This is a genomic window from Burkholderia sp. BCC1993, assembly GCF_905339865.1.
GTDB lineage: Bacteria > Pseudomonadota > Gammaproteobacteria > Burkholderiales > Burkholderiaceae > Burkholderia.
Map to the genome: position 1 here is coordinate 1 of NZ_CAJPGZ010000004.1, position 225178 is coordinate 225178.

Here is a 225178-nt window from a genome sequence, read left to right on the forward strand (position 1 = left end):
AAACGTGAACGGCGGGGCGATCGCGATCGGTCACCCGATCGGCGCGTCGGGCTGCCGGATCCTGGTGACGCTGCTGCACGAGATGGTCAAGCGCGATGCGAAGCGTGGCCTGGCGTCGCTGTGCATCGGCGGCGGGATGGGCGTCGCGCTCGCGGTCGAGCGCGGTTGAGCACGGTCTGACGATATTGCACGCATGCGGCGCAGGCCAGCGCCGCACACACATGCAGCAAACTTCGCGCGGAACAAGCTACCAACAACAAGCGTGATGTTCCGGTGCGCGCCGCGTCCGCCATGCGGGCGCCAGCGCATCGCAGCGGCGGGGCGGCAGCATGTGCCATGTCGTCGCCCCGCACCATTGACTACTTTTCTTGTCGGTAACTCATAGGATGACTAAGCGAATTGCAGTTGTGACGGGGGGGATGGGCGGTCTCGGCGAAGCGATCAGCATCCGGTTGAACGATGCGGGCTACCAGGTCGTCGTCACGTATTCGCCGAACAACACCGGCGCCGATCGCTGGCTGACCGAGATGCACGCGGCCGGTCGCGAATTCCACGCGTATCCGGTGGACGTGGCCGATTACGATTCGTGCCAGCAATGCATCGAGAAAATCGTCCGGGACGTCGGCCCGGTCGACATCCTGGTGAACAACGCGGGCATCACGCGTGACATGACGCTGCGCAAGCTCGACAAGGTCAACTGGGATGCGGTGATCCGCACCAACCTCGATTCCGTGTTCAACATGACGAAGCCGGTCTGCGACGGCATGGTCGAGCGCGGCTGGGGACGCATCGTCAACATCGCGTCGGTCAACGGCTCGAAGGGCTCGGTCGGCCAGACCAACTACGCGGCCGCGAAGGCCGGCATGCACGGTTTCACGAAATCGCTCGCGCTCGAGACCGCGCGCAAGGGCGTGACGGTGAACACGGTGTCGCCGGGCTACCTCGCGACGAAGATGGTGACGGCGATCCCGCAGGACATCCTCGATACGAAGATCCTTCCGCAGATTCCGGCGGGACGGCTCGGGAAACCCGAGGAAGTCGCGGCGCTGGTCGCCTATCTGTGCTCGGAAGAGGCCGGTTTCGTGACGGGCTCCAACATCGCGATCAACGGCGGCCAGCACATGCATTGACGCGCGGCGGCCCGGGCGGCGTTCGCGCGCGCGTCCGGGCCGTGCTCCCGCTGTATCCAGCGCCGGGGCGGCGCGCACGCGCGCGGTGACGGAACACGGACGCAGGTTCGCCGCGCATGCGGCGGGCCGGGTGCGCCCGCGCGCCGGCTACCGCGTCGCGGCACGCACGCCGCACCGGCCTCGCATTCCGGAGGAGGCATGGGTGACACCTGGATGGGATTCGCGATCGGCGGCTCGGCACTGGCCGTCGCGCTGACGATGGCGATCGCGCTTCACTGGCTCGAGCGGCGCCGCGCGCGGCTGCTGCGCAACTTCGATCATCGCGATTGCTGGCTGGTCGCGTACGGCAAGTGCCTCGCGCGCGGGCCGGCGCGCCGCAGGCGCAGCGGCGCGCGCTGACGGCGGCGGTGCGGCACCGCTGCGTTCACGCGTCGTGCCGCATCCCGCGCATCCGTATGCGGTGCGCGGGACGTTCGCACTCAATCGCTCTTTCGCGCGCCTTCGCCTGAATCGTTCTTGTGGAAGATCCGCTTCGTCGTGCGCTTGGTGGCATCCCAGCCTTCGCGCGACGCGTGCGCGACGCCGTGGCCGACCGTCTTCGCGGCGCTCGCGGTCGCGTGGCCGAAACTGCGCGCGGCCTCGCCGGTCTTGTGCGCGGCTTCCTTCGAATCGCGCTTGATGTCCTGCTTCACTTCCGACATGTCCGCGTGCGCGATCGGGCTGATCAGCGCGAGAACGAACGCGGTGCAAATGAACTGACGTGTTTTCACGGCCTGGTTTCCTTGGGGCTGGTTCATCGAGGGTCCGCGCGGCCCGCGGGCGGCGCAACGCGTACGCCGGCTGCCGATGCATCGAGCATCACCGCGGCGCGGCCGCCGAGCAACACGCGCTCGCCGCAGCGCAGCGTGAAGCCGTACAGCACGGAGCGGTCGTCGCCGCCGATGCGTTCGGCGTCGACGATCAGCGGCAGCTCGAACGTGTCGAGCCGGTCGACGAACGCGTCGACGTTGCGCACGCTCGCGAGATAGCCGGCGCGCGGCCGCGCAGGTTCCGCCCGCGCCTGTTGCGCACCGAGCAGCGCGCCGTGCACGGCCATCGCCTGTGCCGCGTATTCGATCCCGCAGACCGGCGCGAGCCGGCCGCGCGAGCGCAGCGGGTTGTGCGGGTCGCGGTGGCTCGTCGCGCTGCAGCGGATGCGCGCGGCGTCCCACGCTTCGACCCGATCGAGCAAGCACATCGCGCCGTCGTGCGGAATGTGCGCGGCGATCCATGCGCGATCGAGCGTGGCTGGCGCCGGCGCAGGCATCGGCGTCGAAACGGGCGTCGTCATCGCGCGTGCCCCGCCGCGGCATTCGGCAGTGCGATATCGACCTGCACGCGCGTATCTTCCAGATAGTCGAGCACGACGCTCGCCGTGCGCCTTGCAGCGAGCGCGTCGAGCAGCGGCAGCGCGCGCGCGGCCGGATTGCCGGTGCGCAGCGCGTCGAGTTCGGGGTTCGCGAGCGTCGTCGCCGGTGCGTCGGTGAGCTGCACGTCGATGCGCGCGAGCGTGCGTTCGCTCGCGTCGGGCGCGAGCACGAGCGCGACGCCGAATGCGTCGACGATCGGCCGCACCGCGTGCAGCGGCTCCGGATAGTCGGTGTCGTAGGCGATCAGCAGGCTCGGCACGCGATCGACCATGACCTGGCACACACTCTCGAGCAGGCCCGCGGCGAAGCTGCCGTCGTGTGCGCACAGCACGTTCGACGTCGCCATTGCGCGCGTCGCGATGCTCCAGTAGCCGGCCGGCGCGTTGTGCACCGAGTTGTGAAAGCGCGTGGGCGACAGGTGGCGATCGTCGCCGGCGAGGGTCTCGCAGATCGCGTGGCAGTTCTGGCCGTCGCCGCCGGACGCGCTGAACACGGTCGCGAGCGTGGCCGGATCGCGCCCGCTCGCGGCTGCCGCTTCGAGGCCGACCGCGAGCGCGACGCGCACGACGGGGCCGGTGCGGCGGCGTTCCGCCGGCGGCAGGCTGGCAGGCGGCGGCAGCACGGTGCGCGCGCTCGCATAGGCCGCCCGGCCCGCGAGCACGTCGGCCGCGTGCGGCCAGTCGTTCAGTCCCGGCCCGACGAGGCCGACACTTTCGATGAAGGCGGTGACGGTCATGTCGGCTCCCGGCGGCTCGCATGCCCGGCGCGGCCGAGGATCAGGCTGCAGTTCGTGCCGCCGAAGCCGAACGAATTCGACAGGACTGCACGCACACGTGCATCGCGGCTCGCGAGCACGTAGTCGGCGGCCAGCGCCGGGTCGGGTTGCGTCGTGTTGACGCCGGCCGGCACGAACTGTTCGCGCAGCGCGAGCGCGGCGACGACCGCTTCGAGGGCGCCGGCGGCACCGAGCGTGTGACCGGTCGCGCCCTTCGTCGAGCTGCACGGCGTGCGCGCGAGCAGCGCGCCCACCGCGCGGCTTTCGGCGGCATCGTTGCTGGGCGTCGCGGTGCCGTGCAGGTTCACGTAGTCGATGTCGCTTGCGGCCAGGCCGGCCGACGCGAGCGCCTGTTCGATCGCGATGCGCGCACCGAGCCCTTCCGGATGCGGCGACGACATGTGATGCGCATCGCTCGATTCGCCGATGCCGAGCAGCAGGATCGCGTTGCCGTCGAGCGCGGCGGGCGCGTCGGGCACGCGTTCGAGCAGCGCGAACGCAGCCGCTTCGCCGATCGAGATGCCGTCGCGCGCGACGTCGAACGGGCGGCACGGCCGGCGCGACAGCAGTTCGAGCGAATTGAAGCCGTACAGCGTCGTCAGGCACAGCGAATCGACGCCGCCGACGACGGCCGCATCGATCAGCCCCGCTTCGATCATCCGGCGCGCGGAGCCGAATACCTTCGCGCCGGACGAGCACGCGGACGAGATCGCCATCGCCGGCCCGCGCAGCGCGAAATACGCGCGCACGAACGCAGCCGGCGAATACGGGTTGTGCGTGTGCGCGTAGCGGAATCCGGCGGGCAGTGCGCCGCTCGCCGGATCGCGCTGCTCGTACGCGCGCTCGGTCTCGAGGATGCCGGACGTGCTCGTGCCGACGAACACGCCGACGCGCGCGGCGCCATGGCGCGACACGGCCGCCGCGACGCGCGCGTCGAAGCCGTCCTGGACGAGGCCGAGTTGCGCGAGGCGGTTGTTGCGGCAGTCGAAGTCGGCGAGATCCGCGCGCACGGGCTGCGCATCGACGCCGTCCACGGCGCCGATCCAGGTGTCGAGATCGGCGCGTTCGAAGTCGCACGGCGTGAGCCCGCCGCGCGCGTGGCGCAGCGCGTCGACGGTCGCGTCGAGGCCGCGGCCGATGCAGCTGGTGGCGGTGAAGTGCGAGAGCAGGAGAGGTTTCACGAGGGTCGTATCCGGTGGCCGGAACGGGCGCCGCAGCGGGGCTGGCGGGCGCGCCGGGCGTGGTCAGATTTTATCAAACGGGGGGGCCGGCGTGCCCGGCCCGGCGGGCGGATCGGACGGTTCGGGCGCGAGCGCGGCGCGCAGCGTGGTCCAGTGCAACTGCGCATCGGCGGCCGCGTGCAGCAGCGCGGGCAGCACGTCGAGCACCACCGGTTCGCCACGCGCGTCGCGCGCCGCGTGGCCGTCGTGCACGAGCAGGATGTCGCGCGCAGCCAGGCCGTTCAGCAGGCGGTGCGTGACGGTATCCGCATCGCGCGCGCGCGTGTCGAAGCCACGGCGCGTCCAGCTGGCGAGCTGCAGGCCGAACTCGCACAGCACCGGCTCGAGAAACGGATTGCGCAGGCCGGCCGGCGCGCGGAAGAAGCGCGGGCGCGTGCCGGCGATCTCGGTCAGCGTCTGCTGCGCGGCCGCGATTTCACGGCGCAGCGCGGCGGGCCCCGACAGCGAGAACGTATGCCGGTGCCGCTGGCTGTGGTTCTCGACCGCGTGGCCGCGCGCGACGATCGCTTCGATCCACTGCGGATGGCGGCGCGCGAGATCGCCGATGCAGAAGAATGTCGCGCGCGCGTCGTGGCGATCGAGCAGGTCGAGCACGCGCGGCGTGACGTCGGGGTCCGGGCCGTCGTCGATCGTCAGCGCGATCCGGCGGCCGGCGCCGGCCGGCAGGCGCGTCCAGTTCGGCCCGAGCAGCGCGCTGCGCGGCCACAGGCCGGCGGCGGTCAGCGCGAGATGCGACGCGACCACGCCGCCGGCGGCCCACGGCCATGCGGCCGGTTGTGCGACGACGGCCGCGAGCGCGCCCGCGTGCAGCGCGGCCGTGCCCGCGATCAGCGGCGTCGGTTTCCAGCGGCGCGCATCGCCGGGCTGGCGAGGCGGAACGGACGATGGCGCGTTCATGCGCGGCCTCCTGCCGGCTCACGATTAGGGCTGCCCGCGGCCACCGCCGCCGCGCGCGGCGCGAGAATCGCGGCGAACGCGAGCGCGAGCATCGCGCCGGGGCCGACGGTCAGCCCGAAGGTTTCGAGCAGCGGCACCCGCGACAGCGCGAGCAGGCCGAAGCCGGCGACCGTTGCGAGGTTCGCGATCAACAGCGACACGAGCGTGTACGGTGTGACCGGTTGCGCGTCGTCGCGCTTGCAGAAGAACAGTGCATAGTTCGAGCCGACCGCGACGATCAGCAACATTCCGACGAGGTGCAGGATCGTCAGCGGCACGCCGGCGAGCGCGAAGCCGGCCGTCACCACCAGCACGGCCGCGACCAGCGGCGCGAGCGCGCGTACGACGCGGCGCGGCGAGCGCAGCGCGATCAGCAGCAGCACGGCGATCGCCGCGAAACCCGCGAGCGACAGCCGGATGTCCTCGTGCACATAGTTCACGTACAGGCGGTCGGCCTCGGCCTTCATGTCGACGAACAGCGCGTCGGGCACGCCGGCGCGCGCGACGGCCGCGCGAATCGGCGCGGCATCGAGCGCTGGAGCCGCCGGACCGGTGCGTGCGACGTCCGGCGCGCGCAGCGGCAGCATCGCGCGCCAGCGGCCCGCGCGCTCGGTCAGCAGCGCGTCGACGGCGAGCGCCATCGACGTGCCGCGCAGGTCCGCGCGCGTGAGCAGCGGCGCGTGGCGTGCGGCCTCGACATCGGCGATGAACGGCGCGAACAGCTCGGGCCTGACCGGGATCGGCTGGTTCGCGACGGCCGCGCGCATGCGCGCGGCAAGCGCGTCCGCGTCCGGCAGGCTCGCCTGGCGCGCACGCTGCGCGGCGTCGCTCGGCAGGTAGCGCGCGGGACTTTCGAAGCCCGCGAGCGCACCGCGATCGACGAGCGGCTGCAATTGCGCGGCGACCTGTTCCGCGCGTTCGAGCGCGGCCTGTTCGGTCGGCGCGGAAACCACGACGAGATAGCGCACGTCCGGCGCGCCGAGATCGGCGCGCAGGCGTGCGTCGAGGGCCTGCGCGCGAGCGGGCACGGGGCTCAGTGCCGCAAGCTCGCGGCTCCACAGGCCGTCACGATGCAGCACGAGCGTCGCGCACGCGGCGAGCACGAGCACGGCGAGCGGCCAGCGCAGCCGCGGCGCGGCAGCGGCCGCCCGCGCGAGCATCACGCCGACGCGCGACACGTCGCGAATCGCGACGTGCTCGCCGCGCAGGTGCGGCAGCACGAAGCGCGTGACGAGCGCGGCGGCCGTCAGCCCGGCGATCGAGTAGAGCCCGAGCTGTACGAGCCCCGGAAAGCCGGAGAACAGCATCGACGCGAAGCCGCACACGGACGTCAGCACGCCGAGCCGGATCGTCGGCCAATAAGCTGCGATCCATGCCCGCGTCGCGTCGGCGGGCCGCGTGGTGCCGCGCGCGCCGGCCTGCGCCGATTGCACGAACAGGTAGATCGAATAGTCGACGGCTTCGCCGATCAGCGTCGTGCCGAAGCCGAGCGTCAGCCCGTGGACCGTGCCGAACGCGATGCCGACCGCCGCGATGCCGGCGGCGATGCCCGTCAGCACCGGCAGCAGCCCCAGCGCGAGCGTGCGCGGCGAGCGGTACAGCGTCAGCAGCAGCGCGACGATCAGCACGACGCTCGCCGTCGACAGCCGCTCGACGTCGTGCCGGATCGTGTCGCGCGTGTCGACCGAGAACACGCCTGGGCCGGTCATCGCGAGCGTGTACGCGGCCGGGTTCGGCAGCGCCTGCGTCGCGGCGGAGAACGCACGGCGCACCGCGTCGATCGCGCGTGCCTGCGCATCGGTGTCGGCGCCGGCGGCGGCCGTCTGCACGACCAGCACCGCGCGCGTGCCGTCGCGCGACGCCCACACGCCGTCGCGGCTGGCGGGCTGCGCGCCGCTGTCGAGCTGGTCGACGAGCGCGGTCACTTCGCCGGTCGGGTCGCGCGGCAGCATCGCCTTCGCGACGAGGCCCGCCGATGAGCGCAGCAGGTCGAGGCTGTCGCCGAGCGCCTGGTGGAGGCCGTCCGCGCTGAAGCGCCGCGGCGCGACGGCCGGGCTCAGCAGGTAGCGATGGTCGAACACGAACTGCCGGTCGTGTGCGTCGTTGACGGCTTCGCCGTTGTTGATCGCGGAGAATTGCCGGTCGGCGCGCAGCGTGCCGGCGACGCGCCGCGACAGCGCGGCACGCGTGGCCGCATCGCCGCCGTCGATCGCGACGAGGATCAGCCGCGACACGATGCCGTCGCGCAGTTGATCGACGAGCACGCGCTGCCCGGCGCTCGGTGCGCGCGGCAGGAACGCGGACAGGTCGGCCGTGAAGTTCGCGCGGGCGAGCGCGATCCCGCATGCGACGAGCGCGAGCAGCCACACGAGCACGGCGCGTTGCCGCCAAGCGGGCAGGCGGTGCGTGACGGGGGCGGGCGGCCGGGTGCGATCGTCCATCAGTTCGCCGGGACGGGTTGCAGGCGCATCGTCGAATGGTCGCCGTCGGCCTGCCGGATCGCGACGCTGCGCAACACGTCGCGCGAGCCTTCGAGCGTGATCGTGCTGACGACCTTCAGCATCCGCGAGTCGAGCGGCGTGAGCGTCAGCGTCCAGTCGTCGCCGCGACCGGCGAGCGCGACCTTGTAGACCTGCTCGAGCGCGTAGCGGTTGCCGGCGAGCGTCGCGCGGATGCTGTCGATGAACGCGCCGAGCTCCGGATAGCGCGCGAGCGCGAGCGTGTACTTGCGGTTGTTGCGCTCGACCGTGAGCATGTCGCCGTCGACCACGAGATGTTCGGGCTTCGGGCTCAGCGTGTGCTTCTCGAGATGGTCCGGTGCGACGAACACGAGTTCGCCCGACGATTCGAGCGGCTGCGTGGTGATCGACAGCGTCTTCGTCTCGGTGAACGTCGCGCGCCCCGACTTGTGCTGCGCGAGCGTCGACATCAGCCGGTCGAGGGTCCATGCCGAACCGGTGTCGGCCGCGTGCGCGGGCAGGGCGAGCGCGACGGCGGCCGTGACGGCGAACGTGCGCGTGGCGCGGCGCAGCGCGCGCGGGTGCGGCAGCGGGAACAGCGGCGGCAACGTCGGCAGCAACGTCGGCAGAAAGCGGCGAACGGCGGTCATGCGTCGGAATCCCTCGTGGCGGACAGGCCGGTGCACGCGCGCGCAGCGTCGCGGCGCGCGGCGGCCGTGCCGGTCTGCCAGAAATCGAAATAGTTGAACCAGTTGTACGGCGCCGCGCGACAGTACTGGTCGAGCAGCGCGACGTAGCGCGCGAGCGCCGCGTCGACGGCCGCCGCGCGCGTGTCGCGGCGCACGTCGGAAAAATCGGCGAGCGTCTCGAAGTGCACATCGTAGCGGTTGCCGTCGCGATAGAGGCCCGTCATGAACAGCACCGGACGCCGCAGCATCGCGGCCATGTACAGCGGCCCGAGCGGGAATGCCGCCGGCGCGCCGAGCAGCGGCAGCCACCGCAGCGACGCGGTCGCGTCGTCGAGCAGCGTGCGGTCGGCGAGCATCCCGACCATGCAGTTCGCGTCGAGGCGTTCGCGCACCTTCAGCATCGAGTCGACCTGCCCGAGCGGAATCACTTCCGGCTTCGCGGCCGGGTTGACGGCGGCGAGCGTCGCGTTGATCTTGCGCGCGTTCTCTTCGAACATCGTGACGACGACGCGCAGGTCCGGGCGCGTGCGGCCGATCGCGCGCACGACTTCGAAGCTGCCGAGGTGCGCGCCCATCAGGAATGCGCCGCGCCCGCCGGCGAGCGCGGCGTCGACCCGCGTCTCGCCGTGCAGCCGGATGTCGAACAGGTCGAAGCGGCCGTTCATCAGGTAGATGCGGTCGTGGATCGTCGCCGCGAACGTGAACACGTGCCGGTACACGTCGCGCCAGCGCGCGGGACGGCCGAGCACGCGGCGCAGGTAGTCGCGCGACGCGGCGCACGCGACCGGCGAGAACAGCACGAAATAGGTCGCGACGGCATGCAGCACGATGCGCGACGGCCGCCGGCCGAAACGCAGCGAGATCCAGGTCATCACGCGCAGCAACCCGGCGTTGCTGCGTTCCTGGCGCTCGGCCCATGCGGTGCGCTTCATGGCTGCGCGCCGTCCTGCGCGGCCGGCGGCGCGGACAGCACGCCGGTCGCGACGTCGCGCGCACCCGCGCGCAGCGTGAAGCGGATCGCGCCGCCGGCCGCTGCATCGAACGCGAGATCGAGTGGTTCGCCCGGCGCGACCGGGCTCAGGAATTTCGCGGAAGCCAGCCGCCATGTATCGAGCGGGCGATTCAGCGATGCGCCGAGTGCGGCGATCGCGTGATCGAGCAGCACGACGCCCGGCACGACCGGATGACCGGGGAAATGACCGGGCAGCGCCGGATGATCGGCGGGAATCGTGAACGCGAGCGGCGCGTCGGGCGCGTCCGTCGCGGCGCGCTCGCGCACGTCGGCCGTGGCGGCGCGCGCGTGCCGTGCGACGAGCGCGGCGAGCACGTCGCGCGGCAGCTTGCCCGTTTCGTTGCGCGGCAATGCGTCGACGAACACGAGCGGGCGCGGCATGAACGCGGGATCGATCCGTTCGCGCAGCGCGCGCTGCAGGTCGGCCGCGGCGAGCGTCGGCGCGACCACGAGCGCGACGAGGCGCGTGACCGGTTCGCGGGTCGCATCGGCGTCGGCCGGCGCGGTGTCGTCCGGCATGAAGAACACGCCGTCGACGACGTCGGCGATCGCGTTCAGTTGGTGGTTCAGATACGCGAGCGACGTGCGCTTGCCGGCGATGTTGACGAGGTCCGCCTTGCGGCCGTGCAGCAGGAACCGGCCGTCGCCGAGCAGCTCGAGCGCGTCGCCCATCGGCACCGGGGTTTCGACGTGTCCGCCCGACACCCACACGGTCGGGCCGCTGTCGTCGCCCGCGGCGTCGCGGTCCGACACGTTGTGCGCTGCGCGCGCGTCGAGCCGGATGTCCGGGAACAGTTGCCACGCGGCGCCCTGCGACGTGCGGCGCGTCGCGATCTGGCCGGTTTCGGTGCTGCCGTAGATCTCGACGAGCGGCGCCTCGAGCGCGGCTTCGGCTTCGCACGCGAGTTTTTCCGACAGCGGCGCGGTGGCCGACAGCACGAGCGCGGCCGGCGGCAGCGCATGGCCGGCCGACAGCAGCGCGCGCAGGTGGATCGGCGACGTGACGAGCACGCGCGGCTGCGGGATCGCGGCGAGTTCGTCTCGAATGTCGACCGGGTAGAACGGCTGGCGGTTGCTGAACGCAAGGCCGCCGATCAGCGCGAGCAGCACCGTCGATTCGAAGCCGTACATGTGCTGCGCGGGCACGGTGCCGATCAGCGTGGCCGCGCGGCCGTCGAGCAGGCCGAGGCGCTCGGCCGCCGCGCGCACGCAGCCGACCAGGAAGCCCCAGGTCTTGCGGTGCGGCACCGGCGCGCCGGTCGAGCCGGACGTGAACACGTACGCCATGATCCGCGACGCGTCGATCTGCGGCACCACGCACGGTGCGTCGTCGGGGAGGTCGCCGGGTGCGGCGTCCGGATACGCGAAGCGCGGCAGGTCGATCGTGCAGTCCGGCGCGTCGTGCAGGCAGAACGCGTCCGGTGCGAACGACGCGAGCTGGCGCACCATCTCCGGCGTGTGCGTCGACGGCAGCAGGCTGATCCTGCCGGTGACGAGCGCCGCGCACAGGCTGACCGCGAAGCGGTAGCGGTCGCGGCACACGTTGAACACGTGGCCGCCGGCGGGCAGCGCGGCGGCCACGCGCGCAACGTCGGCGACGAACGTGCGGACGGTGATGGGCGTGCCGTCGCGCCAGGCGATCGTCTGGTCCGGCGAGGAGTGGAATACCAGCGGGTGAGTCGGCATAAATCGGTCAAAGCGGAAAGCGGTCACCGGCGCGGCCGCGATGCGGCGCCGCGCCGGCCATGAATTCATCGTGACGGCTGCGTCGACGCGCGGTACGCGCGCACCGCGTCGACCATCCGCGGCCGCGCGTCGTGCGGCAGCGCGAAGCGCCGGCACGCATGCTCGGCGGCGAACATCACGGCGACGAGCGGCAGCGACAGGTAGTTCGCGAATGTCGACCACGCGACGATCGGCGCGGTCGCGAACAGCAGCGTCGACACGGCGGCGATCGCGACGAAGAACAGCGTCCATGCGAGCGTGATGTGCCGCGTGTAGCGCGCGACGGCCGGCGTGATCGTGCCGTGGATCAGCGTCGCGAAGCGCGTGCACAGCGGCACCTGGCCGGCCGCGAGGGTGCGGCCGAACAGCAGCGCCATCGCGAGGTTGAAGCTCGCGTGCTCCAGATACAGGCCCCATTCGAAATGGCGCGCGAGCGGGATGCGCACGGCCCACAGCGCGACGGCGGCCAGCAGCCATGCCGGCACGAGCCATGTGCGCTGCGGCGAGCGTAGTGCCGCGCCGAGCGCGAGCAGCAGCGGCGGCACGAGCGCCATCGCGAGGCCGAAGCCGTGCGCGCCGGGCGTCGCGGCCGCGTAGTGCGCGCCGATCTGGTACGCCACCACCGCGGCGACCGCGCCGGTGCCGCGTGCGATGCCGAGCGGCGTGCTCATCGCGGCGCTCCGGGCGCGCGGCGCGGGTGTGCGTTGCCGCCGGCTGCCGCAGCATGGCGGCAAACGGGCGGACAAACCGGGGCGAGGGGAGCGGACGGGCGCGGCATGGTTGCTGGAAACATCGGGCGGATCGGGGCCGGACGCATGCGTCGGGCCGTCAAACATCATATGAATGGCGGCCGGGACGCTTGTCCGGGCCGGCTGTCGTGCACGCACATTTTAGGGCCCCGGCGCGGCGCTTCGAGGCGGGTGCAGCCGGGTTTTGTAACCGAATGTATGGCAGCGCACTGAAGCTTTTGCGGCGACGATCCATTTCCATCCGAAGCGGCTCAAGCGTCTGCTGCGATCGAGTCCCGAAACCGGCCGCGGCGGGGGCCCTTCAGTCTGTAACCATTCCCCGTATACGTGCCGATACCCATCGTCTAGAATCCGCGTAACTTTTACAAACGATCCCCAATAACGCAGGCGGGGAAGCCGGCAGACGCCGGAGGGACGGAGATTCGCGCGCGCCTCGCACCGCGCCGGGCGTGCACGGCGGTTGCCGTTTCCGGGCGCCTCCCGCTGCCATGGGCCGCCTGCCCGCAAGCATGATGAACGCACTGGAACAAGAGCTCGCCACGCTGATCATCGGCGAACTGAATCTCGAAGACGTCCCGCTCGAAACGGTGACGGCCGGGACCCCGCTGTACGGCGAGGGCTTCGGGCTCGACTCCATCGACATCCTGGAAATCGCGCTGCTGATCTCGAAGAAGTACGGCTTCGAGCTGCGCTCGGACAATCCGGACAACCAGAAGATCTTCGCGACGCTCGGCGCGCTTGCCGCGTACGTCGCCGCGCATCGCACGAAGTGACGGCGGCGCGCGGGCGCGACGCGGCACGCAGAGGATGACGGCACGCGGCGGCGGTGGCTGGATGCACCGCCGCCGCGTCGATCGAGGAGGAACGCGATGAACGGAGCAATTCGATGCGGGCGCTCGTAACGGGCGGTAGCGGCGCACTCGGGCAGGCGATCTGCACGACGCTCGCGCAGGCCGGCCACGAAGTCTGGGTACACGCGAACCGGAATCTCGCGCAGGCGCAAGCCGTCGCGCAGCAGATCGTCGCGGCCGGCGGCACCGCGCATGCGATCGCATTCGACGTGACCGACGCGGATGCGACGCTCGCCGCGCTCGCACCGTTCGTCGACGACGCGCCGGTGCAGATCCTCGTCAACAACGCGGGCATTCACGACGACGCGCCGATGGCCGGCATGTCGCGCCGGCAATGGCACAGCGTGATCGACGTGACGCTCAACGGTTTTTTCAACGTGACGCAGCCGCTCTTGCTACCGATGATCCGTACGCGGCGCGGCCGGATCGTCAACATCGCGTCGGTGGCAGGCGTGACCGGCAACCGCGGACAGGTCAACTACGCGGCCGCGAAGGCGGGGCTGATCGGCGCGACGAAGTCGCTGTCGCTGGAGCTCGCGTCGCGCGGCATTACCGTGAACGCGGTCGCGCCCGGCATCATCGAGTCGCCGATGGCGGAACATGCGTTTTCCGCCGAACGGATCAAGCAGCTCGTGCCCGCGCAGCGCGCTGGCCGGCCCGACGAAGTCGCGGCGATGGTCGCGTATCTGGTATCCGATGCGGCCGCCTATGTGACGGGGCAAGTGCTGTCCGTCAACGGCGGCCTCGCATGACGACGCGCGCGGCGTCGGCTTGACGCGAAGCAACGGCGCGCAACGCGGCGCGTGGCCACGATGTCGCGAGCCCGCGCCGCATAGTGAGGAAATCGAAGTGTCAGTGCATCCAGTCGACGCCGAACGGCGAGCGTGTTCCCCGTCGTCCGCCACGCGCGCGGTCGCACGCGGACCCATGGCGGCCGCGTCCACCGCGAACGGCGGCAACCGTGCGCTGCGGCTCGTCCAGATCGATCAGGCACGGCTGGCTGCGCTGCTGCACGACGCGCAGCAGCGGGGCGACGCATTCGACCGCGTGTTTCCCGGTGCGCTGGGCGCGGTCTGCATCGGCGCGGCCGGGGCGCCGGCCGATGCGATGGCCCGCATGCTCGCCGCCGTCGCGCCCGACCTGCCGCTCGCACCGGTGCAGATGGCGCTGCTCGATGCCGGCAGCCACGCACGCGCCGGTGCGGTCTGCGAAATCTGGCAGTGCGACGCGCCGGACCTGTGCAGCGAGCGACGCGGCGCGCTGCAGTACCGCTACAGCGCAACGGCGGGGCTCGTGTTCGGCAGCATCGTCGTGCAGGAAGCGCAGGAAGTGCAGGAAGCGCAGGAAGCGCAGGAATTGGCCGATGCGGATCGCGACGGCGGCACGCCGCTCGAGCGCGCGACCTGCGAGGCGTACCGCGCGCTGTTCGACGTGCTCGATACGCTCGGCATCCCGCATCCGCTGCGGATCTGGAACACCGTGCCGGCGATCAACGCGCAGCAGTTCGGGATCGAACGCTATCGTCAGTTCAATATCGGCAGGCAGCGCGCGTTCGACGCGTGCCGCCGCGCGCTGACGGGCGGCGTGCCGGCCGCCTGCGCGCTCGGTTCGGTCGTGCCGGTCGCGGGCGACACGCCGCCGGCCGCGCCGCTCGCGATCCATTTCATCGCGAGCCGCGTGCCGGCCGATCCGGTCGAGAACCCGCGCCAGGTCAGCGCGTATCACTACCCGGCCGAGTACGGCCCGCGTGCGCCGACGTTCGCGCGCGCGGCCGCATGGCCCGGCGACGCTGCCGCGCCGCTGCTGTTCGTGTCGGGCACCGCCAGCATCGTCGGGCATCGCACCGTGCATCACGGCGACGTCGTCGCGCAAACGCGCGAGACGATCGCGAACCTGGCCGCCGTGCTCGAGCAGGCCGCGCGGCAGGGGCACGGCCCGTTCGCGCTCGCCGACCTGAGCTACCGCGTGTACGTGCGCGACGCCGGCGATGCCGCGGCGCTCGCCGCGATCGAACGCGAGTTGCGCGATGCGGCCGGCCCCGGCGTGCGGCCGCTGTTCGTCCACGCGGACGTGTGCCGCGACGATCTGCTGGTCGAGATCGAGGCGAGCGCCGGCCATCCGCTGGAGCACCTGTCGTGAAGCGCGCGGGCCTGTCGCTGCGCGAACCGTCGCCGCACGCGGGCGGCGTCGACGAAGCCTGTCGGCAGTCGCCTGCAGGTCATAAACTTTTGTCAGGATCCTCGTCTTCGCAATCGGCCGTTCCCATGTCCACGCTGCACGCCTCGTCCACCCATCTCGTACTGATTCCGAGCTACAACCCGGGCGTCAAGGTCGACACGACCGTGCGCAACGCCCGCGCGCAGTGGAATCCGGTGTGGGTCGTCGTCGACGGCAGCACCGACGGCAGCGCCGAGCGCCTGCAGGCGATGGCCGAGCGCGACCCCGGGCTGCGCGTGATCGTGCTGCCGGCGAACCGCGGCAAGGGCGCCGCGGTGCTGGCCGGGCTCGATGCCGCGGCCGCGAGCGGCTTCACGCACGTGCTGACGATGGATTCCGACGGCCAGCATCCGGCCGACCTGATTCCCGAATTCATGGCCGCGTCGCAGGCGGCGCCGGATGCGATGGTGCTGGGCCTGCCGAAGTTCGACGCGAGCGCGCCGCAGCTGCGCGTGCAGGGCCGGCGGCTGTCGAACGGATGGGCCGACCTCGAGACGCTGTGGGCCGGGATCGGCGATTCGCTGTACGGCTTTCGCGTGTACCCGGTCGCGCCGCTCGCCGCGATCATGCATCGCCAGCCGTGGATGCGCGGCTTCGACTTCGATCCGGAAGCCGCCGTGCGGCTGTGCTGGGCCGGGGTGCGGCCGATCCGCATCGAAGCGCCGGTGCGCTACTTCGGCGCGCACGAGGGCGGCGTGTCGCATTTCCACTACGGCCGCGACAACGCGCTGCTCGCGTGGATGCACCTGCGGCTGTTCGCCGGTTTCGTGGTGCGGCTGCCGATGCTGGTCGCGCGGCGGCTGATGCGCCGGTCGCGTTCCGCGTTCAGCCGGTTGTCCGGCCGCGGCGATTGATGGCCCGATTGTCATCAATCGGCTGAGCAATCGCGCCGTTCGTTCCGGATCGGTCAGTAATCAAGTTGTCATTCGATGTAAACATCTGGTAATTTTCTGCCGGATTATGCAAAATCGCCGCTCCCAAATACAACTACCGAGGGATCCGGGATGCATATCAAGAAAGCGGCGGCCGCGTGTGGCATGGTTTTCCTGTTGAGCGCATGCGGTGGCGTGCAGAGTCTCGACGCGAATAGCCTGACGTCGGCGGGGACCAACCTGGTCAAGGCGGCGACGCTGTCGGACAGCGACATCGCGGCACTGTCGAACGACTCGTGCAAGTCGAGCGACGCCGAATCGAAGATCGCCGCGCCGAACAGCGCGTACGCGAAGCGCCTGACGAAGGTGATGAAGGGCTTCGGCGACATGACGCTGAACGGCCAGAAGATCAACTACAAGGTCTACATGACCAAGGACGTCAACGCGTGGGCGATGGGCAACGGCTGCGTGCGCGTGTACAGCGGCCTGATGGACATGATGAACGACGACGAGCTGCGCGGCGTGATCGGCCATGAAATGGGCCACGTCGCGCTGGGTCACTCGAAGAAGGCGATGCAGACCGCCTACGCGGTCAGCGCGGCACGCACCGCGGCCGGCGCGGCGTCGCCGGGCGTCGCGGCCCTGACGAGCTCGCAGCTCGGCGACATCACCGAGAAGTTCATCAACGCGCAGTTCTCGCAGACGCAGGAAAGCGCGGCCGACGACTACTCGTTCGACCTGATGAAGCAGAAGAACATGAACCAGAAGGGCCTCGTCACCGCGTTCCAGAAGCTCGCGCAGCTCGATGGCGGCAAGAGCTCGATGATGAGCTCGCACCCGTCGTCGTCGAGCCGGGCGCAGCACATCCAGGATCGCATCGCGAAGGGCAGCTGAGCGCCGCCTGATAGCGCCGGCCCCGTCCGGCGCCCGGGATGAACGAAACCCCACGCTCTTGCGGGCGTGGGGTTTTTGTTTTGCGGGGAAACGGAAAACGGCCGGAAAGCGGCCGCGCCGCGTGCTTACGGCACCATCCCCGGCAGCACGTACGCCTGCACGAGCGTGATCAGGCCGACGATCACCGCGAACAGCAGGCTGTGGCGCACCGTGAAGCGGAACAGCTCCGATTCCTTGCCGACCAGCCCGGTTGCCGCGCATGCCACCGCGATCGACTGCGGCGAGATCATCTTCGCGGTCACGCCGCCCGTCGTGTTCGCGGCGACCGCCAGCGTCTCGGGCACGCCGAGCTGGTGCGCGGTCGCTTGCTGCAGCGAGCAGAACAGCGCGTTCGACGACGTATCCGAGCCGGTCAGGAACACGCCGAGCCAGCCGAGGAACGGCGAGAAGAACGGAAACGCGGCGCCGGTCGCGGCCAGCATCAGCGCGAGCGTCGACGACATCCCCGAGTAGTTCGCGACGAACGCGAACGCGAGCACGAGGCCGATCGACAGGATCGGGCGCGTGAGCTCCTTCAGCGTTTCGCCGAACGTGACGAGCGCGTCGCGCGGTTTCATCCGCAGCAGCGCCATCGAGATCAGCGCGGTCACGAGGATCGCGCTGCCCACCGCCGACACGAGGTCGAGCTTCAGCACCGCGTCGAGCGCCTTTGGCGTCGCGGCGATCGGCGCGGTCTTCACGACGAGCTGGTCGAGGCCGGCTACGTGAAATTTCAGGACGGTCGACGCGAGCGCCCCGTGCGCGGCGAACAGCGCCTTGAACGGCGCGATGCTCCACACGGTGACGACGGCCGTCAGGATCAGGAACGGCGACCACGCGCGCACGGTCTGCGCGAGCGAGTACGGCGACGCCTGGCGGCGCGCGCCCGAACCGCTGCCGCCCGCCCCGAACCCGGTGAGCGCCGCGGCGCCGCCGGACGCGACGAGGCCGCCGGCCGTCTGCTTCGCGCTGCTCGGTTGCCAGACCTTCAGGAACGCGGCGAGCGAGACGAGGCTGACGAGCGACGACGTGATGTCCGGCAGCTCGGGCCCGATATGGTTCGACGTGAAGTACTGCGTGATCGCGAAGCTGCCGCCGGCGACGAGCGCGGCCGGCCAGGTCTGCCGCACGCCGCGCAGCCCGTCCATCATGAACACGAGCCAGAACGGCACCGCGAGCGACAGCAGCGGCAGCTGGCGGCCGGCCATCGCGCCGATGTGGAACGCATCGATGCCGGTCACCTGTCCGGCGACGATGATCGGGATGCCCATCGCGCCGAACGCGACCGGCGCGGTGTTTGCAATCAGACACAATCCTGCCGCGTGCAGCGGCTTGAAGCCGAGGCCGACGAGCAGCGCGGCCGTGATCGCGACGGGCGCGCCGAAGCCGGCGGCGCCTTCGAGGAACGCGCCGAACGAGAAGCCGATCAGCAGCATCTGCAGCCGCTGGTCGTCGGTGATCGACAGCACCGACGCGCGGATGATGTCGAACTGGCCGGTCTTCACGACGATCTTGTACAGGAACACCGCCGCGACGATGATCCACGCGATCGGCCACAGGCCGTACGCGAAGCCGAAGCCGGCGGCCGCGAGCGCCTGCGGCACGGGCATGCCGTACGCGAGGATCGCGACGCCGAGCGCCAGCAGCAGCGTGATCGCGGCGGCGACGTGCCCCTTCATCCGCAGTGCGGCGAGCGCGACGAAAAAGAAGATGATCGGGATCGCGGCGACGAACGCCGACAGCCCGAGGCTGCCGAGCGGGGTGTAGATCTGATGCCAAACCTGCATGGTTGTCTCCTCCATGGATGTCTATCGGTACGGGTTTGAAAGCGGAGTGGTCTATTCCGGCTGGCCGCGTGCGCGCAGCAGGTCGGACAGGCTGCGCGGCGCCGGCTCGAGCGGCGTGCGATGCTGGGTCCAGCCCATCTGCTTCGCGGGCGTCAGCGCGCGCAGCCGCGTCGCGGTCCAGCGGAATGCGCGATACGCGCGCGGATGCGCGAACGCGCCCGACCAGAAGCGCCACACGAGGTCTTCCGCGCGGTTGTAGTTCGCGCCCTGGCCGCGCAGCGGATGCGCGACGGCTTCGTCGGGCTTGCGGTTCGCCTCGGTGCGCAGCCGCACGAGCAGCTGCGGGATCGGAATCCGGACTGGGCACACCTCGCCGCACGCGCCGCACAGCGTCGATGCGGTCGGCAGGTCGGCCGTCGCGTCGAGGCCGAGCAGGTGCGGCGAGATGATCTTGCCGATCGGGCCCGGGTAGGTCGTCCCGTATGCGTGGCCGCCGATCCGCGTATAGACGGGGCAGTGGTTCATGCACGCGCCGCAGCGGATGCATTGCAGCGTCGCGCGCAGCTGCTCGTCGGCGTAGGCCTGCGTGCGGCCGTTGTCGAGCAGCACGAGATGCAGCTCGCGCGGGCCGTCGCGTTCGCCGTCGCGGCGCGGGCCCGAGATCAGGTTGAAGTAGGTCGTGATCGCCTGGCCGGTGGCCGAGCGCGTGAGCAGGCTCGACAGCGGCACGATGTGCTCGAGTTTCTCGACGACCTTCTCGATCCCCATGATCGCGACGTGCGTGTCGGGTACGGTGGTCGACAGCCGGCCGTTGCCCTCGTTCTCGACGAGCCACAGCGTGCCCGTGTCGGCCGCCGCGAAGTTCACGCCGGACAGGCCGATGTCGGCTTCCGCGAACGCGCGGCGCAGCGCACGCCGGCCGGTCTGGATCAGCTCGTCGACGTCTTCCGTGTAGCGCGTGCCGGGGATGTGTTCCTCGAACAGCTCGGCGATGTCGCTGCGCGTCTTGTGGATCGCCGGCATCACGATGTGCGACGGCTTCTCGCCCGCGAGCTGCACGATGAACTCGCCCATGTCGGACTCGATGCAGTCGACGCCGTGATTCGCGAGGTAATGGTTCAGCTCGATTTCCTCGCTCGCCATCGACTTGCCCTTGATCACGCGGCGCGCCTTGTTGGCCTGCGCGATGCCGAGCACGATCGCGTTCGCGTCGGCGGCCGTCTCGGCCCAGTGCACGTGCACGCCGGCTGCGGTGAGCTTCGCCTCCAGCCGCTCGAGCAGCGCCGGCAGTTGCGCGAGCGCGTGCTGCCGCACGGCTTCGCCGAGATCGCGCAGCTGCTGCAGCTCGGTGTCGTCGGGGAACTGGGTCGCGCGCTTGCCCTGCAGGAAATCCATCGCGCCGCGAAAGCTGCGGCGCAGCGCGGGATCGTCGAGCGCGGCGCGCGCGCGGGCCTTGAAGTCGCCGGGGGCGACGAATTGCAGCGGTTGGTCGCTCATCGCGGCAGGTCCTGGCAGGCGGTTGCGGTCGGTTCGGTGACGATCACGACCCAGAGGTTGCGCGGGCCGTGTGCGCCATACGCGAGGGTCTGCTGGATGTCGGAGGTCTTCGACGGGCCCGACACCAGCACGACGTTGGTCGGCATGCCGGCGTGCCAGCGCTCCGCGTGCACGGCCGCGTGAAGGTCCGCGTGCAGCGTGTTCGCATGCACGAGCGCGACGTGCAGCGGCGGCACCAGCGACACCGTGCGCGGCGTGCCGGCATCGGGCGCGAGCACGACCGTGCCGGTCGCCGCGATGCCCGAGCGCGCGACCGTGAAGCCCGCGTCGATCGTGTCGAACAGCTCGGCTTTCCATGCGTCGATCGGCCGGTCGAACGGCACCGGCGCGACCGCGTCGGGCAGCACCTGCGCGAGGGCCGTGGCTTCAGGGCGGGCCGGGTCGAGCAGCAGGCGGCGCACGCCGGCGTCGGCGAGCCGTGCGGCCAGCTGCGCGGGCCACGCGTCGGCGGTGGCGCACCAGACCTCGGCATGCGACGCGGCGAGCGCGGCCTGCATCGTCTGCGCGAGGGCATCCGGATCGGGCGCGACCGCCGCGCGCCGCGCCGCGTAATGCGTGTCGATGCGCGCATCGAGCGCGGGCGCGGCGTTCGCGGCGACGCCGGGCGCGGCAGCGCGCAGGCGCGCGAGGATGGCGTCGCGCGCGCTCATTGCGCGTCTCCGCGCAGCGACGCGGCACCGGCCGTGCGGCGCCACAGGAAGCTCGCGAGATGCTCGACGGGCAGCGCCGCGCCGGCCTTGGTCGCAGCGTGGCCGATGTTCAGCAGGCAGCCGCAGTCCGCCGACACGAGCCGGTCGCAGCCCGTCGCGCAGGCCGATGCGACCTTGTCGCGCACCATCGCGCCGGAGATGTCGGGATGCTTCAGCGAGAACGTGCCGCCGAAGCCGCAGCATTCCGATTCGCGTTCATGTTCGATGCGCGTGACGCCCGGCAGCGCGTCGACGAGCGCGACGCCATGCACGCGCGTGCCCATCTCGCGGCGGGCCGCGCACGACGTGTGCAGCACGACGCGCTCGTCCGGGCCGGCGTTGGCGGTGACGGCGTCGAGCCGCACGTCGAGCACATGGACGAGGAATTCGGCGAGTTCGTAGGTGCGCTCCGCGATTGCGCGAGCCTTCGGGCCGTGCACGGGATCGTCGGCGAACAGGGCGGGCCAATGGTGCCGGATCATGCCCGCGCACGAGCCGGACGGCACGATCACGGGCCACGGCTCGGCGAACAGGTCGAGCTGCGCGGCCGCGACGCGGCGCGCTTCGTCGGGATTGCCGCTGCTGTAGGCCGGCTGCCCGCAGCAGCTCTGGCCGCGCGGATAGTGGACGGTCAGGCCTTCGCGTTCCAGCAGGCGGACCGCGTCGAGCCCGGCTTCGGGGACGAACAGGTCGACCAGGCAGGTCGCGAACAGATAGACGTGCGCGGGGGCGGCGGCGGGGTAGTGCCTTTCGTTCATGTCTCGCTCCAGGGGTGCCGGCCCGGTATGCGAATGCGGGACGACGATTTCGCTGCATAATTCCCGCGACGGCGCCGCAGCTCAAATTGGTTGGGCCAATCGGCGCGACGGGTATTCCGGATGGGGAGACGGCGATGGCGGCGATGACGGCACGGGGCCGGACCGAAGTGGTGATGCGCAAGATCGAGACGGCGCTGCTCGACGGCACGTGGCCGGCCGGCGCGCGGCTGCCGGCCGAGCGCGTGCTCGCGCAGCAGTACGGCGTCGCGCGCAATACGGTGCGCGAGGCGACCCAGCGGCTCGTCGCGCGCGGGCTGCTGCAGAGCCGGCGCGGCGCGGGCGTCTACGTGACGGACCAGTTGCGCGCGGGCATCGCGTCGCCGTGGGGCCAGCTGGTCGCCGACCATCCGGCGCTGCGCGACGACATACTCGAGTTCCGCCGCGTGCTCGAAGGCGCGACCGCGTATTTCGCCGCGCTGCGCGCCGACGCGCACGACCGGCGCCGGATCCGCGCGCTGCTGCGCGAGCTCGAGACCGCGCACGCGAACGACGATGCGGCCCTCGAGGCGTCGTCCGACGCGAAGCTGCACGAGGCGATCGCGCTCGCGTCGCACAACACGATGTTCCTGCACCTGCATACGAGCGTGATCGGGATGCTGCGCGAGCACATCTCGATCAACGTCGCGGGGATGACGACGCACGACGAGCAGGCATCGGAGTTGCTGCTGCAGCAGCACCGGGTGGTCTGCGATGCGATCTGCGCGCACCGGCCCGAGGAGGCGCGCACGGCGATGCAGACCCATATCGACTACGTGCGCAGCCACTTCGAGCGAAGCGGCGACGCGCCGTGAGATTGGTTGGACCATGGGCGCGGCGGGTCCGCCTGGCGGCCGAACCCGAGGACGCCCGCCGGCCGCGGTTCAGGGCCGTGGCCGCGCGCGGCGTGCGTGGCGGCTCGGTGCCGCATGCGCCGGGCGCGCGATTGACCGGTTCATCGGGCGCCCCCTAGAATCGATTGAACCCGCCCGTCAGCCGCGCGCCGCGGCGATTGCGGACCCGTTGATCCGCCTGTCGAGGGAGTTTCCGTGCTCACGTCTTTGATCCGGTGCGTGCCGGCCGCGCTGTCGTGGCGCGCCGTCGGCCGCCCGGCCTGCGCGCTCGCGGTGTGTGCGCTGCTGTCGCTGGCCACCGCCTGCGCGACGCACCCGCCCGCCACCACGCTCGATCGTCCCGTCTCGCACGCGTTGCCGACCGATACCGCGACGCCGCTGCGCGCCGCGCTGGCCGCGCCGGAAGCCGCGCATCCGGGGCAGTCGGGCTTCCGGCTGCTGCCCGACGGCGCGACCGCGCTGCAGATGCGCATCGCGCTCGCGCGCGCGGCGACGAAGACGCTCGACATGCAGTACTACATCGCGACCCAGGACACGACCGGCAAGCTGCTGCTGGGCGCGGCGCTGTATGCGGCCGATCGCGGCGTGCGCGTGCGGATGCTGGTAGACGACCTGAACTTCCGCGACATCGATCGCGTCATGGCCGCGCTGAACACGCATCCGAACATCGAGATTCGCGTGTTCAACCCGTTCGGCGCGTCGCAATACGGGATGGTCGAGCGCACGGCCAACTTCTTCACGCGGATCGACAGCTTCACGCGGCGGATGCACAACAAGGCGATGATCGCGGACAACCAGCTCGCGATCGTCGGCGGCCGCAATCTCGGCGACGAATACTTCAGCGCGAGCCCGACGTTGCAGTTTCGCGATCTCGACGTGCTCGCCGCCGGCCCCGTGACGAACGACGTCTCGAAGAGCTTCGACGGCTACTGGGTGAGCGCGAGCAGCTATCCGTTGCGCGTGCTGAATCATCAGGCGTTCGATCCGAAGGATCTCGACGCGATGCGCGACGAGCTGCGCGACCACTGGCGCAAGAATGCCGACCCGTACAACGCGAAGCCGCTGAACGCGACACCGCTCGCGCAGCAGATCGCGCGCGACGAGCTCGCGCTCGTGTGGGCGCCGGCCGAATTCAAGGTCGATGCGCCGACCAAGGTTGCGCAGCCGACCGACGCATACGTGAGCCCGCCGATGCAGCGCCTCGTCGAACTGATGCGCGGCGCGCAGAAGGAATTCCTCGCGTTTTCGCCGTACTTCGTGCCGCACGATGCCGGCGTGAAGATCCTCGGCGACACGGTCGGGCGCGGCGTGCGCGTCGCGATCGTGACGAATTCGCTCGCGGCGACCGACGCGGTCGCGGTGCAGGCCGGCTACGCGCCGTACCGCGTGCCGTTGCTGCAGCGCGGCGTCGAGCTGTACGAGTTCAAGGCACAGCCGGGCCAGCAGTCCGCACGGCTGTTCGGCTCGCGTTCGCGTGCGAGCCTGCATGCGAAGGCGTACGTGATCGACCGGCACATCCTGGTGATCGGCTCGCTGAATCTCGACCCGCGCTCGGCGCACCTCAACACCGAGCTCGCGCTCGTGATCCACAGCCCGGTGCTCGCGCAGCAGGTCGCGGAGATCTTCGCGCGGGTTACGCAGCCTGACGAAAGCTATCGCGTCACGCTCGTGAAGCAAATGGACGGCGGGCCGCCCGCACTCGAATGGACGGGCGTCGACGACGGCCAGTCGACCACCTATCACGTCGATCCGCATGCCGGGCTGATGCGCAACGTGATGACCGGCCTTTTCATGCTGCTGCCGGTCGACGACCAGTTGTAAGGGCCGGAACGGCTCGGGCCAAACCCGCGATACCGGTGCGCGGGGAAAGGTGATATGGTTGTGCGCGCAACGATATGCGTATCGTGAAGGGTGCCGCCGGACGGCTCGCGCAATGCGGGCGGAAGCGGTACCGAACGACGCGCCGCACGCGCCATGTGCGCCAAGCACGCCGCGTGCGCCGCCAGGAGACAGGAGACGAGGGACGATGCGCGCAGCCGCCCGCGCGGCCGCGCAAGCCCGCAACCGGAGTGCCCCATGCAACGTGTACCCAACCAGCCGTTCACGCGTCCCACCCGTTTCTCCGAAGCCGAATGGCAGGCGCGCGTGCAGCTCGCGGCCGCCTACCGGATCTTCGACCATCTCGGCTGGACCGAACTGATCTACAACCATATCTCGTTGCGCGTGCCGGGCGAGGACGGTCATTTCCTGATCAACCCGTTCGGGCTCCATTACCGCGAGGTGTGCGCGTCGAACCTCGTGAAGATCGATATCGACGGCAACGTGATCGGCCATTCCGACTGGGCGATCAATCCGGCGGGCTTCACCTTCCACAGCGCGATCCATGCGGCGCTGCCCGACGCGCACTGCGTGATGCACGTGCACACGACGCCCACGATGGCCGTATGCTGCTCGCGCGACGGGCTGTCGTTCTCGAACTTCTATTCGGCACAGCTGTACGGGAAGATCGCGTATCACGATTTCGAGGGCATCACCGTGCATCTCGAGGAAGGGCGGCGCATCGTCGAGAGTGCCGGCGGGCGGCCCGTGCTGCTGCTGCGCAACCACGGGCCCGTGACGATCGGCGCGACGCTCGCGCAGACCTTCTCGTTGATGTGGCTGCTCAATCGCGCGTGCGAGGTGCAGGTCGCGACCCATGCGATCGGCGACGCACTGCCGATCGCGCCGCCGGTGCTCGAGGGCTGCGTGCGCGATTCGCTGAATTTCGATCCGAAGCACGGCGCGGGGCAGGACGCGTTCGACGCGTTGCAGCGCATCGTCGATCGCATCGATCCCGGCTATCGCGCGTGACGCGCGGTGCCGGCGCGATGCCGGGCACGACCGCCGCGGCGAAATCGATTCGCGACGCTTGATGGTGCGCGAAGCGGAATGTGCTGGACGATGCCCGCATGCCGTGCGGCACGGGCAAAAAAAACGCGGCCGGATGGCCGCGTGAATACTCGCAGACTCCTTCGGACGAAGGAAACAAGCAACTGTGAGACGAAGTGTAGCGAAAGGCCGCGCGCGGATTCAGGGCGCCCGCTGCAAAGGTCTCTTCCAGGTTCCGTCAGGCTGGCGCGCGACGCACGGGGTGCCGGATCGGCGGCGATCGACTACCATCATGGAGCGTCCCCGGCCGGGGGGCGTACCACGTCGTACAAGGAGAATTCATGCCGAAGCTGCGTTTGCTCCAGGTGGCGTTGCTCGCGGGCGTGCTGGCCGCCGGCAGCGCCGCTGCCGAAACGGTGCGCCTGTCCGCCAACCTGCAGCCGTCGAGCGAAGTGCCGCCCACCGCGACCAAGGGCGCCGGCGCCGTCGATGCGACCTACGACACGGCCAGCCACCTGCTGCAGTGGACGGTGACTTACGAACACCTCACGGGGCCGGCGACCGCCGCGCACTTCCACGGGCCCGCGCCGGTCGGCCAGAACGCCGGCGTGCAGGTGCCGATCCCGAAGGACGAGCTCGCGAGCCCGATCAAGGGATCGAAGGCGCTCACCGACGCACAGGTGACCGACCTGATGGGCGGCAAGTGGTACTTCAACGTGCACACGAAGGAGCATCCGGCCGGCGAGATCCGCGGACAGGTGATGCCGGCGAACTGATGCCGGCGAACTGATGCCGGCGAACCGAGGCCGGCGAACCGAGGCCGGCAAACCGGCGCCGGCGTTTGATGTAGAGGCTCCCGTCGAGCGGCGCGGCAACGATCGCACGTACCATCGTGACACTGCGATGACGGAGTAGGTTCGATGAGTTGGCAAAGCAAGTTCGCGTGCTGGCTGCTGCGCTGGCAGTTTCGTCCCGAGACCGCGCGCCCGGTGCTCGATCCCGCCCGTGCGCGGCGCTTCACCGACCTGAGAACGGTCGTGCCGCGTCGCGTGCCGTCGGGCTACCGGCTGCGCGAATGCTACCGTCCCGGCGACGCGCCGCTGCGCGGCGAATGGCTCGAACGCACCGATGCGGTCGGCGCGCGCGGGCCCGGCCGCACGCTGCTGTACTTCCACGGCGGCGGCTACTACTTCTGTTCGACGAAAACCCATCGGCCGCTCGTGTTTGGCCTCACCAAGCGCGCGGGCGTGCGCTCGTTCTCGCTCGATTACCGGCTCGCACCCGAGAACCGCTTCCCGGCCGCGCTCGACGATGCGCTGGCCGCGTACCGGCAATTGCTCGCGCTCGGCACGCCGCCCGAGTCGATCGTGTTCGGCGGCGATTCGGCGGGCGGCGGCCTCGCGCTCGCGACGCTCGTCGCGCTGCGCGATCGCGGCGAGCCGTTGCCGGCCGGCGCGATCCTGTTCTCGCCGTGGACCGACCTGGCCGGCACCGGCGCCACGATGCGCAGCAACGACGGCCTCGACCCGATGTTCGCGGCCGCGGCGCTGCCGAAGGCGGCGAAGCTGTATCTGGGCGACGCATCGGCGACGCATCCGTACGCATCGCCGCTCTATGCGGACTTGACCGGGCTGCCGCCGCTCTTCATCCAGGCCGGCAGCACCGAGGTGCTGCTCGACGACGCGCGCCGCGTCGCCGACAGCGCGAAAGCGGCCGGCGTGCCGGTGGAGATCGAGGTGTGGCCCGACATGCCGCACGTGTGGCAGCTGTACACGCCGATGGTGCCGGAGTCGCGCGACGCGCTCGACCGCGCGGCCGCATTCCTGCGCCGCGTCGCGGTCGAGCGGGCGGTTCAGCGCGCGGGCGAGCCGTCGATCGCCTGATACGCGGCCTGCACCGCCACCGCGCCGTACTTGCGCTCGAGCCGGCGCACGGTGAAGTGGCCGTGCGCCATCTGCTGGAAGTGGTCGATGAACAGCGTGTTGACGGTCGCGCCGAGCACCGCGCCGATCGCCGGGATCGACTTCGCGGCCATCTGCTCGGTGACCTGCACCGAGAAGCGTGATGCCACCGTCTGCACGAGCTTGAACACCGCCGCCGAGCTGTGCGCGGCGATTCCTTTCGTCGTGATGTCCGACGACGCCTTCGAAATCGCCTGCGCGAGCGCGCCGCGCAGCACGAAATAGCCGAGATCGGCGTCCTCTTCCCGCTTGTCCGGGTTGCCGCCCATGCCGAGCACGGCCAGGCACTGCAGCTGCGTATCCACCGAGCCCAGGTCCTCGCCCTCGCTGCGCGCGATGTCGCATACCGAGCGGAAGATCAGCGTGGTCGTGACCGGCAGCTCGACCGGCAGCGCGAGGAAGCCGAACGCGCCGCCCGCCGCGCCGGTCGTCGCGACCGCGAGCTTGTGCAGCAGGTTGCTCGGCTTGTCCGGCTCGGCATCGGGTGTCTGCGGCTTGCCGAGCGTGCGCAGCGCGATGTTCAGGCACTTGCGCAGCGCGAGCTGCGTCGCGTCGTTGATCTTGCCGGTCGCGAAGTCCGGCAGCCGCGCGATCATCTTCTCGACCGGCGCGCCCAGCACGCCCGTCAGCTTCATCGTCAGCGACGGGCTTTCCAGCACCTGTTTCGCGCGTCGCAACGCGTCCTGGTCTTCCGGCGACAGCGTCGCGGCAGGCGTGATTGAAATCGGTTCCATCTTTCTCCTTGGCGATGGGGAACAGGCCCCGAACCCTCGCCAGCCTAGATTACTCCGGCGTGCTAGAATTTTGAGATTGTTTGACTCGTCAAAAGTTGCATCAACAAAAAATGGCCGTCCATACTGCCGCCCACCATTCGAGCGGGCAAGTCCTGCCGTTCCGCGAATCGCTGCTGGCGATGATCGGGATCTCGTTCGTCACCATGCTCGTCGCGCTCGACCAGACGGTCGTCGGCACCGCGTTGCCGACCATCGTCGCCGAGTTGAGGGGCTTCGACCTGTACGCGTGGGTCGCGACCTCGTACCTGCTCAGTTCCGTGATCACCGTGCCGATCTTCGGCCGCCTCGGCGACTACTACGGCCGCAAGCCGTTCGTGATCGCGTCGATCGTCGTGTTCACCGGCGCGTCGGTGCTGTGCGGGATGGCCAACGACATGCTGTTCCTGGTGCTCGCGCGCGGCCTGCAGGGGATCGGCGGCGGGATGCTGGTCGGTACCGCGTTCGCGTGCATTCCCGACCTGTTCCCCGATTCCGTCGTGCGGTTGCGCTGGCAGGTGCTGATGAGCTCCGCGTTCGGCATCGCGAACGCGGTCGGGCCGTCGCTCGGCGGGATCCTGACCCAGTCGTTCGGCTGGCGCTCGGTGTTCTACGTCAACCTGCCGGTCGGCCTGCTGTCGCTGTTCTTCGTGTGGCGCTACCTGCCGCACCTGAGGCACGTCGAGCACGACCGCAAGATGCGGCTCGACTGGCCCGGCGCGCTCCTGATCGCGCTGTCGCTCGGCGCGCTGCAGCTGTTCGTCGAATGGCTGCCGAAGTACGGCGTCATGAGCTGGGCGTCGCTGCTGCTGGTTGTCGCGGTCGGTGCCGGCATCGGCTTGTGGCATTGGGAAAAGCGCTGCGCGCAGCCGATCTTGCCGTTCGACATGTTCGGCAACCGCGCGCTGTCGGCGCTGTTCGTGCTCGCGATCCTCGCCGGTTTCTCGATGTTCTCGCTGCTGTTCTACGCGCCGCTGCTGTTCCAGGGCGGCTTCGGGATGTCGCCGAAGGCGGCGGGGCTCGTGATCACGCCGCTCGTCGTGTTCATCACGATCGGCAGCATCATGAATGGCCGCGTCGTCACGCGCATCCGCAATCCGAACGCGATGCTGCACGTCGGTTTCGTGCTGTTCGCGATCGCATGCGCGGGCATCGTCGTGTCGACGCACACGACGCCGACCTGGATGCTGATGGCGCTGATGGTCGCGGGCGGCATCGGCCTCGGCTTCGTGCTGCCGAACCTCACCGTGTTCGCGCAGCAGACGGCCGGCCGCGAGCACCTCGGCATCGCGACCGCGCTGCTGCAGTCGCTGCGGATGGTCGGCGGGATGATCGGCACCGCGCTCACGGGCACGCTGGTCAACCAGATGTATTCGAGCGGCGTGCGCGACGCGCTGTCGGGCGAGCACGCGCTGCAGTGGCACGCGCAGCTCGCCGATCCGCAGATCCTGATCGACCGCGCCGCGCAAGGCGGTCTGGTCGCGGAGCTGACCCGCGCCGGGCATAATGGCGCGCTGCTGCTGGAAACGGCCCGCGAATCGCTGGTCGGCGCGATTCACCTGGGTGTCGCGATGGCGGCCGTCGTCGCCGTGGTGTCGGTGTGGCAGTCCCGCCGCGTGCCGCCGATCGCGCTGCGGCACAAGATCGAGCCGCATGTCGCGGCCGATTGAACGATTCACCGATTGAACGAGTAGGCATCAGCGCATGGAAGAACAGGACCGCGTCGCGATCTTGCAGCAATTCGGACGCACGTATCGCGCGTTCATGACCGCGTTCGAAACGCACGTCGGGCAGCCGATGCCGCGCTGGCGCATCATGGTCGCGCTGCACACGATGGGCGGGCATTCGTCGCAGAAGAAGCTCGTCGAGGTGCTGCGCATCGATCCGGGCGCGCTCACGCGCCAGTTGAAGTCGCTCGACGCGCTCGGCTGGATCGAGCGCGCGTCCGATGCGCGCGACAACCGCGTGACCAACGTCACGCTGACCGCCGAGGGCCGCGCCGCGTTCGACGCGTGCCTGCCGCGCCGCAAGGCATTCATCGACAAGACGATGGCACAACTGCCGGACGACGTGCTGACCGCCCTGTCGGGCGCGCTGGCGATGCTGGAGTCGCGGATTGCGGACGTCGGGTCGACGCCGGCGTCGCACTGAAGGGCAGGGCGGGGAGCGGCCCGAAGGGGCGCACGCCCCGGCCGCTCGTGACCGGCGCGGCACGCGGGTCGCACGAACCCGCCGCCGGCCGGCGTTTCACTTCAATTCATTCCACCTCGTTCACAGCTCGATGCGCGTGCCGAGCAGCGCGAGGAACTGCGCGAGCCATGCCGGATGCGCGGGCCACGCGGGCGCGGTGACGAACGGCGCGTCGGTCACGGCCGCGTCGACCGGGATGTCCGCATACTCGCCGCCCGCGAGCTTCACTTCGGGCGCGCAGGCCGGGTAGGCCGAGATGCGCTTGCCGCGGATCACGTCGGCGGCCGCGAGCAGCTGCGCCGCATGGCAGATCGCGGCGATCGGCTTGCCGGCTTCGGCGAACGCGCGCACCAGCGCGATCACCTTCGCGTCGAGACGCAGGTATTCCGGCGCGCGGCCGCCCGCGATCGCGAGCGCGTCGTAGCCCGCCGCATCCACGTCGTCGAACGTCGCGTTCAGCGTGAAGTTGTGGCCGGGCTTCTCGGTGTAGGTCTGGTCGCCCTCGAAATCGTGGATCGCGGTCTTGACCTTGTCGCCCGCGCGCTTGCCCGGGCAGACTGCATCGACGTGATGGCCGACGGCCTGCAGTGCCTGGAACGGCACCATCGTTTCGTAGTCTTCGGCGAAATCACCGGTCAGGAACAGGATCTTCTTCGCGGCCATGGCTTTCTCCATTGAACAGCGTTGAGGGGCCGTTCGCGCCGGGCGCGGCAGGCATGCGCTGCGGCGGCGAAGCAGCCCCGAGGACGAAAGCGCAGTGTACTCCGGCAGATTGAAGCGCGCGTGACGGCCGCCCCGCGCGGCGAAGGGGCGGCGAGGCGGCGCGATGGCGCGCCAGGCGTCAGAAGAACGTTTCGACGACTTCCGTCACGCGGAACTGCGGATCGAGCACGAGCAGCTGGCGCCACTTGTCGAACGTCAGGCACGGATGCGAGATGTCGAACGCGACCATGTCGCCGACCTTCACGTCCGCGCCCGGCGGGATCTGCAGGTACGCGTGCTGGTCCATCATCCCGGTGACGGCCCAGCCTTCGCTCGCAGCGACATCGCGCGGCGCGCTGTCGCGGCCCGGGCGGAAGTGGCGCGCAGGCTCGGGCAGGCCCGCGTCGAACGCCGCGTCGCGCTTGCCGAGCGCGATGATCGCGCGGTCGGCTTCCGGCACCGATTGCACGTACGCCCACAGCTGCAGCGCCGGCAGCAGCCCCTCGCCCATCCTGCGGGCGATCGGGTTGCGCGCGAACACGTCGGTCTGCGCCTTCTTGTAGATGCCGACGTCGTGCGTCAGGTAGCAGCCCGGACGCAGCACGACTTCCGCGAAACCGTCATCGGACGCCTTCGCGAATTCCTCCGCGACCACGTCGTACCACGCCGAGCCGGCACCCGACAGGATCGCCGGCGTGCGCGCGAAGCGGCCGGCTTCGGCCAGCTCGCGCGTGAACGCGACCGCGTCCTGCAGGAACGCGCGGATCTCGCCTTCCTCCTTCAGCACGCCTTCGTAGAGTTCGATGCCGGCCAGCTTCAGCGTGTCCGGATAGCGCGCGATCGCGTCGAGCACGGCGGTGCGCTGCGCGGCATCGCGCACGCCCGCGCGGCCGCCCGGCACGCCGAGTTCGATCAGCACGTTCAGCGTTTTCTTCGCTTCGCCGAAGAAGCGGCCGAGCTGGTCGACGCTGTCGGCCGAATCGACGAGGCAGAAGAATTCGAAGTCGGGATCGGACAGCAGCCCCGCGATGATCGTCATGTTCTGGCGGCCGACCAGCTGGTTCGCGAGCAGCACGCGGTGCACGCCGCCGTGATACGCGGCCTGCGTCTGGTGCGCGGTCGCGAGCGTGATGCCCCACGCGCCGGCGGCGAGCTGGCGGCGGAACAGTTGCGGCGCCATCGTCGTCTTGCCGTGCGGCGCGAACTGCGCGCCGTACTGCTGGACGAACGCCTGCATCCAGTTCAGATTGTGTTCGATGCGATCCTCATACAGCACCGCTGCCGGCAGGCTGACGTCTTCCGCGAGCAGGTTCCACTCGAGGCGGCCTGCGTCGTCGAGCGGCACGCTCGCGCTCGGCAGGTTGCCGAGACCCTTGCCCAACGGATTGATTGTCGGTTCCTGATAGTTTGTAACTTTCATGTCATCCCGCTCCATCATCACTATGCATTGCACTGAAGTTGACATGCAGATGGTACAGAAAGTAGCATCGGCGCGGTGATGTTATTTAGTAACATAAAGCGCCACACCCTTTTCAGCAGATGAATTCGCCCGCCACCCCGTCCATTCCGTTCATCGCCGAGCAACCGGTTGCCCAGCCGGTCCTCGACATCGTCGCGCGGATCGCCGAATGCGCGCCCGAGCTGCGCGAGGCCGAACGCAAGGTCGCGGCCTTCATCCTCGCCGATCTCGCGCGCGCCGCGCATGCGAGCATCGGCGCGCTCGCGCGCGACGCGGAGGTCAGCGTCGCGACAGTCACGCGTTTCGCGAAGGCCGTCGGCTGCCGCGACGTGCGCGAACTGAAGGTGCTCGTCGCGCAGGCGGCGGCGGTCGGCCAGCGCTTTCTCGTGCCGTCCGGCGAGCACGCGGAGGAAGACCCGAGCCCGGCGTCGGTCGTCTACGACGAGATCCGCGTGGCGCTCGCGCACAACCACCAGTTGCTGCGCAACACGTCGTTCGACGCGGCGGCCGACCTGCTCGCGGGCGCGAAGATGGTCTACGTGTACGGGCAGGGCGGCGGCTCGACCGCGCTCGCCGACGAACTGCGCTTCCGGCTCGTGCGCTTCGGCCGGCCGGTCGCGAGCTATCAGGACAGCCTGCTGCAGCGGATGGTGTCGGCGACGCTGTCGCGCGACGCCGTGGTCGTCGCGCTGTCGGTGAGCGGGCGCGTGCCCGAGCTGCTCGAGAGCTGCCGTCTCGCGAAGCGCTACGGCGCGAAGCTGATCGCGATCACCGCGCCGGCGTCGCCGCTCGCGAAGCTCGCCGACCACCTGATCCCGGTCGTCGCGTTCGAAACCGATTTCATTTACAAGCCTTCGACATCGCGCTACGCGATGATGATGGCGATCGACGTGCTCGTCACCGGAGTCGCGCTGCGGCTCGGCGATGCGGGCCGAGAATCGCTGCGCCGCATCAAGCATGCGCTCGATGCGCACCGCGGCGGCGGAGACCGTCAACCGGTAGGAGACTGACCATGCACTCGCATCCCGAAGCCGCCGATACGCTGATCGTCGGCGCGCAGCTGTACGACGGCACCGGCGCACCGCCTGTCACGCGCGACGTCGCGATCCGCAACGGCGTGATCGCGGCGATCGGCAACCTGTCGAACTGGCTCGCCGAGACCGTCGTCGATGCGAACGGCCGCGCGCTCGCGCCCGGCTTCGTCGACGTCCACACGCACGACGACACGCACGTGATCCGCGCGCCGGAGATGCTGCCGAAGATCTCGCAGGGCGTGACGACCGTGATCGTCGGCAACTGCGGGATCAGCGCGTCGCCGGTGACGCTCGCGGGCGATCCGCCCGACCCGATGAACCTGCTCGGCGATCGCGACGCGTTCCGCTACCCGACCTTCGCTGCCTATGTCGCGGCCGTCAACGACGCGCGTCCGGCCGTGAACGTCGCGGCGCTCGTCGGGCACACCGCGCTGCGCAACAACCAGATGGACCGCCTCGACCGCGCGGCGACCGACGGCGAAATCGCCGGGATGCGCACGCAGCTCGAGGAAGCGCTCGCGAACGGCGCGCTCGGGCTGTCGTCGGGCCTCGCGTACGGCTCCGCGTTCGCGGCGCCGGCCGAGGAAGTGATGGCGCTCGCCGAGCCGCTCGCGAATGCGGGCGCGCTCTACACGACGCACATGCGCACCGAGTTCGACGCGATCCTCGACGCGATGGACGAGGCCTACCGCGTCGGCCGCCACGCGCAGGTGCCGGTCGTGATCTCGCACCTGAAGTGCGCGGGCCCGTCGAACTGGGGCCGCAGCACCGAGGTGCTCGCGTCGCTCGAAGGCGCGCGCCGCTACCAGCCGGTCGGCTGCGACTGCTATCCGTACAGCCGCAGCTCGTCGACGCTCGACCTGAAGCAGGTGACGGGCGACATCGACATCACGATCACATGGTCGGAGCCGCATCCGGAAGTCGCCGGCAAGCTGCTGAAGGCGATCGCGGCCGACTGGGGCGTGACCGAGCAGGAGGCCGCGCAGCGGATTCGTCCGGCCGGCGCCGTGTACCACAACATGTCCGAGGACGACGTGCGCCGCATCCTGTCGCATCCGGCGACGATGGTCGGCTCGGACGGCCTGCCGAACGATCCGCTGCCGCACCCGCGGCTGTGGGGCGCGTTCCCGCGCGTGCTCGGCCATTACGTGCGCGACACGAACCTGCTGCCGCTCGAGGAGGCGATCCGCAAGATGACGTCGCTGTCCGCGCGCCGCTACGGGATCGCGCGGCGCGGCGAGGTGCACGTCGGCTACCACGCGGATCTCGTGCTGTTCGATCCGGCGCGCGTGATCGATGCGGCGACGTTCGAGAAGCCGCAACAGCCCGCGCACGGGATCGACGCGGTGTGGGTGAACGGCGTGCTGACCTATGAGAACGGCCAGCCGACCGGCGCGCGCGCCGGCGGTTTCGTCGCGCGCGGCGAGCGCGTGCCGGCGAGTGCCGACGCTGCGTTCTGAACGCGGTTCTGATCCGATTTGCCGCGTGCGCCATGTCGGCGCGCGCATCCGCAACCGTGTGTTGCATGGGACCGGCGCCGACGCTTGCGCGCAGAGGCCGGTCGACCAACCAGGAGTGAAACGATGAAGCGATATGGCGTAGGCGAAGCGAAGGGTACCGGCGGCCAGGTGATGCCGTTTGCACGCGCGGTCGAGGCTGACGGCTGGCTGTACGTGTCGGGCCAGACGCCGATGGTGAACGGCGAGGTCGTCGAAGGCGGGATCGTCACGCAGTCGAAGCAGACGATCGAGAACGTGATCGCGATCCTGAAGGAAGCCGGCTACGGCCTCGAGCACGTCGTGCGCTGCGGCGTGTGGCTCGACGACGCGCGCGATTTCGCGTCGTTCAACAAGGTGTTCGTTTCGTACTTCGGTGAGCATCCGCCGGCACGCGCGTGCGTGCAGTCGAGCATGGTCATCGACTGCAAGGTCGAGGTCGATTGCATCGCTTACAAGGCGCCGGTGAAGTAACGCGGCAAGGCCAAAGGTTGTCCAGCAAGGCCGGTGCATTTGCGTGCGCCGGCCTTGTTGCGTTATGAGGAAGTCGATGCGTGGACGAGGGCGATTAGCGAGCGAATGGGCGGAGGGCGCTCAAATACAACTGAGTCGAAGCTGGGTAGGGGGCTGGAATTTTGCATTGTGTGACGAAGTTTTTCCAATGGGGCTCAACGTGACACACCTGTCTGGCGGGCTGAGACCGCGATCGGCGCGGATGCGTAGCGCGATCACCAAGTACAACCGACTTTCCAACCAGAGGGCAAGGTGTTGTGATTGTCGTGATGGAAAACGTGCGTTGGGACGAGATCGAGCGTTTCGTCAGATCGGAGATCGGGCTTGGCAAATCGATGCCGCTCTCCGCTGCCACGAGGCTTTGGGAGGATCTTGGCCAGACCGGCGACGAAGCCGACGATTTCATGGGGCATTTTTTTGAGCGCTTTTCCATCGATGCCGGCAACTTCGATTTTCACTGGTATTTCCTGATGGAAGGCGAGGCGGGGCTCTATTCGTTGTTCCGGCGATGGGTGCTTCGGAAACCGCACGATCTCAAACGGGAATCGATCACGCTGGCGATGCTGCACCGCGCAGCGCTTGAACGAAAATGGGATGCCGGGCGACTGAGCCGAGCGAGCAGTCGAGCATGGCTGGGGTAGGCGGAAAGTTTGCGGCGATCTGACGTAATCAAACAGCGGGGTATTGGATGTTGTCGATTGATGCCAATGGGATGGTGGTTAGTCCGCACGTTGTGCGGGCCAGAAAAGTTCAGATCGAGCGCGGTGCGATGCAGCGGATTAGCGGGATTATCGTCCATCAAACGGGTGGTCCAACGGCGGCTTCCGCGCTCAATAGCTATCAGACTGCGTCTGCCAACGGCGCGCATTTCTTGATAGAAAAAGATGGAACGATTTACCAGACGGCATCTTTGAAGAAGCAGACTTGGCATGTTGGCCGAATCAAGGCGCGTTGTGTTGCCGAAATGCGTTGCACGCCAGTCGAACTGGAGCAACTTCGCCGTTTTGACCCACGTGGCGAAAACCAGCGGGAGATGCGCAAGGCGGTCCCGGACCGTTACCCTTCCAATACAGACAGCATCGGCGTGGAATTGGTCGGCGAAGCGCTACCGCTCAATGAACCCAACCCCGACCGACGAACCTACGACGCGGCGCCGGAAGCGCAGAATGACTCGCTTCGATGGCTCATCGATGAACTTTCGGTCACGCTGAACGTTCCGATGACAGAGGTTTTTCGCCACCCGACAGTATCGCGGAAGAACCGGACGGAGGCGGCGAGGGCGCAATGGTGATTCGGATCGCAATGCTGATGTGGGCGCTGTTGCTGAGCCACGGTGCGGTTGCGGGCGCGCTGTCCGATAGAGGGGCGCCCCGCGGGGCAGTGCCCATTGTCGGGCCAGGGTCGGTCGAAATCGTGAGGAACGGCGCGTGGTCGGCCGACATCAGCGGGGACGAAACGGCAGACATGTGTCGTACGTTCGTGCTTCAGCCGGCGGATGTCAGCGCGTTTTTCAAGCGTGCGCGCCGTGTAACGGAACGGACGTACGGCCATGATCTGGACGCCGCGAATTGCTATGCCGAAGGCAACGCACGTCTCGCGGAGGGTGGCACGGCGAAATGGCAGATAGACCAGGCAAGGCGCGGCTTCATTTCCATGCCCGACGGTCGAACCATCTACCTGTATTGTCCGAAGTGCCGAGCCGACGTGTTCGCACCGAACTAGAGAGGCGCTTGTCCCGCAAGCAGCCGATGTTGGCGGGCCGCGAATGCCCGCCCACGCCACTCATTCACCGATTCACTGCCGCGCCGTCCGCGCGTTGTCCGGCATCGGCTGGTTGTAATTCGTGCGGAACGGATTGATGTCGAGCCCGCCGCGCCGCGTGTAGCGCGCATACACCGCGAGCTTCACCGGTTTGCACGCATGCAGGATGTCGAGGAAGATCCGCTCGACGCACTGCTCGTGAAAGCCCGTGTGATTGCGAAACGAGATGATGTAGCGCAGCAGCCCCGCGTGATCGATCTGCGGCCCGACGTAGTGAATCTGCACGCTGCCCCAGTCGGGCTGGCCGGTGACCGGGCAGTTCGAGCGCAGCAGGTCTGACACGAGCGTTTCCTCGACCGGCGCTTCGTCCTCGGCGTCGGCGGCCGACAGCAGCGACGGATCGGGTTCGTACACGTCGGTGTCGAGGTCGAGCCGATCGAGCGACAGTCCGTCGAGCTCCTCCATCTCGAGCTTGCCGAAATCGTGCGGCGACACCAGTTGCACCGACACGGTCGCGCCGCACGCGGCCGACACGTCACGCTTCAGCACGTCGCGCACCGCGTCGAGCGAGTCGAACTTCGATTGTGCGAACGAGCCGAGGTACAGCTTGAACGACTTCGATTCGACGATGTTCGGCGATTCGGCCGGCACGTAGAACGTCGCGACCGCGAGCTGCGGCTTGCCGCGCGCGTTGAGCCACGACAGTTCGTACGCGTTCCAGATATCGGTGCCGAAGAACGGCAGCGCCGACGTGATGCCGAGCTGCTCGCGCGCCCCGGCGCGCGGGATCGGGAACAGCAGCGACGCGTCGTACTGCGCTGCGTAGACGGTCGCCTTGCCGAGCGGGGAATGTTCGGGATTCATTGCACGAAGCCTTTACGACAGGAAGAGGCGATACGCCGGATTGGCGCTCTCTTCGACATACGGATAGCCGAGCGCCGCGAGGAAGCGCTCGAACTCGGCGCGATCGGCCTGCGGCACCTGCAGCCCGACGAGGATCGAGCTGTAGTCCGCGCCCTGGTTGCGGTAGTGGAACAGGCTGATGTTCCAGTCCGGCGCCATCGACGACAGGAACTTCATCAGCGCGCCCGGCCGTTCCGGGAATTCGAAGCGGAACAGGCGCTCTTCGAGCGCGAGCGGCGAGCGGCCGCCCACCATGTAGCGGATATGTTCCTTCGACAGCTCGTCGTGCGTGAGGTCGACGGTCTTGAAGCCGTGCGACTCGAAGTTCGCGGCGATCTCCTCCGACTCGCCGCGCCGCTTGATCTGCACGCCGACGAAGATGTGCGCGGACTGCGCATCGGCGATCCGGTAATTGAACTCGGTCACGTTGCGATCGCCGACGAGCGAGCAGAAGCGCTTGAAGCTGCCGCGCTCCTCGGGGATCGTGACGGCGAACACGGCTTCGCGCGCCTCGCCGACTTCCGCGCGTTCGGCGACGAAGCGCATCCGGTCGAAATTCATGTTCGCGCCGGACGTGACCGCGACGAGCGTCTGGTTCTCGATGCCTTCGCGTTCCGCATAGTGTTTCGCGCCCGCGACCGCGAGCGCGCCGGACGGTTCGAGCACGCTGCGCGTATCCTGGAATACGTCCTTGATCGCCGCGCACAGCGCGTCGGTGTCGACCGTCAGCACGCCGTCGAGGAATTCGCGGCACAGCCGGAAGGTTTCCTCGCCGACGAGCTTTACCGCCGTGCCGTCCGCGAACAGGCCGACCTCGCTCAGTTCGACGCGCTCGCCCTTCTGCAGCGACTGCGCCATCGCGCACGAATCCTCGGCCTGCACGCCGAACACCTTGATCTCCGGCCGCACCGCCTTGACGTAGGCCGCCACGCCGGACGCGAGCCCGCCGCCGCCGATCGGCACGAAGATCGCGTGAATCGGCCCCTGGTGCTGACGCAGGATTTCCATCGCGATCGTGCCCTGGCCGGCGATCACGTACGGATCGTCGAACGGGTGGACGAACGTGAGGTCGCGCTCCGCCTGAACCTTGACCGCGTGCGCGTATGCATCGCTGTACGACTCGCCCGCCTGGATCACCTCGACGCTCGGGCCGCCGTGCGCGCGTACCGCATCGACTTTCACCTGCGGCGTCGTGACCGGCACGACGATCACGGCCTTCACGCCCATCCGGGCCGCCGAGAACGCGACGCCCTGCGCATGATTGCCGGCCGATGCCGTGATCACGCCGCGCGCGAGCGCGTCGGCCGGAATGTGCGCCATCTTGTTGTACGCGCCGCGCAACTTGAACGAGAACACCGGCTGGTTGTCCTCGCGCTTCAGGTAAACGGGGTTGTGCAGCCGGGCCGACAGGTTGCGGGCAGGTTCGAGTTCCGTCTCGAGCGCGACGTCGTAGACGCGCGCGGTGAGGATTTTCTTCAGGTAATCGTGGGATGCCATGGGCGCTCGCGTGCAGTGCGGAAGCAGACGGTAAAGGATCAATGATAGCGCCAAGGGTCCGTCCGCATGCAAGCGGCATGCCGGGCGCACCGTCGCGGAACCGCGCCGGCGGGCGTGTTTGCCGCATGAGGCGTCCCTTTTTTACCGGTTTAACCGCATGGTTACCGACCGGACGGACGGCGAATGCCGGAGCGAAAACGCGCCGAACCAGGCCCGGCGCGGCTTGCGGCGATAGCCCCACGACCTGTCCGGCGTGTCACGCGCGGCCCGATCATGGGTTAGAATTCCGTTTTGAATCAAGGATCGGAAGATGCAGAGGCACCCTCGGATCGCCCCGTTGAAGCCGACGCCGCGCGCAGCCAGCCCCGCGGCGGAGCGGCATGCGCGCCGCGCGCGATCGTGCTGATGGCTCCGAGTGCCGCCAGGCCCCACCCGTCGGGAACGGTGAGTTCAGTCCCGTTCCGGCCCCATGCGAGTTAGTCGCACGCCTGGCAACAGAACAGATTTCCCCAAGATTGCGCCCACGCGCTTGCCGACGCCCCTGCACGGTGTATCGGCCCTCCGAGTCGTCCGAACATGAACGCACCACAAGTTTTCGATCCGCATGGCGCGGCCGCCGCCGTCGCCGCCGACCCCGCGCCCCGTCTGCGCGAGATCCCCTACAACTACACGTCCTTCTCCGACCGCGAGATCGTGATCCGCCTGCTCGGCGCGGAGGCGTGGTCGGTGCTCGACGAACTGCGCGCCGAACGCCGCACGGGCCGCTCGGCACGGATGCTGTATGAAGTGCTCGGCGATATCTGGGTCGTGCGCCGCAACCCGTACCTGCAGGACGACCTGCTCGACAACCCGAAGCGCCGCGCGCTGCTGATCGAGGCGCTGAACCACCGCCTGACCGAAATCGGCAAGCGCCGCCGCGCCGACCTGACCGCGCACCACGACGACGCGGGCCGCGAACGCGCGGTGCGCGTCGAGATGCTCGAGGCCGCCGCGCAGCGCGCGGTCGACGAATTCGCCGACGAATTCGACAAGATGGCCGACCTGCGCCGCCGCGCGACCAAGGCGCTCGGCCGCTGCACGCAGAAGGACAACATCCGCTTCGACGGACTGTCGCGCGTGTCGCACGTGACCGACGCGACCGACTGGCGCGTCGAATACCCGTTCGTCGTGCTGACCCCCGATACCGAAGCCGAGATCGCGGGCCTGATCAAGGCCTGCTTCGAGCTTGGCCTGACCGTGATCCCGCGTGGCGGCGGCACCGGCTACACGGGCGGCGCGGTGCCGCTCACGCCGTTCTCCGCAGTGATCAACACCGAGAAGCTCGAACAGCTCGGCGCGGTCGAGCTGACCGAACTGCCGGGCGTCGCGCACAAGGTGCCGACGATCTTCTCCGGCGCGGGCGTCGTCACGCGCCGCGTGACGGAAGCGGCCGAAGCGGCCGGCTACGTGTTCGCGGTCGATCCGACCTCGCTCGACGCATCGTGCATCGGCGGCAACGTCGCGATGAACGCCGGCGGCAAGAAGGCCGTGCTGTGGGGCACCGCGCTCGACAACCTGGCCTGGTGGCGGATGGTCGACCCGGACGGCAACTGGCTCGAAGTCACGCGCCACGAGCACAACCAGGGCAAGATCCACGACATCGCGGTCGCGCGTTTCGAGCTGAAGTGGTTCGACGGCGCGTACGCGCCGGGCGAGAAGCTGCTGAAGAGCGAGATGCTCGAGATCGAAGGCCGCCGGTTCCGCAAGGAAGGCCTCGGCAAGGACGTGACCGACAAGTTCCTCGCCGGCCTGCCGGGCGTGCAGAAGGAAGGCTGCGACGGGCTCATCACGTCCGCGCGCTGGGTGCTGCACAAGATGCCCGCGCACACGCGCACCGTCTGCCTCGAATTCTTCGGCCAGGCGCGCGAGGCGATCCCGAGCATCGTCGAGATCAAGGACTACCTGTTCGAAACGTCGAAGCAGGGCGGCGCGATCCTCGCGGGCCTCGAGCACCTCGACGAGCGCTACCTGCGCGCGGTCGGCTACGCGACCAAGAGCAAGCGCAACGCATTCCCCAAGATGGTGCTGATCGGCGACATCGTCGGCGATGACGCCGACGCGGTCGCGCACGCGACGTCCGAAGTGATCCGGATGGCGAACGGCAAGAGCGGCGAAGGCTTCGTCGCGATCAGCGCGGAGGCGCGCAAGCGCTTCTGGCTCGACCGCAGCCGCACGGCCGCGATCGCGAAGCACACCAACGCGTTCAAGATCAACGAGGACGTCGTCATCCCGCTGAACCGGATGGGCGAGTACACCGACGGCATCGAGCGGATCAACATCGAGCTGTCGCTGAAGAACAAGCTGCAGCTGGTCGACGCGCTCGAAGCGTTCTTCCGCGCCGGCAACCTGCCGCTCGGCAAGACCGACGACGCGAACGAGATCCCGAGCGCCGAGCTGCTCGAGGATCGCGTGCAGCAGGCGCTGGAGCTGCTCAAGCGCGTGCGCGCGCGCTGGGAATTCGTGCGCGACCGGCTCGACCAGCCGCTGCGCGAGGCGCAGCACTACCTCGTGCAGCTCGGCTACGAGGCGCTCGCCGAGAAGTTCGCCGATCGCGCGGACGAGCAGCCGGGCGCGACCGTGTTCCACGTCACGCAGGACCGCACGGTCCGCATCTCGTGGAAGCAGGAGATCCGCGCGGAGCTGCGCGCGATCTTCAACGGCGGCGCGTTCAAGCAGATCCTCGACGAAGCACAGGCGATCCACAAGCAGGTGCTGCGCGGCCGCGTGTTCGTCGCGCTGCACATGCACGCGGGCGACGGCAACGTCCACACCAACATCCCGGTCAACTCCGACAACTACGAGATGCTGCAGGATGCGCACGCGTCGGTCGCGCGCATCATGACGCTTGCGCGCTCGCTCGACGGCGTGATCTCCGGCGAACACGGGATCGGCATCACGAAGCTCGAGTTCCTGACCGACGACGAGATCGCCGAATTCCGCGCGTACAAGCAGCGCGTCGACCCGAACGGCCGCTTCAACAAGGGCAAGCTGCTCGACGGTGCCGACCTGCGCAACGCGTACACGCCCAGCTTCGGGCTGATGGGCTACGAGTCGCTGATCATGCAGCAGTCCGACATCGGCGCGATCGCCGATTCGGTGAAGGACTGCCTGCGCTGCGGCAAGTGCAAGCCGGTGTGCGCGACCCACGTGCCGCGCGCGAACCTGCTGTACAGCCCGCGCAACAAGATCCTCGCGACCTCGCTGCTGGTCGAGGCGTTCCTGTACGAGGAGCAGACGCGCCGCGGCGTGTCGATCAAGCACTGGGACGAGTTCAACGACGTGGCCGACCACTGCACGGTGTGCCACAAGTGCGCGACGCCGTGCCCGGTGAAGATCGACTTCGGCGACGTCACGATGAACATGCGCAACCTGTTGCGCAAGATGGGCAAGAAGAAGTTCAACGCCGGCAACGCGGCGGGCATGTTCTTCCTGAACGCGACCAATCCGCAGACGATCAACGCCGCGCGCAGCGTGATGATGGGCGTCGGCTACAAGGTGCAGCGCTTCGCGAACGACATGCTGAAGAAGGTCGTGACGAAGCAGACCCAGCACCCGCCGGCGACGGTCGGCAAGCCGCCCGTGGTCGAACAGGTGATCCACTTCGTCAACAAGAAGATGCCGGGCAACCTGCCGAAGAAGACGGCGCGCGCGCTGCTCGACATCGAGGACAACAAGATCGTGCCGATCATCCGCAACCCGAAATCGACGACCGTCGATTCGGAAGCGGTGTTCTACTTCCCGGGCTGCGGCTCCGAGCGCCTGTTCTCGCAGGTCGGCCTCGCGACGCAGGCGATGCTGTGGGAAGCGGGCGTGCAGACCGTGCTGCCGCCGGGCTACCTGTGCTGCGGCTATCCGCAGCGCGGCTCGGGCCAGTACGACAAGGCCGAGAAGATCGTCACCGACAACCGCGTGCTGTTCCACCGGGTCGCGAACACGCTGAACTACCTCGACATCAAGACGGTGGTCGTGTCGTGCGGCACCTGCTACGACCAGCTCGCAGGCTACGAATTCGACAAGATCTTCCCGGGCTGCCGGATCATCGACATCCACGAGTTCCTGCTCGAGAAGGGGATGAAGCTCGACGGCGTGACGGGCACGCGCTACATGTATCACGACCCGTGCCACACGCCGATCAAGACGATGGACCCGGTGAAGCTCGTCAACGAGCTGATGGGCGCGGAGAAGGACGGCTACAAGATCGAGAAGAACGACCGTTGCTGCGGCGAATCGGGCACGCTGGCGGTCACGCGTCCGGACATCTCCACGCAGGTCCGCTTCCGCAAGGAAGAGGAAATCCGCAAGGGGGCCGCGAAGCTGCGCAGCATCCCGGTCGTGGCCGGCAGCGCACCCGCGCCGGCCGCCGCGAGCGCGAACGGCCCGGACGTGAAGATCCTGACGAGCTGCCCGTCGTGCCTGCAGGGCCTGTCGCGCTACAACGAGGATGCGAACCTCGAGGCCGACTACATCGTCGTCGAGATCGCACGCCAGGTGCTCGGCGAGAACTGGATGGCCGACTATGTCGCACACGCGAACAATGGCGGGATCGAGCGCGTGCTGGTCTAATGCGGGCATAACGACCGCCCGATCGGGCCAGGAATGAGCGGGCGCCGGCGCCGATGCGCCGGCGCCCGTCCACATGGGAGCGACGATGAAATGCGTGTTTTGCCGTGAAGACGGCGGCGAGGTGCTCTGGCAGGACGATGCGCTGCGCGTCGTGCTCGCGACGGGCGAGCACGATTACCCGGGCTTCTGCCGGGTGATCTGGGGCACGCACGTAGCCGAGTTCTCCGATCTCGGCGAGCCCGAGCGGGCACATTTGATGCGCGTGGTGTACGCGGTGGAGCGGGCCGTGCGCCGCGTGATGCAGCCGAACAAGGTGAATCTCGCGAGCCTCGGCAACATGGTGCCGCACGTGCACTGGCACGTGATCCCGCGCTTCTCCAACGACGCCCATTTTCCGCAGCCCGTCTGGGCGCCGCGCCAGCGCAGCGTGTCCGAGGCGCTGCTGCGCACGCGCGCGGCGCAGGCCTCGCTGCTGCACAATGCGGTGCGCGAGGAAATTCAACGCATGACCGATTCGAGGCAGCCATGAGCGGTTTGACTTCCACGACGCCGATTCCGTCCGGCGTCGTCGTGCACGCGGTGTCGCGCGTGCTCGAATTGCAGTACCCGAACGGCGAAAATTACCGGATTCCGTTCGAGCTGATGCGCGTCTATTCGCCGTCGGCCGAGGTGCGCGGCCACGGGCCGGGCCAGGAGACGCTGCAGACCGGCAAGCGCGAGGTGACGATCACCGCGCTCGAGGGCGTGGGCAACTACGCGCTGCAGCCGACGTTCTCCGACGGCCATTCGACCGGCATCTACTCGTGGGATCTGCTGTACGAACTGGCGACGCAGCAGGACGCGCTGTGGCGCGACTATTTCGACAAACTGAAGGCGGCGGGCGTCGAGCGCGACGCGCCGATGCAGGCGGCCCCCGCGCCGCACGGCCACTGCCACTGAAATCGACGGCGCCCGCTCGGCGCCGTCTTGCCATTTACTGAGGATCAACGCGATGAGCAAAACCCACTTCGGCTTCGAGAGCGTCGAGGAAACCGAAAAAGCGAAGAAAGTGGCGGGCGTGTTCCATTCGGTCGCGAGCAACTACGATCTGATGAACGACCTGATGTCGGCCGGCATGCACCGCGCGTGGAAGGCGTTCACGATCGCACAGGCGAACGTGCGCCCCGGCTTCAAGGTGCTCGACATCGCGGCCGGCACCGGCGACCTGACCAAGGTGTTCGCGAAGGCGGCCGGGCCGACCGGCGAGGTCTGGCACACCGACATCAACGAATCGATGCTGCGCGTGGGCCGCGACCGGCTGCTCGACAAGGGCATCGTGACGCCGTCGCTGCTGTGCGACGCCGAGAAGATTCCCTTTCCGGACAACTACTTCGATGTGGTCACGGTCGCGTTCGGGCTGCGCAACATGACGCACAAGGACGCCGCGCTCGCCGAAATGCGCCGCGTCGCGAAGCCCGGCGGCCGCGTGATGGTGCTGGAATTCTCGAAAGTCTGGGATCCGCTGAAAAAAGCGTACGATCTGTATTCTTTCAAAGTATTACCGTGGCTTGGCGACAAGTTCGCGAAAGATGCTGAAAGTTATCGGTATCTTGCTGAATCTATCCGGATGCACCCCGATCAGGACACGCTGAAGACGATGATGGAACAAGCGGGCCTCGACGCCGTCAAATATTACAATTTGTCAGGTGGCGTGGTAGCTTTACACCTAGGAACCAAGTACTAAGGGGTTCTTCCCATACATTCGCCTTACATCTGGAGAAGCTGATGTCCGAATCGCGTTCGTTGTTCAACCGTAGCAAGCCGTCGAAGCCGTGGGCTCGACGGGTCGGCACGCTGCTGATGGTCGGCCTGCTCACGGCCGGCACGTTCGCATCGCTCGACGCCGAAGCCAGGCGCATGGGCGGCGGGCGCAGCATCGGCCGCCAGAGTTCCACCGTCACGCAGCGCCAGGCCACGCCGCCCGCGCAGCAGCCGATGCAGCAGGCCGCGCCGGCGCAGGCGCAGCGCGCGAACCCGGCCGCACCGGCGCCGGCCGCGCAGCCGAACCGCTCGCGCTGGCTCGGGCCGATCGCTGGTCTCGCGGCCGGCCTCGGCATCGCGGCGCTGCTGTCACACTTCGGCCTCGGCGGCGCGTTCGCGAGCATGATGGCGAACGTCATCGTGATCGCGCTGCTGGCGATGGTCGGCATCTGGCTGATCCGCAAGTTCATGAACCGTCGCCGTCCGCAGGAACCGGCGTACTCGGTGGGTGGCTCGGCCTCGTCGTCGGGCGGCTACTCGCAGAGCCCGTCGTTCCAGCAAGGCAGCACCGGCAGCAACTATGCCGGCAGCGGCAGCAGCTACGCGAACGAAGCGCAGGGCGTGTTCGGCGGCGGCGCAGCGGCCGCCGGCGCGGCGGGCGCGATGGCGGCCGCACCTTTGCAGGTGCCGGCCGGCTTCGACACCGAAGCGTTCCTGCGCAGCGCGAAGGTCTACTTCGTGCGCCTGCAGGCGGCGTGGGACCAGGGCAACCTGGCCGACATCCGCGAGTTCACGACGCCGGAAATGTTCGCCGAGATCAAGATCGACCTCGATTCGCGCGGCAACGAGGCGAACCAGACCGATGTCGTGCAGCTCGACGCGGAACTGGTCGCGATCGAGGATCGCGGCATCGAGCAGTCGGCGAGCGTGCGCTTCCACGGGCTGATCCGCGAATCGGCGAACGCGTCGGCGGCGCCGTTCGACGAGGTGTGGAACCTGTCGAAGTCGGGCAGCCAGGGCTGGCTGCTCGCGGGTATCCAGCAGATCAACACGCACTGAGCGTGACCGGCGGCCGGCTTGCCGGCTGCCCGGGCGACGGCCGCCGCACTGCGACCGCTTGCCGCCCGGGTGTGCGGTTGGCCGCGGGCTGCCGACGATCCGACGTTACAATAGAAACCCGCGTGGGCGCCCGGCCTGCGCGGGTTTTTTCTTTCCCAGCCCGATGACCTTTGCCGCCAAGCCTTTTGCTGCTGCTGTCAATCACCTGCTCGCGCGCGAATCGTGGGCGCGTGATCGCCTGATCCCCTACGCGGGCAAGACCGCCCGGCTCGACGTGCCGCCCGTCACGCTCACGCTGCTCGTGCAGCCCGACGGCTACCTGTCCGCGGTGGAAACGCACGATGCGCAACACGTCGACGTGTCGATCGCGCTCGCGGGCGATACGGTCGCCGCATTCCTGCAGGGCGGCCAGGCGGCCGTGATGAAGCACGTGAAGATCGAGGGCGACGCCGAATTCGCGACGCAGATCGCGAAGCTGGCCGAGCACCTGCGCTGGGAACCTGAGGAAGATCTCGCGAAGCTGGTCGGCGACGCGGCGGCGTACCGGATCGCGACGGTCGTGCGCGACGCCGGCGCGCGCGCGCGCCGCACCGGCCGCAACGTGCTCGATTCCGTCGCCGAGTACTGGCTCGACGAGAACCCGCAAGTCGTCCGGCGCACGGTGCTCGGCGGCTTCGACGCCGAACTGGCGCGGGCGCGCGATGCGCTCGCGCGGGTCGAAAAGCGGGTCGAGCGACTCGAACAAAAAATCGGCGCGCGCACGGGCTCCGGCCCGCGCGGCGCGCACTGAGGGCCGCAGGGCATGCGCATTTTCCGTTTCATCAAGATTGTCTACACCGTCATCCGCTTTGGCCTCGACGAAGTGATGCTGTCCCGGATCGACGACCGGCGCGTGAAGCTGCTGCTGCGGATCACGACGATCGGCCGCCGCTTTTCCGATCCGCCCGCCGTGCGGCTGCGTCACGCGCTCGAAAGCCTCGGCCCGATCTTCGTGAAGTTCGGCCAGGTGCTGTCGACGCGCCGCGACCTGCTGTCGGTCGATTTCGCGAACGAACTCGCGAAGCTGCAGGACCAGGTGCCGCCGTTCGATTCCGCGGTGGCGATCGCGATCATCGAGAAGTCGCTCGGCGCGCCGGTCGACGAGCTGTTCGACGAATTCGAGCGCGAACCGATCGCGAGCGCGTCGATCGCGCAGGTGCATTTCGCGAAGCTGAAGCAGGGCGTGCACGCGGGCAAGGCCGTCGCGGTCAAGGTGCTGCGTCCGAACATGCTGCCGGTGATCGATTCCGACCTCGCGCTGATGCGCGACATCGCGACGTGGACGGAACGCATGTGGGCCGACGGCCGGCGCCTGAAGCCGCGCGAAGTCGTCGCCGAATTCGACAAGTACCTGCACGACGAGCTCGACCTGATGCGCGAGGCCGCAAACGGCAGCCAGCTGCGCCGCAACTTCGCGGGCCTCGACCTGCTGCTCGTACCCGAGATGTTCTGGGATTTCTCGACGTCGCAGGTGCTCGTGATGGAGCGCATGACCGGCGTGCCGATCAGTCAGGTCGAGACGCTGCGCTCGGCCGGCGTCGACATCAAGAAGCTCGCGCGCGAAGGCGTCGAGATCTTCTTCACGCAGGTGTTCCGCGACGGTTTCTTCCATGCGGACATGCACCCGGGCAACATCCAGGTGAGCCTCGATCCGAACACGTTCGGCCGCTATATCGCGCTCGATTTCGGGATCGTCGGCGCGTTGTCGGATTTCGACAAGAACTACCTCGCGCAGAACTTCCTCGCGTTCTTCAAGCGCGATTACCACCGCGTCGCGACGCTGCACCTCGAATCGGGCTGGGTGCCGCCCGAGACGCGCGTCGAGGAACTCGAGAGCGCGATCCGCGCGGTGTGCGAGCCGTATTTCGACCGTGCGCTGAAGGACATCTCGCTCGGCCAGGTGCTGATGCGCCTGTTCTCGACGTCGCGCCGCTTCAACGTCGAGATCCAGCCGCAGCTCGTGCTGCTGCAGAAGACGATGCTGAACGTCGAAGGGCTCGGCCGTTCGCTCGATCCCGAACTTGACCTGTGGAAGACCGCGAAGCCGTACCTCGAGCGCTGGATGACCGAGCAGATCGGCCTGCGCGGCTGGTACGAGCGCTTCAAGGTCGAGGCACCGCAATGGAGCAAGACGCTGCCGCAACTGCCGCGGCTGATCCACCACGCGATGGCGGCGCGCCACGATGCGCCGCGCGCGGCGAGCGAGGACCTGATGCGTCAGATCCTCATCGAGCAGAAACGGACCAACCGGCTGATGCAGGCATTGCTGATCTTCGGTCTTGCCGTCGGCGTCGGGGCGCTCGTCGCACGCGTGCTGCTCGCGCTCGCGTACGGCGCGTGACCGAAGGGGCCGGAGCGATGTCCGAACCGAAACAACCGTCCGCGCCGGGCGCCGCCGATTTCGCGACGCGGGACCCCGGCAACGCCGCGTTCTGGGACGAGCGTTTCGCACGCGGCGTGACACCGTGGGAATTCGGCGGCGTGCCGGACGGGTTTCGCGCGTTTGCGCAGCGGCGCGCGCCGTGCGCGGTGCTGATCCCCGGCTGCGGCAGTGCGCAGGAGGCCGGCTGGCTCGCGCAGGCCGGCTGGCCCGTGCGCGCGATCGATTTCGCCGCGCAGGCGGTGGCGGCCGCGAAGGCGCAGCTCGGCGCGCACGCGGACGTCGTCGAGCAGGCCGATTTCTTCGCGTACCAGCCGCCGTTCGACGTGCAGTGGGTGTACGAGCGCGCGTTCCTGTGCGCGCTGCCGCCGAGCCTGCGCGCCCGTTACGCGACGCGGATGGCCGAACTGCTGCCCGCCGGTGCGCTGCTGGCCGGATATTTCTTCGTGACGAAGAAACCGAAGGGGCCGCCGTTCGGTATCGAGCGCGCCGAACTCGATGCGCTGCTCGCGCCGCACTTCGAGTTGATCGAGGATCTGCCGGTGACCGATTCGCTGGCCGTGTTCGACGGAAACGAGCGCTGGCTCACGTGGCGCCGTCGCTGAAGCCCGCGCGTCGCGGCCGTTGCCGGAGTGCGCCGGGGTTTCGGATATAATTCAAGGTTTTGCAAGCCGTTTCCAGTTTCTGCGGGAAAAATATCATGCCGATCTACGCCTATCGATGCGAAGCGTGCGGTTTCGCGAAGGACGTGCTCCAGAAGATGAGCGACGCGCCGCTGTCGCAGTGCCCCGAATGCGGGAAGGATGCTTTTCGCAAGCAGGTCACCGCCGCCGGCTTCCAGCTGAAGGGCTCCGGCTGGTATGTCACCGATTTCCGCGGTGGCTCGGGTGGCACCAGCGCGCCGGCGACGGCGTCCGGCGATGCGGGTGCTGCAGCACCGGCCGCCACGGCGCCGACGGAAGCTGCGCCCGCTGCGACGAGCGCCGCAAGTACGACGACGAGCGCCGCGCCGGCCCCGGCTGCAGCGCCCGCCGCCGGCAGTTGACCGTCGCGGCCCGACCGGGTCGCGACCAACCCGCGCTTCCGGCGCGGTTCATTGACGGCAGATGATGAAAAAGACGACCCTGAAAACGGTGTTTCTGACCGGCCTGCTGGTTCTCGTCCCGCTCGCGATCACGCTGTGGGTGCTCGGCCTCATCATCGGTACGATGGATCAGACGCTGCTGCTCCTGCCCGAATCGTGGCAGCCGGAGCGGATGCTCGGCTTCCATCTGCCGGGGATCGGCGCGGTGCTGACGCTCGCGTTCATCTTCGTCGTCGGGCTGGCCACGCAGAACTTCATCGGCCAGAAGCTCGTCACGTGGTGGAACGCGGTCGTGCGTCACATCCCGGTCGTCGGGCCGATCTACACGAGCGTCAAGCAGGTGTCGGACACGCTGCTGTCGAGCAGCGGCAACGCGTTCCGCAAGGCGCTCTTGATCGAATACCCGCGCCGCGGCTCGTATACGATCGCGTTTCTGACCGGCGCGCCCGGCGGCGACGTGGTCAACCATCTGACGGAAGAGTACGTGAGCGTGTACGTGCCCACGACGCCGAACCCGACGTCGGGCTTCTTCCTGATGCTGCCGAAGAGCGAAGTCATCGAACTCGACATGTCGGTCGATGCCGCGCTCAAGTACATCGTCTCGATGGGCGTCGTGGCGCCTTCGGCGCCGGCTCCGGCGCCCGCCCGCCGTCCCGTCGAGCCGCCGCTGTAAGTAAAGAATCATCGCCCGGGCCGCGCGTTGCGGCACCCGTTGATCAAACCGAACGAAAGCAAACATCATGTCGATGCGTACTGAATACTGCGGTCTCGTGACCGAACACCTGCTGGGCCAAACCGTGTCGCTGTGCGGCTGGGTGCAGCGCCGCCGCGATCACGGCGGTGTGATCTTCATCGACCTGCGCGATCGTGAAGGCCTCGTGCAGGTGGTGTGCGACCCGGACCGCGCGGAAATGTTCGCGACCGCCGAAGGCGTGCGCAACGAGTTCTGCGTGCAGATCAAGGGTCTCGTGCGCAACCGTCCGGAAGGCACGGTCAACGCCGGCCTGAAGAGCGGCAAGATCGAAGTGCTGTGCCATGAGCTGATCGTGCTGAACGCGTCGGTCACGCCGCCGTTCCAGCTCGACGACGACAACCTGTCGGAAACGACGCGCCTCACGCACCGCGTGCTCGACCTGCGTCGTCCGCAGATGCAGCACAACCTGCGTCTGCGCTACCGCGTCGCGATCGAAGCGCGCAAGTACCTCGACGAGCAGGGCTTCATCGACATCGAAACGCCGATGCTGACGAAGAGCACGCCGGAAGGCGCGCGCGACTACCTCGTGCCGTCGCGCGTGAACGCGGGCCAGTTCTTCGCGCTGCCGCAGTCGCCGCAGCTGTTCAAGCAGCTGCTGATGGTCGCGAACTTCGACCGTTACTACCAGATCACCAAGTGCTTCCGCGACGAAGACCTCCGCGCCGATCGTCAGCCGGAATTCACGCAGATCGACTGCGAAACGTCGTTCCTCGGCGAGCAGGAAATCCGTGACCTGTTCGAAGACATGATCCGTCACATCTTCAAGACGACGATCGACGTCGAACTCGACGCGAAATTCCCGGTGATGCCGTACTCGGAAGCGATGGCGCGTTTCGGTTCGGACAAGCCGGACCTGCGCGTGCAGCTCGAGTTCACCGAGCTGACCGACGCGATGAAGGACGTCGACTTCAAGGTGTTCAGCACGCCGGCCAACGCGAAGGACGGCCGTGTCGCGGCGCTGCGCGTGCCGAAGGGCAGCGAGCTGTCGCGCGGCGACATCGACGGCTACACGGAATTCGTGCGCATCTACGGCGCGAAGGGCCTCGCGTGGATCAAGGTCAACGAGAAGGCGAAGGGTCGCGACGGCCTGCAAAGCCCGATCGTCAAGAACCTGCACGACGCATCGATCGCGGCGATCCTCGAGCGCACCGGTGCTGAAGACGGCGACATCATCTTCTTCGCGGCTGACCGCGCGAAGGTCGTCAACGACAGCCTCGGCGCACTGCGCCTGAAGATCGGTCATTCGGAATTCGGCAAGGCGAACGGTCTCGTCCAGGCTGGCTGGAAGCCGCTGTGGGTCGTCGACTTCCCGATGTTCGAATACGACGACGAAGACGCGCGCTACGTCGCGGCACACCACCCGTTCACCAGCCCGAAGGACGAACACCTCGAGTACCTCGAGACCGATCCGGGCCGTTGCCTCGCGAAGGCCTACGACATGGTGCTGAACGGCTGGGAAATCGGCGGCGGCTCGGTGCGTATCCACCGCGAGGAAGTGCAGAGCAAGGTGTTCCGCGCGCTGAAGATCGGTGCGGAAGAAGCGCAACTGAAGTTCGGCTTCCTGCTCGACGCGCTGCAGTACGGTGCGCCGCCGCACGGCGGTATCGCGTTCGGTCTCGACCGCATCGTCACGATGATGGCCGGTGCCGACTCGATCCGCGACGTGATCGCGTTCCCGAAGACGCAGCGTGCGCAGGATCTGCTCACGCAGGCGCCGAGCCCGGTCGACGAGCGTCAGCTGCGCGAACTGCACATCCGTCTGCGTCAGCCGGAACAGCCGAAGGCGTAACGCGTTTTCGCATCCGGTCGTGTGTGCGGTCACGCGCACACGACACCCATGAAAAAGGCGCCGTGGTGCGCCTTTTTCGTTTTTTGCGGTACAGTCGCAGCACTTGCCGCACGTTCGGGCACAGTGCCCGACGCACGGCCCCGCGCCGCATGAAACCAAAATGACGAAGCCGCCGAAAATCCCCGAATCCGTTCTCGTCGTGATCTATACGCCCGAACTCGACGTGCTGGTGATCAAGCGTGCCGACCAGCCCGATTTCTGGCAATCGGTGACCGGGTCGAAGGACGCGCCCGACGAGCCGCTCGCGCTCACGGCCGCGCGCGAAGTCGCCGAGGAAACCGGCATCTCGGTCGGGTCGCGCGACGTGCCGGCCACCGCACTGGTCGACTGGCACCACCGGATCGAATACACGATCTATCCGCAATACCTGCATCGCTACGCGCCGGGCGTCACGCGCAACGTCGAGCACTGGTTCGGCCTGTGCGTGCCGCATCACGTCGACGTGACGCTGTCGCCGCGCGAGCACGTCGACTACGCGTGGCTGCCGTTCCGCGAAGCGGCCGCGCGCTGCTTCTCGCCGTCGAATGCCGAAGCGATCCTGCAATTGCCCGTGCGCGTGTCGCTCGCGCGGGCACCGCACGGCTCGTCCGCATGAATGCGGAAACCCGCAAGCGCTTCGCGCAATTGCGGCAGATGTTCCTGCAGGAGCGCGGCTCCGCGTCGCGGCTCGCGTTCACGGCCGGCAACACGGTGCGGCTCTGCGAAACCGGCAACGAATTCTTCCACGCGCTGATCGAACGGATCGATGCGGCGCGCGAGCAGGTGATGCTCGAAACCTACATCTTCTGCGACGATGCGGCCGGCCGCCCGGTGTCGGATGCGCTGATCCGCGCGGCGCAGCGCGGCGTGCGCGTGCGCGTGATCACCGACGGCATCGGCACCGCGCGCCTGCCGCTGTTCGACACGTGGGCCGAGGCCGGCGTCGAGCACTGTATCTACAACCGCTTCCTGTTCGGCCGTTTCGGTTTCTCGCGCACGCACCGCAAGCTCGCGGTGATCGATCATGCGATTGCGTTCTGCGGCGGCATCAACATCGTCGACGACTACACGCAGGGCAGCGCGACGCTGCCGTTTCCGCGCTGGGATTTCGCGGTCGAGATGGCGGGGCCGGCGGTGTCGGACGTGCGCGCCGCGTTCGAGCTGCAGTGGCACCGGATCCAGTTCGGCCACAAGCCGTACGCGCAATACGCGGCGGGGCTGCACGGCGGCGAAGCGTTTCCGGACATGTTCCGGCGCTGGATGCGCAGCCACCGCTGGATCAAGGCCGGTGCGCTGCGGGTCGTGACCGAGCCGAGCGTCGCGTTCGTCGCGCGCGACAACGTCGTGAACCGCCGCGCGATCGAGAAGGCCTATCTCGCCGCGATCGGCCAGGCGCGCCAGCGGATCCTGCTCGCGAATCCGTACTTCATGCCGGGCCGCAAGCTGCGCCGCGCGCTGACGGGCGCAGCACGCCGCGGCGTCGACGTGCGGATCCTGATCGGCCGCAAGGAATTCGCGGCGCTCGATACGGCCGTGCCGTTCCTGTATCACGCGCTGCTGCGCGCGGGCGTGCGCGTGGCGGAATACGACAAGACGATGCTGCACGGCAAGGTGGCCGTGATCGACGACAACTGGGCGACCGTCGGCTCGTCGAACCTGGATGCGCTGAGCCTGATGCTGAACAATGAGGCGAACGTCGTGCTGGTGCGCTACGATGCGGTCACGAACCAGCTGCGCGACGCGATCGCGGCCGCCTTCTCCGAAGGCCGCGAAATCGACGCCGCCCGGTATGCCGCACGGCCGCGCATCGAGCGTATGCTGAGCTGGCTCGCATACAACACGTACCGCCTCGTGATGAAGGCGCTGACGGTCGGCGGTTACGACTGACACGGATTCAGCATCCGCTTCATAAAATCTGTCCGCACGTTCGTGCGGAAAAGCCGCTCCGGTCCCGCCGGAATCGCGCAAAATAGCGGCTCGGTTAGACACCGGTTTCTAATAATTTCCTTGTTTCGCGAGCGGCCGCACTCAATAATAGTACGGCCGTTCGATTTTATTCGAACCCCCGAACGGTTATAGAAAAAGCTATGCGAAAAGGCGAACAGACGCGTGCCGCGATACTCGAAGCTGCTTTGGACCTCGCCAGCCGTGACGGGCTGGAGGGGCTGACGATCGGCCTGCTGGCCGAGCGCATGCAGATGAGCAAGAGCGGTGTGTTCGCGCACTTCGGATCGCGCGAGGACCTGCAGGTCGAGGTCGTCCGCGAGTATCACCATCGTTTCGAGAACGAGGTGTTCTTTCCGAGCCTGCGCGAGTCGCGAGGCTTGCCGCGCCTTCGGGCGATGCTGGCCCGCTGGACGGAGAAGCGCATCCAGGAGGTGACGACCGGATGCATCTACATCAGCGGTGCGGTCGAGTACGACGACCGGCCTGACAGCCCGGTGCGCGAGCAGTTGATCGCGAGCGTGACGGCCTGGCGTGCCGCGATGCTGCGTGCCATTTCGCAGGCGAAGGAAGAAGGCCATCTGCGTGCGGATACCGATCCGGACCTGATGCTCTTCGAGCTGTACAGCTTCACGCTCGGCCTGCATCACGACGCACGATTCCTGCATTCGCCGGATGCCGTGCGCCTCACGTGGGCCGCGCTGGAAAAGACGATCGTTTCGTATCAGAGCGAGAGCCGTTAGCGGCGCGTGATCCGCCCGCCAGGAGCTCGAGCCGTTTGCCCACCTTTGGAGAGAGTCATGGGACAGTACGCCGCGCCGCTGCGCGACATGCAATTCGTGTTGCACGAGCTTCTGAATGTCGAGGCCGAGGTCAAGCAAATGCCGCGGCATGCGGACCTCGACGCCGACACGATCAACCAGGTCCTCGAGGAAGCGGGCAAGTTCTGCTCCGAGGTACTGTTCCCGCTGAACCAGGTCGGCGACCGCGAAGGCTGCACGTTTGAAGGCGACGGCGTCGTGAAGACCCCGACCGGCTTCAAGGAAGCGTATCGGCAGTACGTCGAGGCCGGCTGGCCGGCGCTCGGCTGCGATCCGGACTACGGCGGCCAGGGCCTGCCCGCGTTCGTGAACAACGCGCTCTACGAAATGCTGAACTCGGCGAACCAGGCATGGACGATGTATCCGGGCCTGTCGCATGGCGCGTACGAATGCCTGCACGCGCACGGCGCGCCGGAGCTCCAGAAACAGTATCTGCCGAAGCTCGTGTCGGGCGAATGGACGGGCACGATGTGCCTGACCGAGCCGCACTGCGGCACCGACCTCGGCATCCTGCGCACCAAGGCCGAACCGAACGGCGACGGCTCGTACTCGATCAGCGGCACGAAGATCTTCATCTCGAGCGGCGAGCACGACATGTCGAAGAACATCGTCCACCTCGTGCTCGCGCGCCTGCCGGACGCGCCGCAAGGCACGAAGGGGATCTCGCTGTTCATCGTGCCGAAGTTCATTCCGGACGCCGCGGGCGAGCCGGGCGAGCGCAACGGCATCAAGTGCGGCTCGATCGAACACAAGATGGGCATCCACGGCAACTCGACGTGCGTGATGAACCTCGACAACGCGAAGGGCTGGATGGTCGGCGAGCCGAACAAGGGCTTGAACGCGATGTTCGTGATGATGAACGCCGCGCGTCTGGGCGTCGGCATGCAGGGCCTCGGCCTCACGGAAGTCGCGTACCAGAACTCGCTGACGTACGCGAAGGAGCGCCTGCAGATGCGCTCGCTGACGGGCCCGAAGGCACCGGACAAGCCGGCCGACCCGATCATCGTGCACCCGGACGTGCGCCGCATGCTGCTCACGCAGAAGGCCTACGCGGAAGGCGCGCGCGCGTTCACGTACTGGTCCGCGCTGCAGATCGACAAGGAGCTGTCGCACGGTGACGAAGCGGTGCGCAAGGAAGCGGCCGACCTCGTCGCGCTGCTCACGCCGATCATCAAGGCGTTCCTGACCGACAACGCGTTCGAGTCGACCAACCACGCGATGCAGATCTACGGCGGCCACGGCTTCATCTCCGAGTGGGGCATGGAGCAGTACGTGCGCGACGCGCGGATCAACATGATCTACGAAGGCACGAACTCGATCCAGTCGCTCGACCTGCTGGGCCGCAAGGTGCTCGGCGACATGGGCGCGAAGCTGAAGAAGTTCGGCAAGCTCGTCACCGAATTCGCGGAAGCCGAAGGCGTGAAGCCGGAGATGGCCGAGTTCATCAACCCGCTCGCCGACATCGGCGACAAGGTGCAGAAGCTGACGATGGAAATCGGCATGAAGGCGATGCAGAACCCGGACGAAGTCGGCGCCGCCGCCGTGCCGTACCTGCGTACCGTCGGGCACCTGGTGTTCTCGTACTTCTGGGCGCGCATGGCGCGTCTCGCGCTCGACAACGAAGCGTCGGGCGATCCGTTCTACAAGTCGAAGCTCGCGACGGCCCGCTTCTATTTCGCGCGTCTGCTGCCCGAGACGGCCGCGACGATCCGCGCCGCGCGCGCCGGTTCGAAGACGCTGATGGAAGTCGACGAATCGCTGTTCTGACGCGAGTCCGGGCGGTGCGCGCCGCGCGCCGCCCGAACGCAACGGTTCCTGGTATTCACTTCGCCGTGCAGCCCTCCCAACCCGCGCTGCACGACACTATCCGGAGACATCCCGTGAGCAATTTCCTGATTCGCAAGGTCGCCGTGCTGGGCGCCGGCGTGATGGGCGCGCAGATCGCCGCGCACCTCGTCAACGCGCGCGTGCCGGTGCTGCTGTTCGACCTGCCGGCCAAGGAAGGCCCGAAAAACGCGATCGCGCTGAAGGCGATCGAGAACCTGAAGAAGCTGTCGCCCGCGCCGTTCGGCGTGAAGGACGACGCGAAATACCTCGAAGCCGCGAACTACGAAGACGACATCGCGAAGCTCGCCGAGTGCGACGTCGTGATCGAAGCGATCGCCGAGCGGATGGACTGGAAGCACGACCTGTACAAGAAGGTCGCGCCGCACATCGCACCGAACGCGATCTTCGCGACCAATACGTCGGGCCTGTCGATCACGAAGTTGTCCGAAGGATTCTCGGACGAGCTGAAGTCGCGCTTCTGCGGCGTGCACTTCTTCAACCCGCCGCGCTACATGCACCTCGTCGAACTGATCCCGACCGCGCATACGCGTCCGGAGATCCTCGACCAGCTCGAGACCTTCCTGACGAGCATCGTCGGCAAGGGCGTCGTGCGCGCGAAGGACACGCCGAACTTCATCGCGAACCGCGTCGGCATCTTCTCGATCCTCGCGGTGATCACCGAGGCCGCGAAGTTCGGCCTGCGCTTCGACGAAGTCGACGACCTGACGGGCAGCCGCCTCGGCCGCGCGAAGTCGGCGACGTTCCGCACCGCGGACGTGGTCGGCCTCGACACGATGGCGCACGTGATCAAGACGATGCAGGACAACCTCGCCGACGATCCGTTCTTCCCGGTCTACCAGACGCCCGCCGTGCTCGCCGAACTGGTGAAGCAGGGCGCGCTCGGCCAGAAGACGGGCGGCGGTTTCTACAAGAAGGAAGGCAAGGCGATCAAGGTGCTCGACGCGAAGACGGGCACCTACGTGGATTCGGGCGCGAAGGCCGATGAAACCGTCGGCCGCATCCTGAAGCGCCCGCCGGCGGAACGCCTGAAGCTGCTGCGCGAGACGGACCATCCGCACGCGCAGTTCCTGTGGTCGATCTTCCGCGACGTGTTCCACTACATCGGCGTGCATCTCGAGTCGATCGCCGACAACGCGCGCGACGTCGACCTCGCGATCCGCTGGGGCTTCGGCTGGAACGAAGGCCCGTTCGAAGGCTGGCAGGCCGCCGGCTGGAAGCAGGTCGCCGAGTGGGTGCAGGAAGACATCGCGGCGGGCAAGGCGCTCGCGAACGTGCCGCTGCCGTCGTGGGTGCTCGAAGGCGCGGTCGCCGAGCAGGGCGGCGTGCACACGGCCGAAGGCTCGTGGGCACCGGCGTCGAAGCGCTTCGTGCCGCGCTCGGACCTCGCCGTCTACGGCAAGCAGGTGTTCCGCGCGCCGCTCGTCGGCGAAGCCGGCGCCGATCCGAAGACGTACGGCAAGACGCTGTTCGAAACCGACGCGGTGCGCGCGTGGGTCGATGATCGCGCAGGCGAGGACGACGTCGTGATCGTATCGTTCAAGTCGAAGATGAACACGATCGGACCGAGCGTGATCGACGGCCTCGTGCAGGCGATCGAACTCGCGGAGAAGGACTACAAGGGCGTGGTGATCTGGCAGCCGACGTCGCTGAAGCTCGGCACGCCGGGCGGCCCGTTCTCGGCCGGCGCGAACCTCGAAGAGGCGATGCCCGCGTTCATGATGGGCGGCGCGAAGGGTATCGAGCCGTTCGTGAAGAAGTTCCAGGAAGGCATGCTGCGCGTCAAGTACGCGAACGTGCCGGTCGTCGCGGCCGTATCGGGCATCGCGCTCGGCGGCGGTTGCGAGCTGATGCTGCACAGCGCGAAGCGCGTCGTGCACGTCGAGAGCTACATCGGTCTCGTCGAAGTGGGCGTCGGCCTCGTGCCGGCGGGCGGCGGCCTGAAGGAAGCGGCGCTGCGCGCGGCGGAGGCGGCCACGGCCGCGAACGCGACCACCGACATCCTGAAGTTCGTCACGAAGTCGTTCGAGAACGCGGCGATGGCGAAGGTGTCGTCGTCGGCGCACGATGCGCGCGCGATGGGTTACCTGAAGCCGTCCGACACGATCATCTTCAACGTGTTCGAGCTGCTCGACACCGCGAAGAAGGAAGCCCGTGCGCTGGCCGCCGTCGGCTACCGCGCACCGCTGCGCGCGAAGGACGTGCCGGTCGCAGGCCGCTCGGCGATCGCGACGATCAAGGCATCGCTCGTCAACATGCGTGACGGCCGCTTCATCAGCGACCACGACTACCTGATCGCGAGCCGCATCGCCGAAGCCGTGTGCGGCGGCGACGTCGAAGCCGGCAGCCTCGTCGACGAGCAGTGGCTGCTCGCGCTCGAGCGCCGCGCGTTCGTCGAGCTGCTCGGCACGCAGAAGACGCAGGAACGGATCATGGGCATGTTGCAGACCGGCAAGCCGGTGCGTAACTGAGCGAGCAGACGACAAGGAGTCTGAAATGAGCAAACAACTGCAAGACGCATACATCGTCGCCGCCAGCCGCACCCCGATCGGCAAGGCCCCGCGCGGTGTCTTCAAGAACACGCGCCCCGACGAGCTGCTGGTTCACGCGATCAAGTCGGCGGTCGCACAGGTGCCCGGCCTCGATACCAAAGTGATCGAGGACGCGATCATCGGTTGCGCGATCCCGGAAGCCGAGCAGGGCCTGAACGTCGCCCGCATGGGCGCGCTGCTCGCGGGCCTGCCGCAGACGGTCGGCGGCGTGACGGTCAACCGCTTCTGCGCGTCGGGCATCACCGCGCTGGCGATGGCGGCCGACCGCATCCGTGTCGGCGAATCGGACGCGATCTTCGCGGGCGGCTGCGAATCGATGAGCATGGTGCCGATGATGGGCAACAAGCCGTCGATGTCGCCGCACATCTTCGACCGCAGCGAGGATTTCGGCATTGCGTACGGGATGGGCCTGACCGCCGAGCGCGTCGCCGAGCAGTGGAAGGTGAGCCGCGAAGACCAGGACGCGTTCTCGGTCGAATCGCACCGCAAGGCGCTCGCCGCGCAGCAGGCAGGCGAGTTCGGCGACGAAATCGCTGCGTACACGATCACCGAGCGTTTCCCGAATCTCGCGACGGGCGAAATCGACGTGAAGACGCGCGAGATCAGGCTCGACGAAGGTCCGCGCGCGGATACGACGCTCGAAGGCCTCGCGAAGCTGCGCACGGTGTTCGCGAACAAGGGCTCGGTTACGGCCGGCAACAGCTCGCAGACGTCGGACGGCGCGGGCGCGCTGCTCGTCGTGTCGGAGAAGGTGCTCAAGGAATTCAACCTGACGCCGCTCGCGCGCTTCGTGAGCTTCGCGGTGCGCGGCGTGCCGCCGGAAATCATGGGCATCGGTCCGAAGGAAGCGATTCCGGCCGCGCTGAAGGCCGCCGGCCTGAAGCAGGACGATCTCGACTGGATCGAGCTGAACGAAGCATTCGCCGCGCAATCGCTGGCAGTGATGCGCGATCTCGGCCTCGATCCGTCGAAGGTCAATCCGATGGGCGGCGCGATCGCGCTCGGCCATCCGCTCGGCGCGACCGGCGCGATCCGCGCGGCGACCGTCGTGCACGGCCTGCGCCGCCGCAACCTGAAGTACGGGATGGTCACGATGTGCGTCGGCACCGGCATGGGTGCGGCGGGCATCATCGAACGCCTGTAAGCGGAGCGGGACAGTAGCGATCACGGTGCGCGAGCCGCGAGCTTGCGCACCGTTTTTCATTCCGGAAGAGGAAAGTCAAAGGAGACGGTTGTGGCCGAAATTCAAGTGGAACGCGCCGACGGCGTGCTGACGATCACGATCGCGCGCCCGGCGAAGAAGAACGCGCTGACGGCGGCGATGTACCAGACGATGGCCGATGCGCTCGCCGACGCGCAGGAAGACAAGGCGATCCGCGTGATCCTGCTGCGCGGCGGCGACGGCAACTTCAGCGCGGGGAACGATCTCGAGGATTTCCTGAAGTCGCCGCCGAAGGACGAGAACGCGTCGGTTTTCCAGTTCCTCGCGCGGATCAGCAGCGCGACCAAGCCGATCGTGGCCGCGGTGCCGGGCGTCGCGGTCGGCGTCGGCGTGACGATGCTGCTGCACTGCGATCTCGTCTACGCGGCCGACACCGCGACGTTCTCGCTGCCGTTCGCGCAGCTCGGGCTGTGCCCGGAAGCCGCGTCGAGCGTGCTGCTGCCGCGTCTGGCCGGCCATCAGGTCGCCGCTGAAAAGCTGCTGCTCGGCGAAGTGTTCGACGCGCTGGAAGCGCATCGCATCGGCATCGTCAATCGCGTGCTGCCGGCCGCCGAGCTCGACGCATTCGCGGCGAAGCAGGCCGCGAAGCTCGCGGCACTGCCGGCGTCGTCGCTGCGCGTGACGAAGGCGCTGCTGAAGGAGACGGGCGGGGTGGCCGTGGCCGCGCGGATGAGCGAGGAAGCCGGCCATTTCTCCGCGATGCTGCGCGCGCCGGAAGCGCGCGAGGCGATGACGGCGTTCTTCGAGAAGCGCAAACCGGATTTCCGTCAGTTCGACTGATACGGGGCGCAGGCGCTTCGCTGCCCCGGATTCCTTCGTCGGCCGGGGCGGCAACGCTTGCGTCCGCGCGCCGCACGCTGCTCGTCGCACGCCGCACGCCGCACGTCGCACGTCGCACGTCGCACGTCGCTTGTAGCTTGTCGCGTGGCTGCGTTCGGTCCTCGTGGCCGACGCATCAACCAGCGGGTCGGCTCGATCCTGAATCGCCGTGCGTTCGCGTGGCGTTCCGCGTTCCCCGCATTCGCCGCCGTTCCGCCGCCGAGACATCCTCGCAATTCGCGCCGGCGCCCCTCATGTTGCTGTGCAGCGCCGTCCCGCTTTCCGGCCCGTTAGTGCCTGCTATCCGCGATGCCTGAGCGAAGGCCCGGTGGCCGTTTTGACGCAGGTCATCGCCGGTGCCTGCCCCAGCCTCGGGCCAGCCCAGCCCCAGCCCCAGCCCCAGCCCCAGCCCCAGCCCCAGCCCCAGCCCAGCCCCAGCCCCAGCCCAGCCCAGCCCAGCCCCCACCCCGCTCGGGCCAGTTCCGGCTCACCTCGGCAAACCTTGTCCGCCGTCAAGTTGCACTGCGGCAATTTTCCGTACAGTTCGCGCACAGGTCGCCGCGGCCGGATGCGTCGCGCGATGGCGGCGTGCGGCCAGCGGTTCTTCTCAACGACAATCAGGCGAACGAATAATGATCGGACGAATCACCGGCGGGGCGCGTGCGGCGCCCGTCATCGGGCTGCTGGCTGGACTCGCCGGATGCAGCGACCTTCACGTGCTCGATCCGAAGGGCGCGGTGGGCGTCGCGGAAAAATCGCTGATCGCGACCGCGACGTGGGCGATGCTGATCGTCGTCATTCCAGTGATCCTGCTCACGCTGTGGTTCGCATGGCGCTACCGCGCATCGAACCGCAACGCCGCCTACGCGCCGAACTGGTCGCATTCGACCGCGATCGAGGTCGTGATCTGGACGGTGCCGACGCTGATCATCCTGTTCCTCGGCGTGCTCACGTGGCGGACGACGCACGAGCTCGACCCGTACAAGCCGATCGAATCGTCGGTCAAGCCGATCAATGTCGAGGTCGTCGCGCTCGACTGGAAGTGGCTGTTCATCTATCCGGAACTCGGCATCGCGTCGGTGAACCAGCTCGCGATTCCGGTCGGCACGCCGGTGAATTTCCGCATCACGTCCGACTCGGTGATGAACTCGTTCTTCATCCCGCAGCTTGGCAGCCAGGTCTATGCGATGGCCGGCATGCAGACGCGCCTGCATCTGATCGCCGACGAGGCGGGCGACTACGCAGGCGTGTCCGCCAACTACAGCGGCCGCGGCTTTTCCGACATGAAGTTCCGCACGCTCGCCGAGCCGCGCGAGCAGTTCGACGCGTGGGTGCGGAAGGTGAAGGCGTCGTCCGACCGGCTCGACATGACCGCGTACGGCACGGTCGCGCAGCCGGGCGAGAAGGCGCCCGTGCGCTATTTCTCGTCGGTCGACCCGAAGCTGTTCCACAACATCATCGCGAAATACAACAACGGCCACGTCCTCGACCCGAAGGACGCCGCCTGCACGACGAAGGGGTAACGCATGTTCGGCAAACTGACTCTTTCGGCGATCCCGTTCGATCAGCCCATCATCATGGGGGCGAGCGCCTTCATGGGGCTCGTCGTGCTGGGCATCGTCGCCGCGCTGACGGTCGCGGGCAGGTGGAAATGGCTGTGGAGCGAATGGCTGACGTCCGTCGATCACAAGAAGATCGGCGTGATGTACCTGGTCGTCGCGGTGCTGATGCTGCTGCGCGGCTTCGCGGACGCCGTGATGATGCGCCTGCAGCTCGCGCTCGCGTACAACGGCCCCGGCTACCTGCCGCCGCATCACTACGACCAGGTCTTCACCGCGCACGGCGTGATCATGATCTTCTTCATGGCGATGGCGCTGCTGGTCGCGTTCTTCAACCTGATCGTGCCGCTGCAGATCGGCGCGCGCGACGTCGCGTTCCCGTTCCTGAACTCGCTCTCCTTCTGGATGACGGCGGTCGCCGCGATCCTGATGAACGTTTCGCTCGTGATCGGCGAATTCGCGCAGACGGGCTGGCTCGCGTATCCGCCGCTGTCGGAGCTGCAGTTCAGCCCGGGCGTCGGGGTCGACTACTACCTGTGGGCGCTGCAGATCTCGGGCGTCGGGACGCTGATCACGTCGATCAACTTCTTCGTGACGATCATCAAGATGCGCGCGCCGGGCATGACGCTGATGAAGATGCCGGTGTTCACGTGGACGGCCCTCTGCTCGAACGTGCTGATCATGGCGACGTTCCCGATCCTGACCGTCGCGCTCGCGCTGCTCGGCCTCGATCGCTACCTCGACATGCATTTCTTCACCAACGAAGCCGGCGGTAACGCGATGCTGTACCTGAACCTGATCTGGGCGTGGGGGCATCCGGAGGTATACATCCTCGTGCTGCCCGCGTTCGGCATCTATTCGGAAGTCATCGCGACGTTCGCGAAGAAGCCGCTGTTCGGTTACCGGACGATGGTCTATGCATCGTGCGTGATCATGGTGCTCGCGTTCCTCGTGTGGCTGCATCACTTTTTCACGATGGGCTCGGGGGCCGACGTCAACGCGTTTTTCGGGATCGTGACGATGGTCATCGCCATCCCGACCGGCGTGAAGATCTTCAACTGGCTGTTCACGATGTATCGCGGCCGCATCGAATTCACGGCGCCGGTGCTGTGGACGATCGGCTTCATGATCACGTTCACGCTCGGCGGGATGACCGGCGTGATGATGGCGATTCCGGGTGCGGATTTCGTGCTGCACAACAGCCTGTTCCTGATCGCGCACTTCCACAACGCGATCATCGGCGGCGTCGTGTTCGGCTACTTCGCGGGCGTTCACTACTGGTTCCCGAAGGTGTTCGGCTTCCGGCTCGACGAGAAGTTCGGCAAGCGCGCGTTCTGGTGCTGGTTCCTCGGCTTCTACGCGTCGTTCGTGCCGCTGTACGTGCTCGGCTTCATGGGCATGACGCGCCGCCTGAACCACTACGACAACCCGGCATGGCATCCGTGGCTGGTCGCCGCCGCGTTCGGCGTCGCGCTGATCGCGATCGGCGTGCTGTGCCAGGTCGCATCGGTGTGGGTCGGCTGGCGCAATCGCAACCAGCCGCAGTATCGCGACGCGACGGGCGACCCGTGGAACGGCCGCACGCTCGAATGGGCGACGTCGTCGCCGCCCGCCGTCTACAACTTCGCGGTACTCCCGAACGTGCACGAACTCGACGAGCTCGCCTATCGCAAGGCGAAGGGCCTCGGGCTCGGCCTCGGCAAGAACGTCAGGTACGAGGACATCCACATGCCGTCGAACACGAGCGCGGGCTTCTTCGTCGGCATCTTCAGCCTGCTGCTCGGCTTCGCGCTCGTCTGGCACATCTGGTGGCTCGCGATCGCCTCGCTCGTCGGCATCGTCGCGACGGTGGTGCTGTACAGCGCACAGGACAACGACGGCTATTACATTCCGGCGGACACCGTCCGCAAGATCGAGGAACAACGCGCGGGTGTGCGGATCGGCACCCCGGCGCCGGAAGTCGAACTGGAGACGAACTGATGTCGTATCAATCTCTCGCGGGTGCCGCCCGTCATCCGGCCGCGCACCACCATCCGCCGTCGCATTCGGTGTTCGGCTTCTGGCTGTACCTGATGACCGACTGCGTGATCTTCGCGTCGCTGTTCGCGACGTTCGCGGTGCTCGGCAACCAGTTCGCGGGCGGTCCGACCGCGAAGGACCTGTTCGACATTCCGGGTGTCGCGCTCGAGACGGCGGCGCTGCTGCTGTCGAGCATCACGTACGGGTTCGCGATGCTCGGCGCACAGCGGCGCCGGCGCGGCACGGTGTTCGTGTGGCTTGCGGTGACGTTCGTGCTGGGCGCCGCGTTCCTCGCGATGGAGCTGCGCGAGTTCTCGCACCTGATCGCTCAGGGCGCGGGCCCGCAGCGCAGCGCATTCCTGTCGGCGTTCTTCGCGCTCGTCGGCACGCACGGGCTGCACGTGGCGGTCGGCCTCTTGTGGATGGTCGTGCTCGTCGTGCAGATCGCTCGCGGCCCCGGCATGACGGAGCGCGACTTCCGGCGCCTCACCTGCCTGAGCCTCTTCTGGCACTTCCTCGACATCGTCTGGATCTGCGTGTTCTCCTTCGTCTATCTCGCGAGCGTGATCTAAATGGCTCATTCGGAACTCATCCACCACGATGACGCGCACGGTACGGCCGGCGGCTACCTCGTCGGTTTCGTGCTGTCGGTGCTGCTGACGGCCGCGTCGTTCGGCCTCGTGATGGGCGGCATGCTGGCGCCGAAGGCGGCGATCATCGCGCTCGCGGGGCTCGCATTCGTGCAGATCGTCGTGCATCTCGTCTGCTTCCTGCACATGAACGCGTCGTCCAGCCAGCGCTGGAACGTGATGGCGTTCAGCTATACGGTGCTGACCGCGCTGATCCTGATCGTCGGGACGCTGTGGGTGATGCACAACGTCAGCATGAACATGATGTCGCGATAACCGGCCCGGGGCGCGGTCCGTCCCGTCCCGCTGCGCCGTGCGTGCCGCACGGCTCCTTTTCTTTCGGGCGTGCGTATCGCATGCCTTTCTGCATCATGGTCAACAACGATTCCCAGACACCGGTTCGCGCCGACGAGCCGATCCCGCACCGCAAGGTCATCCGCGCATGGCTCGTGCCGTTCGCCACGCGCGAGATCGTGCGCCCGATCCTGCTGCTCGTGCTCGACTACCTGTTGCTGTTCGCGGCGTTCGCCGGCGCGCTGCTGATTCCGTCGACGGTCGGCAAGATCGTCTGCGGGATGGCCGCCGGGTTCATCACCGGGCGACTGTTCATCATCGGGCACGACGCGTGCCATCAGAGCCTGACGCCCGACCGCCGGCTGAACCGCTGGCTCGGCCGCATCGCCTTCCTGCCGTCGCTGACGCCTTACAGCCTGTGGGAAGTCGGGCACAACGTCGTGCATCACGGCTATACGAACCTGAAGGGCTTCGATTTCGTGTGGGCGCCGCATACGCCAGCGGAATTCGCCGCGCTGTCGCCGGCACGGCGGTGGCTGGATCGCGTCTACCGGAGCGGATGGGCGCCGGGCCTCTACTATCTCGTCGAGATCTGGTGGCTTCGGATGTATTTCCCGTCCCGGGGCTATATCGGTGCGTCGCGGCCGGTGTTCCGGCGCGACTGCCTGCTGGTGACGGGCTTCGCGGCCGCGTGGATCGCCGCCGTCGTCGGGGTGGCGTTCGAGACGCAGCAATCCGTCGCGCTGCTGCTCGCGACCGGCGTGCTCGTGCCGTTCCTGTTCTGGTGCTCGATGATCGGCTTCGTCGTGTATGTCCACCATACCGACCCGCGCATCGCATGGCACGCGAACCGCGCCGAATGGTCGAATGCCGCACCGTTCGTGTCGACCACGCTGCACCTGACGTTTCCGTTCGGAATCGGCGGCCTGCTGCACCACATCATGGAGCACACGGCGCATCACGTCGACATGAGCGTGCCGCTGTACCGGCTCAAGCCGGCGCAGGCGAAGCTCGAGGACATGCTGCCCGGGCGGATCGTCGTGCAGCGTTTCGGCTGGCGCTGGTATTTCGACACGGCTCGCCGCTGCAAGCTCTATGACACCGACCGCAAGCTCTGGACGGACTATCGTGGAAACGTGACGAGCGAGGTGGCACCCGAGGTGCGCGCGCCGGCCGCAGCGGGCGCGCGGCAGGGGGCGGTTCCCGAAGCCGCGGGCAACGCGCCCGCCGCGACCGCTCAGGCGGTGCCGTAATCGACGTGGCCGGTTTCGCGGCAGAAGCTGACGAGCCGCAGGCCGGCCGCCTTCGCGATCTCGATCGCGAGCGACGACGGCGCGGAGATCGTCGCGACCATCGGAATGCCGACCCGCGCCGACTTGCGCACGAGCTCGTAGCTCGCGCGGCTCGACAGGAACACGAAGCCGTCGGTCGCGTCGGCGCGCGCCAGCACGAGCGCGCCGATCAGCTTGTCGAGCGCGTTGTGGCGGCCGACGTCCTCGAACGCCATCCGGATCGCGCCTGTTGCGTCGCACCACGCGGCCGCGTGCAGGCCGCCGGTGAGCTGCGTGAGCGCCTGGTGCGCCGGCAGCCCGTGGGCCGCGCGCGCGAGCGCGTCGGGCGCGAGGCGCGCGAGAAAGCCGGTGTCGGGCACCCGCTCGGGCGCGAGGTCGAGCAGGTCGATGCTTTCGATCCCGCACACGCCGCAGCCGGTACGCCCCGCAAGCGCGCGGCGCCGGTCCTTCAGCGCGGCGAACGCCTGCTGGACGACTTCCAGATGCACCTCCGCGTGCGGCAGCGGCGCGTCGGCGTGCAGGATCACCTCGATGTCCTTGATGTCGCTGCCGCGCGCGACGATCCCTTCCGAGATCGCGAAGCCGACCGCGAACGCCTCGAGGTCGCGCGGCGTGCACATCATCACCGCGTGCGAGATGCCGTTGAAGACCAGCGCGACCGGCCATTCCTGGCCGACGTAGTCGTGCGCGGTTTCGACGGCGCCGCCGCGCGTGCGGCGCACGGACAGCTCGATCGCGCCGCGCGGCTCTTCTGTTTCAGTCGGATTCACGAGCACTCCCGTTGATTCGAGGCAGGGGCGGCGGCGATCGGGTCCGCCGCTCGCGCGCAGAGGTTCTAAAATACCTCAGGCAGGCCGGCCGCGCCGGCATCCGCCACTCAGGTAACGACCATGGGACTCAGCGACGCTCCGCTGCTATTCAATTTCGAACACGATTCATCGGAAAACCTCACGTACATCCCGATGATCGTGCGTTTCAATCTCGACCGTTTCGGTCTGCGGATTTCACTGGAGCAGTGGCAACTGCTGCCGCTCGAGGACCGCAAGCTGCTCGCGCGCTTTCCGGCCGACGACGATACCGCGATCGAGCCCAATTTCGATCACGCGCTGTTCGAAATGCTGCGCACGCATGCCGACCTCGAACCGTCGTGGTTTCAGCCGGACGAGCAGCCGAGCTGGCGCGCGACCGACACGGTGCCGGACGCGCTCGTGCAGCAGAGCGCGCTGGCCGGGCTGCCGGCACCCGCGCTCGCGCAGTGGCAGCGGCTCGCGCCGTTCCAGCGCTACGTGCTGGTGAAGCTGTCGCGCAAGCCGAAGCTCAATCACGACTTCGTGCCCGCGATGCGGGAGTTCGGGCTGACGGCCACGCACTGACGGGCCGCATGCGGCGCCGCCGCGCGGCGCGCATGCGTCGTTACAGCGGCGGCAGCTGACGCGGCTTGCGGTCGGGGCCGGTCGCGACGTAGGTGAGCGTCGCTTCGGTGACCTTCACGATTTCGCCCATCAGGCGCATGCGCTGCGCGTATACCTCGACGTCGACCGTGATCGACGTGTTGCCGGTGCGCATGATGGTGGCGTAGAAGCTCAGCAGGTCGCCGACGAACACCGGCTGCTTGAATACGAACGAATTGACCGCGACCGTCGCGACGCGGCCGTTCGCGCGCTGGCTCGCGGGGATCGAGCCGGCGATGTCGACCTGCGACATGATCCAGCCGCCGAACACGTCGCCGTGGACGTTCGCGTCGTGCGGTTGCGGGACGACGCGCAGCGCGGGCTGTTTTTGCGGGAGTTCGAGGGTCGAATCGGTCATGACGGGGGCTTTCATCCTGTAATAAATGCACCGCCGCGCGCAGGCCGGCCGGCGAGGGCGCCGGCAGCGGCGCGTAGCGGCTTCTGCGACAATACAACGTTCGCAAATTGTACGAGAAAGCGGGCGAGTCGGCCGCCGCGGCACGCGGCCGGCACCGCCGCCGATCCTGATCCCCATGCGCCGATATTCCGCTTCCGGCGAGCCCGCGCCGGCTCCGACCGGGCCCCGCAACGACTGGCAGACCATCCGGTCGCTGCTGCCGTACCTGGCCACCTACAAATGGCGCGTCGCGCTCGCGCTCGGCTGCCTGATCGGCGCGAAGGTCGCGAACCTCGGCGTGCCGGTCGTGATGAAGCGCATCGTCGATCACCTGTCCGCCGTGCAGCAGCTCACCGCGCTCGGCCGTGCGGAGCAGTCGGCCGGCATCGTGCTCGCGGGCGGCGTCGGTTTGCTGGTCGTCGCCTATGCGCTCGTGCGGCTGTCCACGTCGCTCTTCACCGAGCTGCGCGAGATCCTGTTCTCGAAGGTCACCGAGAGCGCGGTGCGCCAGCTCGCGCTGCAGGTGTTCCGGCATCTGCACGGGCTGTCGCTGCGCTTCCATCTCGAACGCCAGACGGGCGGCATGTCGCGCGACATCGAGCGCGGCACGCGCGGCATCCAGCAACTGATTTCCTATTCGCTGTACAGCATCCTGCCGACGCTCGTCGAGGTCGGGCTCGTGCTCGGCTTCTTCGTGGTCAAGTACGAGGCGTACTACGCGTACGTGACGTTCGCGGCGCTGGTCACGTACATCGTGTTCACCGTGAAGGTCACCAACTGGCGCACGCACTTTCGCCGCACGATGAACGAGCTCGATTCGCGCGCGAACTCGCGGGCGATCGATTCGCTGATCAACTACGAGACGGTGAAGTACTTCGGCAACGAGGAGTGGGAGGCGCAGCGCTACGACGAGAACCTGAAGCGTTACCGCAAGGCCGCGATCCGTTCGCAGAACTCGCTGTCGGTGCTGAACTTCGGCCAGCAGGCGATCATCGGCACCGGGCTCGTGTTCATCCTGTGGCGCGCGACGCAGGGCGTGCTGGCCGGCAAGCTGACGCTCGGCGATCTCGTGCTGATCAACACGTTCATGCTGCAGCTCTACATTCCGCTGAATTTTCTCGGCGTCGTGTATCGCGAGCTGAAGCAGAGCCTCACCGACATGGACCGGATGTTCGGGTTGCTGTCAGCCGCGAAGGAAGTCGCGGATGCGCCCGACGCGCGGCCGCTTGCGGTGGCCGGCGCGCAGGTGCGCTTCGAGCACGTGAACTTCTCGTACGAAGCGTCGCGGCAGATCCTGCACGACGTGACGTTTACGATCGACGCGGGCACGACGACCGCGGTGGTCGGCCACAGCGGGTCCGGCAAGTCGACGCTGTCGCGGCTGCTGTTCCGCTTCTACGATCTCGACCGGCAGGCGGGCGGCGCGATCCGGATCGACGGCCAGGACATTCGCGACGTCACGCAGGACTCGCTGCGCGCGTCGATCGGGATCGTGCCGCAGGACACCGTGCTGTTCAACGACTCGATCTACTACAACATCGCGTACGGCCGGCCGACCGCGAGCCGCGACGAAGTGATCGCGGCCGCGCGCGCCGCGCACATCCACGACTTCATCGAGACCTTGCCGAAGGGCTATGACACGCCGGTCGGCGAGCGCGGGCTGAAACTGTCGGGCGGCGAGAAGCAGCGCGTCGCGATCGCGCGCACGCTGCTGAAGGATCCGCCGGTGCTGCTGTTCGACGAGGCGACGTCGGCGCTCGATTCGCGCTCGGAGCGCGCGATCCAGCACGAGCTCGACCAGATCGCGCGGCACCGTACGACGCTCGTGATCGCGCACCGGCTGTCGACGGTCGTGCACGCGCAGCAGATTCTCGTGATGGACCACGGGCGGATCGTCGAGCGCGGCACGCACGACGAACTCGTGCGCGCGGACGGGCTGTATGCGCAGATGTGGGCGCTGCAGCAGCAGCGCGCGGCGGCGGGCGGGGAAGCGGCCGAGGCCGCGTGAGCGTGGCTGCCGCGCCGGGTGGCCCGGCGCGGTCAGCCGCGAAACGATCAGCCCGCGGCGGCGCGCAGCCGCGCGTCGAGTTCGCCGAGCTGCGCAGGCGTGCCGACGTTCTCCCAGATTCCTTCATACAATTCGCCGCTCGCGCGGCCGGCCTCGATGGTCGCCTTGAAGTAGGGTGTGAGCGGCCGGTGCGTGCCGGGCACGATGTCGCGGAACATCCGCGTGTCGTACACGCCGATGCTGCCGAACGTGACGCGCGGCGCGCCGGCGAGCGCCAGCCGGCCGTCGTCGCGGAGCACGAAATCGCCGTCCGGATGGAACGGCGGGTTCGGCACCATCACGAGATGCATCGCGGGCGCGTCGAGCGCGGCCATCTGCGCGGCGCGCGGCGCGAGCGTCCGGTAGTCGAACGCACAGTACACGTCGCCCGCGACCGCCGCGAACACCGTCGGCCGGCCGTCGCGCTCAAGCAGCGGCAGCGCCTGCGCGATCCCGCCGGCGGTTTCCAGCGCGTCGCCTTCGGCCGAATACGCGAGCCGCACGCCCCAGTGCGAACCGTCGCCGAGCGTCGCCTCGAGCTGGTCGCCGAGCCACGCGTGGTTGATCACGATCGTCTCGATGCCCGCACGCGCGAGCGCCTCGATCTGCCAGACGATCAGCGGCTTGCCGCCGGCTTCGAGCAGCGGTTTCGGGCGGGTGTCGGTCAGCGGGCGCATCCGGTCGCCGCGGCCGGCGGCGAAGATCATCGCCGTGGTCAGGGTAGAGCTCATGTTCGGCTGAAGGTGAGGGCGGTGTGGGCGGTCAGAACGTATAGCCGACGTCGGCCGCGCCCTTGCCCTCGAGCTCGTCGAGCAGCTTCGCGAACGGCACGAGCGGGCGGTAGCGCAGCGCGACCTTGCGCGCGTAATTCAGGAAGCGCGGCAGGTCGTTCAGGTAGTGCGGCTTGCCGTCGCGGTAGTTGATGCGCGCGAACAGGCCGAGGATCTTGATGTGGCGCTGCAGCCCCATCCATTCGAGCTGGCGGTAGAACTCACCGAAGTCCGGATCGACCGGCAGGCCGGCCTTCTTCGCCTTTTCCCAGTAGTACGCGAAGCAGTCGAGCTCGAACTCCTCGTCCCAGCTGATGAACGCGTCGCGCAACAGCGACACGACGTCGTACGTCAGCGGCCCGTACACGGCGTCCTGGAAGTCGAGCACGCCCGGGTTCGGCTCGCACACCATCAGGTTGCGCGGCATGAAATCGCGCAGCATGAAGCCCTGCGGCTGCGCATGAGCGCTCGCGACCAGCAGCGCGAAGGTACGGTCGAGTGTGCCGCGCATCGCATCGGTGACAGGCTTGCCGAGGTGCCGGCCGACGAACCATTCGGGCAGCAACTCCATCTCGCGGCGCAGGAACGCCTCGTCGAACGGCGGCAGCACGTCGGGCTTCGAGCTCAGCTGGAAGCGGATCAGTGCGTCGAGCGCATCGCGCATCAGCGGCCGCGCGGCGACCGGGTCGGCCGGATCGAGCACCGAGATGTACGACGTGCGGCCGAGGTCGGTCACGAGCATGAAGCCGGCGTCGAAATCGTGGGCCAGCACGTCCGGCACGTGGTCGCCGGCCGCGGCGAGCAGCTGCGCGACCTGGACGAATTCGCGGCACTTCTCGGGCGGCGGCGCGTCGACCGCGATCAGCGAGCCGCCGGGGCTCGCGGCCGACGTGACACGGAAATAGCGGCGGAAACTGGCGTCCGACGACGCGGGCGCGAGGGTCGTCAGGTCGAGGGCGAAGCGCTCGGCGAGCGGGCGCAGCCACGCGGTCAGGGCTTCGAGGCGGGCGTCGGGCTGGGATGCGGCGGATGGGGGCGTCATGAAACTCGGCGGAGGGGGGAACGTCTTGCCATATAATACCCCACGACTTTTTTGACGCGCCCCGCGTCAGCTTCCGCCGTGCAGGCCCGCCGCCTGTCGCGCCGTCCGCCCGATCGCCTCCCCGGTTTGCGCTCAGCCGCAGTCGCGGTGCGACGGTGCGGCCCGCCGCGCGCGAATGTGCCGTGCAGCTGCGGTTGACAAGGGGCGATTCGCCAAACGATAGATGCCGCCCAAACCGCTATTCCCGAATGTCTTCCCCGGTGACGGGGCGCCGCGCAAACGGCGGCTCGCGCTCGCGCTCCTGGCCGTGCCCGGCCTCGTGCCGGCCGTGTCGTACGCGCAGCTGTCGGGCGCGGCCGCGCAGCCGCAGCCGCTCGACTCGCCGTGGGACCTGCGGCTCGCCCCGCAGCTCGAGGATCATCCGCTGAAGGACGGCGCGAAGCCGGCCACCTTCGTGATTGCCGACCATACGAGCGGCACGGCCGATCAGGACCTCGCCGCGAAGGGCTCGGCCGAGCTGCGCCGCGGCGACGCGGTCGTGAAGGCCGACGCGCTCCACTACGATCAGGATACCGACATGGCCGACGCGTACGGCCAGGTCAAGGTGGTCAACGGCGGCACGTCGTTCGCGGGCCCCGAGGCGCATCTGAAGGTCGAGGCGAACCAGGGCTTCATGACGGCGCCGAAGTACCACTTCAACGTGACGGGCGGGTCCGGCAGCGCGGAGCGTGTCGACCTGCTCGACAGCGAGCGCTCGGTGTTCATCAACGGCACCTACACCGCGTGCCAGTGCTCGACGAACCCCGCGTGGTACATCAAGGGCAGCCGCTTCGACTTCGATACGGGCGCCGACGAAGGCACCGCGCGCAACGGCGTGCTGTTCTTCCAGGGCGTGCCGATCTTCGCGAGCCCGTGGATGACGTTCCCGCTGTCGGGCGAGCGGCGCAGCGGCCTCTTGCCGCCGACGTTCTCGATGAACTCGAACAACGGGTTCGAGCTGTCGCTGCCGTACTACTTCAACATCGCGCCGAACCGCGACCTGACGATCACGCCGCGCATCATCTCGCGGCGCGGCGTGCAGACCGAAGCGACGTTCCGCTACCTGTCGCCGTCGTATTCGGGCACGTTTACGGCCAATTACCTGCCGGGTGACCGGCTCGCGCACCGCGACCGCTACGCGATCTACTGGCAGCACCAGCAGAACTTCGGCGGCGGTTTCGGCGGCTACGTCTACTACAACAAGGTCTCGGACAACACGTATCCCGAAGACCTTGGGTCGATGAACCAGTTCATCAACGGGACGCAGACGCTGTACCAGCAGGAAGCCGGCCTCACGTACAACAACGGCCCGTGGTCGGTGCTCGCGCGCTACCAGCACTGGCAGACGCTGCCGCCGTCGATCGCGCCGTACAGCCGCGAGCCGCAGTTGAACGTGAAGTACACGAAGTACAACGTCGGCGGCTTCGACTTCGGCGCGGAAGCCGACTATTCGCGGTTCCGCATCACGACCGCCGACATGACCGAAGGCGACCGGATCGTCTTCAACCCGTATATCGCGTACGGTGTGTACGGCCCCGGCTACTTCGCCGTGCCGAAGGTCCAGTACCACTTCGCGTCGTACGACCTGAACCACCTGTCGTCGAGCACGCCGAACAGCCCGAAGCACTTCACCGAGTCGATCCCGACCGTGAGCTTCGACTCGGGCCTGATCTTCGACCGCTCGGTGCGCCTGTTCGGCCAGGACTTCATCCAGACTCTCGAGCCGCGCCTGTACTACGTGTACACGCCGTATCGCGACCAGTCGAACGCACCGCTGTTCGACACCGCGGAATCGGACTTCGGCCTCGCGGAGATCTACCAGCCGAACACGTTCGTCGGCAACGACCGGATCGCGGATGCGAACCGGATCACGGCCGGCCTGACGTCGCGCTTCATCGATCCGCGCACCGGCGACGAACGCGCGCGCTTCGTGGTCGCGCAGCAGTACTATTTCGCCGACCAGCGCGTCACGCTGAATTCCGGCCAGAGCGCCGTGCTGGCGCGCCACTCCGACCTGATCGTCGGCGCCGCGCTGAAACTCGGCTCCGGCTTCATGTCGGAGACGGCGTTCCAGTACAACCAGAACAACAACCAGCTCGTGAAGTCGAGCATCGGTTTCGGTTACAGCCCGGGCGAGCGCCGCGTGATCAACGTCGGCTACCGCTATACGCGTGCGAACACGACGCTCGACAACCAGCCGATCAACCAGTTCCTGGTGTCCGCGCAATGGCCGCTCACGCGCCGCCTGTATGCGATCGGCCGCTTCAACTACGACCTGGCCGCCGACCGGGTCGTCGACGGTCTGCTCGGCTTACAATACGACGCGGATTGCTGGGCGCTCGGGGTCGGGGTCCAGCGGTACGCGAACGGCGTGAACACGTCGGGGCAGCAGAATTCGTCGACGCGCTTCATGATGCAGCTGACGTTGAAGGGGCTGTCGAGCGTCGACAACGGTCTCGTGGCCGCATTCCGCGCCGGGGTGCCGGGCTACACGCCGCTGCCGTCCGCGCCGCCGCCGATGTCCCGCTTCAGCAACTACGAGTAACGCCGGCTTGTCTGCACCGGTCAGCACGATTTCAATGGAGTATCAGTGGCAATGAAGAAAACCCTTCGTTTCGCGGCAGTCGTGTCCAGCCTCGCCGCGTCCGCCGCGCTGCTCGCCGCCGCGCCGGCCGCGGCGCAGGCGCTCGGTTCGCATGGCGCACAGCTCGCCGACGAAGTCGTCGCGGTCGTCAACAACGACGTGATCACCGGTCGCGAACTCGAGCAGCGCGTCGGCCTGATCGCGCGCCGGCTGCAGCAGCAGAACGCACCCGTGCCGCCGGCCGACCAGTTGAACGCGCAAGTGCTGAACCAGATGGTGCTCGAACGCATCCAGGTGCAGAAGGCCAAGGACGACGGGATCCGCGTCGACGACGCGACCGTGCAGTCCACGCTGCAGCGCCTCGCGCAGGCGAACGGGATGACGCTCGACCAGTATCGCGCGCGGATCGTGGCGCAAGGCGTGCCCTGGAGCGTGTTCACGAGCGACGCCCGCACCGAGCTGATGCTGTCGAAGCTGCGCGAGCGCGAGGTCGACGGCAAGATCACCGTATCGGACGCCGAGGTCGCGAACTACATCGCGAGCCAGCGCGGGCCGAGCGCATCGCAGCAGCAGGACCTGCGCTTCCAGCACATCTTCATCAAGGCGCCGACCAACGCGCCGCAAGCCGACATCGAAGCCGCACAGAAGAAGGCCGACGCGCTGCTGCAGCAGGCCACGTCGGGCGCCGATTTCGAGAAGCTCGCGAAGAACAACTCGGAAGCGAACGACGCGAAGAAGGGCGGCGACCTCGGCTTCAAGGCGCCGGGCGCGCTGCCGGCCGACGTCGTCGAAGCCGCGTCGAAGCTCCGCCCCGGCCAGGTCAACCCGACGCTGATCCGCGTGCCGGACGGCTTCGAGATCGTGCGTCTCGTCGACCGCCGCCAGAGCCAGGGTGCGACCGCCGCGGCACCGAAGATCGTCCAGACGCACGTGCGCCACATCCTGCTGCGCGTCGGCGAAGGCAAGTCGGAAGGCCAGGCGCGCCAGCAGCTGCAGGACATCCGCAAGCAGGTCGAGACCGGCGGCGATTTCGAGAAGTTCGCGCGCACCTACTCGCAGGACGGTTCGGCGTCGCAGGGCGGCGATCTCGGCTGGATCAGCCCGGGCGAGACCGTGCCGGAATTCGAGCGCGCGATGAACAACCTGCAGGCCGGCCAGATCAGCCAGCCGATTCGTACCGAGTACGGCTACCACCTGATCCAGGTGGTCGAGCGCCGCGAGGCGGAAGGCTCGGTGCAGCAGCAGATGGATATCGCGCGCCAGGCGATCGGCCAGCGCAAGGCCGAGCAGGCGTACGCCGACTGGCTGCGTGAACTGCGCGATTCGTCGTACGTGCAGTACAAGATCGGCGGCGTCGGCCCGGCGAACTGAGCGAGCTTCGCATGACGGCATCCGCGCTGCAGATCGCGATCACGACCGGCGAACCCGCGGGTGTCGGCCCGGAGTTGACCGTGCAGGCGTTGCAGGATGCCGCGCGGCGCTGGCCCGGCGCGCATTTCACCGTGCTCGGCGACGCCGCGCTGCTCGACGCACGCGCGGCGGCCGTCGGTGCCGACCGGGCGGTGCTCGCCGGCGGCGGGCCGGTGTCGGTCGAGCATCATCCGCTCGCCGTGCCCGCGCAGGCGGGCAAGCTCGACGCGGCCAACGGCCGCTACGTGCTCGGGCTGCTCGATGCCGCGATCGACGGCGCGGTGGCGGGCCGGTTCGACGCGATCGTCACCGCACCGCTGCAGAAGAGCACGATCAACGATGCCGGCGTGCCGTTTACCGGCCATACCGAATACCTTGCGGAACGCACGCGCACGCCGCGCGTCGTGATGATGCTGGCAGGCACGGGCGAGCGGCCGCTGCGCGTCGCGCTCGCGACCACGCACCTGCCGCTGAAGGACGTGTCGGCCGCGCTGACGATCGACGGGCTCGTCGAGACGCTGGCGATCATCGATCGCGACCTGCGGCGCGACTTCGGTCTCGCGGCGCCGCGCATCCTCGTAACGGGGCTGAACCCGCACGCGGGTGAGAACGGCTATCTCGGGCGCGAGGAGATCGACGTGATCTCGCCGGCGCTCGCGCGAGCACAAGCGCAGGGCATCGATGCGCGCGGCCCGTATCCGGCCGACACGCTGTTCCAGCCGCGCCATCTGGAGGATGCCGATTGCGTGCTCGCGATGTTCCACGATCAGGGCTTGCCCGTGCTGAAGTATGCGACCTTCGGCGAGGGCATCAACGTCACGCTCGGGCTGCCGATCATCCGCACGTCGGTCGATCACGGCACGGCGCTGGATCTGGCCGGCACGGGCCGAGCGGATCCGGGCAGCATGGTTGCCGCGCTCGGCACGGCCGTCACGATGGCGCGCCATCGCCGCGCGGCCTGACGCGCCCGAGCCTGACCTCATTCGTCGTATTTTTCGTTTTTCTCAGTCGATGTCGAACAGCAGACAGCACCAAGGCCACTTCGCGCGCAAGCGCTTCGGGCAGAACTTCCTCGTCGATCACGGCGTGATCGACTCGATCGTCGCGACGATCGGCCCCGCGCGCGGCCAGCGGATGGTCGAGATCGGCCCCGGCCTCGGCGCGCTGACCGAGCCGCTGATCGCGCGTCTCGCGACGCCCGAGTCGCCGCTGCATGCGGTCGAGCTCGACCGCGACCTGATCGGGCGCCTGCAGCAGCGCTTCGGCGCGCTGCTGGAGTTGCACGCGGGCGACGCGCTCGCGTTCGACTTCCGCTCGCTCGCGGCACCCGGCGACAAGCCGTCGCTGCGGATCGTCGGCAACCTGCCGTACAACATTTCCAGCCCGCTGCTGTTTCACCTGATGACGTTCGCCGACGCGGTCATCGACCAGCATTTCATGCTGCAGAACGAAGTCGTCGAACGGATGGTCGCGGAGCCGGGCACGAAGGCGTTTTCGCGACTGTCGGTGATGCTGCAGTACCGCTACGTGATGGAGAAGATGCTCGACGTGCCGCCGGAATCGTTCCAGCCGCCGCCGAAGGTCGATTCGGCGATCGTCCGGATGATTCCGTACGAGCCGCACGAACTGCCGGACGTCGATCCCGTGCTGCTCGGCGAAGTCGTCACCGCCGCGTTCTCGCAGCGCCGCAAGATGCTGCGCAATACGCTCGGCGACTATCGCGAGACGATCGATTTCGACGGGCTCGGCTTCGATCTCGCGCGACGCGCGGAGGATGTCAGCGTGGCCGAATATGTCGGCGTCGCGCAGGCGCTTGCAGCGGTGCGCAAGGCCGCGGAGTAGCGGCATGCGGGCGTCGCACCTGGCGCCCGTCCGAACAAGATCGACGAAGCTGCCCTGAGCGGGCAGCTTTTTTTTCGCGCCGCTTTCGTCGCTGCCGGACCGCGTCCGCGTCGCGTTACGCGCGCCGGCGCGGCGGCGCGTTGACGAGCGCGATCCCCGTCAGCACCAGCGCGGCCGCCGACATGAAGCGCCAGCCGACCGATTCGCCGAGCAGCAGCACGCCGAACGCGACGCCGAACAGCGGCGACAGGAACGTGAACACCGACAGCCGCGACGCGCTGTAGCGCGTCAGCAGCCAGAACCACGACAGATAGCTGACGAACGCGACGATCACCGACTGGTACGCGAGGCTCGCGAGCGCGATCGGTGTGACGTGCGCGAACGACATCTGGCCGAGCAGCGCGGCGAGCGCGACCAGCACGACGGCCGACACCGCGAGCTGGTAGAACAGCGTCTTGCTCGCGCTGGCCCGCGCGAGCGACGTCGAGCGCACGACGACCGTCGTCGCGGCCCACATCGCGCCGCCGAGGGTCCCGAGCGCGTCGCCAGCGAGGCCGGCCAGCACCGATGCGCCGGGCGCGCGCGGCGTCAGGAAGCCGTCCGCGAACGCGAGCGCGATGCCGGCGAACGCGAGGCCGACGCCGGCCCACTGGGCGCGCTGCAGCCGTTCGCCCGGCGCGAACAGGTGCAGGCCGAGCGCCGTGAAGCACGGCGCGGTGTACAGGAAGATCGCCATGTGCGACGCGCTCGTCAGCGTGAGCCCGAAGAACACGCAGATGAACTCGCCGGCGAACAGCGCACCGGCCGCGATGCCCGCGCCGAGCGTGCCGTCCGCGCGGAACAGCGGCGTGCCGCGCGAGCGAGCCCAGCCCCACAGCAGCAGCGCGGCGATCACCGAGCGCAGCCCGGCCTGGAACATCGGCGGGATCGCTGCGTTGGTGCTCTTGATCGCGACCTGCTGGAAGCCCCAGATCGCGCACAGCAGCAGCATCACGCCGACCGCGCGCGTGTCGAGCGCGCGGCGCACGGGCGTGCCGGCGAGCGCGGTCATCGGCGGACCTCGCCGATGCGGCGGGAAGCGGGCTGGGACATGGGCAGAGACATGGGCAGAGACTTGGGCAAAGACATGGGCAGCGGCGGACGGACGGCGCGGACGGCGCGCTCGAATCGGCGATTTCTCACGGCAGGCTGTGCGGCTGGAATGAGGCGGTGGTCGCGTTCAAGCTGCGGGCGGCATGCCCGTTTTTGGTGCGAAGTGGGAGGATGTTACCCGATCGATGGACTTGCCGGGGGCCGTCGGGCGCGGTGATTTTCACCGCCGCACGGGCTTCGGGCTCGCCGTGCAGATGCTTGGGTATCGGCCGGCGGCGGACGGGGCGCCGGCGGCGGGATTTACCTGACTCCGGTAGAATTTCCGCTTCTGGAAAGTCCCCACAGGAGTACAACACATGCGTTTGCTGCATACGATGCTGCGAGTCGGCGATCTCGACCGCTCGATCAAGTTCTACACCGAATTGCTCGGCATGAAGCTGCTGCGTCGCGAGGATTATCCGGAAGGCAAGTTCACGCTCGCGTTCGTCGGCTACGAAGCGGAAAGCACGGGCACCGTGCTCGAGCTGACCCACAACTGGGATACGCCGTCCTACGATCTCGGCAACGGTTTCGGCCATCTGGCGGTGGAAGTCGACGATGCCTACGCGGCCTGCGACAAGATCAAGGCGCAAGGCGGCAAGGTGACCCGCGAAGCCGGCCCGATGAAGCACGGCACGACCGTGATCGCGTTCGTCGAGGATCCGGACGGCTACAAGATCGAGTTTATTCAGAAGAAGGCGCACTGAGCGCCGGACGCGCGGCGCACGATGTGCGTCGCGGGCAAGAAAAACGGGCGATGTGGAGGAATCCGCATCGCCCGTTTGTATTTTCGGTGCGGCCGATCGCGTCAAAGCGACGGCAGCAGCTCGGGCGGATGGTGCTTGAGCGTGTGCCGCGCTTCGCGGAATTCCGGGAAGATCGATTCGACGGTCTGCCAGAAGGCCGGGCTGTGGTTCATTTCGCGCAGGTGCGACAGCTCGTGCGCAACGACGTAGTCGATGATCGACATCGGGAAGTGAATCAGCCGCCAGTTCAGCCGGATCTTGCCGTCGCTCGAGCAGCTGCCCCAGCGCGTCGCCGCCGACGACAGCGCAACCATCGAATACGTGACGCCGAGCCGTTCCGCGTAGACCACCAGGCGTTCGCCGAAGATCCGCTTTGCTTCACCCTGCAGCCAGCCCTGCACGCGATCCTTGATCTGCTGCATGTCGGCTTGCACGGGCAGCGGCAGCGACAGCCGTTGCGCATCGGCGTCGAATGCGACGGCGCCCGCGCCGAGCGCGATCGTGATCGTCTTGCCGAGATACGGGAGTTGCGCGCCGTCGCGCCAGTCGATCTGCGGCAGCGCGCGCTGCTCGGTGCGGGTCTTCCACTCCGTGAGCTTCGCGAAGATCCAGCGCTGCTTCTCGGCGATCGCCGCTTCGATGTCGGCGAGCGTGACCCAGCGCGGTGCGGTGATCGACAGCCCGCTGCCGTCGATCGTGAAGCCGATCGTGCGGCGCGCGGAGCGCTTCAACCGATATTCGAGCACGCGGCTGTCGAGTGCGAACGTGCGGACGCGGGAGCGATCGGGTGCGGGGCCCGGATCGAGCGGCGCCGTGGGCGCCGCGGGAGCTGCAGCCGCTTCAGGCGGCGAGGGCGGCGCGGCGGGCGCCGACGGTGCGGGCGATGCCACTGCCGGCCCGTCGAAGAGCGGCAGGTCCATCTGGCGATGATCGAGTGCCACGATGGCAGGCCGTGGCCGCGGACGCTTTTTCATCAGTTCGCTTCGTTTTGTCGTACGCAACGGCTGCAATCCGGGTGATTCAGACGCGCGCGGCATCGCGCGTGCCGGCATTGCCCGGCTGGCGATACGCATCGGGATCGATGCGGCGCATTTCCGCTTCGATCCATGCTTCGACCTGCGAGTTCAATACGTCGGGCGTCTTGCCTTCGACCGGAATCGGCTTGCCGATCGACACGGTGACGACGCCCGGGAACTTCGTGAACGAATTGCGCGGCCACACCCGACCTGCATTGTGCGCGATCGGCACGACCGGCGCGCCGGTTTCGATCGCGAAGCGCGCGCCGCCCGTCTTGTACTTGCCCTGCTTGCCGACCGGCGTGCGCGTGCCTTCCGGGAACATGATCATCCACGCGCCTTCCGACAGGCGCTTCTTGCCCTGGCGGATCACCGACACGAAGGCATTCTTGCCTTCCTTGCGGTTGATGTTGACCATGTGCAGCAGCCCGAGCGCCCAGCCGAAGAACGGCACGTACAGCAGCTCGCGCTTGAACACGTAGCAGAGCGGCTTCGGCATCAGCGCCGGAAACGCGAGCGTCTCCCACGCGGACTGGTGCTTCGACAGCAGCACGGCCGGGCCGTCGGGCAGGTTCTCGTAGCCTTCGATCCGGTAGCGGATGCCGTTCAGCCAGCGCACGACCCACAGCGTGGACTTGCACCAGCCGGCCGCCATCCAGTAGCGCGCGTCGGGACGCATGAACGGAAAGGCGATGAAGCACGTGGTGGCGTACGGCACCGTGTACAGGATGAAGTAGATCAGCAGCAGCAGGGAGCGGACGAAGCGCATCGGCGTGGGTCTGACAGTAGGGAGGATGCGCGCGGCGGCCGCATCACTCGTGTTCGTGTGAAAGGAAGTCGAGTGCGAACGCGCGCAGGTCGTCATGGACCTGCGTGCCGTCCGGCAGGTTGCCCGCGGCGAGCGTCTTCTTGCCCTTGCCGGTCAGCACGAGGTGCGGCCGGAAGCCGACCGCGACGCCGGCCTCCAGGTCGCGCAGCGAATCGCCGACGGCCGGCGTGTGACCGGGATCGATCTCGAAGCGCTCGGCGATCATCTGCATCATGCCGGGTTTCGGCTTGCGGCAGTCGCAGTGGTCTTCCGACGTATGCGGGCAGAAGAACACCGCGTCGATGCGCGCGCCGACCGCGGCCGCCGCGCGATGCATCTTCAGATGCATCGCATTGAGCGTGGCCATGTCGAACAGCCCGCGACCGATGCCGGACTGGTTGGTCGCGACGACCACGCGATAGCCGGCGTGGTTGAGTCGTGCGATCGCCTCGAGGCTGCCGGGCAGCGCGATCCACTCGTCGGGCGTCTTGATGAACGCGTCCGAATCGACGTTGATCACGCCGTCCCGGTCGAGGACGACGAGCTTGCGGTTGGGGCTGGTCGGCATCGTTCGGCCTTTATGCGGCGAGCTTCGAGATGTCGGCGACGCAGTTCATCTGCTGATGCAGCGCGGACAGCAGCGCGAGACGGTTCGCGCGCAGCGCGGGATCCTCGGCGTTGACCATCACGTCGTTGAAGAACGTGTCGACCGGCGCGCGCAGCGCGGCGAGCGCCGACAGCGCGCCCGTGTACGCACGCGCCTCGAGCTGCGACTGCACGTGCGGCGTCACGGCCGCGAGCTGCTCGTGCAGCGCCTTCTCGGCGGCCTCGACGAGCAGCGTCGGCTGCACCGTGCCGGTCGCGCCGCCTTCCGACTTCTTCAGGATGTTCGAGATCCGCTTGTTCGCGGCCGCGAGCGCTTCGGCTTCCGCGAGGCGCGTGAATTCGCGCACCGCGTCGAGGCGCGCGACGAGATCGTCGACGCGCGTCGGGTTCAGGCTCAGCACCGCGTCGACTTCGCCGGCCGAGTAGCCGCGCTCGCGCAAGAGGCCGCGCAGGCGGTCGATGAAGAACGCGAAGATCGCGTCGGTCGATTCGGCGACGCCCGGCACGCCCTCGAAGCGCGCATGGGCCGTGCGCAGCAGCGACACGAGATCGAGCGGCAGCTGTTTCTCGAGCAGCAGGCGCAGCACGCCGAGCGCGTGACGGCGCAGCGCGAACGGATCCTTCTCGCCGGTCGGCGCGAGGCCGATGCCCCAGATGCCGACGATCGTCTCGAGCTTGTCGGCCAGCGCGACAGCGGTGGACACCGGCGTGGTCGGCAGCGCGTCGCCGGAGAAGCGCGGCTGGTAATGCTCGGCGCACGCGAGCGCGACGTCGTCGGGCTCACCGTCGTGGCGCGCGTAGTACGTGCCCATCGTGCCCTGCAGTTCCGGGAACTCGCCGACCATGTCGGTCAGCAGGTCGGCCTTCGCGAGGCGCGCGGCGCGCTTCGCGTGCGCGGCGTCGGCACCGATCGCGGGCGCGATCTCGCCGGCGAGCGCCTCGAGGCGCTCGACGCGTGCGAGCGCCGAACCGAGCTTGTTGTGATAGACGACGTTCGCGAGCAGCGGCACGCGCTCGGCCAGCGGCTTCTTCTTGTCCTGCTCGAAGAAGAACTTCGCGTCGGCGAGGCGCGGGCGCACGACGCGCTCGTTGCCTTCGATGATCTCGCCCGGCATCTTCGTCTCGATGTTCGATACGATCAGGAAGCGCGAGCGCAGCTTGCCGGCGACGTCGGTGAGCGCGAAGTACTTCTGGTTCGTCTGCATCGTGAGGATCAGGCATTCCTGCGGAACCTGCAGGAATTCGTCCTCGAAGCGGCACGGATAGACGACCGGCCATTCGACCAGCGACGTCACTTCGTCGAGCAGCGACTCGGGCATCACGACCGTGTCGCCGTTCGCGTGTTCGTTCAGCTGCGTGCGGATCGTTTCGCGGCGATCGGCGAAGTGCGCGATCACGCGGCCCTTGTCGCGCAGCGTGTCGGCATACGCGCGCGCATGCTGGATCGCGACGAGGCCGTCGGACAGGAAGCGGTGGCCGAGCGTGGTGTCGCCGGCATCGACGCCGAACGCGGTGACGGGCACGATGCGGTCGTCGTGCAGCACGGTCAGGCGGTGCACCGGACGCACGAACTTCACGTCGGAGCCGTCCGGGCGCTGGTAGGTCATCACCTTCGGGATCGGCAGCTTCTCGAGCGTTTCGTCGAGCGCGGCCTGCAGCCCGTCGGCGAGCGTCGCGCCGGCCGCCGAATAGTTGACGAAGAACGCTTCGGCCTTGCCGTCCTGCGCGCGCTCGAGATCGGCGATCGACAGGTTCGGATGGCCGAGCGCCGCGAGCTTCTTCGCGAGCGGAGCGGTCGGCCGGCCTTCCGCGTCGAGCGCGACGGACACCGGCAGGACCTTTTCGCGGACCTGCTTTTCAGGCGCGACGGCGCGCACGTTCTGCACGACGACCGCGAGGCGGCGCGGCGTGGCGTAGCGTTCGAATACGAGTTCGCCTTCGACGAGGTCGCGTGCCGCGAGGCGTTGCGCGAGGCCTTCGGCGAATGCGTCGCCGAGGCGCGCGAGGGCCTTCGGCGGCAGCTCTTCGGTCAGCAGTTCGACGAGCAGGGGGGCGGGATGATTGTGCGTCATGTGTGGATTGAATCTCGTCTCGTCAGTCCTGATCGATCTTGCGTTCGACCTTGAGCGGCGGCGCCCATGCCGGCTGGGCGGCGTCCTGGGCATCGGTGGTGAGGCCCGGCACGCCCGGCGGGTTGCCGAGCATCGGGAAGCCGAGCTTCTCGCGCGAGTCGTAGTAAGCCTGCGCGACGAGACGCGACAGCGCGCGGATGCGGCCGATGTACGCCGCGCGCTCCGTCACCGAGATCGCGCCGCGCGCGTCGAGCAGGTTGAACGTGTGGCCGGCCTTCAGCACGAGCTCGTACGCGGGCAGCGCGAGCTGCGCGTCGATCATCTTCTTCGCTTCCGCTTCGTAGCTGTTGAAGAACGTGAACAGCAGATCGACGTTCGCGTGCTCGAAGTTGTAGGTCGACTGCTCGACCTCGTTCTGGTGGTAGACGTCGCCGTACGACAGGCGGCGCAGCTCGGGGCCGTTCGGGCCGTGCTCTTCCCATTCGGTCCACACGAGGTCGTACACGTTCTCGACCTTCTGCAGGTACATCGCGAGGCGCTCGAGGCCGTAGGTGATTTCGCCGAGCACGGGCTTGCAGTCGAGGCCGCCGACCTGCTGGAAATACGTGAACTGCGTGACTTCCATGCCGTTCAGCCACACTTCCCAGCCGAGGCCCCACGCGCCGAGCGTCGGGTTCTCCCAGTCGTCCTCGACGAAGCGCACGTCGTTCTGCTTCAGGTCGAAGCCGAGCGCTTCCAGCGAACCGAGATACAGGTCGAGGATGTTTTCCGGCGCCGGCTTGAGCACGACCTGGTACTGGTAGTAATGCTGCAGCCGGTTCGGGTTCTCGCCGTAGCGGCCGTCCTTCGGGCGGCGCGACGGCTGCACGTAGGCGGCGCGCCACGGCTCGGGGCCGACCGCGCGCAGGAACGTGTGGACGTGCGACGTGCCCGCGCCGACTTCCATGTCGATGGGCTGGAGCAGGGCGCAACCCTGCTTGTCCCAGTAGGACTGCAGCGTCAGGATGATTTGCTGAAACGTAAGCATGAAGAGCCTTCGTGGCGCTGGCGCTCCGTTGCGGGCGGCGCTCCGGGCGGGGCCCGGAGGGTCGGCTCGCGCGGCGGCGCGGCTTGTTAGTGTGCTGAAACGTGCAATTTTACCGGATCGGCGGCCGGATGCGGCCGGAACGCGGACGAAGGAGGCGTCGGCGGTGTTCCGGGCGAGCCGTGCGCGGCCTGTGCGCGGGTTGTCGATGCGCGCGGTGCGCTCGCGCGCGGTGTCGCGATGCGCTGCTCGCACCGCCTGCCGCGCCGCTTTGCGCGGGCGTTAAGATGCGCGTATTGCGGCGCGCGCGACGCCTGCCGCGCGACCGATTGCCCACTCCGGACCGCATGGACGATTCGAACGACCTCCTCATTCCGCTGATGCCGCCGCTGCTTGCGCTGCTCGGGCAGGCCGCCGACGCGCACGCGCGCGGCAAGCGCGACGCGCATGCGCTCTGGCTCGCCGCCGCCGGCCATCTGCACGCCGTCGACATGGCCGCGCTCGCGCAGCTTACCGCGGCGCTCGTCGCACGGCAGCGTAGCGCCGACGCGCTCGCGCTGGCCGAATGCGCGCTGCGCGTGCATCCGGGTGCCGGCGCCCGTTTCAATCATGGCTACGCGCTGCAGATGCTCGGGCGTCACGCCGACGCCGTCGCGTCGTACCGCGCCGCCTATGCGCTCGATCCGGGCTGGCCATCGCTGCGCAACAACCTGGCGATCGCGTTGCGGCTGTCGGGCGGCGACCGCAACGAAGAAATCGCGCTGCTCGACGCGGCCGTGGCGGCCGACCCGCACGACGTGCAGGCGTGGATCAACCTGGTCGTCGCGCGGCTCGCGACGCAGGACCTCGACGGCGCGCTCGCGTGCGCGGCGCGGCTCGCGGAGATCGTGCCCGACAATGCGCTCGCGCTGAACAACATCGCGATGGCGATGAAGGAGGCGCAGCGCTGGGACGACGCCGAACGCTACGCGGCGCGCGCGTGCGAGCTGGCGCCCGACGACGCGTCGTTCCGTTTCAACCTCGCGATCATCCAGCTCGTGCGCGGCAACCATGCGGCCGGCTGGCGCGGCCACGAGGCGCGCTGGGACGGCGCCGGCGAGCTGCGCGGCCGCCGGCCGGTGCTGCCCGGCCCGCGCTGGCAGGGCGAGCCGCTCGCGGGCAAGACGCTGCTCGTCTGGGGCGAGCAGGGGCTCGGCGACGTGCTGCAGTTCGCGCGCTTCGTCGCGCCGCTCGCCGAGCGCGTGCACCGCGAGGGCGGCCGGCTTGCGTGGAACACGTTTCCGCAGGTGGGCACGCTGATGCGGCGCAGCCTCGGCGCCCACGCGGATGCGTTCAGCGCGGGCGGCGGCGTCGACGCGCTGCCGGCGTTCGACTACGAAGTGCCGCTGATCGGCCTGCCGTTGATGCTCGGGATGGAGACGTCGACGCTCGGCGCGGCGGTGCCGTACCTGCATGCCGATCCGCGCGCGCGCGACGCATGGCGTGCGCGGCTCGCGGGCGACGGCCGGCTGAAGGTCGGGCTCGTGTGGACGGGCAGCGCGGGGCACCAGCGCAATCCGTTGCGGCGCGTCGGGCTCGAGCGCTATGCCGATGCGTTGCGCGGTGTCGACGGCGTCGCGTTTTACTCGCTGCAGCCGGGCGCGGACGCGGATGTCGCCGCGGCGCGCGCGGCCGGTTTCGCGATCGAGGACTTCACCGGCGAACTCGAGAGTTTCGACGATACGGCCGCGTTCATCGGCGCGCTGGATCTGGTGATCACGGTGTGCACGTCGGTCGCGCACCTGTCGGGCGCGCTCGGCGCACGCACCTGGGTGCTGCTCGACGTGAATCCGCACTGGCCATGGCTGCTCGAGCGCGCCGACAGCCCGTGGTATCCGACCGCGACGCTGTACCGGCAGCCGACGTTCGGCGCATGGGCGCCGGTGATGGAAGCGCTCGGGCGGGATCTGCGCGGCCTGGCCGCGGACGCGCAGCGGCCGGCCTGAACGGCTGGCCGGCGCGACGTCGCGCGTCGTTGCTTCCGGCACGCGACTTGCCGGGGTGTCGTGCGGACGCAGCCTCATGCGCCGGACGTCGGCGGGCGGGGCGGTCCGCATGCCGCATCGGCGGCCGCCGCGCCGCGCGCGCCGGCCGCCCGATGCGTCAGGCGTTCCGGCCGCCGCCGGCCTGCGCGCCGTTGCGGCGGCGCAGGCCCGGCCCGAACGTGAAGCCGAACGCGAGCAGCACCAGCGACACCGCGAGCACGATGTTGTTGCCGCTCGTCACGTACGGCGTGAAGCCGCTCGTGCCTTCGATCCGTACGTCGAGCGAGCCGATCGTAAACGGCTTGAGCTGGCCGAGCACGCGGCCGCGCGCGTCGATCGCGGCGGTCATCCCGGTGTTGGTCGAGCGCAGCATCGGCCGGCCCGTTTCGAGCGCGCGCATCCGCGCGATCTGCAGGTGCTGGTCGAGCGCGATCGTGTCGCCGAACCACGCGAGGTTCGTCACGTTGACGAGCACGCCGGGCGGCTGCGGATTGTCGCGGATCGTCGCGGCGATTTCCTCGCCGAACAAGTCTTCGTAGCAGATGTCGGCCATCACCGGCTGGTTGTGCACGAGGAACGGCTTCTGCACCGGCGCGCCGCGCGCGAAGTCGCCGAGCGGCATCTTCATCAGGTCGACGAACCATCGGAAGCCCCACGGGATGAACTCGCCGAAGGGCACGAGATGGTGCTTGTCGTAGTGATAGATGTCGCGCGAGTGCGGCGTCACGCCGTACAGGCTGTTCGTGTAGTCGACGTAGTGGCCGTCCGGCGTGACCGATGCGCCGACCGCGCCGAACAGCACGGCCGAGCCGGTCGTGTCGCTGAACTTGCGGATCGCGACGGCGAACGGTTCGGGCAGCTCCTGGATCATCACCGCGATCGCGGTCTCCGGCGTGACGATCAGGTCGGCCGGCTTCTCGACGATCATCTGCGTGTACATCTTGATCGCCGCGTCGATGCCTTCTTGCTCGAACTTGATGTCCTGCTTCACGTTGCCCTGCAGCAGCCGCACCGTGAGCGGCGCGTTCGCGGGCACGGTCCACGCGGCCTGCGACAGCGCGATGCCGGCCGCGACGAGCGCGACGGCGATGCCGGCCGGCGCGGCGATGCGCACGCGCGCGTTGCCGGCGGCGCCGCGTTCGGATGCGGGCGACCGGCGCGCGGCGACGAGCGCCTGCACGGCCAGTGCGGCGAACAGCGCGAGCACCCACGCGATCCCGTACACGCCGACGACCGGCGCGAAGCCCGCGAACGGGCCGTCGACCTGCGGATAGCCGCTCGCGAGCCACGGAAAGCCGGTCAACACGGTGCCGCGCAGCCATTCGCCGAGCGCCCATGCGCTCGCGAACGCGAACGCGCCGTGCCAGGTCGGCGAGAACGGCCGCGGATCGGGTTCGCGGCGATGCCACGCATGGCCCGCGCAGAACGACCAGAGCCCCGCCGAGAACGCCGGATACAGCGACAGGTACAGCGAGAACAGCACCAGCGCGCCGCCCGCGAGCGGCGCGGCCATCTCGCCGTACACGTGCATGCTGATGTAGAGCCACCAGATGCCGCTGATGAAGTTGCCGAAGCCGAACGCGCCGCCGGTGAGGGCGGCACCGCGCCAGCTCGACGTGCGCGTCAGCTGCGCGAAAAACCAGACGAATACGACGAGCTGCAGCCAGCCGCCGTGCGGGGTCGGTGCGAAGCTGAGCGTATTGGCCGCGCCGGCGAGCAGCGCGGCCGGATAGTGCCAGCGCGGCAGCGTGCGGCCGGGTGCCGGCGCGAGAAGACCGCCAGCCGGGCGGGACGGGATCGGATCGTCCATGTGAAGCGAAAGAGGGCGAGCGGTTGAGGGAGACGCGACCGGCGCGAGACGGTCAGTCCTCGTGCGAGGTTTCGGCGCGGCGGCTCGCGAGGGGGGTGCGGCGCACCAGCAGCACGTGGACCTGGCGCGCATCGCCGCGCTGGATCTCGAACACGAGGTTGCCGAGCTGCAGCTTCTCGCCGCGGTGCGGCACGCGGCCGAAGTGATGGGTGATCAGCCCGCCGATCGTGTCGACCTCGTCGTCGGGGAAGTCGGTGCCGAACGCCTCGTTGAACTGTTCGATCTCGGTGAGCGCGCGCACGCGGAAGCGGCCGTCCGGCCCCGAGATGATGTTGCCGGCTTCCTCGTCGAAGTCGTATTCGTCCTCGATGTCGCCGACGATCTGTTCGAGCACGTCCTCGATCGTGATCAGGCCCGCGACGCCGCCGTATTCGTCGACGACGATCGCGAGGTGGTTGCGGTTCACGCGGAAGTCGTGCAGCAGCACGTTCAGGCGCTTCGATTCGGGAATGAACACGGCGGGGCGCAGCATCCCGCGCACGTCGAATTCCTCTTCGGCATAGAAGCGCAGCAGGTCTTTCGCGAGCAGCACGCCGATCACGTTGTCGCGGTTCTCCTCGTACACGGGGTAGCGCGAGTGCGCTTTCTCGAGGACGAACGGGATGAAGTCTTCAGGCTTGTCGGCGATGTTGATCGCGTCCATCTGCGCGCGCGGCACCATGATGTCGCGGGCGCACAGGTCGGACACCTGGAACACGCCTTCGATCATCGACAGCGAATCGGCGTCGATCAGGTTGCGTTCGTGGGCGTCCTGGAGGATTTCCAGCAGCTCGGACCGGGATTCCGGCTCGGGCGAGATGAAGTCGGTCAGGCGCTCGAGCAGCGAGCGCTTTTCTTGCGGTTTGTCGGTGAGCTTACGACTGGGATACGAATCGTTCATGGTGGTGCGCCCGGGTCATGCCGGGGCGCGCGGTCACGGAGTAGGCAAGGATACACCAAGGGCATGGCGCGGCCGTGTCACACCGGCCGTCCGGCCGGGGGCAGGCGGCGCGCGCGAGCCCCGCTCGGGAACGGCCGCGCCGGGCGCGACGCCGTCCTATGTATCCATCCTATCTCAGAAAGGGGCGGCCGGGCAGCGGTGGCAAAAAAGCGGGGGCGACCGGCCGGCCGGTCGGCGTCAGCGGCATTTCGTCGCGTGCAGGGCGGGCCGGGCGGGCGCCCGGACCCTCAGAAGCGCATGCCGGCGGAACAGCCGCCGGCGGCCGCGCCGTTGGTCGCGGCGCCGCCGCAACCGAACATGCCGCAGCCGGACAGCGCGACGCTCGTGGCGACGAGCAGCGCGGCCAGCATGACGCGCGATCTGCGTGACGGGTTCATGGGCGCGGATTCTCCTTCGAATGCACGGGGGCGGCCGCCGGTGGGGCGCACGCCGGCCGGTCGGGCATCACCGGCATCGCGCGAGCAGCCCTTCCAGCGCGCGGTCGGGGATGCCGCTCGCGCGCAGCGCGTCCACGGTGCGGCTCACGTAGTCGAGCGTCGTGCCGTAGCGGCCGGCCGCGCAGCTGAATACTTCCTTCACGACGGGGTCGGTCAGCTTGCCGGTGTAAGTGGGCACGTCGCGGCGCATCACGAATGCGAGCGCGTTCACGCGTTCGCCGGTCTCGAGCGAGCACGGCAGCCACGCGGGCCGGTACGACCCCATCGGCATCTCGCGTTTCCACAACGTCTCGAGATGCGGCTGCGCGGTCGGGCCCGCGAGCCGGAACGCGATGCCCGAGCACGAGCCGCCGCGATCGAGCGCGAGCACGAGGCCCGGACGTTCGGGCGTGCCTCGGTTCACGCGCGACCACAGGTAGAGCCCGCGATGGTAGCCGTGCACCTTGCCGCGCACGGCGGCGACGGTCGGCAGCCCGGGGTTCCAGATCAGCGAGCCATAGCCGAACAGCCAGAGATCCTGCCGGCCGTCCCAGTCGCGCATCGTGTGCGCGAGCGATGCCGCGAGCTCGTCTTCCGTCAGCAGCCGTCCCTCGCCGATCGACGGCGGGTAGGCGGGCGGCAGCAGCGCGGGGTGGTGCATGGTGCGGACGATGCTTACTGGTACGGGTTCGGGAAGCCCAGCTTCGCGAGGATGTCGACTTCGAGCGCTTCCATTGCGGCGGCGTCCTCGTCGCTCGTCTCGTGATCGTAGCCCTGCGCGTGCAGCGCGCCGTGCACCAGCAGGTGCGCGTAGTGGGCCATGAGCGGCTTGCCCTGTTCGTGCGCTTCCTTCTCGACGACCGGGCAGCACAGCACGAGGTCGCCGATCACCGTGCCGTCGGGCGCCGGGTCGTACGCGAAGGTCAGCACGTTGGTCGGGTAGTCCTTGTGGCGGTAGCCGGCGTTCAGCGTTTGGCCTTCTTCGTCGCCGACGAAGCGCACGGTGAGCTGCGCGCTCGCGAACAGCGCCGGCTCGATCCATTCGGCGATCAGCTTGCGCTTCGGCAGCGTCTTGCGGATGTCGGCGGTGATCTCGTCACCGTACTGCACGGACAGGTCGAGCTCCAGCTCGCGCAGCTCGTCCGCCATTTCCGCGATTTCCTCGTCGCGCGGCGCGGGTTCGGCACCCACGTGCAGCGTCACGCTGTCGTAGTGCTCGGGCTGCAGCGCGAGCTTCGCGCGCATCGCCGGGTCGTTGTGCTGCGCGACGATCGCGACGGCCGCCTCGCCCGAGCTGCCCGACAGGTCGAACATCAGGCTGCGGCCGTCCGGGAAGTCGATTCGAAGCCCTTGCGCGTTGACGGTCCGGGCCTTGCCCTTCGCATCGAACAGCGAAAGACGGGGGGAATCGGGCGCGGCGGACTGGTCGCGCCCGGACTTGCGAGAACGGGAAGATTTCATGACGGGTGCGGCGATTGGAACGCGTTGAGGATACACCAAACGGCCGATCGCGCCCGAATTCGAACCGGCCGCGCGCGGGCGAAAAAATGCCCGGCGCGCCGTCGGGCGGGCCGGGCCGTCGGCCGGTGTGGCGCGTGGGCGCAGCCGGCTTCCTACGCGTCCTGGTGCTGCGCGTGGAAGTCGTCGTACGCCTCGACGATGCGCGCGACGAGCGGATGGCGCACGACGTCGGCGCTCGTGAAGCGCGTGAGCGCGATGCCGCGCACGCCGCCGAGCACCTGCTGCGCCTCGACGAGCCCGCTCTTGTGCCCGCGCGGCAGGTCGACCTGGCTCGTGTCGCCGGTGACGACGGCCTTCGAGCCGAAACCGATCCGCGTGAGGAACATCTTCATCTGCTCGGGCGTCGTGTTCTGCGCCTCGTCGAGGATGATGAACGCGTGGTTCAGCGTGCGGCCGCGCATGTACGCGAGCGGCGCGATCTCGATCATCTGGCGCTCGAACATCTTCGCGGTCTTGTCGAAGCCGAGCAGGTCGTACAGCGCGTCGTACAGCGGCCGCAGATACGGGTCGACCTTCTGCGCGAGATCGCCCGGCAGGAAGCCGAGCCGCTCGCCGGCCTCGACGGCCGGGCGCGTCAGCACGATCCGCTTGACCTGGTCGCGCTCGAGCGCGTCGACCGCGCACGCGACCGCGAGGTAGGTCTTGCCGGTGCCGGCCGGCCCGATGCCGAACGTCACGTCGTGCTGCAGGATCTGCTTCAGGTATTCGCGCTGCGCGGGCGTGCGGCCGCGCAGGTCGGCGCGCCGCGTGTAGAGCTTCGGCGCGGGTTCTTCGTCCGGCATTTCCGCGTCGAGCTGCACGACGGGCTCGTCGAACGGATGGTCCGGGTCGCCGCGAAAGCGCACGTCGAGCGTGTCCTGGCGGCCGTTGCCGGACGTGTGGCGCACTTCGACCAGCGCGAGCTGGATATCGTCGACCGACAGCGGATCGCGCGCGCGGTTGTAGAAGTTCTCGAGTGCCGCGAGCGCGAGCTTCGCGCCGCGGCCGCGGATCGTGATCCGGTGGCCGCGCCGCGCGAGCGTGACGTCGAGTGCCTGTTCGATCTGCCGCAGGTTCTCGTCGAGCGGGCCGCAGAGGTTGGCGAGGCGCGCGTTGTCGTCGCGCGGCGCGGTGAATTCCAGTGCTTGGACGGTCTTCAAAGTAGCGTCGGGCTCCTGTGGAACGTCAGTCGGTCAGTGGGTGGCCGCGCTCGCGTCGTCGCTCACGAGCAGCAGCTCGCCGCGCAGCGAATGCGGGTACGCATGGTTGATCTTCACGTCGATCATCTGGCCGATCAGGCGCGGGTGCGACGCGAGCGGCGCCGGGAAATTCACGACCCGGTTGTTCTCGGTGCGGCCCGACAGTTCGTTCGGGTCCTTGCGCGACGGGCCCTCGACGAGGATCCGCTCGACCTTCCCGACCATCGACTGGCTGATGCGCGCGACGTTTTCCTCGATGGTCGCCTGCAGATGTTGCAGGCGTTTGAGCTTGACCTCGCGCGGCGTGTCGTCGTGCAGGTTCGCGGCCGGCGTGCCGGGGCGCGGGCTGTAGATGAACGAGAAACTGGTGTCGTAGCTCATCTCGTGCACGAGCGCCATCATCTTGTCGAAATCCTCTTCGGTCTCGCCGGGGAAGCCGACGATCATGTCGGTCGACAGCGACAGGTCCAGGCGGATCGCGCGCAGCTTGCGGATCACCGACTTGTATTCGAGCACCGTGTAGCCGCGCTTCATCGCCATCAGGATGCGGTCGGAGCCGTGCTGGACCGGCAGGTGCAGGTGGCTCACGAGCTTCGGCACCTTCGCGTAGGTGTCGATCAGGCGCTGCGTGAATTCCTTCGGGTGCGACGTCGTGTAGCGGATCCGCTCGATGCCGGGGATGTCGGCGACGTATTCGATCAGCGTCGCGAAATCGGCGATTTCGGACGAGCCGGCCGCCAGCGCACCGCGGTAGGCGTTCACGTTCTGGCCGAGCAGCGTGACTTCGCGCACGCCCTGGTCGGCGAGGCCGGCCACTTCGGTCAGCACGTCGTCGAGCGGGCGCGACACTTCATCGCCGCGCGTGTACGGCACGACGCAGTAGCTGCAGTACTTCGAGCAGCCTTCCATGATCGACACGAACGCGCTCGGCCCCTCGACGCGCGCGGGCGGCAGGTGGTCGAACTTCTCGATCTCGGGGAACGAGATGTCGACCTGCGCGCGGCCGCTCTCGCGGCGCGCGTCGATCATCTGCGGCAGGCGGTGCAAGGTTTGCGGGCCGAACACGAGGTCGACGTACGGGGCGCGCGACACGATCGACGCGCCTTCCTGGCTGGCGACGCAGCCGCCGACGCCGATCAGCAGGCCCGGCTTCGCTTCCTTCAGCTCGCGCACGCGGCCGAGATCGGAGAACACCTTTTCCTGCGCCTTCTCGCGCACCGAGCACGTGTTGAACAGGATGATGTCCGCGTCTTCCGGGGTATCGGTCTTTTCGAGGCCTTCGGCCGCATTGAGCACGTCCACCATCTTGTCCGAGTCGTACTCGTTCATCTGGCAGCCGAAGGTCTTTACGTAAACTTTCTTGGTCATGGGGATTCGCCGTTCGCAGTGGTTGACCTGGGGGCGTCGTCAAGGGTGAATCGGGACGGCTGCTGCCGATGCAGCGGCGCGTGCCGGTGCCGCGTGGCGGACCGGGGCGCGCAGCGCGCGTCGAGCGAGCCTGTCGCGCAACGCGTGAGCGCGTGAAAAGCCGTCGGGAAAGCCTTCCATTATAGCTTTACGCGCCGTCCCGGGCGGGCGGCGGGTTGCGGCCGCGCGACGCCTTTCGTTGCATTCCGACCCTGATATGGCGGTGCGGCAGGCGTCAGCGGCACGCGTTCAGCAGGTCGTCGAGCGCCGCTTCCTCGCGCGCGAAGCGTTCGGCGAGGAAGTCGAGCAGCACGCGCACGCGCGGCGCCATGTAGCGCTTGCTGTGATAGATCGCATGCAGCGGCGCGTCCTGATGGCGCCAGTCGGGCAGCAGCACGCGCAGCCGGCCGGCGCGCACGTCGTCGGCGATGTCCCACAGCGACTTCAGCGCGATGCCGTGGCCGCGCAGCGTCCATTCGCGGGTCAAGCCGCCGTCGTTGGTCTCGAACGCGGTCGACACCGGCACCGTGTGGGTCTGCACCTCGTCGCCGCGCGTGAAGCGCCACGTGTTCATCGGGCACGACGCGATCGTGATCACGTTGCAGGGAAATCGGGCCAGATCATGCGGGTCGGCCGGCACGCCGTGGCGCTCGACGAACGACGGCGCCGCGCACAGCACGCGCCGGTTCGCGGCGAGCCGACGCGCGATCAGCGCGCCGTCGGGCGGGGCGGCGAAGCGGATCGCGAGGTCGATCTCGTCCTGCCACAGGTTCGACGACGAATCGGACGCCGTCAGCGAGAACGTGACGCCCGGATGCAGCGTGGTGAATTCGTCGAGCCAGTCGAGCAGCTGGTTGCGGCCGAAATCGGACGTCGACGACAGCCGCACCTTGCCGGCCACCACGTTGCGGCCTTCCTGCAGCAGCGCATGCGCGTCGTCGAGCGCCTGCAGCGCCTGCCGGCAGCAGTTCAGGTAGAGCCGGCCTTCGTCGGTGAGCCGCAGCTGCCGCGTGGAGCGCTCGAACAGCCGCGTCGCGACCTTCGCCTCGAGCTTCGCGAGGCGCGCGCTCGCGGCGGCCGGCGTGAGGTTCAGCTTGCGCCCGGCCGCGGACAGGCTGCCCAGTTCGGCCGCCTCGACGAACAGCCGGATGTCGCCCAGTCGATCCATCGGATTTTCCAGAAATTTTTGAAAATGGTTCAAATGCCACGCCAATTATCAAAGATAGGCGTATTCGGGACAATGCGCGCAGATCCCGCCTTTTGTGCGGTGCGGCACCGACCGGGCGCCGCGTCCGCCGCCCTCTCGGAGAACGTCATGCCCATTCCGCTCCTGGCGCTCGCGATCAGCGCCTTCGCCATCGGCACCACCGAATTCATCATCATGGGCCTGTTGCCCGAAGTCGCGCACGACCTCGCCGTGTCGTTGCCGTCGGCCGGCCTGCTCGTCACCGGCTACGCGCTCGGCGTCGCGGTTGGCGCGCCGCTGCTCGCGGTGCTGACGAGCCGCATGCCGCGCAAGGCCGCGCTGCAGCTGCTGATGGCGATCTTCATCGTCGGCAACGTGCTGTGCGCGACCGCGTCCGGCTACGCGATGCTGATGGTCGCGCGTGTCGTCACGTCGTTCGCGCACGGCTCGTTCTTCGGGATCGGCGCCGTGGTCGCCGCATCGCTCGTGCCGGCCGACAAGCGCGCGAGCGCGATCGCGCTGATGTTCACGGGCCTCACGCTGTCGAACGTGCTCGGCGTGCCGTTCGGCACGTTCGTCGGCCAGCTGCTCGGCTGGCGCGCGTCGTTCTGGATCGTCGCCGCGCTCGGCGTGCTGTCGCTCGGCGGCGTCGCGCTGCTGGTGCCGAACCGCCACGACAGCGGGCCCGTCGGCCTCGGCCACGAAGTGCGCGTGCTGAAGGAGCCGCAGGTCTGGCTCGCGCTGCTGATGACCGTGCTCGGCTTCGGCGGCGTGTTCGTCGTGTTCACGTATATCGCGCCGATCCTCGAAACCGTCACCGGTTATTCGCCGCGCGCGGTCGCGTTGATCCTCGTGCTGTTCGGCGCGGGGCTGACGGTCGGCAACACGCTCGGCGGCAAGCTCGCCGATCGCGCGCTGATGCCGTCGCTGATCGCGATCCTGGTCGCGCTGATGGCCGTGATGGCCGTGTTCGCGAAGACGAGCCACCTGCCGGTCGCGGCCGCGGTGACCGTGTTCGTCTGGGGGATCGCCGCGTTCGCGACGGTGCCGCCGCTGCAGGCGCGCGTCGTCGAGAAGGCCGCGAGCGCGCCGCATCTCGCGTCGACGCTGAACATCGGCGCGTTCAACGTCGGCAATGCGGCCGGCGCGTGGCTCGGCGGCCTCGCGCTGGGGCACGGCTTCGCGCTCGACGCGCTGCCGTGGGTCGCCGTCGCGGTGACGTTCGCGGTGCTCGTCGTCACGTGGCTCGCGATGCGGCTCGATGCGCGCGCGCCGGCGCGCAGCGCCGCGCCGGCCGCGCATTGACCGGCGCATTGGCCGGCGCATCGAGCGGCGCATTGACCCGCGCATCGAGTGGCGGTGTGCCGGCGCCATAGCGACAGGAAAAGGTTCGCGAGAAACGCAATCCTCCGCGATGCTGATAACGGTGTGAAGATAACTTCGTTTGCCGGGTCGGGGCCGGGTGATAGCGTCTCGATACGCGCCGATCGTGGCGCAACCCGATTCCGATTCCGGCTTACCCCATTCGCAGGGCCGCGCGGCGGCCCGGAGGCCATGCTATGTCTTCACCCCTGGCGCTGGTGCGCGACGTGTCTTCCTTCGAATCCGGCAATGCCGTCGACGCGCGGACGTCCGCGTCGCTCGACGTCCTCGAGCAGGTCGTCGGCGTGAACCTTGCGCGCCTGCGCGCCGAGCGGCAGCTGTCGCTCGATGCGCTCGCGCGGCTGTCCGGCGTGTCGCGCGCGATGCTCGCGCAGATCGAATCCGCGCGCAGCGTGCCGTCGATCAAGGTGCTCTGCAAGATCGCCGCGGCGCTCAAGGTATCGGTCGCCGCATTCCTGCGTCGTCATGCGGTGAACGGCTTCGAACATCTGGCAGCCGAGCGCGCGGCGCGCGTCGTCAGCTCGAACGGCCGCTTCTCGGCGCGCGCGCTGTACCCGGAAGGCGAGCCGGCCGCGGCCGAGTTCCACGAGCTGCGGATCGCGCCGCTGCACACGGAGCCCGGCACGCGCCGCGCGCCCGGCACGACGGTCAACCTGGTCGTCAGCGAGGGCACGCTCGAAGTCAGCGTGCACGATCGCCGCCAGCTGCTCGCGACCGGCGACGCGATCGTGTTCGACGCCGACCAGCCGTACAGCCTGCGCAATCCCGGCGACAGTGAGGCGCGCGCGTTCCGCGTGACGGTGAGCCCCGAGGTGCCGCCGCGCTGGCTCGTGCCCGACGCCGCGCACGCGGCCGGCTGACCGCGCGGGCGGGTCGCCGGGCCGGCGCCGGTTCCATCGGCGCGCGCGCAGGCCCGGTGTCGGCCATTCGGATGATGCCGTTAGACGACGTCGTCAGTAAGGTTTTAGGTGTGGTTCGCTGCGCGGTGCGCGCAGCTGATGTATGCTTGGCCCGCCGTGCCACGGGGAGATCCCCTGGCCGGTAATCAGTGCGTCTTCAGGGCGGGGCGAAATTCCCCACCGGCGGTAGGCTGGCGAAAGCCGGCGAGCCCGCGAGCGCCCGCGCATCCGCGCGGGGTCAGCAGATCTGGTCGAATGCCAGAGCCGACGGTCATAGTCCGGATGAGAGAAGATGTGCAGATAGTCATGTCCGTCAGGGCCGCTTTGCCATCCGTGCGAAGCGGGTTGTCGTTCTGTCTGTTTGCAATGCCCTGAAACGTTTTTCGCCCAAATCGTAATCGCGAGGAGCGTTTCACATGTCCTTCAAGTCCGTTTCGTCGGCACCTGCCGACGCCTTTGCCGATCTCCCGTTGCTGGATTCCGAACCGGTGCCGCCGCGCATCGCCGCCGCGCTCGACGCGTTGCGCGCGGGCCGCGCGGTCGTGTTGCAGGACGATCACGACCGTGAAAACGAGGCCGACCTGATCGTCGCCGCCGAACGCATCACGCCCGAGACGATGGCGCTGCTGATCCGCGAGTGCAGCGGCATCGTGTGCCTGTGCCTGACCGACGACAAGGTCCGCGCGCTCGAGCTGCCGCCGATGGTGCAGACCAACGAGAGCCGCAACGGCACCGCGTTCACCGTGTCGATCGAGGCGCGCGAAGGCGTGCATACCGGCGTGTCCGCGGCCGACCGCGTGACGACGATCCGCGCGGCGATCGCCGACGATGCGAAGCCGTACGACATCGTGCGCCCCGGCCACGTGTTTCCGCTGCGCGCGCAACCGGGCGGCGTGCTGGCGCGCCGCGGCCACACCGAAGGCACGGTCGACCTGTCGATCCTCGCGGGGCTGAAGCCGGCGGGCGTGCTGTGCGAGCTGATGAATCCCGACGGCACGATGACGCGCGGCGACGACGTCGAGCGTTTCGCGCAGCAGCACGGGCTGCCGATGCTGACGATCGCGGAACTCGTCGAATTCCGCGAAGCGCTGGCGGCAGCGCGCGAGCGCTGCTGCGAGCCGGCCTGACGGCCGGCGTGGCGGGCGCACCGTGGCGCCCGCGGTACGGCGTGCGCAGCGAGCCGCACGCCGGTCATGTCGCTCCGGCGCGGCCGTCCGTCAGGACTGCACGTCGCCAAATTCGCCGCGCAGGCCGGCCGCGACGAGCGCCGGCAGTTCATCCATCCTGCGCATGATCCGCGTGATGCCCATCGCGCGCAGCGCGTCCGCGTAGTTGTCGGGGATGTGGCTCGCGCCGACGAACGCGATCGTCTTCATGCCCGCCGCGCGCGCGGCGTTCAGGCCCGACACGCTGTCCTCGACGACGATGCAGCGCGCCGGCGCGACGCCGAGCGTGCGCGCCGCATGCAGGTACACGTCGGGGTAGGGCTTCGGCCGCGCGACCTGCTCGGAGCTGAACACGCGCTCGCCGAAGATTTCGGTGAGCGACGCGCGCTTCAGCGAGCTGCGCACGCGCACGAGCCGGCTGTTCGACACCACCGCGGCCGGCAGGCCGACCTTCAGCAACGCGTCGCGCACGCCGGTGATCGGCGCGAGCGATTGCGCGAGACCGGTTTCGATGTTGCGCTCGACGGTCTCGATGAAGTTGTCCGGCATCCGGATGCCGAAATGCGCTTCGAGCCCCGCGAGAAAGCGCGACGTCTGCTGGCCGAACGCGGACTTCGCGGCGGCTTCGAAATCGAGGTGCGGGAAGGTGGCGGACAGCGTTTCGAGCAACACGCGGTCGGCGATGACTTCGCTGTCGACGAGCACGCCGTCGCAGTCGCAGATAAGGTGATCGAGCATGATGGTGAAGAAGCGGGGTGTCGGCGACGCCGATCATGCCGCCATGATACGTGCTTTCGCGGCTGCGCCGTGCGCGGTTCGGCGCGCTGCCGCTGCCGCTGCGGCCGGGCCGATCCGGCGTAGCGGATCCGGCCCGGCACCCGCCGCACGGCGGCGGCGTGCTGCCGCCGGCCGCCGTCGCGTGCGTCACACCTCGACCACGCGCCCCGTCTGCCACGACGTCATCGCGGCTTCCGCCAGCTCGAGCGCGGCGAGCCCGTCGTCGATCGTCGTCCTGACCGGCGTGCCGTCGCGCAGCGCGTCGACGAAGTGCGCGATCTCGGCCGCGTACGCGTGCCGATAGCGCTCGAGGAAGAACGGCTCCGGCACGTCGGTGGCGATGCCGTTCGCCGACCATGCGGTCACTTCGGTCGGCCGCACGTTGCCGGCCTGCAGCATCCCGTTGCTGCCGAGCAGCTCGAAGCGCTGGTCGTAGCCGTAAGCCGCGCGGCGCGACGTGTTGATCTGGCACAGCAGGCCGCGCCGTGTGCGGATCGTCACGGCGGTCGAATCGATGTCGCCGGCCTCGCGCACGGCCGGGTCGGTCAGGCAACTGCCGGTCGCGTGCAGCGTCTGCGCTTCGTCGCCGAGGATCCAGCGGAACACGTCGAAGTCGTGGATCAGCATGTCCTTGAAGATGCCGCCCGAGCTGCGGAGGTAGTCGACGGGCGGCGCGCCGGGGTCGCGGCTCGTGACGACCAGCATTTCCGGGGTGCCGATCTCGCCGCGCTCGACGCGCGCCTTCAGCGCGGCGAAGGTCGGATCGAAGCGGCGCTGGAAGCCGAGCATGCAGGTGACGCCGCGGCGGCGCACGACCTCCGCGCATTCGCGCGAGCGTGTGACGCTCAGGTCGACCGGCTTCTCGCAGAACACGGCCTTGCCCGCGTTCGCCGCCGCGACGATCAGGTCCGCGTGCGTATCGGTGCTCGATGCGATCACGACGGCCTGCACGGACGGGTCGCCGAGCGCGCGTTCGAGGTCGGCGACCTGCGCGCCGTGTGCCTGCGCGAGTGCCTCGGCCGATGGCGCATGGTGGTCGACCACGTACTTGAGTTTCGCGCCCGGGTGGCGCGCCAGATTCGCCGCGTGGATCTTCCCGATTCTTCCCGCACCGAACAAGGCGAATTCGATCATGGTGTGCTCCTTTCTCCTGTTGATTCCGTTGTGCGGCGACGCTGCGGCTCACGTCGGCCGCGCACCGTCCCGCTCGTCAGAACGAGTGATTGATGCCGATGTTCACACCGGTCTGCGAACGGCCCGGCAGCGGATTCGCGAGGTTGTCGTTGTCCGTGCCGGGGTTGTTGTTCGCGACCGAGAAATTCGAGCCGCTCGCGTTGCGCACGTGCGCGGCGGTTGCGTAGAGCAGCGTGCGCTTCGACAGGCTGTACGCGCCGCCGAGCGCGAACATCGACGCGTGGCCAGACGGGTCGTGCGTCGCGTCGCCGGCGCCCGAGCCGACGTGCACGTAGTACGCGGCGCCGCCCAGCGACAGCGCGGGCGTCACGCGATACTGCGCGCCGATCCAGTAGTGATCGGCATTGCGCGCGAGGCCGGCGGGCGTGTCGGGCGCGTTCAGGTGCGTGTATGCGGCCTGCAACGTCAGCGCGCGCCAATAGAGGTTCGCGCCCGCGAAGACCTCGCGCGAGCTCGTGAACACGTTGCTCATCCGGCCGTTCGCGTCGCGCAGCTCGTCGTACATCGCGCGCAGCATCACGAAGTCGTTGCGGTACGTGAGCTGAATGCCGTCGCTGCGGCCATACTCGTTCGCCGCGCCGAGATTGAAGCCGCCTGCCTGGTTGCCGAGCGCGTACTGCGCGTGCACGCTGAAGCCGTTCCAGGATGGCGACCGGTATTCGACGTTGTTGCTGGTGATCGGCACGTTGCGGCTGCGCACCAGCGCGGTCGCGGAATAGGCTTGCTGCAGCAGCGGATCCATGTCCCATTGATCGTTCGCGATGAACAGGTTGCGGCCGAACGTCAGCGTGCCGAGCCGGTCGTTGCGCACGCCGACGAGCGCCTTGCGGCTGAACAGGCGGTCGTTGCCGTCGCCCGCGATGCCCGACATCAGGTTGATGCCCGATTCGAGGTTGAAGATCACGCGATAGCCGCCGCCGATGTCTTCCTGGCCGAGCAGCCCGAACCGGCTCGCGCCCCAGTCGCTGCTTTGCGCGCGCAGCCGCGACGCGGTGGTGCCGTTGCCGGCCTGCACCTGGCTCACGTAGTCGAGGCCCGCGTCGGCGACGCCGTATAGCGTGACTGACGTTTGAGCGAAAGCGCTCGAATAACAGAGGAATCCTGAGCAGATGAGTGCGGTTGGCGCAATTCGTTTCATGTCGTCTCCAGACCTGTCGTCGTTTTGTTGTGGATTGCCTGCTTGCCTGCGTCGTGTCGCGCGTATCTCGCGCGTATGTCTCGTCGTGTGCCGCATCGCATGCCGTTTCGTGCGCGGCAGAATGCGCGACGCGCGGCGATTGCCACGGCGGCGTGCGCCGCCGCCGCGACGCTCAGCGAGCCGCCAGCGCGTCGCGGATGTGATCGATGCTGGCGCGCAGCCGGTCTTCGATGTCGTCGGCTTGCGCGATTTCGTTCGCGAACGGCTCGAACGAGAATGCCCCGCGATAGCCGCGCGCGAGCAGCTCGCGCAACTGCCGGACGTTGCCGAGCCGGTCGGCGCCGCCGACCAGCACGCGATGGCCGTCGCGCATCCGGTCGACCGGCAGGTCGCTTTCCTCGACGCCCGAGATGTGCACGAGGCCCGTCAGGTTCGGGAAGAAGATGTCCTCGCCCGAAAGGTGATGGTGGAACGTGTCGTGCACGAGCCGGAATACCTGCTCGCCGGCCGCGGCGTAGATGCCCTTCACCGCGTCCGACTTGCGGCGCAGCGCGCATTCCTCGAAGCCGAGCGGCTCGATGAAGCCGAGCAGGCCGCGCGCGTCGAGGATCGGCTCGAGCGCCTTCAGCGCCGTCACGAGATCGGCATGCCGCACGGCGGGCTCGCGCGTGTCGCCGCGGCTGTTGGTCGGGCACAGCACCAGCGCGCGTGCGCCGCATTGCGCGGCGTAGTCGGCGAGCACGGTCGCTTCGTCCGCGCGCTCGGCGTTCCATTGGTCGAAGCGCTGCAGCGCGTTGATCGTCAGGATCGTTACGCCGCCGGCTTCGGCCGTCGCGCGCACGGCCGAAGCCGGCGTGCCGTTGGTGATCTCGACGCCGTCGAGATCGTTGCGGATCTCGATCGAGTCGATGCCGAGCCGCCGGCACAGCGCGACATAGCGGTCGAGCGGCAGGCGCGGCGCGCTCATCCGGTTCAGCGAAAAGTGAAAGGCGGGTTGCGTCATCGTTCGGTCCTCAGGTGTCGAGTGGGGCGGGGCGAATCAGGTGAAGCTGCGTGCGCCGGTGCCGGCCGGCACATCCGCCGGTTCCGCGGCGAGCGCGTGCCACGTGGCGCGCAGCCATTGCGCGCACGCGACGTTGTTGTCGAAGATCGAATAGCGGGCGCCGCCGCCGTAGTCCGGAAACGGGATGAACTCGCAGCTGATCTGCTCGAGCGGTGTCGGCCGCGCATGAACCTGCCACTGCAGCAGGCGCCGCAGCGCCGTCTTCCACGTGTCGAGCGGCGCCGCGCGCCATTCGCCGTGATACGCGCCCGGCGCCGGCTCGACGAACGGGTACTGGATCCCGCGGCCGGGCCGTCCGTCCGCGCGGCGCATCCAGCGGTTCTCCGGATTGTTCGGAATCACGCTGCGCGCATGCGCGTGGCGGACCCAGCCGCGTGCGATCCAGTCGGCATAGACGGCCGACGGCGAGGCCGGGTCGAGCAGCTGCCGCACGCGCTCGACCGGCTCGCGCAGGCCCGACGCATCGAGTTCGGGACGATTGCCGAGCTTGAACAGCAGGTGCGAATGGTCGAGCGTGATCCGGAACGGCACGCCTGTTTGCTCGACGCATTGCGCGACGCGCGCGATCCGCCGGAAATCCTCGCTCCACATGTCGACGTGCACTTCGAGGCTCGGCAGGCAGCCAACCGGCTCGCCGCGTTCGTATGCGCACAGGTAGAAGTCGGCGACTTCGCGGTCCGACAGCGGATGGCCGTCCGCATGATGCGCATACAGCTGGCAATTGAGTACCGTGCTGCCGAACCGCGCACCGGCGTCGACGATCTCGACGACGTGCGCTTCGTCGCGGCCGGCGCACCAGATGCCGCCGATCACGCGGATCGGCAGCGCATGCCGGTCGACGAGCGCGAAGTACGGCGACAGGTCCTCGCCGTGCACCGGGTTCTTCTCGACGTAGTCGAACACACCGGCGCCCGCGATCATCCGGAACCGCTCGGCAGGCGTGGGCAGCGGCAGGCCGTCGTGTTCGAGCACGCCGTCGAGGTTCACGCCGATGAGGATCGCTTCAGCCATCGTCTCCGTCCGTTCCGGTTCTGGATGGCTGCCAAATGTACGGACGTGCCGAGCGGGCTGCATGACAAACGTTGACGAAAAATCGCCCATGCGGCGGTCGATTTTTTGCGGCGCGCGTCCGCGCGATGCGCGGCGGGCGTCAGGCCGGCAGGTACGCGCTGGTGCGCACGTTGGCCGAGCAGAACACGCGGAATTCGACCGGGTCGCCCGGCGGCGGCTGTTCGACGATCCCGCACGCGTGCAGCACGTGCTGCAGCGCGGAAATCGCCTGGCCGTCCGGATCCTGGTCGATCGCGATGTCCATCGAACCGGCCTCGATGTAGGTGCGGTGCAGGTCGATCATCTCGTGGCCGATCCAGACGACGCGCCCGGCCGCGCCCGCCTTGCGCAGCGCGGCCTCGATGCCGGCCGAGCCCGCGCCGCTGTTGTAGATCCCGACGATGTCGTCGTGCGCGTGCAGCGCGTTCGTCACCGCGCGGTAGCAGCGGTCGTCCTGGTCGAGCGTTTCGATCGGCGCGTCGTCGCAGCGGAGGTCGGGAAAGGCTTCCCGCAACTGGTCGATGCAGCCGGCCATCCGGTCGGCGTGCGCGCGGTAGCCCATGCGTCCGGCCAGCAGCAGCACGCGGCCGGGATGTGCCGCGAGGCGGCCGATGTAGTAGCCGGCCGTGCGTCCGGCACGGTAGTTGTCGATGCCCGCGTAGTGCACGCGGCCGACGCCGCCGATGTCGGTGACCATCGTGACGACGGTCTCGCCGCGCGCGATCGCGCCGGCCAGTGCGTCGCGCACGCGCGGCGTGTCGCGCGCGGTGACGATCAGCGCCGCGCGCCGGTACGCGGGCCGTTCGATCAGCGCGGCCGCGCGCTCGTCGTCCGCGGCGGGCAGGATGGTCCGGTGCACGACCACGCGCCGGTCGAGCATCTGCAGCGAGCGTTGCACCGCCTGCTGCAGCCGCCGGAAGAACGGTGCGTCGGTGTCGGGCAGCAGCACGTCGACGTGAAGCAGCCCGTGCCGCGTGTCGGGCAACTGGCGCGGCACGCCGAGCTGGCGCGCGGCCGCGACCACGCGCTCGCGTGCCTGCGCGGACACGCTGCCGCGCTCGTTCAGCACGCGGTCGACGGTGGTCGTGCTGACCCCGGCGAGCGCCGCGATCTCGTCGAAGCGCGCGGTGCGCTTGCGCCAGCGCGGACCGGTGGGGTCGGCCATGGTCGTCTCCGTGTTTGCCCGTCGTCGCCAGCGGGGTGTGGCGCTGTCCGGAACGCTAAAGCGATGGCGAAATTTCGTCAACGTTTCGATTGAGCGGGTCATGGCCGTCGCCTAATTTTGAATGCATGCGAAGCGCGCGCCGCGCTTCCCGCAAACGAACGATCAGGAGACACGCGTGACCCATACGGACGACCAGGCGCACGACCGCAACGCGGCGGCGCGCCGTCAGGAATACCGAATGATCGGCGGTGCCGGCGAGCGTGCGCGGGCCGCGGGCCTCGTCAATGCCGATTGGTACCGGTGCCCGGTGCCGCGGCCGCTGATGAAGCAGCTGATGCAGCGCGACGATGCGCGCGCGATCCGCGACACGCTGATCTGGTACGCGGCGATCGTCGCGAGCGGCGTGCTCGCGTGGTTCGCATGGCGCGCGCACTCCGCGTGGGCGATCCCCGCGTTCTTCGTGTACGGCACGCTCTACTGCAGCCCGGCCGACTCGCGCTGGCACGAGTGCGGACACGGCACCGCGTTCCGCACGCGCTGGATGAACGACGTGCTGTACCAGGTCGCGTCGTTCCAGGTGTTCCGCCGCGCGACGGTCTGGCGCTGGAGCCACGCGCGCCATCACACCGACACGCTGGTCGTCGGCCGCGATCCGGAAATCGCCGCGCCGAAGCCGACCGACTGGCTCGGGCTCATGCTGAACGTGGTGGCGCTGAAGCACGTCGCGAGCGAACTGCGCAAGATGATCGTGCTCGCGTTCGCCGGCCGGCTCGACGCCGAGGAGCGCACCTACGTGCCCGAATCGGAGTGGCCGAAGGCCGTGCGCGAAGTGCGGATTCATCTGACCGTTTATGCGTGCGTGATCGGTGCGGCGTTGTACTGGCACACGATCCTGCCGCTGCTCTACATCGGCTTGCCGAGCCTGTACGGCGCGTGGCTGTACCTGTACTTCGGTCTCACGCAGCACGCGGGCATGCCGGAGAACGTGCTCGATCACCGGCGTAACTGCCGGACCGTGAGGATGAATCCGGTGTTCCGCTTCCTGTACTGGAACATGAACTATCACGTCGAACACCACATGTTCCCGATGGTGCCGTTCCACGCGCTGCCGCAGCTGCATGAAGCAGTGAAAGCCGACATGCCGCCGCCGTACCGCAGCACGCTGGCCGCGTATGCGGAGATCGTGCCGGCGCTCGTCCGGCAGACACGCGACCCGTCGTATTACGTCGTGCGGCCGGTGCCCGACGCGGCGCGCGCATGACAACGCATCGAACATTCCAACGAAGGAGACACGCATCATGACGCAATGGATCGACACCGGCGCCCTCGACGACATCGACGACGAAGACGTCGCGCGCTTCGACCACGACGGCCGCACATACGCGATCTACCGGATCGACGGGAACGTGTATGCGAGCGACGGGCTGTGCACGCACGAGCACGTGCATCTCGCGGACGGGCTCGTGATCGATCACGTGATCGAATGCCCGAAGCACAACGGGCGCTTCGACGTGCGCGACGGCCGGGCACTGTCGGCGCCCGCCTGCGAGAAGCTGAGCACCTACCGCGCGAAGGTCGAGGACGGCCGCATCCTGATCGAGGTGTAACGCGATGGCGAACGACCGGGTGATGGCGATCGTCGGCGCGGGCCATGCGGGCGGCCGGGCGGCGCAGGTGTTGCGCGAGGGCGGCTGGCGCGGGCGCATCGTACTGATCGGCGCGGAGGCGCACTTGCCGTACGAGCGGCCGCCGTTGTCGAAGGGCGTGCTGACCGGCGAGCGCAGCGCCGCGCAATGCGGACTGCGCGATCCGGATGCGTGGCGCGCGGACGGCATCGAGCCGATTGTCGCGACGGTCGAGCGGATCGATCCGGTGGCGCGCGAGGTTCATGTGTCGGATGGCCGCGGCTTCGCTTGCGAAGCGCTGCTGCTCGCGACCGGCGGCCGTGCGCGCCGCCTCGCGATTCCGGGCGCGGAGCGCGACGGCGTATTCGCGTTGCGCACGCTCGACGACGCGGCGGCACTCGGTGCGCGGCTCGTGCCCGACGCGCGCGTCGTGCTGATCGGCGGCGGCTTCATCGGTCTGGAGGTCGCTGCGTCGGCGCGGTTGCGCGGCTGTCGCGTGACCGTGCTCGACGCGGCACCGCGCCTGCTCGGGCGTGCGGTGCCGGAGCCGATCGCGGCACGCGTGCATGCGCTGCATGTGGCGCGGGGCGTCGCGATCGGCCTGAACCGCCGGCCCGTCGCGATCGAGCGCACGCCGGACGGCGCGCTGGCCGTCGTGCTCGACGACGGCGACGCGCTGCTCGCCGATACGGTGGTGGCCGGCATCGGGATCGAACCGGCCGACGAACTGGCACGCGACGCGGGTCTCGTCGTCGAACGCGGGATCGTCGTGAACGCGCGGCTCGAGACCTCGGCACGCGGCATCTACGCGGCCGGCGATGTCGCGGTGTTCCCGAGCGGGGCGTCAGGGCGGCTCGTGCGTCAGGAAACCTGGCACGGCGCGGAAACGCAGGCGCGCGTCGCCGCACGCAACATGCTCGGCGCCGACGAACCGTATCGCGAGATGCCGTGGATCTGGTCCGATCAATACGACGCGCAGCTGCAGGTGGCCGGCGAACCGGCGCTCGGTGTGCGCACGGTCGCGCGCGAGCTCGGCGACGATGCGGAAATCCATTTCCACTTCGATGCCGGCGCAAGGCTCGTCGCGGCGAGCGGCTTCGGTCGTGCGTCGGGGTTCGTGAAGGAGATGCGCGTCGCGCGCCTGCTGGTCGAGCGCGGGATCGGCGTGACGCCGGAAGCGGTCGCGGATGCGGGCGTGAAGCTGAAGTCGCTGGTGTCGGCCGCGGGCGATCGCTAGCGGCGCCGGGCGAAGGAGAAGGGGAGGCGCGCGGCAGTCGCTGCCGCGCGCTCGGGCTCGGGCTCGGACTCGGACTCGGACTCGGACTCGGACTCGGACTCGGACTCGGACTCGGACTCGGACTCGGGCTCGAACCCGAGCCCGAATGAACAAACCCGCGCTCAGGCCATCGCGTGCAGGCGCAGATACAGGCCGGCCGCCGCGGCGCCGCCGAGCAGCGGGCCGATCACCGGCACCCACGCATAGCGCCAGTCGCTGTCGCGCTTGCCGGGGATCGGCAGCAGCGCATGCATCAGGCGCGGCGACAGGTCGCGCGCCGGGCTCATCGCATAACCGGTCGGCCCGCCGAGCGAGATGCCGATGCCGAGCACGAGCAGGCCGACCGGCAGCGCGTCGAGCGCGCCGAGGCCGACCTGCGGCGACGCGAGATACAGCACGCCGAGGATCAGCACGAACGTGCAGATCGCTTCGGTCAGCACATTGTGCGTGGTGCTGCGGATCGCGGGCGCCGTGCAGAATACCGCGAGCTTCAGGTCCGCATCGACTTCCTTCGCGAAGTGCTGGCGATACGCGAGCCACACGAGCAAGGCGCCGGCCATCCCGCCGAGCATCTGCGCGAGGATGTAGCCGCCGACCTTCGACCACGCGAACTTGCCCGCGAGCGCGAGGCTGATCGTGACGATCGGGTTCAGGTGCGCGCCGCTGAACGATGCGGTCACGTAGACGGCGACGAACACGGCCATCGCCCAGCCCATCACGATCACGATCAGGTCCGCGCCCTTGCCCTTGGTCTTCGCCAGCAGCACGTTGGCGACCGCGCCGTTGCCGAGCAGCACGAGAATGGCGGTGCCGATGAATTCTGCAATATAAGGTGACATGTTTGTCTCTCGTAGGTCGCGGCGGACTCGCGCGTTGCGCGGTCCGCCGGTGTTGTTGTATTTCGTTCGGATTTCTTGTGATTGCTGCCGCGGTGCTTACTGCGCGTCGTCGGCCCACGCCTTCGCGGCGCGCACCGCGCGTTGCCAGCCGGCCATGCAGCGCTCGACCTGCTCCTTCGGCATCGACGGCGAGAAGCGGCGATCGAGCTGCCACTGGCTGCGCACTTCGTCGAGGTTCTTCCAGTAGCCGATCGCGAGGCCCGCCAGGTAGGCCGCGCCGAGCGCGGTCGTCTCGGTGATCTGCGGACGCACCGCGTCGACGCCGAGCAGGTCGGCCTGGAACTGCATCAGCAGGTCGTTCGCGCTCGCGCCGCCGTCGACGCGCAGCTCGCCGATGCTGATGCCAGAATCGGCTTCCATCGCGGCCAGCACGTCGAGCGACTGGTACGCGATCGCGTCGAGCGCCGCGCGTGCGAGGTGCGCGGAGGTCGTGCCGCGCGTGACGCCGAATACCGAACCGCGCGCCCGTGCGTTCCAGTGCGGCGCGCCGAGGCCCGCGAACGCCGGCACGAGATAGACGCCGTCGGTATGCGGCACGCTCGCGGCGAGCGCTTCGATCTCGGCGGCCGTCTTGATGATGCCGACACCGTCGCGCAGCCACTGCACGACCGCGCCCGCGATGAAGATGCTGCCTTCGAGCGCGTACTGCACGTCGTCGCCGATCTGCCATGCGATCGTCGTGACGAGGTTGTTCTTCGACTCGATCGGCTTGTCGCCGGTGTTCATCATCAGGAAGCAGCCGGTGCCGTAGGTGTTCTTCACCATGCCCGACGTCGTGCACATCTGGCCGAACAGTGCCGCGTGCTGGTCGCCGGCGATGCCCGCGAGCGGGATCTTCGACGCGAACACCGTGGTCTTCGTGTGGCCGTAGATTTCCGACGACGCCTTCACTTCCGGCAGCATGCTGCGCGGGATGTCGAGCAGTTCGAGCAGCTCGCTGTCCCACTCGCGCGTGTGGATGTTGAACAGCATCGTGCGCGACGCGTTCGTCACGTCGGTCACGTGCAGCTCGTGCTTCGTGAAGTTCCACACGAGCCAGCTGTCGACGGTGCCGAATGCGAGCTTGCCCTGGCGCGCCTTGTCGCGCGCGCCCGGCACGTTGTCGAGGATCCAGCGGATCTTGGTCGCGGAGAAGTACGAGTCGATCGGCAGGCCGGTCTTCGCGCGCACCTTCGCCTCGAGGCCCTGTGCTTTCAGCGAATCGCAGAAGTCGGCGGTGCGGCGGTCCTGCCACACGATCGCGTTGTAGACGGGCTGGCCCGTCTCGCGATCCCAGACGATCGTCGTCTCGCGTTGGTTGGTGATGCCGATCGCGGCGATCGACGTGCCGTTCAGGCCGGTGCGCGTGACGGCTTCGGCGGCGACACCCGCCTGCGTCGACCAGATTTCCTGCGGGTCGTGCTCGACCCAGCCGGGTTGCGGGTAGATCTGTTCGAATTCCTTCTGGGCGATCGAAACGATGTTGCCCTGGCGATCGAACAGCATCGCGCGGGAGCTCGTTGTGCCCTGGTCAAGCGCGAGGATGTACTGATCCTGCATGTCTCTCATCTCCATCCGTGGATTGGCGTAGTTGTGATGCGCGCCGCATGTTACGCGGCGCGTCGGTGAATCAACGTCGGTCAGGCAACTGCAACTGCAAACGAATCACGCGTGCGGCGCGTGCGCGGCGGCGAACCACGCTTCGACCGCGGCCGTCACCGCGTCGAGCGTGCCCGGCGCGACGTGCAGGCCGAGCTTCGAGCGGCGCCACAGCACGTCCTGCGCGCAGGTCGCCCATTCGACGTCGCGCAGGTAGCGCAGTTCGGCGTCGTGGATGCCCGGTGCGATCTCGGGGCCGAGGTCGGCGAGCGACGTCGCGCCGTCGACCACGCGTTCCGCGCGCGTGCCGTACGCGCGCGTATAGCGGCGGGCAAGCGCGGCGGGCAGCCACGGATGGCGTTTCGCGAATGCGTCGGCGAACACGTCGAACTTCGCGTTCGCGATGTCGCCGCCCGGCAGCGGCGCGCCGGCCGTCCAGGTTTTCGCGTCGCGGCCGAGCGCGCGGCACAGCAGGTCGGCGGCTTCCTCCGCGAGCTTGCGGAACGTCGTGATCTTGCCGCCGAACACCGACAGCAGTGGCGCGCCGGCGCCGTCGTCCAGCTCGAGGCGATAGTCGCGCGTGACGGCCGACGCGTTCGCCGCGTTTTCGTCCTCGAGCAGCGGGCGCACGCCCGAATAGGTCCAGTGCACGTCGGCCGGCGAGATCTTGCGCTTGAAGTAGCGGTTGATCGAATCGCACAGATACTGCGTCTCGTCGCGATCGATCGCGACCTTCGCGGGATCGTTCGTGTATTCGACGTCGGTCGTGCCGATCAGCGTGAAGTCGTGCTCGTACGGAATCGCGAAGATGATCCGCTTGTCCGGGTTCTGGAAGATGTATGCGTGGTCGTGATCGAACAGGCGCCGCGTGATGATGTGGCTGCCCTTCACGAGCCGCACGCTGTGCTGCGCGCCGCGGCCGAGCGCGCCGTGCAGCACTTCGCCGACCCACGGGCCGGCCGCGTTCGCGACCGCGCGCGCATGCACGACGCGGATCGAGCCGTCCGCGTGCCGCAGCCGCGCTTCCCATTCGTCGCCGCGGCGTTCCGCCGACACGAGCTTCGTGCGCGTGAGGATCTCGGCGCCGCGCTCCTTCGCATCGAGCGCGTTCAGCACGACAAGGCGCGCGTCGTCGACCCAGCCGTCCGAATACACGAAGCCGCGCTTGATCGAGTCGATCAGCGGCGCGCCGGCCGCATGGCGGCGCATGTCGATGCCGCGCGAGCCGGGCAGCAGTTCGCGCTTCGCGAGGTGATCGTAGAGGAACAGGCCGATGCGGATCAGCCAGGCCGGCCGCAGGTTCGGCATGTGCGGCATCACGAAGCGCAGCGGCCACATGATGTGCGGCGCCGCGCGCAGCAGCGTCTCACGCTCCTGCAGCGCTTTGCGGACGAGTCCGAATTCGTTGTATTCGAGGTAGCGCAGGCCGCCGTGAATCAGCTTCGTGCTGGACGACGACGTGTGCGACGCGAGGTCGTCCTGCTCGCAGAGCAGGACCGACAGGCCGCGGCCGGCCGCATCGCGCGCGATGCCCGCGCCGTTGATGCCGCCGCCGACGACGAGCAGATCGTAGCGATTCGGTTGGGTCACCTGCTGTCCTTATCGTCTGATGGAAATGGGCGAACATGAAATGTTCGAATTCGAAATTTAACGAACGAAATCGAAAAAGTAAAGTTCGAAAAAGCGGGGCCAGTAGCGCGTGGCGCGATCCCGGACGATACTGGCGCAATCGACCGTTTCGCGAGGTGAATCATGCGTATTGGGATGTGGGCCGGCGCGTGCGCCGTCGTTCTGGCAGGGTGCAGCGCCGGCACGCCGCCGCTTGCCGGCAACTGGCGGGCGCCGTCGTTCGTCGACCTGCAGACGTCGTGCGGCGGCACCGCGCACGACTGGGGCGCGGACGCGCAGCCGGTCTATTCGACGCTGTACGACGCGTATGTGGCGAAACGGTATCGCGGGCTGACGCAGGCGAACTATTGCGCGTTCGTAAACGAACTTTCGGCGCACTATGCGGCGCCCGACGCGGCGGGGCGCGCCGGATGGGTCGCGTATTTCAACGGCGCACGCGCGCAGGCCGTCAGCTGGCGGGCCGCGGTCGATCCGACGCTGCGCGGCGGCTGACGCCGGAACGCTGCGGGAGGCGGGAAAACGAGAAACGCGCGGGAAAAGCGCAGGAAAAGCGGCGCGGCCGGAAATCCGGCCGGCGCGCTCAGGTCAGGAACAGCGGGACTTCAGGAATAGCGGCATTTGATGGATCGCAACGCGGCGTCGCCGGTTTCGGTCACGCAGTATTTGCGTCCCGATCCCAGCCCTTCCAGCCGCACGAGCTGCTGTTCGAGCAGCGCGTCGAGTTCATCGCGATCCATGTCTCCGTGATCGGGGGCATCCTTCACAAGCAGTAGCGTGGCGAATTCATGCGGACTCAGCATCGTTCTCTCCATGGCAATCGGTTTGCCCGCGCAGCCGGCGCAAACGCCGCTGCGCGATACCCGGCGGGGTATGGCTTGGGGGGAAAGCTGTATTCGCCGGCCTTGGGATTCGCACACGCCTTGGCACGGGCGGATCGGGCGAACGGGCCGGGGAACTGGAGTCTAGTCGAGCGCGCGGGCAACGACAAATCGTGCCCCGTTAATTTTCAGTTTGACAGGCACGCAAACCGCTAGCGGTTCAGCGGGCGCGCCAACTTCTTGATTTCACTTGAAGTTTCAGGTGCGGTGCAGCATCGCGCGGGTCATTCCGCGGGGTCATTCCGCGACGTACACCTGGGTGCCCGCGTTCGCCACCGCGTCGGCCATCTCCGGCGGCAGCGGCTTGTCGGTGAAGAGTGCATGAACCTGGCTCAGATGGCCCTGGCGCACCAGCGCCGGGCGGCCGACCTTCGAATGATCGGCGACGAGGTAGACCGTGCGCGCATGCTGCATGATCGCCTCGGCCACGCGCACCTCGCGCGTGTCGAAGTCGCGCAGCGTGCCGTCGGCCTCGATCGCCGACGTGCCGATGATCGCGTAGTCGACCTTGAACTGGCGGATGAAGTCGATCGCGAGTTCGCCGACGATGCCCTTGTCCCACGGCCGCACGATGCCGCCCGTGATCAGCACCTCGCAGTCGGGGTAGCCGCTCATCATCGACGCGACGTTCAGGTTGTTCGTGATCACGTGCAGCCCGTGATGACGATTCAGTGCGCGCGCAACTTCCTCGGTCGTGGTGCCGAGATTGATGAACAGCGATGCCTGGTCGGGGATGTGCGACGCGGCGAGCGCCGCGATGCGCCGCTTCTCGTCGTGGAACATCCGCTGGCGCGCGGTGTACGACACGTTCTCCGAGCTGGTCGGCAGGCTCGCGCCGCCGTGGTAGCGGCGCAGCAGGTTCAGGTCGGCGAGCCAGTTCACGTCGCGGCGGATCGTCTGCGGCGTGACCGCGAAGTGCGCGGCGAGATCGTCGACGGTCACGAAGCCGTCGCGCTGCACCCATTCGAGCAGTTCCTGCTGGCGCGCGTTGAGGGTGAGGCGGGGATCTCGGGTCATGGCTCGGCGGTCGGATCGTGAGGCGGAGCGGGTATTGTAAGGGCGGGAAGGGCGTTCGACCGGCCTCCGGCGTATCACCGCCCGGGATTCATGCGGAAAGTACATGGATTCATGTGACAAATGAATTTGTGCGATCGCGCGGATCGCGCTGCAATGGCGGACTGTCCGCGCACGCCGGTCGTGCGTCCGGCGCGTTCATTCAGCTTTCGACGAGGTGGAACCGATGACTGGCTTCAACTGGCACAACCCGTATCCGACGACCCGCATCCCGGTGTTCGCGCGCAACGTCGTGTCGACGTCGCACCCGCTCGCCGCGCAGGCCGGGCTGCGGATGCTGTGGAAGGGCGGCAATGCCGTCGATGCGGCGCTGGCCGCCGCGGCCGCGATTACGGTGGTCGAGCCCGTGTCGTGCGGGCTCGGCGGCGATGCGTTCGCGCTCGTGTGGGACGGCGGGCGGCTGTCCGGGCTGAATGCGTCGGGCGTCGCCCCGGCCGCGTGGAATCCCGACTATTTCCGCAAGCGCCACGGCGAGGACGCGCACGGCATCGCGAACAAGCCGACGCGCGGCTGGGACACCGTCACGGTGCCGGGCGTGATCGCGGGCTGGGAAGCGCTGCATGCGAAGTTCGGTTCGCTGCCGTTCGCGGACCTGCTCGAACCGGCGATCGAGATCGCCGAGCGCGGCTATGCGGTGTCGCCGATCGTCGCGCACAAATGGGCGGCCGCGGTGCCCGAGCTGCAGGGACTGCCGGGTTTCGCCGACACCTTCATGCCGCGCGGGCGTGCGCCGCGCGTCGGCGAGCGCATGTGCCTGCCGGGCCACGCGCAGACGCTGCGCACGCTCGCGAAGGACGGCCCGCGCGCGTTCTACGAGGGCGCGCTCGCCGCGCAGCTCGCGGCGTTCGCGCGCGAAGGCGGCGGCGCGCTGACCGAAGCCGACCTGCGCGCGTACCGGCCGGAATGGGTCGAGCCGATCGGCCAGCGCTTCGGCCGTCATACGATTCACGAGATCCCGCCGAACGGGCAGGGCATCGCCGCGCTGATCGCGCTCGGGATCGCCGAGCGGGCGGGCCTGAGCGAATGGCCGGTCGATTCGGTCGACTCGCAGCACCTGCAGATCGAGGCGATGAAGCTCGCGTTCGCGGACGTCTATCGCTACGTCGCCGATCCGCGCGCGATGGACGTGACGCCCGCGCAGATGCTCGACGATGCGTATCTCGCGGAACGCGCGAAGCTGATCGATCGCGCGCGCGCGACGCACTTCGCTGCCGGCCGCCCGCATTCGGGCGGCACGATCTACCTGTCCGCGGCGGACGAACGCGGGATGATGGTGAGCTTCATTCAGTCGAACTACATGGGCTTCGGTTCGGGGCTCGTCGTGCCCGGTACCGGCATTGCCTTGCAGAACCGCGGGCACGGCTTCTCGATGGACCCGGCGTCGCCGAACGTCGTCGCAGGCGGCAAGCGGCCGTTCCATACGATCATCCCCGCGTTCGTTACCGAGGAAGTCGACGGCCGCAGCGAGGCCGTGATGAGCTTCGGCGTGATGGGCGGCGACATGCAGCCGCAGGGCCACCTGCAGACCGTCGTGCGCATGCTCGGCTACGGGCAGCAGCCGCAGGCCGCCTGCGACGCGCCGCGCTGGAAGGTCAATCGCGACTTCACGCTCGATGTCGAGTCGACGATGAAGCGCGAGACGGTCGACGGGCTCGCCGCGCGCGGCCATACGATCAAGTCGATCGACGATCCTTACATGGATTTCGGTTCGGGTCAGTTCGTGTGGCGTCTCGATCGCGACGATCCCGACCGCGGCTACGTGGCCGCGAGCGACAGCCGTCGCGACGGTCTTGCGGCCGGTTTCTGACGGAACGCTTCCCAGTCTTGCGCTCGACGGGCGGCCGGATGGCCGCCCGTTTTGCCTGGATGCCACGCATGCCGTCGCACGCGCGCAACCGGTTCGAACAACTCATCTAACGAACCGCACCATGCGCGGCGGAACTGCGCGCGGCGGGCATGGTCAGTGCTTTGAAGCACGAACATAAAAGTCCGGCTAAGATGCCAGCATGGTTCGGCCGGACCAATCCACTAATAAATGCAAGCAAAACGTCGCCTGCGGGCACGCCGGGCCTGTGCGAAGAGATGGGCCGGCCGGCCGCGCGACGACTGGGAGCGCACCACCATGCCTACTGAAACGACGCATGTCATGCCGTGGCGTATCGAGGACATCGACCTGAACCGGATCGATCGTCAGCGCGCCGCCGCGAACGAGGATCTGCTGCTGTTGCTGTGCGCGTCGTCGTTCATCGAAAGCGGCTCGGATCTCTACACGAGCAACCTGAGTGAGTTCTTCAACGACGATCCGGAAGTGTCCGCGTGGCTCAACAATGCGTGGGAGCACGAGGAACTGCAGCACGGGCGCGCGCTGAAGGCGTATATCGCGCACGTATGGCCGGAGTTCGACTGGGACACCGCGTTCGCGAATTTCTTCGCCGAGTATTCGAAGACCTGCTCGGTCGACGCGTTCGAGAAGACCCGCGCGCTCGAGATGGTCGCGCGCTGCGTCGTCGAGACGGGCACGGCCACGCTCTATCGCGCGATCAACGAATGCTCGGACGAGCCGGTGCTGAAGGAAATCACCGACAACATCCGCTCGGACGAAGTGCGTCACTACAAGCACTTCTTCAAGTTCTTCAAGAAGTACAACAAGCTCGAAGGCAACGGCCGTCTCGCGGTGCTCGGCGCGCTGATGCGCCGCGTGATGGAAATCAAGAACGAGGATTCCGAGATCGCGCTGCGCCACGTGTTCGCGATCCGCTACCCGGATCGCGTCGGCGACAATCAATACAACCGCGAGCGTGCCGCGCGCATCAGCTCGCTCGTGCGGCGCAACCTGTCGGCCGACATGTGCGTGAAGATGCTGCTCAAGCCGCTCGACCTGCCCGCAAAGATCCAGCCGAGCGTCCACTATCCGCTGACGAAGATCACGCGGCACGTGTTCATGCGCTGATCGTCACCGCGCGGTCCGGCGCGCGTATGCTGCGCCATCATCATCTGCTTTTCGCCGGGGCCGCCATCATGACCGATTCCCATCGCCACGCGCTCGAACAATGGACGTTCGACGCGTGGCCGCCGGCCGTCGTTTCGCTGTTCGACGGCACCGCGCTCGAACGCCATGCCGACTTCGCCGCATCGCTGATCGTCGCGACCGACGACGGCCAGTTGCGCACGACGCTGCTCAGCGTCGGCGAGATCCACGCGCGCGACGCGCATACGCTGCTGCTCGCGCTCTGGCCGCAATCGCGCGCGGCGCGCGCGGTGACGCAACGGCGCGAGGCCGCGTTGACGCTCGTCGCGGACGGCGCGTTCTTTCAGGCACAACTGAGGATCGAGCCGCTCGAAGGGGACTTCGGCGGACTGGCCGGATTCGCTGCGACGATCGCGCACGGCGATGCGCAGCGGGTCGGCTATGCGCGTCTCGCGACCGGCGTCACGTTTGCGCTGGAAGGGGAGGCGCGCGCCGAGGTGCTCGCGCGCGGGCAGCGCCAGGTCGAGCACCTGCGGCGCGCGGCCGCGCGGCTTCAGTGACCGCGCTGGCCGCTGCGGGACGAACGGTTGCGGTTCGGGTGCGCGGCATTGCCGCTTGCGGGACGCGCGCCGTTGCCGCCGCCGGACGGACGACCGCCGCCGCTGGCGTTGCCGCTCGCGCCGCCGGCCGTGCGCGGCTTGGCCGCCTTCGCGGCCTTCGGCTGTGCGTTGCCGTCACGCTTCGCGCCCGGCTGGCCTGAGCCGCCGGCACGCGGCTGGCGATTGCCGCCGCCGCCGCCACCACCACCACCACCACCACCACCACCACCACCACCACCACCGTTACCGCCGCGCGGCTGCTGGCCGCGGCGCTGCTGGATCGGCTCCGGCTTCGCGGTCGGATCGGGTTCGAAGCCCGCGATCACTTCCTGCGGAATCTCGCGCTTGATCAGCCGCTCGATGTCGCGCAGCAGCTGCTTCTCGTCGACGCACACGAGCGACACGGCTTCGCCGGTCGCGCCTGCACGGCCCGTGCGGCCGATCCGGTGCACGTAATCTTCCGGCACGTTCGGCAGGTCGAAGTTGACGACGTGCGGCAACTGGTCGATGTCGATCCCGCGCGCGGCGATGTCGGTTGCGACCAGCACCTGCAGCGTGCTGTTCTTGAATTCCGCGAGCGCGCGCGTGCGGGCCGACTGGCTCTTGTTGCCGTGGATCGCCATCGCGCTGATGCCGTCCTTCGTCAGCTGCTCGGCGAGCCGGTTCGCGCCGTGCTTGGTGCGCGTGAACACGAGCACCTGGAACCAGTTGTGTTCGCGGATCAGGTGCGTGAGCAGCTCGCGCTTGCGATCGCGGTCGACCGGGTGGATCTTCTGCGCGACGCTTTCCGCGGTGGTGTTGCGGCGCGCGACTTCGATCAGCGCCGGCGAATCGAGCAGGTTGTCGGCGAGCGACTTGATCTCGTCGGAGAAGGTCGCCGAGAACAGCAGGTTCTGGCGCTGCGGCGGCAGCTTCGCGAGCACGCGCTTGATGTCGTGGATGAAGCCCATGTCGAGCATCCGGTCGGCTTCGTCGAGCACGAGGATGTCGAGATCCGACAGGTCGATCGTCTTCTGCTGCATGTGGTCGAGCAGACGCCCCGGCGTCGCGACGACGATGTCGACGCCGCGCTTGAGCGCATCGATCTGCGGATTGATGCTGACGCCGCCGAACATCACGGTCGAGCGCAGCTTCAGGTACTTGCTGTACGCGCGCACGCTTTCCTCGACCTGGGCGGCGAGTTCGCGCGTCGGCGTGAGGATCAGCGCACGCACCGCGCGCTTCGCGCCGCGATGCTCGGCGTAGAAGGTGTGCAGGCGCTGCAGGATCGGCAGCGTGAAGCCGGCGGTCTTGCCGGTGCCGGTCTGCGCGCCGGCGAGCAGGTCGCCGCCGCCGAGGACGGCCGGGATCGCCTGCTGCTGGATGGGCGTCGGCGACGTGTAGCCGAGCTCGTTGACCGCCTTGACGAGCGGTTCGGCCAAGCCGAGAGATTCGAAAGACATAGTTACCACTCTTCAGTTTTATGATCGGCGACGCCTCGCGCGGCCAGCGCGGGGAACGGCGTCGCAAAAAAGCAAAGGGGCGCGGAACGCAGGTCGCTCACCTGTTGCGGCGAGATCGGCGTACCGTTGTTGCCCCACGACATCCGGATATACGTGACGACTGCCGCGACTTCCTGGTTCGACAGCGACTGTGCGAACGGCGGCATCCCGTACGGACGCGGATTCTTGAACGTGCTCGGCGGATAGCCACCGTTCAGCACCATGCGGATCGGGTTGACTGCCGATTCCATCACGATCGAATGGTTGCCCGCGAGCGGCGGATATGCCGGCGGCTTGCCCGCGCCGGTTGCAGCGTGGCAGGTCGCGCAGTTGTCCGCGTAGATCTTCTTGCCCTGGTCGAACAGCGTGTTGCCGAACTGCTTCGACGGCTCGTACTGCATGTTCTTCGGCGCTTCAGCCTTCTGCGGGATCGACTTCAGGTACGTCGACATCGCGCGCGTATCTTCGTCGCTCATGTACTGGAGGCTGTTGTGCACGACGTCGGCCATCGGGCCGAATACCGCGCCCTGGTTCGACACGCCGGCCTGCAGCAGGTTGGACAGTTCCTCCACGTGCCAGTCGCCGAGGCCGAGTTCCTTGTCGTTCGTCAGCGACGGCGCATACCAGTTCTGCAGCGGGATCAGGCCGCCCGCGAAGGCTGCCGAGCTCACCGGGCCGCCCATCATGTTGATCGACGTGTGGCACATCGAGCAGTGGCCGAGGCCTTCGACGAGGTACGCGCCGCGGTTCCATTCGACCGACTTGGTCGGATCCGGCTTGTACTCGCCTTCCTTGAAGAACAGCGTGCGCCAGCCGATCAGCAGGTTACGGTTGTTGAACGGGAACTTCAGTTCGTGCGGACGGCTCGGCACCGACACCGGCGCGACCGAACGCAGGTACGCGTAGATCGCGTCCGAATCGGAGCGCGTGACCTTCGTGTAGCTCGCGAACGGGAAGCCCGGGTAGAGCAGGCTGCCGTCCTTCGAACGGCCGGTGTGCATCGCGCGGTAGAAGTCGTCCGACGTCCACTTGCCGATGCCGTCCTTGTCGTCCGGCGTGATGTTCGGCGTGTACATCGTGCCGAACGGCGTCGCCATCGGCAGGCCGCCCGCGAACGACTTGCCGCCGCGCACGGTGTGGCACGCGATACAGTCGCCGACGCGCGCGAGGTATTCGCCCTTCTTGATCAGCGCGGCCTGGTCGGCCGGCGTGGCCGCGACGGCGGCAGCGCCGTGCAGCGTGTCGTTGCCCGGCCACAGGACCGGCACGAGGGCGGCGGCCGCGACGATCGCGACAGCCGAGAGTGCAAACAGGGACTTGCGTTTCATTGTGTCTGTCTCCCTTGCCTTATTGCGGTTCGCTGCCGCAGGCGAGCGGAGTCTTCATCGAACGCGCCGGTGCCGGCACGGGGTTGGCGGGCGCCGGTTGCGCGGCGAGCCATGCGGTCACGGCCGTCACGTCTTCGTCGGAAAGCTTCGCGGCGATGTCGTGCATGCAATCCGGTGCCTTCGCGTGGCGGTTGCCCGAGCGCCATGCGCCGAGCTGTGCGCTCAGGTAATCGGCGTGCAGGCCGACGAGGCCCGGGATCGCCGGCTGCATGCCGGTCAGCCCTGCGCCGTGGCAGGCCACGCAGGCCGGCAGCTTGCGCGACGGATCGCCTTGCGTGACGAGCTGCTTGCCGCGCGCGAGCGTGGCAGCCGGCAGCGTCGGCTTGGCCGGCGTCGGGTACGGCGGACGCTCGGCCGAGAAGTGCTCGGCGATTTCCTTCAGGTAATCGTCGTTCAGGTAGGTCAGCAGATAGTTCATCGGCGGGTACTTGCGCCGGCCATCACGGAAGTTGACGAGCTGGTTGTACAGGTACTCTGCCGGCTTGCCGGCAAGCCGCGGGAAATAGTCGTTGTCCGTGCCCTGGCCGTGAACGCCGTGACATGCGGTACAGCCGCGCACACGCTCGGCCATCGTATCGGGTGCCTTGAGCGGCGCCTGCTGGGCGTGCGCTTGCTCCGTGGGCTTGGTCTGCGCTTGGGCAGCGCTCATAAGGCCCGCGCCACCGATCAACAGAACGGCGAGCATCGGACGGAAGAGGCGTCTTGAAGACACACGAGACTCCATGTTTATTCGTCGGGGACCTTGTCCGGGCTACGATCGGCTCGGCGCATGGACGGCAGGACAGCCGGGCTGCTGCGACGCGGCATTCTATCATCGATGGGTAATGACGGCTATTTGGCAAAAGGTCATCGGTTCCTGCCTGTTTGCGACTTGCGACAATTTGACGCGCTATCTGCACGAGTCGTGTGAACCGGCGTGCGCTTTGACCATCGAAGACCGTACACTCGCGGGTCGCGCGGCGCCGCCTCCGCCGCAGATCCAGTCATTTCTCCCGTTTCCGGATTCATCGATGACGTTCCTTACCGTGCCGTTGCCGTCTTCCCGCTGTCGTTCCACTTGCCGCCGCGCCGCCGGCCGGCCGTTCCCGGGAGGGCGCGCGCGATGAGGATCGACAGCTTGTGGATCGGGCAGGTCGCGCTGGCGGCATTGATGGACGCGACGTTCGCGATGGCGGTCGGCTCGGCGCTGCTCAAGGCGTGGCTCGGCAAGGATGGCGCGCGGCCGGTCGTCGCGCCGTCGCATCCCGCATGGCTGCGCGCGCAACATTCGCTGGTCGCGGCGGCGCTCGCGCTCGTGCTCGCCGATCTCGGCTGGCTGGTGTACGAAGCCGCGTCGATGAGCGGCGCGGGGCTCGGCGGCGCGTTCGCCGCGATTCCCGTCATGCTCACGCAGACCCACGCGGGCTTCGCGTGGAGCGTCGCGTTCGCCGGCGCCGTGGTGCTCGCGATCGTCGCGCTGGCGAAGCCGGATGGCCCGGTCGCGCACGCGGTGCTGTGGCTCGCGGTGATCGTGGTCGCGGGCGGCAAGGCGTCGCTCGGCCATGCGGCCGACACGGGCGCGCTGTCCGCGGCGGTCGGCGTGCAGACGCTGCACCTGCTCGCCACCGCGGTGTGGGGCGGCCTCGTGCTCGCGGGCGGGCTCGCGGTGCTGCCGGTGCTCGGCTCGTCGGTCGCGCGCGGTGCGCTGATCCGGATCGGCCAGCACCTGTCGCGTACGTCGGTGATCGCGGTCGTGTTCGTGCTCGGCACGGGCGTGCTCAATGCGCTGCGCGGGCTCGGCGGCTCGCTCGCGCCGCTCGACGGCAGCACGTGGGGGCGCGTGCTGCTGCTCAAGCTGCTGCTCGTCGCGCTCGCGCTCGTGCTCGGCGGGTTGAACCGCTTCTCCGCGCTGCCGCGCCTGCGCCGTACCGCGTCGACCGAGGATGCGCACACGTTCCGCAACATCCTGCATCTCGAGGCGCTGACGATGATCGGCGTGTTCGTCGCGGCCGCCGTGCTGGCGTCCTGCGTGCCGGGGTTCGCGGCGCTCGGCTGACGGCCGGGTCGGCGCGGCGCAGGGCCGGGTGCCCGCGCGCCGCGTGCTGCGGATGCAAGAACGGCCGCCTGTCGGGCGGCCGTCTCGAAGCCGATGCGCGGCATGTCCGCCGCGCAACGCATCTCATCTCACCACGGCATCACCACTCGGCGACGCTGCCGTCCGCGTGGCGCCACACCGGGTTGCGCCAGCGGTGGCCCGTCTTCGCCATCTCGCGCACCTTCTCCTCGTTGACATCGATGCCGAGCCCCGGGCCCTGCGGGATCGCGACGAAGCCGTCCTCGTAGCGGAACACCTCGGGGTTGCGCAGGTAGTCGAGCAGGTCGTTGCCCTGGTTGTAGTGGATGCCGAGGCTCTGTTCCTGGATGAACGCGTTGTAGCTGACCGCATCGAGCTGCAGGCATGCGGCCAGCGCGATCGGGCCGAGCGGGCAGTGCAGCGCGAGCGCGACGTCGTAGCTTTCCGCGAGTGTCGCGATCTTGCGGCACTCGGTGATGCCGCCCGCGTGCGACGCATCGGGCTGGATGATGTCGACGTAGCCGCCCGCGAGGATGTGCTTGAAGTCCCAGCGCGAGTAGAGCCGCTCACCGAGCGCGATCGGCGTGTTGGTCTGGTTGACGATGTCGCGCAGCGCCTCGGCGTTCTCCGACAGCACCGGCTCCTCGATGAACATCAGCTTGTACGGATCGAGCTCCTTCGCGAGCACCTTCGCCATCGGCTTGTGCACGCGGCCGTGGAAGTCGACGCCGATCCCGACGTGCGGGCCGACCGCGTCGCGCACGGCCGAGACGTTCGCGATCACCTGCTCGACCTTGTCGTAGGTGTCGACGATCTGCAGCTCTTCGGAGCCGTTCATCTTCACCGCCTTGAAGCCGCGCTCGACCACTGCGCGCGCATTGTTCGCGACGTCGCTCGGCCGGTCGCCGCCGATCCACGAATACACCTTGATGCGCTCGCGCACCTGGCCGCCGAGCAGCGCATGCACGGGCACGCCGTGATGCTTGCCCTTGATGTCCCACAACGCCTGGTCGACGCCCGCGATCGCGCTCATCATGATCGGGCCGCCGCGGTAGAAACCGGCGCGGTACATCACCTGCCAGTGATCCTCGATCAGCAGCGGGTCGCGGCCGACCAGGTAGTCGGCGAGTTCCTGCACCGCGGCCTCGACGGTGTGTGCGCGGCCCTCGACGATCGGCTCGCCCCAGCCGACGATCCCTTCGTCGGTCTCGATCTTGAGGAACAGCCAGCGCGGCGGGACGACGAAGGTTTCGAGGCGGGTGATTTTCATGTCGCTTGTCTCCAGGGTGGACCGGCGCGGACGTGCGGACGCGGCGCCGGTCGAGTACGTGACGATTATCCTAGCGTAGCCCGTTAAAAAATAGTATTAATAGCACTATTGTGCAGATAGTGGGCAGCCGAGGCGTGCCCGTCCAACGGAGAACGATCATTCAACGCGACCTGCATGGACAGACGGCCTTCCGGCTGGCGACGGCGATCCTGCGCGGCGACTATCCGCCCGAATCGCTGCTGCCGCGCGAGCCGGACCTGATGGCGATGTTCGGCGTGAGCCGCACGGTGCTGCGCGAGGCGCTGCGCACGCTGACGTCGAAGGGACTGGTCGAATCGCGGCCGAAGGTCGGCACGCGCGTGCGGCCGCGCCGCGCATGGAACCTGCTCGACGCCGACCTGCTCGACTGGTACGCGCGCGTCGCGCCGCCGCTCGCGTTCGCGCTGAAGCTGCAGGAGATGCGCGAGATGATCGAGCCGCATGCGGCCGCGCTGGCTGCTCGCACGCATACGCCCGAAGCGTTCGACGCGATCGATGGCGCGGCGCGCGCGATGGCCGCCGCGCGCAACGTCGACGAATGGGTGCGTGCGGACCTGCGTTTTCACCTGAGCGTGCTGGAGGCCGGCGGCAACGAACTGCTGGTGCCGCTCGGCGCGCTGATCGACCGCACGCTGGAAGCGCAACTGCATCTGAACGCGCGCCGGGCGCACGTGTTCAACGCGTCGCTCGCCGAGCATACGGCCGTCAGCGACGCGATCCGCGTGCGCGACGAGGACGGCGCGCGCCGCGCGATGGCGTCGCTGCTCGCGGTGACGCGCGCGCGCATCGAGATGTCGTGACGGGGAGGGCGGTGCGGGCCGTCAGTGGTTCGCGCAGCCGCCCGGCTTCGGCACGCGTTGCGTCGACGCCGGATATTTCGCGAGCAGGCCCGCCGGGCGGCGCGGCCGCACCACCGGTTCGCCGCCGCGCATTGCGCGCGACGCGGGTGCGCGCTACCGTATTCGCTTGAGCCGGCCCGGCCAACGGTGTTCCGCCGGGGCGCCGTCGACGCGCACGGGCCGCCCCGGGAGACGACCATGCTTTATCACGGAAGCTGTCATTGCGGTGACGTGAAGTTCGAGGTGGAAGGCGACCTGCAGGGCGTGATGGCCTGCAACTGCTCGATCTGCCGGCGCAAGGGCGCGCTGATGTGGTTCGTGCCGCGCGATCACATGACGCTCCTCACGCCCGACGACAATCTCGCCACCTACATGTTCAACAAGCACGTGATCCGCCATCGCTTCTGCAAGCGCTGCGGGATTCACACGTTCGGCGAGGGGACCCATCCGAACGGCACCGAGATGGCCGCGATCAACGTGCGATGCCTCGAGGATGTCGATTTCGATGCGCTGCCCGTCACGCACTACGACGGCCGCTCGCACTGAGCGGCGCGTCGTTGCATGAGCGCGCGGGCCGCCGTCAGGACGGCTCGACCTGCGGCGCCGGCGTTTCCGCCTGCGGCGCGGGGCCCGTCGTACGCGTGCCGGCCTCGGCCGGGCGTTCGATCAGGGGCGCGAGCGCCGGCGCCATCGACTTCAGCAACTGCACGGCCATCGCGCTCGTGAAGTCGTAGCGCGCCGCGTAAGGCTCGTGCGCGGTCGCCGTCAGCACGCCGAAGAAGCGGTCGCCGAGCACGAACACGAACGTGCCGCTGCGATTGACCTTGCGCGACTCGATCAGCCGCGCGCCGCGCGCGTAGACATTGAAGCGCTGGTCGCCCGTCCCGGTCTTGCCGTAGACCTGCAGCGTCTTGCCGTCGGGCAGCATGAAGCCGCCCGACAGGCGCCGCGCCGTGCCGTTCAGCACGACGTCGCGCAGCAGCGTGCGCACCACGTTGACGATTTCCGGCGACAGCATCGGCTGCGGCTGCGCGGCCGCGCGCACGAAGCGCGTTTCGTACGGCGTGCCCTTTGCGAAGTCGAGGCGCGTGATCGTCTCGGTCGGCGCCTTCCGGCCGCCGGTCGCGATCAGGCCGATCAGTTTCGCGAGCGCGTCGGGCTGGTCGCCCGATGCGCCGATCGCGGCCGCGTACGACGGCGTGACTTCCGCGAACGGGTAGCCGAGCGCGCGCCACGCCTTCGTGATTTCCGCATACGCGCGCAGCTCGACCATGCGGCGGATGCGCCGGTCCTGGGTCGCGTGGTAGCGCGTCTTGTACAGCCACGAGTACGTGTAGAAGCGCGCATCGCGGCTGTTGCGCCGGACCTCGGCGAGCGACGCGTTCGGGTGGGCGCGCAGGTAGTTGAGCGTCCACAGCGCGAGCGGGTGGACGCTCGCGATATAGCCGCGATCGTTGAGGTTGAAGCGGTCGATCGCGTACTTCGCGTAGAGCGCGGCGAGATCGTCGTCCGACAGCGTCGCGGCCGGCGTGCCTTTCAGCTGCGTGCGCATCTGCGCATCGAACCACGCGAGCGATTCGTTCGGTGCGACGCTGCGCAGCACCGTCGCGATCTTCGGCGGCGACTTGCGCACGTTCTGCAGCAGCAGCGCGAGCGCGTCGTCGGGTGCCTTGCCCGCGTAGCGCGTGTAGTAGCGCTTCACGTAGACCTGGCTTTCGCCGTCGACGAACTGCTCGAGGTAATGCTTGCGCTGCGCCGGATCGTCGAGCCACGACGACGACGGGCCGGCTGCCTGCAGCATCTCGTAATGGACGATGTCGCGCATCAGCCGCACGAACACGAGGTTGACCGAGTGCTCGAACGCCGTATGCAGCGTCAGGATGCGGCCGTTGTCCGACTTCTCGAAGTTCGAGAACACCTGCGCGCCGCCGCCCGTGTAGAACACGTCGGGGCTCGCCGAGTACTTGCGTTCGACCGACGCGTCGAGCATCGCCTGCAGCGAGCGGTCGCGCGTATGCGACAGGTAGTCGAGCGCCCAGTGCGACAGCCCGTCGAGCGGGTCGGGCTTCACCTTCGCGAGTTGCGCGTTCGACAGGTTGCCGTAGCGCGCATGCAGGTCGGAGACGATCTGCAGGTAGGTGATCAGCGTGCGCAGCTTCGCGGTCGAGCCGAGGTTGATGCGGCCGCCGCGGTTCACGTCGAACGGCTGGTTCACGCTGTCGGTCTGCACGCGCAGCATGTTCGCGCCGTTGCGATGCTCGTACAGCGTGAAGCTGTACGTGAGGTGCGACGGGTCGTCCTTCGGCGCGAGCATCTCGAAGCCGTACAGGCCGGCGGCCTGCGCGCCGTCGCGGGTCGACGCCTTCGCGAGCCGTTCGGCGACCGCCTGCTGCACGCCGTTGTCGAGCGTGCTGGTGGCTTCCAGGTCGAGCTGGTCGAGCTGGTACAGGTCGCTGATCCCGAGTGCCGACAGCAGCGATGCGCGCGCGGAGGACACGGCCTTGCGCGACACGAACGACTGCACGTGCGCGGCGGCCGGCGGCTCGCTGCGCTCGATCTGCGCGGCAAGCGCCGCATCGCGCAGCGCGGGCGAGATCACGCCGCCGCTCGACAGGAGCCGCAGGTAGCTGTCGGTCAGCTTCTGCAGCGCCGGATAGCCGCGATTCAGGAAGTACGACGGCGCGCGCTGCGCGATGATCAGCGACAGCACTTCGCGGAAGGTCTTGCCCTGTGCGTCGACGTTGTCGCCGGTCGTCGGCGCGGACAGGATGCGGTTCACGTCGTTGAAGTCGCGGCCGTACCACGCGGCGAGACCGTCGCCGATGCCGGTGATTTCACCCACGTGCGGCCGCGCGGCGAGCGGTACCGAGTTCAGGTAGCGCACGACGATCGCGCGGCGCGCGAGCATCGTCTGCGGGCCGTTCATGTAGGCGAGGATCGACGCGGACGCGATCTGCCGCAGTTTCTCCGGCGGCGTCGCGGTGCGGCCGTCCGGCGAATGGCGGAACTTCTCGATCTGCGTCGCGAGCGTGCTGCCGCCCGGGCGTGCCTGATGACGGTTGACGACGTGCAGCGCCTGGTCGGCGAGCGCGCGGCCGAAGCGCCCCCAGTCGATTGCCGGGTTGCGGTTCGGCTGGTTCGCGTCGAGCAGGTAGCGATCCTCGATGAACAGCAGCGAATCGGCGAGCACGCGCGGCACCGTGTCGAAGTCGGCATACACGCGTTGCGGGAACACGGTCGCGAACAGCGGCGAGCCGGTCGAGTCGAACAGCATCAGCCCGGCCTGGTCTTTCTCTTCATAAGGCAGGAACAGGCCGCGATCGGCGAGCGACAGCATCCGTTCCGAATCGCGCGCCTGCTTGCCGATGACGAAGCCGCGCGCGAGCAGATGCTGCTGGAACGCGGGAAGCATCGAATAGCCGAGGCGCTGGTCGTACGGCCCGTTGACGGGGAAGCGGATGTGATCGCTCGCGCCCGCCTCGACGGTGTAGCCGATGTCGCGGGTGAGCTCGGACAGGTAGCGCGCCTGCAGGCGCGACGTCTCGAACTCGGTCATCACGAGCCGCGCAACGATCGCCGCCGCGATCACCAGCGCGGCGAGCAAGGACCACTTGATCCACGTCCAGACCGATGCACTCCCGGTCACGCGCGGCAGGATGCGATTCAGCGGCCGATTCATGGCGGCGTCTCCCTGAAGGCGCAGGCTCCGGCCGCACCCCATTAAGGATTAGTGTAGTCCTCCGCAGCGGGCTGCCAAGGGTGGTTCACTACCGAGATGCGTCGACGCAACGCGCATGCCTGTGACATGCGGGAACCGGCCTGCGGTGCGGTGCGGTGGCGCGTGTCGCCGTGAAGTAACGTTTGCGCGTTCCGCCCGCGTGTCTGCGTGTGTCAAGGGCGACGGAGGGTGGCCGTGCCGATCGCGCCGATCGTTTTTACGCACCGGCCTTGTGCAATGCGAAATCGCGACAAATCGGGTCCGATCGTATTGCCGAAGTCATGGCGCGATGCGCGACGAGGCTACGAGTTTCCGTGATAGCCGGATGCACGGGCCGCAGGTACGATCGCCGGATATGCGACGCATGTCCGTTTTCGCCGGGGGTTCCATGTCGATTCATCCCGTCGCGCTCGTTTGCACGGCGATCCTGGGGTTGATGCTGTTCGGGCTCGGCCTGGTCGTGTCCGTCACGCGCTTCCGGCATACCACCGGTTCCGGGTGTGCGTCCGATCCGACCGACGGATTGCACAAGATCGTGCGCGCGCATGGCAACACGGCTGAATACGCACCGTTTCTCGCGGTGCTGTTTCTCTATTTCGGCGCACACGACCCGTCGCGCGCGATCGTCTCGTTGATCGTCGCGGCAACCGCGTGCCGCTGCCTGCTCGTGATCGGATTGCTCGCGTGGCCGACGATGGCCAGGCCGAATCCCCTGCGTTTCATCGGCGCGCTCGGCACGTATCTGTGCGGCGCCGCGCTATGCGTCGCGCTGTTCGTCTGAGCACGTCGCTATCGCCAAGGCAGCTTCGCGGGATCGTGCCGCCGCACGGCCTCGACGAAGCAGTGGATCAGCTAGTCGCACGCCCGAATCGCGCGCCTGCTTGCCGATGACGAAGCCGCGTGCGAGCAGATGCTGCTGGAACGCGGCAAGCATCGAATAGCCGAGGCGCTGGTCGTACGGCGTCGCCGGCGCCGGTGAAAATGGTGCGCGATTACAGCCTTTCATTCACCTAGCGAAATGATCGATCAGGTGATCGATGAAAAGCCGCGCCTTGCGGGGAAAATGGCGCCGGCTCGGGTACACGACGTTCATCTCGAGTTCCTCGAGCCGATAGTCGGCGAGCAGTTCGCGCAGCCGGCCGGCGGCGAGCTCCGGTGCGGCGAGGAAGTCCGGCAGCACTGCAATGCCCATGCCCGCGAGCGCCCAGTTGCGGATCAGCCCGATGTTGTTCGACGACGCGGACTTGTTCGGGCGCACGGTGACACACGCGGAACCCGGGTCGAACGACAGATGCTCGCCCGCGAAGTCGGCATGGAACGCGAGGCACGCGTGGGATGCCAGGTCGTGAGGATGGGCCGGCGCACCGTGCCGTTCGACATACGACGGCGCCGCGCAGACGATCCGCTTCAGGCGCGTGAGCGGGCGTTTCACCAGCGTGTTGTTGCCGATGTGCTGCGACAGCAGCAACCCGACGTCGAAGCCCTCCGACACGAGGTCGACATGGCGGTCCACCATCGTGACCTCCGGCACGATGGCCGGATGCTGCGCCTTGAACGCGTCGATCGCAGGGGCGAGCACGTGCATGCCGAACATCACCGGCGCGGCGATCTTCAGCGACCCGATCGGCTCGTGGTGCATCGACGCGATCGTTTCCTCGACGCGGTCGATTTCCTCGATCACGTGACGGATCTGGGCGAGGTACAGATGACCGGCGTCGGTCAGCGACAGGCTGCGCGTCGTGCGGTTCAGCAGGCGTGCGCCGAGCCGGTCCTCGATGCCCATCACGAGGCGCGTGGCCGACGAGTTGGAGATGTTCAGTTCCGTCGCCGCGCGCGCGAAACTGTGGAGTTCGGCGACCTTGATGAACAGCCGCATTGGCAGGAATTCGTCCATTTTTTTATCGAAGAACAGGAATTGGTTTATTGAATTTTATTCTTCGATGATTGGACTTGAGCGACTCGTTTTAACGAATAAGTATTATGAAATGATGTGTTGATAGGGTGCTGAATTGGTTTCAGAATAAGCGGTTGGGCGAAGGAAGGATGCGGGTTTTGTGGATTTATTTTCGTATTCCGCTCGATATAAACCAATTTTATCGGTCTGTATTTAGTAATTGTACGAAAATAAGTGAAAAGTTTTCGTATAAAGACGATCGATATGATCAATGCAGACCGAATCGAATCAGACGCGTCGCTATCGCCACAGCAGCTTCGCGGGATCGTGCCGCCGCACGGCCTCGACGAAGCAGTGGATCAGGTAGTCGCACGCGACCGTGTTGAGCGCGTCGCGGCGCGTCAGCACGCCGGCCGACACAGTCGGGATCGTCTCCTTCACGTCGATCGTGACCATCCGTTCCCGGATCCAGTCGACTTCCATGAAATGCTTCGGCACGCACGACACGGTGTCGGTGTGCAGCGACAGCGAGAACGCCGCGCTGAACGACGTGCATTCGACGATCGGCTGCGGCGCCCGGTAGCCGTGCGCGACGAACACGTTCTGCAGCAGCCGGCCGATGCTTTCCGGTGAGGTGTTCAGCACCCACTGCGCGTCCTGCAGTTGCGCGAGCGACGTGCAGTGGCGCAGCGGATTGCTCGCGCGCGTCATCAGGATCAGTTCCGACTCGAGCAGCGGCCGGAACGTGAATTCGGGCGACAGCCGCGTCGCGTCGACGATCGCAATCACGAAGTCGAGCGAGCCGTCGCGCAGGCGCGGCAGCGCCGTGTCGAGAAAGCCTTCGCGCACGTCGAGGCGGATCGTCGGCATCCGCTGGCGGAACGCGTCGAGCGCGGCCGGCAGGAAGCCGAGCGACATCAGCGGCGTCAGCGCGCATGCGAGCGCGCCTTCCTTGCCGCCTGAAAGCTGGATCACGTCGTCGCGCGCGTGCTGCATCTCCGCGAGGATCAGGCGCGCACGCGCATAGACGGCCTGCCCGAAGCGCGTGAGCTGCGCGCCGCGCGCGTTGCGCGTGACGAGCGGCACGCCGAGGTCCTGCTCGAGTTCGCGGATCGCCTTTGTGAGCGCGGGCTGCGACAGGTGGATCGCGCGCGCGGCGGCGCGCAGGCTGCCGTGTTCGGCGATGGCGGCAAGCGCCCGGAGCTGGTGGTGTTTCACGGCGTGGCAGGGCGCGGCGGCAGTGGCGACCTTCGCATCCTACACCGCAGCGGCGCGCGAAAAGCACGCGATAACCGGGCGTTATCACGATCGGAAAATGTCGCTCCGGGCTGCGTATTTTGAATGCCTAGACTGCATGCGCAGGCCGTCGAACGGGCCGTGCACCAGACCCGCATAACCAGTACGGAGACTCATCTTCATGAAGGCGCCCCGAGCGGAAAGCATGTTCGGCGGGCATGTCGGCGACGTTGCCGCATCCCCGTCCAATCGCCAGCTGATCGTCGCGATCACGATCGGCAACGGCCTCGAATTCTTCGATCTCACCGTGTTCAGCTTTTTCGCGGTGCTGCTCGGCAAACTGTTCTTTCCGGCTGCGTCCGCGCAGCAGCAATTGCTGATGTCGGTCGCGACGTTCGGCGTCGGCTTCATCGCGCGGCCGGTCGGCGGCGTCGTGATCGGGCTCGTGGCCGACCGCTTCGGCCGCGTGCCGGCGATGAACCTCACGCTCGTCACGATGGCACTCGGCACCGGGATGATCGGCATTCTGCCGACCTATGCGCAGATCGGCATCGCGGCGCCCGTGCTGGTCGTGCTCGCCCGGTTGCTGCAGGGCTTTTCGGCCGGCGGCGAAGTCGGCGTGTCGACGTCGCTGCTCGCCGAGCGCGCGCCGCCCGGCCAACGCGGCTACTACACGAGCTGGCAGTTCGCGAGCCAGGGGGCCGCGGCGCTGGCCGGTTCGTTCGTCGGCTTCCTGCTGTCGTATTTCCTCACGCCCGCCGCGCTCGAATCGTGGGGCTGGCGCGTGCCGTTTCTCGCCGGCGTGCTGATTGCGCCGGTCGGCCTGTATCTGCGCGCGCGCTTCAACGCGATCGAACAGCACGCGCCGGCCGCGGCCGCGCGGCGCTCGTCTGCGGTGCTCGGCACCGTGCTGCGGCGCGACGGCGGCGCCGTGCTGACCGCGCTCGGCCTCGTGGTCGGCGGCACCGCGGCGCACTTCATCGTCCTCTATTACATGTCGACGTACGCGATCCGCGTGCTGCACCTGCCGATGGATACCGCGCTGTGGTGCGGCATCCTGTCCGGTGCGGTGATGTTCGTCGCCGCGCCGATCGGCGGACGGCTGTCGGACCGCACCGGCAGCAAGCGCGTCGCGTTGTGGACGCGTGTGGCGCTGACCGTGCTGATCCTGCCGGGCTTCTGGCTGATCCGCGCGGTGCCGTCGATCGCGACGATCTACGTGGTCGTGATGCTGCTCGCCGCGCTGCACTCGATCAATGCCGGCGCGAACGGCGTGATCCTCGCTGAGCTGTTTCCGAAGAGCACGCGGGCGACCGCGCTGTCGATCGCGTATGCGGGTGGCGTGTCGATCTTCGGCGGCTTCGCGCAGTTCATCGTCACCTGGCTGATCGGGGCGACCGGCAATCCGGCCGCGCCCGCGTGGTACGTGATCGTCTGCGGCGTGCTGTCGCTCGTCGCGCTCGCGTTCGCGTCTGACCGAAGCGCTCAGGATGACTGACCGATCTTCCTTTTCTTTCATTCGCCCCATGACCACCACCGTTTCGTTTTCGTCGTCGCCGGCCGACGTTGTAGCCGGCGACCTGTGCGACCTGCCCGCACGCACCATGCTCGAACTTCTGAAGTCCCGGCAGATCAGCGCGTGCGACCTGCTCGATGCGCATCTCGCGCGCATCGCGACGGTCAACCCGCGCGTGAATGCGCTCGTCACCGTCGTCGATCCCGATGCGCTGCGTGCCCGCGCACGCGAAATCGACGCGCGCTGGACGCGCGGCGAATGGTTGGGGCCGCTGCACGGGCTGCCGGTGTCGCAGAAGGACCTGACCGCGACGCGCGGCGTGCGCACGACCTTCGGCTCGCCGCTGTTCGCCGATCACGTGCCGCAGCACGACGCGCTGATCGTGCGCCGCTGCGCGAGTGCCGGCGCGCTGATGATCGGCAAGTCGAACACGCCGGAATTCGGCGCCGGCTCGCATACGTTCAACGCGGTGTTCGGCGCGACCCGCAACCCGTGGGACCTGACCCGTTCCGCGGGCGGCAGCAGCGGCGGCGCTGCCGCGGCGCTCGCCTGCGGGATGAATCCGCTCGCGTGCGGCAGCGACATGGGCGGCTCGCTGCGCAACCCGGCCGCGTGGAACAGCGTGGTCGGGCTGCGGCCGTCGCCGGGCCGCGTGCCGCGCGCGCCGGACCTGAACGGCTGGGCGACGCTCGGCGTCGACGGGCCGATGGCGCGCGATGTCGCCGACACCGCGCTGCTGTTGTCCGCGATCGCCGGGCCGAGCGGCGAAACCGCGACCGACATCGCGGAGCCGGGCGCGCGCTTCGCGCAGCCGCTCGAACGCGATTTCCGCGGCACGCGCATCGCGATGTCGCGCGGTTTGCCCGGCGTGCCGGTCGATCCGGAGATCCGGCGCGCCGTCGATGCGCAGGCGCGCGTGTTCGCGTCGCTCGGCTGCGAAGTCGAATTCGACGATCCCGATCTTTCGGAAGCCGAAGAAGTATTTCGCATCGAGCGTGCCTGGATGATCGGCACGCTGATCGACGGCTTCGACGAACGGCAGCGTGCCGCGCTGAAGCCCGAACTCCTCGACGAATACCGGCTGCATCGGTCGCTCTCGGCCGCGGATCTCGGCCGCATGTTCGTGCGCAAGACACGCCTGTTCGACCGGATGCGTGCGTTCATGCAGCGGTATGCGTTCTACGTGCTGCCGACGACGCAGGTGATGCCGTTCGACGCTGCGCTGCGCGTGCCCGCCGACGTGGCCGGCATCGCGAACACGACCTACATCGACTGGATGCGCGTGTGCTGGCTGCTGTCGTCGACCGAGGCGCCGATCCTGTCCGTGCCGTGCGGTTTTTCCGCGACAGGCTTGCCGATCGGCATGCAGATCGTCGGCCGCTATCGCGACGACTGGGGCGTGCTCCAGTTCGGCCATGCGTACGAAGTCGCGGCCGGCCGTCGCCGGACGCTGCCGCCCGTCGTTGCCGACGCGCTGCGCTGACCATTTTTCCCGGCTGATAGCGGACCGTTCCGGTTCGTGCCGGCAGGCCGCGCGCCTGCGGGGGGGGCGCGCACGCCTGCGTTTGGCCATTCGACCCGCGCAATGGAGATCTCTCGATGAAACAACAGCTGTTGGCAGGCGCGGGCGTCGCGCTGATCGCGGGTGCGGCGCACGCACAGAGCAGCGTCACGCTGTACGGCATTATCGATGAAGGGCTGACTTACTCGAGCAACGTCGCAGTGACCGGCGCGAACGGCGCGGCAAGCGGCAGGCCCGCGCTGCGGCTGCTGGGCGGCGTGCAGCAGGCGAGCCGCTGGGGGCTGCGTGGCAGCGAGGATCTCGGCGGCGGGCTGAAGGCGGTCTTCACGCTCGAGAACGGGTTCGATCCGAGCACCGGCAAGCTCGGGCAGGGCGGGCTGATCTTCGGCAAGAAGGCGTTCGTCGGGCTGTCGGGACCGTTCGGCACCGTCACGCTCGGGCGGCAGTACGACACCAATGTCGACTTCCTCGGCCCGCTCGAGGCCGCCGCGCTGTTCGGCGGCTACATGGTCGCGCACCCCGGCGACCTCGACAACGTGAACAACGCGAACTCGACCAACAACGCGATCAAGTTCACCAGCAACGACTACGGCGGGTTGCGCTTCGCGGCGATGTACGGGGTCGGCGGCGTGGCGGGGGCGACGACGCGCAACCAGGTGTGGTCGGCCACGGCCGGCTACACGCGCGGGCCGCTCACGGTGGCGGCCGGCTACCTGAATGCGCGCAACCCGAACGTGTCGTTCTTCGGCACGACCGGCAGCCCCGCGCCGACCGTGGGCGGCGTGCCGGGCAACAACATGCTGTCGCCGGTGTATTCGGGCTATGCGTCGGCGCGCACGCTGCAGGTCGCGGCGGTGGGCGGCACCTATGCGATCGGCGCGGTGACGCTCGGCGCGATGTACACGAACACGTCGTTTCGCCAGCTCGGCGATCTGTCGTCCGGGCCGAATCCGGGTGGCGTGTCCGGCAACGCGGTGTTCAACAACGCGGAGGCGAGCGTGCGCTACCAGTTCACGCCTTACCTGTTCGGCGGGATCGCGTACGACTACACGCGCGGCGGCGGCGTGGACGGCCGCGACGGCGCGACGTATCACCAGGTTGCCGCGGGGCTCGACTATTTCCTGTCGAAGCGCACCGACGTCTACGTGAGCGCCGTGTTCCAGCGTGCGTCGGGCACCGACTCGACGGGGCATGCGGCGGTCGCGGCGATCAACGGCCCCGGCGCCTCCGCGAACGACCGGCAGTTCCAGGCGCGGATCGGCATGCGCCACAAGTTCTGATCAGCGCGACGGCCAGCGGCTGCGCGGTGATATCCTCGCGAAACGCCCGCGACCGACGGGCGGATACCGACTGCCCGCACGCGGCCCGACGCCGTGCTGCGCGGCGTTTCCGAGGGAGAGCCGAACCATGAGCCGCAAATTCATTCTGAAGGGCGACACGACCGATCACGGCGGCGTCGTGCTCGACGGGATCGCCAATTCGTCGTTCGACGGCCGCGAGCTCGCCTATCTCGGCGCGCCGGTGTTCTGCGCCGCGTGCAAGACCCAGGGCGTGATCGTCTCCGATGGCGGCGAGCGGACGATGACCGTGATGGGCAAGGTCGTCGCGCTCGAACACGACCTGTGCCAGTGCCTGTGCACGCCGCAGCCGAAGCTGATCCCGTCGCAGGGGACGGGCACCATCTCGGGCTGATGCCCGTCGACTCCGTGCGACGTGCGCGGCGCGCTGCCCGTCGTCAGACGCTGCCTTCGGTCTCGATCACCAGAATGCGCGCTTCTCCGAGCGGATGCGCGACGTGTTCGGTGCCGACCGTCGCATGGAAGATGTCTCCTGCTTCGAGCACCGTCGCGTGCTCGATGCCTGCTTCGCGGTAACGCATCTCGACGCGGCCGTCGAGCACCGCAAAGATTTCCTCGCCGTCGTTCACGTGCCATCGGTACGGCTGATCGGTCCAGTGCAGGCGGACCGTGATGCCGTTCAGGTTCGCGATGTCCAGCGCGCCCCATGCGCGCTGCGCGGTGAACGCGGTGCTGCGGATGATGTTCATCGGTAGGTCCGGTCCGTGAATGCGAAGGTTGCGGAGGGCGGGCAGGCTGCACGGCCGTGCGGCTCGGCCGCGCTCCGGTTTCCGTGTACCGGGGATCAGCGCGACATCGCGCGCAAGGCTGCGTCGATCGTCTGCTTCCGCTTCTCCAGCCCCGCAGCCGAGCGCTCGGTCACGCGCTGCAGGACCGACGCCGGCGCGGTATCCGGCGAGCCTGCATCGAACGGCGGCGCGGGCGCATATTCGAGCGCGAGCTGGATCGCCTGCGCCTCTTCGTCGCCGACCAGTTCGGCGGCGATCGTCAACGCGAAGTCGATGCCGGCCGTCACGCCGCCGCCGGTGATCAGGTTGCCGTCGCGCACCACGCGTTCGCGCACGGGCACCGCACCGAGCGGCGCGAGCAGCGCGTGAAACGCCCAGTGCGTCGTCGCGCGGCGGCCGCGCAGCAGGCCGGCCACGCCGAGCAGCAGCGCGCCCGTGCAGACCGACGTCACGTAGCGCGCGGCCGCCGCGCGCTGCTGCACGAACGCGATCGTTTCGGCATCGAGCAGCAGCGCGTTGATCCCGATTCCGCCGGGCACGCAGATCACGTCGAGCGGCGGGCAGTCGTCGAACGTGCAGGTCGGCGCGAGCGCGAGGCCGCTGCTCGACGCGACGGTGTCGCGCGATTTCCAGACCAGATGAACCGCCGCGTCGGGCAGCGATGCGAGCACGTCGTGCGGGCCGGTGAGATCGAGTTGCTGGACGCCCGGAAACACGAGAAAGCCTATATGCAGGGTCATGCGAACACTCCGAAGGGAAGGGGAGGCGCCGCGGCCGGCGCACGATGGACAGATCGATTCTAGGCGCGTAGTGTTTGGCGAAATTGCCAGATCGCCCACGTTTTCAGCCAATCGCCATGCCAGCCGCCCCGCGCTCGATCCTGATCCTCGCGTTCCCCCGTGCGCAGTTGCTCGACGTGACCGGGCCGCTGCAGGTGTTCGCATCCGTCAACGAACTCGCGCAGGAGCGCGGTCGGCCCGCGCCGTATGCGCCGCGCGTCGTGGCCGCCGAAGCCGGGCCGGTCGAGACGTCGTCGGGGCTCGTCGTGATGGCCGATTCGCTGCGCTCGGCCGGGCGGCCCGACACGGTGATCGTGGCCGGCGGCAAGGGCGTGCAGGCCGCGTCGCGGGATGCGCGCACGGTGCGCTGGGTCCGGCAGCAGGCGCAGCGCGCGCGACGTGTCGCGTCGGTCTGCACCGGCGCGTTCCTGCTCGCCGAGGCCGGCCTGCTCGACGGGCGGCGCGCGGTCACGCACTGGGCGCGCTGCGACGAATTCGCCGCGCGCTATCCGAACGTGCGCGTCGAGCCCGATCCGATCTTCATCCGCGAAGGCGCGCTGTGGACGTCGGCCGGCGTGACGGCCGGCATCGATCTCGCGCTCGCGCTCGTCGAGGAGGATCTCGGGCGGGCGATCGCGCTCGATGCCGCGCGCGAACTCGTCGTGTTCCTGAAGCGGCCGGGCGGGCAGGCGCAGTTCAGCGCGATGCTGTCGATGCAGCGCACCGACGACCGCTTCGGCGAACTGCATGCGTGGATCGCCGAGCACCTGACGGCCGACCTGTCGGTGCCGGCGCTCGCCGAGCGCGTCAGCATGAGCGAGCGCAGCTTCGTGCGGCACTACCGCGCGGGCACCGGCCGCACGCCCGCGCGCGCGGTCGAACAGATTCGCGTCGAGGCCGCGCAGCGTTTGCTCGGCGAAACCGCGTGGCCCGTCAAGCGGATCGCCACGCGGTGCGGCTTCGGTTCGGAAGAGACGCTGCGGCGCAGTTTCGTGCGCGTGCTCGGCGTGTCGCCGCAGGGCTATCGCGAGCGGTTCGTGCGGTAACGTGCCGATGCGCGGTGAGTGTGCCGCGCGTGGCAACCGGGGACGGAGCCGTCGACGTTCGGAGCTGCGCGAATCCCGACCACTTTCGAGTCCGAAACGCCGTGACTATTCAGGTGTGGAGAACAATGAGCGGGGGCTTGTGCCGCGCGCGTTGCGCGCTCTATCCTGTTCTGTTGGCGATTCGAAGGGGAGCGCAGCATGGACCGCATCCAGGCAATGGAAGTATTCACCCGCGTGGTCGACGCGAACAGCTTCACACGCGCGGCCGACACGCTCGCGATGCCGCGCGCGTCGGTCACGACCATCATCCAGAATCTCGAGGCGCTGCTCGGCGTGCGCCTGATGCACCGGACGACGCGCCGGCTGTCGCTGACGCCGGAGGGCGCCGCGTATTACGAGCACTGCATGAAGATCATCTCGGAGATCGCGGAAGCCGACGCGAGTTTCCAGACCGGCAACCGCAAGCCGAGCGGCGTGCTGCGCGTCCACATGCCGAGTTCGCTCGGGCGGCGCGTCGTGCTGCCGGCGCTGTCGATCTTCCGGCAGCGCTATCCGGACATCACGCTCGACCTCGGCCTGGCGGACCGCTACGTGGATCCGGTCGAGGAGGGCATCGACTGCATGATCCGGGTCGGGCCGCTCGAAGATTCGTCGATGGTCGCGCGGCGGATCGGCATGCTCAAGCGCGTGACCTGCGCGTCGCCCGACTATCTCGCGCGTCACGGCGAGCCGCAGGAGATCGCCGACCTGGCCGACCATCATGCGGTGAATTTCCGCGCCAGCCACGGCGCGCGGGCGATTCCGTGGGTGTTCATGATCGAGGGCAAGCCGGTCGAGGTGCGGATGAACGGCAGTGTCACCGTGAACGATTCGGATGCGTACGTGACGTGCGGGCTCGAAGGGTTCGGGATGATCCAGCCGACGCTGTTCATGGTGCTGCCGAACCTGCGCGACGGCACGCTGGTCGAGGTGCTGCCCGATTGCAATCCGAAGCCCAAGCCGATCTCGATCGTGTATCCGCACAACCGGCATCTGTCGCAGAAGGTGCGCGTGTTCGCGGACTGGATCGCGGAGCTGTTCGAGTCGACGCCGGCGCTGGAGGGCGGGGAGAACTGGCGGGGGAAGGTGCGGGCGGAGGCCGTGGAGGAGCGGGGATCGGTGGTGGCGTAACGCGAGGGACGCGCGTGCCTGCAGGGTAGGCGACGCGCGAATTCCGCGCACGCGCCGGATGACGCAATGAAAAAAGCCGCTGATCCTTGCGGAACAGCGGCTTTTCGCATTTGGTGGCGAATCAGGGATTCGAACCCCGGACCTGCGGATTATGATTCCGTCGCTCTAACCGACTGAGCTAATTCGCCGAAGAATTGAATTATGCTGATGTGCCGCCGGGCTGTCAACACCTTTTTTCATCTTCCCTGAAAAAAGTTGCCGGCGGCTCGTTCGGGCAGGGTAGCGGGCGGGGTGCCGCCCGCTGCCCGACCTCAATCCTGCGCGTAGATATTGGAGTCCTTCGTCTCCTTGACGAACAGCACACCGATCACGAACGTGGCCAGCGCGATCACGATCGGATACCAGAGCCCCGAGTAGATGTTGCCCTTCGCCGCGACGATCGCGAATGCGGTCGCCGGCAGGAAGCCGCCGAACCAGCCGTTGCCGATGTGATACGGCAGCGACATCGACGTATAGCGGATCCGCGTCGGGAACATCTCGACCAGCATCGCCGCGATCGGGCCGTAGACCATCGTCACGTAGATCACGAGGATCGTCAGGATCACGATCGTCATCGGCCAGTTGAGCTGTGCCGGGTCGGCCTTGGCCGGGTAGCCGGCCGCCTTCAGCGTCGACGCGAGCGTCTTGTCGAACGCCGCGCCCTGCGCCTTCGCGTCGGCCGCCTTGCCGTCATACGCGGGGATCACCGTATCGCCGACCTTGATCTGCGCGGGCGCGCCAGCCGGCGCCGCGACGTTCTCGTAGTTCAGGCCGGCCTTCGCGAGCGCGCTCTTCGCGATGTCGCACGAGTTCGTGAACTTCGACGTGCCCACCGGATTGAACTGGAACGAGCAGGCGGCCGGATCGGCGAGGACCGTGATCGGCGCCTTCTGCGTCGCGAGTTCGAGCTGCGGGTTCGCGTAGTGCGTGAGCGCCTTGAACAGCGGGAAGTAGGTGAGCGCCGCGATCAGGCAGCCGGCGAGGATGATCGGCTTGCGGCCGATCTTGTCCGACAGCGAGCCGAAGAACAGGAAGAACGGCGTGCCGATCAGGAGGGCGATCGCGATCAGGATGTTCGCGCTGGCGCCGTCGACCTTCAGCGTCTGCGTGAGGAAGAACAGCGCGTAGAACTGGCCCGTGTACCACACGACGGCCTGGCCGGCGGTCAGGCCGACGAGCGCGATGATCACGAGCTTCAGGTTCTTCCACTGGCCGAACGCTTCGGTCAGCGGCGCCTTCGACGTCTTGCCTTCCGCCTTGATGCGCAGGAACACCGGCGATTCGTTCAGCTGCAGCCGGATCCACACCGACACAGCGAGCAGCGCGATCGATGCGACGAACGGCACGCGCCAGCCCCAGCTGCCGAACGCTTCCTCGCCGATGAACGTGCGCACGCCGAGGATCACGAGCAGCGACAGGAACAGGCCGAGCGTTGCGGTCGTCTGGATCCACGCGGTGTAGAAGCCGCGGCGGTTCGCCGGCGCATGCTCGGCGACGTAGGTCGCCGCGCCGCCGTACTCGCCGCCGAGCGCGAGGCCCTGCAGCAGCCGCATCGCGATGAAGATCACGGGCGCCGCGATGCCGATCGATGCGTAACCGGGCAGGAAGCCGACCACGAAGGTCGAGATGCCCATGATCACGATCGTCACGAGGAACGTGTGCTTGCGGCCGACGAGGTCGCCGAGCCGGCCGAACACGATCGCGCCGAACGGACGCACGGCGAAGCCGGCCGCGAAGCCGAGCAGCGTGAAGATGAATGCCGCGGTCGGATTGACTCCGGAGAAGAAGCTCTTGCTGATGTAGGCCGCGAGTGAGCCGGCCAGGTAAAAGTCGTACCACTCGAACACGGTGCCGAGCGACGACGCGAAGATCACCTTCTTCTCTTCGCCCGTCATCGGCGAGTGCGAAATTTGCCCGCCTAACGTTGCCATGAATCGTCTCCAAGTCCCTTGATATAGATGTGTGGCCGCCTTGGGTGGGCGGGCCTGTCGACGATTATTGGCACGGAAACTTACGGCGCACTGACTCGCGGGCGCAAAACGACTGCACGTTAACCCGCGCCGAATCGGCCGTTTCGCGCCCCGATCGTGTCGCAGCAGGGCGGTAAAGCGCCGGTTTCGATGCGATCGCGGCGCGGTATGCGGCGGTATGCGGTACGGATCCGCTCGTATCAGGATCGATCCGGGGCGGTGTCCGACAACGGCAGGCTGATATGCACGAGCGTGCCCGCGAGGCGCGGTGCGCTCTGATAGACGTGATCGTCGAGCGTCAGCGTGCCGCCGTGCTGCGCGGCGATCTCGCGCACGATCGCGAGCCCGAGGCCGCTGCCGTCGCCTTCGCGGCCGAGGATCCGGTAGAAGCGCTCGACCACGCGCTCGCGTTCGCCGGCCGGGATGCCGGGGCCCGTATCCTCGACTTCGAGATGCACGCGCCGCGCCGCGGGCTCGGCCCGCACGCGCACGGTGATGCGGCCACCTTCGGGCGTGTAGCGGATCGCGTTGTCGACCAGGTTGCCGAGCATCTCGCGCAGCATCACGGGATTGCCGTCGACGTCGAGCGGCGCGTCGTCCTCCGGGCCTTCGTAGCCGAGGTCCATGCGCTTCGCGAGCGCGGCCTGCACCCAGTCGCGCACCGTGCGGCGCGCGAGCGCCCCGATCTCGACCGGCTCGAAGGTCAGCCCGCTCGCGCGGTTCTCGGCGCGCGCGAGCGCGAGCAGCTGCGTGACGAGCCGGGCGGCCTGCTCGGAGCTCGTCGCGATCTGCTCGAGCGAACGCTGGACGTCGGGCGGCACGGGATGGCGCAACGCGAACTCGGCCTGCGTGCGCAGCCCCGCGAGCGGCGTCTTCATCTGGTGCGCGGCATCGGCGATGAAGCGCTTCTGCAGCGCCATGTTCTGTTCGAGGCGCGCGAGCAGATCGTTGAACGACGTGACGAGAGGCTCGATCTCGGGCGGCGCGCGCTGCGCCTCGACGGGCGACAGGTCGTCGGGCCGCCGCGCGCGGATGTGCGCCTGCAGCGCGTTGAGCGGCGCGAGCCCGCGCGACAGCCCGAACCAGACGAGCAGGATCGCGAGCGGCAGGATCACGAACTGCGGCAGGATCACGCCCTTGATGATGTCGTTCGCGAGCGCGTTGCGCTTGTCGAGCGTCTCGCCGACCTGCACGAGCACGGGCTGCGTGTCGCTCGACGCCGGCAGCGCGACGGTCGTATACGCGACGCGCACGTCGTTGCCGCGCAGCAGGTCGTCGCGGAACACGACGACGCCCGGCGGCGGGCGGTCCTCGTCGCGCGGCAGCGGCATGTCGGCCTCGCCCGCGACCAACTCGCCGCGCGTGCCGAGCACCTGGAAGTAAACGCTGTCGACGTTGTCCGCGCGCAGGAAGTCGCGCGTCTGCTGCGGCAGCGTCAGCTCGGCGACGCCGTTGACCGGATGGATCTGCCGCGCGAGCACGTACGCGTTGGTCTCGAGCGCGCGGTCGAACGGGCCGTTCGCGATCGTTTTGGCGACGAGATAGGTGACGGCGATGCTCATCGGCCACAGCAGCAGGAGCGGCGCGAGCATCCAGTCGAGGATTTCGCCGAACAGCGAGCGCGGGCGCGCGGCCTCGGGCGTATCGGTTTCGTCGGGCGGCGCGAACGGGTTCTCGTAGCGCGCGTCGCGCACGGCGTCGGCGGCGGACGATGGCTCGCCGGTCGGATGGCGGGAATGGGCCGGCGTGGCCATCGCGACGACGGCCGGGTTCAGCGCAGCGGCGTGCCGGCCGCCGCGGGTTGGGGTGCGGCAGCGTCGGCCGGCGCCGCGGGTGCGACTTTCTCGAGGCAGTAGCCGAGGCCGCGCACGGTGGAAATCCGCACGCCGCTCGGCTCGATCTTCTTGCGCAGCCGGTGCACGTACACTTCGATCGCGTTGTTGCTGACTTCCTCGCCCCATTCGCACAGATGGTCGACGAGCTGCTCCTTCGACACGAGCCGGCCGATGCGCTGCAGCAGCACTTCGAGCAGCCCGAGCTCGCGCGCGGACAGATCGAGCACGCGCTCGTTCGCATACGCGATGCGGCCGACCTGGTCGAACGCGAGCGAGCCGTGGCGCACGACGGTCGGGCCGCCGCCCGCGCCGCGCCGGGTCAGCGCGCGCACGCGCGCCTCGAGCTCGTTGAGCGCGAACGGCTTGGCCATGTAGTCGTCCGCGCCGAGGTCGAGCCCTTTCACGCGCTCGTCGACGCTGTCGGCGGCGGTCAGGATCAGCACGGGGAGATTGGAATTGCGCGCGCGCAGGCGCTTCAGCACGTCGAGCCCGGACATCTTGGGCAGCCCGAGATCGAGGATCAGCAGGTCGAAGGACTGCATCGACAGCGCGGTATCGGCCTCGATACCGTTCTTCACGTGATCGACCGCATAGCCCGATTGGCGGAGTGACCGGGTGAGGCCGTCCGCGAGTATGCTGTCGTCTTCGGCGATGAGAATTCGCATGTTGCTGACCGATGGCCGGCGGGGCGTGCGCGCCGGCGCGGCTGTCTCCGAAGTTATCCGTGTACAACGCAGCCTGCATTGCGGGCTTGCATAAAACACTGTTTTTTTATACAGTGTCTGCATTCGTGGGCAGCGCTTGAAAGCGGGCGCGCCTCTGACAGACGCTGCTCATCATAGCAAAGGACGATTCATGGAAGATAGCAAGAAGGGCTCCGGGATGACCGCCGAGAAGAGCAAGGCGCTGGCGGCCGCACTCGCGCAGATCGAGAAGCAGTTCGGCAAAGGGTCGATCATGCGGATGGGCGACGGCGACGCGACCGAAGACATCCAGGTCGTCTCCACGGGCTCGCTGGGTCTCGATATCGCGCTCGGCGTCGGCGGTCTGCCGCGCGGCCGGGTGGTCGAGATCTACGGTCCGGAATCGTCGGGTAAAACCACGCTCACGCTGCAGGTCATCGCCGAGCTGCAGAAGCTGGGCGGCACCGCAGCCTTCATCGACGCCGAGCACGCGCTCGACGTCCAATACGCGTCGAAGCTCGGCGTGAACGTGCCGGAGCTGCTGATCTCGCAGCCGGACACCGGCGAGCAGGCGCTCGAAATCACCGACGCGCTGGTGCGCTCGGGCTCGATCGACATGATCGTCATCGACTCGGTCGCGGCGCTCGTGCCGAAGGCCGAAATCGAAGGCGAGATGGGCGATTCGCTGCCGGGCCTGCAGGCTCGCCTGATGTCGCAGGCGCTGCGCAAGCTGACGGGTACGATCAAGCGCACGAACTGCCTCGTGATCTTCATCAACCAGATCCGGATGAAGATCGGCGTGATGTTCGGCAACCCGGAAACCACGACGGGCGGTAACGCGCTGAAATTCTATGCGTCGGTGCGTCTCGATATCCGCCGGATCGGCTCGATCAAGAAGAACGACGAGGTGATCGGCAACGAAACCCGCGTGAAGGTCGTCAAGAACAAGGTGTCGCCGCCGTTCCGCGAAGCGATCTTCGACATCCTGTACGGCGAAGGCATTTCGCGTCAGGGCGAGATCATCGATCTCGGCGTGCAGGCGAAGATCGTCGACAAGGCCGGCGCCTGGTACAGCTACAACGGCGAGAAGATCGGCCAGGGCAAGGACAACGCGCGTGAATTCCTGCGCGAGAATCCGGAAATCGCCCGCGAGATCGAAAACCGCATTCGCGAGTCGCTCGGCGTTGCCGCGATGCCCGATGGCGCAGACAACGAAGCCGAGGCGATGGACGAAGAAGAGTGATGGTCGGGCGCCGAGGTCACGCTGGCGAACCGGAGCCGAGCGACACGCCCGACACGGCGGGTCGCTCCGGCCGGCGAGCCGAAGCCTCGGGTGCCAACCGGCGGGGCGCGGGCAGTCAGTCCGCGCACCGCACCGCGACGAGGGCATCCGGCGATGCCCTCGTTTCGTTTGAGATTACCGCGCCGGACGATCCGTTCGAAGACGACGAATCGTTCGACGCGCACGACCGGTCGCGCCGTCGCGTGTCCGGTGTCAGCTTCCCGGGCGAGCGCGCGGCCGATGCCGCGGCGCCGATCAAGGAAGATGTGTATACGCGCAGCAGCCAGCATCCGCGGCGCACGCGCCGTGCGTCCGGCGGTTCTGCCGGCGCTGCTTCTGGCGACCCGTCTGGCGCCCCCGGGCGCAAATCATCAAAACCGCCACGTTCGCTGAAGGGCCGCGCGCTCGGCTATCTGTCCCGCCGCGAGTACAGCCGCGCCGAACTCGCGCGCAAGCTCGCCCCGTACGTCGGCGAGGACGAATCGGTCGAGCCGGTGCTCGATGCGCTGGAACAGGAAGGCTGGCTGTCCGATGCACGCTTTGCCGAGAGCCTCGTGCATCGCCGTGCATCGCGCGTCGGCGTCGCACGCATCGTCAGCGAACTGAAGCGCCATGCGGTCGGCGATAACCTCGTCGAGGAAGTGAATGCGCAGTTGCGCGAGACAGAGTGGACGCGCGCGCAGGCCGTCTGGCGCAAGAAATTCGGTGCACTGCCGCAAACACCCGCCGAGCGTGCGAAGCAGGCGCGCTTCCTTGCCGCGCGCGGCTTTTCGAGCGCGACCATCGTGAAGTTGCTGAAGGTCGGCGACGATTTCCCGATCGACGACTGACCGGTTCGGTCGCGCGCGCTGCGCGCGATTTTGCTGCAATGCAATCGTTTCCGGACAGGCGGGAATACCCGCCGTCGCGGCCGGATGCCTCAAATACCCAATATGCTAAAATCCACGGGTTTTCCTCTTCGGCCTCAACCTCCAGCATGCCGCTATCCGAGCCCGTGCCCCGTCAGTTGCGACATCGACGCGCAATCCGAGCGGAAGCCTACGAGCGCGACGACGGCTTGTGGGACATCGAAGCCTGCCTGACCGACCACAAGCCGCGCGATGTCGCGCTTGCGTCGGGCATCCGGCCCCAGGGCCTGCCGATCCACGAACTCTGGCTGCGCGTGACCATCGATCGTGACCTCAATGTCGTCGACGCCGAAGCGTCTTCGGAATGGGTTCCCTATCCCAGTCACTGTCAATCCGCCCCTCCCGCCTATCGGGCCCTCATCGGGCTCAACCTCTTCCGCAATTTCCGCCGCAACGCGAACCGGCTGCTCGCCGGCGTCGCGGGCTGTTCCCATCTGACCGAACTGTGCGCCGTGCTGCCGACGGCAGCGATCCAGGCGTTCGCCGGTGACGTGTGGAACGTGCGCGAAGCGGGCGGCGAAGGGCCGGACCATGACGGCGAGCACGTCGAGCCGCCTTTCCAGCTCGGCCGCTGCCGGGCATTGCGGTTCGACGGCGAAGTCGTGCGGCAGTACTACCCGCGCTGGTATGGCGCGAGCCGGCCGGACTTGCCCGGTGAGGGCAGCACGAAGGAATGAACGGAAATCATTCGAAGAAGCGTCTTAAGCGACATTTCATCCAACTCTCAGACTGAAGGGAATCACGCATGAAGATTCACGAGTACCAGGGTAAGGAAATCCTGCGGAAATTCGGAGTCGCGGTACCGCGCGGCAAGCCGGCGTTCTCGGTTGACGAGGCCGTCAAGGTGGCAGAAGAGCTCGGCGGCCCGGTTTGGGTCGTGAAGGCTCAGATTCACGCGGGTGGCCGTGGCAAGGGCGGCGGCGTGAAGGTGGCGAAGTCGATCGAGCAGGTTCGCGAATACGCGAACCAGATCCTCGGCATGCAGCTCGTCACGCACCAGACCGGTCCGGAAGGCCAGAAGGTCAACCGCCTGATGATCGAAGAAGGCGCCGACATCAAGCAGGAACTGTATGTCAGCCTCGTCGTCGATCGCATCTCGCAGAAGATCGTTCTGATGGGTTCGAGCGAAGGCGGCATGGACATCGAGGAAGTTGCCGAAAAGCACCCGGAACTGATCCACAAGGTCATCGTCGAGCCGTCGACGGGCCTGCTCGACGCACAAGCCGACGACCTCGCCGCGAAGATCGGCGTGCCGGCTGCGTCGATTCCGCAAGCGCGCGCGATCCTGCAAGGCCTGTACAAGGCATTCTGGGAAACCGACGCATCGCTGGCTGAAATCAACCCGCTGAACGTCTCCGGCGACGGCAAGGTCATCGCACTCGACGCGAAGTTCAACTTCGACTCGAACGCGCTGTTCCGTCACCCGGAAATCGTCGCATACCGCGATCTGGACGAAGAAGATCCGGCTGAAATCGAAGCGTCGAAGTTCGACCTCGCATACATCTCGCTCGACGGCAACATCGGCTGCCTCGTGAACGGCGCAGGCCTCGCGATGGCGACGATGGACACGATCAAGCTGTTCGGCGGCGAGCCGGCGAACTTCCTGGACGTCGGCGGCGGCGCGACGACCGAGAAGGTCACCGAAGCGTTCAAGCTGATGCTGAAGAACCCGGACCTGAAGGCGATCCTCGTGAACATCTTCGGCGGCATCATGCGCTGCGACGTGATCGCGGAAGGCGTGATCGCCGGTTCGAAGGCCGTGAACCTGAACGTGCCGCTCGTCGTGCGCATGAAGGGCACGAACGAAGACCTCGGCAAGAAGATGCTGGCCGATTCGGGCCTGCCGATCATCTCGGCTGACAGCATGGAAGAGGCTGCGCAGAAGGTTGTCGCGGCTGCCGCAGGCAAGTAAGCGCGCTCAATGAATAGGTATGGCGGCGCGGTTTGCACGCGACGCCAATCGAACAGAGGTCAAAATACATGTCGATTCTGATCAACAAGGACACGAAGGTCATCACGCAGGGCATTACCGGCAAGACCGGTCAATTCCACACGCGCGCCTGCCGTGAATACGCAAACGGCCGCGAAGCATTCGTCGCGGGCGTGAACCCGAAGAAGGCCGGCGAAGATTTCGAAGGCATTCCGATCTACGCGAGCGTCAAGGAAGCGAAGGCAGAAACCGGCGCGACCGTGTCGGTCATCTACGTTCCGCCGGCAGGCGCTGCTGCTGCGATCTGGGAAGCGGTCGAAGCCGACCTCGATCTCGCGATCTGCATCACGGAAGGCATTCCGGTTCGCGACATGATCGAAGTGAAGGACCGCATGCGTCGCGAAGGCCGCAAGACGCTGCTGCTCGGGCCGAACTGCCCGGGCACGATCACGCCGGACGAACTGAAGATCGGCATCATGCCGGGTCACATCCACCGCAAGGGCCGCATCGGCGTCGTGTCGCGTTCGGGCACGCTGACGTATGAAGCGGTTGCGCAGCTGACGGCACTCGGCCTCGGCCAGTCGTCGGCAGTCGGTATCGGCGGCGACCCGATCAACGGTCTGAAGCACATCGACGTGATGAAGATGTTCAACGACGATCCGGATACGGATGCGGTCGTGATGATCGGCGAAATCGGCGGTCCGGACGAAGCCAATGCCGCCGAGTGGATCAAGGACAACATGAAGAAGCCGGTCGTCGGCTTCATCGCGGGCGTCACGGCGCCTCCGGGCAAGCGCATGGGCCACGCCGGCGCGCTGATCTCGGGCGGTGCGGATACGGCCGAAGCGAAGCTGGAAATCATGGAAGCGTGCGGCATCACCGTCACGCGCAACCCGTCGGAAATGGGTCGCCTGCTGAAGAAGGCGCTGTAATTTCCGCGTGGTTCGTCCTGCAAAAAACGCCGGCTTCGCCGGCGTTTTTTGTTATGCTCGCGCAATGAATTTGTAAGCCCCGGGCTGCGCGATGCATGTCCCGGCATTGACCCGGGCCGCCTGTTCGACAGCCGTTGCCCCGCACCCGATACTGCTCATGCTTGAATTCCTGACGTCGCTCCACTGGGGCGCGGTGTTTCAGATCGTCATCATCGATATTCTCCTCGGCGGCGACAACGCGGTCGTGATCGCGCTCGCATGCCGCAACCTGCCCGCCAACCAGCGGCTGCGCGGCGTCGTGTGGGGCACGGCCGGCGCGATCCTGCTGCGGGTCGCGCTGATCGCGTTCGCGGTCGTGCTGCTCGACGTACCGTTCCTGAAGTTCGGCGGCGGCCTGCTGCTGCTGTGGATCGGCGTCAAGCTGATGGCGCCGGACGCCGATGCGCACGACAACGTGAAGCCGGCCGACCGGCTGTGGGACGCGGTGAAGACGATCGTGATCGCCGACGCCGTGATGAGCCTCGACAACGTGATCGCGATCGCCGGCGCGGCCGAGCAGGCCGATCCGTCGCACCGGCTGGCGCTGGTGATCTTCGGGCTCGTCGTCAGCGTGCCGATCATCGTGTGGGGCAGCACGCTGGTGCTGAAGCTGCTCGACCGCTTTCCGGTCGTCGTCGCGCTGGGCGCCGGGCTGCTGGGCTGGATCGCCGGCGGGCTGATGGTGCACGACCCGGTCGGCGACCGCTGGCCGGTACTCGATACGCCGGCCGCGATCTACGGCGCGAGCATCGCCGGCGCGCTGTTCGTCGTCACCGCGGGTTACGCGCTCCGGCGCCGCCGCGGCGTTCCGCACGCGCATTGACGTTGGCCGTCCGGCCGACTGCCGGGGCCGCGGCCCGCTGGCTACGATCGAAACGCCTGCCTGATTCGGCAGGCGTTTTTCGTTTCCGGAGCCAGTCATGTTCGAAGCCTTTTCCGTTTCCCTGTTCCGTCGCATCGCCGCCGATCTGCGGCGCGCGCGCCGGCCGGCGCCGCGCTGGCGGCCGGCCGGCTTCACGCTGATCGAGCTGATGATCGTGCTCGCGATCGTCGGCGTGATCGCGGCCTATGCGATTCCCGCGTACCAGGATTACCTCGCGCGCTCGCGCGTCGGCGAGGGGCTCGCGCTCGCGTCGTCCGCGCGGCTCGCGGTCGCCGACAATGCCGCGAGCGGCGCGGGCCTCGACGGCGGCTACAGCCCGCCGGCCGCCACCCGCAACGTCGAATCCGTCGTCATCGACGGCGACACGGGCCAGATCACGGTGGCGTTTACCGCCCGCGTCGCCGCGGCGGGCGCGAATATGCTCGTCCTGGTGCCGTCCGCGCCGGACAAGGCCGATACGCCGACCGCGCGCGTACCGCTGAAAAAGGGCACGATGCAGGCCGGTGCGATCGCATGGGAGTGCTTTGCCGCCGGCAAGGCTGCGTCGTCGCTCCCGGCGCCGGGCGCGGGCCCGCTACCGGCGGAGGCCGCGACGTTGCCCGCGAAATATGCGCCGGCGGAATGCCGCGCGTAGGGTCGGGGGCATGCCGGCGAGTGCGGGGCCACGTGCACGGCACGGCGCCCGCCGTACCGGCGGGTTCCGCCGGTCGCACCGGTCGCGCCGCGTCGGGTGACGGTGCGACGGGTCCGCACAGAGCGGGGAAAGTTTTGTATAGTGCGCCGGTTGCTGACATCCGGTTCGCTCATGCCTTCTACTTTTTCCCGTTCGTTGCCGCTCGTTGCGCTGGCTGTCGCCCTGATCGTGCCGTACTCGATCACGAATCACACGTATCCGATTCCGACCTTCTATTCCGAATTTGCCGCGCTGGTGCTGTATCTGCTGGTGGGGCTCTCCGTCGTCCTGCTCGCGCGCACGGGCCGCCCGGCCGAGCCGTTCGCCGCGCCGGCCGCGTTCGTCGCGCCGCTCGGGTTTGCGGCGGTGCTGATCGCGCAGGTCGCGCTGCTGCCGCTGAAGGTGCCGTCGATGAACTGGCTGGCGGTCGGCTATCTGGCCGCCGCGGTGGTCGCGATGCAGGCCGGCTACACGCTCGCGCGCGAGGGGCTCGCCGAAGCCACCGCGCGAATGATGTCCGGTGCGTTGATCCTTGGCGGGTTGCTCGCGGTCGCGAGCCAGATCGTGCAGTTGTTCCATCTCGAATCCTCGGTGTCGCCGTTCGTCGTGATGTACAACATCGCGGTCGATCGTCGTCCGTACGGCAACATGGCGCAGGCGAACCACCTGGCGACCTACATCGCGTTCGCGCTCGCGGGCGCACTGTATCTGGCGCAGACGCGCCGGCTCGCTGCTTGGGCGTGGCTCGCGCTGTCGATCGTGCTGTCGGTCGGGCTCGCGCTGACGGTGTCGCGCGGCCCGTGGCTGCAGGTCGCGGTGCTGGTCGTCGCGGGTTTCTGGATGGCTTGGCTCGAGTCGCGCCGCGCGCCGGGCAACCGCCGCGCATGGCTGATGCCGGTCGCGCTCGCGGCGATCTTCGTCGCGGTGAACGTCGCGGTGCGCTGGGCCAACGTGCACTTCCACCTGGGGCTCGCCGAGTCGGCGGCCGACCGGATGCGCGACGCGGGGCAGATCGCGCCGCGCCTCGCGCTGTGGAAGTACGGGCTTGCGATGTTCCGCGAGCATCCGTTGCTCGGCGTCGGCTGGGGCGAATTCCCGTCGCACCAGTTCGCGCTCGTGCGTACGCTCGGCGGTGTCGAGATCGCGAACAACTCGCACGACATCTTCATCGACCTGCTCGCGAAGTCCGGCCTCGTCGGCCTCGGCGTGCTCGTCGTCGCGCTCGTCACGTGGTTCGTGCGCGCGGTGCGCGCGCCGCAGTCGAGCGCGCGCGTGTTCGGCCTCGCGCTGATCGGCATCCTGCTGATGCATGCGCTCGTCGAATATCCGCAGCAATACATGTTCTTCCTGCTGCCGGCGATGTTCGTGATCGGCCTGCTCGACGTGAAGCCGCTGCGTATCCTGCCGGGCCGCGCGGCGTTCGGGCTGTTCGCAGTGCTGTCGGTCGGCGGCGTGCTGGCGGCAGTGCCCGTGCTGCGCGACTACCAGCGCGCGGAAGTGCTGTACTACGGCAGCGATCCGGCCGCGCAGTACCGCGATGCGCCGTCGCTGCTGTTCGGTGCGTGGGGTGATTACGGCGCGGCCACGCTGCTGACGATTTCGCCGGACAACCTGCCGCTCAAGCTCGTCGCGCACGAGCGCGCGATCGCGCTGCTGCCCGGCGAGACGGTGCTGCGCCGCTATGCGGCGCTGCAGGCGCTGGCCGGCCGCGACGCCGACGCGCTCGATACGGTTGCGCGCCTGCATGTGTTCGCGAAGGAGTTGAAGGACTGGCCGCAGCAGCTTGGGTTGCTGTACAAGCTGTGCGACCAGCAGCCGGCGCTGAAGGCGTTCAAGGCGGCGGTGGTCGCGAAGTACGGGGAAGTCCCGGCCGACGCGGACGACGACGACTCGGAAGACGATTCGGAGTGACGCCGCGCGGCGCCGGGCGGGGAATCCCGGCGTCGGTCGGACGGCGGTGAAGCAGGGGAGCGATGGCGGCCCGGGACGGTGCGGCGATTGCTTCCCGCGAAGAATGGATGCCGGCCGGATACGGCGCGATTCGCGTCAACCATTGTCAAATCGCCGCCACGCGCGAGGCGGCGCGTGCACAATGCGCGAAAGCGTTCGCATGCATGGCCGCCCGGAGCGGGCTGCCGGCACGAACGCTGCCCGCGGATCTCCGGGAACCTGCCAAGCAGGATCGCGACCGGGCAACCATCGGTCGTGCGGCCGCAACGGGGCGCCGGTCCGATGGCCGCGGCGCGGGGCGATGCACGCGCTGCACGCGATGCGGCCGGACGCTGTCAGCCGGCGCGGCAATCGTCCGCAACAGTACTCAAGAACGATATTCGACCATGGCTCTTCGCTCGACCATCCTGATCCTGCCTGCCGTCGCCGTGCTGTTTTCCGGCTGCGCGATGCTGTCGTCGTCGCAGGACAGCAAGCTGACCTGCCACATTCCGCGCGCCGTCTACCCGGATGGCGCGAAGCCGCTCACGCGTCCCGTCACCGTGCTCGTGCGCGCGCTGATGACGACCTCGGGCGAAGCCCAGAACGTCACCGTGACGACGAGCAGCCGCAATGCCGCGGCAGACCGCGCGGCTGTCGACGCGATGACGCATGCGACCTGCGCGCAGACCGGCGCCACCGCGAATCCGTTCCTGCTCACGCAACCGTTCGTGTTCGAGCCGCGTCGCGGCGAGTGATGGGCGGGCGACGCGGCCGGTCATGCCGCGCGCGTTGTCCGATTCTGCGGACGTGGCCCGCGGCAAGCGCGTCAGTTGGCGATCAGAATTGTCGTTTCCGCAGCGTGTAGGCGAACACCGAATAGAGCGTATTCGTTTCCGGGTCGAAGTAACCGCCCTGCGAGGCTGTGTCGGTGGTTTGCTGCCAGGTCTTGCCGCCATCGGTGCTGCTGATGGTCAGGTCGATGGGCGAGCCGCCGCCGTTTGCGGTGTTTGGATTGGTCGCGTGAACGAGCAGAACGCCGTTGCGCCCGACACTCAGCCCGTTGAGCGTCAGGCGGTCCTCAAACGTGTGCAATTGCCGGATGTGATCGGGATGCTCGCTGGTCCAGGTCGAAATGATTCCTGCACCGTGGTTGTCGCCGGATGCATCGGTCGCGCGTGACAGCGCATACAGCGGGTAGTCACGAGACGGCGCAGGCGGTGATTCGAGGCCGACGACGACGTGTCCGGGTAGCTCGGCTTCATGGGTGAAGTCGGGCTGATCCCAGTCGAGCCTGCCGACGATGCTGGTCGGTTGCGGATACCCGGCGGCGTTGGCCAGATAGGCGACGCGCAATGTACCGTCCGGACCGAGGGCGGCTCCGTCGAATGACCTGCGCGGCTTGCCCGGGATGACTGAGCCCGGAGGCGTCTTGATTTCCTGCCACGATTGGCCGCCGTCTGCCGTTCGCCAGACGCGCGGCCCCCAGCCGATCGCGTAACCACGCTGCGCATCGATGAACAGCAATCGGCTGATGTTGTGATCCGCAGGCCATTGGAGTGGGGACCAGTGCTGGCCGCCGTCGCTCGATTTCCAAAGCTTCGTAGTCTGAAGGACCGCGCCGTCGTCGGGGCGAGGTGCCTTGTAGTCCATCCAGCCGGTACTGACGTACAGGACCCGCCAGTCGGGCGAGTACCACCATGACGCGGTCTGGCCCGGTTGCTGGAAGTGGCGCACGACGCTGCCGCCCAGCGTGCCGCGCAGGAAACTGACGGTGGACCGGTTCAGCCGCTCGTTTGAATCGTCCATCCACGGTTCGGCGAACTCCGCGACGTCCGGGTTCTTCTGCTCGCTTTCCGGCTTGAACGTGAGTTCCGGTCTTGCAACCTTCAACGACATGAAGTCGTTGCGCTGTACGCGAAATGCGCCTGCGCCGTACGGCTTGTCGTTGCGCATGAATGCGGTCGATACCGTTTCCCACCCTGAAGTCATTTCCGTATATCCGTAAATAGCGATCGGCAGAACAAGAACGCATCCCGCGATCAAAAGCCATCGTTTGCTTTTTCGCATGTCACTTCACCAGCAGTCTTCCGAGTGCCTTGCCGACCGGATCATCGACGTCCCATTCCTCGGCCTTGTTCCTCAGCCCGGATGGCGCGAAGCCGCTCACGCGTCCCGTCACCGTGCTCGTGCGCGCGCTGATGACGACCTTGGGTGAAGCCCAGAACGTCACCGTGACGACGAGCAGCCGCAATGCCGCGGCAGACCGCGCGGCTGTCGACGCGATGACGCATGCGACCTGCGCGCAGACCGGCGCCACCGCGAATCCGTTCCTGCTCACGCAACCGTTCGTGTTCGAGCCGCGTCGCGGCGAGTGACGCGAGGCACCGTGGCCGCTGATGCGTGTGCGGCCAGGGCCGTCGTGCGCGAGACAGGTCGCTGCGGCTCGCGATCGCGCAGCCGCAGCGAGGGCCGGCCACCGAGGCTTCCGGTGCGCGCTCAGAAGGTCCGTTTCTTCAGCGTATAGGCATGCAGCCAGTACAGTGTGTTGGTCTGCGCGTCGAAGTAGCCGCCCTGTGCGGTCTTGTCGGTCGTTTTATTCCACGATTTGCCGGCATCGGTGCTGCTGAACGTCAGGTCGATCGGTGCGCCGCCGCCGGTGCCGCCGCTTCCGGAGTTCGGATCGGTTGCATAGACGAGCAGGAGGCCGTTGCGACCGATGCTCATGCTGTCGAGTGTGAGCTTCTCGTCGAACGTGTGCAGTTGCTGCACGGCCTCGGGATGGTCGTTCGTCCACGTGGAAATGGCGCCCGTCCGGTGGCCGTTGTCGGGCCCCTCGCCGTTTTGCGGCTTGTCGAGATGCGACAGCGTATACAGCGAATAACGTGATCCTGATTCCGGCGTGGTGTCGAGCGCAGTGACGACCTGGCCTGGCAACACGGTATCTGTCACGAATGCGTGCTGCCCCCAGTCGAGCCGGTCGACCACGCTGTGAGCCGGTGCTTCGGCAGTCTGTGCGACATGGTAGGCGATCCGCAGAACACCGTCCGGGCCGAGGCTGATTGCATTGAAATCCTGGCGCGTCTCGCTGCCGGTGTGTGCATCGGCTGGCACGTCGATCGCCTGCCAGGTGTTTCCGCCGTCCGCCGTCCGCCATATGCTGGGGCCCCAGCCGGCCGCGTAGCCACGCTGCGGATCGAGAAAGAGCAGGCGGCCGATGTTCTGGTTTTCGGGCCATTGAAGTTGCGACCATGTCTGGCCGCCATTACTCGATTTCCACAGCTTGGTGGTTTGCGGCGCGTCGCCGCCGTGCGCCTCGGGAGCCTTGTAGTTCATCCATGACGTGCTGATGAACTGAACGGTCCAGTCCCGCGAGTACCACCAGGCGGCATCCTGGCCGACCTGCTGGAAATGGCGCTTCATCCCGCCGTCGATGGTGCCGCGGAAGAAGCTGATCGTCATGCGGTTCAGCAACTCGCCGGTGTCGTTCATCCATGCTTCGGTCGGCTCGGGCCGCTGCGGCTCGTTCGATTCGGCCTGGGGTTTGAACGTCACTTCGGGATTGGCGAGTTTGACGCTCATCACGTCATTGCCATTGATACGGAAGTTGCCGCCGCCATACGGCGCGTCGTCCCGCATGAAGCTTGTCGAAATCGTCTCCCAGCCCGTCGTCATATTTACGTACCCGTATGTTGCAATGGCCAGGGCAACGAGGCCACCGGCGATCCATTTCCAGCGCTTGTGTTTTCGCATGTCACTTTTTCAGCAAACGTTCGAGCGCGCGGTTAACTTCGTCGGCCGCATCCGAACCCCACTCGCGTGCCTTGTCGGCGGCGTCCGAGCCCCACTCGCGGGCTTTGTCGACCGCGTCCTTGCTCCATTCGCGCGCCTTTGCCTTGGCGACGGGAATGCCCGCGTCGATTGCCTGTTTGCGCGTGCGCCCGTCGGCCCATTCCTCTATGTTCGGCCGCCTGCCGATCTTGATGAGATCCGAGACCGGCAGGCCGGCCAGCCCTCCGTCCAGATACGCCAATGGGTGAGTGACAAAGGCGAACGTCTTGAACGTATCTCCGTCCTTGTCCAGTTCCAGTTCGTATCGCTTCACCTGCATCGAGAGCTTGCCGTTTCCCGGTTTCGCGCTTTTGAATGCGATCTGGTTTCCCTGCATGTTCTGATACAGCCCGATCTCGATGTATTTCTGAAGCCACCACCGAGCGCTATCCAGCCATTTCTTTCCTTTTATCGTGAGGGCGGGATAGAGATTGGCGCCGTAATCCGAGCAATAGTAGTAGCCGTAACTCACATAGTAATCGGGCGGCTTATGCCCGCACCCGATATGACGCATCATGAAATTACCGTGGCGGGACCAGTCCGAATCGGTGCTTTTCGGTTTGATCAGATTCTCTCGCCGATGCAGCAGTTCATGGACGACTTTCTTGTCTTTCCACGGATCCCATGACGTTGCGAATTTCTTCACGGTCTCCCATGCGCTCGACACGCTGACCTTCTCGACCGTTTCCCAGTACTCGCCGTGAAGCGGCAGGTAGTAGAACGGGCAAGTACCAATGATGGAATCCGCCGCCGGCGTCACATGCTTGTCGCAGATGCTGATCTGCACCTTCGGCCGATCCTTGTACCCCGTCGGCGTCAGCATCCCCGCGCCGGTACCCAGCACGTTGTCCTTCTGTTGCACGTCAGCCATTCGATTTCCCCAAGAACTTGACGACGACGTCGTGCGGCACGTGGCTCTGCGTGAGCCCGGTCTCGCCTGCCGCGTTGGTGACGCCTTCCGAGATCAGCGTGCCGTTCGAGAACATCTGGTATCGCGTATTCGCGACCGGAATGTCGGTGCCGGCCCAGTGCGCGATGAACGCCTGGTCGTAGTTGCCGCTCGAGTTCGGCAGCGTCGGCATGGTTTGCGACAGGTGCGTGGGGCCGTTGAACAGGTGCTGCGCACCCTTGATATCGATTTTGCCGGGCGCGTGCACCTCGATGTTGCCGTCCGCGATGCGGATGTAGGCGCCGCCGGAAGTCAGCAGGATTTCCTTCGCCGCCGCGCCTTCGATCGACTGCGTGGCCGCCACCAGTTTCAGCGCCTTCTACGCGGTCAGTTCGATGTTGTCCGCCTGCGCCTGGATTTCCACCTTGCCCTTGCCGGCGAACAGCTTCATGCCTGCGTTCTGCGCGAACAGGCTGATCCGGTCAAGGACGCTCGCGATCAGCGACTTGCCGGCCGCGACGTGCGTGCTTTGTCCGCTGACGAGGTTGACGTGCCGGTCCGCGGCGAACTGCACGGACTGCTGCGTCGACATCCCGATCCCGGCTGGGCTGCCGAACAGCATCACGGGCTCCTTGAACGCGTTGGCCGTGCCGGTGCCGCCGCCGGCGGTCCTGCCGCCCGCGGTGCTGCCGCTCACGCTGTTCTGCGTCGCGTCGCTGAACTGCTTCAGCGCCGTGTGACCGGTATCGAGCGACTCGGCCTGATGCTGCGCGCTGACCTCCGACATTGCCTCCATCAGACCTTCCGCGCGGACGAGCTGCTGTTGTGTTTCCTTCACGTCGAGCGGCTGGCTTGCCGGCTGCTTCGGGTGCGTCGTGACGTACAGCCCGCGGCTCGCACGCACCGCGCCGTATGCATCCGAGCGCAGGTCGAAGCCGCTGCCGAGATAGCCGCCGCGATTGTTGCCCGTGTGGTCGATCAGGTAGCCCAGATGCAGGTGCGTGTTGGCCTGGCTGCTGTACAGGTGCACGCGGTTCTGCGACGTCGCGTCGTCGAGCACCAGCTGGTTGTAGCCGGCACCCGCATATTCCTTCGACCGGTAACCGGACAGGATGCCGTTGCTGTGCCATTGCGGGCTCGTCGCACCGTTGTAGACCTTGCCGACGATGATCGGACGATCGCAGTCGCCGCCGAGGAAGTCGACCAGCACTTCCTCGCCGCTGCGATGCGGATGAACGGCACCATAGCCGTTTCCGGAATCCGACGCCGTGGCACGCAGCCAGCACGACGCCTTCTCGTCGCCGTCGTTCAGGCGGTCCCAATGGAATCGGACCTTGACCCGGTTGAGCGCGTCGGTGTGGACTTCTTCACCCTGCGGTGCGACGACGATCGCGGATTGCAGGTGCATCGGCGGTTTCGCGTGCTCGAACGGGCTGCGGAACGGCACCGTCGTGCGCTGCGCCTCGATGCTGACCTGGAAAATGCCCTCGCTGCCGTCCGGATGCCGGACGTGTGGCAGGTCCGCACCGCCGGCCCGCACGAGCTCGCCGATGTCGGCCTGCAGGCTGTGCGGGAACCCGGCCTGTCGGTCGGCGACGGGCAGGTTGTTGGCGATCAGCCAGGCCGTCTCGATCACCGCGAAGCGGCGCTGGCCGGCATCGTCCTTGTCGTGTTCGGGGTGATCGGCGAGCTCGAACGTGCGCCCCGCGTCCATGCGCCGGACGCCGCCGACGCCGTGAAAACGCTTCGCAAGCGACTCCTGCTGCTCCATCCAGAGCTTCGACAGATGGTCGCCGCGAGACTGTTCAGGGTACGTGTAGGCGCCGGTGTATTCGTAGACTTCGAGCTGCTGCGGCAGGTCGCCCTGGTTCGCGATCGTCGGCAGATGAGTCGCCTTCGGATTCGATGCGGTGGGCGGCTGCTTGTAGTCGAACGTGCGCGTCGTGCGCTCGACGCTGCGCAGCGTGCGCGTGCCGGAGAACTGGACGAGCGTGTCGGCCTCGTCGCGTGCGCCGGCGTGATGAAAGCGCACGGTCTGCGGCGACAGCGCGGGCAGCGCGTCGATCCGGTCGACGACGACGAGCGTGTGCGACTTGCCGTCTTGCGCCTGCTCCCAGAAACCGTACAGGCCTTCCGATTCCAGCAGGCGGTGTACGAAGTTCCAGTCGTCCTCGTATTGCATGCAGAACGAGCGCGACGGCAGCGGCTGGTAGAGTCTGAAGTCGAAGCAGCCCCTGGCTTGCGGGTGCTGGTTCAGGACGTCGGCGATGATCTCGTCGGCGGGTTTGTCCTGCCAGATGCGCTGGTCGCGGCGGAACTTCAGGAAGTGCAGGAACGACGCGAAGACGATCTGGTAGTGCGTGAGGCCGCTGTCCGACCCGAGCCGGCGGGCAGCGTGCACGTACCCGTGGTGCGGCGCGTACGACTTGTCGGCCTGCTGGATCCGCAGCGTGACGGGCTGCGCGATCAGCTTCTTGAGCTCGATGTCGTCGGACACCGACACGGCGTCGACGGTGAACTCGAAATGACGCCCGAGCCGGGATCGTCCCTTGACGCGATGGGGCAGCAGGACGTCAGGGCCGAGCGGCGTCTCCAGTTTGACGAGTCGTTCGTCCTGGATCGGCCCGGCCAGCAGTGCGTTTCTCAATGCTTGCGAATTCATCACCCGTGCTCGCTTTTTTTGTGCTGGGTCGCACGCTCTCCCGTGCGGAATCCGCTAATTGTATGAGATAAACGCCAGTTATCTCGAATATGCCTTTCAACGACATTTCAAATGCGGTCAGCGCGTCGAACTGACGGGGCAGGGCGCGTACGTCATCCGGTCGGACAATGGTCGGGCGCGGGTGGTTCAGGCCGGATCGACCGGGCCCGGGCTGCTCAGCCCGCGACATCCTCCGCCTTCCAGTCCCCCGACTTCCCGCCGCGCTTTTCCCGCACGCTCACCTCGGTGATCACCATTCCGCGATCGACTGCCTTGCACATGTCGTACACGGTCAGCAGCCCGACCTGCACGGCCGTCAACGCTTCCATCTCGACGCCGGTCCGCCCGAACGTCTCGACCTGCGCGACGCAGTGCACGCCCGGCAGCGCATCGTCGAGTTCGAAGTCGACGGCCACGCGCGTCAGCGCGAGCGGGTGACACAGCGGAATGAGGTCGGCGGTGCGCTTCGCGCCCTGGATCGCGGCGATGCGCGCGACGCCGAGCACGTCGCCTTTCTTCGCCTTGCCGTCGCGGATCAGCGCGAAGGTCGCCGGCAGCATCCGGATCGTGCCGCGCGCAATCGCGATGCGTTGCGTTTCCTGCTTGCCGCCGACGTCGACCATGTGTGCGTGGCCGGCAGCGTCGAAATGGGTCAGTCCTGACATGTCTTGCTCCAGTGGAACGGCGTGCGCGCGCGAGCACGTCACTCGATCCTGCTTCGCGACCGGCCGGGGCGCCGAATCCCGTCTCTGCACCCCGATCCGATCCAACGTTTCAACGGGCGCCTATCATAGCAGTGGCCTTCGCGGCTGCGAGCGCGCAGATGGCGCACTTGCCGCACGGGACAGTTGCGATGTCGCCGGTACAATGACCCGAATATTCAGACCACACGCCGCAATGCGCGCCCGGCGCGCGGGGCGGCGTCGCTTTCATCCTGCCATGCGTGTCAAACAGTTGCTTGCCGTGTTGCTGTCGGCGGCGCTCGTGCTGCCGCCGAGCGGCCATGCACAGCGCACGTCCGCGCTGCCGCTCGAGCCGGCGACCGGCGCCTCGCCGTCGATCTCCACGCTGCCGTCGGGCATCGCGACCGGCGTGTTCGGCACCTACGGCGGCGCGGAAAGCCGGTTTGCCGGCGCCGACGGCGCGTCCGCGCCCGTCGCGAGCCTGCGCGCACCGCTGCGCGCGCTGGAGCTGCCCGACCTCGGCGACGGCTCCGGCGGTTCGCTCACGCCGCAGGCCGAACGCCGTCTCGGCGAGCGCGTGATGCGCGAGGTGCGGCGCGATCCGGACTATCTCGACGACTGGCTCGCACGCGATTACCTGAACGCGATCGCGAAGCGGCTCGCGGCCGCGGCGGCGGCGCGCTACATCGGCGGCTACATGCCGGACTTCGAACTGTTCCCGGTGCGCGATCCGCAGATCAACGCGTTCTCGATGCCGGGCGGCTTCATCGGCATCAACAGCGGGCTGGTCGTCACGACGCAGACGGAATCCGAACTCGCATCGGTGGTCGGTCACGAGATGGGCCACGTGCTGCAGCGGCACATCGCGCGGATGATCGGCGCGAACGAGAAGACCGGCTACACCGCGCTCGCGACGATGCTGCTCGGCGTGCTGGCAGGCGTGCTCGCGCGCAGCGGCGATCTCGGCAGCGCGATCGCGATGGGCGGGCAGGCCTATGCGGTCGACAACCAGCTGCGCTTCTCGCGGTCGGCCGAGCGCGAAGCCGACCGCGTCGGGTTCCAGCTGCTCGCCGGTGCCGGCTACGACCCGTACGGGATGCCGGGCTTCTTCGAACGGCTCGAGCGCACGTCGATGGGCGACGCGGGCGTGCCGGCCTATGCGCGCACGCACCCGCTGACGGGCGAGCGGATCGCCGACATGGAGGATCGCGCACGCCGCGCGCCGTATCGGCAGCCGCACCAGTCGGCCGAATACGGCTTCGTGCGTGCGCGGTTGCGCATTCTGCAGAACCGCGCGCCGAACGACATCGCGGCCGAGGCGCGCCGGATGCAGCTCGAGCTCGACGATCGGACGGCACCGAACGTCGCGGCGAACGCGTACGGGATCGCGCTCGCGAACACGCTGCTCGGCCAGTACGATGCGGCCGACAAGGCGCTCGCGTCGGCGCGCGCCGCGTTCGACGCGCGCGAGCGGCGCGCGGACGATCCGGCGACGAGTTCGCCGAGCCTCGACGTGCTTGCGGCCGACATCGCCCGCCGCGCGGGACGGACCGACGACGCGGTGCGGCTCGCGGCGCTCGCGCAGCGGCGCTGGCCGGCGTCGCATGCGGCGATCGTCGCGCACCTGCAGGCGCTGATCGCCGCACGCCGCTTCGCCGACGCGCAGGCGCTCGCGCGCACCCAGGCGCAGGCGGACCCCGAGCAGCCGGACTGGTGGGATTACCTCGCGAAGGCGAGCGACGGCCGTGGCGACGTGCTCGCGCGGCGCCGTGCGCTCGCGGAGAAGCTGGCGCTCGACGGCGCGTGGCCGTCGGCGATTCGCCAGCTGAAGGAGGCGCGCGACGCGAAGGACGTGTCGTTCTACGACCAGTCGATCATCGGCGCGCGGCTGCTGGAATTCGAGGCGCGCTACAAGGAAGAGCGCGAGGACGAGAAGAACGGCCGCGGATAACGGCCGCCGGGCGGGCAGGGCGGTTGCGCTTCAGCCTTCGGCGCTGCCGGCACTCTCGTCCGACTCGTCCGATGGACTACGCGCCCGCTGCGCGGGACTCGCGACGAAGCCGAACGTCGCCGGCACGTCGGCACGGGCGAGACTGCCGAGCGGCAGCGTGCGCCCGTCGCGCCAGCGCAGCACGGGCGGCGTCGCGTCGAAGTCCGCGTGATCGGCGAACAGGCCGAGGTCGTGGTCGTGCAGCGCCGCGATGCGCGGCGGCGTGCCGGGCGCGCGCAACAGCACGCCGCCCGCATCGTCGAGCCACGCGGCGTCCGGCTCGAACGGCGCGCCGGTCTGGTCGGCCAGCGTGAGCTGCCCGTCGCGCTCGGCCAGGCGCACGACCCACGGCGTGTAGGCGAGCTCGACGTACACGCGTTGCGGCCCGTTCTGGAAGAACCACCGGCCGTGCGCATCGCATTCGTAGTTGCGCCCGATGAACGCGTTCAGCGCCGCATGCCGGACCGGCGAGCCGAGCTCGCCGGCGGCCTGCGCGGCGTCGTCGCGCAGCCGCCACTCGCCGCGCCGGTCGAGCAGCAGCCAGCCGGTGCAGTGCGGTACGTTCGGCCACTTGGCGAGGGCCTGCCTGACGATGTCATCCATGGTCGACGAATTTCGAGCAATAGCCGAACACCCGCGCCGACAGCCAGTCGAGGCGGCCGGGGAACGGCCCGGTCATGAATCCCGCATGGCCGCCGGCCTCCGGCTGGTCGAGCTCGACGGCCGGCGACACGTCGGCGGCGCTCGGCAGCGCGGATTCGGGCAGGAACGGATCGTTGCGGGCGTTGAGGATCAAGGTGGGCACGTCGATCGCGGGCAGCAGCGGGCGCGTCGTGGCCTGGGTCCAGTAGTCGTCGGCGTCCGCGAAGCCGTGCAGCGGTGCGGTCACGACTTCGTCGAAGTCGCGCATCGTCACGGCCCGCAGCATCGCGTCGCGGTCGAACAGCCCCGGATACTGGTCGAGCTTCGCGAGCGCCTTGCGCTTCAGCGTCTTCAGGAAGCTGCGCGTATAGATCATCGCGAAGCCCTGCGACAGCGCACGGCCGCCCGCGTGCACGTCGATCGGCGTCGAGATCGCGGCGGCCGCGTGCACGATCGACGTGTCGCTGCGGTGCTCGCCGAGCCAGCGCAGCAGCACATTGCCGCCAAGCGACACGCCGGCCGCGACGATCGGCCCGCGATGCCGCGCGGCGAGCCGGCGCAGGATCCAGTCGACCTCGGCGCTGTCGGCGAGATGGTAGAAGCGCGGCTGCCGGTTGAGCTCGCCGCTGCAGCTGCGAAAGTGCGGGACGACCGCGTGCCAGCCCTTCGCGCGCGCGGCGGCCATCATTGCCAGCGCGTAGTGCGAGCCGGAACTGCCTTCGAGGCCGTGGAACAGCACGAACAGCGGCGCGTCGGGCGGCGGCGCGGCACTGTCGAGATGCGCGACCCAGTCGAGATCGATGAAGTCGTGATCGGGGGTTTCCCATCGCTCGCGTCGGTACGCGACCGCCGGACGCCGTGCGAACAGCGCGGGCACGATGGTTTGGGCATGGCTGTTCGGCAGCCAGCGCGGTGCGCGATAGCGCAGTGAATCGTCGTCGGGGGCCGGGGCCCCGGTCAGCGGCGAGGTGGGCGGAGAAGCCGTACTCATGATCGCCCCGCTAATGCGTTGCTTCGTTCTTCGTCAGTGCAGCGGACCCTGCCCGTGACGGATCTTCGCGGCGAATTGTCCGGCCGCTTGTTCGGGAATCGGGCTCGCGTGAATATGCGCGATGCGCCACTCGCCGCGTTCGTGGATCATCACGTAGGTGGCGAAAACCATGTCCGGTTCGGCCGTCAGGTCGGCCTGCTGATGCGCTTCGGCGATCGTGTAGACGACGGTGCCGAGGCTGTCGTATACGCGAATGTCGAGCGGTTCGATCGTCACGGGGCGCGTCGCGAGCCGGTTGGCCAGCCCGCTGCGGATCTGGTCGAGGCCGTGCAGATGCTCGCCGTCGGCCCAGACGCAGCTGGCGAAGTCCTCGTCGATCCACAACCCCAGCAGCGCGTCGAGATTGGCATCGGCGACGGCCTGGTAGTAGGCGTTCAGCGTATCGGCAGCGGCTTCGAAAAGGCGGGCAAAACGTGGCATCGGGGTTATCTCTCGCGCGCGTCGCGCGCCGTATTCAGCACGGCGGCCCGGATGGAGCCGCCGTACACCGGTGAATCGGATTGCCCGGCGCGTCGTGCGACGCTGCCGGCCAGGGTCAGCGCTGCCCGACGAGCATGCCGCGCAAATCGCCGAATACCTGCTCGGGACCGAGTTCGCGCAGGCACTTCAGATGGCCGAGCGGGCACTCGCGTTCGAAGCAGGGACTGCATTCGAGATGCAGCCATTGTACCTTCGCCAGGTCCGACAGCGGAGGGGTGTGGCGCGGATCGGTCGATCCGTACAGCGCGACGAGCGGCCGGCGCAAGGCGGCCGCGACGTGCATCAGCCCCGAATCGTTGGTCACGACCGCGTTCGCGCGCGCGATCAGCGCACACGCCTCGGACAGCGACGTCTGCCCGCACAGGTTGCGCACGTTCGGTGCGTGGTCGGCGATCGCCTGCGCGGCGGCGGCGTCCTTCTGCGAGCCGAGCGCGACGATCTGCGTGTACGGGAACGACTGGTGGACGATCGTCGCGAGCGTCGCGAAATGCTCGGGCGGCCAGCGCTTGGCCGGGCCGTATTCCGCGCCGGGGCAGAACACGACGAGCGGCTTGCGCGTATCGAGATTGAAACGCGCGGACACGCGCGCCGTCTCGTTCAGGTCGGCGTCGAGGCGCGGCGCGGGCAGCGTCTTCATCGACTCGGGCAGCTTCGCGCCCGGCGCATACGCGAGCGCCGCGTAGTGGGTCGTCATCGGCGCGCGCTCGGCCGACTTGTCCGGGTTCGCGTGCCGCACGTTCAGCAGGCCGTAGCGATGCTCGCCCGTGTAGCCGATTCGCAGCGGGATGTTCGCGAGCCACGGGATCACCGCGGACTTCAGCGAATTCGGCAGCACGTACGCCGCGTCGTAGCCGACGTCGCGCAGGTCGCTCGCGAGCTGCCAGCGGCGCAGCAGCTGCAGCTTGCCGTGCGCGAGGTCGGTCGCGTAGACATCGTGGATCTCGGGCATCCGCTCGAGCACGGGCGCGACCCAGGTGGGCGCGACGGCATCGATCGCGATGCGGGGATGGAGCTTCTTCAGCAGCGCAAAAAGCGGCTGCGCCATCAATGCGTCACCGATCCAGTTCGGTGCGATAACCAGCGCTCGACGCATCAGGTCGACTTCCGATGTCGTAATGAAGCACGGTGCACAGGCACCGCGTTCGGGTTGTCAGAACAGGAAAAGGGCGGCGCGCCGGGATTCCGGCTGCGCCGCCTTGCGTGCGGCGGGCCCGCGGGCCCGGCCAGCCGGGGCTCAGTGGCCCTTCACCACCTCGCCGTCGCGCAGCTTGTAGCGCGTGCCGCAGTACGGGCAGCGCGCCTCGCCGTGCGAGACGTCGATGAACACGCGCGGGTGCGCGCTCCAGCGCGCCATGGCCGGGTTCGGGCAGTAGGCGGGGAGATCCTTGGCCGTCAGCTCGACCAGCGGCATTTCCTTGATTTCGCTCATGAGACTTTCTCTTATCACTCTTTTGTGGGGCGGTCGGTGGCGCAGCGCACTCAGACCTTCGTCAGCCAGTGCGCGTACTTCGCGTTCTTGCCCGACACGATATCGAAAAACGCCGACTGGAGCTTTTCCGTGACCGGGCCGCGCGCGCCGCTGCCGATCGTGCGGTTGTCGAGTTCGCGGATCGGCGTGACTTCGGCGGCCGTGCCCGTGAAGAACGCCTCGTCGGCCGTGTAGACCTCGTCGCGCGTAATGCGCTTCTCGATCACCTCGATGCCGGCGTCCTTCGCGAGCGTGATGACCGTGTCGCGCGTGATGCCGTCGAGGCACGACGACAGGTCGGGCGTGTACAGCTTGCCGTTGTTCACCAGGAAGAAGTTCTCGCCGGAGCCTTCCGACACGTAGCCGTCGACGTCGAGCAGCAGCGCTTCGTCGTAGCCGTCGGCGGTCGCTTCCTGGTTCGCGAGGATCGAGTTCACGTACCAGCCCGACGCCTTCGCGCGCACCATCGACACGTTCACGTGGTGGCGCGTGAACGACGACGTCTTCACGCGGATGCCCTTCGCGAGGCCTTCCTCGCCGAGGTACGCGCCCCACGGCCATGCGGCGATCGCGACGTGGATCGTGTTGCCCTTCGCCGACACGCCGAGCTTTTCCGAGCCGACCCAGATGATCGGGCGCAGGTAGCACGACTCGAGCTTGTTCTCGCGCACGACTTCGAGCTGCGCGGCTTCGAGCGTTTCCCGGTCGAACGGCACGTCCATCTGGAAGATCTTCGCCGAATTCAGCAGACGTTTGGTGTGCTCGCGCAGACGGAAGATCGCGGTGCTGCCGTCGGCCGTCTTGTACGCACGCACGCCTTCGAAGACGCCCATGCCGTAGTGCAGCGTATGGGTCAGGACGTGGATCTTGGCGTCGCGCCAGTCGATCAGCTTGCCGTCCATCCAGATCTTGCCGTCGCGGTCGGCCATTGACATAGGATTCTCCTGGAAGCGGTGAGGTGCTGCGGGTTGTGTGCAGCGTTGAGCCGGAAAGACGCATATTTTAGCGTCATTTGGCGTCGAGCCGGTCGGTCGGCCGAGGGCCGGGGCTATAATCGTCCGGCACCGATTCCAATGACAACGGGCCGTGCCGGCGGGAGACGCCGGAGCCCGGACGAACCGCCCGCTGCGGCCCGCCTTCCCATGCTCGCTCGATTGTCCGCCACCGACCGCTTCGCGCTGATCCAGGGCGCGCGCGACTATTCCCCGACACTGATGGCGATCCTGTCCTGGGGGCTCGTCACCGGCGTCGCGATGAGCAAGTCGGTGATGACGCTCGGGCAGGCGAGCGCGATGTCGATCTTCGTCTACGCGGGCTCGTCGCAGCTCGCGGTGCTGCCGCTCCTCGTCGCGAAGCTGCCGATCTGGACGATCCTGCTCACGGCCACGATGGTCAACCTGCGCTTCGTGATCTTCAGCGCCGGGCTTGCTCCCCATTTTTCCTACCTGCCGCTGTGGCGGCGCCTCGCGATCGGCTATTTCAACGGCGACGTGATCTACCTGCTGTTCCAGAAACAGGGCTTCGCGAACGGCCACGTGCCGGGCAAGGAGGCGTATTTCTGGGGGATGGCGCTCGCCAGCTGGGCGTCGTGGCAGGTGTCGTCGCTCGCCGGCATCCTGCTCGCGAGCTTCGTTCCCGCGAGCTGGGGGCTGGAGCTGGCCGGCACGCTCGCGCTGATCCCGATCATGGTGTCGGCGGTCGCGAACCGCTCGACGCTCGCGGCCGTCGCGGTCGCGGGCATCGTGTCGCTCGTCGCGTTCGACCTGCCGTACCGGCTCGCGCTGCCGATCGCGGTGCTGGCCGCGCTCGCGGCCGGCAGCATGGCCGATTTCTTCGTCGAACGGGCCGACTGGCGGCGCATCCGTACCGAAACCGTGCACGAGAAGGAGATCGAATGAGCGCGACCGAGATCTGGATCGTCATCGTCGGGATGACGATCGTCACGGCCGTCACGCGCGCGCTGTTCCTGCTCGGCGGCGAACGCACCGTGCTGCCCGAGCGCGCCCAGCGCGCGCTGCGCTACGCGCCGGCGGCCGCGCTCGTCGCCGTCGTGCTGCCCGACGTGCTCGAAACGCCGGCCGGGCTGTCGTTCGCGCTGTCCAACCATCCGTTCTACGCGGCGCTCGCCGGCCTCGGCTGGTTCTTGTGGCGGCGCAGCATGCTCGGTACGATCATCATCGGGATGCTCGTCTTCACCGTACTGCGCCTGATCTTCTGACGAATCGCCGCGCCGGCCGGCCGGGTGCCGGCCGCTGGCGCACGCGCATTGCTGCGTTGCGGCAATGTGTCGATGGTCACGCGCGATCCCAAATAGGCGGAATTCGCCGCCGCACGGGTCAGTCTGCCGGATGGATCGGCTAGAATGCCCGTTCGAGATTTTTTACCCGTGCGCGTCATGCGAACCGCCAGCCACGGCCGCATCCGGCGCCCTTTCGCGGCAGCCCGCGCACGTCCAGCGTGAACCCCCTTTCCCCATCCACTACTTCAATCTGTTCAACATGAGCCAAGTCAAGCGTCTTACCGACCTGATCGCCGCCGGCCAGCTCGCCGGCAAGCGGGTGTTCATCCGCGCCGACCTGAACGTCCCGCAGGACGATCACGGCAACATCACCGAAGACACGCGCGTGCGCGCGTCCGTGCCGGCCATCCAGGCCGCGCTCGACGCCGGCGCGGCCGTGATGGTCACGTCGCACCTCGGTCGTCCGACCGAAGGCGAATTCAAGCCGGAAGACTCGCTCGCGCCGGTCGCGAAGCGTCTCGCCGAACTGCTCGGCCGCGACGTGCCGCTCGTCTCGAACTGGGTCGAGAACGGCGTGAACGTCGCGCCGGGCCAGGTCGTGCTGCTCGAGAACTGCCGCGTCAACAAGGGCGAGAAGAAGAATTCGGACGAGCTCGCCCAGAAGATGGCGAAGCTCTGCGACGTGTACGTGAACGACGCGTTCGGCACCGCGCACCGCGCGGAAGCGACCACCCACGGGATCGCGAAGTACGCGCCCGTCGCGTGCGCGGGCCCGCTGCTGGCCGCCGAACTCGACGCGCTCGGCAAGGCGCTCGGCAACCCGGCGCGTCCGCTGGTCGCGATCGTCGCCGGTTCCAAGGTGTCGACCAAGCTGACCATTCTCAAGTCGCTGGCCGGCAAGGTCGACCAGCTGATCGTCGGCGGCGGCATCGCGAACACGTTCATGCTCGCGGCCGGCCTGTCGATCGGCAAGTCGCTCGCGGAAGCCGATCTCGTCGCCGAGGCGAAGGCGATCATCGACGAAGCGCGCGAGCGCGGCGCATCGGTGCCGATCCCGAGCGATGTCGTGACGGCCAAGGAATTCTCGCCGACGGCCGCGGCCACGGTGAAGCAGGTCGCCGACATCGAAGCGGACGACATGATCCTCGACATCGGCCCGGATACGGCCCGCGCGCTCGCCAGCCAGCTCGAAAAGGCCGGCACGATCGTGTGGAACGGCCCGGTCGGCGTGTTCGAGTTCGACCAGTTCGGCAACGGCACCAAGACGCTCGCCGAAGCGATCGCCAAATCGTCCGCGTTCTCGATCGCGGGCGGCGGCGACACGCTCGCGGCCATCGCGAAGTACGGCATCCACGACCAGGTCAGCTACATCTCGACGGGCGGCGGCGCCTTCCTCGAGTTCCTCGAGGGGAAGAAGCTGCCGGCAGTGGAAGTGCTCGAAACGCGGGCGGCCTGAGCGTGGCGGCGCGCGCAGGGGTGACGAAGGCCGCGCGCTCCGCGAAAGCGGAGCAGCCGGCCGGCGCGGGCAAGCGCAAACGCGCGCCTGCGCGGGCGAACTCAACCCCGCGCGCACCGGCGGCCGCCGGCGACGCGGCCGTGCAGCATCACGAGATTCAGAACAAAGCGATGCCGGGCGCAAGCACCGGCACGCCCCCCGGAGCGGCCGCCGCTGGGCTCGCCGATTCCGGCTCTCGCAGCGTTTCACCCAGCGCATCCACCTTGATCCAGATGAGGAGTTTCATGCAGCGCGCCACCAAGATAGTCGCCACGATCGGCCCGGCTTCCAGTTCGCCGGAGATTCTGCTGCAGATGATGCAGGCGGGCCTCGACGTCGTGCGGCTCAATTTTTCGCACGGCACGGCCGACGATCACCGCCAGCGCGCCGAGATGGTGCGCGAGGCTGCCCGCAGGGTCGGCCGCGAGATCGCGATCATGGCCGACCTCCAGGGCCCGAAGATCCGCGTCGGCAAGTTCGAGAACGGCAAGACGACGCTCGTGCCGGGCCAGGCCTTCATCCTCGACGCGGGCTGCGAGCTCGGCAACGACGAGCGGGTCGGCCTCGACTACAAGGAACTGCCGCGCGACCTGAAGCCGGGCGACCTGCTGCTGCTGAACGACGGCCTGATCGTGCTGACCGTCGAGCGCGTGCTCGGCGACGAGATCCACACGATCGTCAAGGTGGGCGGCGAGCTGTCGAACAACAAGGGGATCAACCGCCAGGGCGGCGGCCTGTCGGCGCCCGCGCTGACCGCGAAGGACATGGAAGACATCCGCACGGCGATGTCGCTCGGCGCGGATCTCGTCGCGGTGTCGTTCCCGAAGAACGCGACCGACATGGAAATGGCGCGCCAGCTCGCGAACATCGCGGGCGCGCCGTACGGCATCAAGCCGAAGATGATCGCGAAGATCGAGCGCGCGGAGGCGATTCCGGCGCTGCAGAGCATCCTCGACGCGTCCGACGGCATCATGGTCGCGCGCGGCGACCTCGCGGTGGAAGTCGGCAACGCGGCCGTGCCGGCGTTGCAGAAGCGCATGATCCGGATGGCGCGCGAGTCGAACAAGCTCGTGATCACCGCGACGCAGATGATGGAATCGATGATCCACGCGCCCGTGCCGACCCGCGCGGAAGTGTCGGACGTCGCGAACGCGGTGCTCGACGGCACCGACGCGGTGATGCTGTCGGCCGAGACGGCCGCCGGCAAGTACCCGGTCGTCACGATCGAGACGATGGCGGCCGTGTGCGTCGAGGCGGAGAAGTCCGAGCACGTCGAGCTGGACAAGGATTTCCTCGACCGCACGTTCACGCGGATCGACCAGTCGATCGCGATGGGCGCGTTGTTTACCGCCTATCACCTGGGTGCCAAGGCGATCGTCGCGCTGACCGAATCGGGCGCGACCGCGCTGTGGATGTCGCGTCACTACACGCACGTGCCGATCTTCGCGCTGACGCCGCGCGTCGGCAGCGAGCGCACGATGGCGCTGTACCGCAACGTGACGCCGCTGCACGTCGACTTCAACAGCGACCGCGACTCGGCGCTGCAGGCGGCGCTCGAGATCGTCGTCAAGCAGGGCTACGTGCAGCACGGCGACATGGTCGTGCTGACCGTCGGCGAGCCGATGGGGCAGGCGGGCGGCACCAACACGCTGAAGATCGTGCGGGTCGGCGAACATTATTGAGCGCCGGCGTGCACCGGGCCGGTCCGTCGACCGGTCCGACGGCCGCCCGAACTGATCGGGCACCGTTTATTCGACGAAAGCCGCGCGGGGTCCGATGCCCCGCGCGGCTTTTTTTCTGTTTTTTGCCCGCATTGTGCCGTGCGAAGGTAACAAAATGCGAGTACGCGCCACCGGGCGATCGGAATCGGAGGCGCTTCGCGATAAAATGCGGCTATTCGACGCTCAGCCGCGCCGTGCCGCCCCGGATTCGACGGGGGGCGAGCGCCGCGCCGGCGTCAGGGCGCACCGGTTTTCATTCCAAGGAGTTCCACAATGCCTCTCGTATCAATGCGTCAATTGCTGGACCACGCGGCAGAGCACGGTTACGGCCTGCCGGCCTTCAACGTGAACAACCTGGAGCAGGTCCAGGCGATCATGGCGGCAGCGGACCAGGTCGGCGCGCCCGTGATCATGCAGGCATCGGCCGGTGCGCGTAAGTACGCGGGCGAGCCGTTCCTGCGCCACCTGATCGAAGCGGCGGTCGAGTCGTATCCGCACATCCCGGTCGTGATGCACCAGGATCACGGCCAGTCGCCGGCGGTCTGCACGGCCGCGATCCGCAGCGGTTTCACCAGCGTGATGATGGACGGTTCGCTCGAAGCCGACGGCAAGACGGTCGCCTCGTACGAATACAACGTCGACGTGTCGCGCAAGGTCGTCGAGATGGCGCATTCGATCGGCGTGACGGTCGAAGCCGAACTCGGCGTGCTCGGCTCGCTCGAGACGATGAAGGGCGACAAGGAAGACGGCCACGGCGCGGAAGGCACGATGACCCGCGAGCAGCTGCTGACCGATCCGGAGCAGGCCGCCGACTTCGTGAAGCTCACGCAGTGCGACGCGCTCGCGATCGCGATCGGTACCTCGCACGGCGCGTACAAGTTCTCGAAGAAGCCGACGGGCGACATCCTGTCGATCCAGCGCATCAAGGAAATCCACGCGCGCATCCCGAACACGCACCTGGTGATGCACGGTTCGTCGTCGGTGCCGCAGGAACTGCTGGCCGAGATCCGCGAATTCGGCGGCGACATGAAGGAAACCTACGGCGTGCCGGTCGAGGAAATCCAGGAAGGCATCAAGCACGGTGTGCGCAAGATCAACATCGACACCGACCTGCGTCTCGCGATCACCGGCGCGATCCGCCGCTACCTGTTCGAGAACCCGGGCAAGTTCGATCCGCGCGACTACCTGAAGCCCGCGCGCGAAGCGGCGAAGAAGGTCTGCGTCGACCGCTTCCTCGCGTTCGGCTGCGAAGGCCAGGCCGCGAAGATCAAGCCGGTGTCGCTCGACAAGATCGCTGAACAGTACAAGTCCGGCGCGCTCGCGCAGGTCGTGCGCTGAGACTGTAGTACGATTGCCCCGCCCGGTTTCGCGCCGGGCCGGGGCTGACTGCCTTGGGGCCGGATCGGATCCGGCTCCGGCAGCCGTTCCGTCCGGCCGAACGAGGGCCGGCCGGCAGCCGACGGGCCTGATCGCCCGCCGGTTGCCGACGCATTGCAAGACCGCCGTTCCCGCCTGCCGCGGGGAACGGCGTTTCCCTTTTTGTTTGGCTCCTTATCTGCGAAAAGACGATGTCTACCCTTTACGAATCCACGCTCCGCTCGCTGCCGCTCCTCGGTCGCGGCAAGGTCCGCGATAACTACGCGGTCGGCAACGACAAGCTCCTGATCGTCACGACCGACCGCCTGTCGGCATTCGACGTGATCATGGGCGAGCCGATTCCGAACAAGGGCCGCGTGCTGAACCAGATGGCGAACTTCTGGTTCGACAAGCTCGCGCATATCGTACCGAACCACCTGACGGGCGACGCGCCGGAAGCGGTCGTCGCGGCCGACGAGGTCGAGCAGGTCAAGGGCCGCGGCGTGGTCGTCAAGCGCCTCGAGCCGATCATGATCGAGGCGGTCGTGCGCGGCTACCTGGCCGGCAGCGGCTGGAAGGAATACCAGGCGTCGGGCGCCGTGTGCGGCGTGCAGCTGCCGGAAGGCCTGCAGAATGCGCAGAAGCTGCCCGAGCCGATCTTCACGCCGGCCGCGAAGGCCGAGCTCGGCGAGCATGACGAGAACATCACGTTCGAGGAAACCGAGCGCCGCATCGGTACCGAGCTGGCCGCGACGATCCGCGACATCTCGATCCGCCTGTACAAGGAAGCAGCCGACTACGCGGCGACGCGCGGCATCATCATCGCCGATACGAAGTTCGAATTCGGCCTCGACAACCACGGCAAGCTGTACCTGATGGACGAAGTGCTGACCGCCGATTCGTCGCGCTTCTGGCCGGCCGACCAGTACCAGGTCGGCACCAACCCGCCGTCGTTCGACAAGCAGTTCGTGCGCGACTGGCTCGAGGGGCAGCCGTGGGGCAAGACCGCGCCGGCACCGGCACTGCCGGCCGACGTCGTCGAGAAGACGGCCGCGAAGTACCAGGAAGCGCTCGAGCGCATCACCGGCCAGCCGCTCGCCTGAAGGAAGGAACGCACGAAATGAGTGAAGTCCAGACTGCCCACACGCACAGCGCGCCGCTCGTCGGCGTGCTGATGGGTTCGAGTTCCGACTGGGACGTGATGAAGAACGCGGTCGCGATCCTGCAGGAATTCGGCGTGCCGTACGAGGCGAAGGTCGTGTCCGCGCACCGGATGCCCGACGAGATGTTCGACTATGCGGAGAAGGCGCGCGAGCGCGGGCTGCGCGCGATCATCGCGGGCGCCGGCGGTGCCGCGCACCTGCCCGGCATGCTGGCCGCGAAGACCACGGTGCCGGTGCTCGGCGTACCGGTCGCGAGCAAGTACCTGAAGGGCGTCGATTCGCTGCACTCGATCGTGCAGATGCCGAAGGGCGTGCCGGTCGCGACGTTCGCGATCGGCGAGGCCGGCGCCGCGAATGCCGCGCTGTTCGCGGTGTCGATCCTGTCCGGCACGTCGGTCGACTACGCGAACCGGCTCGCCGCGTTCCGCGTGCGCCAGAACGAAGCCGCGCACGCGATGGTGCTGCCGCCGCTCGCGTGACGGCGCACCGGCGGCCGCACTGCCATGCCAGCGGCCGCCTGATCCACCCCACTGCGGCGGGCGTTGCCCGCCGCGACCGACCACTGACATGACCGCAACTCCTGATTCCGTTTCCCCGATCCTGCCCGGCGCGTGGCTGGGCATGGTCGGCGGCGGCCAGCTCGGCCGCATGTTCTGCTTTGCCGCCCAGGCGATGGGCTATCGCGTCGCCGTGCTCGATCCCGATCCGACGAGCCCCGCCGGCGCGGTCGCCGACCGTCACCTGCGCGCGGCCTACGACGACGAAGCCGCGCTCGCCGAACTGGCCGGGCTGTGCGATGCCGTGTCGACCGAATTCGAGAACGTGCCGGCCGCGAGCCTCGAGTTCCTCGCGCGCACGACGTTCGTCGCGCCGGCCGGCCGCTGCGTCGCGGTCGCACAGGACCGGATCGCGGAGAAGCGTTTCATCGAGGCGTCGGGCGTGCCGGTCGCGCCGCACGTCGTGATCGAATCGGCGGCGGCACTCGCCGCGCTCGACGACGCCGCGCTCGACGCGGTGCTGCCGGGCATCCTGAAGACGGCGCGCCTCGGCTACGACGGCAAGGGCCAGGTGCGCGTGAGCACCGCGCGGGAAGCGCGCGACGCGCATGCGTCGCTCGGCGGCGTGCCGTGCGTGCTCGAGAAGCGCCTGCCGCTGAAATACGAAGTGTCCGCGTTGATCGCGCGCGGCGCGGACGGCCGTTCGGCCGCCTTCCCGCTCGCGCAGAACGTGCATCACGACGGCATCCTCGCGCTGACGGTCGTGCCGGCGCCGGCCGCCGATGCCGCGCGCGTCGAGGAGGCGCAGCAGGCAGCCGTGCGGATCGCCGATACGCTCGGCTACGTCGGCGTGCTGTGCGTCGAATTCTTCGTGCTGGAAGACGGCTCGTTCGTCGCGAACGAAATGGCGCCGCGCCCGCACAATTCCGGCCACTACACGGTCGATGCGTGCGCAACGAGCCAGTTCGAGCAGCAGGTGCGCGCGATGACGCGCATGCCGCTCGGCAACCCGCGCCAGCATTCGCCGGCCGCGATGCTGAACATCCTCGGCGACGTGTGGTTCCCGAACGGTGCGGCCGAGGCCGTCACGCCGCCGTGGGACACGGTCGCCGCGATGCCGGCCGCGCACCTGCACCTGTACGGCAAGGAAGAAGCGCGCGTCGGCCGCAAGATGGGTCACGTGAACTTCACGGCCGAGACGCGCGACGACGCGGTTGCCGCGGCCACCGCGTGCGCGCAGCTGCTGCGCGTGCCGCTCGACTGAGGCACCGGCCGATGTCCATCGATCTCCCGAACACCGTGACGCCCGCGCAGATCGACGCGGCTGCCGCGCTGCTCGACGCGGGGCAACTCGTCGCATTCCCGACCGAAACCGTGTACGGACTCGGCGGCGACGCGGCGAATCCCGAGGCCGTCGCGCGCATCTATGCGGCGAAAGGGCGGCCGGCGAACCATCCGGTGATCGTGCATCTGCCGCCCGGCGGCGACCCGGGCTACTGGGCCGACGACCTGCCGGCCGATGCGCAGGCACTGATCGATGCATTCTGGCCGGGTCCGCTGACGCTGATCCTGAAGCGTCATGCGCGCATTCCGGATGCCGTGAGCGGCGGCCAGGATTCGGTCGGCCTGCGCTGTCCGTCGCATCCGGTCGCGCAGGCGCTGCTGGCCGCATTCAGCGCGCGGCGCGGCGGCCACGGCGGCGTCGCTGCGCCGTCCGCGAACCGCTTCGGCCATGTGAGCCCGACCACCGCTCAACATGTGCGCGAAGAATTCGGCGACACCGTGCACGTGCTCGACGGCGGTCCGTCGGAGGTTGGCATCGAATCGACGATCCTCGACCTGTCGCGCGGTTTTCCGGCGCTGCTGCGCCCGGGCCACGTGACGCCGCAGCAGATCGCCGACGTGCTCGGCCGCGCGCCGCGCCTGCCCGACGGCAGCGATGCGACCGCGCCGCGCGCGTCCGGCACGCTGAAGGCGCATTACGCGCCGCGCACGCCGCTCGCGCTGCTGCCGTTCGATGCGCTCGAGCCGCTGCTCGCGGCCGCGCAGACCGACGGCGAACGCGTCGCGCTCGTCGCACGCGTGTCGCGCGCGGGACGCTGGGCGCAGGCCGACGGCGTGCATTTCGTCGCGGCGCCGGAAGATCCGCAGGCGTATGCGCGCGATCTGTACGGGATGCTGCGCGCGCTCGATCGTGCGCAGGTCACACGCATCCTCGTCGAGAAGCTGCCCGAGACCGTCGAGTGGATCGCGGTCAACGATCGTCTCGGTCGTGCGGCCGCGGCATTCGAAGCGCGTGACTGACGCAGCTTTCCGACGCCGTCCGCTCCGGAATGAAATAACGCCCGACCGGCGAACCGGTCGGGCGTTTTTGTTTGCGCGCGTGGCGGGCCGCTTACTTGCCGACGCCCGAAGCCGCGATCTGCTTCTCCACGAACTGTGCGAACAGCGCGTGCAGGTGCGTCGTCGGGTGGACCGTGTCGGCGAACATGTAGGTCTGGTCCGCGTTCGGAACCGTGTAGGTCTGCGGCGAGCAGAACAGCGACGAGCCGAATGCGGTCGCGTTCGCGACGCCGTACTGGGTCGCGGCCGCGACCATCGCCTTCAGGTTGCACGCGGTGTCGGTGTTCGACACGCTGAAGCCGTTCGCCTGGTAGTTGGCCGCGATGCCGTCCTGCCACGTGAACGTGTCGAGCAGCGCGACCTTCGTCGTGTCGACCTTCAGCGCGGCCAGCGTGCCGGCGAGCGTCTTGTTGAACAGCCCCGACAGTTGCGTGAACGCGGCCTGCGTCTGCGCGCCGCCCTGCAGCGCGAGCGGCGTGCTGCCGATGTCCGGCACGTTCGACACGTACACGTGCGCCGCGCCCGCCGCGACGATCTGCTGGACGATCCCGCCGAGCTGCTGCGCGGCCAGGCCGATCGCCTGCGCCGCCGCGAGTTGCGCGGCCGGCGTGTTGCCTTGCGCCTGCGCGACCTGCGCCTGGTAGAAGATGTCGTTCGCGCCGCCGTTGACCAGCACGATCTGGCCGGCGTTGAAGCTGCCGTGCTGCGTCAGGTACTGCTTGACCTGATCGGCGATCGGCGTCGTGGTCGCCTGCGCGTAGTCGGCGTTCGGCACGCTCGCGTCCGCGTGGCCGATGCCCGGCTGCAGCGTCACGCGCGAACCGCCCTGTGCATAGCCGAGGCCGCCCGTCGCCTGCAGCGGAATGCCGAAGCCGCCCTGGTTCGCGGGCTGCAGCGTGTCGCCGTAGTACTGCGCGACGTCCTGCGCCCACACCTGGCCGGGGTTGGTCGTGAAGCGGCCGCCGCCGAAGCCGAGCTTGATCTGCGAGTAGGTGCCGGCGTCCGACAGGCTGTCACCGAACGACACGATCTGCATCTTCACGCCGGACGGCGGCGTGTTCGACGCGCTGTTGTTGTTGTCGTCACCGCCGCCGCACGCGGCGAGCAGGGCGAGCGCGGCGCCCGCGATCGCGACCTGCGCGGTGCGCAGCAGGCGTTGGCGGTTGCGCGACGGGAACTGTTGTTGTGACTGCATCGTTCGATCTCCTCGTAGATATGGCCCGATGTATTGTGCATCTGCCGCGCGTCTCCTCAGGTACTGGCTGCGCGGCGGCCGTTGGCTGAAGCGGTTTATTGGTCGCGCACGGCCGCGAGCGGCGTGGTGCGCGGATCGTGGTTTGCGGCCTCGGCGATCTGCGCATGATAAGCGCTCGCCCATTCGGGCGGGCCGAAAATCGCGCGCAGCTTGTTGCGCCATCCATGGACGCGCAACGCGTCGGCCGCCATCGACACCCACTCGTGAAACGTCGCGACGAGCGGGTTGTTCGAGCCGAGCGGCTCGACGATTCCGAATTGCGGCGGATCGTCGGGCGACTCCTCGACGTAGCTGCCGAACAGGCGATCCCAGATCACGAGCACACCTGCGTAATTGCGGTCGATGTAGCGCGGGTTGCGTGCATGGTGCGCGCGATGGATCGACGGCGTGTTGAGCACGTATTCGAGCCAGCCGAGCTTGCCGATCGCCTGCGTGTGCACGAAGAACTGGAACGCGAGGTTGATCAGCACGACGCCGACGATCTGCTGCGGCGGAAAGCCGAGGAACGCGAGCGGCAGCCAGAACGCCCACATGCCCGCGACGGGATACATCAGGCTCTGCCGGAACGCGGTCGAGAAATTCATCCGCTCGGACGAGTGGTGCACGACGTGCGCGGCCCACAGCCAGCGCACGCGATGGCTCGCGCGATGGAACACGTAGTAGAGGAGGTCCTGGCCGACGAACAGCACGGCGAACGACAGCCAGCCGTCGTGCCACGTGAACAGCCGGAAATGTGCGTAGCAGTACGCATAAACGGGGATCACGAACAGCCACGCGAGCTTGTCGGCGCCCTGGTGCATCAGCGCGAGCGCCGCATTGCACAGCGTGTCGCGCCACGCATAGAGATGATCCTGCGCGCGCGTGCGGGCGAGGTGCCAGGCCTCCCACGCGATGCAGAGCAGGAAGACGGGCGCCAGCGCGAGCAGAAGCAATTCGACGTCGAATCGCATGGACGTGTCTCCTCCTTTCCCCTGCAAGCCGTGAGGCCGGGCGTATGGCCCGTTGTAGATATCGGTCAGGCCAACAGCCTACGCAATCGGCACGCGCTAGGCGAGGGGGCAGCGTAGAGGGTTCCCTCTGAGCGGCCCAAACCGGTCGCTTCGCGCCAGGCCGCCGAGGGGACTTCCTGCGGGGCGGAAAACTTGGGGGCGGCCCGGCGTTTTCCTGAGGACAGGGTTCCTACGGAAGCCATGCGGAACGGGGCCGCGCGGTGCGGCCCCGTTTCATGGGCACGGCTGGCGGGCGGTGCGCGGCGCGCCGGCGGCCGAGACCGTTTCAAGCCGCGCGGGGAGAACGCCCGGGGGCGGGACGCCCCGACAGGTGGTGCCGCCCGCGATCGACGCAAGCCGGCAGCGGGGCATGCGTGCGCCGCGTCGCGGCACGTGCGTCGTCAGTGCGCGCCCGCGTAGATCCATTCGAGCAGCGTGTCGTGCGCGGCACGCGCGCCTTCGGCGCGATCGTCGTTGATGAAGCTGACGACGATGTAGCTCTGCCCGTCGGCACCCGCGACGTAACCCGCGATCGCGCGCACGTCGCGCAGCGTGCCGGTCTTGATGTGCGCGTTGCCGAGCACGCCGGCGTTGGTGAGACGGTTCTTCATCGTGCCGTCGATGCCGGCGATCGGCAGCGAATCGATGAACGCCTGCGCGACGGGGCTCGCGTTCGCGGCCTGCAGCAGCGCGGCGAGCGATTGCGCGCTCACGTGTTCTTCGCGCGACAGGCCCGAGCCGTTCTCGAGGTCGAGGTCGGGCATCGCGATCCCGCTCTTCTGCAGGAACGCGTGAATCGCGCGGCTCGACTGCTCGGGTGTCGCGGGCGGCTTGCCGGCGACCGCGCCGATCGTCAGGAACAGGTTGCGCGCCATCACGTTGTTGCTGAACTTGTTGATGTCGTAGACGATGCTGCCGAGCACGGGGCTGTGATGGACCGCGAGCGGCCGTGCGGTGGTCGGCACCTTGCCTTCGCTGACGGGGCCCGCGATCGTGCCGCCGTCCTGCTGCCACAGCGCGAGGAAGCCGCGCGCGAAGAACGTCGTGTGATCGAGGATCGCGAGGTTTGTGGTGTGCGCGCCGCAGCGCAGCGGATAGTCGCCGGCGAACGAGGCGGTCATGATGCCGCCGCCGCCGGCCGACAACGTCGGACGCGCGGCCGTGGCCGCCGCGCCGCACGACCCGGTGCCTTCGTACAGCTGGTTGTCGATCGACAGGTTCGCGAGCGGCGGCAGCACGTCGACGGCGATCTTGCCGTCGTCGCCCGGCGTCACCGTGAACGACACGGCCTTGAACGCATACAGCAGCGGATCGGGGCCGACGTTGTACGGCGCGCTCACGTCGTCGTCGAACGACGGCAAGTCGCGCGTCGACGCGGCGAAATAGCTCTTGTCGAGCACGAGGCCGCCGGCCACGCGCTTGATGCCCGCCTTGCGGATCTTGTCGACGAGGTCGATCAGTTCCTCCGGTACGAGCTTCGGATCGCCGGTGCCCTTGATGTAGAGGTTGCCCTGCAGCGTGCCGTCCGGATCGACCGGGCCGTCCGCATACGCGGTGGTGCGCCAGCGGAAGTCGGGGCCGAGGATCGACAGGCCCGAGAAGGTCGTGACGAGCTTCATCGTCGACGCCGGCATCATCGGCCGGCTCGCGTTCCACGCGATCAGCGGCTCGGGATCGCCGACGCGCTCGACGACAACGCTCATCGCCGAGGCCGGCACCTTCGCGCGCTGCAGTGCGACGAGCACGGACGCCGGCAGGCCGGCCGCCCGCGCGGCGGGCGACACCACGGCGGTCTTGCGCACTTCCTTGTGGGACTTCTTGCGGGCCTGCGCGGACGGTGCGAACGCAAGGGCCGTGCAGGTGGCGACGACGGCGGCCGCACGCAGGAAGGGGCGGGCGCGGGGGGCGAACCGGGCGGAAAAATCGGAAATCGGCATGGGCGAATACGGGAAAAGCATCGGGCTCGGGCAGGGCGCGCGCGGCGCCGGAGCGCACATTGTAGAGACAAGTGCACACGCGCCCCTTGCAATCCGCCTTTCTGTTGCATTGCAGGGAGCGCACGCGATTCGCGGCGCTACAATGGTCGCCATGTTTTACTCGTCAGATGGGTTCCGATTCCAATGCGGATTCTGCTTGTTGAAGACGATCGAATGATTGCCGAGGGCGTACGCAAGGCGTTGCGCGCCGACGGCTTCGCGGTCGACTGGGTGCAGGACGGCGACGCCGCGCTCACGGCGCTCGGCGGCGAGACGTACGACCTGCTGCTGCTCGACCTCGGCCTGCCGAAGCGCGACGGCATCGACGTGCTGCGCACGCTGCGCGCGCGCGGGCAGTCGCTGCCGGTGCTGATCGTCACCGCGCGCGATGCGGTGGCCGATCGCGTGAAGGGGCTCGACGCGGGCGCCGACGACTACCTCGTCAAGCCGTTCGACCTCGACGAACTGGGCGCGCGGATGCGCGCGCTGATCCGCCGCCAGGCGGGGCGCAGCGAGTCGCTGATCCGCCACGGCGCGTTGACGCTCGATCCGGCGTCGCACCAGGTGACGCTCGACGGCGCGCCCGTCGCGCTGTCCGCGCGCGAGTTCGCGCTGCTCGAGGCGCTGCTCGCGCGGCCCGGCGCGGTGCTGTCGAAAAGCCAGCTCGAGGAAAAGATGTACGGCTGGGGCGAGGAGATCGGCAGCAACACGGTCGAGGTCTACATCCACGCGCTGCGCAAGAAGCTCGGCTCGGACCTGATCCGCAACGTGCGCGGGCTCGGCTACATGGTTGTCAAGGAAAGCTGACGCGTGCGGTCGATTCGTCATCAACTACTGATCTGGCTGCTCGCGATCGTCGTCGCGGGCGTGGGCGCCGCGGGCTGGCTGATCTACCGGCAGGCGCTCGCCGAAGCGAACGAGCTGTTCGACTACCAGCTGCAGGAGATCGCCGCGGCGCTGCCGTCCGAGCCGTTTTCGCAGGTGTTCGGTTCGCGTACCAACGGCGACGAAGGCATCGTGATCCAGATCTGGAACCGCAACGGCGTGCTGATGTACTTCTCGCATCCGCGCGCGCCGATCGCGCCGCGCGCGGAACTCGGCTTCTCGACCGAGCGCACCGATCGCGGCGAATGGCGCGTGTACGGCGCGATCGTCGGCGACAACGTCGTGCAGCTCGCGCAGCCGCTGTCGGTGCGCAACCGGCTCGCGGCGAACGTCGCGCTGCGCACGCTGTGGCCGCTGATCGTGCTGCTGCCGTTTCTCGGCGCGGCGGTCTGGATGATCGTCGGGCAAGGGCTCGCGCCGCTCGAGCGCCTCACGCGCGCGGTCGAGGCGCGCCGGCCGGAAGCGCTCGATCCGTTGCCCGATGCGCGCCTGCCGCTCGAGGTGCAGCCGCTCGTGCGCGCGCTGAACGGGCTGCTCGCGCGGCTCGCGGCCGCGCTCGACACGCAGAAGGCCTTCGTCGCCGACGCCGCGCACGAACTGCGCACGCCGCTCGCGGCCGTGCAGATCCAGGCGCAGCTCGTCGCGCGCGCGAAGGACGACACGTCGCGCCGCGAGGCGCTCGCCGATCTGCAGGACGGCGTCACGCGCGCGACGCGCCTCGCCGAGCAATTGCTCGCGCTGGCGCGCGCCGAACCGGACGGCGCGACGATGCGCGAGCCGGTCGACCTGCAGGCGCTGCTGGTCGAATGCGTGGCCGCGCATGCGCCGCTCGCGCAACGGCACAGCATCGATCTCGGCTTCGAGGAGACCCGCGCGGCGACCGTCGTCGCGGACGTCGGCGCGCTGCGCGTGATGTTCGGCAACCTGCTCGACAACGCGGTGAAGTACACGCCGGACGGCGGCCGCATCGACGTGTCGCTGACGCGCGACGCGGCAGGCCGCGCGTGCGTGCAGATCGGCGACAGCGGCCCCGGCATCCCGGCCGACGAGCGCGAGCGCGTGTTCGACCGCTTCTACCGCGACAGCTCCGCGCGGGCGCGGGCCGACGTGTCGGGCAGCGGGCTGGGGCTCGCGATCGTCAAGCGCGTGGCGGCGCAGCAGGGCGCGACCGTGACGCTCGGCGACGCGGCCGCGGGCGGCCTGCTCGTGAGCATCGTGTTCCGCGATGCCGAGCTGCCGGCGCCGGTGCCGCGGGCGTCCGAATCCGTATGACGAACGGCGCCGCGCGGGCGCCGGGCGGTAGCGGCGGCCTAAGCCCCGCTTAAGGTCGATTAAGCCTCCTTTAAGTCAGGATCGTTACGCTGCGTCCTAACAACGAGGAGGTCCTACGATGAACACCCGATTCCTTGCGCGCGGCGCCGTCGCGGTCGCCGTGGCGGCCGCCCTGTCCGCCGGCTATGTCGCGGGCACCCGCCGCGCCGATCCGCAGATCATCACGCCCGCGCAGGCCGCCGCGCTGATGCCGGCCGAGGCCGCGGCGAAGACCGGCATTCCCGATTTCTCCGGGCTGGTCGAAACCTACGGCCCGGCGGTCGTGAACATCAGCGCGAAGCACGTCGTGAAGCAGGTGTCGCGGCGCGTGCCGCAGCCGCAGCTGCCGATGGATCCGAGCGATCCGTTCTACCAGTTCTTCAAGCACTTCTACGGCCAGGTGCCGGGCATGGGCGGCGACACGCAGCCGGACGACCAGCCGAGCGCGAGCCTCGGGTCGGGATTCATCGTCAGCTCGGACGGGTACATCCTCACCAATGCGCACGTGATCGACGGCGCGAACGTCGTCACCGTCAAGCTGACCGACAAGCGCGAGTACAAGGCGAAGGTCGTCGGCGCCGACAAGCAGTCCGACGTGGCGGTCCTGAAGATCGACGCGAGCGGCCTGCCGACCGTGAAGATCGGCGACCCGGCACAGAGCAAGGTCGGCCAGTGGGTCGTCGCGATCGGTTCGCCGTACGGCTTCGACAACACGGTCACGTCCGGCATCATCAGCGCGAAATCGCGCGCGCTGCCCGACGAGAACTACACGCCGTTCATCCAGACCGACGTGCCGGTGAACCCCGGCAACTCGGGCGGCCCGCTGTTCAACCTGCAGGGTGAGGTGATCGGCATCAACTCGATGATCTACTCGCAGACGGGTGGCTTCCAGGGCCTGTCGTTCGCGATCCCGATCAACGAGGCGATCAAGGTCAAGGACGAGCTCGTGAAGACCGGCCACGTGAGCCGCGGCCGCCTCGGCGTCGCCGTGCAGGGGCTGAACCAGACGCTCGCGAGCTCGTTCGGGCTGCAGAAGCCGGACGGCGCGCTCGTCAGCTCGGTCGACCCGAATGGCCCGGCCGCGAAGGCCGGCCTGCAGCCGGGCGACGTGATCCTCGCGGTCAACGGCTCGCCGGTGGCCGACTCCACGTCGCTGCCCGCGCAGATCGCGAACCTGAAGCCGGGCTCGAAGGCCGACCTGCAGGTGTGGCGCGACAAGTCGACGAAGTCGATCAGCGTGACGCTCGGCGCGATGACTGACGCGAAGCTGGCATCGAACGACGGCGGCCCGGTCGAGCAGGGGCGCCTCGGCGTCGCGGTGCGTCCGCTCACGCCGCAGGAGCGCAGTGCCGCCAACCTGTCGCACGGGCTGATCGTGCAGCAGGCCGGTGGCCCGGCAGCCAGCGCGGGCATCCAGCCCGGCGACGTGATTCTCGCGGTCAACGGCCGCCCGGTCACGAGCCCCGAGCAGTTGCGCGACGCGGTCAAGGGAGCAGGCAACAGTCTTGCTCTCCTGATCCAGCGGGATAATGCACAGATCTTCGTGCCGGTCGACCTGAGCTGACCGGCGGCCGTTGCGGGCCGGCCTGGCCGGCCCCCGACGGGCGCCGTCGGCGTTCGGCCCGTGGTGCTGTGTTCCGACCCGAAAGGAGGGAGCCATGCAATATCTACGCAACGTGTCCCGATTTGCCGTCGCCGCGGCGCTGGCCGCCGGCCTCGCCGCCGCCGCGCCCGGCGCGTACGCGCAATCGGACGGCTTGCCCGCGGCGAGCCAGCAGGGCGATGTCAGCTACGTGTCGGGCGGCATCGGCAAGGATCAATCGACGGCATTCGAGAGCAACGAAGCGGCGTGGCCGCTGGCGCTGCGGTTCACCGGCAAGGGCGGCGAATACCTGGCCGACGTCCACGTGCGGATCGTCGACGGCAAGGGCACCGAGCTGCTGGCGACGGACGCGCGCGGGCCCTACATGCTCGTGAAGCTGCCGCCGGGGCGCTACACCGTGCATGCGTCGTATCAGGGCAGCGACGAATCGCGCGCGGTCACGGTCGGCGCGAAGGGCGGCGCGAAGGTCGCGTTCCAGTGGAGTGCGCAGTAGCGCGTCGCGCGCAGGCCCGGCCGGGCCGCGCAATCGGGCCCAGTTTCGCCCATAATGAAAGCCACGGCACTTGTGCCGTGGCTTTTTCGTTTCCTGCCCCCGGCCGGCGCGCCGGGGCCGCCGCCCGGAGGAGAAACGATGTCCGATGCCGCCGACCCTCGCCTCGAAATCGTGCCGAACCGCCATCGCGTGCGCGTGATCCATCGCGGCATCACGTATGCCGATTCGCACGGCGCGCTGACCGTGCGCGAAACGGGCCTGCCGGATATCCATTACCTGCCGCGCGGCGACGTGAACATGCACCGGCTCGTGAAGTCGAGCGTCACGACGGACTGTCCGCTGAGGGGCCGTGCCGTGTATTTCGACCTGCAGACCGAAGACGGCGTGATCGAGAACGCCGCATGGAGTTACGAGGAACCGGGAGCGACCGCGTCCGCACTTGCGCACTACGTCGCCTTCGACGTCGCACGGGTCGACAGTCTCGTCGAGACGTCCTGATGCGGCGCGTGTTCATCGGGGAGGCATCATGGAACTGAACGACACGTTACGCGTACCGCTCGCGCCGGCTGTCGTGCGGGCGGCGCTCGAGGATCTCGCGCTGCTGCGGGCGAGCTTCGATCATTGCGAATCGTTCGTGAAGCTCGCGCGCGGCGAGTTCGCGCTGACCATCACGGTGCCGCTCGGCCCGCTGCGCGCGCGCTACGACGTGCGTGCGCATTCGGCGAGCGAGCAGGGCGACGCGGAAGGGCAGCCGCGCCGCGTGCTCAACTTCAAGGCGCGGGCCGACGGCCTCGGCGCGCTGCGCGGGCAGGTCGAGCTCGTGCTGCGGCCGGACGAAGACGACGCGGCCGCGACGTGCATCGAATACGTGGTGTGGGCGACGGCGAGCGGGCCGCTCGCCGAGCTGCCGGCGCGGCAGATCGAGAACGCGCTGCACGAGTGGACGGACGATTTCTTCCGCGAATTCTGCGCGGTCGTGCAGGCGAAGCACGGTCTCGTGCCGAACCGCGCGCGCTCGAGCCCGCAGCGTCGCCAGCATGTGTTCCTGCGGCCGGCGTCGCTGACGGCCGCGGCGAAGCGTCCGCTGCCGCCGCACCTCGGCGGCGCGCTCAGCGGCCGCGCCGCGAGCGCCGTGCATCATCGCGAATCGGGCCCGCTGCCCGTCTGGGCGTGGGCCGCGATCGTCGTGTTCGTGGCGCTGCTGCTGTACGCGGCGCGCTGGATCAACGGAGCCTGAGCGCCTGCGTGCGCCGCCGCGTTGCCCGGCCGGTCGCCGGCGGCGCGGCCGCCGCTAGCGTCGAGCGTCGGGCCCGGCGCCGCGAAATTCCCTCCGATATGCCGACGGCGACGTGCCGAGCGCGCCCGCGAAATGCTGGCGCAGCGACACGCTCGAGCCGTAGCCGGCCGCCTGCGCGATCGCGTCGATCGATTGTCCGGTGGTTTCCAGCAGATGCTGCGCACGCGTGAGCCGCTCGGCCTGCAGCCACGCGGTGACGGTCGTACCCGTCGCCTGGCGGAAGTGGCGCGTGAAGGTGCGCCGGCTCATCAGCACGCGTTCGGCGAGCGAATCCACACTGTGCGCGACGTCGAGATGCGCGCGCACCCAGTCGAGCAGGCCCGCGAGGCGCGCGTCGCGCGGATGCGCGGCGACCGGCTGCGGCACGTATTGCGCCTGGCCGCCCTGGCGGTGCGGCGGGATCACGAGACGCCGCGCGATCTGGTTCGCGGCGTCCGAGCCGAAGCGCCGCCGCACGACGTGCAGGCAGCAGTCGAGCCCCGCGGCCGTGCCGGCCGACGTCATCAGGTTGCCGTCGTCGACGTACAGCACGTCGGGGTCGAGTTTCACGCGCGGAAAGCGCTGCGCGAAGTCGTCGGCCCACGCCCAGTGCGTCGTCGCCGGGCGCCCGTCGAGCAGCCCGGCCGCGGCGAGCACGTACGCGCCGAGGCACAGGCCGACCACCTGCGCGCCGCGCGCGGCGGCCGCGCGTACCGCATCGACCAGCACGTCCGGCGGCGCTTCGTCGGGATCGCGCCATGCCGGCACGATCACGATGTCCGCGTCGTCGAGCGCGTCGAGCCCGTACGGCGCGGTGATCGTGAAGCCGCCCGTCGTCGACAGCGGGCCGCGCTCGGCCGAGCACACGCGGAACTCGAACGCGGGCATCGCGGCCACATCGCGCTCCTTGCCGAACACGACGGACGGCACCGACAGGTGGAACGGGCTGATGCCGTCGTACGCGATCACGGCAACGACGGTCGGGGCGGGGGCAACGGACGACGCAGCGGCGCGCATGGCGGGCTCCGGGGTGGCGATGGCCCGATTCTATCGAAGAATGGCTATCGGGCCACTGTCCTCCGGCGCGATGCAATCCGACAATGCATCGCATCGCGCTGCTGGCCGCCCCGTTCCGGAGCGGGGCGGCGCAGCCCGGAGCCTGCCATGTCGAACGCCGTATCGTCTTCCGCTTCCCGCCGTGCCCTGATCGTGATCGATGTCCAGAACGAATACGTGACGGGCAGCCTGCCGATCGAATATCCGCCCGTCGACGCGTCGCTGGCGAACATCGGCCGCGCGATCGACGCCGCGCACGCGGCCGGCGTGCCGGTGATCGTCGTCCAGCACGTTGCGCCGGCCGGCGCGCCGATCTTCGCACCGGGCACCGACGGTGTCGCGCTGCATCCGGTCGTCGCCGACCGGCCGTATGCGCACCTGATCGTGAAGGCGCAGGCCAGTTCGTTCGCCGGCACCGATCTCGCCGCGTGGCTCGACGCGCACGGCATCGATACGCTCGCGGTCGCCGGCTACATGACGCACAACTGCAATGCGTCGACGGTCTATCACGCGGCTCACGCGGGGCTCGCCGTCGAATACCTGGCGGACGCGACCGGCGCGTTGCCGTACGAGAACGAAGCGGGCGCGGCGAGCGCCGAAGTGATTCACCGCGCGTACACGGTGGTGTTCCAGTCGAATTTCGCGGCCGTGATGTCGACCGACGCATGGATCGCGGGACTCGGCGGCGCGGCGATGCCGACGCGCGATTCGGTGGCCGCGTCGAACCGGCGGGCCCGCGCGCGACGCGCGAAGGCGGCCTGAGCGAATCGGGGAGAGGAGGGGGGGAATCGGGCGGCGCGGCGCTGCCGCCCGCGCGCGGCCGGATCGGCCGCCCGGACGGTCGCGACCACCCGGCGCAAGGCGCACGGGCTATCGGTCAGTCGCCCGTCTTCAGCATCGCCGGGCTGTAACGCATCATGTCGAAGCAGCCGTCGACGAGCTGTTCCGCATGCTGCTCGGCGTCGATCTCGTCGGGCAGCATCAGCATGTCGCGCACGAAACCGCTGACGAGCGTGTGCAGCATCAGCGTCGCGCGCCACGTGTCGAGCCGCTCGGGCAGCAGCTTGAGCCGCACGGCGCCCGCGAGATCGGCATCGATCGCGTGCAACGCCTCGCTCATCCCCGCGCGGTTGCGCTGCAGCAGCGGTTCCATGTCCGCGACGTACTCGCACTTCATGAACAGGATGCTGAACACGCGCCGCAATTGCGAGTCGCGCTGCACGCCGAGCAGGCACCAGATCAGGATCTTGCGGATCTTCTCCAGCGGATTGCCGCCGGGCGCGTCGAGCGGCATCCGCTTGAGTTCGTCGATCGGCAGGAACACGCGGTCGAACATCGCGTCGAACAGCTCGCTCTTGTTCGCGAAATGCCAGTAGATCGCGCCGCGCGTCACGCCGGCGTGCTTGGCGATGTCCGCGAGCGACGTGTGCGACACGCCCTTCTCGAAGAACACGTGTTCGGCGGCGTCGAGAATGCGGTTGCGCGTCTCGAGCGCCTCCTCCTTGGTGCGTCTGACCATGTGCAGGCCTGAATGGATCGATCGTAGGTGAATATAGGGTCCGTAACCCTCGTCGCGGCTGTGCGGACGGACTATGCTTGCGACTGGTAATAATTCGTAAGACTTGGCGGTGGGCAACGGACGAGCGGGCTTTTTACATACATTCGTGAATGTATATACAATACCACCCTACGATCGAATGACCAAAGTGGCAATCAGTTAATATCCCACTCTGCTGATTCCCGCCAAAGTACCAGTCCGCAGTTCGCGGCATCTCGTCGGCATGGAGGTCTCGTGCCGACTTGCTGTATCCAGTAGTCCAGTAATTCAGGTGTTCGATCTGCGCCGCGAGGCGCATCCGTGTGGCGCTCCGTCCGTGCGCCGCACTCATTCCATTGGTTACACACAGAGGTCGCTCCATGCGCGTCGAACGGGTTCCATACCGCTTGATCACTGTCGCGGCAGCCGCGGTTTTCCTGGCTGCATGCGGAAAAAAAGAATCGGCACCGCCGCCGCAAACGCCGGAAGTCGGCGTCGTCACCGTCCAGCCGCAAGCCGTGCCGGTCTTCAGCGAACTGCCGGGCCGTACCAGCGCATTCCTCGTCGCGCAGGTCCGCGCGCGGGTCGACGGCATCGTGCTGCGCCGTGAATTCACCGAAGGCACCGACGTCAAGGCCGGCCAGCGTCTGTACAAGATCGATCCGGCGCCGTACCTCGCTGCATTGAACAGCGCGAAGGCGACGCTTGCGAAGGCGCAGGCGAACCTCGTCACGCAGAACGCGCTGGTCGCGCGCTACAAGGTGCTGGTGGCCGCGAACGCGGTCAGCAAGCAGGACTACGACAACGCGGTGGCCACCCAAGGGCAGGCCGCGGCGGACGTCGCGGCCGGCAAGGCGGCGGTCGACACCGCGCAGATCAATCTCGGCTACACGGACGTGGTCTCGCCGATCACCGGCCGCGTCGGCATTTCGCAGGTGACGCCGGGCGCGTACGTGCAGGCGAGCCAGGCGACGCTGATGTCGACGGTGCAGCAGCTCGACCCCGTGTACGTGGACCTCACGCAATCGAGCCTCGAGGGGCTGAAGCTGCGCCAGGACGTGCAGAGCGGCCGCCTGAAGACGAGCGGCCCGGGCGCGGCGAAGGTGTCGCTGATCCTGGAAGACGGCAAGACCTACTCCGAAGCCGGCAAGCTGCAGTTCTCCGACGTGACGGTCGACCAGGCCACCGGCTCGGTGACGATCCGCGCGGTTTTCCCGAACCCGGGCCGCGTGCTGCTGCCGGGCATGTTCGTGCGCGCACGGATCGAGGAAGGCGTGAACGAGAACGCGTTCCTGGTGCCGCAGATCGGCGTCACGCATGACCAGAAGGGCCAGGCGATCGCGATGGTGGTGAACGCCAGCAACAAGGTCGAGCCGCGTCCGCTGAAGACGGCGGGCATGCGCGGCCAGGACTGGATCGTCGAAGGCGGTCTGCAGGCGGGCGACCACGTGATCGTGCAGGGGGGCGAGAAGGTGCGTCCGGGCGCGACCGTGAAGTCGGTGGAGGCACAACTCGCACCGGCGGCCGGTGCCGCATCGGGTGTCGCCGCTGCCACCGCCGCGCCGGCTGCCGCCGGTTCCGGCGCCGCCGCCGCGTCCGGCGCAGCCGCATCGGGCGCAGCGCCGGCGAGCGCCGCCGCTTCGAGCGCGCAATAACAGGGAGCCTGTTTCATGGCAAAGTTTTTTATCGATCGCCCGATCTTTGCGTGGGTGATCGCCATCATCCTGATGCTGGCCGGGGTTGCGGCGATCTTCACGCTGCCGATCTCGCAGTATCCGACGATCGCGCCGCCATCGATCCAGATCACCGCGAACTACCCGGGCGCTTCCGCGAAGACGGTGGAAGACACGGTGACGCAGGTGATCGAGCAGCAGATGAGCGGTCTCGACAACTTCCTGTACATGTCGTCGACGAGTGACGACTCGGGCAACGCCACGATCACGCTGACGTTCGCGCCGGGCACCAACGCCGACATCGCACAGGTCCAGGTGCAGAACAAGCTGTCGCTCGCGACGCCGGTTCTGCCGCAGGTCGTGCAGCAGCTCGGTCTGTCGGTGACGAAGTCGAGCAGCAGCTTCCTGCTGGTGCTCGCCTTCAACTCCGAAGACGGCAGCATGAACAAGTACGACCTCGCGAACTTCGTGGCGTCGCACGTGAAGGATCCGATCAGCCGGTTGAACGGCGTCGGTACCGTCACGCTGTTCGGCTCGCAGTACGCGATGCGGATCTGGCTCGACCCGACGCGCCTGACGAACTACGGCCTCACGCCGGTCGACGTGACGAGCGCGATCACCGCGCAGAACGTGCAGATCGCGGGCGGCCAGATCGGCGGCACGCCGGCCAAGCCGGGCACCGTGCTGCAGGCGACGATCACCGAATCGACGCTGCTGCAGACGCCCGAGCAGTTCGGCAACATCCTGCTGAAGGTCAACCAGGACGGCTCGCAGGTGCGCCTGAAGGACGTCGCGCAAATCGGCCTCGGCGGCGAAAACTACAACTTCGACACGAAGTACAACGGTCAGCCGACCGCGGCACTCGGTATCCAGCTCGCGACCAACGCGAACGCGCTCGCGACCGCGAAGGCCGTGCGCGCGAAGATCGACGAGCTCGCACCGTTCTTCCCGCACGGCCTCGTCGTGAAGTATCCGTACGACACGACGCCGTTCGTGAAGCTGTCGATCGAGGAAGTGGTCAAGACGCTGCTCGAAGGTATCGTGCTCGTGTTCCTCGTGATGTATCTGTTCCTGCAGAACCTGCGGGCGACGATCATCCCGACGATCGCGGTGCCGGTCGTGCTGCTCGGCACGTTCGCGATCATGTCGCTGGTGGGCTTCTCGATCAACACGCTGTCGATGTTCGGCCTCGTGCTCGCGATCGGCCTGCTGGTGGACGATGCGATCGTGGTGGTGGAGAACGTCGAGCGCGTGATGGCGGAAGAAGGGCTGTCGCCGAAGGAGGCGACCCGCAAGGCGATGGGCCAGATCACCGGCGCACTCGTCGGCGTGGCGCTCGTGCTGTCGGCGGTGTTCGTGCCGGTCGCGTTCTCCGGCGGGTCGGTCGGCGCGATCTATCGTCAGTTCTCGCTGACGATCGTGTCGGCGATGGTGCTGTCGGTGCTGGTCGCGTTGATTCTGACGCCCGCCCTGTGCGCGACGATCCTCAAGCCGATCCCGCAGGGCCATCACGAAGAGAAGAAGGGCTTCTTCGGCTGGTTCAACCGCACGTTCAACAACAGCCGCGACAAGTACCACGTCGGCGTGCACCACGTGATCAAGCGCTCGGGCCGCTGGCTCATCATCTACCTGGTCGTGATCGTCGCGGTCGGCCTGCTGTTCGTGCGCCTGCCGAAGTCGTTCCTGCCCGATGAAGACCAGGGCCTGATGTTCGTGATCGTGCAGACGCCGTCGGGCTCGACGCAGGAAACGACCGCGAAGACGCTCGCGAACATTTCCGACTACCTGCTGAAGGACGAGAAGGAAATCGTCGAATCGGCGTTCACGGTCAACGGCTTCAGCTTCGCCGGCCGCGGCCAGAACTCCGGTCTCGTGTTCGTGCGCCTGAAGGACTACTCGCAGCGCCAGCACGCGAACCAGAAGGTCCAGGCGCTGATCGGCCGGATGTTCGGGCGCTATTCGGGCTACAAGGACGCGATCGTGATCCCGTTCAACCCGCCGTCGATTCCGGAACTCGGCACCGCCGCCGGCTTCGACTTCGAGCTGACGGACAACGCCGGTCTCGGCCACGACGCGCTGATGGCCGCGCGTAACCAGTTGCTCGGGCTGGCCTCGAAGGATCCGACGCTGCAGGGCGTGCGTCCGAACGGGCTGAACGATACGCCGCAGTACAAGGTCGACATCGATCGCGAGAAGGCGAACGCGCTCGGCGTGACGGCGGATGCGATCGACCAGACGTTCTCGATCGCGTGGGCGTCGAAGTACGTGAACAACTTCCTCGACACCGACGGCCGGATCAAGAAGGTGTACGTGCAGTCGGATGCGCCGTTCCGGATGACGCCGGAGGACATGAACATCTGGTACGTGCGCAACGGGTCGGGCGGGATGGTGCCGTTCAGCGCGTTCGCGACCGGTCACTGGACGTACGGTTCGCCGAAGCTCGAGCGTTACAACGGCGTGTCGGCGATGGAAATCCAGGGCCAGGCCGCACCGGGCAAGTCGACCGGTCAGGCGATGACCGCGATGGAAGGGCTCGCGAAGAAGCTGCCGGTCGGTATCGGCTATTCGTGGACCGGCCTGTCGTTCCAGGAAATCCAGTCCGGCTCGCAGGCGCCGATCCTGTACGCGATCTCGATCCTCGTCGTGTTCCTGTGTCTCGCGGCACTGTATGAAAGCTGGTCGATCCCGTTCTCGGTGATCATGGTGGTGCCGCTCGGCGTGGTCGGCGCACTGCTCGCGGCGACGATGCGCGGCCTCGAGAACGACGTGTTCTTCCAGGTCGGCCTGCTGACCACGGTGGGCTTGTCCGCGAAGAACGCGATCCTGATCGTCGAGTTCGCGCGCGAACTGCAGATGACGGAGAAGATGGGGCCGATCGAGGCCGCGCTGGAAGCCGCGCGCCTGCGGCTGCGTCCGATCCTGATGACGTCGCTCGCGTTCATTCTCGGCGTGATGCCGCTCGCGATCAGCAACGGCGCGGGTTCGGCCAGCCAGCACGCGATCGGTACCGGCGTGATCGGCGGGATGATCACGGCGACGTTCCTCGCGATCTTCATGATCCCGATGTTCTTCGTGAAGATCCGCGCGATCTTCAGCGGCGAGAAGGAAGACGTCGACCAGGCGCTGCGTCTGGCTCAGGAGCACTCGCACCACGAAGAGAAGCCGGGCAACGGCGACGAAGGCAACAAGGGACAGTGATGATGCAAAAACACGCTTTGACTGCAATCGCGGTCGCGCTCCTTGCCACGGGCTGCACGATGGCGCCGCACTACACGCGGCCCGACGCGCCCGTCGCGCAGGCGTACCCGGCCGGCGGCGTCTATGCGACGCAGCCGGGTGCTGCCGGCGCGCGCAGCGCGAACGGCCAGGCGGCGACCGCCATCGGCTGGCGCGAATTCTTCGTCGATCCGCGCCTGCAGCGGCTGATCGAGATCGCGCTGAAGAACAACCGCGACCTGCGCGTGTCGGTGCTGAACATCGAGGCGGCGCGCGCGCAGTACCAGATCACGCGCGCGGGCCTGTTCCCGACGCTCGACGGCACAGGTACGGGCAGCATCCAGCGCGTGCCGCAGGGCCTGTCGCAGACGGGTGCGCCGTATATCTCGCGGGCCTACAACGTCGGCGTTTCCGCGTCGTGGGAACTCGACCTGTTCGGTCGCGTGCAGAGCCTGAAGGACCAGGCGCTCGCGCAGTACCTGTCGACGTCGTACGCACGGCAGGCTGCCGAGATCTCGCTGGTGTCGCAGGTGGCGGATCAGTACCTGACGCTGCTGTCGACCGACGACCTGCTGCAGGTCACGGAAAACACGCTGAAGTCGGCCCAGGCATCCTACGACCTGACCAAGCTGCAGTTCGACAACGGCACGGGCTCCGAGCTCGAGCTGCGTCAGGCGCAGACGGTCGTCGAGACGGCGCTCGCGAACCAGCAGGCGCAAGCGCGTGCGCGTGCGCAGGCACTGAACGCGCTGGTGCTGCTGGTCGGCGAACCGCTGCCAGACGATCTGCCGGCGGGCATGCCGCTCGACGCGCAGAACCTGCTGACGGACGTGCCGGCCGGTCTGCCGTCCGACCTGCTGACGCGTCGTCCGGACGTGATGCAGGCCGAGCAGACGCTGCTGGCCGCGAACGCGAACATCGGCGCGGCGCGTGCGGCGTTCTTCCCGCGCATCTCGCTGACGGGCGCGTTCGGTACCGGCAGCCCGACGCTGGGCGGCCTGTTCAAGGCCGGCACCGCGGCGTGGTCGTTCGCGCCGCAGATCACGATGCCGATCTTCGAAGGCGGGCAGAACATCGCGAACCTGAACCTCGCGAACGTGCAGAAGCGCATCGAGATCGCCAACTACGAGAAGGCGATCCAGTCGGCGTTCCGCGAAGTGTCCGACGGGCTGGCCGCACGCGGCACGTACGATCAGCAGATCGCCGCGCTCGAGCGCAACGAGCACGCGCAGCAGCGTCGCTTCGACCTGTCGGACCTGCGCTACAAGAACGGTGTCGACAGCTACCTGTCGGTGCTGACCGCGCAGACCGATCTGTACTCGGCACAGCAGTCGCTGATCAGCGCGCGCCTGGCACGCTGGACGAACCTCGTCACGCTGTACCGCGCACTGGGCGGCGGCTGGATCCAGCACGCGGGCGAGACGCCGCGCGCACCGGACGAGACGGTCGACTACGACAAGGCGGTCGCACCGGCGCCGGCGTCGGCAGCGGCGACGAACGGGTAAGCACGACGGCGGGCAGGGGCGGGCGACCGCGCCGGTTCGCCGAAGTCGCGGTCCACGGGATGCGACAACGCCACGGACGAAGGTCCGTGGCGTTTTTTTTATGCGGCCGGTTTGCAGCGAGGGCGGATCGTCATCGCGGCGATCGCCGGCGTCACCACGACCGTCGCCCGGCCGGCCGCCGCAAAGCGAAACGCCACGGCAAGCCGTGGCGTCTTTGCTTTACCGTATCGCGCGGTCCTTCGGCGCGTCCGGATCGGACCGATCAGTGATGCACGTCTGCCGGGCGTCCGTCGAAGTCGTGTCCTGCGCGGCGGATGTCGCAGCGCGCGTCCTTCTCGCCCTTCACGCCGTTGAACACGACGTTCAGGATCACGGCGGTGGCCGACGCGAGCAGGATGCCGCTGTGCAGGATCGGGGCGAGCGCGGGCGGCAGCTTCGAGAAGAAGTGCGGCGACACGACGGGCACGAGGCCCATGCCGACGCTCACGGCGACGATGAACAGGTTGTGCGAGTTGTTCACGAAGTCGACCTTCGACAGCACCTTGATGCCGTTCGCGGCCACCATCCCGAACATCACGATGCCCGCGCCGCCGAGCACGAACGGCGGCACCGACGCGACGACCTGCGCCATCTTCGGGAACAGGCCGAGCAGCACCAGGATCACGCCGCCCGTCGCGCAGACGAACCGGCTCTTCACGCCCGTCACGCCGATCAGGCCGACGTTCTGCGAGAACGACGTATGCGGGAACGAGTTGAAGATGCCGCCGATCAGCGTGCCGAGGCCGTCGACGCGCAGGCCGCGCACGAGGCGGTCCTGGTTGACCGGACGATCGACCATGTCGCCGACCGCGAGGAACATGCCGGTCGATTCGATGAACGTGACGAACATCACCGTGACCATCGTCGCGATCGACAGCGGGTCGAAGTGCGGCAGGCCGAAGTGGAACGGCATCACGAAGCCGACCCACGGTGCGTGCGCGACGCCGTCGGTATTCACGCGGCCGATCGCGAACGCGATCACGAAGCCGGCGACGATGCCGAGCAGCACCGAGATGTTCGCGAGGAAGCCGCGGCCGTACTTGTTGATCAGCAGGATCAGCGTGAGCACGAGCAGCGACAGGCCGAGGTAGACGGGGCTGCCGTATTCGGGGTTGCCGACGCCGCCGGCTGCCCAGTTGATCCCGACTTCCATCAGCGACAGCCCGATCACCGCGATCACGGTCCCGACCACGACGGGCGGGAAGAACCGCAACAGCTTGCCGATCATCGGCGCGAGCACGATGCCGATGATGCCGGCCGCGATGGTCGAGCCGAAGATGTCGAGAATGCCGAGGCCGGGGTTGGTGCCGATCGCGATCATCGGGCCGACGGCCGCGAACGTGCAGCCCATGATGACGGGCAGGCGGATCCCGAAGATCCACAGGCCGAGCGTCTGGATCAGCGTGGCGATGCCGCACGAAAACAGATCGGCGCTGATCAGGAACGCGATCTGGTCTTTCGGCAGCTTCAGCGCGCCGCCGACGATAAGCGGCACGGCGACGGCGCCGGCGTACATGACGAGGACGTGCTGGAGACCAAGCGTTACAAGCTTGCCGGTCGGCAGCACCTCATCGCACGGATGGACCGTGTTCGATTGCATCTGTCTCACTCCATGATCTTGTTTTCGGGGTGGTACGAAGTTATGCGGAATGCCACATCGCAACAAGAGCGCTGGGTTCTATTCCGTTCTTTGCTGGTTCGATATGCCGGGTCGGCATGAAACAGGGTGTCGATCATCGGGAAACTGCCGCTGGAGTGAGGTTCCCCGGTTTTATAGCCCTTCAAAATAGCGCGGACCCCCGTGTCAAATATCGGTCGCTTTATGGTGTGTATCGCGACCGCGGCATAGTGGCAAAAACGACCGGCGAAAGATCGCGCCGGGTTAACCCGTGAGCGGCTGTTTTGGCGGGCAAGGTGCAGCCCGGCGAAGCCGGTCGTGCGCGCCGCGTTTTCGCGTCGCCGCGCGGCCGAAAGCGTCGCAAAAATCGGGGCGCATGGCGCGATCCCGCTATCATCGATATCCGTTCACTCGACTACGCCATCCCGTCATGCGCCTGCTCGGAATCGACCTCGGCACCGGCTCCGTCAAACTCGTCACGCTCGATGCCGATGGCGTCGAGCGCGCGGTGGCGAGCGAACCCTATGCGTTGTCGTCGCCGCAGCCCGGCTGGGCCGAAATCGCGCCCGACGTCTGGTGGCAGGCGCTCGTGCGGGCCGCCGCGCGGCTGCCGGCCGGCGAGCGCGCGCAGGTCGCCGCGATCGGCTTCTCCGGCCAGATGCATGGCGTCGTGCTGATCGACGCGGCCGGGCAGCCGGTGCGGCCCGCGCTGTTGTGGCCCGATACGCGCGCGGTGCGCGAAGCGGACGCGGCGGATTGGCCCGTCGCCGGTTTGCCCGTCGCACCGAATCCCGTCGCGCCCGGCATGGCGGGCCCGCTGTTGCGCTGGCTGGCCGCACACGAACCGCAGGCGCTGCGGGCCGCACGCTGGGCTGTCCAGCCGAAGGACTGGCTGCGCGTGGCGCTGGGCGGCGAGGTCGCGGCCGATCCGAGCGACGCGTGCGCGACCGCGCTCGCGACGCCGGACGGCGCATGGGATACGGCGCTGATCGAGTCGCTGGGACTGCCGGTCGACCGGTTCGCGCCGGTGCGGGCGTCGGGCGCGCGCTGCGGCGTGCTCGATGCGAAGGCCGCGGCGGCACTCGGGCTGCCGGGCGGCGTGCCGCTGGCGACGGGGGCGGCCGATACCGCGTGCGCGGCGCTCGGCAGCGGGCTCGTCGCGGCCGGCGACGCGCTGCTGACCACCGGCAGCGGCGGCCAGATCGTCGTGCTCGCGGATGCGGTGCCGCCCGCGCGGCGCGGGCTGCACCGCTATCGCGCGGCAGCCGGCGACGGTTATTACACGATGGCCGCGATGCAGAACGTCGGGCTCGCGCTCGAAGCCGTGCGCGGCTGGCTCGGCTATCCGGGCTGGGCGGATGCGTACGACGACGCGTTCGCGCAGCCGGCGTCCGAGCGGCTGTGCTTCCTGCCGTACCTGACGGGCGAGCGCTCGCCGTGGATGAATCCCGATGCGCGCGGCGGCTGGCTCGGGCTCGGGCTCGGCGACACGCGCGGCGCGATGATGCGCGCCGCATTCGAAGGCGTCGCGTTCGCGCTGCGCGCGGGGCTCGATGCGATCCGCGCTGCGAACCAGGCCGATCCGGTGAAGACGCTGCGCCTCGCCGGCGGCGGCTCGGTCGATCCGCGCTGGCGCCAGTTGCTCGCGGATGCGCTCGGCGCGTCGCTGGACGCGGTCGATTGCCCGAACGCCGCGACGCGCGGTGCCGCGCTGCTCGCCGGCGTCGCGATCGGACACTGGCGCGACGACGCGCTGCGCACGCTGGCGCCGGCTGCGTCACCCGTCGCCGCGCCGCGCGACGATCGCGCGCTGGCCGCCCGCCATGCGCGTTTCATCGATCTGTATGCGCGAACGGATGCGTGGTTCACGAGCGGCGTTTAAACTCGGGCACTTGTCCTGGATTGTCCTGTTGCGACAGCGGTGACGCCTCGCGGCAAGCTGACGGCCGTTTCCCGCGCGCGACGGGCAGCGGGATCGGAGATCATGCCGGACACGATACGGCTTCGCCGTGTCGCGCGGCACGGCTCGACCTGATCACACACGCGCTGCCGCGCGAGATGCTCGACGACGGCGTCGACCCGATGAAGAAGGGCGAATCGATTCGCCCGATCGTGCTGTATTGAACGGAAGGGAACCCCATGCTCGAACTCGTTTCTTCGCATGCTTGCCACGGTGGCGAGCAACGCTTCTATCGCCACGATTCGAAGGCGATCGGCCTGCCGATGAAGTTCTCGGTGTACCTGCCGCCGCAGGCGGCGCACGGCCGCGTGCCGGCGCTGTTCTATCTCGCGGGGCTCACCTGCACCGAGGAGACGTTCGCGATCAAGGGCGGCGCGCAGCAGTACGCGGCGCAACACGGCCTCGCGCTCGTGATGCCCGACACGAGCCCGCGCGGCGCGGGTGTGGCGGGCGAGTCGGAGGCGTGGGATTTCGGCGTCGGCGCGGGTTTCTACGTCGACGCGACGCAAGCGCCGTGGTCGACGCATTACCGGATGGAGTCGTACGTGACGGGCGAGCTGCGCGAACTCGTCGCGGCCGAGCTGCCGATCGACGGCGCGCGGCTCGGGATCTTCGGCCACTCGATGGGCGGGCACGGCGCGCTGACGCTCGCGCTGCGTCACCCCGACCTGTACCGGTCGGTGTCGGCGTTCGCGCCGATCGCCGCGCCGACGCGCTGCCCGTGGGGCGAGAAGGCGTTCTCGGGTTATCTGGGTGCCGACCGCGAAGCGTGGAAACAGCACGACGCAAGCGAGCTCGTCGCGCGTGCGGATGCGCCGAAGTTCGCGGACGGCATCCTCGTCGACCAGGGCCTCGCCGACCCGTTCCTCGCGAACCAGCTGAACCCCGACGTGTTCGAAGCCGCGTGCGCGAAGGCCGGCCAGCCGCTGACGCTGCGCCGCCATGCGGGCTACGACCACGGTTACTACTTCATCTCGACGTTCATCGCCGATCACGTCGCGCATCATGCGCGGGTGCTGGCACGTTAGTGCGGTAAACCGGCCGCGCCATCCCGCATCAGCGAGTGGCGTGGCGCTTCCACCTTCGCAGCATGCGCAAGGCGAGCCAGGTCACCGGTATCACTACCGCAAGCGCTATCAGCAAATGCACAACGATGACGAGATCATCGCCCGCCTCGCCATCCCAGAATCCGGGAACATGCGTGACGAGCCAAGCCCACGCGCGCTCGGGTATCGGTAGTGCGAACGACTCGTGAGTGAGGCACAGCCGTGCAAGCGACACGGATGCCACGAGTACCCACGCGGTCACCGCGACTCGCTTCATTTGACGGTAATCGTGCCGTACGCACGCACGGAGGAGCCGGGGACCGGAACCGGCTTCTGCGCGGTCAGCACGTTTCTCAGTCGCGCGTAATCGATCGTCGATTCGATGGTCACGCATCCCCTGCTGATTCCCTGCACGCCTTTGGGGGGCGTGCGACATGCGCGGCGCCCTGTCGAGCGCCGGCTGAGCGTCATGTGCGTCGCCGCAACAGGCTCGCCCCATACGCGAGCGCGGACAGCGCGGTGATCCAGAAACTCGTCGGCCAATCGGTGTGATAGGCGAGCGCGATCCCGGCCCACGCTTCGAACAGCGCGAACAGCGCGGCGAGCAGCACGCCGGTCGACAACCGCGTCGACACGTTCTGCGCGGCCGCGGCCGGCCCGACCAGCAGCGTGAACACCAGCAGCACGCCGACGATCTGCGTCGCCGCGGCCACCGCGAGCGCGCACACCGCGAGGAACAGCATCGACACCGTGCGCAGCGACACGCCCTTGGCTTCGGCCAGCTCGGGCTGCAGCGACGCGAACAGCAGCGGCCGCGCGATCAGCGCGAGCGCGACGAGGCTCACCGCGCCGATACCGGCCAGCACCGCGAGCGTATCGTGGCTGACCGCGAGCACGTTGCCGAACAGCAGCGCGGTGACCTGCGTCGCGAACGACGTGTAGAAATGCAGGAACAGCAGGCCGAAGCCGAGCGCACCCGACAGGATCACGCCGATCGCGACGTCGCGGCCCGCGAGCCGTTCGCCGAGCGCGCCCATCCCGATTCCGGCCGCGAGCGTGAAGCCGACCATCCCCCAGATCGGCGAGATGCCGAGCAGCACCGCGCCGGTCGCGCCGGTGAAGCCGACGTGCGACAGCGCGTGGCCGGCGAAGGTTTGTCCGCGCAGCACCAGGAAGTAGCCGACGATGCCCGCGAGCACCGCGACGATCCCCGACGCGGCGAACGCGTTGATCATGAAGTCGTATTCAAACATCGTGCGAATGCCCGGGATGAGCGTGTCCGTGGTGGTGATGACCGTGATCGTGACCGCCGCCGCCGTGCGAGTGGCCGTCGTCGTCCTCGTGTTCGTGATCGTGCTTCTCGATTTCGACGTCGCCCGACATCACGAAGATCCTGCCGTTCACGCGCATCACATCGATCGGCGAGCCGTAGAGCCGCGACAGCACGGGTTTCGTGATCACCTCGTCGACGGTGCCGAGCGCCGCGACGCCGTTGCCGAGATACAGCACGCGGTCGAGTGCATTCAGCAGCGGATTCAGTTCGTGCGCGGAAAACAGCACGGTGATGCCGAGCTCGCGCTGCACGTTGCGCACGAGTTCGACGACGCCGCGCTGGTGGTTCGGGTCGAGGCTGATCAGCGGCTCGTCGAGCAGCAGCAGCTTCGGGCTGCCGAGCAGGCACTGCGCGAGCAACAGGCGCTGCCGCTCGCCGCCCGACAGTTCCGACAGCGGCCGGCGCGCGAGCGTCGGGCCGCCGACGAGGTCGAGCACGCGGTCGACGTCGCGCCGCGTCGCGGCGTTCGTGTGCGGCAGCCCCCAGCGGTGGCCGTCGGCGGCCATCGCGACGAAGTCGTAGCCGCGCATCCGGCGATTCGCTAGGCCGCTTCTGATCTGCGGCATGTAGCCGATCGACGCGTTGCCGCGCACGACCGGGACGCCGCCGACCGACAGCGTGCCGCCCGTGACGGGCACGAGGCCGAGCACCGCGCGCATCAGCGTCGTCTTGCCCGCGCCGTTCGGCCCGAGCACGCCGACGAATTCGCCGGGTTCGATCGAGAAACTCACGTCGCGCAGGATCGTGCGTCCGCCCAGTTCGAGCGTGACGCGATCGAGTGCGAGTGCGTGGGGAGTGGCGGTCATGTCGTAGCGTGAATCATTTCTTGCTGGCGGAAAGCGCGGCCGCGAGCGCGTCGAGCTGGCCGGCCATCCATTGCTGGAAGGTCTTGCCGGCCGGTTGCGTCTCGGTGACGCTGACGCTCGGCACGCCGCCGTCGCGCGCGACCTTCAGCAGGCGCTTGGTCATCGGCGCTTCGGCCTGGCTGTTGTAGATCAGCACGCGCACCTGCTTTTTGCGCAGGTCGTTCTCGAATGCGGCGACGTCCTGCGCGCTGGCTTCGGTGTCGTTCATCGTCGCGAGCTGGAAGCGCTGGTTGCGCATGTCGAGGCCGATCGCATCCGACATGTAGCCGAACACCGGCTCGGTGGCCGTCACCGGCACGCCCTTGTACTGCGCGCGCAGCGCGGCGACCTTGTCGTCGATCGGCTTCAGCGACGCGACGAACTTCTGCAGGTTCGCGTCGTAGTCGGCCTTGTTCGCCGGGTCGGCCCGGCCGAGCTCGGCCGCGATCGCGCGCGCCGCGGCCGGCATGGTTGCCGGGTCGTACCACAGGTGCGGGTTGTCGCCGGCCTTCTTGCCGACGAGATCCGCGACGACGATCGTCGCGCGCCTGGCCTGCTTCGACGCGCCGAGCAGCTTGCCCATCCACGGATCGTAGTCCGCGCCGTTGTAGACCACGACCTGCGCGTGCTGCAGCGCGCGCGCGGTCTTCGGGCTCGCTTCGAACAGGTGCGGATCCTGGTCGGGACTGCTGAGGATGCTGGTTACCGCGACATGGCGGCCGCCGATCTGCGACGCGACGTCGCCATAGAAATTCTCGGCGGCGACCACGTTGACGGTCGCGGCCTGCGCGAACGCGGGCGCCGCGAGCGACAGCGCGGCAGCAGCAGCGGCCAGCAGGCGGGCAAGCGGCAGGGCGCGCCGCGGCGCGCGCTTCAGGGCAATGGACATGAAACTCCTCGTTGGAAGGGGCGGCGTGTGCGCCGCGCGTGTGCGGTGTCAGCGTTGCGCGGGCTTGCCCTTGCAGTGCCCGCACAGGCCGTTCAGCTCGACGACCTGGTGGTGGACTTCGAACCCGTGCGCGGGCTCGCTCGCGGACAACTGTTTCGCGAGGTCGCTGCCCGGGATCTCGACGGTCTCGCCGCACGAATCGCAGATCAGGAACTGGCCTTCGTGCGGCACGCCAATCTCGCAGCACGCGAAGAACGCGTTCTTCGATTCGATCCGGTGGATGAAGCCGTGCTCGACGAGGAAATCCAGCGCGCGATAGACGGTCGTGGGCGGCACGCGGCCGCGTTGCGGCTCGAGCTCGGCGAGCAGGTCGTACGCGCCGATCGGGCGCTGCGCGGCCAGCACGCGTTCGTAGACCTGGCGGCGCAGCGGCGTCCACGCGAGCCCGTGCTCGGCGGCGAATGCGTCGGCCCGGGACAGCCGGGCGTCGATGGGCGATGAGGTGGCCATGGCGTGAAGCAGGCAATGAAACGAAGTACGGCGATGATATAACGTATCTCCATGCCGTGCAGCCCGAATTCCTGCCGATGCACGCGCTCCGTCCCCTTCATAGTCGTTTCAGCCGCGCCGCACCCAGCCCGCCGCGCCTTGCCGGGCGCGGGTCGCCGGCCGGCACACGGCGCGGCCGTGCCGCAGCGCATCATCGAAAGCCGCCGCGTCGCCTTGACAGCATGAATCGCGTATCCGATCATTCGATCAACAACAGAGCAATTGATCGGCCAGCGAGCGTTCGCTCACCTCGCGGCCTTCGTGCAGCAGAACGAACCGGAGACAACCAGTGAGACTGGCAGACAAGGTCGCGATCCTGACGGGCGCGGCAAGCGGCATCGGCGAAGCGGTCGCGCAACGCTATCTGGACGAGGGCGCGCGCTGCGTGCTGGTCGACGTGAAGCCGCCGAGCGGCTCGCTCGCGCGGCTGATCGAGGACAATCCCGGCCGGGCGGTGGCCGTCACCGCGGACGTCACGCGCCGTGACGACATCACGCGCATCGTCGCGACCGCGGTCGAGCGCTTCGGCGGCGTCGACATCCTGTTCAACAACGCGGCGCTGTTCGACATGCGCCCGCTCCTCGACGAATCCTGGGACGTGTTCGACCGGCTGTTCGCGGTCAACGTGAAAGGGCTGTTCTTCCTGATGCAGGCGGTCGCGCAGCGGATGGTCGAGCAGGGCCGCGGCGGCAAGATCGTCAACATGTCGTCGCAGGCGGGGCGTCGCGGCGAGGCACTCGTTTCGCACTACTGCGCGACCAAGGCCGCGGTGATCAGCTATACGCAGTCGGCCGCGCTCGCGCTCGCGCCGCACCGGATCAACGTGAACGGCATCGCGCCGGGCGTGGTCGACACGCCGATGTGGGAGCAGGTCGATGCGCTGTTCGCGCGCTACGAGAACCGGCCGCTCGGCGAGAAGAAGCGGCTCGTAGGCGAAGCCGTGCCGCTCGGGCGGATGGGCGTGCCGGGCGACCTGACGGGTGCCGCGCTGTTCCTCGCGTCGGCCGACGCCGACTACATCACCGCCCAGACGCTGAACGTCGACGGCGGCAACTGGATGAGCTGAAGTGGCGCCGCTCGCACGCTTACCCCTGGCGTTCGTGCCGCGCGCGGCCGCCGCCGCACGAGGACACGCATGATGGCGGAGATCGTGGTTGCCGGCGAACTGCTGGCCGAATTCGTCGCCGCCGAGCGCGGCCAGGGCTTCGACATGCCGGGCCTGTTCGCGGGCCCGTTCCCGAGCGGCGCGCCGGCGATCTTCGCCGACCAGGCCGCGCGGCTCGGCGTGCGCACCGCGTATGCGGGTTGCGTCGGCCGCGACGCGTTCGGCGACGCGATCGTCGCGCGGCTCGAGCGGGACGGCGTCGACGTCGCGCGCATCCGCCGCGTCGCACGTCCGACCGGCACCGCGTTCGTCGCGTATCGCGACGACGGTTCGCGCAGCTTCGTGTTCAGTCTGTCGACCAGCGCGGCCGCGTGCGTCGACGCATCCGATGTCGACACCGCGATGTTCGACGGCTGCCGCTACTTCCACGTGATGGGCTCGTCGCTGACGAGCGAATCGGCGATCGCGGCGGTCCAGCGCGGCGTGATCGAGGCGGCGCGCGCCGGCGCGAAGGTGTCGTTCGACCCGAACGTGCGGCCCGAGATGCTGAGCTTCCGCCCGATGCGCGCGGCGCTCGACACGATGCTCGCCGCGTGCCACCTGTTCCTGCCGAGCGAGGCCGACCTGCCGTTCTTCTGCGGGCCGCAGCCGGCCGAGCGCGCGATCGCCGGGCTGCTCGCGACGCATCCGCTGCTCGAACGCGTCGTGCTCAAGCGCGGCGCGGCCGGCAGCGTCGCGTTCGACCGCGCGAGCCGCGTCGACGCGCCGGCTTATCCCGTCGACGAACGCGATCCGACCGGCGCCGGCGACTGCTTCGGCGGCACGCTGGTCGCGAGTCTCGTCACCGGCCTGCCGATCGACGTTGCGCTGCGCCGCGCGAACGCGGCCGGTGCGATCGCGGTCACGCGGCGCGGCCCGATGGAGGGCAACAGCAGCGCGGCCGAGATCGACCGCTTCCTGACCGAACGAGGTGTCGCATGCCTGGCCTGACTTCCATTGCCGAACGCCCGCGCAGCGCGCACGCCGGCGCCGTGTTGCGGATGATCTTCGACGCGAACCGCGCGCAGGCGCAGCGTGGCATCTATTCGGTCTGCAGCGCGCACCGGCTCGTGCTGGAGGCCGCGTGCGAGGCTGCGCGCGCGGACGGCTCGCCGCTCCTGATCGAGGCGACCTGCAACCAGGTGAACCATCTCGGCGGCTATACGGGCATGACGCCCGCCGATTTCCGGCGCGACGTCGATGCGATCGCGCAGCGCTGCGGGCTCGCGCCGTCGGCGCTGGTGCTCGGCGGCGACCATCTGGGACCGAACCCGTGGCGGCACCGCCGCGCGGCCGACGCGATGCGCGAAGCGGTCGCGATGGTCGCCGCGTATGTCGAAGCCGGGTTCGAGAAGATCCACCTCGATGCGAGCATGGCCTGTGCGGACGATCCGGCGCGGCTCGACGACCGGACGATCGCCGCGCGCGCGGCCGAGCTGTGCCGCGCGGCCGAAGACGCGGCGTCGCGCGCCGGCGTCGCGCCCGTCTACGTGATCGGCACCGAGGTGCCGACGCCGGGCGGCGAAGTGGCCGGCGACGCAGCCGGCGATGCGATCGCGCGGATCGCGGTCACGCGCAGCGACAGCATCGCCGCGACGCTCGACGCGCATCGAAGCGCATTCGCGGCGGCCGGGCTCGACGACGCATGGACGCGCGTGGTCGCGATCGTCGCGCAGCCGGGCGTCGATTTCGACGATCGCCACGTGCTCGACTACGACAGCGCGAAGGCCGCATCGCTCGGTGCAAGCATCCTGCGCACGCCGCGCCTCGTGTTCGAAGCGCATTCGACCGACTATCAGACCGAAGGCGCGCTCGCCGCGCTCGTGCGCGACCACTTCGCGGTGCTGAAGGTCGGCCCCGCGCTGACCTTCGCGCTGCGCGAGGCGCTGTTCGCGCTCACCTTCATCGAGGACGCGCTGATCGGCGACGGCGCGCAGCGCTCGCAGCTGCGCGACGTGGTCGACGCCGCGATGCGCGCGCAGCCCGAGCACTGGGCGCCGTACTACCGCGGCGACGAGACCGAGCAGCGGCTCGCGCGCCAGTTCAGCTACAGCGACCGGATCCGCTACTACTGGCTGCAGCCGGCCGTCGCGGCGGCGGTCGAGCAGTTGTTCGACAATCTCGCGCGGCAGCCGGTGCCCGAAACGCTCGTCGCGCAGTGGCTGCCGGACGTGTACGCGGCGTGCCGCGCGGGCGGCCTCGCGAAGGAGCCGCGCGCCTGGGTGCGCCACCGGATACGCGACGTGATCGCGCACTATGCGCGCGCGTGCGGGATGCAGCGGCAGGCGTGACGGGCCGCGAAGGAAGTGCAGCAACGCGACACACACAATACGCAACACCGACGACAGTTCGAACAATCACAGGAGACATGCCATGCAACGAAAGATGCTCGATGCCGCCGTACGCTGCTTCGCCGGAGCCGCGTTCGCGACGGCCGCGTGCGCGGCGTCCGCCGGCACGCTGACGATCGCGACGCTGAACAACCCGGACATGATCGAGTTGAAGAAGCTGTCGCCGGCGTTCGAGAAGGCGAACCCGGACATCAAGCTGAACTGGGTGATCCTCGAGGAGAACGTGCTGCGCCAGCGCGCGACCACCGACATCACGACCGGCAGCGGCCAGTTCGACGTGATGGCGATCGGCACCTACGAGACGCCGCAGTGGGGCAAGCGCGGCTGGCTCGCGCCGATCACGGGCCTGCCCGCCGACTACGACCTGAACGACATCGTGAAGACCGCGCGCGACAGCCTGTCGTACAACGGCCAGCTGTATGCGCTGCCGTTCTACGTCGAGAGCTCGATGACGTTCTACCGCAAGGACCTGTTCGCGGCGAAGGGGCTCAAGATGCCCGACCAGCCGACCTACGACCAGATCGCCGAGTTCGCGGACAAGCTCACCGACAAGGCGAAGGGCACCTACGGGATCTGCCTGCGCGGCAAGGCCGGCTGGGGCGAGAACATGGCGTTCGTGTCGACGGTCGTGAACACGTTCGGCGGGCGCTGGTTCGACGAGAACTGGAACGCGCAGCTCACGTCGCCGGAATGGAAGAAGGCGATCGGCTTCTACGTGAACCTGCTGAAGAAAGACGGCCCGCCGGGGGCGAGCTCGAACGGCTTCAACGAGAACCTGACCCTGACCGCCTCGGGCAAGTGCGCGATGTGGATCGACGCGACGGTCGCGGCCGGGATGCTCTATAACAAACAGCAGTCGCAGGTCGCCGACAGGATCGGCTTCGCCGCCGCGCCGGTCGCCGCCACGCCGAAGGGCTCGCACTGGCTGTGGGCGTGGGCGCTGGCCGTGCCGAAGACGTCGAAGCAGCAGGACGCCGCGCGCAAGTTCATCGCATGGGCGACGTCGAAGCAGTACATCGAGATGGCCGGCAAGGACGAAGGCTGGGCGTCGGTGCCGCCGGGCACCCGCACGTCGACCTACCAGCGCCCCGAGTACAAGGCCGCCGCGCCGTTCTCGGACTTCGTGCTGAAGGCGATCGAGACCGCCGACCCGAACGATCCGTCGCTGAAGAAGGTGCCGTACACGGGCGTGCAGTACGTCGGGATTCCTGAATTCCAGTCGTTCGGCACGGTGGTCGGGCAGGCGATCGCGGGTGCGGTGGCCGGCCAGATGACGGTCGACCAGGCGCTCGCCGCCGGGCAGGCCGCCGCCGACCGCGCGGTGCGCCAGGCCGGCTACAAGAAGTAACGCGGCTGGCACCGTGCGCGCTGCCGCGCACGGTGCGCGTTGCCGATGCAGAAAGGCGGGCCGCCCGTTCGTGCCCGCGTCTCAACCGGAGGGACTCCGATCATGCGTCATTTGCGTCTTCCCCTGAGCCATGCGTCGCCGGTCGGCGATGCGTCGTCGCCGCCGGGCGCGCCGCGCCGCGCGCGCGGCGGCGCCAGCTGGCTCGTGTCGCCGTCCGTCGCGGTGCTGCTGCTGTGGATGTCGATCCCGCTCGCGATGACGATCTGGTATTCGTTCTCGCGCTACAACCTGCTGAACCCGGACGTGAAGGGCTTCGCCGGGCTCGACAACTACCGCTTCCTCGCGACCGATCCGTCGTTCCTGCCCGCGATCTGGCACACGCTCGTGCTGATCGGCGCGGTGCTCGCGATCACCGTGGTCGGCGGCGTGCTGATGGCCGTGCTGTTCGACCGCAAGTTCTACGGGCAGGGCGTGGCCCGCCTGCTCGTGATCGCGCCGTTCTTCGTGATGCCGACGGTCGCCGCGCTGATCTGGAAGAACATGATCCTGCATCCGGTCTACGGGCTCGTCGCGAACGCGATGCGCGCGCTCGGGATGACGCCGATCGACTGGTTCGCCGATTACCCGCTCACCGCCGTGATCATCATCGTCGCGTGGCAGTGGCTGCCGTTCGCGTTCCTGATCCTGTTCACCGCGATCCAGTCGCTCGACCAGGAGCAGAAGGAAGCCGCGCGCATCGACGGCGCGGGCCCGATCGCGATGTTCTTCTACATCACGCTGCCGCACCTGAAGCGCGCGATCGCCGTGGTCGTGATGATGGAGACGATCTTCCTGCTGTCGATCTTCGCGGAGATCTACACGACGACGGGCGGCGGCCCGGGCGATGCGACGACCAACCTGTCGTACCTGATCTACGCGCTCGGCCTGCAGCAGTTCGACGTCGGCCTCGCATCCGCGGGCGGGATCATCGCCGTCGTGGTCGCGAACGTCGTGTCGTTCTTCCTGGTGCGGATGCTCGCGCGCAACCTGAAGGGGGAGTACGAGAAATGAGCGACCTGACTTTCGAAGGCCGGCGCACGCCGGCGCCGCTCGACCTCGTGCGGCGCGCGCTGCCCGGCGCGCTCGCGTGGCTGCTCGCGCTGCTGCTGTTCTTCCCGATCTTCTGGATGGCGATCACCGCGTTCAAGACCGAGCAGCAGGCGTACGCGTCGACGCTGTTGTTCATGCCGACGCTCGACAGCTTCCGCGAGGTGTTCGCGCGCAGCAACTACTTCGCGTTCGCGTGGAACTCGGTGTTGATCTCGGCGGGCGTCACGGTGATCTCGCTGCTGCTCGCGGTGCCGGCGGCCTACGCGATGGCGTTCTTCCCGAACCACCGCACGCAGAAGGTGCTGCTGTGGATGCTGTCGACCAAGATGATGCCGTCGGTCGGCGTGCTCGTGCCGATCTACCTGCTGTGGAAGAACGCGGGGCTGCTCGATACCGTGTCGGGCCTCGTGATCGTGTACACGCTGATCAACCTGCCGATCGCGGTGTGGATGACCTTCACGTACTTCAACGAGATCCCGAAGGACATCCTCGAAGCGGGGCGCATCGACGGCGCGTCGACGTGGCAGGAGATCGTCTACCTGCTGATGCCGATGGCGCTGCCGGGGCTCGCGTCCACCGCGCTGCTGCTCGTGATCCTGTCGTGGAACGAGGCGTTCTGGAGCATCAACCTGTCGAGCTCGAACGCCGCGCCGCTGACCGTGTTCATCGCGTCGTACTCGAGCCCCGAGGGGCTGTTCTGGGCGAAGCTGTCCGCAGCGTCCCTGCTCGCGGTCGCGCCGATCCTGATCGTCGGCTGGCTGTCGCAGAAGCAGCTCGTGCGCGGGCTCACGTTCGGGGCGGTCAAATGAGCGCGACCGGCGAAGGTGCGTTCGGTCACGGGATGAACGTGCTGATCTGCGATTGCGACGGCGTGCTGATCGACAGCGAGGCCGTCGCCGCCGACGTGATCGTGCGCGAGCTCGATGCGCGCTGGCCGGGTGTCGACGCACGGCCGGCGGTGATGCCGCTGCTCGGGCTGCGCATCGAGCGCGTGCTGGCCGGCGCGGGCGAGGCCGTCGGCCGCACGCTGTCGGCCGGCGACGTCGACGCGATCCGCCGCGCGGTCGAAGCGGCGGCCGTCAACGCGCCGATGGTCGACGGCATCGACAAGGCCCTCGCGGCGCTCAACCTGACGACCGCGTGCGCGAGCAACAGCTACCGCGCGTACGTCGAGGCGGCGCTCGCGCGCACCGGCCTCGCGCGCTTCTTCGGCGACCGGCTGTTCTGCGCGGACGCCGTGGCGAGGCCGAAGCCGGCGCCCGACGTGTATCTCGCGGCCGCGCGTGCGCTCGGCGCGGTGCCCGCGCAATGCCTCGTCGTCGAGGACAGCGTGACCGGCATCACCGCGGCCGCCGCGGCCGGCATGACCGTGCTCGGCTTCGTCGGCGGCGGGCATGCGTCGGCCGCGCAGATCGACGCGCTGCGCGGGATCGGCGCGCGTCACGTATTCGACGACATGCACGAGCTGCCCGGCTACGTCGCGCGCTGGCAGGCGACGGGCGCGGTGCTGCCGAGCTAGCAACCAGGAACGAATGCGCGCCGCTTTTAACGCGGCGCATCACGAACGAACGGAGACAGACCATGGCAAGCGTGCTCCTGCGCAACATCGCGAAGCGCTACGACGACACCGAAGTGCTGCGCAACGTGAACCTCGACATCGCCGACGGCGAATTCGTCGTGTTCGTCGGGCCGAGCGGCTGCGGCAAATCCACCCTGATGCGAATGATCGCCGGGCTCGAGGACATCTCGAGCGGCGACCTGCTGATCGACGGCGCGAAGGTCAACGACGTGCCGAGCGCGAAGCGCGGCATCGCGATGGTGTTCCAGTCGTATGCGCTGTACCCGCACATGACGCTGTACGACAACATGGCGTTCGGCCTGAAGCTCGCCGGCGCGAAGAAGCCCGAGATCGACCAGGCGGTGAAGCAGGCCGCGAAGATCCTGCACATCGATCACCTGCTCGACCGCAAGCCGAAGCAGCTGTCGGGCGGCCAGCGGCAGCGCGTCGCGATCGGCCGCGCGATCACGCGCAAGCCGAAGGTATTCCTGTTCGACGAGCCGTTGTCGAACCTCGACGCGGCGCTGCGCGTGAAGATGCGGCTGGAATTCGCGCGGCTGCACGACGAGCTGAAGACCACGATGATCTACGTGACGCACGACCAGGTCGAGGCGATGACGCTCGCCGACAAGATCGTCGTGCTGTCGGGCGGCGCGGTGCAGCAGGTCGGCACGCCGAACGCGTTGTACCACGCGCCGGCCAACCAGTTCGTCGCGGGTTTCATCGGCTCGCCGAAGATGAACTTCCTGAAAGGCACCGTCGAGTCGGTCGACGCGGCCGGCGTGCTGGTGCGCTTCGGCAGCGGCGAGACGCAGCGCGTCGCGGTCGAGGCGGCAGGGCTGCTGCGCGGCGCGGCGGTGACCGTCGGCGTGCGGCCCGAGCATCTGATGGTGGGGCAGGCGGAGACCGGCGTGGCCGCGCGGACGATGGCCGTCGAATCGCTCGGCGACGCCGCGTACCTGTATGCGGAATCGGCCGTCGCGCCGGACGGGCTGATCGCGCGGATTCCGCCGCTCGATACGTACCGCACCGGCGAGGCGCTGCACGTGCATGCGCAGGCCGAGCACTGCCACCTGTTCGACGAGCAAGGCCAGGCGTTCCGGCGCTTGAGCGCGCACGCGAAGGCGGCGTGAGGGCGCGCGCCGGTCAGCGCCGCAGGTGCTCGGCCATGTAATCGACGAAGGCACGCAGTTTCGGCGTCGGATGGCGGCCTGACGGCCACAGGACGTAGATCGGCGTGCAACTCGCGACGTGTTCGTCGAGCACCGCGCACAGCGTGCCGTCGTCGAGCGCGTCGCGCACGAGGAACTCGGGCAGGCATGCGATGCCGAGCCCGCGCAGCGTGAAGCACAGGCGCGCTTCCGCGCTGTTGCTGACCATCGCGACCGGCACCTCGGGCGGCGTACTCGCGTGCGGCACGCGCAGCGGCCAGGTCTCGAGCTTGCCGCTGCTCGGAAAGCGGTAGTGCAGGCAGCGGTGCTGCGCGAGATCGGCCGGCGTGCGCGGCGTGCCGTGCCGCACGAGGTAGTCGGGCGACGCGACGAGGTGCTGGCGGAAATGGCGGAGCAGCCGCGACGACAGCCGCGAATCCGTCGGCTGGCCGGTGCGCAGCACCGCGTCGAAGCCTTCTTCGACGACGTCGACGAGGCGGTCGCTGAAATCGATGTCGAGTTCGATCTCCGGATACGCGGCCATGAAATCGGCGAGCAGCGGCAGCAGCAGCGTGCCGATCGTCGGCAGGCTCACGCGCAGGCGCCCGCGCGGCGCTTCGGCGCTGTGCGTCAGTTCCTGCTCGGCCGCGTCGATCTCGGCGATCACGCGCCGGCACCGTTCCAGGAAGCGCGTGCCTTCCGCGGTCAGCGTGATGCTGCGCGTGCTGCGGTGAAAGAGGCGCACGTTCAGCCGCGCCTCGAGCCGCGCGATGCGCTTGCCGATCGCCGACGCCGACAGCCCGAGCGCGCGGCCGGCCGCGACGAAACTGCGCGTTTCCGCGACCTGGACGAACACGACGAAACCGCCAAGATTTTCCATGCAGGTTCCCGATTGCGGACATCGATGTCCGGAGTGTCCGGAACTCTAACCCGGTTTTTCTTCTCGCGCCGGCTCCCTACGATGGGCGTTCCTTCACTGTTCGAGGTCACGCCATGTCATCCCTGCCTGTCACCGCCCGCCGCGCCGAACCGGACGACGCGCTGCGCGACCGGCTCGACGCCGCGCTCGATCGCGCGCTGGCCGATGCGCGCGTGGTCGGCGCGGTCGTGCTGGTCGCCCGCGACGGCCAACTTCGCTATGCGCGCGCGGCCGGTCTGGCCGATCGCGAGGCCGGCACGCCGATGCGCGAGGACGCGCTGTTCCGGCTCGCATCGGTATCGAAGCCGATCGTGACGGCCGCCGCGATGCGGCTGGTCGCAGCGGGGCGCATCGGGCTCGACGAGCCGGTCGCGCGCTGGTTGCCTGCGTTCCGGCCGACGCTGCCCGACGGCACGCCGGCCGACATCACGTTGCGTCATCTGCTGTCGCATACGGCCGGGCTCGGCTATCGCTTCCTCGAAGCCGACGCCGACGGCCCGTATGCGCGTGCCGGCGTGTCCGACGGGATGGACCGCGCGGACCTGTCGCTCGCGGAGAACGTGCGGCGCATCGCCGGCGTGCCGCTGCGGTTCGCACCCGGCACGTCGTGGGACTACTCGCTCGCGACCGACGTGGTCGGCGCGCTGATCGAGGCGGTCGACGGCCGGCCGCTCGCCGAAGCCGTGGCCGCGCTCGTCACGACGCCGCTCGGGATGACCGACACCGCGTTCTTCTCGCGCGACGCCGCGCGCTTCGCGACGCCGTACGTCAGCACGCCGGGTGCGCCGCGGCGGATGGCCGACGACGATCTCGCGCCGGTGTACGACGGCACGGTCGGCATCCGCTTCGCGCCGGCGCGCGCGTTCGACGCGGCCGCGTGGCCGTCGGGCGGCGCGGGAATGGTGGGCACCGCGCGCGACTGCATGACGCTGCTCGATGCGTTGCGCACCGGCCGCGACGGCTGGCTCGCGCGCCGCTGGATCGACGAGATGTCGCGCGTGCAACCGGGCGCGCACGACTTGCCGGACGCGCCGGGATTCGGTTTCGGGCTCGGCTTTTCGGTGCTGCGCGATCCGGCGGCCGCGCAGTCGCCGGAGTCGGTCGGCACGTGGCGCTGGGGCGGTGCGTACGGGCATGCGTGGTTCGTCGACCGCGCGGCCGGGCTGACGGTCGTCGCGCTGACCAATACGTTGTACGAAGGGATGCACGGACGGATCGTCACCGACGTGCGAGACGCGGTGTATGGCGTCGACGACCGGAGCGCGGCATGAGCGAGTGCGTATCCGTTCCCGACCGCGTTTCCGACCGCGTCGCCGACCGCGTCGCCGACCGCGTTCCCGACCGCGCTTCCGACCGCGCCACCGACCGCGTCGCCGACCCTGCGTCCGCTCTGTCCGCACAGGTGCGCGAACGCCTGCCGGTCGCGAACCTGCTGGCGCTCGCCACCGCCGGGTTCATCACGATCCTCACCGAAGCGTTGCCGGCCGGCCTGCTCCCGCTGATGAGCGTCGACCTGCGCGTGACCGAGGCGTTGATCGGCCAGCTCGTGACCGTCTACGCGCTCGGCTCGATCGTCGCGGCGATCCCGCTCGTCGCCGCGACGCGCGCGATGCGCAGGCGCCGGCTGCTGCTCGCGGCGCTTGGCGGGTTCGTCGTGTCGAATGCGCTGACGGCCGCGTCGCCGTATTACGCGCTCACGCTCGCCGCGCGCTTCGTCGCGGGCATGTCGGCCGGGCTGTTGTGGGCGCTGCTGGCCGGCTATGCGAGCCGGATGGTCGACGCATCGCTGCGCGGCCGGGCGATCGCGGTCGCGATGGTCGGCGCGCCGGTCGCGATGTCGATCGGCATCCCGGCCGGCACCGCGCTCGGCGCGATGTTCGGCTGGCGCATCGCGTTCGCGGGCATCACGGTCGCGGCGCTCGCGCTGATCGGCTGGATCCGGCTGCGCGTGCCCGACTATCCGGGGCAGCCTGCCGGCGTCCGCGATCCGGTGCTCGGCGTGATCGCACTGCCCGGCGTGCGGCCGGTGCTGATCGTGATGTTTGCCTATGTGTTGGCGCACAACATGCTGTACACGTACGTCGCGCCGTTCCTTGCGGGCGTGCGGATGGGCGCGCAGGTCGATGCGGTGCTGTTCGTGTTCGGTATCGCGTCGCTGGTCGGCATCGCGCTGACGGGCGCATGGATCGGCGCCGCGCAGCGGCGGCTGACGCTCGCGAGCATCGCGCTGTTCGCGCTTGCGGCGGCGATGCTCGGTGCCGGGTCCGGGATGACGATCGTTTATGCGGGTGTCGCGCTGTGGGGGCTCGCGTTCGGCGGCGCGCCGACGCTGTTCCAGACGGCCACCGCGAACGCGGCGGGCGATGCGGCCGACGTCGCGCAGTCGATGCTCGTGACGGTGTGGAATCTCGCGATCGCGGGCGGCGGCATCGCGGGCGGGATGCTGCTCGGCGCGACGGGCGCGGGCGCGATTCCGTGGGTGCTCGTCGCGTTGCTGGCGGCGGCGTGGCTCGGCGCATGGCGCGCGCGCCGGCATGCGTTTCCGGCGCCGCGCGCGGCCGCGTGAGCGTGCGGCGGCGTCAGGCCGCCTTCGCGTCGAGCGCCGCGCGCGCGCAGGTTTCGTCGGTGACGAGCCCCGACAGCCAGCCGCCGCGCAGCGCGGCGATCACCGCGTCGTGCTTCTTCGGGCCGCCCGCGAACGCGATCGTCGGGCGCTTCGGCGGCGCGTCGAGCGCGACGCTCGTCACGCGCGCGCTCGTCGACACGTCGACGAGCCGGCCCCGCGCATCGATCGGCACACCGAGCAGTTCGGCCACCGCGCCGAGCGCGGTCATCTCGTCGCGTTCCTGTTCGGTGATGAAGCCGTCCTCGTAGAGCGGGCAGTGCGGGCCGATGTTGCCGATCCCGACGAACGCGACGTCGGCCTGCGCCGACAGCGCGTCGACGATCCGGTACAGCCGGTGATTGCACCATTGCGCGCGCTCGGCGTCGCTGTCGGCGAACAGCGGCGCGGGCAGCAGGAAGTGCTTGCCGCCGGTTTTCTCGGAGATGTACTGCGCGACGTCGTAGCGGTTCGACGAGCCGTCGGCGGCGATCGCGCCGACCATCGACACGAGCCGGTGCTGCGGCCGCTCGATCTGCGCGATCTGCGCGACCGCCGCCTTCAGCGTCCGGCCGCTGCTGACGGCGATCACCATCGGCCGCGTCTCGTTCAGGTAGCGCTCCATCACCTGCGCGCCGGCGACCGCGAGCTTGCGGTCGATCGCTTCGGCCGCATCGGCATCGACGGGCACGACTTCGCACATCGCGAGCCCGTAGCGTTTCGACAGCTGGGCGCCGAGCTCGAGGCAGTCGGCGAGCTGGTGATCGACGCGCACGCGGATCAGGTTCTTCTCGACCGCGAACGCGACGAGGCGCTGCGCGACCGGGCGCGACACCTGCAGCTTCTCGGCGATTTCGTTCTGCGTGTCGCCCGCGACGTAGTAGAGCCACGCGGCACGCGTGGCGAGATCGAGTTTTTCTGAGGACTTGGACACGATAGCGGTTCGGTTCGGATCTGGGCCGGCCGTCGGGCGGCGCAACGGCATCCACTGTAACGCATGCGGGGCGCGCGGCCGACGGCCGCCATGCGTCGCCGCTTACGCGAGCCGCGCGCGCGACGGTTCGTAAAGCGGGCGTACGTGGCGATACAGCGCGCGGAACGCGTCGAGGCGCTCGCGCAGCAGCGCATGACGCGCGGCGTCGGGCACGTATTCGGCGCGCACCGGCGGCTTGGTCAGCACGACCTGCGGATCGCCGCCGACGGCGAGCCAGCCCAGCCGCGCGGCGCCGAGTGCCGCACCCGTTTCGCCGCCGCCGTGCTGGCAGGTGCGCACGTTCAGCGCGTCGGCGATCAGCTGCGCCCAGAACGCGCTGCGCGCGCCGCCGCCGATCAGCGACAGCCGGTCGGTTTCGACGCCGGCCGCGTGCAGCGCGTCGAGGCCGTCCGCGAGGCCGAGCGTCACGCCTTCGAGCACCGCGTAGCCGAGATGCGCGCGCTCGGTCGCATGCGTCATCCCGAAGAACACGCCCTGCGCATACGGATCGTTGTGCGGCGTGCGTTCGCCGGACAGGTAGGGCAGGAACAGCGGCGCCGTCGCGAGCGCGTCCGCGTCGAGCGCCGCGATTTCGGCGAGCAGCGCCGGCTCGTCGGTGCCCGTCAGCTTGCAGACCCAGCGCAGGCAGCTCGCGGCCGACAGCACGACGCTCATCAGTTGCCAGCGATCGGGAATCGCGTGGCAGAACGCATGCACGGCCGATGCCGGATTCGGCATGAAGCGGTCGCCGACCACGCTCAGCACGCCCGACGTGCCGAGCGACACGAAGCCGTCGCCCGCGTGGATCGCGCCGATGCCGAGTGCGCTCGTCGCGTTGTCGCCGCCGCCGCCCGCGACCACGACGGCCTCCGACAGCCCGAGTTCGCGCGCGACGTCGGCGCGCAGCGTGCCGGACGGCGCATTGCCTTCGACGATGCGGGGCATCTGGTCGCGCGTCATGTCGCACGCGGCGAGCAGCGCGTCGGACCAGTCGCGGCGCGCGACGTCGAGCCACAACGTGCCGGCCGCGTCGGACGGATCGGACACCTTCGCGCCGGTGAGCCGGAAGCGCAGGTAGTCCTTCGGCATCAGCACGCAGGCCGTTGCGGCGAACACGTCGGGTTCGTGCTTCGCGACCCACAGCAGTTTCGGCGCGGTGAAGCCGGGCATCGCGAGGTTGCCGGCCAGCGCGTGGAGATCGGGCGCGCGTTCGGTGAGCAGCGCGCATTCGTCGGCGCTGCGCATGTCGTTCCACAGGATCGCGGGGCGCAGCACGCGATCGTCGCGGCCGAGCAGTACCGCGCCGTGCATCTGGCCGGACAGGCCGATCCCGCGCACCTGCGCGAAGGCCTGCGGATGCCGTTCGCGCAGCGCCGCGAGCGCGGCGAGCGTGCCTTGCCACCAGTCGTCCGGATGCTGTTCCGCCCAGCGCGGGTGCGGCCGCGACACGCTGAACGGCGTGCCGGCGGTGCCGACCACGGTGCCGTCCGGAGCAAGCAGCAGCACCTTCACTTCCGAGGTGCCGAGGTCGATGCCGAGATACATGAGCGATCCGTTCCGTCAGTGAGGAGCCGCTACTTTAGCCGCACGCACGCGCGCCTGCCAACGCAGGTTCGCCCGGATGCGCGGCCGCTCGCGGGCGGCCGGCTGCGCGGCCGCGGGCCGCCGCGCGTCAACGCTGCGCGAGCCATGCGTCGACGCGCGCGAGCCCGGCGCGCAGCGCGTCGAACAACGCCGCGTTGCCGGCGAGCGAGCCCCACAGCGCGCGGCTCGCGCACAACGCGACGACCGGGTCGTCGGCCTCGACGATCGCCCGCGCGGCGCCGTCGTCCATCACGCCGTCCTGGTACGCATACGGCAGCAAGCCGCGCGCCCAGCGTTCGAGAAAGCGCAGGAACAGCGCCGGCAGCACGGCGGTGGCGACCGGCGCCGCGCCGCGTGCGAACGATTCGACGAGCGTCGGCGCGATGAAGCCGGGAATCTTCGAGAAGCCGTCGGCCGCGACGCGCTGGTTCGTGTCGAGCACGTACGGATTGCCGAAACGTTCGAGCACGACGTCGCGGTAGCGTTCGAGGTCGAGCGGGCTCGGGCTGAGACACGGGATCACGTCCTGCGTCACGTAGTCGTGCGCGAAGCGGCGGATCGCCGCGTCGTGCGTGCCTTCGTGGATGTACGTGTGGCCCGCGAGCGTGCCGGCCCATGCGATGCAGCTGTGCGTCGCGTTGAGGATGCGGATCTTTGCTTCCTCGTACGGATGCACGTCGTCGACCAGTTCCGCGCCGGCCAGCTCCCAGCGCGGCCGGCCCGCCGCGAAGCGGTCCTCGATCACCCACTGGATGAACGACTCGCCCATCACCGGACACGCGTCGTCGACGCCGGTTGCCGCGCGCACCCGTTCGCGCACGTCGGCGGTCGGGCGCGGCGTGATGCGGTCGACCATCGCGCTCGGTGTCGCGACGTTTGCTTCGAACCACGCGAGCAGATCGGCTTCGCCGCGCCGTTCGAGGAATTCGCGCATGCCCGCGCGAAAGCGCGCGCCGTTGTTGCGCAGGTTGTCGCAGCTCTGCAGCGTGAGCGGGCCCGCGCCGCGTTTCGCGCGTTCGGCGAGCAGCGCCGCGAGCGCGCCGTACAGCGTCGTGCGCGCGCCCTGCAGGTCGGCCGCGAGATCGGCGTTCGCGAGGTCGAGCCGGTCGTGTTCGTCGAGGTAGTAGCCGCCTTCGGTGACGGTGAACGACACGATCCGGCACGCCGGGTCGGCGCCGGCGTCGATCAGCGCGGCGAGATCGATCGACCACGGCAGCACGCGCGAGATCGCGCGGACCGTCTCGTACGCGCGCTCGCCCTGCGGCGTGACGGTTTCGAGCGTGTAGGCGCCGTGCTGCGCGGCGAGCGCGTCCATCGTCGCGCGCATGTCGTCGCGGATGTTGCCGACGGTCAGCGACCAGCGTTCGTCGGCCGGTACGGCCGCATTCACGCGATGCAGATACCACGCCTGGTGCGCGCGGTGGAACGAGCCTGCGCCGATGTGCAGCAGCACGGGCGCGTGGGCGGAGGGCGATTCGCTCATCCGGTGTCTCCTGTTCGTGCCAGTTTTTCCTGTCGAATACGATCATTTGCTCTTTGTGTGAGCGAATGATCGTATTCGGGCGAGCGAAAGTCAAGGCGCGGACACGGCATTTCGATGGTGCGCTGCGGCGGCGCGTGGACAGGGCGGAAGCGGGGGTGGAAGGTGGAAGGAGGAAGGAGGAAGGAGGAAGGAGGAAGGAGGAAGGAGGAAGGGGGAAGGTGGAAGGTGGAAGGCGGAGGGCGGAGGGCGGACGGCGGAGGGCGGAGGGCGGAGGGCGGAGGGCGGACGGCGGGAGGCGTCAGCGTCCGTCGTGCATCGATGCGACGAGTTCGTCGAGCAGCGAGCTTGCCGACCGGCCCCGGCAGGATGCCGAGGCGCTGTCGGAACGCGGTGAGCGTGCGCAGCGGATGGTGCGGTGCCGCAACGATATGGCGATATGCCGGCGATCGTCCCGTCGGCACGTCGGCACGTCGGCGCGTCGGCGCGTCGGACACGCGGCGACCTCGTCGGCGTCGGATCCGTGCGCGGACGGCGCGAGACCGATCCCGTGCGTGCCCGGCCCTTGCGCGCGCCGGCCGCGCAGGCTGCGGCGGCACATTCCGCGGCTCGCGCACGAACGCGCGTTGCCGCGCGAAGGGGAGGCGCTGGCCCGCACGTCGTCGTGACGCGCGGGCGCGAGGCGTTGCGTTACAGCGTGGTGCGCACGTGCCAGAGCTCGGGGAACAGCACGACGTCGAGCATCTTGCGCAGATACGGCGCGCCGCTCGTGCCGCCGGTGCCCTGCTTGAAGCCGATGATGCGCTCGACGGTCGTCACGTGACGGAAGCGCCACTGGCGGAACGCATCCTCGAGATCGACGAGTTCCTCGGCCATCTCGTAGAGCTCCCAGTGCTGCTGCGGGTGACGATAGACCTCGAGCCATGCGGCCTCGACCGTTTCGTCGTGACGCATCGGCTGCGTCCAGTCGCGCTCGAGCCGTTCGGGCGCGATCGGGAAGCCGCGCCGCGCGAGCAGGCGCACGACCTCGTCGTAGAACGACGGCGCCTCGAGCGTCGCGCGCACCTGTTCGAGGATGTCGGGCCGGTGCGCATGCGGCTGCAGCATCTGCGCGTTCTTGTTGCCGAGCAGGAATTCGAGCTGCCGGTACTGGTACGACTGGAAGCCCGACGACTGGCCGAGATACGGCCGCATCGCCGAATACTCGGACGGCGTCATCGTCGACAGCACGTTCCACGCCTGCACGAGTTGCTCGAGGATCCGCGACACGCGCGCGAGCATCTTGAACGCGGGCGGCAGCGCGTCGCCGCGCACCGCGTCGAGCGCGCCGCGCAGCTCGAACAGCGCGAGCTTCATCCACAGCTCGCTCGTCTGATGCTGGATGATGAACAGCATCTCGTTGTGATCGGGCGACAGCGGATGCTGCGCGTCGAGGATCGCATTCAGCGACAGGTAGTCGCCGTAGCTCATCGACTTCGAGAAATCGAGCTGCGCATCGTGCCAGCCGGCTTGAGCGGTGGCTTCGCCGGGCACGTGCGGCGCTTCATGAGCCGGTTGGGCCGCGCGTGCGCCCGAGAACGGGCAGCCCGCCGGCGCATCGTCGCCGGGTGGCTGAATATGACCAGAATTCACGACTTTCTCCAGATTGGAATGACGGGGCGCGGCGCGCAATCCGCACGTCGGGGCGGCGCGCGCCGGGCAGGAAGCGGTCAGGTCACCGCGCCGCGCTCGGCGAACTCGGGCGCCTTCCACGCGTCGGTGGCGAGGATGTCGCGCAGCGTCTCGACGGCATCCCACACGTCGACGAAGCGCGTATAGAGCGGCGTGAAGCCGAAGCGCAGCACGTAAGGCTCGCGGTAGTCGCCGATTACGCCGCGCGCGATCAGCGCCTGCATCACCTCGTAGCCGTGCGGATGCTCGAAGCTCGCCTGCGAGCCGCGCTGGTGATGCGCGCGCGGCGTGACGAGCTTCAGCGACAGGCCCGCGCAGCGCGTTTCGACGAGCGCGATGAACGCGTCGGTCAGCGCGAGCGA

General features: G+C 68.4%; 200 protein-coding genes, 1 tRNA gene, 5 pseudogenes and 1 riboswitch (1 of these 207 cut by a window edge). Of the genes and pseudogenes, 114 read left to right on the forward strand and 92 right to left on the reverse strand.

All coding sequences use genetic code 11. From position 1 onward, the window contains the following. From U4Y91_RS07080 to U4Y91_RS07090, 3 genes and pseudogenes are all read left to right on the forward strand, one after another. Positions 1 to 169: pseudogene (locus U4Y91_RS07080) on the forward strand (acetyl-CoA C-acetyltransferase); the annotation flags it as partial. 217 nt (positions 170 to 386) lie between these two features. Further along, complete coding sequence (gene phbB / locus U4Y91_RS07085) at positions 387 to 1130, forward strand: acetoacetyl-CoA reductase (RefSeq protein ID WP_321804410.1); 744 nt, start codon at positions 387 to 389, stop codon at positions 1128 to 1130. A 198-nt stretch (positions 1131 to 1328) separates the two neighbouring features. After that, positions 1329 to 1529, forward strand: a complete 201-nt coding sequence (locus U4Y91_RS07090) for a hypothetical protein (RefSeq protein WP_321804412.1) — start codon at positions 1329 to 1331, stop codon at positions 1527 to 1529. Positions 1530 to 1609: 80 nt separating this feature from the next. On the opposite strand, the gene U4Y91_RS07095 is transcribed toward U4Y91_RS07090, so the two are convergent. From U4Y91_RS07095 to U4Y91_RS07140, 10 genes are all read right to left on the reverse strand, one after another. Next, complete coding sequence (locus U4Y91_RS07095; RefSeq protein WP_321804413.1) at positions 1610 to 1927, reverse strand: hypothetical protein; 318 nt, start codon at positions 1925 to 1927, stop codon at positions 1610 to 1612. After that, on the reverse strand, positions 1924 to 2460 hold the full coding sequence (locus U4Y91_RS07100) for a hotdog family protein (RefSeq protein WP_321804415.1): 537 nt from the start codon (positions 2458 to 2460) through the stop codon (positions 1924 to 1926). The genes U4Y91_RS07095 and U4Y91_RS07100 overlap by 4 nt, the downstream gene beginning before the upstream one ends. Beyond that, entirely contained in the window at positions 2457 to 3275 is an 819-nt protein-coding gene (locus U4Y91_RS07105; protein ID WP_321804417.1) for a beta-ketoacyl synthase chain length factor, read from the reverse strand. The genes U4Y91_RS07100 and U4Y91_RS07105 overlap by 4 nt, the downstream gene beginning before the upstream one ends. Then, positions 3272 to 4495, reverse strand: coding sequence for a beta-ketoacyl-[acyl-carrier-protein] synthase family protein (locus U4Y91_RS07110; RefSeq protein ID WP_321804419.1), 1224 nt, complete (start codon positions 4493 to 4495; stop codon positions 3272 to 3274). The genes U4Y91_RS07105 and U4Y91_RS07110 overlap by 4 nt, the downstream gene beginning before the upstream one ends. 63 nt (positions 4496 to 4558) lie before the next feature. Then, on the reverse strand, positions 4559 to 5452 hold the full coding sequence (locus U4Y91_RS07115; protein ID WP_124666089.1) for a polysaccharide deacetylase family protein: 894 nt from the start codon (positions 5450 to 5452) through the stop codon (positions 4559 to 4561). After that, positions 5449 to 7932 carry an MMPL family transporter gene (locus U4Y91_RS07120; protein ID WP_321804421.1) on the reverse strand — a complete coding sequence of 828 codons (2484 nt, stop codon included), beginning with the start codon at positions 7930 to 7932 and terminating at the stop codon, positions 5449 to 5451. Before U4Y91_RS07120 ends, U4Y91_RS07115 begins: the two co-directional genes overlap by 4 nt. Then, complete coding sequence (locus U4Y91_RS07125) at positions 7932 to 8600, reverse strand: outer membrane lipoprotein carrier protein LolA (protein ID WP_321804423.1); 669 nt, start codon at positions 8598 to 8600, stop codon at positions 7932 to 7934. The genes U4Y91_RS07120 and U4Y91_RS07125 overlap by 1 nt, the downstream gene beginning before the upstream one ends. Then, positions 8597 to 9571, reverse strand: a complete 975-nt coding sequence (locus U4Y91_RS07130; RefSeq protein ID WP_321804424.1) for an acyl-CoA synthetase — start codon at positions 9569 to 9571, stop codon at positions 8597 to 8599. The genes U4Y91_RS07125 and U4Y91_RS07130 overlap by 4 nt, the downstream gene beginning before the upstream one ends. Beyond that, positions 9568 to 11337 carry an acyl-CoA synthetase family protein gene (locus tag U4Y91_RS07135; RefSeq protein WP_321804425.1) on the reverse strand — a complete coding sequence of 590 codons (1770 nt, stop codon included), beginning with the start codon at positions 11335 to 11337 and terminating at the stop codon, positions 9568 to 9570. The genes U4Y91_RS07130 and U4Y91_RS07135 overlap by 4 nt, the downstream gene beginning before the upstream one ends. A gap of 65 nt (positions 11338 to 11402) precedes the next feature. After that, a complete protein-coding gene (locus tag U4Y91_RS07140) occupies positions 11403 to 12047 on the reverse strand; it encodes a hypothetical protein (protein WP_321804426.1) in 645 nt (214 codons plus the stop codon). 566 nt (positions 12048 to 12613) lie between these two features. On the opposite strand from U4Y91_RS07140, the gene U4Y91_RS07145 reads away from it, so the two are divergent. The 5 genes from U4Y91_RS07145 (at position 12614) to U4Y91_RS07165 (ending at position 16959) form a co-directional block, all read left to right on the forward strand. Next, positions 12614 to 12898, forward strand: a complete 285-nt coding sequence (locus U4Y91_RS07145; RefSeq protein WP_014896047.1) for a phosphopantetheine-binding protein — start codon at positions 12614 to 12616, stop codon at positions 12896 to 12898. Between the two features lie 113 nt (positions 12899 to 13011). Then, complete coding sequence (gene fabG, locus U4Y91_RS07150; RefSeq protein WP_321804429.1) at positions 13012 to 13728, forward strand: 3-oxoacyl-ACP reductase FabG; 717 nt, start codon at positions 13012 to 13014, stop codon at positions 13726 to 13728. 97 nt (positions 13729 to 13825) lie between these two features. Then, positions 13826 to 15115, forward strand: coding sequence for an endoribonuclease L-PSP (locus U4Y91_RS07155; RefSeq protein ID WP_321804431.1), 1290 nt, complete (start codon positions 13826 to 13828; stop codon positions 15113 to 15115). 125 nt (positions 15116 to 15240) lie between these two features. Further along, positions 15241 to 16047, forward strand: coding sequence for a glycosyltransferase family 2 protein (locus tag U4Y91_RS07160; RefSeq protein ID WP_321804432.1), 807 nt, complete (start codon positions 15241 to 15243; stop codon positions 16045 to 16047). Positions 16048 to 16197: 150 nt separating this feature from the next. After that, entirely contained in the window at positions 16198 to 16959 is a 762-nt protein-coding gene (locus U4Y91_RS07165; RefSeq protein ID WP_321804433.1) for a M48 family metalloprotease, read from the forward strand. A 125-nt stretch (positions 16960 to 17084) separates the two neighbouring features. Here U4Y91_RS07165 and U4Y91_RS07170 read toward each other — a convergent pair whose 3' ends face one another. From U4Y91_RS07170 to U4Y91_RS07185, 4 genes are read right to left on the reverse strand one after another with little or no spacing between them, the layout of a single operon-like run. Further along, the gene (locus U4Y91_RS07170; RefSeq protein WP_321804435.1) at positions 17085 to 18785 is read right to left on the reverse strand and encodes a lactate permease LctP family transporter; all 1701 of its coding nucleotides are present in this window, start codon (positions 18783 to 18785) and stop codon (positions 17085 to 17087) included. Positions 18786 to 18836: 51 nt separating this feature from the next. Continuing rightward, positions 18837 to 20282: a LutB/LldF family L-lactate oxidation iron-sulfur protein gene (locus U4Y91_RS07175; RefSeq protein ID WP_321804436.1), complete on the reverse strand. Its 1446-nt coding sequence runs from the start codon at positions 20280 to 20282 to the stop codon at positions 18837 to 18839. Then, positions 20279 to 20992 carry a LutC/YkgG family protein gene (locus tag U4Y91_RS07180; RefSeq protein ID WP_321804437.1) on the reverse strand — a complete coding sequence of 238 codons (714 nt, stop codon included), beginning with the start codon at positions 20990 to 20992 and terminating at the stop codon, positions 20279 to 20281. The genes U4Y91_RS07175 and U4Y91_RS07180 overlap by 4 nt, the downstream gene beginning before the upstream one ends. Further along, complete coding sequence (locus tag U4Y91_RS07185; protein ID WP_321804439.1) at positions 20989 to 21789, reverse strand: (Fe-S)-binding protein; 801 nt, start codon at positions 21787 to 21789, stop codon at positions 20989 to 20991. The genes U4Y91_RS07180 and U4Y91_RS07185 overlap by 4 nt, the downstream gene beginning before the upstream one ends. Before the next feature lie 134 nt (positions 21790 to 21923). On the opposite strand from U4Y91_RS07185, the gene U4Y91_RS07190 reads away from it, so the two are divergent. The 5 genes from U4Y91_RS07190 (at position 21924) to U4Y91_RS07210 (ending at position 27430) form a co-directional block, all read left to right on the forward strand. Next, on the forward strand, positions 21924 to 22640 hold the full coding sequence (locus U4Y91_RS07190; RefSeq protein WP_321804440.1) for a FadR/GntR family transcriptional regulator: 717 nt from the start codon (positions 21924 to 21926) through the stop codon (positions 22638 to 22640). A gap of 234 nt (positions 22641 to 22874) precedes the next feature. Continuing rightward, entirely contained in the window at positions 22875 to 24500 is a 1626-nt protein-coding gene (locus tag U4Y91_RS07195; RefSeq protein WP_321804442.1) for a phospholipase D family protein, read from the forward strand. A 255-nt stretch (positions 24501 to 24755) separates the two neighbouring features. Continuing rightward, complete coding sequence (locus U4Y91_RS07200) at positions 24756 to 25529, forward strand: class II aldolase/adducin family protein (protein ID WP_321804444.1); 774 nt, start codon at positions 24756 to 24758, stop codon at positions 25527 to 25529. A 359-nt stretch (positions 25530 to 25888) separates the two neighbouring features. Then, on the forward strand, positions 25889 to 26323 hold the full coding sequence (locus tag U4Y91_RS07205) for a CHRD domain-containing protein (RefSeq protein WP_124521027.1): 435 nt from the start codon (positions 25889 to 25891) through the stop codon (positions 26321 to 26323). 144 nt (positions 26324 to 26467) lie between these two features. Then, complete coding sequence (locus tag U4Y91_RS07210) at positions 26468 to 27430, forward strand: alpha/beta hydrolase (RefSeq protein ID WP_321804446.1); 963 nt, start codon at positions 26468 to 26470, stop codon at positions 27428 to 27430. On the opposite strand, the gene U4Y91_RS07215 is transcribed toward U4Y91_RS07210, so the two are convergent. Next, positions 27400 to 28242, reverse strand: coding sequence for an EcsC family protein (locus U4Y91_RS07215; RefSeq protein ID WP_321804448.1), 843 nt, complete (start codon positions 28240 to 28242; stop codon positions 27400 to 27402). The genes U4Y91_RS07210 and U4Y91_RS07215 overlap by 31 nt on opposite strands. A gap of 110 nt (positions 28243 to 28352) precedes the next feature. On the opposite strand from U4Y91_RS07215, the gene U4Y91_RS07220 reads away from it, so the two are divergent. Both U4Y91_RS07220 and U4Y91_RS07225 read left to right on the forward strand, forming a co-directional pair. After that, positions 28353 to 29948, forward strand: coding sequence for an MDR family MFS transporter (locus U4Y91_RS07220; protein ID WP_321799373.1), 1596 nt, complete (start codon positions 28353 to 28355; stop codon positions 29946 to 29948). A 34-nt stretch (positions 29949 to 29982) separates the two neighbouring features. Next, positions 29983 to 30429, forward strand: a complete 447-nt coding sequence (locus U4Y91_RS07225; protein WP_321804450.1) for a MarR family winged helix-turn-helix transcriptional regulator — start codon at positions 29983 to 29985, stop codon at positions 30427 to 30429. Between the two features lie 120 nt (positions 30430 to 30549). Here the strand turns inward: U4Y91_RS07225 and U4Y91_RS07230 are convergent, their stop codons facing one another. Beyond that, positions 30550 to 31131, reverse strand: a complete 582-nt coding sequence (locus U4Y91_RS07230; RefSeq protein ID WP_044848600.1) for a DJ-1/PfpI family protein — start codon at positions 31129 to 31131, stop codon at positions 30550 to 30552. A gap of 178 nt (positions 31132 to 31309) precedes the next feature. Further along, complete coding sequence (locus tag U4Y91_RS07235; protein WP_321804451.1) at positions 31310 to 32590, reverse strand: amino acid deaminase; 1281 nt, start codon at positions 32588 to 32590, stop codon at positions 31310 to 31312. A 119-nt stretch (positions 32591 to 32709) separates the two neighbouring features. Between U4Y91_RS07235 and U4Y91_RS07240 the strand changes: the two genes are divergently transcribed. The 6 genes from U4Y91_RS07240 (at position 32710) to U4Y91_RS07265 (ending at position 37394) form a co-directional block, all read left to right on the forward strand. Further along, entirely contained in the window at positions 32710 to 33639 is a 930-nt protein-coding gene (locus tag U4Y91_RS07240; RefSeq protein ID WP_321804452.1) for a MurR/RpiR family transcriptional regulator, read from the forward strand. A 2-nt stretch (positions 33640 to 33641) separates the two neighbouring features. After that, positions 33642 to 35123: an N-acyl-D-amino-acid deacylase family protein gene (locus tag U4Y91_RS07245; RefSeq protein WP_059690657.1), complete on the forward strand. Its 1482-nt coding sequence runs from the start codon at positions 33642 to 33644 to the stop codon at positions 35121 to 35123. Between the two features lie 123 nt (positions 35124 to 35246). Then, positions 35247 to 35633, forward strand: coding sequence for a RidA family protein (locus tag U4Y91_RS07250; RefSeq protein WP_014896068.1), 387 nt, complete (start codon positions 35247 to 35249; stop codon positions 35631 to 35633). A gap of 308 nt (positions 35634 to 35941) precedes the next feature. Then, positions 35942 to 36313: a DUF1493 family protein gene (locus U4Y91_RS07255; RefSeq protein WP_321804781.1), complete on the forward strand. Its 372-nt coding sequence runs from the start codon at positions 35942 to 35944 to the stop codon at positions 36311 to 36313. A gap of 47 nt (positions 36314 to 36360) precedes the next feature. Further along, positions 36361 to 36963 carry a peptidoglycan recognition family protein gene (locus tag U4Y91_RS07260; RefSeq protein ID WP_321804460.1) on the forward strand — a complete coding sequence of 201 codons (603 nt, stop codon included), beginning with the start codon at positions 36361 to 36363 and terminating at the stop codon, positions 36961 to 36963. Continuing rightward, positions 36957 to 37394, forward strand: coding sequence for a hypothetical protein (locus tag U4Y91_RS07265; protein WP_321804461.1), 438 nt, complete (start codon positions 36957 to 36959; stop codon positions 37392 to 37394). The genes U4Y91_RS07260 and U4Y91_RS07265 overlap by 7 nt, the downstream gene beginning before the upstream one ends. Before the next feature lie 72 nt (positions 37395 to 37466). On the opposite strand, the gene queF is transcribed toward U4Y91_RS07265, so the two are convergent. From queF to U4Y91_RS36750, 3 genes and pseudogenes are all read right to left on the reverse strand, one after another. Beyond that, on the reverse strand, positions 37467 to 38297 hold the full coding sequence (queF, locus tag U4Y91_RS07270; RefSeq protein ID WP_321804463.1) for an NADPH-dependent 7-cyano-7-deazaguanine reductase QueF: 831 nt from the start codon (positions 38295 to 38297) through the stop codon (positions 37467 to 37469). A 12-nt stretch (positions 38298 to 38309) separates the two neighbouring features. After that, positions 38310 to 39833, reverse strand: coding sequence for a threonine ammonia-lyase, biosynthetic (ilvA, locus tag U4Y91_RS07275; protein WP_321804464.1), 1524 nt, complete (start codon positions 39831 to 39833; stop codon positions 38310 to 38312). A gap of 141 nt (positions 39834 to 39974) precedes the next feature. Next, positions 39975 to 40424 (reverse strand): annotated as a pseudogene (locus U4Y91_RS36750) (hypothetical protein). Between U4Y91_RS36750 and U4Y91_RS07280 the strand changes: the two are divergent. The 23 genes from U4Y91_RS07280 (at position 40410) to U4Y91_RS07390 (ending at position 68276) form a co-directional block, all read left to right on the forward strand. Continuing rightward, entirely contained in the window at positions 40410 to 44435 is a 4026-nt protein-coding gene (locus U4Y91_RS07280; RefSeq protein WP_321804466.1) for a DUF3683 domain-containing protein, read from the forward strand. The pseudogene U4Y91_RS36750 and the gene U4Y91_RS07280 sit on opposite strands and share 15 nt — an antisense overlap. A gap of 85 nt (positions 44436 to 44520) precedes the next feature. Then, positions 44521 to 44964, forward strand: a complete 444-nt coding sequence (locus U4Y91_RS07285) for an HIT family protein (protein ID WP_321804467.1) — start codon at positions 44521 to 44523, stop codon at positions 44962 to 44964. Continuing rightward, on the forward strand, positions 44961 to 45374 hold the full coding sequence (locus tag U4Y91_RS07290; RefSeq protein WP_175728203.1) for a gamma-butyrobetaine hydroxylase-like domain-containing protein: 414 nt from the start codon (positions 44961 to 44963) through the stop codon (positions 45372 to 45374). The genes U4Y91_RS07285 and U4Y91_RS07290 overlap by 4 nt, the downstream gene beginning before the upstream one ends. Before the next feature lie 52 nt (positions 45375 to 45426). Beyond that, positions 45427 to 46158, forward strand: coding sequence for a bifunctional demethylmenaquinone methyltransferase/2-methoxy-6-polyprenyl-1,4-benzoquinol methylase UbiE (ubiE, locus tag U4Y91_RS07295; RefSeq protein ID WP_321804471.1), 732 nt, complete (start codon positions 45427 to 45429; stop codon positions 46156 to 46158). A gap of 41 nt (positions 46159 to 46199) precedes the next feature. Further along, positions 46200 to 47234 (forward strand): Tim44 domain-containing protein, encoded by a 1035-nt coding sequence (locus U4Y91_RS07300; RefSeq protein WP_321804473.1) that lies wholly within the window; start codon positions 46200 to 46202, stop codon positions 47232 to 47234. Between the two features lie 163 nt (positions 47235 to 47397). Continuing rightward, entirely contained in the window at positions 47398 to 48024 is a 627-nt protein-coding gene (locus tag U4Y91_RS07305; RefSeq protein WP_321804475.1) for an SCP2 domain-containing protein, read from the forward strand. A 12-nt stretch (positions 48025 to 48036) separates the two neighbouring features. Next, complete coding sequence (ubiB, locus tag U4Y91_RS07310) at positions 48037 to 49614, forward strand: ubiquinone biosynthesis regulatory protein kinase UbiB (RefSeq protein WP_321804476.1); 1578 nt, start codon at positions 48037 to 48039, stop codon at positions 49612 to 49614. Between the two features lie 17 nt (positions 49615 to 49631). Further along, the gene (locus U4Y91_RS07315; protein ID WP_321804478.1) at positions 49632 to 50258 is read left to right on the forward strand and encodes an SAM-dependent methyltransferase; all 627 of its coding nucleotides are present in this window, start codon (positions 49632 to 49634) and stop codon (positions 50256 to 50258) included. 95 nt (positions 50259 to 50353) lie between these two features. Next, complete coding sequence (locus U4Y91_RS07320; protein WP_321804480.1) at positions 50354 to 50698, forward strand: FmdB family zinc ribbon protein; 345 nt, start codon at positions 50354 to 50356, stop codon at positions 50696 to 50698. 61 nt (positions 50699 to 50759) lie between these two features. Beyond that, positions 50760 to 51410, forward strand: coding sequence for a DUF502 domain-containing protein (locus U4Y91_RS07325; protein WP_027785397.1), 651 nt, complete (start codon positions 50760 to 50762; stop codon positions 51408 to 51410). Between the two features lie 67 nt (positions 51411 to 51477). After that, positions 51478 to 53280 carry an aspartate--tRNA ligase gene (gene aspS, locus U4Y91_RS07330; RefSeq protein ID WP_059233228.1) on the forward strand — a complete coding sequence of 601 codons (1803 nt, stop codon included), beginning with the start codon at positions 51478 to 51480 and terminating at the stop codon, positions 53278 to 53280. A 160-nt stretch (positions 53281 to 53440) separates the two neighbouring features. Then, the gene (nudB, locus tag U4Y91_RS07335; RefSeq protein ID WP_321804483.1) at positions 53441 to 53935 is read left to right on the forward strand and encodes a dihydroneopterin triphosphate diphosphatase; all 495 of its coding nucleotides are present in this window, start codon (positions 53441 to 53443) and stop codon (positions 53933 to 53935) included. Next, a complete protein-coding gene (gene clsB / locus U4Y91_RS07340) occupies positions 53932 to 55206 on the forward strand; it encodes a cardiolipin synthase ClsB (RefSeq protein ID WP_321804484.1) in 1275 nt (424 codons plus the stop codon). Before nudB ends, clsB begins: the two co-directional genes overlap by 4 nt. A gap of 200 nt (positions 55207 to 55406) precedes the next feature. Then, on the forward strand, positions 55407 to 56006 hold the full coding sequence (locus U4Y91_RS07345) for a TetR/AcrR family transcriptional regulator (protein WP_166963559.1): 600 nt from the start codon (positions 55407 to 55409) through the stop codon (positions 56004 to 56006). A gap of 57 nt (positions 56007 to 56063) precedes the next feature. Next, positions 56064 to 57851 (forward strand): acyl-CoA dehydrogenase C-terminal domain-containing protein, encoded by a 1788-nt coding sequence (locus U4Y91_RS07350; RefSeq protein ID WP_321804487.1) that lies wholly within the window; start codon positions 56064 to 56066, stop codon positions 57849 to 57851. A 113-nt stretch (positions 57852 to 57964) separates the two neighbouring features. Next, complete coding sequence (locus U4Y91_RS07355) at positions 57965 to 60400, forward strand: 3-hydroxyacyl-CoA dehydrogenase/enoyl-CoA hydratase family protein (protein WP_321804489.1); 2436 nt, start codon at positions 57965 to 57967, stop codon at positions 60398 to 60400. A 25-nt stretch (positions 60401 to 60425) separates the two neighbouring features. Continuing rightward, the gene (locus U4Y91_RS07360) at positions 60426 to 61625 is read left to right on the forward strand and encodes an acetyl-CoA C-acyltransferase (protein WP_321804491.1); all 1200 of its coding nucleotides are present in this window, start codon (positions 60426 to 60428) and stop codon (positions 61623 to 61625) included. Between the two features lie 90 nt (positions 61626 to 61715). Continuing rightward, positions 61716 to 62483, forward strand: coding sequence for an enoyl-CoA hydratase (locus U4Y91_RS07365; protein ID WP_321804493.1), 768 nt, complete (start codon positions 61716 to 61718; stop codon positions 62481 to 62483). Between the two features lie 671 nt (positions 62484 to 63154). Beyond that, a complete protein-coding gene (gene cyoA, locus U4Y91_RS07370; protein ID WP_044846826.1) occupies positions 63155 to 64045 on the forward strand; it encodes a ubiquinol oxidase subunit II in 891 nt (296 codons plus the stop codon). 3 nt (positions 64046 to 64048) lie between these two features. Beyond that, the gene (gene cyoB, locus U4Y91_RS07375) at positions 64049 to 66061 is read left to right on the forward strand and encodes a cytochrome o ubiquinol oxidase subunit I (protein WP_321804495.1); all 2013 of its coding nucleotides are present in this window, start codon (positions 64049 to 64051) and stop codon (positions 66059 to 66061) included. Continuing rightward, positions 66061 to 66672, forward strand: coding sequence for a cytochrome o ubiquinol oxidase subunit III (gene cyoC / locus U4Y91_RS07380; RefSeq protein ID WP_321804497.1), 612 nt, complete (start codon positions 66061 to 66063; stop codon positions 66670 to 66672). Before cyoB ends, cyoC begins: the two co-directional genes overlap by 1 nt. Then, positions 66673 to 67005 (forward strand): cytochrome o ubiquinol oxidase subunit IV, encoded by a 333-nt coding sequence (gene cyoD, locus U4Y91_RS07385; protein WP_124488612.1) that lies wholly within the window; start codon positions 66673 to 66675, stop codon positions 67003 to 67005. Positions 67006 to 67100: 95 nt separating this feature from the next. After that, complete coding sequence (locus U4Y91_RS07390) at positions 67101 to 68276, forward strand: fatty acid desaturase (protein WP_415750453.1); 1176 nt, start codon at positions 67101 to 67103, stop codon at positions 68274 to 68276. On the opposite strand, the gene fdhD is transcribed toward U4Y91_RS07390, so the two are convergent. Continuing rightward, a complete protein-coding gene (gene fdhD / locus U4Y91_RS07395) occupies positions 68261 to 69091 on the reverse strand; it encodes a formate dehydrogenase accessory sulfurtransferase FdhD (RefSeq protein ID WP_321804500.1) in 831 nt (276 codons plus the stop codon). The genes U4Y91_RS07390 and fdhD overlap by 16 nt on opposite strands. Positions 69092 to 69205: 114 nt before the next feature. Between fdhD and U4Y91_RS07400 the strand changes: the two genes are divergently transcribed. Next, positions 69206 to 69688, forward strand: a complete 483-nt coding sequence (locus U4Y91_RS07400) for a nitrate reductase associated protein (protein WP_257773855.1) — start codon at positions 69206 to 69208, stop codon at positions 69686 to 69688. A gap of 40 nt (positions 69689 to 69728) precedes the next feature. Here U4Y91_RS07400 and U4Y91_RS07405 read toward each other — a convergent pair whose 3' ends face one another. Continuing rightward, entirely contained in the window at positions 69729 to 70124 is a 396-nt protein-coding gene (locus U4Y91_RS07405; RefSeq protein ID WP_027789162.1) for an acyl-CoA thioesterase, read from the reverse strand. Positions 70125 to 70299: 175 nt separating this feature from the next. Here U4Y91_RS07405 and U4Y91_RS07410 point away from each other — a divergent pair, with 175 nt between their 5' ends. Further along, positions 70300 to 72171, forward strand: a complete 1872-nt coding sequence (locus U4Y91_RS07410) for an ABC transporter ATP-binding protein/permease (RefSeq protein WP_321804501.1) — start codon at positions 70300 to 70302, stop codon at positions 72169 to 72171. Positions 72172 to 72218: 47 nt separating this feature from the next. Here U4Y91_RS07410 and murU read toward each other — a convergent pair whose 3' ends face one another. Both murU and U4Y91_RS07420 read right to left on the reverse strand, forming a co-directional pair. Further along, positions 72219 to 72941: an N-acetylmuramate alpha-1-phosphate uridylyltransferase MurU gene (gene murU / locus U4Y91_RS07415; RefSeq protein ID WP_321804502.1), complete on the reverse strand. Its 723-nt coding sequence runs from the start codon at positions 72939 to 72941 to the stop codon at positions 72219 to 72221. A gap of 31 nt (positions 72942 to 72972) precedes the next feature. Then, the gene (locus U4Y91_RS07420; RefSeq protein ID WP_321804504.1) at positions 72973 to 74022 is read right to left on the reverse strand and encodes an aminoglycoside phosphotransferase family protein; all 1050 of its coding nucleotides are present in this window, start codon (positions 74020 to 74022) and stop codon (positions 72973 to 72975) included. A gap of 223 nt (positions 74023 to 74245) precedes the next feature. On the opposite strand from U4Y91_RS07420, the gene U4Y91_RS07425 reads away from it, so the two are divergent. The 4 genes from U4Y91_RS07425 to rsmA are packed head-to-tail and all read left to right on the forward strand — an operon-like array spanning position 74246 to position 79897. Next, positions 74246 to 76606, forward strand: a complete 2361-nt coding sequence (locus U4Y91_RS07425) for an LPS-assembly protein LptD (RefSeq protein ID WP_321804506.1) — start codon at positions 74246 to 74248, stop codon at positions 76604 to 76606. Between the two features lie 51 nt (positions 76607 to 76657). Next, positions 76658 to 78016 carry a peptidylprolyl isomerase gene (locus tag U4Y91_RS07430; RefSeq protein ID WP_321804508.1) on the forward strand — a complete coding sequence of 453 codons (1359 nt, stop codon included), beginning with the start codon at positions 76658 to 76660 and terminating at the stop codon, positions 78014 to 78016. Positions 78017 to 78027: 11 nt separating this feature from the next. Next, positions 78028 to 79017 (forward strand): 4-hydroxythreonine-4-phosphate dehydrogenase PdxA, encoded by a 990-nt coding sequence (pdxA, locus tag U4Y91_RS07435; protein ID WP_321804510.1) that lies wholly within the window; start codon positions 78028 to 78030, stop codon positions 79015 to 79017. Between the two features lie 49 nt (positions 79018 to 79066). Further along, complete coding sequence (gene rsmA / locus U4Y91_RS07440; RefSeq protein WP_044846814.1) at positions 79067 to 79897, forward strand: 16S rRNA (adenine(1518)-N(6)/adenine(1519)-N(6))-dimethyltransferase RsmA; 831 nt, start codon at positions 79067 to 79069, stop codon at positions 79895 to 79897. Between the two features lie 115 nt (positions 79898 to 80012). Here rsmA and U4Y91_RS07445 read toward each other — a convergent pair whose 3' ends face one another. Continuing rightward, the gene (locus tag U4Y91_RS07445) at positions 80013 to 80948 is read right to left on the reverse strand and encodes a DMT family transporter (RefSeq protein WP_321804513.1); all 936 of its coding nucleotides are present in this window, start codon (positions 80946 to 80948) and stop codon (positions 80013 to 80015) included. Between the two features lie 397 nt (positions 80949 to 81345). On the opposite strand from U4Y91_RS07445, the gene gloA reads away from it, so the two are divergent. Further along, on the forward strand, positions 81346 to 81735 hold the full coding sequence (gloA, locus tag U4Y91_RS07450; protein ID WP_321804515.1) for a lactoylglutathione lyase: 390 nt from the start codon (positions 81346 to 81348) through the stop codon (positions 81733 to 81735). A 101-nt stretch (positions 81736 to 81836) separates the two neighbouring features. Here the strand turns inward: gloA and U4Y91_RS07455 are convergent, their stop codons facing one another. From U4Y91_RS07455 to glyQ, 5 genes are read right to left on the reverse strand one after another with little or no spacing between them, the layout of a single operon-like run. Next, the gene (locus U4Y91_RS07455; RefSeq protein WP_321804516.1) at positions 81837 to 82748 is read right to left on the reverse strand and encodes a SprT family zinc-dependent metalloprotease; all 912 of its coding nucleotides are present in this window, start codon (positions 82746 to 82748) and stop codon (positions 81837 to 81839) included. A gap of 46 nt (positions 82749 to 82794) precedes the next feature. After that, a complete protein-coding gene (locus U4Y91_RS07460) occupies positions 82795 to 83559 on the reverse strand; it encodes a lysophospholipid acyltransferase family protein (protein ID WP_321804518.1) in 765 nt (254 codons plus the stop codon). A 43-nt stretch (positions 83560 to 83602) separates the two neighbouring features. Next, positions 83603 to 84166 (reverse strand): D-glycero-beta-D-manno-heptose 1,7-bisphosphate 7-phosphatase, encoded by a 564-nt coding sequence (gene gmhB / locus U4Y91_RS07465; RefSeq protein WP_321804520.1) that lies wholly within the window; start codon positions 84164 to 84166, stop codon positions 83603 to 83605. Positions 84167 to 84176: 10 nt separating this feature from the next. Beyond that, positions 84177 to 86276 carry a glycine--tRNA ligase subunit beta gene (glyS, locus tag U4Y91_RS07470; RefSeq protein ID WP_321804522.1) on the reverse strand — a complete coding sequence of 700 codons (2100 nt, stop codon included), beginning with the start codon at positions 86274 to 86276 and terminating at the stop codon, positions 84177 to 84179. 22 nt (positions 86277 to 86298) lie between these two features. Further along, complete coding sequence (glyQ, locus tag U4Y91_RS07475; protein WP_082729730.1) at positions 86299 to 87303, reverse strand: glycine--tRNA ligase subunit alpha; 1005 nt, start codon at positions 87301 to 87303, stop codon at positions 86299 to 86301. 344 nt (positions 87304 to 87647) lie between these two features. Here glyQ and U4Y91_RS07480 point away from each other — a divergent pair, with 344 nt between their 5' ends. Next, on the forward strand, positions 87648 to 89285 hold the full coding sequence (locus U4Y91_RS07480; RefSeq protein ID WP_321804525.1) for a tetratricopeptide repeat protein: 1638 nt from the start codon (positions 87648 to 87650) through the stop codon (positions 89283 to 89285). Between the two features lie 157 nt (positions 89286 to 89442). Here the strand turns inward: U4Y91_RS07480 and lnt are convergent, their stop codons facing one another. The 8 genes from lnt to U4Y91_RS07520 form a co-directional block, all read right to left on the reverse strand. Then, positions 89443 to 91134, reverse strand: a complete 1692-nt coding sequence (gene lnt, locus U4Y91_RS07485; RefSeq protein ID WP_321804527.1) for an apolipoprotein N-acyltransferase — start codon at positions 91132 to 91134, stop codon at positions 89443 to 89445. A gap of 52 nt (positions 91135 to 91186) precedes the next feature. After that, positions 91187 to 92074, reverse strand: coding sequence for an HlyC/CorC family transporter (locus U4Y91_RS07490; RefSeq protein ID WP_321804528.1), 888 nt, complete (start codon positions 92072 to 92074; stop codon positions 91187 to 91189). Between the two features lie 287 nt (positions 92075 to 92361). Continuing rightward, positions 92362 to 92511 carry a hypothetical protein gene (locus U4Y91_RS07495; RefSeq protein ID WP_185500336.1) on the reverse strand — a complete coding sequence of 50 codons (150 nt, stop codon included), beginning with the start codon at positions 92509 to 92511 and terminating at the stop codon, positions 92362 to 92364. Positions 92512 to 92578: 67 nt separating this feature from the next. After that, entirely contained in the window at positions 92579 to 93211 is a 633-nt protein-coding gene (locus tag U4Y91_RS07500; RefSeq protein ID WP_321804530.1) for a gamma-glutamylcyclotransferase, read from the reverse strand. Positions 93212 to 93225: 14 nt separating this feature from the next. Beyond that, positions 93226 to 94011, reverse strand: a complete 786-nt coding sequence (ybeY, locus tag U4Y91_RS07505; RefSeq protein WP_321804532.1) for an rRNA maturation RNase YbeY — start codon at positions 94009 to 94011, stop codon at positions 93226 to 93228. 152 nt (positions 94012 to 94163) lie between these two features. Continuing rightward, on the reverse strand, positions 94164 to 95210 hold the full coding sequence (locus U4Y91_RS07510) for a PhoH family protein (protein WP_321804534.1): 1047 nt from the start codon (positions 95208 to 95210) through the stop codon (positions 94164 to 94166). 33 nt (positions 95211 to 95243) lie between these two features. After that, a complete protein-coding gene (gene miaB / locus U4Y91_RS07515; RefSeq protein WP_321804536.1) occupies positions 95244 to 96617 on the reverse strand; it encodes a tRNA (N6-isopentenyl adenosine(37)-C2)-methylthiotransferase MiaB in 1374 nt (457 codons plus the stop codon). A 274-nt stretch (positions 96618 to 96891) separates the two neighbouring features. Further along, a complete protein-coding gene (locus U4Y91_RS07520; protein WP_321804538.1) occupies positions 96892 to 97824 on the reverse strand; it encodes a LysR family transcriptional regulator in 933 nt (310 codons plus the stop codon). A 147-nt stretch (positions 97825 to 97971) separates the two neighbouring features. Here U4Y91_RS07520 and U4Y91_RS07525 point away from each other — a divergent pair, with 147 nt between their 5' ends. The 3 genes from U4Y91_RS07525 to ribB all read left to right on the forward strand — a co-directional run bounded on the left by U4Y91_RS07525 (position 97972) and on the right by ribB (position 101251). Continuing rightward, complete coding sequence (locus U4Y91_RS07525) at positions 97972 to 99147, forward strand: MFS transporter (protein WP_321804539.1); 1176 nt, start codon at positions 97972 to 97974, stop codon at positions 99145 to 99147. A gap of 254 nt (positions 99148 to 99401) precedes the next feature. Beyond that, positions 99402 to 100085: a helix-turn-helix domain-containing protein gene (locus tag U4Y91_RS07530; protein WP_044846799.1), complete on the forward strand. Its 684-nt coding sequence runs from the start codon at positions 99402 to 99404 to the stop codon at positions 100083 to 100085. A gap of 188 nt (positions 100086 to 100273) precedes the next feature. Beyond that, positions 100274 to 100422, forward strand: a riboswitch (FMN riboswitch). 118 nt (positions 100423 to 100540) lie between these two features. Beyond that, positions 100541 to 101251 (forward strand): 3,4-dihydroxy-2-butanone-4-phosphate synthase, encoded by a 711-nt coding sequence (gene ribB / locus U4Y91_RS07535; protein ID WP_124488632.1) that lies wholly within the window; start codon positions 100541 to 100543, stop codon positions 101249 to 101251. Positions 101252 to 101341: 90 nt separating this feature from the next. On the opposite strand, the gene U4Y91_RS07540 is transcribed toward ribB, so the two are convergent. From U4Y91_RS07540 to U4Y91_RS07565, 6 genes are all read right to left on the reverse strand, one after another. Then, the gene (locus U4Y91_RS07540) at positions 101342 to 102028 is read right to left on the reverse strand and encodes an HAD family hydrolase (RefSeq protein WP_124488633.1); all 687 of its coding nucleotides are present in this window, start codon (positions 102026 to 102028) and stop codon (positions 101342 to 101344) included. Between the two features lie 186 nt (positions 102029 to 102214). After that, the gene (gene iolG / locus U4Y91_RS07545) at positions 102215 to 103201 is read right to left on the reverse strand and encodes an inositol 2-dehydrogenase (RefSeq protein ID WP_321804542.1); all 987 of its coding nucleotides are present in this window, start codon (positions 103199 to 103201) and stop codon (positions 102215 to 102217) included. Between the two features lie 76 nt (positions 103202 to 103277). Next, complete coding sequence (locus tag U4Y91_RS07550) at positions 103278 to 104399, reverse strand: porin (RefSeq protein ID WP_321804544.1); 1122 nt, start codon at positions 104397 to 104399, stop codon at positions 103278 to 103280. A 172-nt stretch (positions 104400 to 104571) separates the two neighbouring features. Next, complete coding sequence (locus U4Y91_RS07555) at positions 104572 to 105402, reverse strand: TIM barrel protein (protein WP_321804546.1); 831 nt, start codon at positions 105400 to 105402, stop codon at positions 104572 to 104574. A 36-nt stretch (positions 105403 to 105438) separates the two neighbouring features. Further along, entirely contained in the window at positions 105439 to 106473 is a 1035-nt protein-coding gene (locus tag U4Y91_RS07560; protein WP_321804548.1) for a xylose isomerase, read from the reverse strand. A 139-nt stretch (positions 106474 to 106612) separates the two neighbouring features. Beyond that, positions 106613 to 107677 carry a LacI family DNA-binding transcriptional regulator gene (locus U4Y91_RS07565; protein WP_321804550.1) on the reverse strand — a complete coding sequence of 355 codons (1065 nt, stop codon included), beginning with the start codon at positions 107675 to 107677 and terminating at the stop codon, positions 106613 to 106615. A gap of 121 nt (positions 107678 to 107798) precedes the next feature. On the opposite strand from U4Y91_RS07565, the gene U4Y91_RS07570 reads away from it, so the two are divergent. The 3 genes from U4Y91_RS07570 to U4Y91_RS07580 are packed head-to-tail and all read left to right on the forward strand — an operon-like array spanning position 107799 to position 110539. Continuing rightward, positions 107799 to 108938, forward strand: a complete 1140-nt coding sequence (locus U4Y91_RS07570) for a fatty acid desaturase family protein (RefSeq protein ID WP_321804552.1) — start codon at positions 107799 to 107801, stop codon at positions 108936 to 108938. 37 nt (positions 108939 to 108975) lie between these two features. After that, positions 108976 to 109284, forward strand: a complete 309-nt coding sequence (locus U4Y91_RS07575) for a non-heme iron oxygenase ferredoxin subunit (RefSeq protein ID WP_321804553.1) — start codon at positions 108976 to 108978, stop codon at positions 109282 to 109284. Positions 109285 to 109288: 4 nt separating this feature from the next. Next, positions 109289 to 110539 (forward strand): NAD(P)/FAD-dependent oxidoreductase, encoded by a 1251-nt coding sequence (locus tag U4Y91_RS07580; RefSeq protein ID WP_321804555.1) that lies wholly within the window; start codon positions 109289 to 109291, stop codon positions 110537 to 110539. 161 nt (positions 110540 to 110700) lie between these two features. Here the strand turns inward: U4Y91_RS07580 and U4Y91_RS07585 are convergent, their stop codons facing one another. The 3 genes from U4Y91_RS07585 to glpD all read right to left on the reverse strand — a co-directional run bounded on the left by U4Y91_RS07585 (position 110701) and on the right by glpD (position 114645). Beyond that, complete coding sequence (locus U4Y91_RS07585) at positions 110701 to 111417, reverse strand: MIP/aquaporin family protein (protein ID WP_044846788.1); 717 nt, start codon at positions 111415 to 111417, stop codon at positions 110701 to 110703. Between the two features lie 96 nt (positions 111418 to 111513). Then, positions 111514 to 113016 (reverse strand): glycerol kinase GlpK, encoded by a 1503-nt coding sequence (glpK, locus tag U4Y91_RS07590; protein WP_044846787.1) that lies wholly within the window; start codon positions 113014 to 113016, stop codon positions 111514 to 111516. A gap of 105 nt (positions 113017 to 113121) precedes the next feature. Next, on the reverse strand, positions 113122 to 114645 hold the full coding sequence (glpD, locus tag U4Y91_RS07595; protein WP_321804558.1) for a glycerol-3-phosphate dehydrogenase: 1524 nt from the start codon (positions 114643 to 114645) through the stop codon (positions 113122 to 113124). A gap of 162 nt (positions 114646 to 114807) precedes the next feature. Between glpD and U4Y91_RS07600 the strand changes: the two genes are divergently transcribed. Next, positions 114808 to 115176, forward strand: a complete 369-nt coding sequence (locus U4Y91_RS07600) for a hypothetical protein (RefSeq protein ID WP_321804560.1) — start codon at positions 114808 to 114810, stop codon at positions 115174 to 115176. A gap of 110 nt (positions 115177 to 115286) precedes the next feature. Here the strand turns inward: U4Y91_RS07600 and U4Y91_RS07605 are convergent, their stop codons facing one another. Both U4Y91_RS07605 and U4Y91_RS07610 read right to left on the reverse strand, forming a co-directional pair. Beyond that, complete coding sequence (locus tag U4Y91_RS07605; protein ID WP_044846784.1) at positions 115287 to 115484, reverse strand: hypothetical protein; 198 nt, start codon at positions 115482 to 115484, stop codon at positions 115287 to 115289. Positions 115485 to 115799: 315 nt separating this feature from the next. Next, complete coding sequence (locus U4Y91_RS07610) at positions 115800 to 116579, reverse strand: DeoR/GlpR family DNA-binding transcription regulator (RefSeq protein WP_044846783.1); 780 nt, start codon at positions 116577 to 116579, stop codon at positions 115800 to 115802. Between the two features lie 223 nt (positions 116580 to 116802). On the opposite strand from U4Y91_RS07610, the gene U4Y91_RS07615 reads away from it, so the two are divergent. From U4Y91_RS07615 to U4Y91_RS07625, 3 genes are all read left to right on the forward strand, one after another. Beyond that, positions 116803 to 118443 carry a gamma-glutamyltransferase family protein gene (locus U4Y91_RS07615; protein WP_321804562.1) on the forward strand — a complete coding sequence of 547 codons (1641 nt, stop codon included), beginning with the start codon at positions 116803 to 116805 and terminating at the stop codon, positions 118441 to 118443. A 315-nt stretch (positions 118444 to 118758) separates the two neighbouring features. Continuing rightward, complete coding sequence (locus tag U4Y91_RS07620) at positions 118759 to 119586, forward strand: ferritin-like domain-containing protein (RefSeq protein WP_321804564.1); 828 nt, start codon at positions 118759 to 118761, stop codon at positions 119584 to 119586. Between the two features lie 68 nt (positions 119587 to 119654). Next, on the forward strand, positions 119655 to 120164 hold the full coding sequence (locus U4Y91_RS07625) for a hypothetical protein (protein WP_321804566.1): 510 nt from the start codon (positions 119655 to 119657) through the stop codon (positions 120162 to 120164). On the opposite strand, the gene U4Y91_RS07630 is transcribed toward U4Y91_RS07625, so the two are convergent. From U4Y91_RS07630 to U4Y91_RS07640, 3 genes and pseudogenes are all read right to left on the reverse strand, one after another. Further along, positions 120158 to 121645 (reverse strand): DEAD/DEAH box helicase, encoded by a 1488-nt coding sequence (locus U4Y91_RS07630; protein WP_321804567.1) that lies wholly within the window; start codon positions 121643 to 121645, stop codon positions 120158 to 120160. The two genes, U4Y91_RS07625 and U4Y91_RS07630, sit on opposite strands and share 7 nt — an antisense overlap. Positions 121646 to 121719: 74 nt before the next feature. Further along, positions 121720 to 123012, reverse strand: a pseudogene (locus tag U4Y91_RS07635) (c-type cytochrome); the annotation flags it as partial. A 19-nt stretch (positions 123013 to 123031) separates the two neighbouring features. After that, complete coding sequence (locus tag U4Y91_RS07640; protein WP_321804569.1) at positions 123032 to 123796, reverse strand: c-type cytochrome; 765 nt, start codon at positions 123794 to 123796, stop codon at positions 123032 to 123034. Between the two features lie 378 nt (positions 123797 to 124174). Between U4Y91_RS07640 and U4Y91_RS07645 the strand changes: the two genes are divergently transcribed. Further along, a complete protein-coding gene (locus U4Y91_RS07645; protein ID WP_321804571.1) occupies positions 124175 to 125107 on the forward strand; it encodes a CopD family protein in 933 nt (310 codons plus the stop codon). 139 nt (positions 125108 to 125246) lie between these two features. Here U4Y91_RS07645 and dgoD read toward each other — a convergent pair whose 3' ends face one another. After that, positions 125247 to 126395: a galactonate dehydratase gene (dgoD, locus tag U4Y91_RS07650; RefSeq protein ID WP_321804572.1), complete on the reverse strand. Its 1149-nt coding sequence runs from the start codon at positions 126393 to 126395 to the stop codon at positions 125247 to 125249. Positions 126396 to 126529: 134 nt separating this feature from the next. On the opposite strand from dgoD, the gene U4Y91_RS07655 reads away from it, so the two are divergent. Then, complete coding sequence (locus U4Y91_RS07655; protein WP_321804574.1) at positions 126530 to 127234, forward strand: FadR/GntR family transcriptional regulator; 705 nt, start codon at positions 126530 to 126532, stop codon at positions 127232 to 127234. A gap of 21 nt (positions 127235 to 127255) precedes the next feature. Here the strand turns inward: U4Y91_RS07655 and U4Y91_RS07660 are convergent. Next, positions 127256 to 127360: pseudogene (locus tag U4Y91_RS07660) on the reverse strand (DUF1272 domain-containing protein); the annotation flags it as partial. A gap of 111 nt (positions 127361 to 127471) precedes the next feature. Here U4Y91_RS07660 and U4Y91_RS07665 point away from each other — a divergent pair. After that, positions 127472 to 127819 carry a GFA family protein gene (locus U4Y91_RS07665; RefSeq protein ID WP_321804576.1) on the forward strand — a complete coding sequence of 116 codons (348 nt, stop codon included), beginning with the start codon at positions 127472 to 127474 and terminating at the stop codon, positions 127817 to 127819. A 34-nt stretch (positions 127820 to 127853) separates the two neighbouring features. On the opposite strand, the gene U4Y91_RS07670 is transcribed toward U4Y91_RS07665, so the two are convergent. Next, the gene (locus U4Y91_RS07670) at positions 127854 to 130952 is read right to left on the reverse strand and encodes a transglycosylase domain-containing protein (protein WP_321804578.1); all 3099 of its coding nucleotides are present in this window, start codon (positions 130950 to 130952) and stop codon (positions 127854 to 127856) included. Positions 130953 to 131379: 427 nt separating this feature from the next. On the opposite strand from U4Y91_RS07670, the gene U4Y91_RS07675 reads away from it, so the two are divergent. Continuing rightward, positions 131380 to 131772 (forward strand): MAPEG family protein, encoded by a 393-nt coding sequence (locus U4Y91_RS07675; protein WP_321804580.1) that lies wholly within the window; start codon positions 131380 to 131382, stop codon positions 131770 to 131772. A gap of 225 nt (positions 131773 to 131997) precedes the next feature. Here the strand turns inward: U4Y91_RS07675 and U4Y91_RS07680 are convergent, their stop codons facing one another. Next, a complete protein-coding gene (locus U4Y91_RS07680; RefSeq protein ID WP_321804582.1) occupies positions 131998 to 132885 on the reverse strand; it encodes a LysR family transcriptional regulator in 888 nt (295 codons plus the stop codon). A 300-nt stretch (positions 132886 to 133185) separates the two neighbouring features. After that, entirely contained in the window at positions 133186 to 134103 is a 918-nt protein-coding gene (locus tag U4Y91_RS07685; protein ID WP_321804584.1) for a LysR substrate-binding domain-containing protein, read from the reverse strand. Positions 134104 to 134302: 199 nt separating this feature from the next. Here U4Y91_RS07685 and U4Y91_RS07690 point away from each other — a divergent pair, with 199 nt between their 5' ends. The 4 genes from U4Y91_RS07690 to U4Y91_RS07705 all read left to right on the forward strand — a co-directional run bounded on the left by U4Y91_RS07690 (position 134303) and on the right by U4Y91_RS07705 (position 138851). Then, the gene (locus U4Y91_RS07690; protein WP_321804586.1) at positions 134303 to 135619 is read left to right on the forward strand and encodes an MFS transporter; all 1317 of its coding nucleotides are present in this window, start codon (positions 134303 to 134305) and stop codon (positions 135617 to 135619) included. A gap of 28 nt (positions 135620 to 135647) precedes the next feature. Continuing rightward, positions 135648 to 137120: an amidase gene (locus U4Y91_RS07695; protein WP_321804588.1), complete on the forward strand. Its 1473-nt coding sequence runs from the start codon at positions 135648 to 135650 to the stop codon at positions 137118 to 137120. A 116-nt stretch (positions 137121 to 137236) separates the two neighbouring features. After that, entirely contained in the window at positions 137237 to 138439 is a 1203-nt protein-coding gene (locus tag U4Y91_RS07700; RefSeq protein WP_321804591.1) for a porin, read from the forward strand. A 127-nt stretch (positions 138440 to 138566) separates the two neighbouring features. Continuing rightward, entirely contained in the window at positions 138567 to 138851 is a 285-nt protein-coding gene (locus U4Y91_RS07705; protein ID WP_011657840.1) for a PAAR domain-containing protein, read from the forward strand. A 43-nt stretch (positions 138852 to 138894) separates the two neighbouring features. Here U4Y91_RS07705 and U4Y91_RS07710 read toward each other — a convergent pair whose 3' ends face one another. Beyond that, positions 138895 to 139206 (reverse strand): cupin domain-containing protein, encoded by a 312-nt coding sequence (locus U4Y91_RS07710; protein WP_321804593.1) that lies wholly within the window; start codon positions 139204 to 139206, stop codon positions 138895 to 138897. Between the two features lie 95 nt (positions 139207 to 139301). Then, positions 139302 to 139985, reverse strand: a complete 684-nt coding sequence (locus tag U4Y91_RS07715; RefSeq protein WP_321804595.1) for a DJ-1/PfpI family protein — start codon at positions 139983 to 139985, stop codon at positions 139302 to 139304. 116 nt (positions 139986 to 140101) lie between these two features. Here U4Y91_RS07715 and U4Y91_RS07720 point away from each other — a divergent pair, with 116 nt between their 5' ends. Both U4Y91_RS07720 and U4Y91_RS07725 read left to right on the forward strand, forming a co-directional pair. Continuing rightward, positions 140102 to 141070 (forward strand): GlxA family transcriptional regulator, encoded by a 969-nt coding sequence (locus tag U4Y91_RS07720; RefSeq protein WP_044844528.1) that lies wholly within the window; start codon positions 140102 to 140104, stop codon positions 141068 to 141070. 198 nt (positions 141071 to 141268) lie between these two features. Then, positions 141269 to 142240 carry a LysR family transcriptional regulator gene (locus tag U4Y91_RS07725; RefSeq protein ID WP_321804597.1) on the forward strand — a complete coding sequence of 324 codons (972 nt, stop codon included), beginning with the start codon at positions 141269 to 141271 and terminating at the stop codon, positions 142238 to 142240. Positions 142241 to 142351: 111 nt separating this feature from the next. Here U4Y91_RS07725 and U4Y91_RS07730 read toward each other — a convergent pair. The 4 genes from U4Y91_RS07730 to U4Y91_RS07745 all read right to left on the reverse strand — a co-directional run bounded on the left by U4Y91_RS07730 (position 142352) and on the right by U4Y91_RS07745 (position 146749). Beyond that, positions 142352 to 142428 (reverse strand) — tRNA-Met (locus U4Y91_RS07730). A 123-nt stretch (positions 142429 to 142551) separates the two neighbouring features. Continuing rightward, positions 142552 to 144210, reverse strand: coding sequence for an MFS transporter (locus tag U4Y91_RS07735; protein WP_321804599.1), 1659 nt, complete (start codon positions 144208 to 144210; stop codon positions 142552 to 142554). A 239-nt stretch (positions 144211 to 144449) separates the two neighbouring features. Beyond that, the gene (locus tag U4Y91_RS07740) at positions 144450 to 146003 is read right to left on the reverse strand and encodes a sensor histidine kinase (RefSeq protein WP_321804601.1); all 1554 of its coding nucleotides are present in this window, start codon (positions 146001 to 146003) and stop codon (positions 144450 to 144452) included. A 17-nt stretch (positions 146004 to 146020) separates the two neighbouring features. Beyond that, positions 146021 to 146749: a response regulator transcription factor gene (locus U4Y91_RS07745; RefSeq protein WP_044844524.1), complete on the reverse strand. Its 729-nt coding sequence runs from the start codon at positions 146747 to 146749 to the stop codon at positions 146021 to 146023. Between the two features lie 190 nt (positions 146750 to 146939). Here U4Y91_RS07745 and recA point away from each other — a divergent pair, with 190 nt between their 5' ends. The 9 genes from recA to U4Y91_RS07790 all read left to right on the forward strand — a co-directional run bounded on the left by recA (position 146940) and on the right by U4Y91_RS07790 (position 156101). Continuing rightward, entirely contained in the window at positions 146940 to 148010 is a 1071-nt protein-coding gene (recA, locus tag U4Y91_RS07750) for a recombinase RecA (RefSeq protein WP_321804603.1), read from the forward strand. Further along, positions 148010 to 148879, forward strand: a complete 870-nt coding sequence (gene recX / locus U4Y91_RS07755) for a recombination regulator RecX (protein ID WP_321804605.1) — start codon at positions 148010 to 148012, stop codon at positions 148877 to 148879. Before recA ends, recX begins: the two co-directional genes overlap by 1 nt. A gap of 146 nt (positions 148880 to 149025) precedes the next feature. Then, positions 149026 to 149634: a DUF2889 domain-containing protein gene (locus U4Y91_RS07760; RefSeq protein ID WP_321804607.1), complete on the forward strand. Its 609-nt coding sequence runs from the start codon at positions 149026 to 149028 to the stop codon at positions 149632 to 149634. Positions 149635 to 149702: 68 nt separating this feature from the next. After that, on the forward strand, positions 149703 to 150869 hold the full coding sequence (sucC, locus tag U4Y91_RS07765; protein WP_006755512.1) for an ADP-forming succinate--CoA ligase subunit beta: 1167 nt from the start codon (positions 149703 to 149705) through the stop codon (positions 150867 to 150869). A 68-nt stretch (positions 150870 to 150937) separates the two neighbouring features. Continuing rightward, positions 150938 to 151819, forward strand: coding sequence for a succinate--CoA ligase subunit alpha (sucD, locus tag U4Y91_RS07770; RefSeq protein ID WP_006477916.1), 882 nt, complete (start codon positions 150938 to 150940; stop codon positions 151817 to 151819). Between the two features lie 157 nt (positions 151820 to 151976). Then, positions 151977 to 152681: a TerC family protein gene (locus U4Y91_RS07775; protein ID WP_321804609.1), complete on the forward strand. Its 705-nt coding sequence runs from the start codon at positions 151977 to 151979 to the stop codon at positions 152679 to 152681. Between the two features lie 97 nt (positions 152682 to 152778). After that, a complete protein-coding gene (locus tag U4Y91_RS07780; RefSeq protein ID WP_321804610.1) occupies positions 152779 to 153375 on the forward strand; it encodes a pilin in 597 nt (198 codons plus the stop codon). Positions 153376 to 153546: 171 nt separating this feature from the next. Further along, positions 153547 to 155325, forward strand: coding sequence for a PglL family O-oligosaccharyltransferase (locus U4Y91_RS07785; protein ID WP_321804611.1), 1779 nt, complete (start codon positions 153547 to 153549; stop codon positions 155323 to 155325). Positions 155326 to 155750: 425 nt separating this feature from the next. Then, positions 155751 to 156101 carry a TonB family protein gene (locus U4Y91_RS07790; RefSeq protein ID WP_321804612.1) on the forward strand — a complete coding sequence of 117 codons (351 nt, stop codon included), beginning with the start codon at positions 155751 to 155753 and terminating at the stop codon, positions 156099 to 156101. A gap of 82 nt (positions 156102 to 156183) precedes the next feature. On the opposite strand, the gene U4Y91_RS07795 is transcribed toward U4Y91_RS07790, so the two are convergent. After that, the gene (locus U4Y91_RS07795; protein WP_321804782.1) at positions 156184 to 157335 is read right to left on the reverse strand and encodes a glycosyl hydrolase; all 1152 of its coding nucleotides are present in this window, start codon (positions 157333 to 157335) and stop codon (positions 156184 to 156186) included. 107 nt (positions 157336 to 157442) lie between these two features. Here U4Y91_RS07795 and U4Y91_RS07800 point away from each other — a divergent pair, with 107 nt between their 5' ends. Then, the gene (locus U4Y91_RS07800; RefSeq protein WP_415750450.1) at positions 157443 to 157721 is read left to right on the forward strand and encodes a TonB family protein; all 279 of its coding nucleotides are present in this window, start codon (positions 157443 to 157445) and stop codon (positions 157719 to 157721) included. Positions 157722 to 157842: 121 nt separating this feature from the next. On the opposite strand, the gene U4Y91_RS07805 is transcribed toward U4Y91_RS07800, so the two are convergent. The 4 genes and pseudogenes from U4Y91_RS07805 to moaC all read right to left on the reverse strand — a co-directional run bounded on the left by U4Y91_RS07805 (position 157843) and on the right by moaC (position 163429). Continuing rightward, a complete protein-coding gene (locus U4Y91_RS07805; protein ID WP_321804783.1) occupies positions 157843 to 159018 on the reverse strand; it encodes a glycosyl hydrolase in 1176 nt (391 codons plus the stop codon). Positions 159019 to 159097: 79 nt separating this feature from the next. Then, positions 159098 to 160045 (reverse strand): hypothetical protein, encoded by a 948-nt coding sequence (locus U4Y91_RS07810; protein WP_321804613.1) that lies wholly within the window; start codon positions 160043 to 160045, stop codon positions 159098 to 159100. Continuing rightward, a pseudogene (locus tag U4Y91_RS07815) lies at positions 160038 to 162725 on the reverse strand (type VI secretion system Vgr family protein). Before U4Y91_RS07815 ends, U4Y91_RS07810 begins: the two are co-directional and overlap by 8 nt. A 215-nt stretch (positions 162726 to 162940) precedes the next feature. Further along, on the reverse strand, positions 162941 to 163429 hold the full coding sequence (gene moaC, locus U4Y91_RS07820) for a cyclic pyranopterin monophosphate synthase MoaC (protein ID WP_044844513.1): 489 nt from the start codon (positions 163427 to 163429) through the stop codon (positions 162941 to 162943). A 274-nt stretch (positions 163430 to 163703) separates the two neighbouring features. On the opposite strand from moaC, the gene U4Y91_RS07825 reads away from it, so the two are divergent. After that, positions 163704 to 165398, forward strand: coding sequence for a M48 family metalloprotease (locus U4Y91_RS07825; RefSeq protein WP_321804614.1), 1695 nt, complete (start codon positions 163704 to 163706; stop codon positions 165396 to 165398). A gap of 30 nt (positions 165399 to 165428) precedes the next feature. Here U4Y91_RS07825 and U4Y91_RS07830 read toward each other — a convergent pair whose 3' ends face one another. The 6 genes from U4Y91_RS07830 to U4Y91_RS07855 all read right to left on the reverse strand — a co-directional run bounded on the left by U4Y91_RS07830 (position 165429) and on the right by U4Y91_RS07855 (position 170013). Further along, positions 165429 to 166040, reverse strand: a complete 612-nt coding sequence (locus tag U4Y91_RS07830) for a DUF2946 family protein (protein WP_321804615.1) — start codon at positions 166038 to 166040, stop codon at positions 165429 to 165431. Beyond that, positions 166033 to 167070, reverse strand: a complete 1038-nt coding sequence (locus tag U4Y91_RS07835; RefSeq protein ID WP_321804616.1) for a hydrolase — start codon at positions 167068 to 167070, stop codon at positions 166033 to 166035. The genes U4Y91_RS07830 and U4Y91_RS07835 overlap by 8 nt, the downstream gene beginning before the upstream one ends. A gap of 33 nt (positions 167071 to 167103) precedes the next feature. Continuing rightward, complete coding sequence (locus U4Y91_RS07840) at positions 167104 to 167550, reverse strand: nuclear transport factor 2 family protein (RefSeq protein ID WP_006749968.1); 447 nt, start codon at positions 167548 to 167550, stop codon at positions 167104 to 167106. A 115-nt stretch (positions 167551 to 167665) separates the two neighbouring features. Next, positions 167666 to 168703, reverse strand: coding sequence for a lipopolysaccharide heptosyltransferase II (waaF, locus tag U4Y91_RS07845; RefSeq protein ID WP_044844509.1), 1038 nt, complete (start codon positions 168701 to 168703; stop codon positions 167666 to 167668). Positions 168704 to 168844: 141 nt separating this feature from the next. After that, entirely contained in the window at positions 168845 to 169039 is a 195-nt protein-coding gene (locus tag U4Y91_RS07850) for a zinc-finger domain-containing protein (protein ID WP_006749970.1), read from the reverse strand. A 50-nt stretch (positions 169040 to 169089) separates the two neighbouring features. Further along, a complete protein-coding gene (locus U4Y91_RS07855; RefSeq protein WP_047898927.1) occupies positions 169090 to 170013 on the reverse strand; it encodes a branched-chain amino acid transaminase in 924 nt (307 codons plus the stop codon). A 207-nt stretch (positions 170014 to 170220) separates the two neighbouring features. On the opposite strand from U4Y91_RS07855, the gene U4Y91_RS07860 reads away from it, so the two are divergent. The 3 genes from U4Y91_RS07860 (at position 170221) to U4Y91_RS07870 (ending at position 172773) form a co-directional block, all read left to right on the forward strand. Beyond that, on the forward strand, positions 170221 to 170976 hold the full coding sequence (locus U4Y91_RS07860; RefSeq protein WP_257773799.1) for an AzlC family ABC transporter permease: 756 nt from the start codon (positions 170221 to 170223) through the stop codon (positions 170974 to 170976). Next, the gene (locus tag U4Y91_RS07865) at positions 170973 to 171296 is read left to right on the forward strand and encodes an AzlD domain-containing protein (RefSeq protein WP_121859462.1); all 324 of its coding nucleotides are present in this window, start codon (positions 170973 to 170975) and stop codon (positions 171294 to 171296) included. The genes U4Y91_RS07860 and U4Y91_RS07865 overlap by 4 nt, the downstream gene beginning before the upstream one ends. Before the next feature lie 280 nt (positions 171297 to 171576). Continuing rightward, positions 171577 to 172773 (forward strand): phosphoglycerate kinase, encoded by a 1197-nt coding sequence (locus U4Y91_RS07870; RefSeq protein WP_044844505.1) that lies wholly within the window; start codon positions 171577 to 171579, stop codon positions 172771 to 172773. Between the two features lie 157 nt (positions 172774 to 172930). On the opposite strand, the gene U4Y91_RS07875 is transcribed toward U4Y91_RS07870, so the two are convergent. Further along, positions 172931 to 173059: a hypothetical protein gene (locus U4Y91_RS07875; protein WP_321804617.1), complete on the reverse strand. Its 129-nt coding sequence runs from the start codon at positions 173057 to 173059 to the stop codon at positions 172931 to 172933. Here U4Y91_RS07875 and pyk point away from each other — a divergent pair. The 6 genes from pyk (at position 173058) to U4Y91_RS07905 (ending at position 179853) form a co-directional block, all read left to right on the forward strand. Next, entirely contained in the window at positions 173058 to 174494 is a 1437-nt protein-coding gene (pyk, locus tag U4Y91_RS07880; RefSeq protein ID WP_044844504.1) for a pyruvate kinase, read from the forward strand. The two genes, U4Y91_RS07875 and pyk, sit on opposite strands and share 2 nt — an antisense overlap. A gap of 312 nt (positions 174495 to 174806) precedes the next feature. Further along, positions 174807 to 175871 carry a class II fructose-bisphosphate aldolase gene (gene fba, locus U4Y91_RS07885; RefSeq protein ID WP_321804618.1) on the forward strand — a complete coding sequence of 355 codons (1065 nt, stop codon included), beginning with the start codon at positions 174807 to 174809 and terminating at the stop codon, positions 175869 to 175871. Positions 175872 to 176101: 230 nt separating this feature from the next. Continuing rightward, positions 176102 to 176992, forward strand: coding sequence for a phosphoribosylaminoimidazolesuccinocarboxamide synthase (locus U4Y91_RS07890; RefSeq protein WP_321804619.1), 891 nt, complete (start codon positions 176102 to 176104; stop codon positions 176990 to 176992). A gap of 17 nt (positions 176993 to 177009) precedes the next feature. Continuing rightward, positions 177010 to 177531 (forward strand): 5-(carboxyamino)imidazole ribonucleotide mutase, encoded by a 522-nt coding sequence (purE, locus tag U4Y91_RS07895; protein ID WP_012364611.1) that lies wholly within the window; start codon positions 177010 to 177012, stop codon positions 177529 to 177531. Positions 177532 to 177619: 88 nt separating this feature from the next. Beyond that, positions 177620 to 178813, forward strand: coding sequence for a 5-(carboxyamino)imidazole ribonucleotide synthase (locus U4Y91_RS07900; protein WP_321804620.1), 1194 nt, complete (start codon positions 177620 to 177622; stop codon positions 178811 to 178813). A gap of 11 nt (positions 178814 to 178824) precedes the next feature. After that, positions 178825 to 179853, forward strand: coding sequence for an L-threonylcarbamoyladenylate synthase (locus U4Y91_RS07905; RefSeq protein ID WP_321804621.1), 1029 nt, complete (start codon positions 178825 to 178827; stop codon positions 179851 to 179853). Positions 179854 to 179944: 91 nt separating this feature from the next. On the opposite strand, the gene U4Y91_RS07910 is transcribed toward U4Y91_RS07905, so the two are convergent. The 3 genes from U4Y91_RS07910 to dacB all read right to left on the reverse strand — a co-directional run bounded on the left by U4Y91_RS07910 (position 179945) and on the right by dacB (position 184073). Next, entirely contained in the window at positions 179945 to 181087 is a 1143-nt protein-coding gene (locus U4Y91_RS07910) for an SGNH/GDSL hydrolase family protein (RefSeq protein WP_321804622.1), read from the reverse strand. A 95-nt stretch (positions 181088 to 181182) separates the two neighbouring features. Continuing rightward, the gene (locus U4Y91_RS07915; protein ID WP_321804623.1) at positions 181183 to 182097 is read right to left on the reverse strand and encodes a sterol desaturase family protein; all 915 of its coding nucleotides are present in this window, start codon (positions 182095 to 182097) and stop codon (positions 181183 to 181185) included. Between the two features lie 440 nt (positions 182098 to 182537). Continuing rightward, positions 182538 to 184073 (reverse strand): D-alanyl-D-alanine carboxypeptidase/D-alanyl-D-alanine-endopeptidase, encoded by a 1536-nt coding sequence (gene dacB / locus U4Y91_RS07920; protein ID WP_321804624.1) that lies wholly within the window; start codon positions 184071 to 184073, stop codon positions 182538 to 182540. Between the two features lie 183 nt (positions 184074 to 184256). Between dacB and U4Y91_RS07925 the strand changes: the two genes are divergently transcribed. The 6 genes from U4Y91_RS07925 (at position 184257) to U4Y91_RS07950 (ending at position 189641) form a co-directional block, all read left to right on the forward strand. Then, on the forward strand, positions 184257 to 184919 hold the full coding sequence (locus U4Y91_RS07925) for a response regulator (protein ID WP_044844495.1): 663 nt from the start codon (positions 184257 to 184259) through the stop codon (positions 184917 to 184919). Positions 184920 to 184922: 3 nt separating this feature from the next. Further along, complete coding sequence (locus U4Y91_RS07930; RefSeq protein ID WP_321804625.1) at positions 184923 to 186269, forward strand: ATP-binding protein; 1347 nt, start codon at positions 184923 to 184925, stop codon at positions 186267 to 186269. Positions 186270 to 186387: 118 nt separating this feature from the next. Further along, on the forward strand, positions 186388 to 187872 hold the full coding sequence (locus U4Y91_RS07935) for a DegQ family serine endoprotease (protein ID WP_044844493.1): 1485 nt from the start codon (positions 186388 to 186390) through the stop codon (positions 187870 to 187872). A gap of 94 nt (positions 187873 to 187966) precedes the next feature. Continuing rightward, positions 187967 to 188404 carry a carboxypeptidase-like regulatory domain-containing protein gene (locus U4Y91_RS07940; RefSeq protein WP_321804626.1) on the forward strand — a complete coding sequence of 146 codons (438 nt, stop codon included), beginning with the start codon at positions 187967 to 187969 and terminating at the stop codon, positions 188402 to 188404. A 138-nt stretch (positions 188405 to 188542) separates the two neighbouring features. After that, complete coding sequence (locus U4Y91_RS07945) at positions 188543 to 188902, forward strand: DUF427 domain-containing protein (RefSeq protein ID WP_044844491.1); 360 nt, start codon at positions 188543 to 188545, stop codon at positions 188900 to 188902. A 28-nt stretch (positions 188903 to 188930) separates the two neighbouring features. Continuing rightward, positions 188931 to 189641, forward strand: a complete 711-nt coding sequence (locus U4Y91_RS07950) for a CoxG family protein (RefSeq protein WP_321804627.1) — start codon at positions 188931 to 188933, stop codon at positions 189639 to 189641. 54 nt (positions 189642 to 189695) lie between these two features. On the opposite strand, the gene U4Y91_RS07955 is transcribed toward U4Y91_RS07950, so the two are convergent. Beyond that, positions 189696 to 190697, reverse strand: coding sequence for a helix-turn-helix domain-containing protein (locus U4Y91_RS07955; protein WP_321804628.1), 1002 nt, complete (start codon positions 190695 to 190697; stop codon positions 189696 to 189698). Between the two features lie 147 nt (positions 190698 to 190844). On the opposite strand from U4Y91_RS07955, the gene U4Y91_RS07960 reads away from it, so the two are divergent. After that, a complete protein-coding gene (locus U4Y91_RS07960; protein WP_321804629.1) occupies positions 190845 to 191498 on the forward strand; it encodes a cysteine hydrolase family protein in 654 nt (217 codons plus the stop codon). A gap of 115 nt (positions 191499 to 191613) precedes the next feature. Here the strand turns inward: U4Y91_RS07960 and U4Y91_RS07965 are convergent, their stop codons facing one another. Then, the gene (locus U4Y91_RS07965; RefSeq protein ID WP_257773788.1) at positions 191614 to 192255 is read right to left on the reverse strand and encodes a TetR family transcriptional regulator; all 642 of its coding nucleotides are present in this window, start codon (positions 192253 to 192255) and stop codon (positions 191614 to 191616) included. A gap of 398 nt (positions 192256 to 192653) precedes the next feature. Between U4Y91_RS07965 and U4Y91_RS07970 the strand changes: the two genes are divergently transcribed. Genes U4Y91_RS07970 through U4Y91_RS07980 form a run of 3 tightly spaced genes read left to right on the forward strand, consistent with a single transcriptional unit; the run spans position 192654 to position 198667 of the window. Continuing rightward, positions 192654 to 193928, forward strand: coding sequence for an efflux RND transporter periplasmic adaptor subunit (locus U4Y91_RS07970; RefSeq protein WP_321804630.1), 1275 nt, complete (start codon positions 192654 to 192656; stop codon positions 193926 to 193928). A 15-nt stretch (positions 193929 to 193943) separates the two neighbouring features. Further along, on the forward strand, positions 193944 to 197144 hold the full coding sequence (gene bpeB, locus U4Y91_RS07975) for an efflux RND transporter permease BpeB (RefSeq protein ID WP_321804631.1): 3201 nt from the start codon (positions 193944 to 193946) through the stop codon (positions 197142 to 197144). After that, a complete protein-coding gene (locus U4Y91_RS07980; RefSeq protein ID WP_321804632.1) occupies positions 197144 to 198667 on the forward strand; it encodes an efflux transporter outer membrane subunit in 1524 nt (507 codons plus the stop codon). Before bpeB ends, U4Y91_RS07980 begins: the two co-directional genes overlap by 1 nt. Positions 198668 to 198929: 262 nt before the next feature. Here U4Y91_RS07980 and U4Y91_RS07985 read toward each other — a convergent pair whose 3' ends face one another. Continuing rightward, entirely contained in the window at positions 198930 to 200306 is a 1377-nt protein-coding gene (locus U4Y91_RS07985) for a nucleobase:cation symporter-2 family protein (RefSeq protein WP_321804633.1), read from the reverse strand. A 448-nt stretch (positions 200307 to 200754) separates the two neighbouring features. Between U4Y91_RS07985 and U4Y91_RS07990 the strand changes: the two genes are divergently transcribed. Further along, entirely contained in the window at positions 200755 to 202206 is a 1452-nt protein-coding gene (locus U4Y91_RS07990) for a xylulokinase (protein ID WP_321804634.1), read from the forward strand. 257 nt (positions 202207 to 202463) lie between these two features. Continuing rightward, positions 202464 to 203312 (forward strand): S-formylglutathione hydrolase, encoded by an 849-nt coding sequence (fghA, locus tag U4Y91_RS07995; RefSeq protein WP_321804635.1) that lies wholly within the window; start codon positions 202464 to 202466, stop codon positions 203310 to 203312. Between the two features lie 291 nt (positions 203313 to 203603). Here fghA and U4Y91_RS08000 read toward each other — a convergent pair whose 3' ends face one another. The 5 genes from U4Y91_RS08000 to U4Y91_RS08020 are packed head-to-tail and all read right to left on the reverse strand — an operon-like array spanning position 203604 to position 206907. After that, entirely contained in the window at positions 203604 to 203801 is a 198-nt protein-coding gene (locus U4Y91_RS08000; RefSeq protein ID WP_321804636.1) for a hypothetical protein, read from the reverse strand. Further along, positions 203798 to 204583: a metal ABC transporter permease gene (locus U4Y91_RS08005; protein ID WP_321804637.1), complete on the reverse strand. Its 786-nt coding sequence runs from the start codon at positions 204581 to 204583 to the stop codon at positions 203798 to 203800. The genes U4Y91_RS08000 and U4Y91_RS08005 overlap by 4 nt, the downstream gene beginning before the upstream one ends. Further along, positions 204576 to 205469 carry an ABC transporter ATP-binding protein gene (locus tag U4Y91_RS08010; RefSeq protein WP_044844478.1) on the reverse strand — a complete coding sequence of 298 codons (894 nt, stop codon included), beginning with the start codon at positions 205467 to 205469 and terminating at the stop codon, positions 204576 to 204578. The genes U4Y91_RS08005 and U4Y91_RS08010 overlap by 8 nt, the downstream gene beginning before the upstream one ends. Positions 205470 to 205482: 13 nt before the next feature. Continuing rightward, entirely contained in the window at positions 205483 to 206397 is a 915-nt protein-coding gene (locus U4Y91_RS08015; protein ID WP_321804638.1) for a metal ABC transporter solute-binding protein, Zn/Mn family, read from the reverse strand. 48 nt (positions 206398 to 206445) lie between these two features. After that, the gene (locus tag U4Y91_RS08020; RefSeq protein ID WP_014896195.1) at positions 206446 to 206907 is read right to left on the reverse strand and encodes a Fur family transcriptional regulator; all 462 of its coding nucleotides are present in this window, start codon (positions 206905 to 206907) and stop codon (positions 206446 to 206448) included. A gap of 328 nt (positions 206908 to 207235) precedes the next feature. Between U4Y91_RS08020 and U4Y91_RS08025 the strand changes: the two genes are divergently transcribed. From U4Y91_RS08025 to U4Y91_RS08060, 8 genes are all read left to right on the forward strand, one after another. Further along, positions 207236 to 208012 (forward strand): L-iditol 2-dehydrogenase, encoded by a 777-nt coding sequence (locus tag U4Y91_RS08025; RefSeq protein WP_321804639.1) that lies wholly within the window; start codon positions 207236 to 207238, stop codon positions 208010 to 208012. A gap of 72 nt (positions 208013 to 208084) precedes the next feature. Beyond that, entirely contained in the window at positions 208085 to 209041 is a 957-nt protein-coding gene (locus tag U4Y91_RS08030) for a sugar kinase (RefSeq protein ID WP_321804784.1), read from the forward strand. After that, positions 209029 to 210381: a D-tagatose-bisphosphate aldolase, class II, non-catalytic subunit gene (locus tag U4Y91_RS08035; RefSeq protein ID WP_321804640.1), complete on the forward strand. Its 1353-nt coding sequence runs from the start codon at positions 209029 to 209031 to the stop codon at positions 210379 to 210381. The genes U4Y91_RS08030 and U4Y91_RS08035 overlap by 13 nt, the downstream gene beginning before the upstream one ends. 82 nt (positions 210382 to 210463) lie before the next feature. Next, entirely contained in the window at positions 210464 to 211789 is a 1326-nt protein-coding gene (locus U4Y91_RS08040; RefSeq protein WP_321804641.1) for a sugar ABC transporter substrate-binding protein, read from the forward strand. 102 nt (positions 211790 to 211891) lie between these two features. Further along, the gene (locus U4Y91_RS08045; RefSeq protein WP_321804642.1) at positions 211892 to 212839 is read left to right on the forward strand and encodes a sugar ABC transporter permease; all 948 of its coding nucleotides are present in this window, start codon (positions 211892 to 211894) and stop codon (positions 212837 to 212839) included. Beyond that, positions 212836 to 213687, forward strand: coding sequence for a carbohydrate ABC transporter permease (locus U4Y91_RS08050; protein ID WP_321804643.1), 852 nt, complete (start codon positions 212836 to 212838; stop codon positions 213685 to 213687). The genes U4Y91_RS08045 and U4Y91_RS08050 overlap by 4 nt, the downstream gene beginning before the upstream one ends. Continuing rightward, positions 213684 to 214397, forward strand: a complete 714-nt coding sequence (locus U4Y91_RS08055; protein ID WP_321804644.1) for an HAD family phosphatase — start codon at positions 213684 to 213686, stop codon at positions 214395 to 214397. The genes U4Y91_RS08050 and U4Y91_RS08055 overlap by 4 nt, the downstream gene beginning before the upstream one ends. A gap of 62 nt (positions 214398 to 214459) precedes the next feature. Beyond that, the gene (locus U4Y91_RS08060) at positions 214460 to 215569 is read left to right on the forward strand and encodes a sn-glycerol-3-phosphate ABC transporter ATP-binding protein UgpC (protein WP_321804645.1); all 1110 of its coding nucleotides are present in this window, start codon (positions 214460 to 214462) and stop codon (positions 215567 to 215569) included. Between the two features lie 13 nt (positions 215570 to 215582). Here U4Y91_RS08060 and U4Y91_RS08065 read toward each other — a convergent pair whose 3' ends face one another. Next, on the reverse strand, positions 215583 to 216467 hold the full coding sequence (locus U4Y91_RS08065) for a LysR family transcriptional regulator (protein ID WP_321804646.1): 885 nt from the start codon (positions 216465 to 216467) through the stop codon (positions 215583 to 215585). 113 nt (positions 216468 to 216580) lie between these two features. Between U4Y91_RS08065 and U4Y91_RS08070 the strand changes: the two genes are divergently transcribed. After that, complete coding sequence (locus tag U4Y91_RS08070; RefSeq protein ID WP_321804647.1) at positions 216581 to 217777, forward strand: serine hydrolase domain-containing protein; 1197 nt, start codon at positions 216581 to 216583, stop codon at positions 217775 to 217777. Beyond that, on the forward strand, positions 217774 to 219072 hold the full coding sequence (locus U4Y91_RS08075; RefSeq protein ID WP_321804648.1) for an MFS transporter: 1299 nt from the start codon (positions 217774 to 217776) through the stop codon (positions 219070 to 219072). Before U4Y91_RS08070 ends, U4Y91_RS08075 begins: the two co-directional genes overlap by 4 nt. Before the next feature lie 13 nt (positions 219073 to 219085). Here the strand turns inward: U4Y91_RS08075 and U4Y91_RS08080 are convergent, their stop codons facing one another. The 5 genes from U4Y91_RS08080 to kynU form a co-directional block, all read right to left on the reverse strand. Then, positions 219086 to 220093: a sugar-binding transcriptional regulator gene (locus U4Y91_RS08080; RefSeq protein WP_321804649.1), complete on the reverse strand. Its 1008-nt coding sequence runs from the start codon at positions 220091 to 220093 to the stop codon at positions 219086 to 219088. 51 nt (positions 220094 to 220144) lie between these two features. Continuing rightward, complete coding sequence (xylB, locus tag U4Y91_RS08085; RefSeq protein ID WP_321804650.1) at positions 220145 to 221626, reverse strand: xylulokinase; 1482 nt, start codon at positions 221624 to 221626, stop codon at positions 220145 to 220147. A 127-nt stretch (positions 221627 to 221753) separates the two neighbouring features. Further along, entirely contained in the window at positions 221754 to 223148 is a 1395-nt protein-coding gene (dalD, locus tag U4Y91_RS08090; RefSeq protein WP_321804651.1) for a D-arabinitol 4-dehydrogenase, read from the reverse strand. 687 nt (positions 223149 to 223835) lie between these two features. Next, entirely contained in the window at positions 223836 to 224762 is a 927-nt protein-coding gene (gene kynA, locus U4Y91_RS08095; RefSeq protein WP_257775616.1) for a tryptophan 2,3-dioxygenase, read from the reverse strand. Between the two features lie 92 nt (positions 224763 to 224854). Then, a protein-coding gene (kynU, locus tag U4Y91_RS08100; protein ID WP_415750451.1) for a kynureninase crosses the window boundary here: on the reverse strand, positions 224855 to 225178 show its 3' portion. The gene runs 933 nt beyond the window's last position; the window shows 324 of its 1257 coding nt (coding positions 934–1257); its start codon lies beyond the right edge, outside the window — the gene reads right to left on this strand; it ends in the stop codon at positions 224855 to 224857.

What these genes read in the sequence shown, in the direction of transcription:
- phbB (WP_321804410.1), top strand. Translation starts at nt 387, where the DNA reads ATGACTAAGCGAATTGCAGTTGTGACGGGGGGGATGGGCGGTCTCGGC.
- U4Y91_RS07090 (WP_321804412.1), top strand. Translation starts at nt 1,329, where the DNA reads ATGGGTGACACCTGGATGGGATTCGCGATCGGCGGCTCGGCACTGGCC.
- U4Y91_RS07095 (WP_321804413.1), bottom strand. Translation starts at nt 1,927, where the DNA reads ATGAACCAGCCCCAAGGAAACCAGGCCGTGAAAACACGTCAGTTCATT.
- U4Y91_RS07100 (WP_321804415.1), bottom strand. Translation starts at nt 2,460, where the DNA reads ATGACGACGCCCGTTTCGACGCCGATGCCTGCGCCGGCGCCAGCCACG.
- U4Y91_RS07105 (WP_321804417.1), bottom strand. Translation starts at nt 3,275, where the DNA reads ATGACCGTCACCGCCTTCATCGAAAGTGTCGGCCTCGTCGGGCCGGGA.
- U4Y91_RS07115 (WP_124666089.1), bottom strand. Translation starts at nt 5,452, where the DNA reads ATGAACGCGCCATCGTCCGTTCCGCCTCGCCAGCCCGGCGATGCGCGC.
- U4Y91_RS07120 (WP_321804421.1), bottom strand. Translation starts at nt 7,932, where the DNA reads ATGGACGATCGCACCCGGCCGCCCGCCCCCGTCACGCACCGCCTGCCC.
- U4Y91_RS07125 (WP_321804423.1), bottom strand. Translation starts at nt 8,600, where the DNA reads ATGACCGCCGTTCGCCGCTTTCTGCCGACGTTGCTGCCGACGTTGCCG.
- U4Y91_RS07130 (WP_321804424.1), bottom strand. Translation starts at nt 9,571, where the DNA reads ATGAAGCGCACCGCATGGGCCGAGCGCCAGGAACGCAGCAACGCCGGG.
- U4Y91_RS07135 (WP_321804425.1), bottom strand. Translation starts at nt 11,337, where the DNA reads ATGCCGACTCACCCGCTGGTATTCCACTCCTCGCCGGACCAGACGATC.
- U4Y91_RS07140 (WP_321804426.1), bottom strand. Translation starts at nt 12,047, where the DNA reads ATGAGCACGCCGCTCGGCATCGCACGCGGCACCGGCGCGGTCGCCGCG.
- U4Y91_RS07145 (WP_014896047.1), top strand. Translation starts at nt 12,614, where the DNA reads ATGGGCCGCCTGCCCGCAAGCATGATGAACGCACTGGAACAAGAGCTC.
- fabG (WP_321804429.1), top strand. Translation starts at nt 13,012, where the DNA reads ATGCGGGCGCTCGTAACGGGCGGTAGCGGCGCACTCGGGCAGGCGATC.
- U4Y91_RS07160 (WP_321804432.1), top strand. Translation starts at nt 15,241, where the DNA reads ATGTCCACGCTGCACGCCTCGTCCACCCATCTCGTACTGATTCCGAGC.
- U4Y91_RS07165 (WP_321804433.1), top strand. Translation starts at nt 16,198, where the DNA reads ATGCATATCAAGAAAGCGGCGGCCGCGTGTGGCATGGTTTTCCTGTTG.
- U4Y91_RS07170 (WP_321804435.1), bottom strand. Translation starts at nt 18,785, where the DNA reads ATGCAGGTTTGGCATCAGATCTACACCCCGCTCGGCAGCCTCGGGCTG.
- U4Y91_RS07175 (WP_321804436.1), bottom strand. Translation starts at nt 20,282, where the DNA reads ATGAGCGACCAACCGCTGCAATTCGTCGCCCCCGGCGACTTCAAGGCC.
- U4Y91_RS07180 (WP_321804437.1), bottom strand. Translation starts at nt 20,992, where the DNA reads ATGAGCGCGCGCGACGCCATCCTCGCGCGCCTGCGCGCTGCCGCGCCC.
- U4Y91_RS07185 (WP_321804439.1), bottom strand. Translation starts at nt 21,789, where the DNA reads ATGAACGAAAGGCACTACCCCGCCGCCGCCCCCGCGCACGTCTATCTG.
- U4Y91_RS07190 (WP_321804440.1), top strand. Translation starts at nt 21,924, where the DNA reads ATGGCGGCGATGACGGCACGGGGCCGGACCGAAGTGGTGATGCGCAAG.
- U4Y91_RS07200 (WP_321804444.1), top strand. Translation starts at nt 24,756, where the DNA reads ATGCAACGTGTACCCAACCAGCCGTTCACGCGTCCCACCCGTTTCTCC.
- U4Y91_RS07205 (WP_124521027.1), top strand. Translation starts at nt 25,889, where the DNA reads ATGCCGAAGCTGCGTTTGCTCCAGGTGGCGTTGCTCGCGGGCGTGCTG.
- U4Y91_RS07210 (WP_321804446.1), top strand. Translation starts at nt 26,468, where the DNA reads ATGAGTTGGCAAAGCAAGTTCGCGTGCTGGCTGCTGCGCTGGCAGTTT.
- U4Y91_RS07215 (WP_321804448.1), bottom strand. Translation starts at nt 28,242, where the DNA reads ATGGAACCGATTTCAATCACGCCTGCCGCGACGCTGTCGCCGGAAGAC.
- U4Y91_RS07220 (WP_321799373.1), top strand. Translation starts at nt 28,353, where the DNA reads ATGGCCGTCCATACTGCCGCCCACCATTCGAGCGGGCAAGTCCTGCCG.
- U4Y91_RS07225 (WP_321804450.1), top strand. Translation starts at nt 29,983, where the DNA reads ATGGAAGAACAGGACCGCGTCGCGATCTTGCAGCAATTCGGACGCACG.
- U4Y91_RS07230 (WP_044848600.1), bottom strand. Translation starts at nt 31,131, where the DNA reads ATGGCCGCGAAGAAGATCCTGTTCCTGACCGGTGATTTCGCCGAAGAC.
- U4Y91_RS07235 (WP_321804451.1), bottom strand. Translation starts at nt 32,590, where the DNA reads ATGAAAGTTACAAACTATCAGGAACCGACAATCAATCCGTTGGGCAAG.
- U4Y91_RS07240 (WP_321804452.1), top strand. Translation starts at nt 32,710, where the DNA reads ATGAATTCGCCCGCCACCCCGTCCATTCCGTTCATCGCCGAGCAACCG.
- U4Y91_RS07245 (WP_059690657.1), top strand. Translation starts at nt 33,642, where the DNA reads ATGCACTCGCATCCCGAAGCCGCCGATACGCTGATCGTCGGCGCGCAG.
- U4Y91_RS07250 (WP_014896068.1), top strand. Translation starts at nt 35,247, where the DNA reads ATGAAGCGATATGGCGTAGGCGAAGCGAAGGGTACCGGCGGCCAGGTG.
- U4Y91_RS07255 (WP_321804781.1), top strand. Translation starts at nt 35,942, where the DNA reads ATGGAAAACGTGCGTTGGGACGAGATCGAGCGTTTCGTCAGATCGGAG.
- U4Y91_RS07260 (WP_321804460.1), top strand. Translation starts at nt 36,361, where the DNA reads ATGTTGTCGATTGATGCCAATGGGATGGTGGTTAGTCCGCACGTTGTG.
- U4Y91_RS07265 (WP_321804461.1), top strand. Translation starts at nt 36,957, where the DNA reads ATGGTGATTCGGATCGCAATGCTGATGTGGGCGCTGTTGCTGAGCCAC.
- queF (WP_321804463.1), bottom strand. Translation starts at nt 38,297, where the DNA reads ATGAATCCCGAACATTCCCCGCTCGGCAAGGCGACCGTCTACGCAGCG.
- ilvA (WP_321804464.1), bottom strand. Translation starts at nt 39,833, where the DNA reads ATGGCATCCCACGATTACCTGAAGAAAATCCTCACCGCGCGCGTCTAC.
- U4Y91_RS07280 (WP_321804466.1), top strand. Translation starts at nt 40,410, where the DNA reads ATGAACGCACCACAAGTTTTCGATCCGCATGGCGCGGCCGCCGCCGTC.
- U4Y91_RS07285 (WP_321804467.1), top strand. Translation starts at nt 44,521, where the DNA reads ATGAAATGCGTGTTTTGCCGTGAAGACGGCGGCGAGGTGCTCTGGCAG.
- U4Y91_RS07290 (WP_175728203.1), top strand. Translation starts at nt 44,961, where the DNA reads ATGAGCGGTTTGACTTCCACGACGCCGATTCCGTCCGGCGTCGTCGTG.
- ubiE (WP_321804471.1), top strand. Translation starts at nt 45,427, where the DNA reads ATGAGCAAAACCCACTTCGGCTTCGAGAGCGTCGAGGAAACCGAAAAA.
- U4Y91_RS07300 (WP_321804473.1), top strand. Translation starts at nt 46,200, where the DNA reads ATGTCCGAATCGCGTTCGTTGTTCAACCGTAGCAAGCCGTCGAAGCCG.
- U4Y91_RS07305 (WP_321804475.1), top strand. Translation starts at nt 47,398, where the DNA reads ATGACCTTTGCCGCCAAGCCTTTTGCTGCTGCTGTCAATCACCTGCTC.
- ubiB (WP_321804476.1), top strand. Translation starts at nt 48,037, where the DNA reads ATGCGCATTTTCCGTTTCATCAAGATTGTCTACACCGTCATCCGCTTT.
- U4Y91_RS07315 (WP_321804478.1), top strand. Translation starts at nt 49,632, where the DNA reads ATGTCCGAACCGAAACAACCGTCCGCGCCGGGCGCCGCCGATTTCGCG.
- U4Y91_RS07320 (WP_321804480.1), top strand. Translation starts at nt 50,354, where the DNA reads ATGCCGATCTACGCCTATCGATGCGAAGCGTGCGGTTTCGCGAAGGAC.
- U4Y91_RS07325 (WP_027785397.1), top strand. Translation starts at nt 50,760, where the DNA reads ATGATGAAAAAGACGACCCTGAAAACGGTGTTTCTGACCGGCCTGCTG.
- aspS (WP_059233228.1), top strand. Translation starts at nt 51,478, where the DNA reads ATGTCGATGCGTACTGAATACTGCGGTCTCGTGACCGAACACCTGCTG.
- nudB (WP_321804483.1), top strand. Translation starts at nt 53,441, where the DNA reads ATGACGAAGCCGCCGAAAATCCCCGAATCCGTTCTCGTCGTGATCTAT.
- clsB (WP_321804484.1), top strand. Translation starts at nt 53,932, where the DNA reads ATGAATGCGGAAACCCGCAAGCGCTTCGCGCAATTGCGGCAGATGTTC.
- U4Y91_RS07345 (WP_166963559.1), top strand. Translation starts at nt 55,407, where the DNA reads ATGCGAAAAGGCGAACAGACGCGTGCCGCGATACTCGAAGCTGCTTTG.
- U4Y91_RS07350 (WP_321804487.1), top strand. Translation starts at nt 56,064, where the DNA reads ATGGGACAGTACGCCGCGCCGCTGCGCGACATGCAATTCGTGTTGCAC.
- U4Y91_RS07360 (WP_321804491.1), top strand. Translation starts at nt 60,426, where the DNA reads ATGAGCAAACAACTGCAAGACGCATACATCGTCGCCGCCAGCCGCACC.
- cyoA (WP_044846826.1), top strand. Translation starts at nt 63,155, where the DNA reads ATGATCGGACGAATCACCGGCGGGGCGCGTGCGGCGCCCGTCATCGGG.
- cyoB (WP_321804495.1), top strand. Translation starts at nt 64,049, where the DNA reads ATGTTCGGCAAACTGACTCTTTCGGCGATCCCGTTCGATCAGCCCATC.
- cyoC (WP_321804497.1), top strand. Translation starts at nt 66,061, where the DNA reads ATGTCGTATCAATCTCTCGCGGGTGCCGCCCGTCATCCGGCCGCGCAC.
- cyoD (WP_124488612.1), top strand. Translation starts at nt 66,673, where the DNA reads ATGGCTCATTCGGAACTCATCCACCACGATGACGCGCACGGTACGGCC.
- U4Y91_RS07390 (WP_415750453.1), top strand. Translation starts at nt 67,101, where the DNA reads ATGGTCAACAACGATTCCCAGACACCGGTTCGCGCCGACGAGCCGATC.
- U4Y91_RS07400 (WP_257773855.1), top strand. Translation starts at nt 69,206, where the DNA reads ATGGGACTCAGCGACGCTCCGCTGCTATTCAATTTCGAACACGATTCA.
- U4Y91_RS07405 (WP_027789162.1), bottom strand. Translation starts at nt 70,124, where the DNA reads ATGACCGATTCGACCCTCGAACTCCCGCAAAAACAGCCCGCGCTGCGC.
- U4Y91_RS07410 (WP_321804501.1), top strand. Translation starts at nt 70,300, where the DNA reads ATGCGCCGATATTCCGCTTCCGGCGAGCCCGCGCCGGCTCCGACCGGG.
- murU (WP_321804502.1), bottom strand. Translation starts at nt 72,941, where the DNA reads ATGAGCTCTACCCTGACCACGGCGATGATCTTCGCCGCCGGCCGCGGC.
- U4Y91_RS07420 (WP_321804504.1), bottom strand. Translation starts at nt 74,022, where the DNA reads ATGACGCCCCCATCCGCCGCATCCCAGCCCGACGCCCGCCTCGAAGCC.
- U4Y91_RS07425 (WP_321804506.1), top strand. Translation starts at nt 74,246, where the DNA reads ATGCCGCCCAAACCGCTATTCCCGAATGTCTTCCCCGGTGACGGGGCG.
- U4Y91_RS07430 (WP_321804508.1), top strand. Translation starts at nt 76,658, where the DNA reads ATGAAGAAAACCCTTCGTTTCGCGGCAGTCGTGTCCAGCCTCGCCGCG.
- pdxA (WP_321804510.1), top strand. Translation starts at nt 78,028, where the DNA reads ATGACGGCATCCGCGCTGCAGATCGCGATCACGACCGGCGAACCCGCG.
- rsmA (WP_044846814.1), top strand. Translation starts at nt 79,067, where the DNA reads ATGTCGAACAGCAGACAGCACCAAGGCCACTTCGCGCGCAAGCGCTTC.
- U4Y91_RS07445 (WP_321804513.1), bottom strand. Translation starts at nt 80,948, where the DNA reads ATGACCGCGCTCGCCGGCACGCCCGTGCGCCGCGCGCTCGACACGCGC.
- gloA (WP_321804515.1), top strand. Translation starts at nt 81,346, where the DNA reads ATGCGTTTGCTGCATACGATGCTGCGAGTCGGCGATCTCGACCGCTCG.
- U4Y91_RS07455 (WP_321804516.1), bottom strand. Translation starts at nt 82,748, where the DNA reads ATGAAAAAGCGTCCGCGGCCACGGCCTGCCATCGTGGCACTCGATCAT.
- U4Y91_RS07460 (WP_321804518.1), bottom strand. Translation starts at nt 83,559, where the DNA reads ATGCGCTTCGTCCGCTCCCTGCTGCTGCTGATCTACTTCATCCTGTAC.
- gmhB (WP_321804520.1), bottom strand. Translation starts at nt 84,166, where the DNA reads ATGCCGACCAGCCCCAACCGCAAGCTCGTCGTCCTCGACCGGGACGGC.
- glyS (WP_321804522.1), bottom strand. Translation starts at nt 86,276, where the DNA reads ATGACGCACAATCATCCCGCCCCCCTGCTCGTCGAACTGCTGACCGAA.
- glyQ (WP_082729730.1), bottom strand. Translation starts at nt 87,303, where the DNA reads ATGCTTACGTTTCAGCAAATCATCCTGACGCTGCAGTCCTACTGGGAC.
- U4Y91_RS07480 (WP_321804525.1), top strand. Translation starts at nt 87,648, where the DNA reads ATGGACGATTCGAACGACCTCCTCATTCCGCTGATGCCGCCGCTGCTT.
- lnt (WP_321804527.1), bottom strand. Translation starts at nt 91,134, where the DNA reads ATGGACGATCCGATCCCGTCCCGCCCGGCTGGCGGTCTTCTCGCGCCG.
- U4Y91_RS07490 (WP_321804528.1), bottom strand. Translation starts at nt 92,074, where the DNA reads ATGAACGATTCGTATCCCAGTCGTAAGCTCACCGACAAACCGCAAGAA.
- U4Y91_RS07495 (WP_185500336.1), bottom strand. Translation starts at nt 92,511, where the DNA reads ATGAACCCGTCACGCAGATCGCGCGTCATGCTGGCCGCGCTGCTCGTC.
- U4Y91_RS07500 (WP_321804530.1), bottom strand. Translation starts at nt 93,211, where the DNA reads ATGCACCACCCCGCGCTGCTGCCGCCCGCCTACCCGCCGTCGATCGGC.
- ybeY (WP_321804532.1), bottom strand. Translation starts at nt 94,011, where the DNA reads ATGAAATCTTCCCGTTCTCGCAAGTCCGGGCGCGACCAGTCCGCCGCG.
- miaB (WP_321804536.1), bottom strand. Translation starts at nt 96,617, where the DNA reads ATGACCAAGAAAGTTTACGTAAAGACCTTCGGCTGCCAGATGAACGAG.
- U4Y91_RS07520 (WP_321804538.1), bottom strand. Translation starts at nt 97,824, where the DNA reads ATGGATCGACTGGGCGACATCCGGCTGTTCGTCGAGGCGGCCGAACTG.
- U4Y91_RS07525 (WP_321804539.1), top strand. Translation starts at nt 97,972, where the DNA reads ATGCCCATTCCGCTCCTGGCGCTCGCGATCAGCGCCTTCGCCATCGGC.
- U4Y91_RS07530 (WP_044846799.1), top strand. Translation starts at nt 99,402, where the DNA reads ATGTCTTCACCCCTGGCGCTGGTGCGCGACGTGTCTTCCTTCGAATCC.
- ribB (WP_124488632.1), top strand. Translation starts at nt 100,541, where the DNA reads ATGTCCTTCAAGTCCGTTTCGTCGGCACCTGCCGACGCCTTTGCCGAT.
- U4Y91_RS07540 (WP_124488633.1), bottom strand. Translation starts at nt 102,028, where the DNA reads ATGCTCGATCACCTTATCTGCGACTGCGACGGCGTGCTCGTCGACAGC.
- iolG (WP_321804542.1), bottom strand. Translation starts at nt 103,201, where the DNA reads ATGATCGAATTCGCCTTGTTCGGTGCGGGAAGAATCGGGAAGATCCAC.
- U4Y91_RS07550 (WP_321804544.1), bottom strand. Translation starts at nt 104,399, where the DNA reads ATGAAACGAATTGCGCCAACCGCACTCATCTGCTCAGGATTCCTCTGT.
- U4Y91_RS07555 (WP_321804546.1), bottom strand. Translation starts at nt 105,402, where the DNA reads ATGACGCAACCCGCCTTTCACTTTTCGCTGAACCGGATGAGCGCGCCG.
- U4Y91_RS07560 (WP_321804548.1), bottom strand. Translation starts at nt 106,473, where the DNA reads ATGGCTGAAGCGATCCTCATCGGCGTGAACCTCGACGGCGTGCTCGAA.
- U4Y91_RS07565 (WP_321804550.1), bottom strand. Translation starts at nt 107,677, where the DNA reads ATGGCCGACCCCACCGGTCCGCGCTGGCGCAAGCGCACCGCGCGCTTC.
- U4Y91_RS07570 (WP_321804552.1), top strand. Translation starts at nt 107,799, where the DNA reads ATGCATGCGAAGCGCGCGCCGCGCTTCCCGCAAACGAACGATCAGGAG.
- U4Y91_RS07575 (WP_321804553.1), top strand. Translation starts at nt 108,976, where the DNA reads ATGACGCAATGGATCGACACCGGCGCCCTCGACGACATCGACGACGAA.
- U4Y91_RS07580 (WP_321804555.1), top strand. Translation starts at nt 109,289, where the DNA reads ATGGCGAACGACCGGGTGATGGCGATCGTCGGCGCGGGCCATGCGGGC.
- U4Y91_RS07585 (WP_044846788.1), bottom strand. Translation starts at nt 111,417, where the DNA reads ATGTCACCTTATATTGCAGAATTCATCGGCACCGCCATTCTCGTGCTG.
- glpK (WP_044846787.1), bottom strand. Translation starts at nt 113,016, where the DNA reads ATGCAGGATCAGTACATCCTCGCGCTTGACCAGGGCACAACGAGCTCC.
- U4Y91_RS07600 (WP_321804560.1), top strand. Translation starts at nt 114,808, where the DNA reads ATGCGTATTGGGATGTGGGCCGGCGCGTGCGCCGTCGTTCTGGCAGGG.
- U4Y91_RS07605 (WP_044846784.1), bottom strand. Translation starts at nt 115,484, where the DNA reads ATGCTGAGTCCGCATGAATTCGCCACGCTACTGCTTGTGAAGGATGCC.
- U4Y91_RS07610 (WP_044846783.1), bottom strand. Translation starts at nt 116,579, where the DNA reads ATGACCCGAGATCCCCGCCTCACCCTCAACGCGCGCCAGCAGGAACTG.
- U4Y91_RS07615 (WP_321804562.1), top strand. Translation starts at nt 116,803, where the DNA reads ATGACTGGCTTCAACTGGCACAACCCGTATCCGACGACCCGCATCCCG.
- U4Y91_RS07620 (WP_321804564.1), top strand. Translation starts at nt 118,759, where the DNA reads ATGCCTACTGAAACGACGCATGTCATGCCGTGGCGTATCGAGGACATC.
- U4Y91_RS07625 (WP_321804566.1), top strand. Translation starts at nt 119,655, where the DNA reads ATGACCGATTCCCATCGCCACGCGCTCGAACAATGGACGTTCGACGCG.
- U4Y91_RS07630 (WP_321804567.1), bottom strand. Translation starts at nt 121,645, where the DNA reads ATGTCTTTCGAATCTCTCGGCTTGGCCGAACCGCTCGTCAAGGCGGTC.
- U4Y91_RS07640 (WP_321804569.1), bottom strand. Translation starts at nt 123,796, where the DNA reads ATGGAGTCTCGTGTGTCTTCAAGACGCCTCTTCCGTCCGATGCTCGCC.
- U4Y91_RS07645 (WP_321804571.1), top strand. Translation starts at nt 124,175, where the DNA reads ATGAGGATCGACAGCTTGTGGATCGGGCAGGTCGCGCTGGCGGCATTG.
- dgoD (WP_321804572.1), bottom strand. Translation starts at nt 126,395, where the DNA reads ATGAAAATCACCCGCCTCGAAACCTTCGTCGTCCCGCCGCGCTGGCTG.
- U4Y91_RS07665 (WP_321804576.1), top strand. Translation starts at nt 127,472, where the DNA reads ATGCTTTATCACGGAAGCTGTCATTGCGGTGACGTGAAGTTCGAGGTG.
- U4Y91_RS07670 (WP_321804578.1), bottom strand. Translation starts at nt 130,952, where the DNA reads ATGAATCGGCCGCTGAATCGCATCCTGCCGCGCGTGACCGGGAGTGCA.
- U4Y91_RS07675 (WP_321804580.1), top strand. Translation starts at nt 131,380, where the DNA reads ATGTCGATTCATCCCGTCGCGCTCGTTTGCACGGCGATCCTGGGGTTG.
- U4Y91_RS07680 (WP_321804582.1), bottom strand. Translation starts at nt 132,885, where the DNA reads ATGGACGAATTCCTGCCAATGCGGCTGTTCATCAAGGTCGCCGAACTC.
- U4Y91_RS07690 (WP_321804586.1), top strand. Translation starts at nt 134,303, where the DNA reads ATGAAGGCGCCCCGAGCGGAAAGCATGTTCGGCGGGCATGTCGGCGAC.
- U4Y91_RS07695 (WP_321804588.1), top strand. Translation starts at nt 135,648, where the DNA reads ATGACCACCACCGTTTCGTTTTCGTCGTCGCCGGCCGACGTTGTAGCC.
- U4Y91_RS07700 (WP_321804591.1), top strand. Translation starts at nt 137,237, where the DNA reads ATGAAACAACAGCTGTTGGCAGGCGCGGGCGTCGCGCTGATCGCGGGT.
- U4Y91_RS07705 (WP_011657840.1), top strand. Translation starts at nt 138,567, where the DNA reads ATGAGCCGCAAATTCATTCTGAAGGGCGACACGACCGATCACGGCGGC.
- U4Y91_RS07710 (WP_321804593.1), bottom strand. Translation starts at nt 139,206, where the DNA reads ATGAACATCATCCGCAGCACCGCGTTCACCGCGCAGCGCGCATGGGGC.
- U4Y91_RS07715 (WP_321804595.1), bottom strand. Translation starts at nt 139,985, where the DNA reads ATGACCCTGCATATAGGCTTTCTCGTGTTTCCGGGCGTCCAGCAACTC.
- U4Y91_RS07720 (WP_044844528.1), top strand. Translation starts at nt 140,102, where the DNA reads ATGCCAGCCGCCCCGCGCTCGATCCTGATCCTCGCGTTCCCCCGTGCG.
- U4Y91_RS07725 (WP_321804597.1), top strand. Translation starts at nt 141,269, where the DNA reads ATGGACCGCATCCAGGCAATGGAAGTATTCACCCGCGTGGTCGACGCG.
- U4Y91_RS07735 (WP_321804599.1), bottom strand. Translation starts at nt 144,210, where the DNA reads ATGGCAACGTTAGGCGGGCAAATTTCGCACTCGCCGATGACGGGCGAA.
- U4Y91_RS07740 (WP_321804601.1), bottom strand. Translation starts at nt 146,003, where the DNA reads ATGGCCACGCCGGCCCATTCCCGCCATCCGACCGGCGAGCCATCGTCC.
- U4Y91_RS07745 (WP_044844524.1), bottom strand. Translation starts at nt 146,749, where the DNA reads ATGCGAATTCTCATCGCCGAAGACGACAGCATACTCGCGGACGGCCTC.
- recA (WP_321804603.1), top strand. Translation starts at nt 146,940, where the DNA reads ATGGAAGATAGCAAGAAGGGCTCCGGGATGACCGCCGAGAAGAGCAAG.
- recX (WP_321804605.1), top strand. Translation starts at nt 148,010, where the DNA reads ATGGTCGGGCGCCGAGGTCACGCTGGCGAACCGGAGCCGAGCGACACG.
- U4Y91_RS07760 (WP_321804607.1), top strand. Translation starts at nt 149,026, where the DNA reads ATGCCGCTATCCGAGCCCGTGCCCCGTCAGTTGCGACATCGACGCGCA.
- sucC (WP_006755512.1), top strand. Translation starts at nt 149,703, where the DNA reads ATGAAGATTCACGAGTACCAGGGTAAGGAAATCCTGCGGAAATTCGGA.
- sucD (WP_006477916.1), top strand. Translation starts at nt 150,938, where the DNA reads ATGTCGATTCTGATCAACAAGGACACGAAGGTCATCACGCAGGGCATT.
- U4Y91_RS07775 (WP_321804609.1), top strand. Translation starts at nt 151,977, where the DNA reads ATGCTTGAATTCCTGACGTCGCTCCACTGGGGCGCGGTGTTTCAGATC.
- U4Y91_RS07780 (WP_321804610.1), top strand. Translation starts at nt 152,779, where the DNA reads ATGTTCGAAGCCTTTTCCGTTTCCCTGTTCCGTCGCATCGCCGCCGAT.
- U4Y91_RS07785 (WP_321804611.1), top strand. Translation starts at nt 153,547, where the DNA reads ATGCCTTCTACTTTTTCCCGTTCGTTGCCGCTCGTTGCGCTGGCTGTC.
- U4Y91_RS07790 (WP_321804612.1), top strand. Translation starts at nt 155,751, where the DNA reads ATGGCTCTTCGCTCGACCATCCTGATCCTGCCTGCCGTCGCCGTGCTG.
- U4Y91_RS07795 (WP_321804782.1), bottom strand. Translation starts at nt 157,335, where the DNA reads ATGACTTCAGGGTGGGAAACGGTATCGACCGCATTCATGCGCAACGAC.
- U4Y91_RS07805 (WP_321804783.1), bottom strand. Translation starts at nt 159,018, where the DNA reads ATGACGACGGGCTGGGAGACGATTTCGACAAGCTTCATGCGGGACGAC.
- U4Y91_RS07810 (WP_321804613.1), bottom strand. Translation starts at nt 160,045, where the DNA reads ATGGCTGACGTGCAACAGAAGGACAACGTGCTGGGTACCGGCGCGGGG.
- moaC (WP_044844513.1), bottom strand. Translation starts at nt 163,429, where the DNA reads ATGTCAGGACTGACCCATTTCGACGCTGCCGGCCACGCACACATGGTC.
- U4Y91_RS07825 (WP_321804614.1), top strand. Translation starts at nt 163,704, where the DNA reads ATGCGTGTCAAACAGTTGCTTGCCGTGTTGCTGTCGGCGGCGCTCGTG.
- U4Y91_RS07830 (WP_321804615.1), bottom strand. Translation starts at nt 166,040, where the DNA reads ATGGATGACATCGTCAGGCAGGCCCTCGCCAAGTGGCCGAACGTACCG.
- U4Y91_RS07835 (WP_321804616.1), bottom strand. Translation starts at nt 167,070, where the DNA reads ATGAGTACGGCTTCTCCGCCCACCTCGCCGCTGACCGGGGCCCCGGCC.
- U4Y91_RS07840 (WP_006749968.1), bottom strand. Translation starts at nt 167,550, where the DNA reads ATGCCACGTTTTGCCCGCCTTTTCGAAGCCGCTGCCGATACGCTGAAC.
- waaF (WP_044844509.1), bottom strand. Translation starts at nt 168,703, where the DNA reads ATGCGTCGAGCGCTGGTTATCGCACCGAACTGGATCGGTGACGCATTG.
- U4Y91_RS07850 (WP_006749970.1), bottom strand. Translation starts at nt 169,039, where the DNA reads ATGAGCGAAATCAAGGAAATGCCGCTGGTCGAGCTGACGGCCAAGGAT.
- U4Y91_RS07855 (WP_047898927.1), bottom strand. Translation starts at nt 170,013, where the DNA reads ATGTCAATGGCCGACCGCGACGGCAAGATCTGGATGGACGGCAAGCTG.
- U4Y91_RS07860 (WP_257773799.1), top strand. Translation starts at nt 170,221, where the DNA reads ATGCTCGCTCGATTGTCCGCCACCGACCGCTTCGCGCTGATCCAGGGC.
- U4Y91_RS07865 (WP_121859462.1), top strand. Translation starts at nt 170,973, where the DNA reads ATGAGCGCGACCGAGATCTGGATCGTCATCGTCGGGATGACGATCGTC.
- U4Y91_RS07870 (WP_044844505.1), top strand. Translation starts at nt 171,577, where the DNA reads ATGAGCCAAGTCAAGCGTCTTACCGACCTGATCGCCGCCGGCCAGCTC.
- pyk (WP_044844504.1), top strand. Translation starts at nt 173,058, where the DNA reads ATGCAGCGCGCCACCAAGATAGTCGCCACGATCGGCCCGGCTTCCAGT.
- U4Y91_RS07875 (WP_321804617.1), bottom strand. Translation starts at nt 173,059, where the DNA reads ATGAAACTCCTCATCTGGATCAAGGTGGATGCGCTGGGTGAAACGCTG.
- fba (WP_321804618.1), top strand. Translation starts at nt 174,807, where the DNA reads ATGCCTCTCGTATCAATGCGTCAATTGCTGGACCACGCGGCAGAGCAC.
- U4Y91_RS07890 (WP_321804619.1), top strand. Translation starts at nt 176,102, where the DNA reads ATGTCTACCCTTTACGAATCCACGCTCCGCTCGCTGCCGCTCCTCGGT.
- purE (WP_012364611.1), top strand. Translation starts at nt 177,010, where the DNA reads ATGAGTGAAGTCCAGACTGCCCACACGCACAGCGCGCCGCTCGTCGGC.
- U4Y91_RS07900 (WP_321804620.1), top strand. Translation starts at nt 177,620, where the DNA reads ATGACCGCAACTCCTGATTCCGTTTCCCCGATCCTGCCCGGCGCGTGG.
- U4Y91_RS07905 (WP_321804621.1), top strand. Translation starts at nt 178,825, where the DNA reads ATGTCCATCGATCTCCCGAACACCGTGACGCCCGCGCAGATCGACGCG.
- U4Y91_RS07910 (WP_321804622.1), bottom strand. Translation starts at nt 181,087, where the DNA reads ATGCAGTCACAACAACAGTTCCCGTCGCGCAACCGCCAACGCCTGCTG.
- U4Y91_RS07915 (WP_321804623.1), bottom strand. Translation starts at nt 182,097, where the DNA reads ATGCGATTCGACGTCGAATTGCTTCTGCTCGCGCTGGCGCCCGTCTTC.
- dacB (WP_321804624.1), bottom strand. Translation starts at nt 184,073, where the DNA reads ATGCCGATTTCCGATTTTTCCGCCCGGTTCGCCCCCCGCGCCCGCCCC.
- U4Y91_RS07925 (WP_044844495.1), top strand. Translation starts at nt 184,257, where the DNA reads ATGCGGATTCTGCTTGTTGAAGACGATCGAATGATTGCCGAGGGCGTA.
- U4Y91_RS07935 (WP_044844493.1), top strand. Translation starts at nt 186,388, where the DNA reads ATGAACACCCGATTCCTTGCGCGCGGCGCCGTCGCGGTCGCCGTGGCG.
- U4Y91_RS07940 (WP_321804626.1), top strand. Translation starts at nt 187,967, where the DNA reads ATGCAATATCTACGCAACGTGTCCCGATTTGCCGTCGCCGCGGCGCTG.
- U4Y91_RS07945 (WP_044844491.1), top strand. Translation starts at nt 188,543, where the DNA reads ATGTCCGATGCCGCCGACCCTCGCCTCGAAATCGTGCCGAACCGCCAT.
- U4Y91_RS07950 (WP_321804627.1), top strand. Translation starts at nt 188,931, where the DNA reads ATGGAACTGAACGACACGTTACGCGTACCGCTCGCGCCGGCTGTCGTG.
- U4Y91_RS07955 (WP_321804628.1), bottom strand. Translation starts at nt 190,697, where the DNA reads ATGCGCGCCGCTGCGTCGTCCGTTGCCCCCGCCCCGACCGTCGTTGCC.
- U4Y91_RS07960 (WP_321804629.1), top strand. Translation starts at nt 190,845, where the DNA reads ATGTCGAACGCCGTATCGTCTTCCGCTTCCCGCCGTGCCCTGATCGTG.
- U4Y91_RS07965 (WP_257773788.1), bottom strand. Translation starts at nt 192,255, where the DNA reads ATGGTCAGACGCACCAAGGAGGAGGCGCTCGAGACGCGCAACCGCATT.
- U4Y91_RS07970 (WP_321804630.1), top strand. Translation starts at nt 192,654, where the DNA reads ATGCGCGTCGAACGGGTTCCATACCGCTTGATCACTGTCGCGGCAGCC.
- bpeB (WP_321804631.1), top strand. Translation starts at nt 193,944, where the DNA reads ATGGCAAAGTTTTTTATCGATCGCCCGATCTTTGCGTGGGTGATCGCC.
- U4Y91_RS07980 (WP_321804632.1), top strand. Translation starts at nt 197,144, where the DNA reads ATGATGCAAAAACACGCTTTGACTGCAATCGCGGTCGCGCTCCTTGCC.
- U4Y91_RS07985 (WP_321804633.1), bottom strand. Translation starts at nt 200,306, where the DNA reads ATGCAATCGAACACGGTCCATCCGTGCGATGAGGTGCTGCCGACCGGC.
- U4Y91_RS07990 (WP_321804634.1), top strand. Translation starts at nt 200,755, where the DNA reads ATGCGCCTGCTCGGAATCGACCTCGGCACCGGCTCCGTCAAACTCGTC.
- fghA (WP_321804635.1), top strand. Translation starts at nt 202,464, where the DNA reads ATGCTCGAACTCGTTTCTTCGCATGCTTGCCACGGTGGCGAGCAACGC.
- U4Y91_RS08000 (WP_321804636.1), bottom strand. Translation starts at nt 203,801, where the DNA reads ATGACGCTCAGCCGGCGCTCGACAGGGCGCCGCGCATGTCGCACGCCC.
- U4Y91_RS08005 (WP_321804637.1), bottom strand. Translation starts at nt 204,583, where the DNA reads ATGTTTGAATACGACTTCATGATCAACGCGTTCGCCGCGTCGGGGATC.
- U4Y91_RS08010 (WP_044844478.1), bottom strand. Translation starts at nt 205,469, where the DNA reads ATGACCGCCACTCCCCACGCACTCGCACTCGATCGCGTCACGCTCGAA.
- U4Y91_RS08015 (WP_321804638.1), bottom strand. Translation starts at nt 206,397, where the DNA reads ATGTCCATTGCCCTGAAGCGCGCGCCGCGGCGCGCCCTGCCGCTTGCC.
- U4Y91_RS08020 (WP_014896195.1), bottom strand. Translation starts at nt 206,907, where the DNA reads ATGGCCACCTCATCGCCCATCGACGCCCGGCTGTCCCGGGCCGACGCA.
- U4Y91_RS08030 (WP_321804784.1), top strand. Translation starts at nt 208,085, where the DNA reads ATGGCGGAGATCGTGGTTGCCGGCGAACTGCTGGCCGAATTCGTCGCC.
- U4Y91_RS08035 (WP_321804640.1), top strand. Translation starts at nt 209,029, where the DNA reads ATGCCTGGCCTGACTTCCATTGCCGAACGCCCGCGCAGCGCGCACGCC.
- U4Y91_RS08040 (WP_321804641.1), top strand. Translation starts at nt 210,464, where the DNA reads ATGCAACGAAAGATGCTCGATGCCGCCGTACGCTGCTTCGCCGGAGCC.
- U4Y91_RS08045 (WP_321804642.1), top strand. Translation starts at nt 211,892, where the DNA reads ATGCGTCATTTGCGTCTTCCCCTGAGCCATGCGTCGCCGGTCGGCGAT.
- U4Y91_RS08050 (WP_321804643.1), top strand. Translation starts at nt 212,836, where the DNA reads ATGAGCGACCTGACTTTCGAAGGCCGGCGCACGCCGGCGCCGCTCGAC.
- U4Y91_RS08055 (WP_321804644.1), top strand. Translation starts at nt 213,684, where the DNA reads ATGAGCGCGACCGGCGAAGGTGCGTTCGGTCACGGGATGAACGTGCTG.
- U4Y91_RS08060 (WP_321804645.1), top strand. Translation starts at nt 214,460, where the DNA reads ATGGCAAGCGTGCTCCTGCGCAACATCGCGAAGCGCTACGACGACACC.
- U4Y91_RS08065 (WP_321804646.1), bottom strand. Translation starts at nt 216,467, where the DNA reads ATGGAAAATCTTGGCGGTTTCGTCGTGTTCGTCCAGGTCGCGGAAACG.
- U4Y91_RS08070 (WP_321804647.1), top strand. Translation starts at nt 216,581, where the DNA reads ATGTCATCCCTGCCTGTCACCGCCCGCCGCGCCGAACCGGACGACGCG.
- U4Y91_RS08075 (WP_321804648.1), top strand. Translation starts at nt 217,774, where the DNA reads ATGAGCGAGTGCGTATCCGTTCCCGACCGCGTTTCCGACCGCGTCGCC.
- U4Y91_RS08080 (WP_321804649.1), bottom strand. Translation starts at nt 220,093, where the DNA reads ATGCCGTTGCGCCGCCCGACGGCCGGCCCAGATCCGAACCGAACCGCT.
- xylB (WP_321804650.1), bottom strand. Translation starts at nt 221,626, where the DNA reads ATGTATCTCGGCATCGACCTCGGCACCTCGGAAGTGAAGGTGCTGCTG.
- dalD (WP_321804651.1), bottom strand. Translation starts at nt 223,148, where the DNA reads ATGAGCGAATCGCCCTCCGCCCACGCGCCCGTGCTGCTGCACATCGGC.